The organism is Xanthomonas sp. WHRI 7065, from assembly GCF_040203115.2.
In the GTDB taxonomy this organism is placed as follows: domain Bacteria; phylum Pseudomonadota; class Gammaproteobacteria; order Xanthomonadales; family Xanthomonadaceae; genus Xanthomonas; species Xanthomonas arboricola.
Window position 1 is genome coordinate 4,124,292 of sequence record NZ_CP168194.1, and the last position, 230,686, is coordinate 4,354,977.

A 230,686-nucleotide genomic window follows, 5' to 3' on the forward strand; every position below is an offset into this window, starting at 1 on the left:
TCGCCTTGCCGGCGGTGCGCAGGCGCATGCCGTCGATCCCGCCATTGAGCGCGGCGGCGGCCAGTACGCCGGCCATCGCGATCAGGGCGATGACCAGCAACATCTCCAGCAACGAACTGCCACGCGTGCGGGGACGACCAGGGCCGACCACTCCATGCGGATGACGCAACGGCTGACACGCAACGCGCATGGCGAACGGCTTATTGGTACTTGATGTCCGCGTCGTAACTGCTGCCACCGGGGCGGCCGTCCTTGCCCAGGCTGATCAGATCGAACGGCTGGCCATCGCCGGGCGCGCGGTATTCGATGGTGTGGCCCCACGGGTCGTTGAGTTCGGCCGGCTTGGCGTACGGTCCCAGCCAGCCGCTGCTGCCGCCCGGCTGGGTCACCAGGTCATCGAGCTTGCTCGGCAACTTGCCGGTGTCGAGCTGGAAATTCTCGATCTTGCCGGCCAGGGTCTGGATCTGCGATTTGGCCAGGTTGGCCTTGCCGCGATCGGCACCACCGAGCACACGGCTGCCGACCAGGGTCAGCACCGCGCCGATCAGGACGATGACGATGATGATTTCCAGCAGGCTCATGCCGGCCTGGCCTGCACGCGACGGACTACGGGTGATGGAGCGCTTGATCATGAACGATTTCCTTGCACGTCGATGAAAGATGCTGCCGCCAGAAGATGACACGGCGGGCATTGCAATGGTTCCCGCATGGGTGTCGCGCGGTCACCGGAAAGTTGTTGTGAATCCAACGCCACGTTATCCGATGGCATTGGTCAGGTCATACAGCGGCACCAGCACCGAAATGATGACAAGCCCCACCACCGAGGCCAGCACCAGCGTGATCAACGGCACCAGCGCGGCCAGCGCGCGGTCGATGGCTTGCGCGGTTTCCAGCTCGAAGGTGTCGGCGGTCTTGAGCAGCATCGTGTCCAGGGCGCCCGATTCTTCGCCGACCTGGATCATCTGCAGGGCCAGCCGCGGGAAGCGCTTGCCGCGTGCCAGCGACATCGCCAGGCCATGGCCGTTCTTGACGTCATCGGCCGCGGCGTCGACATCCTCGACCAGCGCCAGATTGGACATCACGTTGCGCGCAATGCCGATTGCCGCCAGCAGCGGCACGCCGTTGCGCAGCAAGGTGCCCAGCGTGCGCGTCAGCCGTGCGGTTTCCAGGCGCGCGATCAGGCTGCCGACCACTTTCTGCCGCAGCAACCACTCATCCAGCGCGGCACGGAACGCGGCATTGCGGCGTTTGCGATCCAGCCACAGCCCCAGCAAGCCCGGCACCACGATCAGCACCAGCCACCAGTCGCGCACCAGCAGGCCCACGCTCAACACCGCCTGGGTGAACCACGGCAAGGCCACGTCCAGGCTTTCGTACATCTGCGCGAACTGCGGCACCACATAGCCGAGCAGGAACAGCAGCGCGCAGCCCACCACCGCCAGCAGGATCGCCGGATAGATCAGTGCGTTGATCACCTTGCCGCGCAGCGCACGGCTGCGCTCCAGGTAATCGGCCAGGCGCTGCAGCGTGTCCTGCATGCTGCCGCCGGCTTCGCCCGCACGCACCATGTTGATGTAGAGCTTGGAAAACAGCCCGTGCTGGCGTTCCAGTGCCGAGGACAGCGGCGCGCCGCCACGCACGGTGTCACGCACATCGCCGATCACGCGCCGACTTTTGTCGTCTTCGGGCAGATCCATCAGGATCGACAACGCACGATCCAGCGGCTGGCCGGCCCCGATCAGCGTGGACAACTGCTGGGTGAACTGCACCAACGCGGCGTTGTCGAACGGCTTCTTGCGCAACAGCATGCGCAACGACGGCGAGTCGTTTTCGCCGGTGGCCAGACGCGTTTCCACCGGCAGGTGGCCCTGCTCCTGCAGGCGCAGCGCAACGTCTGCGTCGCTGGCCGCTTCCATCTGGCCATCGAGCATTTCGCCATGGGCGTCGAGCGCTTTGTAGCGGTACAGGGGCATCAGGCTGGACGGCCGGGAGTGGGGAATCGGGAATCGGGAATCGGGAAAAGCAGGAGCCTGCGCTGCGTTGGCGCGAGTGGGCGCAGCTGTGCGCGTGCGCGACGCGTTACCGGGACCTTGCCCTGCTTATCTTCCGATCCTGAGCATCCGATGCTCGCTGTGGCTCCGTTGACTCTCACGCATCCTCCGTCACGCGCAGCACTTCTTCGATGGTGGTTTCGCCGCGCAAGGCCTTGGACAGGCCGTCCTCGTACATGGTGCGCATGCCGGCCTTGCGCGCCAGTTGTTCGATCTCGCCCATGCCGGCGCGGCGCATCACCGCGCGCCGCAATTCGTCGTTCATCACCAGGAATTCGACGATGGTGGTGCGGCCCAGGTAACCGGTCGGCGCGGCAGCCGAGGCACGCGGACGATACAGGTAAATCTCGCCGTCCGGTTGCAGCCGGCGCAGGTTGAAGCGTTCGATTTCTTCCGGCGATGCCAAATAACGCTCGGCGTTGGCCAGGTCGAGTTTGCGCACCAGGCGCTGCGCCAGGATGCCGTTGATGGTGGAGGTGAGCAGATAGTCTTCCACACCCATGTCGAGCAGACGGGTGATGCCGCCGGCGGCGTTGTTGGTGTGCAGCGTGGACAGCACCAGATGGCCGGTGAGCGCGGACTGGATCGCGATGCGCGCGGTTTCCAGATCGCGCATTTCGCCGATCATGATGATGTCCGGATCCTGACGCACGATGCTGCGCAGCGCGTTGGCGAAATCCAGCCCGATCTGCGGTTTGGCCTGGATCTGGTTGATGCCTTCGATCTGGTATTCCACCGGGTCTTCGACGGTGATAATTTTCACATCCGAGGTGTTGAGCTGGCTCAACGCGGTGTACAGCGTGGTGGTCTTGCCCGAACCGGTCGGGCCGGTCACCAGCATGATGCCGTGCGGTTGCTCCAGCACCTTGCGGAACTGCGGCAGAAACTCTTCGGTGAAGCCGAGCTTGTAGAAATCGAACACCACCGTTTCGCGGTCGAGCAGGCGCATCACCACGCTCTCGCCGTGCGCGGTGGGCACGGTGCTGACACGCAGATCCAGCTCCTTGCCCTGCACGCGCAGCATGATGCGGCCGTCCTGCGGCAGCCGGCGTTCGGCGATGTTGAGCTTGGCCATGATCTTGATGCGGCTGATCACCGCAGCGGTGAGCTTGGCCGGCGGGCTTTCGCCTTCCACCAGCACACCGTCCACGCGGTAACGCACCTTGAGCCGGCTTTCGAACGGTTCGATATGGATGTCCGAAGCGCGCAGCTCCACCGCGTGCTGGATCACCAGATTCACCAGCCGGATCACCGGCGCTTCGGACGCCAGGTCGCGCAGCGCTTCGATATCGTCGCTGCTGTTGGCATCGCCATCGGCGGTTTCCACGATGGTGCCCATCGCGCTGCGGCCCTGGCCGTACCAGCGTTCGATCAGGTCATCGATTTCCGAGCGCAGGCCGACCTGCAGCAGCAACGGGCAACCGGTCGCAAGCCGCACCGCGTCGATCGCGTAATCGTCGTAGGGATCGGCGATCCACAACTCCAGCCGGCCATCGCGTTCGCCGACCGGGCATAGATGAAATTGTTTGAGGAAACGTAGCGACAGCCCCTGCACTTCCGGCAGCATTTCCGGTGGGGTATCGCCGAGCTGGCGTGCATCCACCAGCGGCAGACCCAGCACATCGGCGCAGGTCTCCGCGTGATCGCGTTCGGACACCAGGCCCAGACGGCCCAGCAAGGCCAGCAGGCCCATACCGGATTCGGTCTGCAACTGGCGCGCGCGCAGCAGATCGGTGTCTTTCAGACGACGGCGTTCAAGCAGCGCTTCGACGATGCGTGTCTCCGCACTGCGATGCTCAATTGGATCGACGGCAACCGCGTTCACACTCGTCTCCACTGGTCCGGCGCCGACTGTAGCAGTTTGCCGCGACGATCAACCGTACGCATCTGAATCGTCCTGAAAAACGATGCCCCCGGTGGTTGGCCGGGGGCATCGGTCACACTATGGGACGGCTTACTGTCGTGCGACGAGCGTCAGCTTCGCGTAGTCGGCAGCGCCCACCAACTTGATGTAGTAGGTGCCGGCCTTGGGGGCGGTGAAACGCACGGTTTCGCTGTTGCCCGGGCGGGTCGACTTGGCGTCGTAACTGGTGGCGCTGGGTTCGGCTTCATAGCTGACGTACACCGACACATCGCCGGTGCCGCCATAGGTCATGAAGCTGAGCACGGCACCGGCCTTGGCTTCGAAGCTGTACAGCGTGGAACTGGCGTAAGCACCGCTCAGGCCGGTCAACGGGGCCTTGTTGGTCAGGGCGATGGCGGTCGGCGCGCAGCTCTCGGTGGCCGGGTCGCAGGGTTCCACCAGCACCGCTTCCAATGCGGCCTTGGCATCGACGATGCCGCTGCCGATCGGGGTGCTGGCCGGCGGGGTCACCGGGAAGCGACGGCTGGTCTGCTTGAGCAGAGCTTCCACCGCGGCCGGGGTCAGCGGGCCATCGCCCAGACCGATCGCCGCGCTCTGCACCAGGGCGACGACACCGGCCACGTGCGGCGATGCCATCGAGGTGCCACCCAAGCCCATATAGGTATAGGTTCCCGAGGTCGGCGTGGTCGCGCCGGTGTAGCCGGCCTGCCAGATGTAACCGCCCGGATTGCCGTCCACGCTGCCACCGCCGCCCGGGCCGGACAGGTCGACCTTGCTGCCGTAGTTGGAGTAGTAGGTGATGCCGCCGGTGATGCGCGTGGCACCCACGGTGATGGTGTTGTTGCAGCTGGCGGGAGAATGGTTGGCCGCATCTTCGCCGCTGTTGCCGGCCGCTACAACCACGGTGGTGCCGCGCGCGACCGCGCCGTTGATCGCCAGCTGGGTGGCCGAATCGCAGGGCTCGCCGCCACCCAGGCTCATGTTGATCACCTCGGCCGGGTTGGTGTTGGCCGGCACGCCAGCAACCGTGCCGCCGGACGCCCAGACGATCGCATCGGCGATGTCGGAGGTGTAGCCGCCGCAACGGCCGAGCACGCGCACCGGCAGGATGGTCGCCTTCGGCGCCACGCCAGCCATGCCCACGCTGTTATTGGTCGCCTCGGCCACGGTGCCCGAAACATGGGTGCCGTGCCAGGAGCTTTCCTGTGCCACCGAGCCGTCATAGCAGACGTTGTCGGCCTCTTCCCAGTCACCGTAATCCAGCGCGCCCGGCACGCGGGCATCGGTGGGACGACGCGAGACTTCGGCATCGGTGATGAAGTCGTAACCCTGCAGCAGGTTGCCGGCAAAGTCGGGATGGCCCGGCAGGATGCCGGTATCCAGCACTGCCACCACCACGCCCGCGCCCTGCGACAGATCCCAAGCGGCCGGCGCATTGATGCCGCCGTTGGGGTTGCTCAGATGCCATTGGTACTGCGCGTACAGCGGATCGTTGGGCACCAGTTGCGGGGTCACGTCGGTGGCGGCGACGCTCTTCTTGATGTCGACCGGGCGCAGCATGCGATCGATCTGCACGTCGGCCACGGACGGGTCGTTCTTGAGCTCGACCACCACCTTGTCCACCTGGGCGGTGGTCAGCGTGCTGGACAGCTTGATCAGGTCCGAGCCGATGCCGAGCTTGCGCACATACGTCGCCTTGGCGGCGGCTGCGCTGCTGCGTGCGCCGGTGCTCGCACCGACACGGCCGACCGCGGCCTGCACCGCGCTCAGCTTGCTGGCGCGATCGGTCGCGGCAGCAGTGTTGTCCTTGTAGCGCACGATCAGGCGGCTACTGAACGCAGCGCCGGCCGATGCTGCCTGGGTCGGTTCCTTGACCAGCAGTTTCGGGGCAGCAGCGAGCGTGCCCGATGCACCGAGTGCCATCATCAGGATGGCGCCGGTCAGCGGGGAGAGACGGAAATTCTTGTCGATCACGGTGAAGTCCTCTTCGTGTTTTTCGTCGATCAGCTGGGAGCGGTTCTCGAACTGCGGCGCAACTGCGATGCAGCGCGCTGCGTTCGATCAGCCACTCCTGGTAAGGCCATCACTCCATCGAATCCGTTGGCCGGCCCAGCCACGGTCCTTGCCCGCCCCCTCAGGCCTTGCTCTGGCGCGGCGGCGCACATCGGCGCCGCCGCGTGTCATGCAGCAGCGCGTTACCAGCCGAAGCCGGCACCCACACCGATCGAACTGTCGTCACCGCTGAGTGCGCCGCCCACCGTCAAGGTGGCGCGCGGGCTGATCGCACGCTGGTAACCCACCGACAACGCCGATTCGCCGTTCTGGAAACCGACGCCGGCACCGACGCGGTTCTGCGTGGCGATGCCACCGACGCTGGCAGCCATGTTCAACATCGCCGAGCTCATCGCGCCCTGACGATCCAGGCGACGGTTCTGCCGGCGCAGACGGTCTTCGATATCGCCCTGATAGGTCTCGAAGCTGTCGGCCATCGCGTTGTAGCGGCTGTCGGTATAGCTGTTGGCCGCGGCAACGCCGTTGTCCAACTGGCCCTTGTTGACCGCATCGGTGGCTCGCGTGCCGGCGGCCACATTGGCCACCTGACGCTCGCCGCCGACGCTGCCGACCGACACCGTGTTGGCACGATCGGCAACCGAGCCCTGACCCAGCGCGACCGCACCCTGCGCACTGGCACGTGCGCCCTGGCCGATCGCCGTGCCGGAGGCGGCACTGACCTGCGCGCCTTCGCCCATCGCCACCGCATTGGTCGCCACCGCGGCAATCTGCGTATTGGCGCCGACCGCGGTGCTGCCATCGGCATTGACGCGTGCGTTGCTGCCGATCGCAGTGTCGTTGGGGCCATGCGCATACGCGCTGCCGCCGATCGCCGTGCCGGTCACGTGGTTGACCACTGCGGCCGTGCCGACGGCGGTGGACGTTGCGGCCGGGGTGATGCTGCCGACCACTGCGGTGGTCGGCGTGCCCTGCACGCTTGCGCTGGTATCGGCAACGGCATTGCTCGATGCGCTCACTGCGCTCGCAGCCACTGCAGGCACCCCTGCAGTGCGCAGCGACAGCGTGCGTGCCGCGGTGCTGGCCGTTGCGGTACCACCGCGTGCATCCAGCTCGCTGACCTTGCTGTCCAACGCAGTCAATGCCGCACCGACATTGTTGTAGCTGGCACCCTGGATCACGTAGGTCGGCGCGACGAACACGCCCTGCGCACCGATCGCCGCGCCACCACCGAGGAAGCTGGCGGCGTTGCTGAGCGACTGGAACAGCTGGCCGCCGTTGATCGCATCGGTACTGGCACCGGCAATCGCACCATTGCCGACATTGACGATGCGGCGCGTGGCCGGGCCGCCGCGGCCATCGCCGCTACCGACCGAGACCACGTTGGCGTCGTAGGTACGCGAGCCCGAGCCCAATGCCACCGAGTCGGCACCGCTGGCACCGGCATTGGCACCCAGCGCCACCGCATTGGCACCGCTCTGGCGCACGAAGGAGTTGTAGCCCAGTGCCACACCGTTTTCGCCGATGGAATTGGTCTGCCGGCCCATCGCGGTGCTGTTCACGCCGCTGGCGCTGCTGTCCACGCCCATGGCGCTGGCGCCGGTGGCCGAGGCGCGGCTGCCGGAGGCGATCGCCACGCTGCGTGCGCCGCTGGCGGTTGCGCCGGCGCCCGCAGCGGTGGCGCGATCACCGGTTGCGCTGGCCACCCCTTCACCGGTGGTTTGCACCATGCCGGTGGTGGTCTGCACATCGGCCGCCAGGGCATCCAGCTGGCCCTTGTTGACCGCATCGGTCGCCGCCTGGCCGTCGCTGACATTGACGATGCGACGCGTGGCCGGACCGCCGCGGCCATTGCCGCTGCCGATCGACACCGTGTCGGCTTCGTAGGTGCGCGACCCCGAACCCAGCGCCACCGAATCGGCACCGGTCGCACCGGCGTTGGCACCCAGGGCCACACCATTGACCGCGCTCTGGCGCACGAACGAGTTGTAGCCCACCGACACCGCGTTCTCGCCGATCACGTTGACCTGACGACCGACACCGGTGCTGTTGATGCCGGTCGCCGATGCATCCACACCGATGACGCTGGCGCCGACCGCATCTGCGCGGCTGCCGCCACCCAGGGCCAGCGTATTGTCGGCAAGGGCCGCCGCGCTCTGACCGAGCGCGGTGGCATTGACGCCGTCGGCATACGAATTCCAGCCGATGGCGGTGGTGTAGTCGGCCGTGGCCCACGCGCCCGCACCGAATGCGGCAGCGCCGGTGCCGGAGGCACGCGCCGGGATGAGGCCGAAGAACGTGCTGCCGCCGACGGCCACGCTTTCTTCGCCGGTAGCTTCGCTGAATTCGCCCACGGCCACTGCACTTGCGCCGGAGGCCAGTGCGGCGGCACCCACGGCGGTGCTGTAGTCGCTGGATGCCACTGCGCCATAGCCCAGCGCCGACGACAGCCTGCCGCTGGATTCGCTGTAGCCACCGAAGGCGGCGCTGCCGACATTGGAGGCAGTGCTGCGGAAACCGGCCGCGGTGGCCTGGTTGTCCGATGCCACCGCTTCGCTGCCGAGCGCGGTCGCATAGGTCGAAATTGCCTGCGCGCCGGCACCGTTTGCGCTGGCGCCGACATCGCTGGCCAGGGCATTGCTGCCGACGGCGCTGCTATTTTCGCCGGTGGCCTGGGCGTTGTTGCCCACCGCCGCTGCGCCGGTTCCGCTGGCCAGCGCACTCACGCCAACCGCTGTTGCGTTATCGACCACCGCCTGCGCACCGGCACCCAACGCCGTGGCGCCGGTACCGGTGGCATTGGCGCCCTCGCCTGCGGCCAGCGCGTTGTCGCCCTCGACGTAGGCGCCGGCATCGCTGTCATCGCTGCCGCTGGCCTGGAAGTACTTGCTGGTGGATTGTGCGGTTTCGGCAACGGCGTTGAGCTGATCCAGATTCACCGCATCGGTGCCCTGCGTACCGGCGGCCACGTTGGTGATCTGACGCTCGTTGCCGGCGCTGCCCACCGAGACCGCAAAATCGCGATCGGCCACCGAATCGGCGCCCAGCGCCACGCTGCTTTCGCCGGTTGATTCGGCAAAATTGCCGAGCGCGGTGCTGTTGAGGCCCGGTGCCCATGCCGCGCCGCCGAGCGCGGTGGAGAAGTCGCCGGAGGCTTCGGTCGGCAACAGGCCGAGCAGGGCGCCACCGACCGACACGCTGTTGTAGCCGCTGGCCACGCTGCCCTGGCCGGCCGCAACGCTGTAGTCGCCGGTTGCGGTGGCATCGCCACCCACGGCCACGGTATTGGAGCCGCTAGCAGTGCTGAAATTGCCCAGCGCGGTGCTGTTGAAACCGGTCGCACTGGAATAGCCGCCCAAGGCGGTGGAGTAGTTGGAGGTGGCCTCGGCACTGAAGCCGAACGCGGCCGCGCTGGTGCCATCGGCCACGCTTTCTGCGCCGACCGCAGTGGCCGACTCGCCACTGGCGCTGGCGAAATAGCCCACCGCGGTGGTTTCGCTGCCATCGGCCACGCTCAGCGTGCCGGCGGCCAGGGAACCATCGCCATACGCACCTGCCGCCGCACCCAGCGCGGTGCTCTGCGCGCCGGTGGCTTCGCTCTCGCCACCCACGGCCACGGCGTAATCGCCGCTGGCCTGACTGAAGGCGCCGTTGGCGATGCTGCCGTAGCCACTGGCAGCGGCGTTGTAGCCGGCTGCATTGGCGTACTGCGCGGTGGCGCTGGCACCGCTGCCGATGGCGACGGCGCCGATCGCAGTGGCCTGGCTGCTGGAACCGAACGCGCTGCTGTAATCGCCGTCCGCAGTGGCGTTGGAGCCGGCTGCGGTGGCGTCCTCGCCCTGCGCATCGGCCGTGCCGGTGCCGGTGCCGGCAAATAGACGCGCAGTGGTTTCGGCGGTTTCGCCGACTGCGTTGAGCTGGTCCAGGTTCACCGCATCGGTACCCTCGGTACCGGCGGCGACATTGGTGATCTGGCGCTCGCCACCGACGCTGCCGACCGCCACCGTATTGTCGCGATCGGCAACCGCGCCGGCGCCCAGCGCCACGCTGTTGTCGGCGTAGGCCACGCTGTCAGTACCCAGTGCCGTGCTGCCCTGGCCCCACGCCACGCTGGCCACACCCACCGCAGTGGATGCAGCACCGTTGGCAAGGCTTTCATAACCGAGTGCGGTTGCGCCGCGCCCGCTGGCGATACTGCTGGCACCCAGCGCCGTGCTGTTATCGGCGAGCGCCGACGCATCGGAACCTGCCGCAACGCTGTCGGCGCCTTCGGCAATTGCGGTGCCGTCACCGGTGGCGACGAACGTGCGCGCGGTGTTGGCGGCGCCATCGGACACTGCCGTGAGCTGATCCAGATTGACCGCATCGGTGCCCTCCGTACCGGCAGCGACATTGGTGATCTGACGCTCGCCGCCAACCGTGCCCACCGACACCGTGCTGGCGCGATCGGCCACTGCGCCGACGCCGAGCGCAACGCTGTTGTCGACCGCAATCCGCGCGCCGTCGCCGATCGCAATGCTGTCTGCGCCTTCGACGACTGCTTCGGTGCCCAGCGCAATGCTGCGATCGCCATACCCGACTGACTGCGAACCGATGGCGATTGCACGCCCACCGCCGGCATAGGCGTTGTCGCCGATGGCGACCGAAACGCTGCCGCTGGCGGCCGAGGTGATGCCCACCGCGACGCTGCCCGCACCGTAGGCGGTGCTTTCCGCACCCACTGCGGTGCTGGTGTCGCCCCAGGCCACGCTGGCAAAGCCGAGCGCGGTGGATTCGAGGCCATTGGCGATGCTTTCGAAACCGATCGCGGTACCGCCACGACCATTGGCCACGCTGGTGCCGCCGACTGCAGTGCCATAGAAGCCCGATGCCGTGCTGTCGGCACCCACGGCGGTGGCATAGCGGTCGCTGGCGATACTGTTGAAGCCGAGCGCGGTGGCATTGTTGACATTGGCCACCGCACCACTGCCGACCGCCGTGGTGTTGACCGCTGACGCCAGGCTGCTCGAACCCAGCGCAGTGCTGTAATCCTCGTACGCCGATGCATTGGAACCGGCCGCAACGCTGTCCACGCCTTCGGCAATCGCGGTGCCATCGCCGGTGGCCACGAAGGTGCGCGCGGTGGTCGAAGCAACGTCGGACACGGCGGTGAGCTGATCGAGATTGACCGCATCGCTGCCTTCGGTACCGGCGGCGACGTTGGTGATCTGACGCTCGTCGCCAGCCGCACCCACCGACACGGTGTTGGCGCGCGTGGCCACCGAATTGGCGCCCAAGGCCACCGAGTTGGCGCCGCGTGCGGTGCTGTAGTAACCCAGCGCGGTGCTCAGCTCGCCGCTGGCCCAGGATTCCGGGCCAACTGCCGTGGCACCTTCGCCAGGTGCATAGGCGAAGTAACCCACCGCGGTGGCTTCGGTGCCGGAGGCTTCGCTGAGCGTGCCCACTGCCGTGGTGTAGCTGCCCGATGCGATCGCACCGGCGCCGAGCGCGGTGGAGGCTTCGCCGCTGGCCTGGGTCTGTACGAAGAAGCCCAGACCCGGGATGTAATCGACCGGACCACCGACAGCGGTGCTGCTGGTGCCGCTGGCGCTGGTCTGCGTGCCCACGGCGGTGGCGTAATCGCCTGCCGCATTGGCCACCGCACCGAACGCGGAAGACTGCGTCCCGGCCGCATACGCACCGACGCCGAACGACGAGGCGGCAAATCCATCGGCATTGGCGCTGGCGCCGACCGCGGTTCCGCCGACGCCGGCACTGGTGGCGCCGGTGGTGACCGGCACGCCGCCGTTGGTGACCAACGGCTCGCCGTCTTCGTCCACGGCAGCGCCGCCCACGGCCACGCTGCCAGGGCCGTTGGCCTGCGCGTTATGGCCGAATGCCGCGCTGTTCTGCCCGGATGCGAGCGCATTGGCGCCGACCGCAGTGGCATTGTCGGCCACCGCATTGGCACCGGTCCCCAGCGCGGTGGTCGCCGTGCCTACCGCATTGGCCGCATCGCCGGCAGCCAACGCGCTATCGCCTTCGACATAGGCGCCGACGCTGTCTTCGCCCGGGGTCGCCTTGAAGAACGTGGCCGTGTCTTCGGCCACATCGGACACGTCGCGCAACTGCGCCACGTTCACCGCGTCGGTGGCGTTGACGCCGGCGCCGACATTGGTGATGCGGCGCGTGGCCGGGCCGCCGCGGCCATTGCCGCTGCCGACCGACACCACATCGTCTTCGTGGGTGCGCGAGCCTGCGCCCAGCGCCACCGAGTGGGCACCGGTCACGCCGGCGTTTGCACCCAGCGCGACGCCGTTTTCGCCGCTTTGGCGTACGAAGCTGTTGTAGCCGATGGCCACCGCGTTCTCGCCGATCGCATTGGTCTGGCGGCCGATCGCGCTGCTGTTCACGCCGCTGGCGCTGCTGTCGGCACCGCTGGCGAGCGCGCCGGTGGCGCTGGCGCGGCTGCCGGCGCCGACGGCGGTGGCATTGGCGGCAGGCGCCGACGCGCCGCGGCCGATCTCGACCGATTGCGCCATTGCAGAAAGGGGGAGTGCGATTCCGGCGCTACCCAGCGCCAGGGCGATCGCGGCAACCAGGCAACGGCTCTGGCGGCGGTCGATGAATGCGGCGGTGCTCACTGCGCCCGGGCTGTCGCCGCTGGCCAATTCCGATGCCACGGCCCACACGCCTAACGATTTGTTCCAGACCTTGCGATAAATCCGATTCATCGACGCACTGCTCCTGAATGTTGGGACTGGTTTTTTGACGAACACCCACCATCGCGAGGGCCTTCCAGCCGCTGCGATCCCCGTGGTGATTGGCGCCATGGGCCAAATGGCGGTGCGCGGGAAGCTGCACCCTGGATAGTCAAAAAGTGAACGCTACCCAACCATAGAACTGAGCGAAGTGTTAACAGCGGTCAAATCAGGCGTCAAGTTTTTGACAGAAAGCGAAGCTGAGTGTGTTTTCCATCACACTTCGGCTTGCTTTTATTCGTTTTTTGATAATTCTTTGGAAAACAGCGATCTAGATCATGTCTTGGAAGACATTTCCAAGCTGAATACGCATGTCCACAGCAGACAAAAAAGCCCGCTGGCAGGACGCCAGCAGGCTTGGTTGCGCAAAACCGCGCGCCGAACAGGTCAGGAATCGGGTCAGCGCTCCCCGCGCCGACGACTCAGCCCATCACGGTCCACGACGAGAGCGGTTTTACCCGCATTACTGCGCCAGGAAACCGACGTCAGCGCCCCCCCTCTCGCCGCCATGTGTCGGATCACTGGCGCGCCAACAGGCTCACTCCATCGAAGCTGCTGCCGTCGAGCCGGATGAAATAGGTTCCGGCACGCGGTGCGGTGAAGCGCACCGTCTGGCTGGTTCCGCTGCGGCTGGACATGCCGTCGTTGTCGGTCGCGCTCGGCGCGCGGCCCAAGGCGACATACAGCGCCGCCTGCCCGCTGCCACCGAAGCTGATGAAGCTCAGCACCGCACCCGCGTTCGCTTCGAAGGCGAACACACCGGCATCGCCGGCCACATTGGACAAACCGCGCTCGGGCACGCTGTTGCGCAGCGTCTGCGCATCCAGCTGGCAGCCCAGATCGCCGCTGTCGCAGCGGCGCAGTGCGCGATCGATCGCCGCGCCGGCATCCACGATGCCGCTGCCGGCCGGCGTGCTCAACGGCAACTGCACCGGAAACGCGCGCGCACTGCGCTTGAGCAGGCGTTCCAGCGCCGCGGGTGTCAGCGGCGGCTTGCCATCGGCGATCAGCGCGCTCTGCACCAGTGCGGCAGTCCCCGCCACATGCGGGGAGGCCATCGAGGTTCCGGCAAAGCCAGGCCCGATGTAGTCGAACTGGCCGGACGTGGGCGTGGTCTTGCCGGTGTAACCGGTCTGCCAGATCCAGCTGCCGACCGGGCCGTCGTACAAGGTGTCGGTTGCCAGATCGCGCGCGCCGCCGCCGGGTGCGGCCAGATCGATCAAGCTGCCGAAATTGCTGTAGTACGCCAGGCCGCCGGTCAGGCGGGTGGCTGCCACCGACACCACATTGGCGCAGTTGGCCGGTACCGCACTGGACACATCCGAGCCATCGTTGCCGGCCGCCACCACCACGGTGGTACCACGCGACACCGCACCGTCGATCGCCGCCTGCGTGACCAAATCGCAGGGGCCAAAGCCGCCCAGGCTCATGTTGATGATTTCCGCCGGGTCGCGATTGTCCGGCACGCCCTCCACATGCCCGCCGGACGCCCACACGATGGCATCGGTGATGTCCGAGAACGACCCGCCGCAGTGACCGAGCACGCGGACCGGCAGCACCTTGGCCTTGTAGGCCACACCGGCACCGCCAATGCCGTTGCCGGTGGTTTCGGCGATCGTGCCGGCCACGTGGGTGCCATGCCAGGAGCTGTCATGCGCCGCGGAAAAAATGCCGCACTCGCCGTCTTCGGCTTCCCAGTCGCCGCGGTCCAGCGCACCCGCCACGCGTGCATCGGTCGGACGTCGCGACCGGCCGGCATCGGTGATGAAGTCGTAGCCCTGCAGCAGATTGCCGGCCAGATCCGGATGCGCCGGCAGGATGCCGGTGTCGATCACCGCCACCACTACGCCCTCGCCCTGCGCGGTCTTCCACGCCGCCGGCGCATCGATGCCGCCGACCGGATCGGTGAGATGCCATTGATTGCTGGCCAGCAGCGGATCGTTGGGCAAGCTGCCGCCGCTGCTCTGCAACGGATAGGCGCGTGCATCGATCTGCGCATGTTCCACCGCCGGATCGGCTTGCAGCTCGCGCACCAGGCGGTCGGCGTCGCTGCGGCTGAGTTGCGTGGGCAGCCGGATCAACTCACCGCCCACCGCCAGGGTACGCACATGGGTCGGCGCGGCCTGCGCGCCGCTGCGCGCGGCCGGTGCCAGGCGCACTGCCGCGCGTGATGCCGCCGCAGTGATGGTGGCCGTGGACGCGGCGCCGACGTTGCGCGCGCTCACTGTGCCGCTGCGATAGGTGACGATGATGGCGTCGACCGGTGCATCGCGCATGGCCTGCAACTGTTGCGCGCTGCGCATGCCGTCCGGTGTGGCCGCGCTGGCGATGCCGCCGGCGAGCGACAGCACAGCGCTGCAGGCAATGGCGAGGGTTCGGGAACGATGGGTCTGAATCACGATGACGTCCTCTTCAAGATGAAATGCAAATGAGTGAGCACGCAGCCGCGGCAAGCGCAGCCGCTGCGATGGCAAGACCTGCGCTACCAGCCGAAGCCGGCACCCAGGCCGATCGACCGGTCGTCACCGCTGAGTGCGCCGCCCACCGTCAAGGTGGCGCGCGGGCTGATCGCACGCTGGTAACCCACCGACAACGCCGATTCGCCGTTCTGGAAACCGACGCCGGCACCGACGCGGTTCTGCGTGGCGATGCCACCGACGCTGGCAGCCATGTTCAACATCGCCGAGCTCATCGCGCCCTGACGATCCAGGCGACGGTTCTGCCGGCGCAGACGGTCTTCGATATCGCCCTGATAGGTCTCGAAGCTGTCGGCCATCGCGTTGTAGCGGCTGTCGGTATAGCTGTTGGCCGCGGCAACGCCGTTGTCCAACTGGCCCTTGTTGACCGCATCGGTGGCTCGCGTGCCGGCGGCCACATTGGCCACCTGACGCTCGCCGCCGACGCTGCCGACCGACACCGTGTTGGCACGATCGGCAACCGAGCCCTGACCCAGCGCGACCGCACCCTGCGCACTGGCACGTGCGCCCTGGCCGATCGCCGTGCCGGAGGCGGCACTGACCTGCGCGCCTTCGCCCATCGCCACCGCATTGGTCGCCACCGCGGCAATCTGCGTATTGGCGCCGACCGCGGTGCTGCCATCGGCATTGACGCGTGCGTTGCTGCCGATCGCAGTGTCGTTGGGGCCATGCGCATACGCGCTGCCGCCGATCGCCGTGCCGGTCACGTGGTTGGCCACTGCCGCCGTGCCCACAGCGGTGGACGTTGCAGCTGGAGTGATGCTGCCGACCACTGCGGCGGTGGGCGTGCCTTGGAGCGCGTTGCTTGCGGCAAGCCCGCTCGCCGTTGCGGTGACTGAAGACACCGCGCTGTCGGCCATGCCGTCAGTGACCAGCGATATCGACTGCAGGCCATCGTCTGTCGCATCTGCGGTAGTGGCGACAGTCGAGGCGTCCGCAGCCGGGGCTGGCGCCGTTGCCGCACGCGCTGCAGCGCCAGGCGTCGCCGTACCACCACGCGCATCCAGCTCGCTGACCTTGCTGTCCAGCGCAGTCAGTGCCTCGCCCACATTGCGGTAACTGCTGCCCTGGATCACGTAGGTCGGTGCGACGAACACGCCCTGCGCACCGATCGCCGCGCCACCGCCGAGGAAGCTGGCGGCGTTGCTGAGCGACTGGAACAGCTGGCCGCCGTTGATCGCATCGGTACTGGCACCGGCAATCGCACCATTGCCGACATTGACGATGCGACGCGTGGCCGGACCACCGCGGCCATTGCCGTTGCCCACCGACACCACGTTGGCCTCGTAGCTGCGCGAACCTGCGCCCAGCGCCACCGAATCGGCACCGGTCGCACCGGCATTGGCACCGAGTGCGACAGCATCACTGCCCCCCTGGCGGGTAAAGGCGTTGTAGCCCACTGCCAGACTGTTGTTGCCCAGCGCATTGGATTGCACGCCCAATGCCACCGCCGCGCTGCCCGTTTCACCGACGAACACACCCACGTTGGCATTGCGCCCGATCGCGATCGCATCGGGCGCATCCGCCTTGGCGTTGGTTCCCAGCGCGATATTGTCGCCATAGAGGATCGACGTATTGGCGCCGCTCCCGATCGCGATGCTCCTGCTGGAGGTGGCACGCGCGTCATAGCCGATGCCGATGCCCTCCGCGCCCTCGGCCGATGCCAATGCCCCCAGCGACACCGTGCGCGGAGCGAACGACGCGGCGCTATGGCCGATCGCCACCGCGTCGGTATTGTTGTCGTTGGAGAACACGTTGGCGTTGTAGCCGAGCGCAACGGCGTAATCGCCGTCGCTGCGCGCACCTGCGCCGATGGCAACGCCACCGACCCGGAACGCGCCCGCCGGCCTGAGCGTGGAGCTGATCAGCGACATGCCGCCGAGCGTCACGCTGCGCTCGCCGGCAGCAACCGCCAGACTGCCCACGGCAACACTGCTCTCGCCAAGACTGGAGGCATTGAAGCCCACCGCCGTGGTCATGCTCGCATCGGCCCGCGCACCGAAGCCGAAGGCCGACGCCGCCGCACTGCGCGCGGTCGAGAACGCGCCCACGGCGGTGGCAACATCATCCTGCGCACGTGCGCTGAATCCCGCCGCCATCGATTGCTCACCGCTGGCCGCAGCCCCCGTGCCGACCGCGGTGGCGAAGCTGCGCGTGGCAATCGCCCCGCTGCCCAGCGCCGCTGCACCGCTCGCCTGGGCCAGGGTGGCCTGTTCCTGCGCGCCGACGATGGAACCCGCCGCATCGAACACCGGCACGGACGCGACGCCACCCACTGCAACGGCCGAGGCATCGGCCGCGCTGGCGTTGCGGCCGACGGCCACGGCATCGCGCCCGAGCGCCAGACTGCCCGAACCCAGCGCATTGGCACCATCGCCGATCGCGTTGCTGGCGCTCCCCAACGCCAGCGCATTGAGTCCGTCGACATGGGCAGCGGCTTCGTCCGTATCGGTCTTGCCGATCGCCAGCGTGCTGCCGAGACGGTCGGCCACCGCACGCACGCTGTCGAGTTGGGCGACATTGACTGCGTCATTGGCCTCGGTGCCTGCCGCCACGCTGGTGATCTGCCGCGTCAGCCCCGCCTGCACATCGCCAACCGACACCGTGTTGCTGCGATTCGCGTAGGAATGCGCACCCAGTGCAACGGCACTGGAGGCAGAGCGGTTCCAGGCATCGTCGACAAAATCGCCCACACGCGCGCCATAGCCGATCGCCACCGCATCGATGCCATTGGTTTCGGAATCTGCACCGATCGCGGTGTTGTTGCCGTTGAACCACGAGGTGCCGGCACGTGCGCCCAACGCGATGCTGTTTTCAGTGTAGGCGGTGCTGTCGTGACCGATCGAGATGCCACCATCGCCCATCGCCAATGAGAAGCCACCCAGCGACACCGTGCGTGGCGCGAACGAACCGGCGCTGTGGCCGATCGCCACTGCATCGGTATTGCCTGGCGCATTGGGAAAGATGTTGGAATCGTAGCCAATGGCAATCGCATAATCGGACTGGCTCTGCGCACCTGCGCCGAGCGCGATGCCACCTGTTCCGGTGGCAGCGGTGATCGAGCCGAAGTTGCTGATGCCACCGACCACCACGCTCTGCACGCCACTGGCCAATGCGGTATCGCCTACCGCGATACTGCTGCTGCCTTGGCTGCGCGCCCGGTAACCGAAGGCGGTGGACGTGTCTCCACTGGCACGCGAACTGTAGCCGCCGGCGGTGGAAAGAAAACCACTGGCCGTGGACAAGCCGCCGATCGCGGTGGCGCCATCGTTGAAGGTCTGTGCGCGATAACCCAGGGCCGCGCTCTGCACGCCGGTGGCGCTGGCGCCGCTGCCTACAGCGCTGGAAAACGGATCCCCAGCCACTGCACCGCCGCCGACGGCGGTGGCCCCCACACCAGACGCCTGCGTGGCCTGTTCGCGTTGCCCGATGACAAATCCGGATGCGTCGTAGTCGTAGACCGTTGCCACGCTGCCGACGGCGGTTGCCGATTCCCCTGCGGCCGACACGTTGTGTCCGATCGCGGTGGCGTCGCGCTCCAAGGCCAGGCTTCCGCCGCCGAACGCGCTGGTTCCATCGCCCAGCGCATTACTCGCATTGCCCAGCGCCAGCGCATCCTGCCCATCTGCAAACGCCGGTGCATCGGCATCTGCCGCAGGCGTTGCCGCTGCTTGCGCACTCGCTGTTGCAGGCGCGGCGCTGTCGCTTGTCGCCGCATCGGTGTCGCAACGCTGTTGGCCTTGGACGACCGTGCAATGTGCAAGCGCGTCGGCTTGCGTGGTCGTGGCCTGGGCACCTCCAGCCATGCCGGCAAGCGCCAGCAGCATTGCCGCCGCCAGCCTGCCGCGCGCATGCCCCGCAGATTGATATAGCGCTTGATTTCCCGTGTCGCGGGCAAGCCTTACCGTTCGGCGATGAGCACGCTGCTCACCACCGGCATCTAATTGAATTCGCTTCATTAACGACTTACTCCGCATTGGTCTGGCATGTAAAAACCGACCACCGTGCGATTGCATCGCACGGTCCCCCTGAGGTTTATCGAAAACGCACTCGCCCTGCTTCTGCAGCGGGAACTACCCGCGCAAAAGCATCCACGATCAATCCATAAAGTGCTGCAGAAACGCCATGAATCGAAGATTCATAACGTGGTCTGAATCTATTGAAAAACCAAAAATTCAATTGAGATTGACGTCACACAAGCAGCATCACCAGATACTTCGACTAAATACCTAGTAGTTCTTATAGTTACTTAAAGTAAACCATGTTTCGACCTTCACTAAATGCAGCTCATCGCAACTGCGCCAATGCGACCGCAGGCGTCCGCCCCCACCGGCAACGCATGCAACGTGATGGCGACAAGCCTTGTGCTGGCCGCAGGCCAGGCTGGAAAACCGCGTTTTTCTCGAGTGTCCTGCCGCTGCGCGCGCTGCGTGCAAGGACGTGGCTGCCATTGGCAGACGTCGCAGGCGAGCCCGGCTCCTTCGGAGCCTGCAGTCGACCCAAACGCGGCCATGCATTTTCTTGCTCATAAAGCACCACGCATCGCCACGCCGCTCGCGGCAACGATCGAAGGACTCGATACCACCGCAGGCCGTCGCACAGATCCGACACCGGAAACGACAACGGCCGTGTGCATCGCTGCACACGGCCGTCCAATGACACGGTTGGTACGGCGCTTCAGCTCACGCCGCACACCTCCATACCGTCAACCGCACCAGACCCGCGCGTTGCGGAACATGCGCAGCCACGGCGAGTCCTCGCCCCAGTCGGCCGGGTGCCAGCTCAGGTTTGCAGTGCGCGGGGTGCGCTCCGGATGCGGCATCAGGATGGTGGCGCGACCGTCGCTGCTGGTCAGCCCGGTGATGCCGTCCGGCGAGCCGTTCGGATTGAGCGGGTACTGCGATGCCACCGCGCCATCGCCATCGATGAAGCGCAGGGCCACACGGGCAGCCGCCTGATCCACCACGGTGTCGAACTCGGCACGGCCTTCGCCATGCGCCACCGCCACCGGGATCCGTGAGCCAGCCATGCCGCGCAGGAAGATCGACGGCGACTCCACCACTTCCAGCAAGGCGGTGCGCGCTTCGAACTGCTCGCTGCGATTGCGCAAAAAGCGCGGCCAATGCTCGGCACCGGGAATGATGTCCTTGAGCTGGCTGAGCATCTGGCAGCCGTTGCACACCCCCAGCGCGAAGGTATCGCTGCGCGCAAAGAACGTGGCGAACGCGTCGCGCAAGGCCGAGCGCTCCAGGATCGAGGTGGCCCAGCCACGGCCGGCACCCAGCACGTCGCCGTAGCTGAAGCCGCCACAGGCGGCAAACCCGGAGAACTGCGCCAGATCCACACGGCCTTCGATCAGATCGCTCATATGCACGTCGAACGCACGGAAACCGGCGCGTTCGAAGTTGTAGGCCATCTCGATCTGCCCGTTGACGCCCTGCTCGCGCAGGATCGCCACCTTGGGCCGCGCACCGGTCGCCACGAACGGCGCGGCCACGTCTTCGGACGGGTCGAACACCAGCTTCGGACGTAATCCCGGCGCCTGGAAGTCGCGTGCCTGCGCGCGCTCCTCGTCGGCGGTTTCCGGGTTGTCGCGCAATTTCTGCATGGCGTGCGTCACCGACCACCAGGCATCGAACAAGGCTTCCCAACGCCACTCGGCCAGCACCCTGCCCTGCCCGCTCACGCGGATGCGCGGCGCGCCGGTGGGGCGTGCGATGCGCTGCGCGCACTCGGTCAGCGCATGCCGCTCGACCAGATCGGCGAACGCGGCGCGGTCCTCGCTGGCGATCTGCACCACCGCACCCAGTTCTTCATTGAACAGGCTGCGGAACGCATCGTCGCCCCAGGCATCGAGGGTGATGTCCAGGCCCTGCCGCGACGCGAACGCCATCTCGCACAGCGCCGCAAACGCACCGCCATCGCTGCGGTCGTGATACGCCAGCAACAGGCCGCTCTCGCGCGCCGCGCGGATCAGTTCAAAGAAGCTGCGCAGCCGCTGCGCATCGTCCAGATCCGGCACCTCGCCGCCGAACGCCGGCAATGCCGCAGCGTCGGCATACACCTGCGCCAGCACCGAGCCGCCCAGGCGCTGCTTGCCGCCGCCCAGCCCGATCAACCACAGCTCGCTCTCTTCGTCGCTGCGCAACAACGGCGTCAACTGCGTGCGCACATCGCCGACCGGCGCGAATGCACTGATGATCAGCGAGACCGGTGAAACGCTCTTGTGCGTTTCACCGGGAATGGGGAATGGGGAATGGGGAATGGTGGAAGCGGAGGCCTGCGGCGTTTTGCCATTCCCGATTCCCGATTCTCCATTCCCGACAACCCACTGCGCCTGCATCGACAGCGAGTCCTTGCCCACCGGCACGCTCAGCTCGAGCGCCGGGCACAGCTCCATACCGATCGCGCGCACCGCGTCGTACAGCAGGGCGTCCTCGCCGGCGTGACCGGCGGCGGCCATCCAGTTGGCCGACAGCTTGATGCTGTCCAGCGTCTGCACCGGCGCGGCGCACAGGTTGGTGATCGCCTCGCCCACCGCCATGCGCGCCGACGCGGCGGCGTTCAACAACGCCAGCGGGGTGCGCTCGCCGATCGACATCGCCTCGCCGGCGAAGGTGTCGAAACCGGCCAGAGTGATCGCGCAATCGGCCAGCGGCAGCTGCCACGGCCCGATCATCTGCTCGCGCGCGGTCAGGCCGCCCACGCTGCGGTCGCCGATGGTCACCAGAAAGCTCTTGGACGCCACCGTGGGATGCGCCAGCACGCGCAGGCCGGCCTGCTGCAGGTCCAGCGCGGCGGTCTGCAGCACCGGCCACTGCGGCACTGGCGGATGCACCGCATCGCGATGCATCTTTGGTGCCTTGCCGAAGAGCACATCCATCGGCAGGTCGATCGGGAGCGGGGAATCGGGAGTGGGGAATGGGGAATGGCGAGAAGCGACATCGGCAGCCGGCAGCGTGCTGTTGCCATTCCCGATTCCCGAATCCCGATTCCCGTCCCCAAACACGCCATAGCCAACCACCAGCCGCTCCTCGGCCGTGGCCACGCCGACGGCGGCAAACGGGCAGCGTTCGCGCGCGCAGATGGCGGCGAATTCGTCCAGGCGTGCCTGCGGTACGCCCAGCACGTAGCGCTCCTGCGATTCGTTGCACCACAGTTCCAGCGGCGACAGCGAGGGGTCGTCGGTGAGCACGCGGCCCAGGTCGATGATGCCGCCCACGCCGGAGTCGTGCAGCAACTCGGGGATGGCATTGGACAGGCCGCCCGCCCCCACGTCGTGGAACCAGCGGATCGGGTTGTCGCTGCCCAGCGCCACGCAGCGGTCGATGACCTCCTGGCAGCGGCGCTCCATCTCCGGGTTTTCGCGCTGCACGCTGGCGAAATCCAGCGCCTCGGCGCTGTCGCCGGCCGCCACCGAGCTGGCCGCACCGCCGCCCAGGCCGATCAGCATCGCCGGGCCGCCCAGCACGATCACCGCATCGCCGGGCTGCAGGCGCAGCTTCTCGACCTGATTGCGATCGATCGCGCCCAGGCCGCCGGCCAGCATGATCGGCTTGTCGTAGGCGCGGGTCAGGCCCTCGCCTTCGGCAAGCTCGAAGCTGCGGAAATAGCCGAGCAGGTTCGGCCGGCCGAATTCGTTATTGAACGCTGCGCCGCCGAGCGGGCCGTCGAGCATGATGTCCAGCGCCGGGGCCATGCGCGGGTTCAGCGCGCGCGGCGCCTCCCACGGCTGCGGCAGGGTCGGGATGCGCAGATGCGACACCGTGAACCCGGTCAGCCCGGCCTTGGGCTTGCCGCCGCGGCCGGTGGCGCCTTCGTCGCGGATCTCGCCACCGGCGCCGGTGGCGGCGCCGGGAAACGGCGCGATCGCGGTGGGGTGGTTATGCGTCTCGACCTTGATCGCAAACGCCGACGGCAGCACCGCCTCGGCGCGGTATTCGCCACTGGCCGGATCCGGGCGATAGCGCGCGGCCGGCACGCCTTCCACCACCGCCGCGTTGTCGCTGTAGGCCGACAAGGTGTGCTGCGGGGTCTGCTGGTGGGTGTGTTTGATCATGCGGAACAGCGAGCGTTCCTGCGGCTTGCCGTCGATGGTCCAGCTGGCATTGAAGATCTTGTGCCGGCAGTGCTCGGAATTGGCCTGGGCGAACATCATCAGCTCGACATCGGCCGGGTCGCGGCCCAGCTCGGCGAAGCGTTCGCGCAGGTAGTCGATCTCGTCCTGCGCCAGGGCCAGGCCGAGGTCGCGGTTGGCCTGTTCCAGCGCCGCCAGCGGCACGCGCTGCAACTGCCCGCGATCGGGCACGTTGAACAGCGCCTCGGCGGCCGCGGCCGAGCCGAGCAGCGACTGCGTCATCGGGTCGTGCAGCAGCTTGGCCACGGCGGCCTGCATCGCTTCGTCGGCCGGCCAGCCGGCCAGATCGATGCGGGTGCCGCGCTCCACGCGCTGGATCGGCTGCCCGGCCCCGCGCACCAGTTCGGTGGCCTTGCTCGACCACGGCGACAAGGTGCCCAGACGCGGCACCACATAGCGCGAGGAGGCATCCTCGGCCTGCGGCGCGGGGGCGGCTTCGGCCTGCAGGATCCGCTGCAAGGTGGCCTGGTCGGGCGCTTGCCCGGCCTCGGCGCGGATGAAGTACACGTGCCAGGCGCCGGTGATGCGCAGCGCGGGAACGAGGGTTTGCAGGCGGGTTTCGAGCCGAGCGCGGCGGAACGGCGAAAGGGCGGAAGCGCCCTCGAGGACCATCATGTCCGGGGAACCGTGTCAGAAACGGGGCTGCAGATTGTAACGGAGCTGATGCGTCGGCGCCGGACCCGGCGTGGGTGGGCCGCCGATCCATGCAGTGATCATTCGCACAGCCCGGGCCGGATTCGGCGCGTGCCGGCCGATGCGGCGACGGCAAAGGCGGATGGCGATGCCAGCAGGGATTGTCGCGCCCAGCTGCCTTTGGGCCGGTCTCCGCGGTGGCAACGTCGGCAGCGCAGGCCAATGCCAGCCCACCGCCGCTCTCACCGCATCAACCGTGCAGCCAGCCCGACCCTGAAACGCAAGAGGCCGGAATGCATGCGCACTCCGGCCTCCTGATCGATCACACCGACCGCCGCAGCGGCCGGCATCCCGGCGCCGCTGCCGGATACCTCAGCGGCTGCCGCCGGCAGTGCTGACCGCGCGCTTTTCCAGCGCCTCACGCAGCTGCGCCGGCGGCAGGTAGCCACCGAGCTGGGTGCCGTCCGGCGCAAAGATCGCCGGGGTGCCATTGACGCCCAGACGCTGGCCCAGCGTGTATTCCATCGACACCGGGTTCTTGCAGTCCTTGGCATTCACCGGCTGCCCGGACTTGGCCGCGGTCAGTGCCTGCTTGCGGTCGGCGGCGCACCACACCGCGATCATCTCCTTGTGGTCCTGGCTGCCCAGGCCCATGCGCGGAAACGCCAGATATTCCACCGCGATCCCCTGCTTGTTGAGCTCGCCGATCTCGCTGTGCAGCTTGCGGCAGTAGCCGCATTCCACGTCGGTGAACACCGTCACGGTGTACTTGGGGTTTGCCGGCGCGAACACGATGCGGTCGGCCTTGGGCACGGTCTCCAGCTGCTTGCGGCGGTAGGCCAGCAGGCCCGGGCTGGCAGCGAACTGCTTGTTCTGGATGTCGAACGGCTGCGCCTGGATCAGGTAGCGGCCGTCGTCGCTGACGTACAGCACCTGCCCGCCGACCACCACTTCGCGGAAGCCGGGAAACGGCGCGGCGCCGATGTAGTCCGGCTTGAAATCCGGATCCAGCGCCTTGAGCGCGACGCTCACACGCTGGTCCACATTGCCCGCAGCGGCAGGGGCAGCGGCGGCGGCTGGCTTGGCGCCGGCATTGCTTGCCGCAGGCTGCGAGGATTGCGCGCAGGCGGTAAGGCTGATTGCGCCCAGCAGCGCGGCGATGGCAAGACGATACATTCACGCATCCAGTGGAATGGGGTGCCTGGATTCTCGCACAGCGCAGATGAAGCCAGGCAGCGAGCGGGATGCTTTGTTTGCCGGCCGAGCCGCTGAATGGGCAACGGCGGGCCGCTGCTGCGCCTGCAGCCGCAGTCAGCCGCGCGGATGATGGGCGGCGTGCAGCTTCTGCAGATGCTGACGCGCCACCAGGGTGTAGATCTGCGTGGTGGACAGCGAGCTGTGACCGAGCAGCATCTGCAGCGCGCGCAGGTCCGCACCGTGGTTGAGCAGATGGGTGGCAAAGCTGTGCCGCAGCCCGTGCGGGCTGATCGTGGCGGGGTCGATCCCGGCCACCGCCGCATAGCGTTTGACCAGCGCCCAGAACTGCTGGCGGCTGGGCGGCTGCCGCGCTGCATCGATGAACAGCGGCACCTGCCCGTCCACTGCCGCCACCGCCTTGTGGCTGGCCAGCAGCGGGCGCGCTTGGCTCAGATACCGCTCCAGCCAGTGCTGGGATTCCTCGCCCAGCGGTACCAGCCGCTCCTTGCTGCCCTTGCCGGTGACCCGCAGCACGCCCTGGCGCAGGTTGACCCCCACCGCCGGCAGGTTGACCAGTTCGCTGACGCGCAGGCCGGCCGCATACATCAGCTCGAGCATTGCGCGGTCGCGCAAGCCCAGCGGCGTGTCGATCTCGGGCGCGGCCAACAGCGCCTCGATCTGCGTTTCGGTCAGCGCCTTGGGCAAGCTACGGGGCAACTTTGGTGGGTCGATCAGCGCCGTCGGGTCGTCGCTGCGTACCCCATCGCGCAGGCACAGCGCGTAGAACGCCCGCAGCGTCGACAATAGCCGCGCTGTGCTGCGTGGGGAGTAATTGGCCTGAGCGCGCCAGCGCAGATAGTCGAACAACGCCGCCCGATCGACACCCAGCAGGCCGCCGCCGGCACCGTCGCGCCAGCGCGCCAGCCCTTCCAGGTCGCGCCGGTAACTGTCCAGGGTCTGCCGTGCCACGCCCTGCTCGGCCCATAACCGGTCCAGAAAGCGTTCGATGGCGGCGGCATCGGCCGCCTGCACCGGTGGCAGGTGTTGCGCCAGTTGGCGACGTTCGGCGGGACTGCTGGCTGACATCGCAACAGCATAGAGCGTGACATGCGATTTGCGGCGCGCCGTGTCGGCCAGGAGCGGGATTGGCGGTGCGGCTTGCCTCGACAAGCCACCCAGCACATCGCTCCTGACTCGACGCACAGGCCCGGCCCGGCGCGGGATTGCCGCAGCGCGACGTTGCCCGATCGCCTGCGCCGGCTATGCTCGCGGCATGACCTCGTCCCCTTCACCGCGCAGCGCGCGCCCGCCCGCCCTGGTGGTCTGGCGCCTGCTGGCCCTGTGCTACGACGCCTGGCCGGTCCTGGCGCTATGGATGCTGATCTCCGCCGCGTTCACGCTGGGCTTTACGCTTGCCGGGCACCCGGCCCGCGAAAACATTGCCCCCTTCAGCGGCTGGCAATGGCTGCTGTGGCTGTGCTGCTGGATCGCCGCCGGGGTGTACGCCACCGTCAGCTGGCGACGGGGTGGCCAGACCCTGGGCATGCGCCCGTGGCGGTTGTCGCTGGTCGGGCCGCAAGCCACCTGGCGCGCACTCTGGATCCGCTATGCCGTCGGCACGCTGTCGCTGGCCCTGGCTGGCGCAGGATTCTGGTGGGCCTGGCTGGACCGCGACCGCCTGGCCTGGCACGACCGCGCCAGTGGCACCCGGCTGCAGCGCGCGCCCAAGCGCTGAAACGACCAGGCCGGCCTCTTGCCGATCTCTACGCCAAGCGCCGCAGGAGTGCGGCGGTCATGCGACGTACTGACTGCCTACACGCATGGAGCGGCAACCGCTGCTCAGAGCAGGCAGAACACGGTTCCGCCGACGCTGCACCGACGCATCGGCGTCAGCTACTGCGCCGTCGGAACAGCCATGCCGACACGCCCAGCATCACCATCGGCGGCAGCGCGTAGGCGATGCGGTAATCCAGCTTGAGTGCGCCGGCCATGCGGCCGAAGAACAGCTGCAGCAGCCAGAACCCCAGCGCGAACAGGATGCCCAGGAACAGCCGCTTGCCCAGGCCGCCGCTACGCAGCGAACCGAACGAGAACGGGATTGCCGCCAGGCACAGCGCCAGGACGTTGAGCGGATAGAACCAGCGGCTCCAGTACTGGTCTTCGTAGTCGCGTGCATCCAGGCCGTTGCGGCGGCGGTACTCGATGCTCTGTTCCAGATCGCGCGCGGACAGGTTGCGCGGCTTGGCCAGCCCGGCCGCCAGTGCCGCCGGGCTGAGCTGGGATTGCCACGGCAGCTCGGGGAAGGTTTCGCGCTGCACCGAGCGCTCCTGGAAGGTGTCGCGGCGCACCTGGCGCAGCGTCCAGGTCCCGTTGCGGTTCTCGGCCAGCGCGGCGTAGGTTAGCTGCTGCATGCGGCCGCTGGCATCGAGGTGGTACAGCCGCACATCGTGCAGGTCCAGCGCGGTGCCGCCGCCATCGAGCAGCTTTTCTTCGCCGCTGAGCGCGTTGAGGAAGGTGTCGCCCTCGCGCGCCCACAGGCCGGAGTAGCGCGAGCCGGCCATGTTGCTGTTGTAGCGGGCGCTGGTCTTGAGGGTATCGGCCTGGTTCTGTGCCCACGGCCCCACCGTCTCGCCACTGATCACCATGGTGGCGGTCAGCAGCGCCATGGCCGCCACCACCGAGGCCGACATACGCTTGCGCGACACGCCCAGCGCGCGCAGCGCGGTGAGCTCGGACGTTGCCGCCAGCTGGCCCAGGCCCATCAAGGCGCCGATCACCGCCGCGGTGGGAAACAAGGTGTAGGCCCGGCGCGGCACGGTATAGGCCACATAGGCCACCGCATGACCAAAGCTGTAGCTGCCCTGGCCGATGTTCTTGGCCTCGCTGGCAAAGGCGTTGACCAGGTCCAGGCCCAGCAGCACCGCCCACGTCAGCAACACGGTGAACAACACCGCACGCCCGATGTACCAGTCATGCACCCGCGGCATCAGCCTCATGCGCGCACCCTCGGCCGACGCACGCGGCCATCGCGCGCATACGCCCAGATCGCCACCGCCAGCAGCGGCAGGGTCAGCCACCACAGACCGAGCGCGGCCGGCGTCTTGCCATTGGCGATCCACTGGGTGCCGACGATCATCAGGTTGGTGCCGACCATATAAGCCAGGAAGGCCAGCATGATCCGGCCATACCGCTGCTGCCGCGGCGCGCTGCGCGACAGCGGCAGGGTCAGCAGCGCGAAGGCCAGCGCCAGCAGCGGCGGTGCCAGGCGCTCGTGCAGCTGCGCGCGCGCGGCCGGGCGCTGGTCCGACAGCAACTGCGTGGTCCACATCACTTCCGGATCGTTGGCATCGTGCACCTGGGTCCGGTCGGGCAAGGCCACATCGTTGCTGGCGAACTTCATCAGGCGGTAGTCCAGGGTGTTGCCGGCGGCCGGGCCCTCGATGCGGTAACCGTCCTCCAGGCGCAGATAACGGTCGGCCTTGCCTTCGAAGAACATCGCGCCGCGGTCGGCGGTGACCACGTCGATGCGGTCGTCCTTCTGGCGCTGCATGAAGACCTTGCCCAGGCCCTTGCCGTCGGCCGAGATCGTGGTCAGGTACACCACCCCGCCACCGGACAGCGGGGTGAACTTGCCCGACTCCAGGCCGGCCATCACGATGCTGCGGTTGGCGTCTTCCAGCATGGTCTCGGCGGTACGGCTGGCCCAGGGGCCCAGCCACAGCGAGCACAGCCCGATCACCACCACCACCGGCACCACCAGCATCAGCATCGGCCGCAACATGCGCCGCGGGCCCACACCGATGGCGGTAATGACGGCCATTTCTGAATCGCGGTACAGCCGCGCCAGTGCCAATAACAGCCCCAGCATCAGCGCCAGCGGCAGGATGATCGGCAGATACGCAACGAATTGCAGGCCCACCTGAGACAGCAGCAAGCGAGCAGGGATGCGGCCGTCGGCGATATTGCCGAGGATATCCACCAGCACACCGCCGACGCTGACGACCAGCAGCACGATCAAGGTGGCCAGGAAGCTCTGGGTGAAATCGCTAAGCAGGTATCGATCGAGCTTCGGCATGGGGTGGGCTTGTCTTAAACTCTCGGATTCGTTCGCGGCGGCGCCAGCCTAGTCCGGTTGGCGTAAACAGCCCGCGATTGTACGGATTTGCCTACGGAATCTGATCAATGGCCCTGCAATTCACCCTGAACCAAGACGCGCCGGCAAGCGCCGCCGTCGACTGCATCGTGGTTGGCGTGTTCGCCGACAAGACCCTGTCGCCCGCCGCCCAGGCACTCGATAGCGCCAGCCAGGGCCGTCTGACGGCCCTGGTGGCACGTGGCGATGTGGCTGCCAAGGCCGGCAGCACCAGCCTGTTGCATGACCTGCCCGGCGTCGCCGCCCCGCGCGTGCTGGTGGTCGGCCTGGGCGAGGCCGGCAAGTTCGGCGTGGCGCCGTACCACAAGGCGATCGGCGACGCGACCCGCGCGCTGAAGACCGGCCCGGTCGGCACCGCCCTGCTCACCCTGACCGAATTGCCGGTGAAGGCGCGCGACAGCGCCTGGAACATCCGCCAGGCCATCATCGTCAGCGACCACGCCGCTTACCGTTACACCGCCACGCTGGGCAAGAAGAAGGTCGACGAGACCGGCCTGACCACGCTGGCGATCGTCGGCGACGACGCCCGCGCACTGGCCGTGGGCGTTGCCACCGCCGAAGGCGTGGAGTTCGCCCGCGAGCTGGGCAACCTGCCGCCGAACTACTGCACCCCGGCCTATCTGGCCGAAACCGCCGCCGCATTCGCCGGCAAGTTCCCCGGCGCCGAGGCCGAGATCCTGGACGAGACGCAGATGGAGTCGCTCGGCATGGGCTCGCTGCTGTCGGTGGCGCGTGGCTCGGCCAACCGCCCGCGGCTGATCGTGCTGAAGTGGAACGGCGGCGGCGACGCGCGTCCGTACGTGCTGGTCGGCAAGGGCATCACCTTCGACACCGGCGGCGTCAACCTCAAGACGCAGGGCGGCATCGAGGAAATGAAGTACGACATGTGCGGCGGCGCCAACGTCATCGGCACCTTCGTGGCCACCGTCAAGGCCGAGTTGCCGATCAACCTGGTGGTGGTGGTGCCGGCGGTGGAGAACGCCATCGACGGCAATGCCTACCGCCCCTCCGACGTGATCACCAGCATGTCCGGCAAGACCATCGAGGTCGGCAACACCGACGCCGAAGGCCGCCTGATCCTGTGCGATGCGCTGACCTACGCCGAGCGCTTCAACCCCGAAGCATTGGTGGACGTGGCCACGCTGACCGGCGCCTGCATGGTGGCGCTCGGCCACCAGACCGCCGGCCTGATGAGCAAGCACGACGACCTGGCCAACGAACTGCTGGCCGCCGGCGAGCACGTGTTCGACCGCGCCTGGCGCCTGCCGCTGTGGGACGAGTACCAGGGCCTGCTGGATTCCACCTTCGCCGACGTCTACAACATCGGCGGCCGCTGGGGCGGCGCGATCACCGCCGGCTGCTTCCTGTCGCGCTTCACCGAGAACCAGCGCTGGGCGCATCTGGACATCGCCGGCGTCGCCAGCGACGAAGGCAAGCGCGGCATGGCCACCGGTCGCCCGGTGGGGCTGCTGACCCAGTGGTTGCTGGATCGCGCCGAAGGTGGGAATTGAAAATCGGGAATAGGGAATCGTGAAAGCCCTTTCCTTTCAGGCACTGCCGCGACCTTCGAGGTCGCGGCAGTGCCGTGACCATTCCCAATTCTCCTCTCCCGATTCCCTGCCCTGATGCCCCGTGCCGACTTTTACCTGATCGCCAAACCGCGCTTCCTCAACGAACCGCTGCGGCTGGTCTGCGAGCTGGCGCGCAAGGCCAACGACGCCAACCTGTCCACGCTGATCCTGGCGCGCGACGCCGCGCAGGCCGAGGCATTGGACGACCTGCTGTGGGCATTCGACGACGAGGCCTACATCCCGCACCAGATCGCCGGCACCGACGAGGAAGACGAGCTGGCGCCGGTGCTGATCGCCTCGCCGGAGTTCGATGCTCCCTCGCGCCCGCTGGTGATCAACCTGCGCGACGACCCCTACCTGGGTGCCTGCGACCGCGTACTGGAAGTCGTCCCGGCCGACCCCGCCGCCCGCGAACCGCTGCGCGAGCGCTGGAAGCAGTACAAGGCCCTGGGCCTGGAACTGACCAAATACGACATGTGAATCGGGAATGGGGAATCGAGAATTGAACGTCGACTGCCCCGTAGACCTTCACTTTTCAACACACCTGCTTTCCCCATTCCCTATTCCCGACTCTCCATTCCCCGCCTTATGACCACCCTCGCCTCCAGCTACGAACCCTCTTCCTTCGAATCGCGCCTGTACGCGCAGTGGGAGGCGGCCGGTTATTTCGTGCCGTCCGGCAAGGGTGAGCCGTATACCGTGCTGCTGCCGCCGCCGAATGTGACCGGGACGTTGCACATGGGCCATGCGTTCCAGCAGACGCTGATGGACGCGTTGGTGCGCTATCACCGCATGCGCGGCTTCGACACGCTGTGGCAGGTGGGCACCGACCATGCCGGCATCGCCACGGAGATGGTGGTGTCGCGCAACCTGGCCCTGGAAGGCAACGGCGAAACACGCGACTCGCTCGGGCGCGAGGGCTTCATCGCCAAGGTGTGGGAATGGAAGGCCGAGTCCGGCGACACCATCGAGCGCCAGATGCGCCGGCTGGGCACCTCCAGCGACTGGTCGCGCAGCACCTTCACCATGGACCCGCAGCCGTCGGCCGCGGTCAACGAAGCCTTCGTGCGCTGGTACGAGCAGGGCCTGATCTACCGCGGCCAGCGCCTGGTCAACTGGGACCCGGTGCTGAAGACCGCGATCTCCGACCTGGAAGTGGAAAACGTCGAAGAAGACGGCTTCCTGTGGTCGATCCGCTACCCGCTGGCCGACGGCGTGACCTACGAGCACGTCGAACACGATGCCGACGGCGTCGAGACGCTGCGCGAAACCCGCGATTACCTGGTGGTCGCCACCACGCGCCCGGAGACCATGCTGGGCGACACCGCGGTGATGGTGCATCCGGAAGACCCGCGCTACGCCACGCTGCACAGCGCCCGCATCGTGCTGCCACTGACTGGCCGGCAGGTGCCGGTGATCACCGACGATTATGTCGACCGCGCCTTCGGCACCGGCGTGGTCAAGGTCACGCCTGCGCATGACTTCAACGATTACCAGGTGGGCCTTAGGCATGCCCTTCCCCTGATCAATATTCTGGACGACCAAGCAAAAGTTCGGCTGGAAGCGCCACGTATTGATCTTGAAATCATCGACAGTGAGCTCGGAGGCGATAATGCTTTGTCTCGCATCTCCAGCTCAGCCAGCATTCCTGTCAAGTCAATCGAGTTAATTCCCGCACGTTTTTCGGGATTAGATCGTTACGACGCCCGCAAGCTGGTGCTGTCGGAACTGGAAGACCTGGGCGTATTGGTCGAAACCAAGCCGCACAAGCTGCAGGTGCCGCGCGGCGATCGCACCGGCCAGGTGATCGAGCCGTATCTCACCGACCAGTGGTTCGTGAAGATGGACGCGCTGGCCAGGCGCGGCCTGGAACTGGTCGAAAGCGGCCAGGTCAAGTTCGTGCCGCCGAACTGGATCAACACCTATCGCCACTGGATGGAGAACATCCAGGACTGGTGCATCAGCCGTCAGCTGTGGTGGGGCCATCGCATCCCGGCGTGGTTCGACGAGGCAGGCAAGTGCTATGTCGGCCACGACGAAGCCGAGGTGCGCGCGAAACACGGCCTGGGTGCGGAGATCGCGCTGCACCAGGACAGCGACGTGCTGGAAACCTGGTTCTCCTCGCAACTGTGGCCGTTCTCCACGCTGGGCTGGCCGGATGCGAACGCAATGGCCGAGCGCGGCTTCGAGCGCTACCTGCCGTCGTCGGTGCTGGTCACCGGCTTCGACATCATCTTCTTCTGGGTGGCGCGCATGATCATGGCCACCGACAGCTTCACCGGCCAGGTGCCATTCCGCGATGTCTACATCACCGGCCTGATCCGCGATGCGCAGGGCCAGAAGATGTCCAAGTCCAAGGGCAACGTGCTCGATCCGCTGGACATCATCGACGGCATCAGCATCGAAGACCTGGTGGCCAAGCGCACCAACGGGCTGATGCAGCCGCGCATGGCCGAGAAGATCGAAAAAGCCACGCGCAAGGAATTCCCGGACGGCATCATCGCCCACGGTGCCGACGCGCTGCGCTTCACCATCGCCGCGCTGGCCACGCATGGCCGCGACATCAAGTTCGATCTCGGCCGCGCCGAAGGCTACAAGAACTTCTGCAACAAGCTGTGGAACGCCACGCGCTTTGTGCTGATGAACACCGAAGGCGCGCGCTTTGCCGGCGTGCCGCAACCGCGCACCGAAGCCGAGCAATGGATTCTGGCGCGCCTGGACAAGGTCACTGCGGAAACCCACGCGCACTACGCCAACTACCGCTTCGATCTGCTCGCGCAATCGCTGTACGAGTTCGCCTGGAATGCGTTCTGCGACTGGTTCGTCGAACTGGCCAAGCCCGCGCTCAATGGCCAGGACAGCGAAGCTGCCGCCAGCACACGGCATACCCTGCTCTACGTGCTCGAAGCGCTGCTGCGCCTGCTGCACCCGCTCACCCCATTCGTCACCGAAGAACTGTGGCAGCAGGTCGCACCGCGCCTGGGCATCACCGCCGCCACGATCTCGCTGCAGGCATTCCCGCAGGTCGGCGATATCGATACCGCCAGCTACGCCGGCGCAGAGGCCGATGTCGAATGGCTGAAGTCGATGGTGTCGGCACTGCGTCGTGTGCGCAGCGAGTTGAACGTGCCGCCGTCCAAGCAGGTACGCCTGCTGCTGCAGGCCGGCACTGCCGACGATCGCGCCCGTATTGGCCGCTTTGCCTCGCAGCTGTCGTTCCTGCTCAAGCTCGAAGCGATCGACTGGCTCGATGCCGGCCAGGACACCCCGCCGTCGGCCACGGCCATCGTCGGTGAGCTGACCCTGCTGGTGCCGCTGGAAGGCCTGGTCGACATGGATGCCGAACGCACGCGCCTGGACAAGGAAATCAAGCGCGTGGAAGGCGAGATCGGCAAGTGCAATGGCAAGCTGGGCAACGCCACCTTCGTGCAGAACGCACCGGCCGTGGTGGTCGAGCAGGAGCGCGCGCGCCTGAACGACTGGACCACGCAACTGACCGGCCTGCGCGAACAGCGCGCCAAGATCTAGCGCCGCCAACACGCACAACGCCCGCACTGATGCGGGCGTTGCGGGAAAACGTGCAACGCTGCACGCATCGCAGCGTTGCCTGTGGCAGACGCGTTACAGCTTGCCTGCGCCGGCCTTGGCCTTGACGTCTGCAGCCACCTTGTTGGCGGCCAGCAGGCTATAGGTATACGGCGGCTTCCAGCCGATGTTGCTGTTCCACGAGCAGTTCAGCGCCTTGCCGTTGATCAGCGAACCCTGGTCGCGATACACGCTGCCCTTGTAGTCGCCGGCGATCTTGTCGCAGCTGCTCACGCCGCTGATGTCGAACGCATTGTTCTCCGAGAAGATCTTCGACTCCTTGCCCACACCGTGCGCGTGCGAGAACGGATAGACCTTATTGCTGGTGCTGCCGACGTGGTAGTTGTTGTACAGGTGCACCTGGCCGAAACGCACACGCGGCGCGCGTGCCGAGATGTTCTCGAACAAGGTGTTGTGGATGGTCACCTTGAGCTTGCCGCTGTCGGTGCTGGAGGCGCTGTCGCTGGAGCCGATCAGGCTGTTCTTCTCGTGCGACTTGAACGCCGAGTAGGAGATGGTGACGAAGTTGGCACCCTTCTTGACGTCCATCGCACCGTCGTGATGCTGCTTGGGGCGGCCGTTGGCCGTGCCGTTCTGGTCGTCGGTGCGGCGACCGTCGGTGAAGGTGACATGGTCCACCCAGACGTTGGTGGCCGCTTCCACGGTCAGGCCGTCGTATTCGGAATTCCAGTTACCGTTGTCGCCGTCGTCGGCATCCCATTTCGGCTCCGGGTCCCACGGATTTTCGATGGTGAGATTGCGCACGATGACGTCGTTGGCCTTGATGTAGAAATAGCCCTCGCGGATTTCCGCATTGGTACCGAGGCCGATCAACGTGGTTTTGGTCGGGATGTCCAACCGCGCACGGGTCTTCATGTCCGAAGTCTTGGTGTAGGCCTTGCCTTCGCTGATGTCGATGACGCCCTTGACCTTGATGATGCGGCCGTTGCTGCCCGCCTTGGCTTTCAACGCGGCCTTCAACTGCGCTGCCGTGCTGACGGTGTAGATGTCCGCCGCGGCGGCTTTGGAACCGCCCTTGGTTCCGCCGTTCTGGGTGGCCCAACCGGTGGTGGCCACGTCCAGCGACGGATCTGCAGCGTAGGCTGCAGGAGACAACAACGCAGCACCCAGAACGACGCCCACAACGGTACGACCAACGACTGTCGATGCTTTCGACATGGTGATGAATTCTCTTGGATGAGTGACGCGATGGCGCGCCGCATGAGACGACGCGCTCCCCGATGCAATCGCCCAGGCCATCAAGGCCAGTCCCCTAGCGAACGCGACTCGATCCTAATGCTTATGAAAAGTATTGAATAGTCTGTTTCTGAAAGTTATTTTCCTGCTTGCGTCTACTCCGCATGCAGCGCACATACGCAAATGCAGCACCCGTCTTGCGGGCGCTGCATTCGGTGTTGCGGTGGTAACGCTTACAGCTTGCCGGCGCCAGCCTTGGCCTTGACGTCCGCAGCGACCTTGTCGGCAGACAGCAGGCTATAGGTGTACGGCGGGGTCCAGCCGATGTTGCTATTCCACGAGCAAGTCAGCGCCTTGCCGTTGAGCAGCGAGCCCTGGTCGCGGTACACGCTGCCGCCGTAATCGGCCGCAATCTTGTCGCAGCTGCTCACCCCGCTGATGTCGAACACGTTGCGCTCGGAGAAGATCTTGGACTCCTTGCCCACGCCATGCGCGTGCGAGAACGGGTAGACCTTATTACTGGTGCTACCGACGTGGTAGTTGTTGTACAGATGCACCTGGCCGAAACGCACCCGCGGTGCGCGCGCGGAAATGTTCTCGAACAAGGTGTTGTGGATGGTCACCTTGAGCTTGCCGCTGTCGGTGCTGGAGGCGCTGTCGCTGGAGCCGATCAGGTCGTTCTTCTCGTGCGACTTGAACGCAGAGTAGGAAATGGTGACGAAGTTGGCGCCCTTCTTGACGTCCATTGCGCCGTCGTGATGCTGCTTGGGGCGACCGTTGGCGGTGCCGTTCTGATCGTCGGTGCGGCGACCGTCGGTGAAGGTGACATGGTCCACCCACACATTGGTTGCGCCCTCGACCGTGAGGCCGTCGTACTCGGAATTCCAGTTGCCGGCACTGCCGTCATCCGGGTCCCAGACCGGCTCCGGATCCCATGGATTTTCGATGGTGATGTTGCGGATGATGACGTCGTTGGCCTTGACGTAGAAATAGCCCTCGCGAATTTCCGCGTTGCTGGTGATGCCGATCAGCGTGGTCTTGGTCGGGATGTCCAGCCGCGCGCGGCTCTTCATATCCGAGGTCGTGGTGTACGGCTTGCCCTCGCTGACATCGATGATGCCGCTGATCTTGATGATGCGCCCGTTGCTGCCCACGCTGGCTTTCAGCGCGCTCTTCAGCTCGGCGGCAGTCTTGACCGTGTAGATGTTGGCAGCGGCCGCCTTGGAGCCGCCCTTGGTCCCCCCGTTCTGTGTTGCCCAACCAGTGGTTGCAACTTCCAGTGCAGGATCGGCGCAGGCAACGCCAACGACCAGCAACGACCCGACAAACAGCGACGCGGCGGCCGCCGTTGAAAATTTCGGCTTCATCTTGATGTCTCCCTCGGATGGGTTCGATGCGCCGCGCGGCGGCACACCCCTCGTCTAGCATGCGCGGAACATACTTTTCATCTATGTAATGTTCAGTTCCGCGGCACCGATACTAGGAGCATCGCAATGGCTTGTATCTAGCCGATGCATCGATGTGCACGCGCAGTCACGCAAACGGTTGCGGGACACGCAAGAGAAGACAAAACGCTGCAATCAAGACACACAGAGACAGGCGTAAGGACACTGCAGCGCAGCATGATCCGCATCGCAATGCAGACGGACACAGGTCCAGCACGGTGTGCCGCCACGATCACATGCCTGCGTGTTTTTTCTGACGCATACAGCGACCGCAATGCGATGTATCGCCATCGTGCGGCGTCGCGCACGGCTGGACGCAATTGATCACGCCGCTGAAAACGTCAAATACGAGATGGCGAAATAATCACCATGACGCACGCAAGCGCGTCATGGCAGATGACGGCGCGCAGGCGGCCGACCCAAACGCTGCGATGGAGGAAAAGTGCGGCCTGTTGCGATCGATTGCAGCGACATGCAAGGCTCAGATCACGGTGCGCGATGGCCTGATTACCCGAGCGTATTTCGTAACGACAAAGCCGCATGCTGCGAACCGAAAGCTCCGGAGCGGTCGTCTGACCGTGACCCAAGAGCAGACTGGCGTCTCCAGGTCGTGAGCCCCTTCAACAGGGCAACCGCGCGGCAGGTATCAGGTGTATGCGCGCGGTTCAAGCAGCACGCGCGAAACCACTCCCATCAGCTACCGCCGATGGCGCTCAGGAAAACCCTTCGAAGGACAACTCGATCGCCATCACCAACGCATCTTCGCGACCGGTGTTGGAGGGGTAGTAGCGTGGGCGCCGCCCGATTTCATTGAAGCCTTCGGAGTGATACAGCGCAATCGCCGAGGGGTTGGACGGGCGCACTTCCAGAAACGCGCGACGCGCGCCGCGATCGCAGGCACCCTTGATCAGCGCGCGCAACAGCACCCGGCCATGCCCCTGGGATTGCGCCTCCGGTGCGATGCAGACATTGAGCACGTGCGCCTCGTCGGCGGCGATGCTGATCACCCCGTAGCCAATGACCTGCCCGCCCTGCTCCATCACCCAGCCCGGATAGCCGGCCTGCAGGCAGTCGCGAAAGATGCTGCGCGTCCACGGGAACGGGTAGGCGCGGTGTTCGATCTCCATCACCACATCCAGATCGCTCTCGCGCATGGCGCGTAGCGAGGTGGGCAGCGGCACGTTCAAGGCGCTCATGCCGGATCCCGACGCCGCCGCAGCGCACGCAGTTGCGGCCACAGCGCGCGCTTGGCCGCCGGGTTGCCACGCAACTCGGCCAGCGGCCAGGACGCCATCAAGGCCTGGGTATTCGGATTGCCCGGATTGCAGCCGGAGGCGCGCAGCAATGCCATCTGCAGGCGATCGGGCATGCCGACCCGGCTGCGCCGTTGCGGCGCCGTCGAAGCCGCAGTCGTGACCGCCTGCGGCGTGTCGGCCGGTGCGGCCGGTGCGGCCGGTGCGCTGCGACGCACCACAGGCGGTGCCGCAGGCGCCGGCGTTGGCGGCGCGCGCTCCACGCGTGGCGGTGCCGCTGCGGCTGCCGCTGCCGCTGCCGGCGCACGCTCGCTCGTCTCGTCAGGCGCCGCCGCCGCGTCCACGCTGTCGCGGTCCAGATACACGGTGTGCCCCAACGCCTGCAGGTACGACACCTGCAAATCGGACCACATCGGCTCGGAGGCCAATTGACTCATGGCAGCTCGGGCGTGCGCCGCCAGCGCCGCCACAGCCACATCACCGGGCCGGACAGCGCATACAGCACGCCGATCACCAGCAGCGAGCGGGCCAGGTCGATCACCAGCAACGCGATCACCACCGTGGCGATCGCCAGCGCCAGGAACGGCACACGGTCGGCGCGCGGACCACGCGCGCCGCCCTTGAAACTCCAGAACCGGATCCGGCTGACCATCAGCAAGGCCGCTACCACGGTGACCGCAAGCGCCAGATAACGCAGCTGCTCGCCGTCGAAGCCCAGGCTGTCGTCGGCAAACGCCCAGACGAAGGACATCATCAGGCCGGCGGCCGCCGGGCTGGCCAGGCCGATGAACCAGCGCTTGTCGACCACGCCCACCTGCGTGTTGAAGCGCGCCAGCCGCAGCGCCGCGCAGGCCGCATACAGAAACGCGGCCGACCAGCCGACCCGGCCCATCACGTTGCTGTCGTACTTCAATGCCGACAGCGACCAGTGGTACATCACCAGCGCCGGGGCCATGCCGAAGCTGACCAGGTCGGCCAGCGAGTCGTACTGCACGCCGAACTCGCTGCTGGTATTGGTCAGGCGCGCGACCCGGCCGTCCAGCCCGTCCATCACCGCAGCCACGAACACCGCCATGGCGGCCTGGACGAATTGCCCATTGGCGGCGGCGATGATGGCGTAGAAACCGGAAAACAGCCCGGCGGTGGTGAACAGGTTCGGCAGCAGGTAGATCGTGCGCGAGCGCGGGGGCGGTCTCATCTCATCCATCCGGCAAGTGTAGGGCCTGAGGTCCGTCCGGCGGTAGCGCGCTTGCATCGTGCGCGCCCGCCCACGGCGTCACTTGCCAGCGCGGGCCGCGGATGCTGCAATCGCCGCGGGAATCATCCAGGGGAAGCCACATGCACCTGTCGTCCGGGCTTTGCGCCCTGTTGATGCTGGTCAGCGCCGCCGCCGGCGCCACCGATCTATATAAATGGAAGGACGCCAAGGGCGTCACCCACTACACCGAAACCCCGCCACCAACCGGCCAGCGCTACGAAGCGCGCCGGATCGATGCGCGCAGCGGCACCGCCGCCATCGCCGCGCCGGAGGCCGCCACGCCCGAATCGGCCGACTGCCTGACCGCACGCCGCAACCTGGAACTGCTCAGCGGCAAGGGCGAGGTCACCATGGGTGCCGGCGCCGACGGCAAGCCCGGCACCCCGCTGGACCCGGACGCCCGCGCCGCACAGCGCAATCTCGCCGAGGCGGCCGCCAAGGCCTATTGCAAGCCGGCAGCGAGCGGCAATCCGGCCACCTGAGCCGGCCCGGGACCGGCCACCTGCCGGTCCATGCATCCGGCCGATCGGCCGGTGCCCCTGACCGGCAGGGCACGAGACTGGCAAACTATGGGCTTTCCGCCCAAGCGAAGCCCGATGCGTCTTTCCCAGTTCCACCTGCACACCACCAAGGAAACCCCGGCCGATGCCGAGCTGGTCAGCCACCGTCTGATGCTGCGCGCGGGCATGATCCGCAAGCTGGCCTCCGGGCTGTACACCTGGTCGCCACTGGGTCTGCGCGTGCTGCGCAAGGTCGAGGCCATCGTGCGCGAGGAGATGAACCGCGCCGGGGCGGTGGAAGTGCTGTTCCCCACCATCCAGCCGCGCGAGCTGTGGGACGCCACCGGCCGTTGGGAGAAGTTCGGCGGGCAGTTGCTCAAGATCAAGGATCGCAAGGAGCAGGAGTTCTGCTACAGCCCGACCGCCGAAGAGGCCGCGGCCGAATTCGCGCGCCAGGAGATCAACAGCTACAAGCAGCTGCCGCTGAACTTCTACCAGATTCAGACCAAGTTCCGCGATGAGATCCGCCCGCGCTTCGGCGTGATGCGTGCACGCGAATTCCTGATGAAGGACGCCTATTCCTTCCATCTCACCGATGCCGACATGGCGCGCGAGTACGACAACATGCGCGCGGCCTATACCCGCATCTTCACCCGCCTTGGGCTGGAATTCCGCGCCGTGCAGGCCGACTCCGGCGCCATCGGCGGCGACGCCTCGCAAGAATTCCACGTCATCGCCGCCTCCGGCGAGGACTCGCTGGCGTTCTCCACCGGCTCCGATTACGCCGCCAACGTGGAAACCGCCAGCGCCGCCCTGCCCGCGCCGCGCGCCGCGGCTGGCGAGACGATGCGCCAGGTCGCAACGCCCAGCCAGAAGACCTGCGAAGACGTCGCCCAGTTGCTGGGCATCGCGCTGCAGCGCACGGTCAAGTCGGTGGCGGTAATGACCGAAGCCGGCTTCGTGTTGGTGCTGGTGCGCGGCGATCACGCCGTCAACGAGATCAAGCTTGGCAAGGTCGCCGGCCTGGCCGGCTACCGCCTGGCCAACGAAACCGAAATCCGCGACCACCTCGGCTGCGAGCCGGGCTTCCTGGGTCCGGTGAATACCGCCCGCCCGGTGCGCGTGGTGGCCGATCGCGATGTCGCGGCACTGGCCGATTTCGTGGTCGGCGCCAATGTGCCCGGCGCGCACCTGGTGGGCGTCAACTGGGGCCGCGACCTGCCGGAACCGGAAACCGTTGCCGATGTGCGCAACGTCATCGACGGCGAACGCGCGGCCGATGGCGGCGAGCTGCGGCTGGCCCGCGGCATTGAGGTGGGCCATGTGTTCCAGCTCGGCAGCCAGTATGCGCAGGCATTGCAGGCCACCGTGATCGACGAGAACGGCAAGCCCGCAGTGATGAAGATGGGCTGCTACGGCATCGGCATTTCGCGCATCGTGGCCGCGGCGATCGAGCAGAACCATGACGATGCCGGCATCGTCTGGCCCGCGCCGATGGCACCGTGGCAGGTGGTGGTCTGCATCATCAACCCCAAGCAGGATGCGCAGGTGGTTGCCGCCGCTCAGGCATTGCTGGACGAATTGATCGCTGCAGGGATCGAAGCGGCGCTGGACGACCGTGGCCTGCGCCCGGGCGCGATGTTTGCCGATATGGAACTATTGGGTATTCCGCATCGGGTGGTGGTCTCCGAACGTGGATTGGCCGCTGGTACATTTGAATATCGCGCCCGCACTGCAGAGGCAGCAGAAAACCTGGATAAGGCCGGGTTATTCTCCCGCCTGAGTCGCTGATCAAATCACCCGAAACTACTTCAATTGGATGAACACAAGGCGCCGAATTATTTCGGCGCATTTGTCACTTGGGTTTTCTGACATTATGATGGCCAGCGCTGCCACGGACCGGCATTCTTTTCTCTCTCATCTTCCGGAGTAGTGATGTCGATCGATCTTAGCGGCCTGTCGGCCAAGCAATTGGGTGCACTGATCAAAAACGCGAAAAAGCAGCAGACCGTGGTTGCCAAGCGCGCCCCGATTGCCAAGGTTCGCACGCAGCTGACCCGCGCGGCAAAAGCCCAGGGTTATTCCATCGAAGAATTGTTTGGCGCCAGCGCCGGTCCGGGTCGTCCGGCTGCCGCTGCCAAGCCGGGCCCGCGCGCCGGCCGCAAGCTGGGCAAGGTTCCGCCGAAGTATCGCAACCCCGCCAATCCCCAGGAAGCCTGGACCGGCCGCGGCAAGCAGCCGCGCTGGCTGGCCGAACTGACCGCCGCCGGCAAGAAGGTCGAAGACTTTCTGATCAGCAAGGTCAGCGCCAAGAAGACCCCGGCCAAGAAGGCCGCGCCGCGCAAAGCCGCCACCAAGCGCGCGACCAAGAAGCCCAAGGCTGCTTGATTGTTACCAATAAAAAACGCCGGCAGTGCCGGCGTTTTTTATTGCGCGCTTTTTCTACCGGTCATAAATTCTTGCGGGCCGGAATCAACAGATTGCCGAACAGCAATCCGGCCATCAAGGCCATCACGATATTGGTCACCGCCAATAGTGCGGCCTGCCCGACGCTGACATCCTGTTGCTGTACCAGGGTCAGAAAGCCACGCAGGCTGACACTGCCCGGAACCAGCATGATGATGCCGGGCAAACGGATCAATGCCCCGGGTTTTTGCACCACACGCCCAAACAGATTCCCGGCGGCGGTCAATGCCATGGCCGATGCAAAGACGCCGGCCGGACCACCCCAGGCATGCCCGGCATAACGCGCGATGACATACCCGGACATGGCCGCCGCCATGATCCATAAATAATCGCGTCGATTGGCCTTGAACAACACCGCAAACGCATAAGCGGCCACCAGCAGCGAGGCCCACTCCACCCAGCCGGACTGTGGGCGCAATGCGGCCACCTGCGGGTGCAGGCCGAGCACCTGGGTCAGCGTCACCGCGATGACCGCACCGACGGTGAGCTTGAGCACCGTGGTCACCGCACCGGCCAGCCGCGCCGTGCCCGAGACCCAGTGCTGGCTGGCCAGCTCGTTGAAGGCATTGGTCAACGACATGCCGGGCAGCAGCACCACCAGCGAGGCGATGATCACCGTATTGAGGTTTAGTGGGCCGACCAGCGACGCCACCACCGCGGCCACCACCCCGGCCAGCAGGCCGGCCAGCGCCTCACCGGCTTCCTTGGTCGCCGGCCGCCTGTCGGTGTATTGGGTCAGCAGGCCGATCGACATCCCGATCGCGCCGGCGGTGGCGATATCCAGCCAGGGCAGTTTCCACAGCCCTGCCACGCCGGCAGCGGCCAGCCCGAATGCCAGCACCTGCATGGTCTTGCCGCGCCGATCGACCTCGCGGTCCAGCCGCCGCAGCGCGGTGTGGCCCTGCGCGATGCTCATGCGCCCGTTGGCCACGCCGTCGGCCACGTAATCGGCCACGCTGAGCTTGTAAAGGTCGTTCTCGCCCGGGGCCAGCCGGATCACCCGGGTGATGTCGCTGGAACCGATGGCCTTGGTCGGGTCGCTGAAGCTCAAAATGATCCCGGTGGGATTGGACCAGGGCTCGCAGTCCAGGCCCAGCTTCTGCGACAGTCCGACCACGGCGGCCTCCAGACGCTGCGCCGTGGTGCCGTAGGAATGCAGGCGTCCGGCGATTTCCGAAACAAAGGCGACGCGCTGGGCATAGGTGGCGCTGGCGGACGGTTGGACGACGGTGGCAGCGGACATGCGTGGCGGGTCGGATCGGAGAAACGCCGTCTGGCGAGGCCGCCAGTGTATGCCGCAGCGCACCTGGCCGGCGTGCCGATTGTCTGTGCCGGGACCGCAGGTGCGAAGCGTCCCCATCATTCGCTCACGCCGGGCGCGGTATGCTGGCGCCACGGACAGGCCACCCATGATCAAAGCGCAACCTCCACGCATCGAACAAGACTCGCAGGATCACGCACAGGTCCGCCTTGCTGGCAGTTGGGTCCTGGCGACCGCATTGCCCCAGGCCGAGCTGCTGCAGGCCGTGCCCGAAGGGGTCCGGCGCATCGACGCGCGCGGCATCGGGCAACTGGATTCGGCCGGCGTGCTGCAGCTGCTGCGCTTCGCCAGCCGCATGGGCCTGAAGGAAGACGCGATCGATTTCCGCGATGAGCACCAGGCCCTGGTGTGCACCATCGAGGAACTCAACGACGAACGCCCCAAGCCCAAACGCGATTACGGCTTCGTCGCCGCGCTGGACCGTCTGGGCCGCACCACCCACGGCGTCGGCCAGGGCATTCTGGAGCTGAACAGTTTTCTGGGCGAGAACCTGGTCAAGATCGCGCGGCTGATCCACGAGCCGCGCCGCTTCCGCCTGACCTCCACTGTGCACCACATGGAGCAGGTCGGCCTGGATGCGGTGCCGCTGGTGGTGCTGCTGTCGTATCTGGTCGGCGCGGTGATCGCGTTCCTCGGCTCGACCATCCTGCGCGACTTCGGCGCGGAGATTTACGTGGTGGAGCTGGTGTCGATCGCCTTCCTGCGCGAGTTCGCGGTGCTGCTGACCGCCATCGTGCTGGCCGGCCGCACCGCCAGCGCCTTCACTGCGCAGATCGGTGCGATGAAATCGCGCGAGGAAGTGGATGCAATCCGCACCCTGGGCCTGGACCCGATCGACCTGCTGGTGATTCCGCGCCTGCTTGCGCTGATCTTCACCCTGCCGCTGCTGACCTTCATCGCGATGATCGCCGGCCTGGCCGGTGGCGTCACCGTGGGCGCGTTCGATCTGGATATCCCGCCGCAGATGTACCTGGCGCGCATGCACGACACCATCCAGCTGCGGCATTTCCTGGTCGGGCTATCCAAGGCGCCGCTGTTTGCGCTGGTGATCGGCCTGATCGGCTGCCTGGAAGGCCTGAAGGTCAGCGGCACCGCGCAATCGGTTGGCGAGCGCACCACCTCCTCGGTGGTGCAGACGATTTCCTTGGTCATCATCCTCGACGCGATCGCCGCGCTGTGGTTCATGAAGATGGGGTGGTGATGAGACCGGGATTCAACATTCGGGATTCGGGATTCGTGCAAGGCAGAAGCGCAGCTGGCGCTTTGACACTCGGGAGAGCCGTGCTGTGACCAATCCCGAATCCCAAATCCCCAATCCCGGCACAGAGACCGACGCCGACGACGACCAGTTGGCGATCTCGGTGCGCGGGCTGACCAATCGCTTCGGCAGCCAGGTCGTACACGAGGAGCTGGATCTGGACGTGCGGCGCGGCGAGATCCTGGGCGTGGTCGGCGGCTCGGGCACCGGCAAGTCGGTACTGATGCGCAGCATCCTGGGCCTGCGCGAGCCGGACGCCGGCAGCATCCAGGTGCTGGGGGCGGACGCGCGCTCGGGTCGTTTTGCCGACCGCCAGCACATCACCCGCAATACCGGGGTGCTGTTTCAGGACGGCGCGCTGTTCTCGTCGATGACCGTCGGCGAAAACGTGCAGGTCCCGCTGAAGGAGCATCACGGCGAGTTTCCCGAGCGCTGGTATTTCGAGCTGGCGCTGCTGAAGATCAAGCTGGCCGGCCTGCCGGCCGATGCGCTGGACAAACTGCCCTCGCAGCTGTCCGGCGGCATGCGCAAGCGCGCCGGCCTGGCGCGGGCGCTGGCGCTGGATCCGCCGCTGCTGTTTCTGGACGAGCCCACCGCCGGGCTGGACCCGATCGGCGCGGCCGCCTTCGACCGGTTGATCCGCACCCTGCAGCAGGCGCTGGGCCTGACCGTGTTCCTGATTACCCATGACCTGGATACGCTGTACGCCATCTGCGACCGCATCGCGGTGCTGGCCGATCGCAAGGTGATCGCCAACGCGCCGCTGGCCGAAGTCGAGCAGATCGACCACCCCTGGATCCAGGAATATTTCCACGGTCCGCGCGCCCGCGCCGCGCGCGCGGCCAAGACCGACTCCACCGAGACCGCCTGAGCATGGAAACCAAAGCCAATTACGTCCTGATCGGCGCCTTCACCATCGTGGCGGGCCTGGCCCTGCTGCTGTTCGGGCTATGGGCCGCAAAATACTCCTCCGACCGTACCTGGCAGCAATACCGGGTGGTGTTCCGCGAGGCGGTGACCGGCCTGACCGTCGGCAGCCCGGTGCAATACAACGGCATCGCGGTCGGCTCGATCACCGAGCTGACGCTGGCGCCGAACGACCCGCGCCAGGTGGTCGCGCACGTGCGGGTGAACTCCACCACGCCGATCAAGAGCGATACGCGCGCCAAGCTGGCCATCACCAGCCTGACCGGCCCGTCGATCATCCAGCTCTCTGGCGGCACGCCCGAGGCACCGTCGCTGACCACCATCGACAAGAGCGATGCGCCGATCATCCAGACCACGCCGTCGGCATTGCAGAACATCACCGACACCGCCAACCGCATCGTCGAGCGCATGGACCAGATGCTCTCGGACAAGAACGTGGCCAGCATCACCGCCACCTTGCAGAATCTGGAAAAGATCAGTGGTGGCATCGCCGATCGCGACGAAGGCATGCAGGCGCTGATCGTCAGCGCGCGCGATGCCGCACGCAATCTGGACACCACCCTGACCACCACCAACGGCACCATCAAGCGGCTGGACCAGAACCTGGTGCAGCAGCTGCCGGGCATCCTGGAAAAGCTCGATGCCACCCTGGTCAAGCTGGATTCGGCCGCCGGCAACGCCGACAACATCCTTGGCGAGAACCGCGCGGCCATCAATAGTTTTGCCAATGATGGCCTGGGCCAGCTCGGGCCCACGCTGACCGAATTGCGCGGTCTGATCCGTGACCTGCGCCGGGTCAGCGACAAACTGGACAACAACCCTGCGCGCTACCTGCTCGGCCGCGACGCACCCAAGGAGTTCGAACCGAAATGACTGCCATGCGCCTGTTGCGTCCCATGTTGTGCGTCTCGTTGCTGGCGCTGGGCGGCTGCTCGGTGTTGACCGGAGGCGACAAGAAGCCGGCCACCATCTACGCACCTAACGTGCGGATTGCGCCGAACCCGTCCTGGCCGCAGGTGAGCTGGCAGCTGTCGGTGTCCAAGCCCAGCGCCGCGCGGGTGATCGACAGCCCGCGCATCAACGTGCGCCCGACGCCGGGCGAGTTGCAGGTCTATCACGGCGCAGGCTGGGCGCAGCCGGCCACCGACATGCTGGAAGACAGCGTGGTCCGCGCGTTCGAGGACTCCGGCAAGATCGCCGCCGTCGCCCGTATCGGCACCGGCATCCGCTCCGACTACAAGCTGGCGATCGACCTGCGCCGCTTCGAGTCCGATTACGCCGGCCAGTCGCTGCCCTCGGCCACCATCGAACTCAATGCCAAACTGCTGCACGCCGCCGATCAGCGCGTGGTGGCCTCGCGCACCTTCCTGGTCGCACGCCCGTCCAGCGGCACCAACACGGCTGCGGTGGCAGCGGCATTCGAACAGGCGATGACGCAGGTCACCACCGAACTGGTCGGCTGGACCTTGATCACCGGCCAGCAGGACAGCCAGAGCCTGCCGCGTTCGTTGTCACCGCGACAGTCGAACTAGCGCTCGGGAGCGCGCGGCGCAATCTGACGAAAGGTCAGGTTGATGCGCTCGCCGATGGGCTTTGCGGTGCGCGGCAATGCATGCTTGTAGTGGCGCTGGGTATCGCCTGCCATCAGCAGCAGATCGCCGTGCCCCAATTCCAGCGTCTGCTTCAACGCAGCATCGTCGCGATGCTTGAATGCAAATCGCCGCGTCGCGCCCAGGCTTACCGAGGCGATCAATGGTCGCGCCCCCAACTCCGGCTCGTCGTCGCTATGCCAGCCCATCGCATCGTTGCCGCTGCGGTAACGGTTGGCCAGCACGCTGTTGAAAGGCGCCCCGGTCTCGGCCTGCAGGCGTGCGCGTAGAGGTTGCAATACCTCCAGCCACGGCTGCGGCGCGAACTGCGTGCCCGAGTAGCGATAGCTGGCGTCCGCATCGCCCATCCAGCTGCTCAGACGCGGCGAATCGACCGTGCGCCCGAACATGCGGATGCGGTGTACTTCCCATTGCACCTGCGTCAGTAGCGCCTGCAGCAGCGCATCGGCCTGCGCGCGCGGCAACCAGCCGCGACACCAGGCGATCTCCGCTTGCGGCAATGCCACCCGAATCTTCATGCATCAAACGCTAGCACGCGCCCGCTGAGTGGAGGCTGCGCGGCGCGGATGAATCGATCCGATTTGCCGCCGTCACATCGAATCCCGGAAAATGCGCAGCAGCCATCGAGCCAACGGGAGCGGAGCAATGTCGGAAGCAGGAGTCGGCGCAAATGCGCCAGAGACGGTCGAGCGCGACGTGATGGAGTACGACGTCGTCACCGTCGGCGCCGGTCCGGCAGGGCTGGCCTTTGCGATCCGGCTCAAGCAGCTCGATCCGGCCATCAGCGTCTGCGTGATCGAAAAATCCAGCACCATCGGTGCGCATATCCTGTCCGGCGCGGTGATCGAGCCGGGTCCGCTGGATGCCTTGCTGCCGGGCTGGCGCGACAACCCGCCGCCGATCTGCGTAGCCGCCACCGACGACGAATTCTGGTTTCTCGGCAAGGACAGCGCGCGCAAGTTCCCGGTGGTGCCGCCAGGCATGCGTAACCACGGCAACTTCATCGTCAGCCTGGGCGCAATGTGCGCCTGGCTGGCGCCGCAGGCCGAAGCGCTGGGCGTGGAGATCTACCCCGGCTTTGCCGCCGCCGAAACCCTGCACGACGACAACGACCAGGTCATCGGCGTGCGTATCGGCGACATGGGCGTGGCCAAGGACGGTTCGCACAAGCCCGGTTACACCGCTGGCATCGACATCCGTGCCAAGGTCACCGTGCTGGCCGAAGGCGCGCGCGGGCATCTGACCAAACGCCTGCTCAAACGCTTCGACCTCACCGCCGACGCCGACCCGCAGGGCTATTCGATCGGCATCAAGGAGCTGTGGCAGGTACCGGAGGGGCGCGTCAGTCCTGGCAAGATCGTGCACACACTGGGCTGGCCGGCCGACAACCGCACCTACGGCGGCAGCTTCCTGTATCACCTGGACAACAACCAGATCGCGCTCGGTTATGTGAGCGGGCTGGACTACAGCGACCCGAAGTACCAGCCGTGGGAGGCCTTCCAGCAATGGAAGAACCACGCACTGATCAAGCCATTGCTGGAAGGCGGCAGCATCCTCTCGGCCGGCGCGCGCGCCATCGTCACCGGCGGCTGGCAATCGCTGCCGAAGGTGGAAATGCCCGGTGCCCTGCTGATCGGCGATACCGCCGGCCTGCTCAACGTGCCCAAGATCAAGGGCACCCATCAGGCGATCCGCAGCGGCATGCTGGCCGCCGAACACCTGGTGCAATCGCAGCTGGCGCCGCAAGGCTTCGACGCGAAACTGCGCGCGTCCGATGCGATGGCCGAGTTGAAGCAGGTGCGCAACATCAAGCCCGGTTTCAAGAAGGGCCTGTGGTTCGGCCTGCTCAATGCCGCCTGGGAAACCGCGCTCAAGGGCGCCTCGCCATGGACGCTGAAGAACAAACCCGACTGGTCGGCATTGCACAAGATCGGCGATTACGAGCAACCTAACCGCGACTACGGCACGCGCGAGCTCGCCCCGCGCGACCGCCTGCAGGCGGTCTACTTCGCCGCCACCGAGCATGACGAAGACCAGCCCGTGCATCTGAAGGTGCTCGACACCGACGTCTGCGCCACCCGCTGCGTGCAGGAATACGACAATCCCTGCACCCGCTTCTGCCCGGCCAACGTCTACGAAATGGTCGCAGACACCGGCAGCCCCTCCGGCAAGCGCCTGCAGATCAACGCCGCCAACTGCGTGCACTGCAAGACCTGCGACATCAAGGACCCGTACGAGATCATCACCTGGGTCACGCCGGAGGGTGGTTCGGGCCCGAACTACCAGAATCTGTGAGTACAGCGGGACGCTCGATGCAGTCACGTGTGCGCGCGCAACTGTTTGGACTGTTGCGCGCGGGGTTTCGTGCAATTCCTTTAAGTGATGCAACGCGTGACCGGTGGCGTAGCTGGTTCCTGGACCGACATGCCGACTGGGTACCTGAGCCTGTACGCGGCCGCGCAGTCCATGGCATCTCGCGACGCCCTGCAGCACGCAGTGACGAAGCGGCGATCGGCCACGTACCTTATCGCACTGCCACATTGCCCAAGACGCTTCCCGCGACCCTGGTTGCGTTCTATCTGCCGCAATTTCATCCCATCCCGGAGAATGATGCGTGGTGGGGCAAAGGCTTTACCGAATGGCGCAATGTCAGCCGCGCGCTTGCACAGTTCGAAGGCCATCAACAACCACGCCTTCCGGCGGATCTGGGCTTCTATGACCTTCGCACACCACAGGTCGTGCGCGAGCAGGCACGTTTGGCACAGGAATACGGCCTTGGCGCGTTTTGCTTTTATTTCTACTGGTTTGCCGGTAAGACCTTGCTGGAAATGCCGATTGCCCAACGGCACGAAGATACCTCGATCACCTTGCCTTTTTGCCTTTGCTGGGCAAACGAGAAGTGGGCACGCCGCTGGGATGGCCGTGGCGATGACATTCTGATCGACCAGGCGCACAGCGCAGACGACGACCTCGCCTTTATTGCCCATGTCGCGACATATCTACGCAATCCAACATATCTACGTGTGGATGGCCGCCCGTTACTATTGGTGTATCGGCCACATTTATTGCCCGATCCCGCACAGACCGCTGCGCGTTGGCGTAAGTGGTGTCACGATAACGGGGTCGGCGAAATTCATCTGGCCTACGTGCAGGGTTTCGAGCGCCCCGATCCGCGCGACATCGGATTCGATGCTGCAGTCGAATTCCCTCCCAACATGAGTACCCCAGCGTCGGTCACTGCCAGACAGCGATTGCTGAACCCGGAGTTCAACGGCGAGGTACTCGATTGGCGAGAGCTTGCGCGCGACATGGAACAGCGACCGCTACGCGAGTACACGCTATATCCGGGCGTCAATCCGGGCTGGGACAACGAACCACGACGCTCGGGAAAAGGACGCATCTACCTGCACGCATCCCCCCGCCGCTATCGGGACTGGCTATCGCGCACCCTGCGCCATCGCCTCGCCAGCGCGCCGCCAGCTAACCGCGTGGTGTTCATCAATGCATGGAACGAGTGGGCCGAAGGTGCGGTACTCGAACCAGATGCGCGCTTGGGACATGCGTGGCTGGAGGCAACACGTCAGGCGTTGACGCGTGCACCCGGGGTGGCAACCGAATCACGTTCGCCAAGCGCATGCGTGGTCTTGCACGCCTGGTATCTTGATGTACTGAACGAGATGCTCGATGCAATTGTCGAGTGCGGAACTCCACTGCGCATCATCGTCACGACCGACCTCACCAAGGTCATCGAAGTCAATCAATGCATACAGCAGCGCGGCATCCAGGCCGAGGTGGAAGGCTTTGAAAATCGTGGCCGCGACATCCTGCCTTTCCTGCATGTGGCCAACCGGCTACTCGATGAGGGCGTGCAGCTGGTTTTGAAGCTGCACACCAAGAAATCGACCCATCGCGATGACGGAAATGCATGGCGAAACGAGATGCTCGCTGCATTGCTCATGCCGCAGCGGGTCGATGCGATCGTGGATGCGTTCTCTACCGATCCGCTTGTCGGTCTCATGGCACCTGACGGTCATCTCTTACCGGTAACCGACTTTATCGGCGGCAACGCTGACGCACTGGATTATCTTGCTGTTCGTACAGGCACGGATGCACCGGACGCAACTAGCTTGTTTGCTTCCGGCAGCATGTTCTGGGCACGGCTGGAGGCGATACGCCCATTGCTGGATGCACATCTTCATCCGAGCGAGTTTGAAAGCGAACAAGGGCAGATCGACGGCACCCTTGCCCATGCAATCGAGCGCTTCGTCGGTCTTGCAGTGACCAGTTCCGGGCATCGCGTCACCACGATCGAACAAACACTGGGCATTACCAAAACAGCATCAGCCGAGCCTTATCGGTATGCACGCAAGGCGCCGTGACGGCGCCTTGCGAATTGCAACGCAACTAGTCTCGTGTTTGCACAACGAATGCGACACCGGTTTTGGCGCGCAACTCATCCAGCTCCACTCCCTCGGCCGCCTCCACCAGCACCAACCCGCCATCGGTGACGTCGAATACCGCCAGGTCGGTGATGATGCGATCGACCACGCCGACGCCGGTCAATGGCAGGTCGCATTCGCGCAGGATCTTGTGGCTGCCGTCCTTGGCGACGTGTTCCATCAGCACGACAACGCGCTTGACGCCGGCCACCAGGTCCATCGCGCCACCCATGCCCTTGACCATCTTGCCGGGCACCATCCAGTTGGCCAGGTCGCCGCGCTCGGTGACCTGCATCGCACCGAGAATCGCCAGATCGATGTGCCCCCCGCGGATCATTGCAAACGAGTCGTGGCTGCCGAAATAACTGGCGCCGGCACGTGCGGTCACTGTCTGCTTGCCGGCATTGATCAGGTCCGCATCCACCTCGTCCTCGCTGGGAAACGGGCCGATGCCGAGCAGGCCGTTTTCCGATTGCAGCCATACGTCCACGCCATCGGGAATGTGGTTGGCCACCAGCGTCGGCAGGCCGATGCCCAGGTTGACGTAGGCACCATCGGTCAACTCACGCGCCGCACGTGCGGCCATCTGGTCTCTGGTCCAGGCCATCAGTGCTGTCCTTCGCGCACGGTGCGCTGTTCGATGCGTTTTTCCGGGGTGGCGTTGAGCACCAGCCGGTCGACATAGATGCCGGGCAGATGCACCTGGTCCGGATCGATCGCACCCACCTCCACGATCTCCTCGACCTCGGCGACGCAGACGCGACCGGCCATGGCGCAGGCCGGGTTGAAGTTGCGCGCGGTCTTGCGGAACACCAGATTGCCGGCCGTATCCGCACGCCAGGCCTTGACCAGCGCGACGTCGGCCTGCAGCGCGGTTTCCATTACGTACTGCTTGCCGTCGAATTGCCGGGTTTCCTTACCCTGGGCGACGATGGTGCCGTAGCCGGTTGCGGTATAGAACGCGGGAATTCCCGCACCGCCCGCGCGCAGGCGCTCGGCCAGCGTGCCCTGCGGGTTGAACTCCAGCTCGAGTTCGCCGGCCAGGTATTGCCGCTCGAATTCCTTGTTCTCGCCCACGTAGGACGAAATCATCTTGCGGATCTGCCGGGTGGCCAATAATTGACCCAGCCCGAATCCGTCGACACCCGCATTGTTGGAGATCACGGTCAATCCGTTGACCCCGCTCGCGCGCACTGCCGCGATCAGCGCTTCCGGGATTCCGCACAATCCGAAGCCGCCGACTGCCAGGGTCTGGCCATCGGCCAGCACCCCATCCAGCGCCGCCCCGGCGTCGGCATAGCGTTTGCCGCTTGCCGCACCACGTCCACGATTGCTCATCACCGCCCTCGCCTCGCTGATGTGAAGCGGCCATTCTAGCCGCTGACTGTTCCCTGTCCCCGATCGCAATTCCGCCACACCCAAGACACGGCACAGCCGCTAAACTCGGAATTCCCCCACCCCAGGAATTGCCCATGACGCTACCCGCCTTCAAGGCCTACGATATTCGCGGCCGCGTGCCGGATGAGCTCAACGAGGACTTGGCGCGTCGCATCGGCGTGGCATTGGCGGCGCAGCTGGAGCAAGGGCCCGTGGTCTTGGGCCACGATGTGCGCCTGGCCAGTCCCGGCCTGCAGGAAGCGCTCTCAGCCGGCCTGCGCGCCAGCGGCCGCGAAGTGATCGACATCGGCCTGTGCGGCACCGAGGAGGTCTATTTCCAGACCGATTACCTCAAAGCGGCCGGCGGCGTGATGGTCACTGCCAGCCATAACCCGATGGACTACAACGGCATGAAGCTGGTCCGCGAGCAGGCGCGACCGATCAGCTCCGACACCGGCCTGTTCGCGATCCGCGACACCGTCGCTGCCGATACCGCCGCACCGGGCGAGCCCACCGCAAGCGAGCAGAGCCGCACCGACAAGACCGCCTACCTGGAGCATCTGCTCAGCTACGTGGACCGCAGCACGCTCAAGCCGCTCAAACTGGTGGTCAACGCCGGCAACGGTGGCGCCGGTCTGATCGTTGACCTGCTTGCACCGCAGCTGCCGTTCGAGTTCATCCGCGTCTTCCACGAACCCGATGGCAACTTCCCCAACGGCATCCCCAACCCGCTGCTGCCGGAAAACCGCGACGCCACCGCCAGGGCGGTCAAGGAACACGGCGCCGACTTCGGTATCGCCTGGGATGGCGACTTCGATCGCTGCTTCTTCTTCGACCACACCGGCCGCTTCATCGAAGGCTATTACCTGGTCGGCCTGCTGGCCCAGGCGATCCTGGCCAAGCAGCCGGGTGGCAAGGTCGTGCACGACCCGCGCCTGACCTGGAACACCGTCGAGATGGTCGAGGACGCCGGCGGCATCCCGGTGCTGTGCAAGAGCGGCCATGCCTTCATCAAGGAAAAGATGCGCAGCGAAAACGCCGTGTATGGCGGCGAGATGAGCGCGCACCACTATTTCCGCGAGTTCGCCTACGCCGACTCCGGCATGATCCCGTGGTTGTTGATCGCCGAGCTGGTGTCGCAGTCCGGTCGTTCGCTGGCGGATCTGGTCGAGGCGCGCATGCAGAAATTCCCCTGCAGCGGCGAGATCAACTTCAAGGTGGACGATGCCAAGGCGGCGGTTGCCCGCGTGATGGATCACTACGGTGATCAGTCGCCGGAGCTGGACTATACCGATGGCATCAGTGCCGACTTCGGCCAATGGCGTTTCAACCTGCGCAGCTCCAACACCGAGCCGCTGCTGCGTCTGAACGTGGAAACGCGCGGCGATGCCGCACTGCTGGAAACGCGTACGCAGGAAATTTCCAATCTGCTACGCGGCTGATTCACCCCCTCTCCCACCTTTAGACGCACTTTGGAGTTTCCCCCGCCCATGAGCGACGTCCTACCTATCATCCTGTCCGGCGGTTCCGGCACGCGCCTGTGGCCGTTGTCGCGCGAATCCTATCCCAAGCAGTTCCTGCCGCTGGTCGGCGAACACAGCATGCTGCAGGCCACCTGGCTACGTTCCGCCCCGGTGGCAGCGCATGCCCCCATCGTGGTGGCCAACGAAGAACACCGCTTCATGGCCGCCGAGCAGCTGCAGCAGTTGGGCGTGAAGCCGTCAGCCATCCTGCTTGAGCCCAAGGGCCGTAATACCGCGCCGGCCATCGCCGTTGCTGCACTGGAAGCGACTCGCAACGGTAGCGATCCGCTGCTGCTGGTGCTGCCGTCCGATCACGTGATTCAGGACGAAGCGGCATTCCAGGCTGCGGTCACCTTGGCGGCGACTGCAGCCGAACAAGGCAAGCTGGTCACCTTCGGCATCAAGCCCACCGCGCCCGAAACCGGCTACGGCTATATCAAGGCAAGCGCGGGTACCGGCGTCAGCGCCGTCGAACGCTTCGTCGAAAAGCCCGACCTGGCCACCGCGCAAGGCTATCTGGCCAGCGGCGAGTATTACTGGAACAGCGGCATGTTCCTGTTCCGTGCCTCGCGCTATCTGGAAGAACTGCGCAAGTTCCAGCCCGCCATCGCCGATGCGTGCCAGAAGGCGTGGGAAGGCGGCAAGCGCGACGCCGACTTCACCCGTCTGGACAAGGATGCGTTCGCCTCCAGCCCGTCGGATTCGATCGACTATGCGGTGATGGAAAAGACCGCCGATGCGGTGGTGGTGCCGCTGGATGCCGGCTGGAACGATGTCGGTTCGTGGTCGTCGCTGCTGGACGTGTCCAAGCAGGACGCCGACGGCAACGCGCATCATGGTGACGTGATCCAGGTCGACTGCCGCAACACCTACGCCTACGGCTCGCGCTTGATTGCCATGGTCGGCCTGGAAGACGTGGTCGTCGTCGAGACGCCGGATGCCGTGCTGGTCGGTCACCGCGATCGCATCCAGGAGGTCAAGGACGTGGTGGGCCAGATCAAGACGGCTGGCCGTTCCGAGGCCACCTGGCATCGCAAGGTCTATCGCCCGTGGGGTGCTTACGATTCGATCGACATGGGTCACCGTCACCAGGTCAAGCGCATCACCGTCAAGCCCGGCGCCGTGCTCAGCCTGCAGATGCATCACCACCGCGCCGAACACTGGATCGTCGTCAGCGGCACCGCAGAAGTCACGCGTGGCGAAGAGGTGCTGCTGCTCACCGAGAATCAGAGTACCTATATTCCGCTTGGCGTAACCCATCGCCTACGCAATCCGGGCAAGTTGCCGCTGGAACTGATCGAAGTGCAGTCCGGCAGCTATCTGGGCGAAGACGACATCGTGCGTTTCGAAGACACCTACGGGCGCACCTGATTGGTCGCTTGCAGGACTCTGCAACACATACGCAAACAGCCGGGGATTCCCGGCTGTTTGTTTTTGCGGCCTGCATGGATCGGCGGAACTATCGCCACCGCCCGGAGTCGCCGATTTACTGTCTGGCAGCGGCGATTTCGGCAATCACGCGCTGCAGGCCGAGCTGCCAGTCCGGCAACACGATGTCGAAATCTCGCTGCAGCTTGTCGATCGACAGCCGCGAGTACGCCGGCCGCTTTGCGGGCGTCGGATAGTCGGCGGTCGTGATCGGTACCACGCGCGGTGCGCGCGACAACAGGCCTGCGCTGACAGCTTGCTGGAAGATCGCCTCGGCAAAACCATGCCAGCTGGTCTGCCCTGCAGCCGTGAGGTGCCAGGTACCCGACGTGTCGGGTGTGCGTTGGCGCAGCAACTGCGCAGTGACATCGGCAATCAGGGCAGCGGGTGTCGGTGTTCCGACCTGATCGGCCACCACCCGCAGCTCATCGCGCTCGGCACCGACACGCAACATGGTGCGCAGGAAATTTGCGCCGTGCGCGGCATACACCCATGCCGTGCGCAGGATCAGATGCTGCGCGCCCGAAGCACGGATCGCCTCCTCGCCAGCAAGCTTGGTCTCGCCATACACGCCCAGCGGCGAGGTGTGCGCATCCTCCGGATACGGCGCGGTTCCCTGACCGTCGAAGACGTAATCGGTCGAGTAGTGCACCAGCGGTACGTTGTTGGATGCACACCATGCCGCGATGACGCCGGGCGAGGTCGCATTGGCGCGCAATGCGCCGTCACGGTCCTGCTCGGCGCGATCCACTGCGGTATAGGCGGCGGCATTGACGACGCGGCTCGGGCCGATCCGGTCCAGCAAGGACGTCAGCGTCTGCGGTGCGTCGAAGTCCGCCACCTCGCAGGCACTGCCATCAGGCAACTGCCCGCTGCGCGTGGTGGCCTGTACTGCACCATCGGCTGCCAGTGCGCGCAACAGCTCGGTGCCGACCTGCCCGTTCGCCCCAAAGACCAATGTGGTCACGGGGTAAACACCGGCAAGCGATCGACCGCCACGTCACCCAGGAACGGCGCGTCGGCATCCTTGGCAGACAGCAACGGATCGCTGATCGGCCAATCGATCCCGATTGCAGCGTCGTCCCAGCGCACGCCGGCATCGGCTTCCTTGACATAGACGTCGGTGCACAGGTAACTGAACACTGCACGTTCGGACAACACCGCAAAGCCGTGCGCGAAGCCTTCCGGAATCCAGAACTGCTTCTTGTTCTCCGCGCTCAGCACCACCGCCGCCCATTGACCGAAGTTGGGCGAGCCGTGACGCACATCGACGGCGACGTCATAGACCTCGCCCTCTAGCACGCTGACCAACTTGCCCTGCGGACGCGGCCATTGGTAGTGCAGGCCACGCAGCACGCCCTTGGCGGAGGTGGACACGTTGCTCTGCACGAATTGGGTCGGCAAGCCGTGCTGACCGAAGCGTTCGGCATTCCATGTTTCGAAGAAATAGCCGCGCGCATCGCCGAACACTGCCGGCTCGATGACGACGCAACCAGGTAGACGCGTTTCGATCACTTTCAAGGCACTACTCCTCGTACGGCCAATTCGTGCAGATACCTGCCATAGTCATTCTTCAACAACGGCGCCGCCAGGCGCTCCAGCTGCTCCGCATCGATCCAGCCCTGACCAAATGCGATTTCTTCAGGGCAGCACACCTGCAGGCCCTGGCGCATCTGGATGGTCTCGATGAAATTGGCCGCTTCGTGCAATGACTGATGCGTACCGGTATCCAGCCATGCATACCCGCGCCCCAGCGGCTCCAGGTGCAGGTCGCCGGCATCGAGATAGCAGCGATTGAGATCGGTGATCTCCAGCTCGCCGCGCGGCGAGGGCTTCAATGCAGCCGCGTAGTCGCTGGCCTTGCCGTCATAGAAATACAAGCCGGTGACCGCGTAGTTGGAGCGGGGCTTTTTCGGCTTTTCGGCAATGTCGATGACCTTGCCTTGCTGATCGAATTCGGCAACACCATAGCGCTCCGGGTCGTTGACCCAGTAACCGAAGACGGTTGCACCCTGCTCACGCGCATCGGCGCGGCGCAAGGTATCGGTCAGACCATGCCCGTGGAAGATATTGTCGCCCAACACCAGGCAACTCGGCTTGCCGTCGACGAACTCGCGACCGATCAGATAGGCCTGCGCCAGGCCGTCAGGGCTGGGCTGCACGGCATACTGGATATTGACGCCCCACTGGGAACCATCGCCCAGCAGCGACTGGAACAGCGCCTGCTCGTGCGGCGTATTGATGATCAGGATGTCGCGGATACCCGCGAGCATCAGCACGCTCAGCGGGTAATAGATCATCGGCTTGTCGTACACCGGCAGCAGCTGCTTGCTGACGCCTTTGGTGATCGGGTACAGGCGCGTGCCGGAGCCGCCGGCCAGAATGATGCCTTTACGTTGTGTCATCAGGGATGTCCTGTTGGAGGCCCGCACACGCATACATGCGCGGGCTCTTGCTAAGGGCTCGCGTTAGGCCGCGGCGCCGATCCGTTCCAGCCGATAGCTGCCATCCAGCACGCCCTGCACCCAGGTCTGGTTGGTCAGGTACCACTCCACCGTCTGCGCGATGCCTTGCTCGAAGGTATACGCCGGCTCCCAACCCAGCTCGCTCTTCAACTTGGAGGCATCGATCGCGTAGCGACGATCGTGTCCGGGGCGATCGGTGACATAGGTGATCTGGCTCGCGCGCGGCTTGCCATCCTCACGCGGGCGGTGCTGATCCAGCAGCGCGCAGATCGCCTGCACGACCTCGATGTTCTGGCGCTCGGAGTTGCCGCCCACGTTGTAGGTCTCGCCGACCTTGCCGTTGGCCAGCACGGTGCGGATTGCCTCGCAGTGGTCGCTGACGAACAACCAGTCGCGCACCTGCTTGCCATCGCCGTACACCGGCAACGGCTCGCCGGCCAGCGCCTTGGCGATCACCAGCGGAATGAGCTTTTCCGGGAAATGGTATGGGCCGTAGTTGTTCGAGCAGTTGGTGGTCAGTACCGGCAGCCCGTAGGTGTGGTGGAACGCGCGCACCAGGTGATCCGAGGCGGCCTTGGACGCCGAGTACGGAGAATTGGGCGCATACGGCGTGGTCTCGGTGAACTTGCCGGTCTCGCCCAGCGTGCCATAGACCTCGTCGGTGGACACATGCAGGAACCGGAAGGCCTCGCGACGCGCATCCGGCAGCGCCTTCCAGTAGTCGCGTACGGCCTCAAGCAAGGCCAGGGTGCCGACGACGTTGGTCTGGACGAACGCGCCAGGGCCTTCGATCGAGCGATCCACATGGCTTTCGGCAGCGAAGTTCAGCACTGCGTCCGGCTGATGTTCCTGCAGCAGACGGGTCACGAGCGCGCCGTCGCCGATGTCGCCCTTGACGAAGACATGGTCGGCATTGCCCTCCAGCGACGCCAGCGTGTTCAGGTTTCCCGCATAGGTGAGCGCGTCGAGATTGATCACGCGGATGCCGCGCGCGACTGCCTCGAGAACAAAATTTCCGCCGATAAAACCGGCCCCGCCGGTCACTAGCCAAGTCGCCACTATCTACCCCTCCTGGTCGCGCGCACTGCGCTGCGTTTTTTATAAACCACACAGGATATACGGCCGGAGCAATGCCGGGGCCTAAGCACTGCCCAAACGATACGCGCAAGTGTTGCGCCGCAGCATCCATACGCCATCGCATGGTGCATCCCGCCCGGTTAGAATGGCCCCACTCCCGAGCCTGCCGCCGCGGCCGGGCCTTCCCGCAACAGCTGAAGGATCTCGTACACGATGAAAATCCTCGTCGCCTACAAGCGCGTGGTGGACTACAACGTCCGCATTCAGGTCAAGCCCGATGGCTCCGGTGTGGTCACCGACGGCGTCAAGCTTTCACCGAACCCGTTCGACGAAATCGCCCTGGAAGAGGCGTTGCGCCTGCGCGACGCCGGCATCGCCACCGAGGTGGTGGTCGCCACCCTGGCACCGGCAGATGCTGCGGCGCATCTGCGCAATGGCCTGGCCATGGGCGCCAACCGCGCCATCCACGTGGTCACCGACGCGGCCATCCAGCCGCTGACCGCCGCGCGCACCCTGCTCAAGCTGGTCGAGAAGGAACAGCCGGACTTGGTCATCCTGGGCAAGCAGGCGATCGACGACGACGCCAATCAGACCGGCCAGATGCTGGCCACTCTGTGGGGCCGCCCGCAGGCAACCTTCGCCGGCAAGCTGGTGGTCGCCGATGGCAAGGCCACGGTGACCCGCGAAGTCGACGCCGGCCTGGAGACGCTGGAAGTGGACCTGCCGGCAGTGGTCACCACCGATTTACGCTTGAACGAGCCACGCTTCATCAAGCTGCCGGACATCATGAAGGCCAAGAGCAAGCCGCTGGAAACGCTGGCCTTTGCCGATCTCGGCGTCGATGCGCACGACAGCCTGGCCACTACCCACAACGCGCCGCCGTCCAAGCGCAGCCGCGGCGTGATGGTCAAGGACGCCGCCGAGCTGGTGGCCGCACTCAAGCAGAAGGGGTTGCTGTAATGGCCAAGGTTCTCATCGTTGCCGAACATCTCAACGGCCAACTTAACGCGGCCACCGCCAAGACCCTCAGCGCCGCGCTGGCGGTGTCGGCCGAGTCCATCGACATCGTCGTGCTGGCGGCCGATCCGGCCGCGGTTGCGGCCCAGGCCGCACAGCTGGCGGGTGTTGCTCGCGTGCTGACAGTGGCAAACGCCGCCAATGAACACGCCATCGCGCAGGTGCTGGGGCCGCAGATCGCCCAGCTCACCGGCCAGGGCTACACCCACGTGTTCGGCCCCTCGACCACGTTCGGCAAGGATCTGATGCCGGTCGTGGCCGCGCTGCTAGGCGTCAACCAGGTCTCCGACCTGATGGCGGTCGAAGATGCCTACACCTTCAAGCGCCCGATCTACGCCGGCAACGCGATCATCACGGTGAAAGCGCCGGCCGACCAGGTCGTGGTCGCCACCGTGCGCAGCGCCTCCTGGCCGGAAGCGGCAGCCGGTGGCAGTGCAGCAATCGAGTCCGTCGCTGTGGATGCCGTGCTGCCGACCCACACCCGGTTCGTTGGCCTGGCCGCAGGCAGCTCCGATCGCCCGGACCTGCAGAGCGCCAAGCGCGTGGTCTCCGGCGGCCGCGGCGTCGGTTCGGCCGAGAACTTCCAGCACATCTACAGCCTGGCCGACAAACTCGGCGCCGCCGTGGGCGCCTCGCGCGCCGCTGTGGACGCCGGCTACGTACCGAACGAGCTGCAGGTCGGCCAGACCGGCAAGATCATCGCGCCCGAGCTGTACGTGGCGATCGGCATCAGCGGGGCGATCCAGCATCTGACCGGCATCAAGGACGCCGGCACGATCGTGGCGATCAACAAGGACCCGGAGTCGCCGATCTTCGAGATTGCCGACATCGGGTTGGTGGGGGATTTGTTCACCCTGCTGCCGGAGCTGGAGGCTGCGCTTGCTTGAAGCCAAGCCGCTCTGTGTTACGACGCATGGCAGACGATCGCCATGCGCAGTCTTCTTCTATCCCGGCTCATTGATAGATACATGGACGCTTCCAGGTATATTCAAGGTTGGCAGGGACGCCAGCTGTATCTAGTGGACCGCCTAATGCCCAGTCATCCTGTAAGCAAGAGAAGACCGAGGAACCGTTGATGGCGCAGAGCAAACGCGGATGTGACGAGAATTTCAAGGTCCACGATGTGCGCAAGCTTGGTGCAAATCCGACGCGGGCGGGTCAAGGTCGCGCGCTACGACGTAGCGCGCCTCATGAAGCGGCAGAAGGGGTGGGGGCATCCTTCGAGGCAAGACCGCCCGGACAACGTTGAGCAATTCGAAGAAGCGGTATCTGCTCGATCGCGTAAAAGATGCCATTGAAGGTGCTAATCACCGATACGTGACGTCCTCCCGTTGGCGGGGCTTCACTGGCGAGACCATAGATTCGATGGGCTTCTACAGCGCGGTGAGAGCCTCTGTACGACGCGACATGCAGATGATTTCGCCATCACTCAAGTGTTGAAGATGTTATATCAGCCCTCTCAACCGTTAGTCACTGCCCCCATGAAGCGATCAATACACCTAGCATGACGACCCCGCCTCCAAGCCAAACCTGCGGGCGAATTGGCTCATGCAGGAGCCAATACGCGAATAACGGCACAAGTAGAGAGTGTCAACCGTAGAACGGAAATGCTGCGGATAAAGGAACGCGAGACAGCGCAGCCAGCCACAGCAACGTCGCAATGCCATAGGCCGAGAGACAAAAAAGTGTCCAGGAGATCAGGCTGGCAGGCCGGGAAAACGACAATTGACCAGAAGCCTGCTGGAACAGAACTTGGCCGCATGCCAGCACGGCTATTGTGAGTAGGATCATCCCTACTACGGCAGGGGTCAGAGCGCCTTCCGGCGGGTCATATCTTTATCCTCTTCGCATATCAGGGCACGCGGGCGGGCGCCGAGGGCACTCCTCAGGACAAGACGTTGAATAGCAGATGGACGGGTAAGCGCCCCCGCCCCGCCTTAACAAGCCCCGCATACTATCCACTAGCGCGCCGAAAAGCTGAACCAAGCTGACGCGGCGGGGCTGAGCTTGCCCTAGAATGCCCATCCCTTGGTCTAGGTTGTATCCCGATGGCAAAAATCCCGCATCCGCTTGGGCTTGGTACCCGAGCCATTCATGCAGGTCAGACGCCCGATCCCTCGACCGGCGCGATCATGACCCCTATCTACGCCACCTCGACTTACGTGCAGACAAGTCCGGGCGAGCATAAGGGCTACGAGTACTCGCGCACCCAGAATCCGACACGAAGCGCCTACGAGGCGTGCGTTGCTAGTCTGGAAGGGGGCAAGGCCGGCTTCGCTTTCGGTTCCGGACTGGGTGCTGCTTCCACGGTGCTTGAATTGCTGGACACCGGGGACCACGTGATCGCAATGGACGATTTGTATGGAGGAACCTACCGACTGTTCGAGCGGGTTCGCCAACGTTCGGCGGGACTGCAGTTCACCTATGCGGATCTGAATGATCTTGACGCAATCCGGTCCGCGCTCCGCCCCAATACACGAATGATTTGGGCCGAAACGCCCACTAACCCCTTGCTGAAGGTCGTCGATCTTCAGAAGCTTGGGGAGTTCGCTAGAAAGCACGGCCTGCTCTTGGTGGTGGACAATACATTCTGCTCGCCCATGATCCAGCGGCCGCTGGAATACGGCGCTGATCTAGTCCTGCATTCCGCAACAAAATACCTCAACGGTCACTCCGATATGGTCGGGGGTATCGTGGTGGCGGCGAACGACGCACTCGCGGAGCAGATGGCTTTCCTACAGAACTCTATCGGATCGGTTGCCGGACCATTTGATTCGTTTCTCGCACTACGCGGACTCAAGACGCTGCACCTTCGCATGCGAACGCACAACGAAAGTGCGCTTGAGCTGGCTCGATGGCTTGAGCGCGAAAATCGAGTCGAATCCGTTATTTATCCTGGTCTCCAGAGTCATCCGCAGCACGCCCTGGCCAAGCGCCAAATGGACGGCTTTGGCGGCATCATTTCGATGCGGGTGAAGGGCGGCAAGGCGAAGGCGCATCGGATGCTAGAAAGGTGCGAACTGTTCGCGCTGGCCGAATCGCTGGGCGGGGTGGAGAGCCTGATCGAGCTGCCCGCCGTCATGACCCACGCCTCCATTCCCCCGGCCCAGCGGAAGCGTCTTGGGATCACGGACAACCTGATCCGGCTGTCGGTTGGTGTCGAAGACCTGGCAGATCTCCGCCGCGAGCTCGATGCGGCCCTCGGACGCTGAGCCTCTTATCGCCCGTACTGCCGCGAGGCATCGCGGGTACCTTGAATCCATGAGAACCAATAATGAATGAAGCAATATCCGATCTGAGGCGCAGCCTTCTGTCATGGCGCCTCTGGACGCTGCTCGGTTGGCTTGAAATCCGGCAGCGTTACGCCCGCTCGCGGGTTGGCCCATTTTGGCTGACCATTAGCATGGGTGTGATCATCGCGTCCATCGGCATGGTTTACGGCACCCTGTTTGGACAGAAACTCAGTGAGTATCTTCCCTACCTTGCGATCAGCCTAGTCATGTGGGGAATGTTCACCAGCACTGTCCAGGAAGGCAGCAATGCATTCATTGCCAATGCGTCCTATATCCGCCAGGTGGCGACACCCAAGTTCATCTACATCCTTCAGGTGCCGTGGCGTAACCTTCTGATCCTCGCCCACAACATTGTCATTGTTGTACTGCTACTGGCGATTTTTGGAGTCAAGCGCTGGGATACCATTCTGCTCGTAATTCCCGGCATCCTGCTGCTGGTCTTGAATGCGACGTGGATGGCGACGTTGTCGGGCATCCTTTCGGCACGCTTCCGCGATTTTCCGCAGATAGTGGCGGCCGTCATGCAGGTAGCGTTCTACGTTACTCCGATCATGTACAAGCCCGAAGCGCTCACGAAGTACTCATTCATCGTCAATTTGAATCCGATGGCTTACCTGCTCAACGCGGTTCGACAGCCGCTGCTGGGGGAAGTTCCATCCGCACGGACATGGACAGTGGCTATCGTCATGGCGATTGCTGGCTGGTTGGTTGCGTTAGTAATGATCAACCGATACCACAAGCGTATCTCGTACTGGGTGTAAGGATTTCTCATGGCATTCATTGAACTCAATCATGTAAGTCTCGACCTGCCTATTTATGAGGTGCATGGACGATCGCTCAAACGCCAGGTAATGCGACTGGGCCGATCCAATGCAGTGGCAGATAGCAATGACGGCGTGATCGTCGTCCGTGCGCTGCAGGACGTCAGTGTTCGTTTGGAGACCGGTGACCGCATCGGTCTCATCGGCCACAACGGCGCAGGCAAATCCACGCTATTGAGGGTCCTGGGCGGCATCTATGCGCCGACGGGTGGCACCGTCAGGCTGGACGGTAAGGTGGTACCCCTGCTCGACATCAGTCTTGGCATGGATGATAACTCTACGGGCTGGCAGAACATCCGCCTTCGCGGGCTGCTGCTGGGCATGACCAAGCAGGAAATCATCGAGAAGCAGAACAGCATCGCCGAGTTCAGCGAGCTTGGCGATTACCTCGACTTGCCCACCCGCACGTATTCGAGTGGCATGCGTGTCCGCTTGGCCTTCGCCATTTCCACTGCAGTAGATGCGCAGATTCTACTGCTGGACGAAGTGATGGGCGTGGGCGATGCTGGCTTCATGCAAAAGGCAAAACAGCGTCTCCAAGACCTGCACGGCCGATCAGACATCGTCGTGTTGGCGATGCATTCCAACGAAGAAATTCGCCGGGTTTGCAATAAGGTAATCTGGATGGACAATGGATCGATCAGAATGTTCGGCGACACTGAATCGGTCGTTTCCGCTTACGAGCAATTTGTCAATTCCCACTGACCGCCTGACAGCAAAGTCTTAACCTCACTTTATTCGGAATCGTTAATGAAGCATCGTGTTGATCCAGCCGTGCCTTCGGCGCTCCAGCAGCCAGCCTCCCCGGAGCACATCGCGGCCTGGCTGCTGAAGTCCTTGCGGCCGGATCACATGGTGGATGCGGGCGACGCCCGCTCGGCATTGTTTACTGCGCTCCGTAGCGAGACTGCCGTCTCTGCCCTGCCTCTCGTCAGGGTAGAGAACCCTGATGAGCTAGGCAATCAGCCTGCCAACGCGCTGATCCTGCTGTCACCGGATCGCATCAGTGACGGTTGGCAGCTCATGGACTGGATCAGGCGCTTGGCCCCACGGGGTGCAGTGGTCCTGGAAGGACCTCCTCCTCGCGATAGCGTGGTGGCCGGTCAAGCCCTGGATGATGGCCTGCACTGGCTTTTCACTTCAGGTGCCGACCTTCTTGTGGGTGCAGGCTTTACTCCGGGGTCAGTCCAGGACGAGACCGCCATCTTGACGTTGGAAGACGCGCAGTTGCTGCTCACCGAGCAGCGACACAAGCTGGCAGAACTGCAAGCTTCGCTAGGTGCCCAGCACAGCGAACTCGACAACGCAACGCAAGCGCTGGCCAAGGCTGAGCGTAAAGTGGCATCACTTCGCCGCGCGCTGGAAGCATCTGGTCTTGCCACCCAATCTACTTTCGACAATCTGCGCGCAGCACACGGGCAGATTGGCTCGATGCTACATTCCCGATCCTGGCGATTGACCGCGCCACTGCGCGGCGTCCACCTCGTATTGAGAAAAGTGTGGGGGATATTGAGAAACCTCTTCATTTTGGCCAAGGCCACCCTGCGCGTCTCGAAGCAGAATGGACTACGCGAGGCCGGGCGCCGGATAAGCAACCAGCTGAGGCAGCCATCGACGCTGCTCCGTGCCGGTGGCGGCGGAAGTTGGAAGTTGAATCCCGAGTACCCTTTGCCCGCCGCAATCCCAGGCAGCACTTCACAACGAACGCGCGTACTTCTCGTTGCCGAAATGGGCATCGCGCAATGTCTCAAGTATCGTGTGTTGCAAAAGCAGCAGATGATCGAGGGGCTGGGATACGACTGCACCATCGTCAATTGGGTCGACAATGTATGCACCCGCGACCTGCTTGCCACGCACAACGTGGCGGTGTTCTATCGTGTTCCCGGTTATCCAGATCAGATGGAAACCATTGCGCTGGCACGTTCGATGGGGGTGCGCACCTTCTGGGAAGTCGATGACCTCATCTTCGATCTAGAACATTATCTCAACAACAGCAATATCAATGATTTACCACCTGCGGTACGCAAGGGAATTCTGGAAGGCGTACCTCTATACAGGAAGGCGATGCTTGCCTGCGATGGGTGCATCGCATCCACGACCGCAATGGCAGACGCAATGCGTACTGCTGGCGCGGAAGACACTTGGGTAGTTGAGAATGCGCTGGACATCGAGACCTTGCGTGCCGCAGAAGAGATCGCCTCTGCGCCGCCGAGGGGAGATGGACTCCTGCGCATCGTATACGGCTCTGGCTCGAAAGCACACGACTCGGATTTCCGCGTCGCGGCCCCCGCCATCCTTCGAATCTTGCGCAAGCGCTACGATGTTCGCCTGACAATCATCGGTCATCTGAACCTACCTCCTGAGTTCAAGGAGCTTGATGCCCAGATCGAGAGGCTGCCGCCATCTGATTACTCGACGTACATGCGCCGTCTCGCCAAGTGCCAGATCAACATTGCGCCACTTGAACGCACGACGTTCAATGACACGAAGTCGAACATCAAATATCTGGAAGCTGGAATCTTGTCCATCCCCAGCGTGTGCACGCCGACGGTGGAGTATCAGGAGACCATCGAGCATGGCGTGACAGGCATGCTGGCCGGGTCCGAAGCCGAGTGGGAAATGTGCCTGATGGCGCTTGTCGAAAGTCCGGGCCTGCGACGCCAGATCGGCGAAGCCGCGCGTCTGCACGTGGAAGAAGACTACATTCCGCAAGCCGTCGCCGTGCACCGCCTGGAACCCTGGCTTCAGTCCCTCGCAGTCGCACCGCGCCCGCGCCCTCGTATTCTGGGCGTGAACATCTTTTTCGAGCCGCGGAGTTTCGGTGGGGCGACGATTGTCGCTGAGCAAATGGAACGCATCATCAATGCCGATGGGCGGGCTGAGTATGCAACATTCACAACGCTTCCCACCACCGATGTGCATGCGTACAAAGTAGTGCGATACCAGTCCAGTGCCGGCGAAGTGTTTGCCATGGGCCTACCTCACGAGAATGATCCTGCACTGCAGTTCGACAACCCCTATCCCACGGGTTGCTTCCGCGAAGTTCTACGTGCCTGGCGCCCAGATGTAGTGCACATCCACTCTATCCAGGGCATCGGTATCCAGATCGCTGAGGTCTGCCAGGCCGAAGGCGTGCCATTCGTTGTCACGCTGCATGATGCGTGGTGGATCTGCGCACGGCAGTTCATGGTCAATGACAAGGGTCAGTACTGCTACCAGCGCAAGGTCGACTTGGACGTCTGTAAGACCTGCGTTCCGCATCCTGCGATGAACCCGTACCGCCAGCACCGGTTGCATGAAGTGCTTACTGGAGCGGCGTTGCTGCTGTCGCCCAGTCAGTTCTTTGCAGGGATCTATGCCGACAATGGCTTCGATCCGTCTCGACTGCGCGTCAACAAGAATGGCATCGCCAAGCCGAAGGTGATGCCTAATCGTTCCGCGCCGAGTACCCGGAAGATCAGGTTCGGATTTGTTGGCGGGGAGGGCCCAATCAAGGGAAGCCCGTTGATCAAGAAGGCACTTCAGGGGCTCAGCCACACCAACTACGAGCTTCACGTAGTGGATAATGAGCTGAACCTGGGCCGGCGCTCCATCTTCGAATCCAACTGGAAGGTACCAGGGGTATTCAAGGCTGTCCCAGCCTACACTCAGCAGACTATCGATGATTTCTTTGGCAGCATCGATGTCCTCCTATTCCCAACACAGTGGAAAGAAAGCTTTGGTCTGTCCGTCAGGGAGGCCCTGATCCGCGATGTATGGGTCATTGCAACCGACGCGGGCGGCGTGATTGAAGACATCGTGGACGGTCAGAACGGCAATATCATTCCTCTCGACGATGACGGCACCGCACTTCAGGCCGTGATCCGCAATCTACTTGAAGCGCCGGACAAGCTCGACGGATACCGCAATCCGCACGCTGACATGGTCCGCCTATTCGACGAGCAGGCTGATGAATTGACCGACTACTTGTTGGAAGTAGTCGAGCGCCAACCCGTCAACTGGCGTTTGCCAACCCAGATCGCATGAGGGAAAGGCGGCGAATCGAAATTCGGCGCCCTTATGCTCGTCCATGACAACTTATGCGACCGTCCCCTTTGAGTCAGACGCTGGTGCCGACCGTTCGGGGGGCGAAGCGGGACCGGGTGAGCGCTGCCACTTCCGAAATGCCACAAGCGATGCACTACGGATTCGCTCGCTCAGGCCCACTTCGAGATAGCGGTAGGAAACCGCAGATAGGCACAGAGAGAGGGCGCACAGGACCAGCATGAACCAAACATTGTTCATCCATGGCGCCGTCTTCTCCCCCCAAAAAATCTGGTATGCCGGATGAATGACGAATGGATGGACCAGATATAGCGAGAAAGAAACGTTGCCGGCCCAGACTAGGCTGCGCGGCCAACGGATATCCATCGTCTTGCTGCCTATCGTCAGCGCGAAAAGCAGCAGTGCGTAAGGCAGCGCCCAACCGGTAAAGCCGAACTTCGACGAGACATCGTTCAACAGAAACCAGATCAGTGCGGTCAGCGACGTGACCGAAAACAGGCCTGCGGCCACCGTAGACAGCTTGAACCGGGACAGATAGATGCGCCCAATGACCACGCCGACAAAAAACTCCCAGAGCATGGGGTTTGTGGCAAAGTTGATCGGGCTGTTGAACCCGTAGTCGACGTATGCATCGAGTGACGGCCTGGCCACGGTCATGGGCAACGCAATCAGAAGCACCACGGCAATTGTACTGAGCGCAACCCAACGTAACCGGCCAAACATCAGGGAGAGGCCGAACAACGCGTAGAAGTAGACCTCATAGTTGATTGTCCAGCCAACATGCAGCACTGACCCACCAAAGTAAGGAGCACGAGAACCGAAGTTGGTGGGAATCATCAGCGCCGATCGAATGATCTGATTGACGTCAGTCATTATGTCGATGTGTCCAACGTAGCTTCCCAAGAGCAACATCATGGGCACATACAACAGTGTGGCGACGAAATATACCGGAAATACTCGGGCAATTCGCTTGATCAGAAACGTACAGGTGTCGCTAAAGCCCCCAATAGCATTGCGGGTTGCATAAACCATGATGAACCCGGAAATCATGAAGAACAGATCAACGCCGGACGCACCCACCATCGAGAACACGTGCTCGACGCCTGATTCCTTCGACCGGGGCTGATAACCAACTCCGTGATAAAACACCACCAGCAGCGCAGCAACGCCGCGCAAAGCTTGAATTACATCAAGCTTGTCAGCGTTCTTCGGCTGATAGTTCATGTTGTGTCCCCAGATTGTCAGCAGTTTACCAACGCAATCGATATCGAGGCCAAACTAAATGGCAGGCTGGGCTGCAACTCCGCGGCTACGCCCCCTCGGTTATGGCTCCGGACAACCTTGTGCCAACAACGCTACATGTTTCTGTGTATGCATTAGCACGCAGCTCCGGATGCTGTCCTTGCCATGGCTTTCCCAGATACTCACTCCCATGCCATCACGAGCAACGACTTCGCCACCCACGTACGGCTTACCTTCTAGCACGAATTCCGCATAGCCGTTATCCACCAAAGGCGCCAGCTCGAATGGGACCACCGTTGTCGTCCCATCGTGGGTCCAGACCCGCAGTTCCGCCTGCCCCTTGTGTCGCGCCATGTAAGTACCAAATCGTATGCCGATCCGATCCAATGGCGCCGGGCTGTCTTGTTGCGCCGGGGAAAAGTGAAGTTGTACGGTCTGGTCGCCGGTCAATGGTGGAGAAGGCTTTAGCTCGAACGCGTCCTGCACCATCTGAACGGGAACAGTGTAATAGCGCTGCACAAGTAAGGCGGCCGACGAATAGGCCGTCACACATAACATCAATCCAGCCAACATATGGCTAGCCTGGAATTGAATGCTGTTGCGCGGGCGATGGTCGGCGGTCAGTGCCATTACCAAACACATCAGTGGAATCAACAAATAGCGGCCCTGCACGCCATCCACGGTCGGAGAAGCAGGATCCGTCCACTGAACAAGCAGCGCCAGGAACGTCATGAGAATTGAGCCCGCGCAAATAACGACAAGGGCCGAACGAGGCAGTGCCTGACCACGCCATTCATCGAGGTTGAGCGAAAGCGCAATAACGGCAAACAGCGCGATTGCAGCAAATTTGTAGAACCCCGGAGAAAAAGGAGTATCAAGCCAACCCAGCACACCGATGAATGAAACCGAGTAGAACGACATGCGCCCCATATCGGTCCAAGTAGCATAGAGGATAGAGAAAAGCTCCCCCGGGTGGGACACGAAATGCAGGAGGCGTCCGGCGTGATCCAGTTGCCGCCCTCCCGCCGGGTACACCGTTGTCTTTACAGTGAACAGCGTCCAGGCGACGACAAACACAGCAATGGCAATTGCGATATACAACTGGCGACGCTCCCTGACCATCCACCATGCCAGGAACGGCAGTAGCAACATCGGCAACATGTTTGCCCTACAAGCGCACAGCAACAGCACGCCGATGGAAAGCGCGGCCATGGTCCAGTTGGATGCTTCATGGCGATCCACCGACACTCGCATGAAAGCACAGATGCTTAGAAGAGCGACCGACGTCGCCATGGGATCCAGCACCGCCGTTCCAAACAGGAACAGGTTCATGGGAAGCGCAAGCAGCACTAGGATCGCTGCTGAGGGACGGTGTAGCCGGAAAGCGAGCATCAAGAGAATGCCGCACGTCAGCAATTCCAGCAGGCGCGCCAACCGATAAGACTTGCCAACACTGAGGTCCAGCGCTTTTCCCATACCAAGGCCCAGAGCCTGCGGCGCGTACATCAGCGGAAAGTAGTACGCCGTACCGACGGCAGTCTGAAACTGGGGTTTGCCTGTCCATTGCAGGTCTCCGGCAGCAAGGAGTTCATCGCTGGAGATCTTGCGAGCCGCCACACCTTTGAGCGGAGTGAATCTTTCCATGTACGCGACCAGGCCGCTGTCCAGATACCCGCCAGACGGCGACCCGTCCACCGACTTCAGTAGTATCTGGCCTTGGCCAAGCATATACGCACGTTTGACATGATCGAACTCGTCCGGCGCCTGGAAAGGCGGCGTTATCGCAGAAAACAGCAAGCTAACCAGCAGTGCGGCCACCAGAAACAGCGGCCATACCTGCGGTGCACGTGCTTCAGACTGAGCGACAACCCGCGTCATGCGTGACGCTCCTGGAGGGCAGACCAGCGAAGGCGAGGATGCACCGCAGTCCGCGGTACCGAGGCAATATCCTGGCCGAAGAAGGCAAGCAATAATTGCACTCCGACCAGTACCGGCATCGCCGCCAACATGACCGTACCGCTGGTGGCCGCTTCGCCCGTTCCAAGGCTGGTCAACCAGTGCTGCAGCCCGTAGACGACCCCGAACGAAAACATCACGATCCCCGCAGGCAGCTCCAGCGAAGCCAGCGACATATTGCGAAGGTAATAGTTGTACAGAATCCTCTTACCGAAGTTGCGCAGGTTCTTGAACAAAAACTCTGTAAGCACCTTCGATATCTTCAAGTTGCTCACCTCATCGGCGTACTTGGCATGCATCGGTACGTCAAGCACCACGGCGCGCAGTGTGTTGAGCCGGAAGAGAATGTCGGTTTCAAAGAAATAGCGGCGGCTGATCCGGTCAAGCGGGAGATGGTAGGCCACATCCCGATGGATAGCCGTGTAACCGTTTGTCGGGTCGAAAAGATCCCAATATCCCGATGACAGTTTAGTTAGGAAAGAAAGCCCCGCGTTGCCAAACAAACGCAGCTTCGGCATCTGTGCAATCCGTTCGAGGTCGAAGAAGCGATTTCCCTTGGTGTAGTCCGCCTCGCCGGTCAGGATAGGGGCGATAAAACTCGGAATCAGGCCAGGATCCATCTGCCCATCGCCATCCACCTTGACGATGATCTCGACTCCGTCGGCAATGGCGGCTCGATAGCCGGTCATTACCGCTCCCCCTACACCTTGATTCTGCTCGTGCCGAATTACCACCACCCGTTCATCCGTGCAATTACTTTCAACGAAGTCGCCACTGCGATCAGGACAGCAGTCGTCTACCACATAAATGCGACTTACTTCCGGTCCCATCTGCGCAATCACGCCGAGAACATGCTGGGTGACTTTGTAACTTGGAATGACGGCGGCAACGGTGGCGGACATGTATGACCTTTACAGACAGCAGAATAGATGAGGTGGGATTAGGCGCCATTTTTGACTTGGCGACCGCACAGTCAGCGAGCCATCCTGCCTTGGGCGGCCTGCTGATTCCAGATGCAAAATCACTGCACGCGGCGGCGCAGGTAGTTGAGCAGGTCGATGCGGGTGATCAGGCCCAGGAACTGGTTGCCGTCCATGACGATGGCGACCTGGCCGCGGTCGAACACCGGCAGCAGCGCCTCGATCGGCGAGGCGACATCCAGGCGATCGAGCTTGCTGACCATGGCGGTGGAGATCGGGTCGCGGAAGCGTGCCTCGTCGCCGTACACATGCAGCAGCACGTCGCTCTCGTCGACGATGCCGACCAGCTCGCCGTCATCGATGACCGGCAGCTGCGAGACGTCGTACAGCTTCATGCGCTGGTAGGCAGTGGTCAGCAGATCCTTCGGTCCGACCACCACGGTGTCGCGCTTGTTGTACGGGCGCAGGATCAGGTCGCGCAGGTCGCCGTGCTGCGGGCGCTCCAGGAAGCCGTTGTCCAGCATCCAGTAGTCGTTGTACATCTTGGACAGGTACTTGTTGCCGGTATCGCAGACGAATACCAGCACGCGCTTGGGCGTGGTCTGCTCGCGGCAATACTTCAGCGCAGCGGCCAGCAGGGTGCCGGTGGACGAGCCGCCCAGGATGCCCTCCTTGGCCAGCAGCTCGCGCGCGGTGTGGAAGCTTTCCGCGTCGGTGATCGAATAGGCCTTCTTGACCCGCGAAAAATCGGAGATGTCCGGCAGGAAGTCCTCGCCGATGCCTTCGACCAGCCAGCTGCCGGACTTCTCGCTGACCGTGCCCTCTTCGATGTACTGGGTCAGGATCGAGCCGACTGGGTCGGCCAGCACCAGCTCGGTGTGCGGCGAGGCGGTGGCAAAGGCGCGCGACAGGCCGGTCATGGTGCCGGAGCTGCCGCAGCCGAACACGATCGCATCCAGATCGTTGTCCATCTGCGCCAGGATCTCCGGGCCGGTGCCGAATTCGTGCGCAGCCGGGTTATCCGGGTTGCCGAACTGGTTGATGAAGTAGGCGCCCGGGGTCTCGGCGGCGATCTTGGCGGCCAGGTCCTGGTAGTACTCCGGGTGGCCCTTGGCCACGTCCGACCGGGTCAGCACCACCTGGGCGCCCATGGCCTTGAGGTTGAATATCTTCTCGCGGCTCATCTTGTCCGGCACCACCAGGATCAACCGGTAGCCCTTCTGCTGGGCGACCAGTGCCAGACCCAGGCCGGTATTGCCGGCGGTGCCTTCGACCAGGGTCGCGCCCGGGGTGAGGTCGCCGCGCTGTTCGGCCGCCTCGATCATCGACAGGCCGATGCGGTCCTTGATCGATCCGCCGGGGTTGGCCGCCTCCAGCTTGAGGAACAGCTCGCAGACGCCGGTGTCCAGGTGCTGTGCCTTGACGATCGGCGTGTTGCCGATCAGTTCGAGTACGGAGGAATGGATCGCCATCGGAATATCGTCACTGCGTCGCGCGGGGCTTGGCCGCCCATTATCCGACGAACGGCTGGGGAATGCTCATTCAGACTGGAACCGATCGCGCCGGCCCGTGAACGGGCGGGCTCAGCCAGCGCTGCGCCACCACCATCGGCCTGACTGCGCGGCCAACAAGTGGACATTGCGCCCTGCCGCCGGGCGCGTGACACGCAGATGCGCAAATAAAGACGCGGACGGTGGCAAGCCGACGAGGAGGCCGCCACCGCCCGCGGCGGTGAACTTGTTCTAGCGGTGGGGAAGGATCAGTGGGTGAGCTGGTCGTACATCCGGGTGAGCTTTTCTTTCGCCTGCAACTTCTCGCGCTTCATCTGGCCCAAGGTTACGTCGTCGATGGGGAGCACCCCGAGTTCGGCATCCATGCATTTCTTGTTCAAGAGCTTGTGGCGTTGGTACAGCTGCTTGAACTCGGGATCGGACTTGACCAATGCGTCGATTTCGGTCTGCGGTTGCCCTTCGAACATGGCGTTACCTCCTTCACTTGAAACACTTAAAACAAGAACGCCCCGGCCGCGGGCGGCACGGGGCGCTGCTTGGGGATGGAAGACTCGCGGATCACAATGGCAAGCGCACTGGCGGAACCAAAAAGCTGTCCACCGAACTGCGTTGATACGTGCCCTTGCGTCACTGGCCCGGCCCTCCGTACTTCCAGGCAGCGGAGTGCTGCCCGGGAGTACGACCCTACGCCGGTCGCGGAGGGGGTTCAAGGCCAGAGCGGCTGCTTTTGCCGTTCCCTGCTTCAATCAGTGACCGCGGTTCAACCAGGCGTCATGCCCGGGTTAAAAGACCTTAACTTCCAACCACTTGCATTACGGCGAGACAACCACCTCCGCAGCGCGCGTCTTGCTGGCGGCGGCCTTGGTGCCATTGACCTGCAGCCGTGCGCTGGCAACACCGGCAGCCACCAGGGCATCGCGTAACGCTTCGGCCCGCTTCTTGGCGGTGGCCGCATCGCTGTCGTAGCCGACGATGCTGACCCGGCCTTTCTTGCCGATGTTCAGATACTCGGCCAGTGCCTTGGCCTGCCCCGCGGCATCGCCGGACAGCGCGGCCTTGCCACCGAAGGCGCCACTACCCAGCGAAAACACTTCGCCGCGGCTGTCGAACTTGGCGGACGGCAACTTGGCTCCGGCCACCAGCTCGGCTTCTTCATGCGCCAGTTGCACCGCTTTTTGCTGGGCCGCATTGAGCTTGGCGGTCTGCTTGCCGGCCACGCTGGTCAGCGCCAGCTCGGCGTCCTGACGGGCCAGGGTCTCCTGTTCGGCCGCCTGACGCATGCGCTCGGCCTCCTCGGCCTGGATCTGCGCCTGCACGCGCAGACGCTCGGCTTCCTGGCGCGCGCGCGAGGCGTCACGGCGGCTGGCTTCGATCAGCAGGTCGTTGCGGGTGCCTTCCAGTCGATCCAGCTCGCGCCGCGCCAGTGCGGTGCGGGCAGTGAGTTCGGCGATTTCGACCCGGCGGTCGGCCAAAAACACCAGCTCGTCGCGGTCGCGCCGCTTGGCCTCGGCCAGCGCCGCCACGCTCTGCTGCGCCTGCAGCCGCTCGAAGCGGGCCAGTTCATTGGTCTGCGGGTCGTTCTGCAGCGCGGCCAGGCGCCGGTTGAGCGCGTCGGCCTGCGGGTCGTCCTTGGCCGCCATTGCCAGCGACGGCAGGGTGCCCAGGCTCAGTACACCCAGATAGAGAAGCGGACGCAGTTTCATCGGCCGGCCTCCCCGGTGTTGAGGCTGTTCTGCAGTTGCGCCACTTCCTTGCGCCGCTGTTCCAGCTGGGCGGTGACCACCGCCTCTTCGCTGCGCGCCTTGGCCAGATCGGCGTCGGCCGCTGCGCGCAAGGCGATCTGTGGCACCTGCTTGCGCTGGCGCTTGTCCAGTTGAGCCTGCTGGGCCTGCATCAGTTCCTGGCGGGCCAGATTGACCAGATCGGGTGCGTACTGGTCGGCATCGGCCTGGGTGGCGCGTTGCACCGCCTGTTCGGCGGCGGTGAGTTCCGGTGCCACCTGGGCGGCAGCAGGAGAGGAAAGAACCATGAAACAGGCGATGCCATACAGGGATCGCCGCAAGTATGCGAAGCTAGCCGTCATTAGGGGAGCCGTAGCGAGAAGTCTCGAGCACGGCCATTGTCGGAAGCCTGCGGCGGACTTGCAACGAGACGCTGCCGTTTGTTGGGGAACCATTGCGCATGGATATCGGCTACTTCCTGAAGCTGATGACCGAAAAGAATGCCTCGGACATGTTCTTGACCACCGGCGCACCGGTGTACATCAAGATCGAAGGCAAGCTCTACCCGCTCGGCAATACGGGGTTGCCGCCGGGAATGGTCAAGAAAATCGCTTATTCATTGATGGACGAAGGCCAGGTACCGCAGTTCGAGCGCGAGCTGGAGCTCAACATGGCCATTGCCCTGTCCGACGCCGGGCGCTTCCGCGTGAACGTGTTCAAGCAGCGCGGCGAGGTGGGCATGGTGATCCGCGCCATCCGCAGCCGGATCCCCAGCATCGAAGAGCTCAACCTGCCGCAGGTGCTCAAGGACGTCATCATGACCCCGCGCGGGCTGGTGCTTGTGGTCGGCTCGACCGGCTCTGGCAAGTCGACCTCGCTGGCCTCGATGATCGACCACCGCAACAGCACCACCACCGGGCACATCCTCACCATCGAGGACCCGATCGAATATCTGCACAAGCACAAGATGTCGATCGTGAACCAGCGCGAGGTGGGCCTGGACACGCATGCCTTCCAAAGCGCGCTGAAGAACGCGATGCGCGAGGCGCCGGACGTGATCCTGATCGGCGAGATCCTGGATGCCGAGACCATGGAGGCGGCGATCGCCTTCGCCGAGACCGGCCACCTGTGCCTTGCGACGCTGCACTCCAACAATGCCGACCAGACCATCGAGCGCATCCTCAATTTCTTCCCCGAGAGCGCGCACAAGAACGTGCTGATGAACCTGGCGCTGAACCTGCGCGCCGTGGTGTCGCTGCGCCTGGTCAAGGGTGTGGACGGACGCCGCCGACCGGCGACCGAAGTGCTGCTCAACACGCCGATGATCCGCGACCTGCTGCGCCGTGGCCAGGTGCACGAGGTCAAGCAGGCGATGGAGGAATCGCTGGAAGAAGGCATGCAGACCTTCGACCAATGCCTGTTCCGCATGGTCAAGTCCGGCGAAATCGAGCAGGAGGAAGCGCTGCGCGCGGCCGACTCGCGCGATGGCCTGGCGCTGAAGTTCCGCCTGTCCGAGGGCGGTTCCGGCGAGCACGACCCGTACGCAGATTACGAAACGGCAGCAGCGCCCAAGATCAGCCACGGCTTTATCTGATCATCGGCAGGTGCGCGGTGTTGCCGCGCACCTGCCCGGCGCGACGGATTGCGCAGGGCTGTTGCCGGCGTACGAGCGGTGGGCACGGTTGGGACAGCGCAGCGGCTAGCTCCGATCAACCCATGAGCGGCCGATGCCCAGTGCGCGGAGACAGCGCGCCCGCCTGTGCGCCGCCCAGCCGGCCGACAACCGCTCGCTACCGGTACCTGCCCTGCCTGGGCTGCGATTCAACGCGGATGTGCCCCCGCACCAGGCAAACGCCTGTCGCCAATCAGCCCGGCACCGCGTCGGCCTGCATTTCCGGCCGCGCCACAGCGAATGCCGGCAATGCCAGGCAGGCCTGTTCGATGCGCTGCAGGATCGGATATGCCGTCAGATCGACGTCGAAACGGCGCGCATTGTAGAGCTGCGGGATCAGCAGGCAATCGGCCAGGCCCGACGTGTCGCCGTGGCAGAAAGTACCGGTATGCGGATCGCCGGCCAACTGCGCTTCCAGCGCCGCAAAGCCGCGCTGCATCCAGTGCCGTGTCCATTGCTGGCGCTGCGCGGCATCACGTTGCCATTCGCGCTCGAAAAACTGGGTGACGCGCAGGTTGTTGAGCGGGTGCACGTCGCAGGCGATCACCTGCGCCAGGGCGCGCACGCGGGCGCGCTCGGCCGGCGCGGCGGGCAGCAGCCGCGCGCTGTCCGGGAACGCGTCTTCCAGATACTCCAGGATCGCCAGCGACTGCGGAATCACCACCGCGCCGTGCCGTAACGTGGGCACCAGTTCCTGCGGGTTGAGCTGCGCGTAGGCGGGTGCATGCTGCTCGCCGCCGTCGCGCACCAGATGCACCGGATGCGCGAGGTAGGCCAGCGCCTTCAGGTGCAGGCCAATGCGCACGCGATACGCGGCACTGGAGCGCCAGTACGAGAACAGTTCCAGTTGCACGCTCATGCCGTGCCCCTTGTACGGTGTTGTGCAGATGCCTGCGCCGGCGTCATGGCAGCGGCTGACGTTCGACCCGCTGTTCGATCGCACCGAAGATGCTGGCGCCATCGGCAGCGAACATCTCGATCCGCACCACGTCGCCGAAGGACAGGAACGGCGTGCTCGGGGTGCCGTCGCGCAGGGTTTCCACCACGCGCTGCTCGGCAAAGCACGAGGCGCCCAGCGTGGTGTCCTGGTTGGCGATGGTGCCGGAGCCGACGATGGTGCCGGCCGAGAGCGGCCGCGTCCTGGCGGCGTGGGCGATCAGCTGGGCGAAGTCGAACTGCATGTCGTCGCCGGCTTCCGGCGCGCCGAACCAGGCGCCATTGACGTGGGTGACCAGCGGCAGGTGCACCTTGTTGTCGCGCCAGGCCTCGTCCAGTTCATCCACGGTGACGAACACCGGCGACAGCGCCGAGCGCGGTTTGGATTGCACGAAGCCGAAGCCCTTGGCGAGCTCGGCCGGGATCAGGTTGCGCAGCGACACGTCGTTGACCAGGCCGACCAGCTGGATATGCGCGGCGGCCTGCTCGGGCGAGGCGCCCATCGGCACATCGTCGGTGATCACCACCAGCTCGGCTTCCAGATCGATGCCGTGGTCTTCGCTGATCACCTTGATCGCATCACGCGGGCCGTAGAACCCGGCGCTGGTGGCCTGGTACATCAGCGGGTCGGTGTAGAAGCTTTCCGGCACCTCGGCATTGCGCGCACGGCGCACGCGCTCCACGTGCGGCAGGTAGGCGCTGCCGTCGACGAACTCGTAGGCGCGCGGCAACGGTGCGGCCAGCGCCTGCAGATCCAGATCGAACACGCCATCGGCGCTGCCCTCGTTGAGCGAGGCCGACAAGGCATTCAGGCGCGGCGCGACATTGCTCCAGTCTTCCAGCGCGCGCTGCAGCGTGGGCGCGATGCCGGTGGCGCGGACCGCGGTGCGCAGGTCGCGCGCGACCACGATCAGGCAGCCATCGCGGCCGCCTTCCTTCAGGGAACCTAGCTTCATGACCGTCCTGTGCTGTGGCTGATCGGTCGATTGTACGGCCTGTCGCAACAGTGGTTGCAACTGAAACAACTGACCCGTAGCCCAACCGATGAACTCGCCTTTTGTGCAGCGCGCCAAACGCGCGTACACTGGCCCGGTCTGCATGCGGCCGTCCGTTTCCCTTAGGGACAGCCGGCGAGGCCAGGATCGATCGATCCGCTCGCCCGCCCCACCCGACGCCTTTCGTGGTGCCGACAAACCCATCGCTTCTTGATTGGGTTGTTCCACCATCTCGCAGCGCGGTTCACGGGAACGCTCCGAGCCTCACTTTTTTGCATATGCAATGCGTTTGCGCTCCGGGCCTGACCTGGCGGCGACGCTTTACTTGGAGCTTCCTGATGTCTTTTGAATCCCTGGGCCTGGCGCCCTTCCTGCTGCGCGCGTTGGCCGAGCAGGGCTACGAAACCCCCACTGCGATCCAGCAGCAGGCCATCCCGCTGGTGTTGGCAGGGAATGACCTGCTGGCCGGCGCACAGACCGGTACCGGCAAGACCGCCGCGTTCGGCCTGCCGCTGCTGCAGCACCTGGGCACCTCGCCGCAGCCGGTCAACGGCCCGCGCAAGCCGCGCGCGCTGATCCTGACCCCCACCCGCGAGCTGGCCACCCAGGTGCACGACAGCCTGCGCGGCTACAGCAAGTATCTGCGCATCCCGAGCGCGGTGATCTACGGCGGCGTGGGCATGGGCAACCAGCTCGACACCCTGCGTCGCGGCGTGGACCTGCTGATCGCCTGCCCGGGCCGGCTGATCGACCATATCGAGCGTCGCAGCGTGGACCTGTCCGGCATCGAAGTGCTGATCCTGGACGAAGCCGATCGCATGCTCGACATGGGCTTCCTGCCGTCGATCAAGCGCATCCTGACCAAGCTGCCGCGCCAGGACCGTCAGACCCTGCTGTTCTCGGCGACGTTCGAAGAGAACATCAAGCAGCTGGCGCTGGAATTCATGCGCAACCCGATGCAGATCCAGGTCACCCCGAGCAACACCGTGGCCGAGAGCATCACCCACCGCGTGCACCCGGTCGATGGCGCGCGCAAGCGCGACCTGCTGCTGCACCTGCTGGCACAGGACAGCCGCGAGCAGACCCTGGTGTTTGCCCGCACCAAGCACGGCAGCGACAAGCTGGCGCTGTTCCTGGAAAAGTCCGGCATCAAGACCGCGGCGATCCATGGCAACAAGAGCCAGGGCCAGCGCATGCGCGCGCTGAGCGACTTCAAGGCTGGCCGCGTGACCGTGCTGGTGGCCACCGATATCGCCGCGCGCGGCATCGACATCGACCAGCTGCCCAAGGTCATCAACTACGACCTGCCGATGGTGGCCGAGGATTACGTGCACCGCATCGGCCGCACCGGCCGTAACGGTTCCACCGGCGAGGCGATCTCGCTGGTGGCGCAGGACGAAGCCAAGCTGCTGCGCCAGATCGTGCGCATGCTGGGCCGCGACGTGGAAATCCGCGACGTGCCGGGCTACGAGCCGCAGACCCCGATCCGTTGGGGCAATAGCGCGCCGGGCCGTGCCGAGCAGCCGGGTGGCGATCGCGCCCCGCGCAAGAGCCACGCCCGTCGTCCGCATGGCGATGCACCGCGTCAGGCGCATGCGCATGCCGGCCCGAAGAAGCCGGGTGGCCAGCGCAGCAGCGGTCCGCGTCAGGCCGGTGTTGCCGCCGGTGCCGGTGCAGGCCGTCGCGATGGTGGCCGTGGCGGTCAGCGTCCGAGCGGTACGCGCTGATGCCTGCGCGCTGGTTTTGGCCGGCGCCGCGGCTTGAAGTGAATTGAAAAAGCCGCCCTTCGGGGCGGCTTTTTTGTGGGCGCAGTTCAGGCGATACGCGTGATGCAGCGCGAAGAAGATGGCGCCCGAGCCTCGTGCGTGCCATCCCAAGATGGCCGCAGTTATACAGCGATCCTTAGGAATGACGGGTGGCTGCGCAAGCAACCACCGTTCGTCGCTCGCCTAGCCTTCGATCAACGCCGTATTACGATCGATCGCCTCGCGATACCGATCCAGCACCGCGGCGGTCTGCACGATGTAGGCATTCAGATCCACCCAACGCCGGTCTTCCAGCGCTTCGCGGATGCCGGGCAAGGTCTTGACCTCGTATCCGGTGGCCAGGCCGGGCGCGTAGATCAGGTTCCGGTACCACGGCCGTCCCGGCAGACCGCCCTCGGCCAGCAGGGTCTGATCGATGCGCTGTAGCGAGGCATTGAGCTTGCCGCGTACGCGTGCATCCAACCCGCCGCCGCGCGATGCCAGTGCATCGTCATAGCGTCTGGCGCTGGTTTGCAGGCGGGTAATGGCCTGATCCAGTGCGGCAAAGTCGATCTGCGGCACCGCAGCTTTCGGCTCGGGGGCGCGTTGCGGCCGGTTCGGGTTATCGATGGCGGCATAGGCACCGGCCTGCAACAACTCGGCCTGGGTGCGAGCGGCAGTGCGGTCGCTGTCGGCCTGCTGCTTGAGCTCCTGCGCGTAGCCGGCCACCGCGTCGGCGAAGTCGCCGAAGCGTTGCGGCAACACCGGCGCGTTGGCGACGCGCAGCACCGTGCGGCCGACCGTCTGCGACAACAGCGGCAGATAGCTGAAATCCGGGTCGATATAGCGCGCGAAATAATCATAGGAGTCGTAAAGCGAGTGATAGACACCGCTGCCGCCGCCCTGCCCGCCATAGCCCAGATCCAGCGTGGTCAGCCCCAGATGCTGCAGGAACGGGCTGTAGTCGCTGCCCGAGCCCAGTGCCTTCAGCGGCACGTCGCCGCCGGCCGCGAGCTGCTTGGCGATGTCTTTTTGCGCCGGCTTGGCAGTGGGTGCCAGCGCGTCGATACGGGCACGGGCGCGTTGCCGTTCGAGCACGCTCACGCCGCTGTCGGGGTCGCGCAGATCTGCCGCCACGCCGTTGACCAGGCGTTGCAGCGCATGGCTGCCGCCGGCATTGAGAAAGCCGCGCCCGTTGCCGTCGGTGTTGACGTACAGCACCGCCTTGCGGCGCAGTTCGTCGGCGTGCTGTTCGGCCCATTCGGTGGAGCCGAGCAGGCCGGCCTCCTCGCCGTCCCAACTGGCGTAGACGAGCGTGCGCTTGGGGCGCTGCCCTTGCCTGGCCAGCTCGCCGATCGCCTTGGCTTCGGCCAGCAAGGCGGTGGTACCCGAGAGCGGATCGGCCGCACCGAACACCCAGCCGTCGCGGTGATTGCCGCGCACCACCCATTGGTCCGGATACTCGCTGCCACGCAGGGTGGCGATGACGTTGTAGATGGTCTTGCTACCCCACTCCGCATCCACCTTGAGATGCACGCGCGCGGTGTCATCGCCGCCGATGCGGTAGGTGATCGGCAAGGCACCGCGCCAGTCCTCCGGTGCCACCGGCCCGCCCAGCGCGGCCAGCAAGGGCTGCGCATCGCCCCAACTGATCGGCAGGGTCGGGATCTTCAACACGCTGCCGGCCTGGTCGATCTTCAGGCGTTCGGCGCCCTTGCTGGCGCCGACGCCCGGGGTCAACGGATCGCCGGGATAGATCGCGAAATTGGCAACCGAGCCGCGTTGCACGCTCCATTGATTGCGCGCCGGGCCATCCGGATACGCACGATCCTGGAAATAACCGTCGTCGCGCGGATCGGAATAGATGATCGCACCGATGGCGCCATGCTCCTGCGCCAAGCGCGGCTTGAGCCCGCGCCAACCCTTGCCGTAGCGGGCGATGACGATCTTGCCGCGCACATCCACGCCGTTGCGTGCCAGCGCTTCGTAATCTTCGGCGATGCCGTAATTGACGTAGACCAGATCGCCGGTGACATCGCCATTGCCGCCGTAGATCACATACGGCGGCAGCACGTTCTCGGTCTGGGTGGAGGTGCTGTCGCCCGGCAGCGGCGGCTCCTTCAACCGCGCGACATACGGCTTGGCCCCGAGCAATTCCAGCTGCGAGCTCCTGGGCGAGGGCCACAGCACCTCGAAGGTCTCGATGCGCGCATCCCACCCGTAGCCGCGCAGGCGGTTTTGCAGATCGCGGGCGTTCTCCAGGTTATGCGGCGAGCCAACGTGATTGGGCGCCGACGACCATTGCTTCAACCAGCCGCGATAATCGGCGTCCTTCAGGCCGCTATCGAAACGCGCTTCCAGCGCGCGCTGCGCCTGTGCGGCAGCGGCGTCGTAACCCGGTAGCGCGACGGGTTGGGCCGCAGGTTGGGCGGCGAGGGAAGGTGCGACAAAGGCCAGGGCGAGCAGCCAGGCATGCGGCGAAGACGTCATCGGATTTCCTTGAAAGTGTCCGGGGGCGAACGGCGTTTGGGTTGAGACAGCACGCTGGAGCACGCACGCACCATCGCACGGGCGTGCATGGGCTGTGCGTATGCCGGTCAGAATCGATAGTCCAGGCCCACGGTGAAATAACGCCCGCGCAGGTCGTACTGGGTGAAGTCGTAAGGCGCACGAATGCCCGGGAACGAGGCGTCGACCGGCGGTTGCTTGTCGGCCAGGTTCTCGATCTTGGCGTACAGGGTCAGCTTGTCGATGCCGGTGTAACCCAGGTACAGGTCGAACTGGTTGTAGTCGCCCACGCGCGACTGCACGGCAGTGGCCGCGGCGCTGGCCTTCTGGTCGTAGCCGCCGGTGTAGTACCAGGTCAGTGCGGCGCTGACGGTGCCCAGGTTCCAGTCCAGCGTGGTGGTGGCCTTATTGCGTGGCAGCGACGGGCCGAGATTGCTGCCGGCGTAATCCTGCAACGTGCCACCGACCACGGTGGGGCGGCGGTAATCGCGCACATGGGTGTAGGCGGTATTGAGGCCGAAGTTGCCGGCCGCCTCGGTGCGCCAGCGCTGACGCAGTTCGACATCGATCCCCGAGGTCGTCAGCTCGCTGAGGTTCTGGTAGCGGTTGTACACCGCCACCAGCGTGCCGCGCTCGTTGCGGATCACGTCGGCCGGGTCGTTGTTCTGCACGATGGTGGCGTTGTTGCCGGTGCCGACCAGATTCTCCAGTTCGATCTTGTACCAGTCCACGCTCAGGCTGGTGTCGGCCCATGGCGACAGCACCACGCCCAGGTTGTAGCTGCGCGTGCGCTCGGGTTCGAGCGCGGTGTTGCCGACGGTGAAGAAGGTCGGGTTCTGGCGCGAGCCCGGCACGTCCGGATCGAACGGGTCGACCACCGAGCCGTAGGAGATGTTGGTGCTGGCCGCATTCTCCGACAACGACGGTGCGCGAAAGCCGCGCGAGGCGGCCGCGCGTACCAGTACGGCGTCCAGCGGTTGCCAGCGCAGGCTGGCCTTGGGCGAAAACGCCTCGCCGAAATCGCTGTAGTGATCGCCGCGCCCGGCCAGTTGCAGTTCCAGCGATCGCAGCAGCGGCAGGTTGACCTCGGCATACAGCGCCGACACCCTGCGCTCGCCATCCACCGCGGCAATCGCGGGGCGGATCTGCAGGCCCTGGTCGATCTGCCAGGGATTGCGCGAGACCAGTTCCTCCTGCCGCCACTCGGCGCCGGCAGCGAACCCGACGCTGCCGGCAGGCAGCTCGAACAGGTTGCCGGACACCTTGGCATCGACGCCGCGCAGCGTCGATTGCGCCGGGCGCAGCGTGCTGAGGTTGATGCCGTCGATCACCGACTGCGGCGTGGCGGACGGGTCGAGCAGGTTGTAGCTGCCGTCAGCCAGCGCCTGCGCCAGCGTGAAGCGGTTGGCGAAGCCACCGGACACGGTTTCGTGCTCGGTGCTGCGTGCGGCGAACGCAGCCGCCTCCCAATCCCAGCGCTCGGTCTTGCCGCGCACGCCGCCGAGAAAGCGGTAGGACTGCGAGCGATTGGTTTTGACCGTCTGGCCCAGGTCGAAGAAGGTGTATTCGATCGGCACCGCAGTGCCGTACGGGTTGTACGGGCTGGAGGCCGGCAGCAGGTTGGACACCGGCTCGGCCAGCCCGCTGCTGGCGTTCAAGGCGAAGCGGCCGCCCTCCAGGGTGAAGTACGGGCTGGAGCCGAAGATCGACACGCCCTTGACCTCGCTGTAGAGCGCCTCGCCGAACGCTTCGACATTGTCGCTGAGCCGGAAGGTGGCGTTGGTGTAGGCCTGATAGCGCTTGGTCGAGGGAATCAGCGTGGTGAACGGGGCCTGGTTGAAGCCGCAGGTGTCGCCGGCCAGGCCGTCGATCGGCGCGCTGGCGGTCAGCACGGTGCCGCTGGGGCAGTTGCCTTGCGCATCCAGCATCGGCACCGAGCGGCCGCCGACCAGATAGCGCGCGCCCTTGGCCGACCAGCCGTTCCAGCGCCCGCCGGGCAGGTCGGTGTAGATGCCCGAGCGGGTCAGCGCGCGCTGGTCCTGATCCAGCCGGTCGCGGTTGTAGGCGTCGAAACTGAAAAGGATGTTGTAGCCGTCGCGGTCAAGATCGCCGATGCCGCCGATGAACTTGGCGCGCTGGGTATCCATGCCGCCCTGATCGGAGGTGCCGCCGCTCAGACCCAGCTCTGCGCCCTGGAAATCCTGGCGGGTGATGATGTTGACCACGCCGGCCACCGCATCGGAGCCGTACACGGCAGAGGCGCCGTCCTTGAGCACTTCGATGCGTTCCACCGCCACCAGCGGCAATGCGTTGAGGTTGACGAAGGTGTCGCCCAGGCCATTGGCGGGAAAGCCGTAGTTGGCCAGGCGGCGTCCGTTGAGCAGCACCAGGGTGTTCTTCTGCGACAGCCCGCGCAGGCCGATGCCCGCCGAGCCGGACGCCCAGCCGTTGTTGGTGGTTTCGTTGGTGGCGTTGCCGGTGTTGGCCGAGATCGAGCGTAGCGCGTCGGCCACGGTGACCTTGCCGGACTGCTCCAGCTGCTGGCGGTCGATTACCTGCACCGGGTTCGGGCCTTCGCTGTCGGTGCGTTTGATATTGGAGCCGGTGACGCTGACGGTGGCCAGGGTCTTGCCCGTGTCGGGTGTCGCGTCGTCGGCATGGGCAAGGGGAATCAGCGCCGACAGAACGGCAGCAGACAGCAGATAAGGCATCGGGCGCTTCACGCACGGCATCCATGAATGGGGGTTTTGCAGTGGGCCATGCGCAATCGATTAACAAAAATTACAGATCTGCATAGAGATATGACGCGCGGTGACACACGCCGCTGACCGGACGCGGTAGAGCGCGCGTCGGACTTTGTGCGGCCGATCGGGTGCGGCGCTCCGGCGCAACGCGACCAACCCCGCGTTGCGGATGCCACGCCAGGGCGCAGAGACGCTGTGTCGCGGCGATCGGGTCAGCCCGGCAGGCACCGGCGCACTTACAATGGCGCGCATGGATATCTTCAAAGTCTTTACGCTCGAAGCCGCGCACCGGCTTCCCAATGTGCCGCCCGGCCACAAGTGCGCCCGCCTGCACGGGCATTCGTTCCGGGTCGAGCTGCATGTCAGCGGCGAACCCGGTGCCGAGACCGGCTGGATCATGGATTTCGGCGACATCAAGGCCGCCTTCCAGCCGATCTACGACCGCCTGGACCACCACTACCTCAATGACATCGAGGGGCTGGAAAACCCGACCAGCGAGCGGCTGGCGATCTGGATCTGGAACCAGCTCAAGCCGGCGCTGCCGCAGCTGAGCGAGATCGTGGTGCATGAAACCTGCACCTCCGGCTGCCGCTATCGCGGCTGATCGCGCAGCGCAGTGGTGTGACGCAAGGCCGCCTTCAGGGCGGCTTTGCCGTTTCTACTGTAGGGATAATGGATTGATTTCAAAACGCTTTGCAGGCGATTTCGGAAATTTTCAGCAAACGTGTTGCATCGCAGCAATATCCGCGTATGCTGCAACGCAACAACGGTCACAGCCTTCCCCAAGGGGTTCGCAATGTCGGCGCAGTTCGAAAACGGCTTCAACAGCTTTGCCTCTGCAGCGGCACGCGCCAACCAGTTGGCGATGGAACACGCGGAAAACGCGTTTGGCCTGCAGCTGAAGACGCTCGAACGCAACGTCAGTGCGACCACCAGCTTCTTCGGTGAGTTTGCCCAGGCCCGCGACCTTGGCGCCTACCAGACGCTCTGGCCGAAGGGGCTGCAACTGGCCCGCGACAACCTGGAACGGCTGGCTTCGGTGAATCAGGAAGTGGTTGGACTGGGATTGAAGGCATCCGATGCGCTCGGCCAACTGGCCAAGCAGCAGTTCGAGGCCAACAGCGAGCAGGCCGCTAAAGGCAAGACCCGGCGCACGTAAGCGCCAACAAAAAATTCAGCGTCTTTGCATGGGTCCCTCCCCCCATGCAATCCGGCCCGACAGATCCCTCCCTCTGTCGGGCTTTTTTATTGTCTGCGCATTGCGCGTGCTGCCAATTTAACCAGGTGCTATCGCGGCGCGAGTGCACTGGAAACGCCGGGACGCAGTGCGAGTCCCCGGCGGCGCGCAAGGCTGGGACGGCATCTGGCGATCCGCGTCGCAGTGACGCGGTCGCCAGATAGCCAACGTCACTCAGACCGGTACGTGCAGCCCCAGCGACTGCGCCGCGGCATCGGCGCCCGGCCGCCAGCCGATCCGGCCCCAGCACGGCATCGCCAGGCGCTGGCGCAGCATGCCGATGTTCTCCTCGATGCGCTCCATCTGCGGGTCGACCTCGTTGGCGATCCAGCCGATGCAGTCCAGCCCGTCGGCAGCGATCGCCGCGGCGGTCAGGCGCGCGTGATTGATGCAGCCCAGCCGGATGCCGACCACCAGCACCACGGGCAGTTTGAGCGCACGCACCAGATCGGCCTGGTCCAGATCGGCACTCAATGGCGCAGCCCAGCCGCCGACACCTTCCACCACCACCACCTCGGCCTGCGCGCGCAATTGCGCGAAGGCCTGGGCGATCGGCTCTAGCGACAGGCTCACGCCGACATCGGCGGCGGCCAGTTCCGGCGCCAGCGGTGCCGGTAAGGCATAGGGATTGAGGGTGGCGTAATCGGGTTGCGGGGCGCTGGCGGCCTGCAGCGCTAGCGCATCTTCGTTGCGCCAGCCCTGCAGCGTGTGCTCGCAACCGCTGGCCACCGGCTTCATGCCGACCGCCGTGTGGCCCTGCCTGCGCAGTGCGTGCAGCAGCGCGGTGCTGGCCATGGTCTTGCCGATGCCGGTGTCGGTGCCGGTGACATACAACGCCGGAAGCTGCATGCGTGTGTTCCTGCGGCCGCGCCGCGGTTGCCGTGGAGGGGGCGCAGCATAGCGTGCGGATCCGAACGCGCGGCTGAGTCGCAATGCCGCTGCGGATGGCCGCTGCTAAACTTCGCCCATGTTCGCAACCTCTTCGCTGACCGGCAGCAAGCCGGAACAATACGCCCAGCTCACCGCCCAGGCCCAGGCCCTGGTGCATGGCGAGCCGGACCGGATCGCCAATGCCGCCAACCTGGCCGCGCTGATCTTCAATGCGTTACCGTCGCTCAACTGGGCCGGCTTCTATTTCTACGACGGCCGCGAGCTGGTGGTGGGGCCGTTCCAGGGCTTGCCGGCCTGCGTGCGCATTCCGCTGGACAAGGGCGTGTGCGGCGCGGCTGCCAGTACCCGGCAGAGTCAGCGCATTGCCGACGTGGATGCCTTCCCCGGGCATATCGCCTGCGATTCGGCCTCGCGCTCGGAGCTGGTGATTCCGCTGGTCAAGGGCGATGCGCTGATCGGCGTGCTGGATCTGGACAGCCCGGAGCTGGATCGCTTCGACGCCGACGATCAGCGCGGCCTGGAAGCCATTGCCCAGATCTTTGTCGGCGCGCTGACGTGACCACCGAACGGCTGCGCAACATCGGCCCGAAAAGTGCGGCGTGGCTGCGCCAGGTCGGCCTGCGCACGCAGCAGGATCTGCAGGCGGTGGGCGCGGTGGGCGCATTCGTCAAAGTGCGCCGCGCCGGCTTCAAGCCCAGCCTCAACCTGCTGTATTCGCTGGAAGGCGCGTTGACCGACTGCCATTGGCAGGACGTGCCGGAAGCGCGCCGGCATGCGCTGCTGGCCGAATACGAAGCAGCCAGTGCGCTGCTGCCGGTGCGCGGCCGCGCGGTCGGTGGACCGGTGGAAACCGTGCACTACGCACGCGCCGACAACGACGATACGCACGGTGAGATGGGCCAAGCAGACGACGACACTGCGGACCTGAGCGAAACGCGCGACGATTGAGTGCCTGCGCCGAGGTGTCACCGCTGCATGCGCATGGCGCCAGCGCTGCGACCAGCAACAGCATGCTTGTCGATGTAGAGAGCGGTTTATCTTCGAGCGCTTGCTTGATCTGACTTCATCAACGCATCGCTGCGGCTTGTAACGTTGGCGCAAGCGATGCGCCCAACGTCTGGCCATGGCTGAGGCCTGGCAGCGGTTGATAGTCGGCGGTGAGGCCGGGTAACGACGACAGCAGCGCAACGAGGCGTCGGGCGGCCTGTGGATCTGCGCGCGGCCGCCCCGGGCGATCCGGTTTTGCCTTGTTCGCTGGTGGTGCGCCCTCGCCTGCCATCAGCGTCAGCCGACGCCTGGATGGCTGCGTGCCTGCCGAACCCTCCCGTGCATGGTCGACCACACGCTGCGCCTGCTGGACGACAAACCCATCGCCCCACCACAGCGACGGGTCGACCGCGACGTAGTGCTGGAACAGCTGCGGCTGCGTCAGCAACACCTGCAGCACGAACAATCCGCCATACGAATGGCCCCACAGCGTCTGCCGCTGACGGTCCACCGCCACGCGCGCTTCCACCTGCGGGCGAATGCCTGTTGCGATCAGCTGCGCGAACGCCGCCGCACCGCCGGTTCTGCGCTGCGGGTCGAGCGGATCGGTTTCCACCCGCCCGTCGCTATAGCGCGCGGGCGTGTAGTCCAGGCTGCGCCCCACCGCATCGATGCGCAATGCGCTGTCGTCGGCGATGAACACCAGCACCGGCACATCGCCGTGGGTGGTCAGGCTGTCGAGCAGGCGCTCATCCAGCTCCATCAGCGCGGCATTGCCATCCAGCAGATACACCACCGGATGTCCCGCAGCCGGCGGCGCAGCTTTGGGGGTGGCGATGCGCACGCGGTAATGGCGCTGGCCATCGGCCGAATCCAGGCGCAACGCGCTGAACACATACGAGGCACTGGGACGATCGGCGACGGTGCTGCCGATCGTGCGGCTCAGGTCCGGCTGTGCGAACGCCGGCACAGCGCCGGCGATCCACATCAGCGCAGCGGCACACGCAAGCCGCCAACGATGCTGTCGGGTCATTGCACTCTCCTGTTGCGGCGCGCACGTTCGCACGCGGCACCGCGTCGCTGTCAGAAACCGAAACTCAGGCTCGCCCAATACGCGCGCCCGGGTTCGTTGTAAGTGGCTGCACCCGCCGCGCCGCCGGTGTTGTTGGTGCCTTCGCGGAACAGACGGGTGTCGAACAGATTGTCCACACCGACGCCCACGCTGACCTTGCGGGTGATCCGGTAACGCGCACTGACGCCCCACAGATCGTAAGGGTCGCGCGTGTCGGGGGCGATGGCGCCGCCGCTGGTGCTCGATTGCGTGGCCGACTCCTGCTTGCCGTAGAAGGTGCCGGTGAGCAGCAGTGACAAGGCCTGGGTCGGTTGCCAATCCAGCGTGGTGTTGACGGTGTATTCCGGGATCACCGACAGCGGCTGATCGGTCGCGGTGTTCTTGTTCTCGATCATGTAGGTGACATTGGTGTTCCACTTCAGCTCGCGGCCCTGCTCACCCAGCAGCGGCAACGTGAGATTGCCTTCCACGCCCTGCACGATCGCTTCCGATGCATTGGTCCACTGGAATACCTGCCCGCGCCGGTCGGCGGTGATACCGACCGGCGTCATGCCGGCGACGATCTTGTTGTCGTAGGCGTTGTGGAAGTACGTCAGCGAGGCGTGGTGACCGGTTTGCGGTGCCCACTCGATGCCGATCTCCTTGTTGATGCTGGTCTCCGGATCGAGGTTGTCGTTGCCCTGGATATAGCAGCCCGAACCAAGATTGGGGAACAGCACCGGGCAGCCATTGCCGCGTGTGTAATACAGATAATTGGCGTTGGACTGGTACAGGTTGGGCGCCTTGAAGGCGCGCGCGATGCCGCCCTTGAGCAACCAGTCTTCGCTGAGTTTGTACTGCACGTTGAGGCTGGGGCTGAGGTTGTTGCCGAACTGGCTGTGGTGATCCAGCCGCACACCGGGCGTCAGCGTCAGCCGCTCGCTGGCGTAGATGTTGTCTTCCAGATACACCGCGCTGAGCGTGGCCTCGCTGCGCGGGCTGCGCGTGCCATTGGCAAGACCGGGAAAGCCGCCGCCGGCGCTCACCGTCTGCGACATCGAATACGCATCGCTGAGGCGGCTCTGGCGGCGCTCGAAACCCAGCGTCAGCACCTGCTCGGCCCAGGCCTGCAACGGCATGTTGAACTCGCCGTCGATATTGAGGTTGTCGAGCGTGGCGGTGGAATTGAGCAGGCTGGCGGCAATGGAGCCTTCCGGGCCGCCGGCCAGGCCTTCGTTGAGGCGGGTATTGTCGGTGCCTTCATAGGCGGCGGTGAGGCGCGAGGTGCCGAGCGCCCAGGTGCCGCGATGGGTCAGCGAGGCGGTGCGGCGGATCATGGTGTTGGTTTCGCTGCCGAACAGTGCGCCCAGATCGGCACCGGCCAGGCCATCGGCGCTGACCGCACGATCACCGGCGTACAGATTGCCCTGGCGGCTGAAGCCGGCATCGAGTTCGATCACCTGGCCTTCCATCGGATCCCAGCGCAGCAGGCCATTGATGTCCTTGTTGCGCACGCCCTCGCGCCCGGCCGGCGGCACCGCGGCGGCACTGCTGGCAAAGCGGCGATTGAGCTCCAGCGAATCCGGATCGGTCTTGTTGAGGTTTCCATACAGGCGAAACGAGAACGTGTCGCTCAGCGGCCCGCTGAGCTGGAAGCCGGCACGCTGGCCACCGCCTTCGGCACTGTGCTGCGGCACCAGGCCGAATACCGTCATCGAGCCGGTCAGGTCGCCGGTCGGCTTCTTGGTGATGATGTTGACCACACCGCCGGAGGCACCGGAGCCGTAACGTGCCGCGGCCGGGCCGCGCAGCACTTCGATGCGCTCCACCGCTTCGGCCGGCACCCAGTTGGTGTCGCCGCGCGTATTGCGCTCGCCGCTGCGGCCCATGCGCACCGCATCGCGCGATCCCACCGGCTTGCCATCGACCAGAATCAGCGTGTTTTCCGGGCCCATGCCGCGCAGATCGATCTGCCGGTTGTTGCCGTACTGGCCGGAGGCGCTATTGCCGGTGAGGTTGACGCCCGGCATGGTGCGCAGCAACTGCGACAGATCGTTGACCGGTGGGCGCCGTTCGATGTCTTCGGCGGTGATCACCGATGACCCCAAGGCCTGGCGTGCGATCTGCGCGGCGGTGACGTGCACGGTGTCCAGCGACTGCGGCTCGGCTGCAACATCTTCGGCGGATGCGCTGCAGATGCAGCTGCCGCAACCGAGAGCAATGGCCAGCACCAGCTGACGGTGGGACAACACGGGACGACGTGCAGGCGCAGACATCCATGACCGGCGTGATGCGGACATTCTCAAACCTCTCGACAGGAGATGGACCTCTGGCGACGGCTTGAGGTGACACGATGGGGGTGATGCATGCAGCGCCGCGCACAACGCGCGTGCGCGGCGCTGACGCAGTCAAGCGTGTCCGCGCATTCTACACAGATGCGATTCATTCTCAAATCGGAACGCTGCGCTGGCACGGCCGCACGCAGGCATTGCCGCTTCCGGCAGCGCAGACGTCACCAATGCCGCGCACCGGTGGGGAACAGTACGCGTTAGCTGGCCGACGATGCGGACAGCGTGCGAAAGACCTTCATTCAAGGCGACAAACGCCGCCAGCCGATGGTGGCATTGGATGCTTCACCGCGATGTGGACGACGCCCGCATCCGCGCTGGCAACACTGCGCGTCTTACTTCAGCGCCAGCAATTGCCGCATGTCATCGATGATGGCCACGGCACCGGCGCTCTGCACATCGAAGCCGCGCAGATAGCCGTAACGCACCATCGCCAGCGGCATTGCCGCGGCATTTGCAGCCGCCGCATCGGTGGCCGAATCGCCGACCATCAGGCATTGCTGCGGTGTGTGCCCGAACTGCCTGGCCAGGTGCAGCAGCGGCGCTGCATCGGGTTTGCGCTGCGGCAGCGAATCGCCACCGAGCACGCTGCTGAAATGCGCGGCGATGTCCAGGTGCTCCAGCAGCGGTGCGATGAAGCGCGCTGGCTTGTTGGTGCACAGCGCCAGCGTGGCGCCGGCCTCGCGCAGGCCGGCCAATGCTTCGGCAACACCGGGATACAGCTGCGGGTTATGCAGCAGGCTGGCCTGGTAGTGGCGCATCATCAGCGGCATCTCGGTATCGGCATCGTGGGTGCCGCCGGCTTCGCGCAAGGCGGTGGCGAGCAGCACGTGCACGCCTTCACCGATCCAGCTGCGGATCGTCGCCTCGCTGAACTGCTGCAGCCCGAGTTCCTGCAAGGTGGCATTGAGCGCTTCGGCGATATTGGGCGCGCTGTCCACCAGCGTGCCATCCAGGTCGAAGATCACCAGCGGATACGGGAACATGCGCACAGTCTCGTTGGGGGAGCGGCCTGCAGTGTACGAGCTGCGGGATTCAGGGCGCGTCACCGTGGCGTGGTGCGAACGGCCGATGCATGCGTGGCTGCATGCATGGGTGCAGTCATCGCTGCATGCACCACACGCCGCGGCCGCGGTACAGCAACCATGCCGCCCCGCGCTCACTGCGCCGGCGGCATATCGCCGAACAACTCGCCCTGCACTGCGCCCTCTTCCGCGTCGCTGAAACCGCTCAATCCCACCCCGACCAGGCGATAGCGCGTGTCATCGGGCAACTCCACGCGCCGGGTCAGCGCCAGCGCGATCTCCGCCAATGCCTCCAGCGAGGCCGGTGGCTGATCTGGCGTGTACGAGCGGGTCAGGATGCGGAAGTTGGAGGTCTTCAACTTGAGAACCACGGTGCGCCCGATCCGCTCGGTGCGGCGCGTGGCCAGCCAGGTCTTTTCGGCCAGGCGCAGGATGTGCGGATCCAGTGCCTCCAGCGCGATGTCCTCACTGAAGGTATCTTCCGAGGACACCGACTGCACCTCCTGATCCGGCTCGACCGGGCGCTCGTCGATGCCGCGTGCGCGGCGGTACAGGCTCTGCCCGAAGCTGCCGAAATGCGCCTGCAATTCTTCCAGGGGACGCAGCCGCAGATCGCTGACGGTGACGATCCCCAATGCCGCCAACTTGCCATCCATCACCTTGCCCACGCCGGGAATGCGGTTGACCGGCAGCGGCAGCAGGAACGCATCGACGCGACTGGGCGCGATGACGAACTGCCCGTCGGGCTTGCGCCAGTCCGAGGCGATCTTGGCCAGGAACTTGTTCGGTGCGATGCCGGCCGATGCGGTGAGCTGGGTTTCCTCGCGGATCTGGCTGCGGATCAGTTGCGCGATTTCGGTGGCCAGCTGCATGCCGGTCTTGGCCTGCGTGACATCCAGGTAGGCTTCGTCCAGGGACAGCGGTTCGACCAGATCGGTATGGCGATGGAATATCTCGCGCACCTGCCGCGACACCGCCTTGTAGCGCGCAAAATCCGGCGGCACGAACACCGCGTCCGGACACAGGCGCTCGGCACGCAGCGCCGGCATGGCCGAACGGATGCCGTAGGTGCGCGCTTCGTACGAGGCAGCGCACACCACCGAGCGCGCACCGCGCCAGGCCACCACCACCGGCTTGCCGCGCAGCGATGGATCGTCACGTTGCTCCACGGACGCGTAGAACGCATCCATGTCCACGTGCACGATCTTGCGCATCAAGCTGGCATCTCTCCGAAAGCGTCGGGCCATGATAAATCAGCCGCGTCTCACGTCTTGCGCCGCGCCAAGGCGCACGCCCGGGCGCGAACGGACGCAAGCGCTGGCGGGACGCTCTGCTGCGTCTGTTCGGGTGCCGATCCACGCCGAGCAGGCATGCCTGACCGCGTTCCGCTGAATGCCGTCATCCGCGTTGGATCCTGTCTGCAACACACGCTTGCCGCACTGCGCAACCGGCTGAAAACAGCACGCATGCGTACGGATAAAACGTTTGATTGAACCGCGCGCCCTCATGCACCCTTGACGGCCTCGCCTTTCGCTTCTTGCAGGAAACGTTCGTCATGACTCGTCAAAGTGCGTACTCGCGCGACCAATTGCTGGCCAGCGCGCGCGGGGAATTGTTCGGACCCGACAGTGCCCGCCTGCCCAACGACCCGATGCTGATGTTCGACCGCATCACCGAGATCAACGACAGCGGCGGCGCGCATGGCAAGGGCCTGATCCGCGCAGAACTCGACGTGCGCCCGGACCTGTGGTTCTTCGGCTGCCACTTCATCGACGACCCGGTGATGCCCGGCTGCCTGGGCCTTGACGCGATGTGGCAGCTGACCGGCTTCTTCCTCACCTGGATCGGCGCAGCGGGCCGCGGCCGCGCGCTGGGCTGCGGCGAGGTCAAGTTCACCGGCCAGGTGTTGCCGAGCGCGAAATTGGTCAGTTACGAAATCGATATCAGCCGCGTGATCAACCGCAAGCTGGTGATGGCCCAGTCGGATGCACGCATGCTGGTGGACGGGCGCGAAATCTACACGGCCAACGATCTGCGCGTGGGCATGTTCACTTCAACGGAGAATTTCTGATGCATCGCGTCGTCGTCACCGGAATGGGCATCACTTCCTGCCTGGGCAATGATCTGGACACCGTCTCCAGCGCCTTGCGCGAGAGCCGCTCGGGCATCACCGCATTGCCCGATCATGCCGACGCCGGCCTGCGCAGCCAGGTCGGCGGTGCGGTGGCGCTGGATCTGGACAGCCTGATCGACCGCAAGCTCAAACGCTTCATGGGCGATGCCTCGGCCTACGCCTACCTGGCCATGCGCGATGCGATCGCCGATGCCGGACTGGATGCCGAGCAGGTCAGCGACCTGCGCACCGGCCTGATTGCCGGCTCCGGTGGCGGATCCAGCCAGTGGCAGGTGGAAACCGCCGATCTGCTGCGCAACCGTGGCGTGCGCAAGGTCGGCCCGTACATGGTGCCGCGCACGATGTGTTCGTCGGTCTCCGCTTCGTTGGCGACCGCGTTCAAGATCCGTGGCCTGAGCTATTCGCTGTCGGCCGCGTGTGCGACCTCGGCGCATTGCATCGGCGCGGCCGCGGACCTGATCCGGCACGGCGCGCAGGATGTGATGTTCGCCGGCGGCGGCGAAGAACTGCACTGGACCATGAGCGTGATGTTCGATGCGATGGGCGCGCTGTCCACCGGCTTCAACGATCGCCCCGCCGTGGCCTCGCGGCCCTACGATGCGCAGCGCGACGGCTTTGTCATCGGCAGCGGCGGCGGCATGCTGGTGCTGGAAGACTATGACCACGCCATCGCGCGCGGCGCACGCATCCATGCCGAACTGCTCGGCTATGGCGTGACTTCCGATGGCGCCGACATGGTCGCGCCCAGCGGCGAAGGTGCGGTGCGCTGCATGCACATGGCCATGCAGGGCCTGACGCAGCCGATCGACTACCTCAACACGCACGGCACCTCCACGCCGCTGGGCGATGTGACCGAGCTGGGCGCGGTGCGCGAGGTGTTCGGCGACAACGTCCCGCCGCTGTCCTCGACCAAGGCGCTGTCCGGCCATTCCTTGGGCGCGGCCAGCGTGCACGAGGCGATCTACAGCCTGCTGATGCTGCGCGACGGCTTCATGGCCGGCTCGGCGCATATCGACGAACTCGACCCGCGCGCCGGCGGCTTCCCGATCCTGCGACAGACCCAGGACGCCACGTTGAACACGGTGATGTCCAACAGCTTCGGCTTCGGCGGCACCAACGCGGCGCTGGTGTTCGGCCGGGTGTGACGGCGCGGCGCCGGGCGCCGCGCGGAATTGGGAATTGGGGATCGGTGTGCGGAGAGATCGCTCTCGCCACTCCGCAATCCCGATTCCCCACTCCCGGTTCAGCCAGCCATGCCGTTGTGCCGCAGCAATGCGTCGATGCTCGGCGCACGCCCACGGAAGGCGCGGAAGTTGTCGGCCGCGCTGCGGCTGCCGCCACGCGACAGCACTTCATGGCGGAAGCGCGCGCCGGTGTCGGCCACCTGCTCAGGCGCTTCTTCGAAGGCAGCGTAGGCATCGGCGCTGAGCACTTCGGCCCACTTGTAGCTGTAGTAACCGGCTGCATAACCGCCGGCGAAGATGTGGCTGAACTGGTGCGGGAAGCGATTCCATGCCGGCGGGCGGTTGACCGCCACCTCGTCGCGCACGCGCTCGATCAGTTGCAGCACATTGTCCTGGGTCGGGTCGAAGCTGCTGTGCAGCTGCATGTCGAACAACGCAAATTCCAGCTGACGCACGGTGAACATGCCGCTCTGGAAATTGCGTGCGGCCAGCAGCCGGTCGAACAGGTTGCGCGGCAGCGGCTCGCCGGTCTGCACGTGCGCGGTCATCGCCTGCACGCGCTCCCATTCCCAGCAGAAGTTCTCCATGAACTGGCTCGGCAGTTCCACCGCGTCCCATTCCACGCCGTTGATGCCAGCCACGCCCAACTCGCCGATGCGGGTCAGCAACTGATGCAGGCCGTGGCCCATTTCATGGAACAGCGTGGTGACTTCGCCATGCCGGAACGTGGCCGGCGTATCGCCACTGCCGCGGCCGAAGTTGCACACCAGATACACCAGCGGCGTCTGCACGCCGTTGGCGGTGTCGCGGCGGTTGCGGCAATCGTCCATCCACGCGCCGCCACGCTTGCCTTCGCGCGCGTACAGGTCCAGATAGAACTGGCCGACCAGCTCGCCCTGCGCATCTTCCAGACGATAGAAGCGCACATCCGCATGCCAGACCGGCGCGCGGTCGGGCTTGACGGTCAGGCCATACAGGCTGTGGATCACATCGAACAGACCGGCCAGCACCTTGGGCTCGGTGAAGTACTGCTTCACCTCCTGCTCGGAGAAGCTGTAGCGCGCCTGCTTGAGTTTCTCGGAGGCGTAGGCCAGATCCCAGGCCTGCAGTTCGTCCAGACCAAGTTCGTCGCGGGCAAAGGCTTCGAGCTCGGCGCGGTCGCGTTGCGCATACGGCTTGGCGCGCACCGCAAGATCGCGCAGGAAGCCCATCACTTCATCCGGGCTTTGCGCCATCTTGGTGGCGACCGAATACTCCGCGTAACTGGCAAACCCGAGCAGCTGCGCCAGTTCGGCGCGCAGGGCCAGGATACGATCGATATTAGCGCTGTTGTCCAGCGCGGCATCGCCGAACTCGGAGGCGCGCTCGGCGTTGGCGCGATACAGCCGCGCGCGCAACTCACGATTGTCCGCATCGGTCTGCACCGGCAGATAGCACGGCATCTGCAAGGTCAGCTTCCAGCCCGGTACGCCGTCCTTTTCCGCGGCCGCGCGTGCAGCGGCGACCACCTCGGCCGGCAGGCCAGACAGCTCGGTTGCGTCCTCGCTCACGTACGACCATGCATCGGTAGCATCGAGCACGTTCTGCGAAAACTTGGCGGCCAGTGCGGACAGTTCTTCCTGGACCTGCGCAAACCGCGCCTTGGACGCGTCATCCAGCTCGGCACCGCCGAGGCGGAAATCGCGCAGCGCGTTTTCCAGCACCTTGAGCCGCGCGGCGTCGTAGTGCGCCGCTTCCGGCGCTTCGGCCAGCGCCTTGTATTGCGCATACAGCGCCAGGTTCTGCGCCAGCGCACTGCCGAAGCGGCTGAGCTTGGGCAGATTGCTGTTGTAGGCCTCGCGCAGTTCCGACGTGTTGACCACCGCCTGCAGATGGCCGACCTGGCCCCAGGCGCGCCACAGCCGCTCGGTGGCATCGTCCAGCGGCACCACGAAGCTGTCCCAGCTGACCGGGCTGACCTGCTCGGCCGCTTTCACCGCGGCCTTGGCCTCGGCCAGCAGTTGGTCGATTGCCGGGCCCACGTGTTCGGGGCGGATCGCATCGAAGGACGGCAGTCCGGACAGGTCGAGCAGCGGGTTGGTCATGGGGCGCTCCGGCGGTGGACTGGATCAGGAATCAGGGCGAGGGGCTGGCAGACGCTGCGAGACGCAGCGGTTTTGCCAGCAGCTGATCGGATATGGCGATCATTCCAGCGCCGCACAAGGCAGCGCAGGCAGGTCGCCGCCGTTGACGGCGATGGCAATGGCCGCATCGCTGTCGGTGACGTCGATCTCGCGCGCCACGTACCAGGCCGGGTCGTAATAGCTGTGCGCATAGCGCTCGCCGGCATCGCAGAGGATGGTGACGATGGAGCCGCTGCGGCCGGCCTGGCGCATGCGCTGGGCGGCCTGCAGCACGCCGACGAAGTTGGTGCCGGTGGAGCCACCGACGCGGCGGCCGAGCGTGGCGCTGACATGGCGCATGGCGGCCAGGCTCAGGGCGTCGGGCACCTTGATCATCACGTCCACGCAGCTAGCGATGAAGCTGGACTCCACCCGCGGGCGGCCGATGCCTTCGATGCGCGAGCCGCCGGTGATGGCCAGCTCCTTGGGGCACTGCCCGTCCACCGCGCGGCAATAGCCGTCGAAGAACACCGACACTTCCGGGTCGGCGCAGAGGATGCGGGTGGCGTGGCGCCGGTAGCGCACATAGCGGCCGAGCGTGGCGCTGGTGCCGCCGGTGCCGGGGCTGCAGACGATCCAGTCGGGAATCGGATGCGGCTCCTCGGCCAGCTGCTTGAAGATCGATTCGGCGATGTTGTTGTTGGCGCGCCAGTCGGTGGCGCGCTCGGCGTAGGTGAACTGGTCCATGAAGTGGCCGCCGGTCTCGCGCGCGAGCTGGTGCGAGGCGCTGTCCAGATCGCAGGCACGTTCGACCAGGTGGCAGCGGCCGCCCTGGAATTGAATCGCGGCGATCTTTTCCGGCGAGGTCGAAGCCGGCATCACCGCGATGAAGGGCACCCCCAGCAGCCGCGCGAAATAGGCCTCGGAGATGGCGGTCGAGCCACTGGAAGCCTCGATCACCGGCCGCCCGGCACGCAGCCAGCCGTTGGTCAGCGCGTACAGGAACAGCGAGCGCGCCAGCCGGTGCTTGAGGCTGCCGGTCGGGTGGCTGGACTCGTCCTTGAAATACAGGTCGATGCCCGGAAAGCCCGGCAGGTCCATCGGAATCAGATGGGTGTCGGCCGAACGGTTGAAATCGGCCTCGATCTTCTGGATGGCGGCGGCCACCCACTGGCGCTGCGACATGGCAGGACTGTGCGGCGAAGGAAGCGCCAATTCTACCGCTGCCGGGCGTGCGGCCACGGCGGGCGGGTCATCGGGCGGACAGCTGGGAGCCGGTGCTATGCTCGTCGCACCCGACTGCCCGCCCTGACTGCCCGTGCTGCGTTGCCTGCTCCGCCTGCTGCTGTGCCTGTGCCTGGTTGCCAATACGGCCACCGGCGCGTGGGCGTCGGTGGGCATGGCGATGCCGGAGATGGCGTCGGCCGGGACGGTTGCGACCGCGTCGATGGCGCACGCGCCCGTGTCGGCCGCGATGCCGTGCCATGCCGACATGCAGCCCCCCCCTGCGGCGCATCCCCCCGATAAAACCCGGCACGCGCACGCGGCCGACTGCTGCAAGCTGGGCAGCTGCGACTGCCTGCAGCACTGCAGCCTCGCCTTGCTGACCCTGCCTGCGGTGCCCGCCGGCTTGCCTGGCCGCGCCACCCTGCCTGCCACCCTGGCCGAAGGGCGCAGCAGCCCGGTGCCCGAACAACCGGTTCGACCTCCCATCGCCTGAGCGCTGACGGCCTTGGCCGTCATCGGGCCCGCGCGCTTGCTGCGCGGGGTTTCTAAGCGATGCGATGCGTCCGCCTTCATCGGTGGGCCGCAGCGGAGATGTCATGTCTTTCGATCCCAATTGTTTCGATCCACCCTCCAACGGCGGCCTGAGTCGACGCCGCTTCGTGCAAGGCCTTGCCCTGGGCGGTGTTGCCGCCACCACCGGCCTGTGGCGCAGCGATGCGCGTGCGTCCAACCCGGTGAGCACGCCGGTCCTGCGCGGCAGCAGCCAGACGCTGCAGATCGGCCGCATGCCGGTCAACCTCACCGGGCGCCGCCGCCCCGCTATCACCGTCAACCAGAGCCTGCCGGCCCCTACGCTGCGCTGGCGCGAAGGCGACACGGTCAGCGTGCGCGTGCGCAACGCGCTGGCTGACCAACCCACCTCGGTGCACTGGCACGGCCTGTTGCTGCCGGCCAACATGGACGGCGTGCCGGGGATGAGTTTCGACGGCATCGCGCCGGGCCAGGAGTACCACTACCGCTTCGCGCTGCGCCAGTCCGGCACCTACTGGTATCACAGCCATTCGATGTTTCAGGAACAGGCCGGCCTGTACGGTGCGATCGTCATTGATCCGCTGACACCACCGCCGTACCGGCACGATCGCGAGCATGTGGTGCTGCTCTCGGACTGGACCGACCTGGACCCGGCCGCGCTGTTCCGGCGGCTCAAGCAGATGCCCAGCCACGACAATTACGCGCAGCGCACGGCGGGCGATTTCCTGCGCGACGCGCGCGACGACGGCCTGCGCGCAACCCTGGCCGACCGCGGCATGTGGGGGCGCATGCGCATGACCCCGACCGACCTGTCCGACGTCAACGCCAACACCTACACCTACCTGCTCAACGGCGTCGCCCCGGCCGGCAACTGGACCGGCCTGTTCAGGCCAGGCGAGAAGGTACTGCTGCGTTTCATCAACGGCTCGTCGATGACCTACTTCGACATCCGTATCCCCGGCCTGCGCATGACCGTGGTGGCCGCCGACGGCCAGTACGTGCATCCGGTCAGCGTGGACGAGCTGCGCATTGCGGCGGCCGAGACCTTCGACGTGCTTGTCGAGCCCATCGGCCAGGACGCGTTTACCTTGTTCGCGCAGGACATGGGCCGCACCGGCTTCGCCTGCGGCACGCTGGCGGTGCGGCATGGGCTGCAGGCACCGATTCCCGCGCTGGATCCGCGCGCGATCCTCAGCATGCAGGACATGGGGCACGGCGATGGCATGGCGCATGCGGGTCACGCCATGCACGGCGCCGACACGACGCACAGCGACCCGCATGCGGCACACGCGATGGCAATGCCGATGCAGGCCGCGCAGATGCACGGGCATGCAAGCGGCGATGCGCAGCGCAAGACGCCGCACCACCCCGCCAGCGAAGACGGCAACCCGCTGATCGACATGCGCAGCAATGCCACTTCACCGCGCCTGGACGATCCCGGGGTTGGCCTACGCGATAACGGCCGCCGAGTGCTGCGCTACGCCGACCTGCACAGCCTGTTCGAGGATCCGGATGGGCGCGAACCCGGGCGCGAGATCGAACTGCATCTGACCGGGCATATGGAAAAATTTGCCTGGTCGTTCGACGGCATCGCCTTCGCCTCGGCAGAGCCCTTACGGCTGCAGTACGGCGAGCGGCTGCGCATCGTACTGGTCAACGACACCATGATGCAGCACCCCATCCACCTGCACGGCATGTGGAGCGATCTGGAAGACGCCGATGGCAATTTCCAGGTGCGCAAGCACACCATCGACATGCCGCCCGGCACACGCCGCAGCTATCGCGTCCGCGCCGATGCATTGGGCCGCTGGGCCTACCACTGCCATCTGCTGTACCACATGGAAGCGGGCATGATGCGCGAAGTGCGGGTGGAGGCATGAGTACGCCACGGACGCAATACATGGCGCTGCTCGCACTGCTGCTGAGCGCATCGGCCACTGCACAGGAGCATCAGCATGCGGCGATGGAGTCGTCCGCGCACGTCGATGGCGCACATGCAATGCAGATGGCCGACCAGGCTACGGCTACCCAGCCGCAGACATCCATCGCAACGGAGGCATCGCCGCCATCTGCGCAGCAGAGCGCAGAGGCGATGCAGATGGATCATGCGCAGATGCAGCACGCGCAGCACTCCCGCACTGCATCAGCATCGATAAAGGCTGCTGACAGCATGCCCGCGCAACGCCCGGTACAGTCCGACGCTTCGGCAGCGCCGGCATCGATGCACCACGCAGGCATGCAGCACGCCGATGTCCAGCATGCCGCACACCAGACCTCTGCAAATCCACAACTGGACCACGCCCGGCAATCACAGGCAGACAGCGACCACGATGCAATGGAGCACGCATCGATGGATCATGCGTCGATGCAGCACGGGCAACAGCATGGGGCGATGGATCACTCCGACATGGAGCACGCGCCGCATGCCGAAGCGGTGACGCAAACGCCGGCATCGCCCGGCACCGGCGCACTGCCACGTACGCCGATCCCCGAGCCCACTGCCGAGGAGATCGCGGCGGCATTCGCCCCCTTGCAGCACCATGCGATGCACGCGCCAGGCATCAATCACTACGTGTTGCTCGATCGACTGGAAACCTTCGACACCACGCACGGCAGTGGCCAGGACTGGGAAGCACGCGCCTGGATCGGCGGCGATATCGACCGGCTCTGGTTGCGCAGCGAAGGCGAGCGGCAGGACGGGCGCACGCAGGCCGCATCGGTGGAAGCGTTCTATGGCCACGCCATCTCGCCGTGGTGGGACCTGCTGGTCGGCGCACGTCAGGACATCGGAGCGGGTGAGCAGCGCAGCTGGGCCGCCTTCGGCGTGCAGGGCCTGGCGCCCTACAAGTTCGAGACCGAAGCCACGCTCTATGTCGGCAGCGGCAGCCGCGCGGCATTACGCCTGGAAGGCGAATACGAGGTGCTGCTCACCAACCGGCTGATCCTGCAACCACGCGTGGAAGCCGATATCGCCCTGACCGACGATGGCCGGCGCGGCGTCGGCAGCGGGCTGGAGCAGGTCGAGGTGGGCCTGCGGCTGCGCTACGAAATCACCCGCCGCTTCGCCCCCTACATCGGCTGGGTGCACAGCCGCAGTTTCGGCGACACCGCCCGCCGCGCCGCGATCGACGATGAGCCTGCACGCGACAGCCGGTTTGTTGCCGGCCTACGCATCTGGTTCTGAGACGACCGCTGTGCGCATGGGCCTGACCGTTCGGACTCGGATGCAGGCCCATGCCACGACCTTGAACAAGGCAGGTCGCGCTGTCGCACGATCGACCACAGAGCGACGCCAGACCGCCGACGCGCACGGTGCAGACATACCGACAACCATTGCCCCGCTAACATCCACGTCCAGTGCAGCCTGACCTGCCCCCGCATTCCATCGAGGAGACCGCAATGCCTTTGACCGACCTGCAACACGTCCCCGGCGCCAGCGCCGCGCCTGCCGACACCGCCGGTTTCGTGTTCAACCACACCATGCTGCGCGTCAAGGATGCGCAGCGTTCGCTGGATTTCTACACGCGCGTAATGGGCTTCCGCTTGCTGGACGCACGTGATTTTCCAGATGCGCAGTTCAGCCTGTACTTCCTGGCCCTGCTGCCGGACGGCACCGCGATCCCCGACGACGATGCCGCGCGTCGGCTGTGGATGGCCGGCATCCCCGGCGTGCTCGAACTCACCCACAACCACGGCACCGAAACCCAGGACGGCCCGGTCTACCACGACGGCAACAGCGACCCACGCGGCTTTGGCCACATCTGCATCTCGGTGCCCGACATCCACGCCGCCTGCGCGCGCTTCGACTCTCTCAACGTGCCGTACCAGAAACGCCTGGAAGACGGCCGCATGAAGCACCTGGCCTTCATCAAGGACCCGGACGGCTACTGGGTGGAGATCATTTCCAATACGCCGCTGGCGTAATCCATAACAAAATGCCCGGGGTTCCCGGGCATTCTTGTTTCAGGCACATGCGCTGTCGGTACTTCGCCTTCGAGCAGGGTATGTCGGCAGAGAACGCCGATACAGCTGGATGCGCGCAGCGCACTTCCAGCGGCTAACGCAACGTAGCGTGCGGTCATCAGGTGAGTGCGGACGGCGCGCTCAGACCCGCGATGTTGAGAGTGGTGCATGAGAATTCCGAGCACCGGCCGTGCCCGCCTGACGGCGGCGCAGCAGTTTTGGTAGCTCTTCCCAGATGCAGGCGCCATCCTGCGGCATCACGCGTTGCCTCAGTTGGAGGTGGCAACTGTCTCTCTATCCGGGAACCACTGCGGTAACTGCTCGGCAAATTTTGCGGCGCATTCCTCGCTGTAGGCCTGTGCGGCCTGCTTGACCAGCACGTAGTCGTCTGCCTCCCACTCCTCGAGCGATGCGGTGCGCGGTGTGGGCACGCAGTCCAGATTGACCGGACTCGCCTTGCGCTTCAACAGTCCGGAGCGTTCACCGCCGATCGTCACCGCGTAGCGCAACTCGTAGGGCGACTTGGTATCGGCCAGGCTCTGGTAGACGAGCAGCCAATCGGACATCAGGACCTGCAGCGGGAAAGGCTCCGCCGGCAGTGCTGCCGGATGCCCGGTGAAGTAGCTCTTCAGACGCGCATTGACCGCATCACGCTGCAGTTGATAACCGGGATTGCCCACGCCTTCCATCTTTTCGCCTTTCAGCTGCCCCTTGCCGAAGGCCGACACTGCGACGCCGCGCGTGAACAGGCTGGTGGCGATCTGCAGGCCCACCACTGCCCCGGTGTGCCCGCGCCGCACCACGCGCAACATTTCGTCGCCGTTGGGCTGGCCGTTGGACCCCACACGCATGCTGGCATGCAACGGCAGCTGCAACGCCCAATCCGCCGATGGTGCAATGACTGCGTCGGCATCACCCTGCGTTTGTGCGGAGGGCTGTTGCTGTGTCTCGGCGACCGACAGCGTACCGGCAACTGCAGCCGCGGCATAGGTCGTTGCCGTCGAAAAATCGCCGTTGGCAAATGCGGGCAATACTGCCACCGCCTCGGCACCACGGGTGGCGGTACAGAACGCGCTGGAGGCGCGCATCTGCACTTCATGAAATGCGATGCCGTTGACTTGATGCACGGCCGCATCCTGGCCGTACTGCGCAACCAGCCTGGCAACGAGGGCGTCCTGCTCGACAGGCTGCTGGCCGCAGACCTTGGCCGCAGCGATGCGCGACCAGGCGAACTGCAGCGCCGGATCCCACCCCATCGCGTCTTCGCCGACGAAGCCGTGGTCGTAGTGATAGGCATAGATGGCCGGGTCGATGTCCTGCAAGGTCATGCCGCCCACGCCTGCATAACCGGGCGGGACGTCGCTGGCCATTGCGGCCCCGCTCAGCGCCGAGATCACCACTGCAATAAATGCTTTCATGAATTCCTTCCCCTGGAGAGCGTCGCATTGCGTGTCCCCCACGCAATGCGACATGGCACTGTCAGATCGCGCGGACAGCGATCAACGACACAGTGCTTTGGTCCATCAGACAACGGTCCGCAGTCGGCTAGAACGCTCAGTTGCGGACTTAGTGTGAGCGCATCATGCGCGATTGGCAGTCGGGGCGGTCCCCACAGCTGTAAGGACCGCCCCGGAAGTGGCGCTTATCTAGGCATGCAGCAGTCCGCCGTGACTGCGCTGCCACTCGCGCGGCGGGCGCAGCGCCGCAAGCGTGCGGACCAACTCGCGATAGGTGGCGGCCAACTGCGCGAACAGACCTGCATCGCTGTAACGCGTGTCGGCCACTTCGAAATACGCGCCGCGGCCCAGCTCGATGAAGTAGTCGACGCTGAGCCGCCGACGCTGCGCAATGCCGGGAAACAGGCCTGCAATCAGCAGGCATTGATCTCCGATGTCGCGCAATGCATCGGCCCGCAGACTGCCGATCTGGTCCTGCGCGTGCAACCAGGCCAGGGCCTGCGTGCGCGAAAACAGTTGCGCATCGCGCTGCAGGCGCAGCAACACGAAGACCAGATAATGCTCGCGCGATTCGTCCAGCGGCTGTGCAATCCGCTGCCCTGCCTCACGTACCAACGCCTGCCACAATTCCGCCGGCGCGCCCTGTTTGAAAGACTCGTGCATACGTCCTCCTGCGTGATGGGACCCTCGCAGGAAGCCTATGCATAACCTGGGCCATCGCGTTGGCAGCCGGACCTGTCGTCTGCCAATCATCCACCGCAGCGGGATCGCGCGATGGATTGCCCCCCGAGCAGCGCCTTGCACGGCGCCAGTCAACCGCTACACGCGACCGAGCCCACTGCCGCTGCCGGGCGCGTCATCAGGGATGCAACACCAGTGTCTTTCGCGCTTCACGATTCACGAGCCACGTGAGCAATGCACCCGGCACAAGAAACCCCAGCGTTACGAGCAAGCCGTGCAGCATATGTGTCGCCGGCTCGTCCAGCACGGCGATGTGCTTCATCGGAGACAGCCACGGGGAGAGATTGAAGAATGCGACCGTCAAGACGACAAGCGGCCAAGTCCAATTCACCCCCCGCTTGCGCGCCGACTGCCAGGCGTAGGCGGCCAGCACCGCAACAAAGATTCCTTCGACCACCCACGAGGCAGTTCCCAGCCGTCCCCACAGTCCCAGGCCAAGGTGGGTCTGTGAATGCGGCAAAAGCGCCAGGTCATTGTTGTGCATCGGCCAGTCGGCGAGGAAGTGAGAGAAGGACGCGATGAACGCCAGGACTGCAACGCGCCTGTCTTTCCAGAAGAAACCGGCCCAGACAACCGACCACACGACCGCCGCCAACAGCGAATGATCCCAGTCGATGAATGTCAGGTCGAAGAACAGATAGGGGCCTGCAGCAAGGTTGGGCGTTACCAGGTCCCAGCCAAGCATGATGAAGATGCCGTCCAGGATGTCGAGGAAGCCGACGCCCAGCAGGAGAGGAAGCGTCGGGGTACTCGGAAAGCGCGCTTTCAAGGCCAGTCCGATCGCAAAGTGACCCACATACATGGCTGGTGCTCCAAGGATTAGGCCTGCATGGTGCCCCCGTTGAACCCGCCAGACTGTAAAATCAGAACAGTTCGACCACGGTCCCGGCCATGCCCGACGATGGCACCCTGAGTCCAGAGATTGCAGAGATTTTTCTCTCCCAGGCGTCGGTTCGAATGTTTGTCGCGGGCCAGCGGATCTTTGATCTGGGCTCCTCCCCCGCATGCATGTTCGGCATTCTCAGCGGCGCGGTCCGGGTCTCGTTGGAGCCGATGCAGCTCAGCGAGAGGCTGTCGCTGGTGCTTGGACCAGGCCAGTGGTTTGGGGAAGTTCCGCTACTGGATGCGCGGGCACGGGCGTTCAGCGCGGTGGCCCACGGACGTAGCAAGATCGCCGTCGTCTCGACTGCCGCCTTCAACCGCGTGATTGCATCCAACCCGGCGGCGCTGCTGGCCATCACCCGCTTGGTGTACTCACGCTATCGGCAGACCCTGAACTGGAATGAAGCCAATCAGGCACGTTCGCTCGAACGCCGGCTGGCGGCCCAGCTTCTCACTGCCCAACCCAGCATCCGCATGCCACAGAGTGCTCTTGCCGACAGGCTGGGCGTCTCCCGTCCTACCGTGAACCGGCTCTTGAAGGCATGGAAAGCCCAAGGCTTGATCGACGTTGGCTACGGCAAGGTCAATGTGCTGAACGCGGATGCTCTGGCAGCGATCCTCGCAGGGGAACGAGAGCGCGACTAGTGTCCCTGGATGCCGAGTCGCGCCTCAATGGTCAGGCCAAGCCCCCCGCATAACCAGCATGCGCCATCCAGTCTGTGGATGACATGCCGGCAGTAGTTGCACGAGTCGCGCTGTGGAAATGCGAAAGGGCGGGAGCAATGACGCACCCCGCCCTTCTGCATTTTTCATGTTGGATGAATCGGTACCTGCACCGCCCATCACCCGTCAGTGCCAGTTGGACGGATGACTCTCCAGTTACCGATCGTCATCTCCGACCAAGCACGATGCCGGGCTTGTGCCGCTACTCCACCGTCACTGACTTGGCCAGGTTACGCGGCTTGTCCACATCGGTGCCGCGTGCCAGTGCGGTGTGGTAGGCCAGCAACTGCACCGGGATGGTGTGGATCACCGGCGACAGCACGCCGGCATGGCGCGGGGTGCGGATCACGTGCACGCCTTCGGACTCGCTGAAGTGGCTGTCCTGGTCGGCGAACACGAACAGCTCGCCGCCACGTGCACGCACTTCCTGCATGTTGGATTTGACCTTTTCCAGCAGGCGATCGTTCGGCGCGATCACCACCACCGGCATCGCCGCGTCCACCAGGGCCAGCGGGCCGTGCTTCAACTCGCCGGCCGGATACGCTTCGGCGTGGATATAGGAAATTTCCTTGAGCTTGAGCGCGCCTTCCAGCGCGATCGGGTAATGCAGGCCGCGGCCGAGAAACAATGCGTTTTCCTTGACCGAAAAACGCTCGGCCCAGGCCATGATCTGCGGCTCCAGATTCAGCGCGTGCTGCACGCTGCCCGGTAGGAAACGCAGCTGTTCCAAATACTCCGCTTCCTCGGCCTCGCTGATGCGCCCCTGCAACTTGCCCAGCACCATGGTCAGCTGGAACAACACCGCCAGCTGGGTGGTGAACGCCTTGGTCGAGGCCACGCCGATCTCGGCGCCGGCACGTGTGTAGCAGACCAGTTCGCTGGCGCGCGGGATCGCGCTTTCTGGCACGTTGCAGATCGACAAGGTGTGCAGGTGCCCCAGCGATTTGGCGTATTTCAGCGCCTCCATCGTGTCCAGCGTTTCGCCGGATTGGGAGATGGTGACGATCAGGTGCCTGGGATTGGCGTAGGCAGCGCGGTAGCGGTATTCGCTGGCGATCTCCACGCTGCACGGCAGCCCGGCGATGGCTTCGATCCAGTAACGCGCGGTCATGCCGGCGTAGTAGCTGGTGCCGCAGGCCAGGATCTGCACGCCGTCGATATCGCGCAACACTGCTTCGGCATTGGCGCCGAACAATGACGCGGGGAAGCCCTTGGCATCGATCGCCGCCTCGATGGTGTCGGCCAGCGCACGCGGCTGCTCGTGGATTTCCTTCTGCATGAAATGGCGGAATGGGCCCAGTTCCAGCGATGCCAGCGACACATCCGACAGGTGCAGCGGGCGCTCGACCGGTGCGTCGTTACCATCGAAGATGCGCACGCCATCGCGGCGCAGTTCGGCGGTGTCGCCCTCTTCCAGGAAAATCACCTGGCGGGTGGCCTGCACGATGGCCGAGACATCGGAGGCGACGAAGTTCTCGCCCTCGCCCACGCCGATCAGCAGCGGGCAGCCCATGCGCGCGCAGACGAAGCGCTCCGGTTCGGCCTGGCTCATCACTGCCAGCGCGTAGGCACCAGTGAGCTCCTTGACGGTGCGCTGCAGCGCGGTCAACAGGTCGCCTGCACTGCCCAGATGGTGATGGATCAGGTGCGCGATCACTTCGGTATCGGTCTGCGACTCGAAGGTATAGCCCAGCGCACGCAGCTTCTCGCGCTGCTGTTCGTGGTTTTCGATGATGCCGTTGTGCACCAGTGCCACGCCGTCACTGATGTGCGGGTGCGCATTGGCCTCGGTGACCCCGCCATGGGTGGCCCAGCGAGTGTGGCCGATGCCCAGCGTGGCGCCGAACTGCTCGGCCTGCGCCGCCTGCGCCATCTCCGCCACGCGCCCGGTGCGGCGCACGCGGCGTATCTGGGCTCCATCGAGCACGGCGATGCCGGAGGAATCGTAGCCACGGTATTCCAGACGCTTGAGTCCTTCGATCAGGACCGGGACCACATCGCGCCCGGCGATCGCTCCGACAATGCCGCACATAGGACAACCCTTGAGGTACTTGAGGAATAAGCCAGGCATTTTAGCGTGTCCGCTATTGTCCGCTGCATGACCATGCCCGGACAGCGTGTCCGCAGCAGTGTCCGCGGACACTGCGGACACTGGCCACAAACATCTAAAAGCGAATGCATTCAACGACTTGGAGGTTGGCATACGTCCTGCTTTATCGCAGTGACGCCACTGAGCCAGCCGACCATGATTCGCGATACTTCCGCCCAGGACCAGGTTCTCCGTACACCCGCCCAGAGCGCGCCCTGGCGCCGCTGGCTATGGCCCGGCATCGCGGTGGTCGCCGTGTTGGCCGGCATCGGCTGGGCGGTCACCGCGTGGAGCGCCGGCAGCCGCTCGTTCGATGCCAGCCGGGTGCGGATCGCCACGGTCAGCCAGGGCGACCTGGTGCGCGACATCGCCGCCGACGGGCGCGTCATCGCCGCCAACAGCCCCGTGCTGTACGCCATCTCGGCCGGCACGGTGACGCTGAGCGTGGTGGCCGGCGACGTGGTCAAGCAGGGCCAGGAGCTGGCCCGCATCGACAGCCCGGAGCTGCGCAGCAAGCTGGCGCAGGAGCAGGCCACGCTGGCCGGGCTGGAAGCCGAGTCCAGCCGCGCCGCACTGGATGCCACCCTGGCCCGCGCCACGGCCAGCAAGCTCACCGACCAGGCCAAGATCGACAAGCAGGCCGCCGCGCGCGACCTGGAGCGCTACCAGCGCGGCTACGATGGCGGCGCGGTGCCGCAGGTGGAGCTGGCCAAGGCGCAGGACACCTTGAAGAAGACCGACATCGATCTGCAGCACGCCCAGCGGGATGCGTCGCTGAAGAGCCAGGGTGCAGACCTGGATTCGCGCAACAAGCGCCTGCTCGCCGACCGCCAGCGCGCGGTGGTGGCCGAGGTGCAGCGCCAGGTCGATGCGCTCACGCTGCTGTCGCCGTTCGATGGCCAGGTCGGCCAGGTGCAGGCGGTGCAGCACACCCAGGTCGCGGCGAACGCGCCGATCCTGGGCGTGGTGGACCTGTCCAAGTTCGAAGTGGAGATCAAGGTGCCTGAGAGCTTTGCGCGCGATCTGGCAATCGGCATGCCGGCGCAGCTCACCAGCGGCAGCGGCGAGCCGTTCCCGGGCGCGATCTCGGCGGTGTCGCCGGAAGTGGTCAATGGCGAAGTCACTGCGCGCATCCGCTTTGCCGACAAGCAGCCGCCAGGCCTGCGCCAGAGCCAGCGCATGAGCGCACGCGTGGTGATGGACACGCGCCGCAACGTGCTCAAGGTCGAGCGCGGCCCGTTCGTCGAACAATCCGGCGGCAGCTACGCCTATGTGATGGATGGCAACACCGCGGTGCGCCGGCCGGTGCGCATGGGTGTCAGCAGCCTGGGCGAGGTGCAGGTGCTGTCCGGGCTGCAGGTCGGCGACCGCGTGGTGGTCTCCGGTGCAGACAACTTTGGGGATGCACCGCGCGTCACCGTTCACTAAAGGCGGCCAGCACGCCTGCTGCGCAGCCATCAGGCTGCTTGCCACGGCTTGTCAGCCGCTCTCAATCTCTTTCGCACACACCTTATTCGTAAAGGAATCGGCAATGCTCAAGATGCAATCGGTCTCCAAGGTCTTCCGCACCGAACAGGTGGAAACGCACGCGCTGCGCTCGCTGGACCTGCATGTGCGCGAAGGCGAATTCGTCGCGGTCACCGGCCCCTCCGGCTCGGGCAAGACCACCTTCCTCAACCTGGCCGGGCTGCTGGAGACCTTCACCAGCGGGCAGTACCTGCTCGACGGCGAAGACGTCAGCCATCTGTCCGACGACGCGCGTTCGCGCCTGCGCAACCGCAAGATCGGTTTCATCTTCCAGGGCTTCAACCTGATTCCCGATCTCAACCTGTTCGACAACGTCGATGTGCCACTGCGCTATCGCGGCATGGCCGCGGCCGAGCGCAAGCAGCGCATCGAAGAAGCCTTGACCAAGGTCGGCCTGGGCTCGCGTCTGAAGCACTACCCCACCGAGCTGTCCGGTGGCCAGCAGCAGCGCGCCGCCATCGCGCGTGCGCTGGCCGGCAGCCCGCGCCTGTTGCTGGCCGACGAACCCACCGGCAACCTCGACTCTCAGATGGCACGCGGGGTGATGGAACTGCTGGAAGAGATCAACAGCCAGGGCACCACCATCGTCATGGTCACCCACGACCCGGAACTGGCCGCACGCGCGCAGCGCAACGTGCATATCGTCGACGGCCAGGCCACCGACCTGGAACGCAACCCCGCCCTGATGCGCTCGCGCGACAGCACCGTCACCCTGGCCGAGTAAGAGGCACATCCCATGTTCGGCTATTACTTCAATCTTGCCTTACGCAGCTTCCGCCGCAACAAGGTGCTCACCGCGCTGATGGTGCTGGCCATCGCACTCGGCATCGGCGCCAGCATGACCACCCTGACGGTGTTCTATGTGCTGTCCGGCGATCCGATCCCGCAGAAGAGCGACCGGCTGTTTAGCGTCCTGGTGGATCCATACCCCAAGGCCGGATACCAGCCGGGAGAAGAGCCTGGCGACCAGGTCACTCGCTTCGATGCCGAAGCGCTGCTGCGTGAAAAGCACGCAAAACGCCAGGCGCTGATGACCGGCGGAAGAGTGGCGATCGAGCCAGACAAGAGCGGCATGACCGCCTTCAAATCAGAAGTTCGCTTTACCTCGGCCGATTTCTTCCCGATGTTCGAAACGCCTTTCCTGTATGGCCAAGGCTGGTCAGCAAGTAGCGACGAGGCGCACGAGCGCGTTGCGGTAATCACCCAGGAACTCAACGACAAGCTGTTCGACGGCGGCAACAGCATCGGCCGCGATTTGCGCATGGACAAGAACACCTTCCGCATCGTTGGCGTTCTCGCTGACTGGAAGGCCAATCCGCGCTTCTACGATCTCAGCAATAGCTATGGCTCAGACGAGCAAGTGTATCTGCCGTTTTCAGTGGCGATAGATCTGAAGATGGATCACTACGGTGGTATGAATTGCTACGGCAAGAGCGACAACAGTGATCAAACCGCGCTCAACGCGTCCTGCACCTGGATGCAGTATTGGGTGGAGCTGGATAGCCCAGCGCAGGCTGGCGACTACAAAGCCTATCTGGATAACTACTCCGATCAGCAGCGCGCTGCAGGGCGTTTCGAACGTCCGAACAATACCCGCCTGCGTAACGTGATGGAGTGGCTGGATTATAAGGAAGTGGTTCCTGGCGACGTTCGCCTGCAGCTGTGGCTGGCGATGGGCTTTCTACTGGTGTGCCTGCTCAATACTGTTGGCCTGTTGCTAGCCAAGTTCCTGCGCCGCAGTGGAGAGATCGGTGTGCGTCGTGCCCTGGGCGCCTCACGCGGCGCCATCTTTGCGCAGTGTCTGGTCGAAGCCGGAACCATCGGACTTGCGGGCGGTATTACAGGGCTTGGGCTGGCATGGTTGGGCTTGTGGGTGGTGCGCCAACAACCTGTCGACTACGCCAAGCTTGCGCACCTGGATCCGAAGATGCTGTTGCTCACCTTCGCATTGGCGCTGGTTGCCAGCCTATTGGCCGGCTTGCTGCCGTCCTGGCGCGCCATCCAGGTTGCACCCGCACTGCAGCTCAAGGCGTCCTGACCACCACGCCCGCCGCGCTGCGGCGGGCACGGCCTCTCATCGAAGGTACCACCCATGGACATCCGCCCCATCATTTCCACGTTGCGCCGTCACAAGACAGCAGCAGCGCTGATCGTGCTCGAGATCGCACTGGCCTGCGCGATCATCTGCAATGCCATGTTTCTGATCGGCAACCGCATTGAAACGCTGCAGCAGCCCAGCGGCATCGCCGAATCGGAACTGGTCAGCATCCAATTGGGAGGCATCGGCACCCAGGTCAATGCAGAAGCGCGCACGCGTGAGGATCTGGCAGCACTGCGCAGCCTGCCCGGTGTACGCGGGGCGACAGCAATCAATCAGATTCCCTTCGTCAATTATTCCTGGAACAGCAGCATCTCCCTGACCCGAGAGCAGGAGCGTCAGACGCTCAATGCTGCGCAATACATGTCGGGCGAAAGTGCTGTGAGCACGCTTGGCCTGCAACTGGTGGCAGGCAGGGATTTCACTGCAAACGAAATCATTGATATGGAGCAGGCGAATAACGACAGGTCTCTCGATAAAAAAGGCATTTCGGTGATCATCGCGCAGACCATGGCCGACAAACTGTTCCCGACCCAACCTGCGTTGGGCAAGACAATTTACGCGGGCGAGACGGCGTTACACATAATCGGCATCGTGCAGACACTGGCACGCCCCAACAACAGCAATTCCAATGGCGTCAACCAGAGCAATTACTCGATGCTGCTGCCAATCCGCATCGATTACACCTCAGGCCAGTACATGATCCGTGTGACCGATCAGACGCGTCGCGCAGAGGTGTTGCAATCTGCGGTCGCCGCATTGATGAAGCTGGACAACAGCCGGCTGGTGCTGAAGCAACAGACCTATAGCGAGATCCGCGAGGAATACTTCCAGAACGACCGCGCCATGGTCTGGCTGCTTGGTGCGGTCTGCATCGCGCTGCTGATCGTCACCGCGCTGGGCATCGTCGGCCTGGCCAGCTTCTGGGTGCAGCAACGCACCAAGCAGATTGGCATTCGTCGTGCACTGGGTGCCACACGCGGCCAGATCCTGCGCTACTTCCAGATCGAGAATTTTCTGCTCGCCTCGGTCGGTATCGTGCTCGGCATGTTGCTGGCGTACTCGATCAATGTCTGGCTGATGGCCCGCTACGAATTGCCGCGCCTGCCGGTGCTGTATCTGCCGATCGGCGCACTGTTGCTCTGGGCGCTGGGCCAGATCGCCGTGTACTGGCCCGCACGGCGTGCCGCGATGGTGCCGCCGGCGGTGGCCACACGCAGCGCGTGATGCGCACGCTGCGCGTCAGCGGTCGCTGTCGACCCACTGACGCGCAGCACACAGCACACAGTGATGTTGCTTAGATCCTGCGCGATGGCAGCATCGCCACAAGTGACTTGGCCGTCGGCCGCCTGGGCAATGCCGATTTTGTCACCACCGCCCTGTCTACCAAGGCGCCTGTGTCGCAGGCCCCTGCCCCGTGCTGATATCCAGCGTTGCGCCTGGATCTGCACTTGAGCTCGGCATCGACGCATGTCCGCTGCCAACCTCATCGCACCGATCAGGCGATCACTGCAGTGCCGCAATCAGCTCGGTCTGGCAAAGGCCAGTCAGGCACCAACCCTTCCTATTGCTCGCACAGTTCCGCCACGCGCCGAATCCTGTTCTGATAGCCCTTCCCTCCCGCGCCTTTCACCGAGCACCGCGATGCCGCAGATCCTGATCATCGACGACAACACCGCTGTGGCCACTGCGCTGGAGGTGCTGTTCTCGCTGCACGATATCGAGGCGCGGCATGCGCACTCGCCGCAGGCCGGGTTGGCGCTGCTGGACGAGCAGGGATTTGATCTGGTGATCCAGGACATGAACTTCACCGCCGACACCACCTCCGGCGAGGAAGGCGAAGCGCTGTTCACCCAGATCCGTCAGCGCCACCCGGACCTGCCGGTGATCCTGCTCACTGCCTGGACCCACCTGGGCAGCGCGGTGGGCCTGGTCAAGGCCGGTGCGGCCGACTACATCGCCAAGCCCTGGGACGACACCAAGCTGCTGACCACGGTCAACAACCTGCTGGAGCTGTCCGAAGCGCGCCGCGAGCTGGAACGTCGGCGCGAGCGCGAGCGGCGCGGTCGCGAGCAGCTGACCCAACGTTACGACCTGCGCGGCGCGGTGTTCGCCGACCCCGCCAGCGAACGCGCAATCGCGCTCGCCTGCCAGGTCGCACGCTCGGATCTGCCGGTACTGATCACCGGCCCCAACGGCAGCGGCAAGGAGAAGATCGCCGAGATCATCCAGGCCAACTCTCCCGCCAAACACGGCCCCTTCATTGCGCTCAATTGCGGCGCATTGCCGGGCGAACTGATCGAAGCCGAGCTGTTCGGCGCCGAAGCCGGCGCGTATACCGGCGCCAACAAGGCGCGCGAAGGCAAGTTCGAAGCCGCCGATGGCGGCACGCTGTTTCTGGACGAAATCGGCAACCTGCCGCTGGCCGGGCAGATGAAGCTGCTGCGCGTGCTGGAAACCGGCCGTTACGAGCGGCTGGGCTCCAACCGCGAACGCCACACCAAGGTGCGCGTGATCAGCGCCACCAATGCCGACCTGCAGGCGATGATCCGCGATGGCAGCTTCCGCGAAGACCTGTATTACCGCCTCAACACGGTGGAAATCGCGCTGCCCGCCCTGGCCGAACGCCCCGGCGATATCGGGCCATTGGCCGAGCACTTCCTGGCCGGCGAAAAACCCTTGTCCACGCAGGCGCGCGATGCCCTGCAGCGGCACGCCTGGCCCGGCAACGTGCGCGAGCTGCGCAATGTGCTGCAACGCGCGTCGCTGCTTGCGCAAGGCGTGCGCATCGAAGCCGGCGATCTGAACCTACCGCGCGCAGCCGCGTCGCGCCCGGCCGCGCCGGCAACGGGCGAGCCGGATCGCGCCCGTATCGAGCAGGCACTGGCGCGCGCGCAGGGCGTCATCGCCCAGGCCGCTGCCGAGCTGGGGCTGAGCCGGCAGGCGCTGTACCGGCGCATGGACCGCTACGGCATCACTTCGGAATGATTCCCGACATGTGGCAACGTTCCTTCACGTTCTCGCTGTTCTTGCGGCTGTTGCCGGTGCTGGCGCTGGCCGCCGCGCTGCCCTGGTTCATGGCGTACTGGATGGACCGTGGCTGGCAAGTGGCTGCGGTGTCGGTGGTGGTGCTGCTGTCGGCCATGTGGTTCAGCCTCAGCCGCGCCACTGCGCCGATGCGCTCGCTGTTCCGTGCCCTGGCCGGCACCACCAGCAGCTACCGCGATGGCGAATACAACTTCGGCGTGTACTGGCGCGGCAACGACGAGCTGGCGCAGCTGGTGCAGGCGCATGCGGAACTGGGCGAGGTGTTGCGCGCGCAACGGCGCAACCTGGTGCAGCGCGAACTGATGCTCGACACCATGCTGCAGAACACCCCGGTGGCGATGCTGCTGGTGGTGGCCGGTGGCGATGGCGTGCGCCGCATCGGTTTTTCCAACAACGCCGCACGCAAGTTGCTGCACGATGGGCGCAAGCTCGAAGGCCAGCACCTGGACGACGTACTCGCGCGCATGCCCGGCGAACTGCGCGATGCGCTGGCCCGCGGCGGCGATTGCCTGTTTGCGGTCCGCGAGGACGGCGATGACGAAGACGACGAGCAGATCTATCACCTGTCACGCCGCAGTTTCCATCTCAACGGACGCGGTCACGAGCTGCTGCTGATCCGCACCCTGACCACCGAACTGCGGCGCCAGGAAGTGCAGACCTGGAAGAAGGTCATCCGCGTGATCAGCCATGAATTGAACAACTCGCTCGCACCGATCGCATCGCTGGCACATTCCGGCGCCGAGTTGCTGCGCCGCGAACGCACCGACCGGCTCGGCACGGTGTTCGAGACCATCGAAGAACGCGCACGTCATCTGGAAGGCTTCATCCGCGGCTACGCCCGCTTTGCCAAGTTGCCGCAGCCGCAGTTGCAGACCATCGAATGGGCACCATTCCTGGAGCGTTTGCGGCAGCAGATTCCGTTTCAGCTGCAGGGCGCACTGAGCGATGTCTCCAGCCGCATCGATGCCGCGCAGATCGAGCAGGCGCTGCTCAACCTGCTCAAGAACGCGCACGAAGCCTGCAGCGAAGCGCAGCCGCCCAACAGCGATGTCGCCGTGCGCGTCACGCGCGTGCCGCAATGGCTACGGATCGAAGTGCTGGACCGCGGCAACGGCATGAACGAGGCCGTGCTGCATAACGCACTGATGCCGTTCTACTCGACCAAGCGCAATGGCACAGGGCTCGGGCTTGCGCTCACCCGCGAGATCGCTGAAGCGCACGGCGGGCGCATCTCGCTGCATAACCGCGAACACGGCGGGTTGTGCGTCACCTTGCTGCTGCCGGCGGCGGCGGCCGGCTAGTTGCCGCGCACCGTTCCGCGTTCTTCAATCCGCGCTTGTTTCAACGCACCGCAGGCATCGTCGGCACCACTGGTGCGGGTGGCGGCGATCGTGCCGTAATAGCCGGTTCCAACGGTGTTGTCGACGAACTGCCCGCCTTGCGACGGACACTCGCCATCGGGCTTGATCCAGTCCGAAAACGCCGCGTACTTGCCGGCCCGGACGAAACGGTTGGCCGCCACGTAGGTGTTGTCGGAGGCATCGCGGGTACGCACGGCATCGCCGTTGACGTCGGTGAAGGTATTGCCTTCGATGCGGTTGCCGGAGGAGTGGCGCGCCAGGTAGATCGCGTGCACGAAACCCGAGGTCCGGGTGTCGTTTTCGATCGATACGAAGCGATTGTGTTCGATGCGGTTGTCGCGCGAGTTCTGCAGGCGGATCGCCGCGAACGAATAGGCGGCCTCACTGCTGCTGCCATGGACACCACCGATCCGTTCGAAGGTCATGTTGCGGATGATGTTGCCGCTGTTGCCGTCCGCGCTGCGCTTGCTGCTGCCCAGGTCCATCGCCATCCAGTAATTGCTGACCTTCAACCCGGTGAAGGTCAGCCGGGTGGCAGCATCGCTGCCGCCCTTCAGCGTGAACCAGGTCGCGCCACCGCGCCCGTCGAACCACGGTGGCGCGGCTGCGTCGGACGCGGCGATAAAGCGAATGGGCGCCCCGTTGGTGAATGTCCATTGCACCGACTGCCGCAGATATGTGCCGGCGGCGATCACCACGTCCACCGCGCCGCTGGGCCGTTGCTCCAGCAGCCGCTGCTGGGCGGCCGCCAGACTCCGCAACGCGGTCGTCGCGCTGGTGCCTGCCGCCGCATCGTTGCCGTCCGGCGCCAGATACAGCCGGTAGGTCTGCGCATGGGCCGCAGCTGGCAGCACTGCCGCCAATAGCAGCAGCCATGTCACCAGCAACGCGCAACGTGGCGTTCGCATCGTGTACCTCCTGAGCCATCGTGACGGGCATAGCCTATGCATGGCATCGCTTTACAGCAGCTGTGCGCGCCGCAGCGACGTGCAGCCAGGCCGCACGCCTGCAGGCACGCTACTTCTTGGTCGGGCGCTCCCAGCCCTCGACCACGGTCTGACGCGCACGCGTGACGCTGAGCTGCCCGGCAGGCGCATCGCGGGTGATCACCGAGCCCGCGCCGATGGTGGCCATGGCACCGATCTCGATCGGTGCCACCAGTGCGCTGTTGGAACCGACAAAGGCGCCATCGCCGATGCTGGTCTGCGACTTGTTCACCCCATCGTAGTTGCAGGTGATGGTGCCGGCGCCGATGTTGACCTTGCTGCCGATCACCGCATCGCCCAGATAGGTCAGATGATTGGCCTTGCTGCCCACACCCATCGTGACCTTCTTGGTCTCGACGAAGTTGCCGATATGCACGCCATCGGCCAGCACGGTGCCGGGACGCAGCCGCGCGAATGGACCGATCTGCACCGCCCCTTCGGTCACCACGCCTTCCAGATCGCAATGTGCGCGCACCTGCGTGCCGGCGCCGAGCGTCACATCGCGCAAGCGCACGAACGGACCGATCACCACACCATCGCCCAGCGTCACATCACCTTCCAGGATCACGTCGATATCCAGCTGCACGTCGCTGCCCACGGTCACCGTGCCGCGCTGCTCCACGCGCGCCGGGTCGGCCATGCGCACGCCCTGCAGGCAGAGCGCACGGGCGGCACGCAGCTGCCAGGCGCGTTCCAGCTGCGCCAGCTGCCAGGGGTCGTTGGCGCCTTCCACATCCTGCGCGTCGGCCACATGCACCATGTCGGCCGGGGTGAAATCGGCGGCGGCGCTGGCAAACACGTCGGTGAGATAGAACTCGCCCTGCGCATTCTCGTTGGACAGACCGGCCAGCCAACGGCGCAGCGCCGTGGACTCGGCAGTGAGGATGCCGGTGTTGATGGTGCGGATGCGGCGCTGCTCGTCGTTGGCATCCTTCTGCTCGACGATCGCGGCCACCTTGCCCTCGGCATCGCGTAGGATGCGGCCGTAGCCGGAGGGATTGGGCACATCGGCCACCAGCACCGCCATGCGCCCGGGTGCGTGCAGCAGCTGCAGCAGGTCCTGCGACTGGATCAGCGGCACATCGCCGTACAGCACCAGCACCGTGGCCGCATCCGGAATCGCATCCATCGCCTGCTGCACCGCATGCCCGGTACCCAGTTGCTGCCGTTGCTCGGCCCAGTGCAGATCGCCCTGCGCAGCAAACGCCGCCTGCACCTGCTCGCCGCCGTGCCCGTGCACCACATGGATCGCTGCCGGCTGCAGCTGCCGCGCCGTGGCGATCACATGTGCCAGCATCGGCTGGCCCGCCAGCGGCTGCAGCACCTTGGGCAGGGACGAGCGCATGCGCTTGCCCTCGCCCGCAGCCAGGATCACGACGTACAAGGGCAGAGTCATCGAAGCGTTCCAGAACATGGGAGAACCAAATTCTAGTCGCTGTCCCGGCAGTGCGTCGTGTCCTGCCTGCAGCACGCGCGACGATGACACTTTTCAAGCGCCGCTGCGGTTAGCATGGTCACCCTTCCACGATGACCCGGCCCGTATGAGTCTGTTCCGCCAAGGCAGCCAATTCATGATCATTGGTGCCCTGCAGCTAGCGGTGGACTGCGGCATCTTCATCGTCGCCACCGCAGCCGGCATGCCTGCCGTGCCGGCCAATCTGCTCGGGCGGATCAGTGGCGCGGTGCTGGGCTTCTGGCTCAATGGCCGCTACACCTTTGCCCAGGGAGGCGGCGCACGTCTGGGCTGGCTGCGTTTTCGCCGCTTTGCGCTGATGTGGCTGGCACTCACGCTCATCAGCACCTGGCTATTGTCGGCAACGGTGGATCTGGTCGGCCTGCGTCTGGCCTGGCTGGCCAAACCGCTGGTGGAGGGCGGGCTGGCGATCGTGTCGTTTTTCCTGGGCCGGCACGTGGTGTATCGCTGAGCGAGCGTCCCTGAGCCCGGGCAGTGTCGGACCCGGCCCGTATCAGTGGCAGAAATCGCCCAGGCTGCGTACCAGCGCCGCGCGATGCAGCGCGTCCAGCTGCCATTGCGCGGCGTAATGGGCGGCGGCACGCGCGGTGCTGGTCGCGCATTGCGGCGCTGCACGTGCCGGCGCGACCTCGGCCAGTGCGTCGAGCAATTCGCCTTGCAGTTGATCCAGACGCGTGCGCAGGCTCGCCAGATCCGGACGCGCCGTGTCCGGCGCGCGTCCGCGTTCGCGCCAGTGGTTCAACAATGCGTATTGCACCGCCTTGTTGGCCTCGATCTGCGCGGCGAAGAAACGCGCCGCATCGTCGGCATCCAGCCCATGCGCAGGCGCCTGCTCGCGCACGCTCTGCAGCACCGCCGCCTCGCGGGCCTGGTCCAGCACCGGCTTGCCGCTGTCCCACTTGCTCAGCGCCACCGCATCGCCGATGGCATTGCGTTGCATAATGCGATCCAGCAGCGGATCCAGCGGCGGCTGGCTGCGTGCAGGCAGCGCGCACCCCAGCATCGCCACAGCCAGCAGGCCGCTCAGCGCATAACTACGAAAGCCATCGATCGTGCGGGTCATCGGGTGTTCCTCGACGTGCGTGAGTGAGGGGCCGCGCCACGCTGCAACCGGCGGCACAGCGCAAGGCAGGCAGTGTGCCTGCTGTGCCCAGGCATGGGGGCGGCGCCACGCACGCGCAGCTCCAGAAACGAAAAAGCCGACCCTGGGGTCGGCGTTTTTCACTCCACACCTGCGTGCGGCGGTGCATCGGGTATCACGTGTGTGTGCGCTAGCAAATGCGCGCACGCAAACGTGCTTAGTGCTTGAGGTTGCGACGCAGGCGTTCCAGTGCCTGCAGCTGCACGGTCGCCTCGGCCAGCCGACGCTGCGCATCGGCCACATCCACCGTGTCGCCACGGTTGGCCAGCAGACGCTCGGCCTCTTCCTTGACCTTGCGCACGGCGGCTTCGTCGATGTCCTGCGCGCGCACCGCGGTGTCGACCAGCACGGTCACCACCTGCGGCTGTACTTCCAGGATGCCGCCGGAAATGGCGAAGTCCAGCTGTTCGCCGCTGGCGGTGGTGACCACCACCTTGCCCGGCTTCAGGCGCGTGATCAGCGGTGCGTGCTTGGGCGCGATGCCCAGCTCACCCAACTCGCCGGTGGCCACGACCAGCGTCGCCTCACCGTGGAAGATTTCCTTCTCGGCGCTGACGATGTCGCAACGGATAGTGCTCATGGTGCCTCGCGTTGTGAGGCGGGGATTGGGGATTGGGGATTCGGGATTGGCGACCGCAGCTTTCACTGTGGCCACTCACCTCGTCTCCGCACCCCGCTCACCGCCGTACCAAATCCCGAATCCCGAATGCCAAATCCCGGCTCTTACGCCTTGGCGCTCATCTTGTTGGCTTTCTCGACGGCTTCTTCGATGCTGCCGACCATGTAGAACGCCTGCTCCGGCAGGTGGTCGTACTCGCCGTCGCAGATCGCCTTGAAGCCGCGGATGGTGTCCTTCAGCGAGACGTACTTGCCCGGCGAGCCGGTGAACACTTCGGCCACGTGGAACGGCTGGCTGAAGAAGCGCTCGATCTTGCGTGCGCGCGACACCGACTGCTTGTCTTCTTCGCTCAGCTCGTCCATGCCCAGGATCGCGATGATGTCCTTCAGTTCCTTGTACTTCTGCAAGGTCTGCTGGACGCGCTGGGCGGTGTCGTAATGCTCGGTGCCGATCACCAGCGGGTCCATCTGGCGGCTGGTGGAATCCAGCGGATCCACCGCCGGGTAGATACCCAGCGAAGCGATGTTACGGCTCAGCGTGACGGTGGAGTCCAGGTGGGCGAAGGTGGTCGCCGGCGACGGGTCGGTCAGGTCGTCCGCAGGCACGTACACGGCCTGGATCGAGGTGATCGAACCGCTCTTGGTCGAGGTGATGCGTTCCTGCAACACGCCCATTTCCTCGGCCAGGGTCGGCTGGTAGCCCACTGCCGACGGCATGCGGCCGAGCAGCGCGGACACTTCGGTACCGGCCAGCGTGTAGCGGTAGATGTTGTCCACGAACAACAGCACGTCCTTGCCCTTGCCGTTCTCGTCCTTCTCGTCGCGGAAGTACTCGGCCATGGTCAGGCCGGTCAGCGCGACGCGCAGACGGTTGCCCGGCGGCTCGTTCATCTGGCCGTACACCATCGCGACCTTGTCCAGCACGTTGGAGTCTTTCATCTCGTGGTAGAAGTCGTTGCCCTCACGGGTACGCTCGCCCACGCCGGCAAACACGGACAGACCCGAGTGCGCCTTGGCGATGTTGTTGATCAGCTCCATCATGTTGACGGTCTTGCCGACGCCGGCGCCGCCGAACAGGCCGACCTTGCCGCCCTTGGCGAACGGGCACATCAGGTCGATGACCTTGATGCCGGTTTCCAGCAGCTCGGTGCTGGAGGACTGGTCTTCATACGACGGCGCAGCGCGATGGATTTCCCAATGGTCCGACGCCTGCACGTCGCCGGCCTCGTCGATCGGACGACCCAGCACGTCCATGATGCGGCCCAGCGTCCCGGCACCGACTGGCACCGAAATCGCGCGCTCGGTGTTGGTGGCCAGCAGGTTGCGCTTCAGGCCGTCGGTGGAGCCGAGCGCAATCGTGCGCACCACGCCATCGCCGAGCTGCTGCTGCACTTCCAGGGTGATTTCGGTGCCTTCGACCTTCAACGCGTGATAGACCTTCGGCACTTCATTGCGCTGGAATTCGACGTCGACGACCGCGCCGATGATCTGAACGATCTTGCCCTGACTCATTTTGCTGCTCCGGTTAGCTTTGTTCTGTCCGAGTGGCAAATGCCATCTCGTGGAATTTTGTGATTTGGGATTCGTGATTGGGGATTCGCAAAGGCACAGTTCGCTGCGCTCCTACCAATCCCGAATCCCCAATCCCGGCCGTGCTTATACCGCGGCCGCGCCGCTGACGATTTCCGAAATTTCCTGGGTGATCGCCGCCTGACGCGCCTTGTTGTAGACCAGTTGCAAGGTGCCGATCATCTTGTTGGCGTTGTCGCTGGCGGCCTTCATCGCCACCATGCGCGCAGCATGCTCGGAGGCCACGTTTTCCAGCACGGCCTGATACACCAGCGACTCGATGTAACGCGTCATCACGTGCTCCAGCACGGTCGCGGCATCGGGTTCGTACAGGTAATCCCAATCGTGGTGCGCCACCTTGTGCTCGGCAGCCGGCAGCGGCAGCAGCTGATCGAAGCTGGCCTTCTGCGTCATCGTGTTCACGAAGCGGTTGTAGACCAGATACACGCGGTCCACCTTGCCCTCGACGAAGGCATCCAGCATCACCTTGATCACACCGATCAACTGCTCGATCTGCGGACTGTCGCCCAGATGGGTGACGCTGCCGACCATGTTGACCTTGATGCGACGGAAGAACGCCGAAGCCTTCTGGCCGATGGTCACCACGTCGATCTCGGCGCCCTTGTCCTGCCACGGACGCACTTCGCCCAGCATCTTGCGGAACAGGTTGTTGTTCAGACCGCCGGCCAGGCCGCGGTCGGAGGAGATCACGATGTAACCGACCCGCTTGACCTGCTCGCGCTCGACCAGGAACGGATGCTGGTAATCGGTGCTGGCCTGCGCCAGATGCCCGATCACCTGCTTCATCGCCTGCGCGTACGGACGCGAGGTCTTCATACGGTCCTGCGCCTTGCGGATCTTGGAGGCCGAGACCATTTCGAGCGCGCGCGTCACCTTGCGGGTGTTCTGCACGCTCTTGATCTTGGTTTTGATTTCGCGTCCGCCTGCCATACTCGCTCGCTTCGATGGTGGGATTCGAGATGGGTGATTCGGGATTGGCCAAAGCCGCCGACGTCACCTCACCCACAAACCCCGAGTACCTGAATCTGGAGATCCGAAGTGGTGATCCTGGGCGTTCAAGCCCTCAGATCACCGCTCCTACGAATCCCGAATGCCCAATCCCGACTCCCGGCGCTGTTACCAGCTGCCCGTGGTCTTGAACTCTTCGATGCCCTTCTTGAAGGCAGCTTCGATGTCGTTGTCCCAGCCGCCGGTGCTGTTGATCTTGGAGACCAGCTCACCCTGGGTGTTGGCGAAGTGCGCGTGCAGGCCTTCTTCGAACGCCAGCAGCTTGTTGACCGGCACTTCGTCGAGGTAGCCCTCGTTGACGGCATAGATCGACAGCGCCTGGTTGGCGATGGACATCGGCGCGTACTGCTTCTGCTTCATCAGCTCGGTGACGCGCTGACCGCGCTCGAGCTGCTTGCGGGTGGCTTCGTCCAGGTCCGAGGCGAACTGCGCGAACGCCGCCAGCTCACGGTACTGCGCCAGCGAGATACGGATGCCGCCGGACAGCTTCTTGATGATCTTGGTCTGGGCCGCACCACCGACGCGCGACACCGAGATACCGGCGTTCACGGCCGGGCGGATGCCGGCGTTGAACAGGTCGGTTTCCAGGAAGATCTGGCCGTCGGTGATCGAGATCACGTTGGTCGGCACGAACGCGGACACGTCGCCGGCCTGCGTTTCGATGATCGGCAGCGCGGTCAGCGAACCGGTCTTGCCTATCACCGCACCGTTGGTGAACTTCTCCACGTACTCCTCGGACACGCGCGCAGCGCGCTCGAGCAGGCGGGAGTGCAGATAGAACACGTCGCCCGGATAGGCTTCGCGACCCGGCGGGCGCTTGAGCAGCAGCGAGATCTGGCGGTAGGCCACGGCCTGCTTGGACAGATCGTCGTACACGATCAGCGCGTCTTCGCCGCGGTCCATGAAGTACTCGCCCATGGTGCAGCCGGCATACGGGCTGATGTACTGCATCGCGGCCGATTCGGACGCGGTCGCAGCCACCACCACGGTGTGCGCCAGCGCGCCGTTCTCTTCGAGCTTGCGCACGATGTTGGCAACGGTCGAGGCCTTCTGGCCGATCGCCACGTACACGCACTTGATGCCGGTGCCCTTCTGGTTGATCACCGCATCGATCGCCAGCGCGGTCTTGCCGGTCTGACGGTCACCGATGACCAGCTCGCGCTGGCCGCGGCCGATCGGGATCATCGCATCGACCGACTTGTAGCCGGTCTGCACCGGCTGGTCGACCGACTTGCGCCAGATCACGCCGGGCGCAACGCGCTCCACCGGTGCGGTCTGGCTGGCGCCCAGCGGGCCCTTGCCGTCGATCGGCTCGCCCAGCGCGTTGACCACGCGACCGAGCAGTTCCGGACCGACCGGCACTTCCAGGATGCGGCCGGTGGTCTTGGCCACGTCGCCTTCGCGCAGGTTCTCGTAATCGCCCAGCACCACGGCGCCGACCGAATCGCGCTCCAGGTTCAGTGCGAGCGCGAAGGTGTTGTTCGGCAGTTCGATCATTTCGCCCTGCATCACGTCGGCCAGGCCGAAGATGCGCACGATGCCGTCGGACACGCTGGTCACGGAGCCTTCGTTGCGCGACTCTGCGGACAGCTTGACCGCCTCGATGCGGGTCTTGATCAGGTCGCTGATTTCGGAGGGGTTGAGCGTGGTTGCCATCGTTCAGTCCTAGGTGCCGGCCGCGAGGGCCATGCGTTTATGTGAATTCAGTGGGCGAGCGAGCTTTGCAGACGCGCAAGCTTGCCCTTCAGCGAGCCGTCGATGACCACGTCGCCGGTGTCGATCACCGCGCCGCCGATCAACGAAGCATCCACCGCGGTGGTGATGTCCACCTCGCGGCCGAAACGCTTCTTCAGCGCAGCAGCGATCGTGTCCAGTTCCGCCTGGCTCATTGCAGCCGCCGAGGTCACCGTCGCCTTGACGACGTGTTCGGCTTCGGCCCGCAGTTGTTCGTACAGTCCTGCCACTTCCGGCAGCAGCGACAGCCGCTGCGCGTCGGCCAGCAGACCGAGGAAACGCAGATAGTCTTCGCTCGCCTGCGGCGGCGCCAACAACGTCACTGCCTGATCCTGGCCCAGGGCCGGGTTGAGCAGCAGCGCGGCCACGCGCGGGTCGCCGGCCACCTGCGCCGAAAACGCCAGCGCATCGGACCAGGGCGCGAAGTTGCCGCCCTCACGCGCGATCGCAAACGCGGCGCGGCCGTACGGACGGGCAAGTGTGAGGGCCTGACTCATCGATTAAATCTCCGCCGCCAGCTCGTCGAGCAGCGCCTTGTGGGCGTTGGCATCGATTTCGCGCTTGAGCAGCTTCTCGGCACCGCTGACGGCCAGCACGGACACCTGCTTGCGCAGTTCCTCGCGGGCACGCGTGGCGGACGCGTCGATCTCGGTCTGCGCCAGATCCTTCTGACGGTTGGCTTCGGCAATTGCCTCGTGCTTGGCCGCTTCAATGATCTGGTTGGCGCGCGCATGGGCCTGATCGATGATCTCGTTGGCCTTGGTGCGTGCGTCCTTCAGTGCTTCGTTGACCTTTTCCTGCGCCTGCGCCAGATCCTTCTGACTGCGATCGGCCGCAGCCAGACCTTCAGCGATCTTTTGCTGACGCTCTTCGATCGCCTGCAGCAGCGGCGGCCAGATCTTGGTCGCGACGATCCAGATCAGACCGGCGAAGGCCAGCGCCTGGGCAAAGATGGTAAGGGTGATATCCATGGGTCGCTCAATCGCTGTTTAGGGGTGAAAGCGCCACCGCATGGCGACGCTTTCCGACCTTCATCCGCGGACGCAACCGCACGCGGTTGCCTCCACATCCTGCTACCGCTGGATCAGCCGGCAGCCTGCGACAGACGCTCGATGAACACCTGGGCCAGCGGGTTGGCGAAGGCGAACAGCAGGCCGACGGCGACGCTGATGATGAACGCGGCGTCGATCAGGCCGGCGGTGATGAACATGCGGACCTGCAGCACCGGGATCAGTTCCGGCTGGCGCGCAGCCGATTCCAGGAACTTGCCAGCCATGATGGCCAGACCGAGGCCGGCACCCAGCGCGGCCAGGCCGATCATGATGCCGACGGCGAGGACGGTGGAGCTCTGGACTTGAGCGAGGTTGGTCAGGACGGCGAGGTACATGGTGATCTCCGAACGAAAGTTTCTAAGGGTGATGGATGAATCGGGATGAAGCGTATGAAGGGTGCAGCGAAACTCAGTGACTGTCTTCGGCAAGGCTCAGATACACGATCGACAGCATCATGAAAATGAAGGCCTGCAGCGGAATCACCAACAGGTGGAACAGCATCCAGCCGAGGCCGAATACGCCGCCAGCGACCATGCCGGCGATGCCCGCACCGCCCAGCACCCAGATCAGCAGGAAGACGATCTCGCCGCCGAACATGTTGCCGAACAGTCGCATCGCCAGCGAAATCGGCTTGCTCAGCCACTCGACGATGTTCAAAAGCAGGTTGAACGGCATCATCCACTTGCCGAACGGCGCCGTCAGGAATTCCTTGGTCATGCCGCCCACGCCCTTGGAGCGCAGCGAGAAGACGATCATCAGGAAGAACACGCTGATCGACATGCCCAGGGTGGCATTGACGTCGGCGGTGGGCACCGGCTTCCAGGCATGGATGCCGGCCCAGCCCAGCGGGATGGCGATGAAATCGGCCGGGATCATCTTGATGAGGTTCATCAACAGGATCCAGAAGAAGATGGTGATCGCGATCGGCGTCACCAGCTTGCTGCTGCCGTGATAGGTGTCCTTGGCCTGGCGGTCGACGAACTCCAGGCAGATCTCGACAAACGCCTGCCACTTGCCCGGCACGCCGGCGGTGGCATTGCGGGTCGCCGTCCAGAACGCGAAGACCATCACCAGGCCCATCAACACCGCCATGACCAGGGTGTCGACGTGGATGGTCCAAAACGTGCCGCCACCCTCGCGAACCGGATAGATCAGGTTCTGCAAGTGATGCTGGATATAGGAGGTAGGTGTTGCTGCCTCGCCCGCCATGTGTCCGGAGCCCTTTAAGTTCGAATCAACGCCTGGCCAGAGCCAGAACCTGAAAAATCAGCCCGATGGCGATACCCGCCAGCAGGGCCAGAGGAGGCAGCCGCCACAGGCCGAAGCCAAGCGCCAGCGCCACGAAAACCAACACCCACTTCAACACCATTGCCAGAATCAGCCGGACCATGGCAATGCCGGCTGCCTGAATACCGCCACCTAGCGCGGTACGTGCTGCCACCCAACCGCCCAGCACCGTCGCAAATCCGGTCAATGCCAGACCGGCAGAGTAACGGGGACCGACCAACAGCAACCCCAGACTGGTTATAGCTACAGCGGCAAGCGGATATACCGCAGCGCGCAGCATCAACCGCCGACCCGCGTCAACGGAGTTCAGCACTACGGTTACCTTACGTGTGAATGAGTGGGAAGCGCAGATGCGCCTCGTCGAGCCGCGAAAGTATAGCAATGGGACAAATTGCGAGACAACCGGCAGAGGTCATCCGTTGCTGCGTCGCACCATACAGGGGTTGCCGCGGCGGGTGGGAACTTTGCCACAAACCGGCGGTCATAACCGGCGAGGCCTGCACATCCTCGTCGAAAGGTCCTGCCGCAGGTCGCGTATGGGAGCCCCAGAGCACCGGGGCTCCTGCTTTTTGCGCATTTTGTCGCACCCTGCGACCTTCCCATCGGCGGTCCAATCGGCTCCATCGTGCTGCGACAGCAGCCGTACCGCTTCGCCATTGGCGCCCGGATTGCGCGGCGTACGACTAAAGTCTGACGGCCCGTGGCAGCGGACCGTTTTGTCCGATTGCTATCTCGGCCTTCACAACAATGCGACAGCTCCTTCACTTATGGAAGACGCGGTCTTATCGAAGATGCGCCGCACAGGCCGAACCGCCTGACCATTCCAAGAATTCGGAGCTCCCCATGAAACACCTTCTCGCACTGGCCATCCCGTGCGTATTGGCTGCCGCCTACGCCGCGCCGGCGCACGCCGAAGATACCGATGACCGCTTCCAGCTCCGTCTAGGTGCGATGAACGTCGACAACGACAACACCATCCGTGGCAACACGCTGGTGGCGGGCAACAACGTGTCGGTCAACGAAGACTTCAAGCTCGGTGGCAAGGAATGGGAGCCGCGCGTCGATGGCGTGTTCCGCATCAGCACCCGCCAGCGCCTGATCTTCGATTACTTCAAGTACGACAAGGATCGCCGCGAGACCCTGACCCAGGACATCAGCGGCGGTGGCGTCACCGTGCCGACCGGCAGCTTCATCAAGGGCGAGCTGAAGTATCAGGTTGCCACCCTGGTGTATGACTACTCGGTCATCGACTCGCCGGAATTCAGCCTGGGCCTGCAGATCGGCGCCGAATACGCCAAGGTCGAAGCCAACGCATACGCCGACCTGGGTAGCGTCTTCAGTGGCGACGTGCTGGACGAAAGCGAAGACGGCGTTGCGCCGGTGGTCGGCATCCGCTTCACCGCCCGTCCGAGCGAGCATTGGCTGTTCAACGTGCAGGGCCAGTACCTCAACACCAGCTGGGGCGACTTCGGTGATTACGACGGCGACCTGAGCCGCGCCAACGCGATTGCCGAATACCGCTTCACCAAGAACTTCGGCATCTTCGCCGGCTACGACTGGTTCAAGCTCGACGTCGACCAGCGCGGCAGCGACGGCCTGATCGGCCTGAAGCAGGAGTTCAAGGGCCCGGTTGCAGGCGTGACGTTCGCGTTCTGATCGACGCGCAGCGTTGCACCAAAAGGCCCGCGTTTTGCGGGCCTTTTGTCTTTTTTGCGCGGTGCCGACAGCACCAGCGAGTGCACCGATATCGCCATGCGCGACCTGTTGCGTCAGCGCACCCGGCATCTGCGCCTTGAAGGCCGGATCAGCATGGCAATGCCGCACCAGCATCCACACCGTCACGCCCGCCTGGGCCGCACGGCAGGTCATTGTGCCCGGCGACGATGCGCCGGACCCTCGTCCTGTTGCGCAGCTGCAACGCGCCATGGGACCACAGCGCAGAGCATCAACACTGCGAGCAATGCATTCCGTGGCGCATGCAATGCCCCGGTGGGAACGGCCGCACCCCGCAACCCCTCCCGGCAGCACACCGAAACGACAACGCCCCGCGCGGGGCGGGGCGTTGTCGCTAGCAAGTGCTGACGTGCGCTTACTTCTTCTTCGGGATGTACAGGTCGGTGATGGTGCCGTCGTAGACCTCGGCGGCCATACCGACCGATTCGCTCAGGGTCGGATGCGCGTGGATGGTGTGGCCGATGTCTTCGGCCTCGGCGCCCATCTCGATCGCCAGGCCGATCTCGGCCAGCAGATCACCGGCATGCACGCCGACGATGGCGCCACCGATCACGCGGTGGGTTTCTTCGTCGAAGATCAGCTTGGTGAAGCCTTCGGTGCGGCCGATGCCGATCGCGCGGCCACTGGCGGCCCACGGGAACTTGGCCACGCCGACCTTCAGGCCCTTGGCCTTGGCCTCGGTCTCGGTCACGCCGACCCAGGCGATTTCCGGGTTGGTGTAGGCAACCGACGGAATCACCCGCGCCACCCATTCCTTCTTCTCGCCGGCAGCCACTTCGGCGGCCAGCTTGCCCTCGTGGGTGGCCTTGTGCGCCAGCATCGGGTTACCGACGATGTCGCCGATGGCGAAGATGTGCGGCACGTTGGTGCGCATCTGCCGATCGACCGGGATGAAGCCGCGCTCGGTGATGGTGACGCCCGCCTTGTCGGCACCAATCTTCTTGCCATTGGGCGTGCGGCCGACCGCCACCAGCACGCGGTCGTAGGCGGTGGCCTGCAGACCCGGCTTCTCGCCTTCGGTGGCCGCTTCGAACGACACCGTGATGCCGCCGGCGTCGGCCTTGACGTCGGTGGCCTTAGTCTTGAGATGGACCTCCACGCCCTGCTTCTTCAGGCGATCGGCCAGCGGCTTGACCAGGTCCTTGTCGGCGCCCGGCATCAGTTGGTCCATGAACTCGACCACGGTGACCTTGCTGCCGAGCGCGCTGTACACCGTGGCCATTTCCAGGCCGATGATGCCGCCGCCGACCACCAGCAGGGTCTTGGGAATGTCGTGCAGTTCCAGCGCGTCGGTGGAGTCCATCACGCGCTTGTCGTCCCACGGGAAGTTCGGCAGCTTCACCGCCTGCGAACCGGCGGCGATGATGCAGTGCTCGAAGCGCAGCAGCTGGGTCTTGCCGTCGTCGCCGACGATCTCCAGCTCGTTGGGCGACACGAACGACGCCACGCCGGTGACGGTGCGCACCTTGCGCTGCTTGGCCATGCTGGCCAGGCCGCCGGTGAGCTTGCCGACCACTTTTTCCTTGTACTCGCGCAGCTTGTCCAGGGTGATCTTGGGCTGGCCGAAGTCCACGCCGAAATCGCCGGCGTGCGCTACTTCGTCGATCACCGCGGCGGCATGCAGCAGCGCCTTGGACGGGATGCAGCCGACATTGAGGCAGACCCCGCCCAGGCTGGCGTAGCGCTCGATCAGCACCGTATCCAGGCCCAGGTCGGCGGCACGGAACGCGGCGGTGTAGCCGCCAGGGCCGGCGCCGAGCACCACCATCTTGCATTCGATATCGGCCGGCTTGCCGCTGGCCAGCGCCGGCTTGGACGGCGCCGGTTCGGCCGGAGCGCGATGCGACGGCGTTACCGGCGGCTTGCTGCCGGGCGCGGCGGCAGGCGCTGCAGCCGCCGGTGCGGGCTTGCTGTCGGCCTTGGCGGGCGCAGCCGGTGCGGCGGCCTCACCTTCGGCTTCCAGCAGCAGCACCAGCGCACCTTCGGACAGGCTGTCACCCACCTTGACCTTGAGCTCCTGGACCACACCGGCGGCCGAGGACGGCACTTCCAGCGTGGCCTTGTCCGACTCCAGCGTTACCAGGCCCTGATCCTTGACCACGCTGTCGCCGACGGCGACCAGCACTTCGATGACGGGGACATCGTTGTAATCGCCGATGTCGGGAACCTTGATTTCAATGACCGCCATTTGCTTCTCCTGTGGCTCAACCGGCCGTGCCGGCAAGCGTCTGCTGGAGTTCATCCAGCGACGATTCGATTTGGGTCCAGCGCTTGTCGCGCTTCTTTTCCTTGCCTTCGCTGGCTTCGATCAGCAACGCGGCCTGCTGCAGCAGCAACTCGCCGGCGCCGCAGCTCGGGCGGGTGCCGCTGTAACGCACGCCATCGACCTGGAACGACAGCACCTCGCCCTCGCTCACCGGCGCACTGCGACCGCTCGGCGCCAGTTGCGTCAGTGCGCCGGTCCAGTTGCTGACCAGGCGCCTTGCCAACGCTGCCGGAATCGGGATCTCGACCGTTTCCGGGGTTTGCTCGGTGCGGAACTGCACGCTGCCACGATCGCTCTGGCTGACCCAGCTGTAGACGCGCTCGTCGGCGCGGCTATGCCGCAAAGTCCAGTCGGCACCGTCCTTGCCCGGCACCAGCGATACGCCGCTTTCCACGCCACGGGTGGGCAGCGTGAGCAACGACAGGCTTGGCCTGGTGCCGGCGTCGAGCAGCGTGGTCACTGCGGTGCCGTAGTTGCCCACCGCCGGCGGCCAGCCGCGCCCGAGCGTGCTCTCGCACTCGCGTGCCGCCGCGGATGTCCACGGCAGCACGCCCAGCAGGGCGAAGGTCAGCAGCGCTGCTCTCACAGCAGGACGCGGCGCATGTCGGCCAGCACCTGGCTGAGGTAGGTGGTGAAGCGTGCGGCCAACGCGCCGTCGATGACGCGGTGGTCGTAGCTCAACGACAGCGGCAGCATCAGCTTGGGGGCGAACTCCTTGCCGTTCCACACCGGCTGCATCGCCGACTTGGACACGCCCAGGATCGCCACTTCCGGCGCATTGATGATCGGCGTGAACGCCGTACCACCGATGCCGCCCAGCGAGCTGATCGAGAAGCAGCCGCCGCTCATGTCGGCCGGGCCGAGCTTGCCGTCGCGCGCCTTCTTGGCCAGCTCGCCGCTTTCCTGCGCGATCTGCAGCACGCCCTTCTTGTCGACGTCGCGGATCACCGGCACGACCAGGCCGTTCGGGGTGTCGGCGGCGAAGCCGATGTTGATGTACTTCTTCAAGGTCAGGTTTTCGCCGGCCGCATCCAGCGAGGCGTTGAACTCGGGGAACTTCTTCAACGCCGCGGCGCTGGCCTTGACCAGGAAGGCGAGCATGGTCAGCTTGATGCCGGCCTTCTCGTTTTCCTTGTTCAATGCCACGCGCAGGGCTTCCAGGTCGGTGATGTCGGCCGATTCGAACTGGGTGACGTGCGGAATCATTGCCCAGTTGCGTGCCAGGTTGGCACCGGAAATCTTCTTGATGCGCGACAGCGGCTGGGTCTCGGTCTCGCCGAACTTGCTGAAGTCCACCTTCGGCCAGGCCAGCAGGTTCAGGCCGTTGCCGCCACCTGCCGGCGCAGCACCGGCTGCGGCAGGCGCGCCGCCGCTGAGTGCGGCCTTGACGAAGCGCTGCACGTCCTCACGGGTGATGCGGCCGCCCTTCTCGCTGCCCTTGAGCTGGTTCAGATCCACCCCGAGCTCGCGTGCGAACACGCGCACCACCGGGCTGGCGTAGGCCACCTTGGACGGCAGCACGCTGTCGGCGTCGAAGGTCACCGGCGGGCTGGACGGCTGCCCGGCCGACGGCTGGCCACCCTGCACAGGCTGCGCGGCCTCGCTGGACCGGGCGCCCTGCACCTGCGCGATCTCGCGCTGGGCCAGCTTGTCCGGCACCGCGGACACGGCGACCGGCTCGACCTTGCCGGCGGTTTCGGCGGTGTCAGTAGTGGGCTTGGCCGGGGACTGCGCCGCACCGGCGCCGCCATCGCTGGCAGCGATGATCGCCACCACATTGCCCTGCGAGAGCGTGTCGCCGACCTTGACCTTGAGTTCCTTGACCACACCGGCGGCCGAGGACGGCACTTCCATCGTGGCCTTGTCCGATTCCAGCGTGACCAGGCTCTGGTCCTTGGCGACAGTATCGCCGACGGCGACCAGCACCTCGATCACCGGGATGTCGGTGTAATCGCCGATATCGGGCACACGTGCCTCGACCAGGCCGCCGTCCGAGGACGCGGCAGGCGCAGCCGGCTCGGCCTTGGCGGAAGGCGCCGGCGCGGCAGCGGGCGCAGCCTTGGCCGGAGCGGCCGGAGCGGCGGCCGGTGCGGGTGCGGCGGCGGTTTCGGCGCCGGCATCGGCCACTTCGATCAGCGCGACCAGCGCGCCCTGTGACAGCGAATCGCCGACCTTGACCTTGATCTCCTTGACCACGCCGGCCACCGACGAGGGCACTTCCATCGTGGCCTTGTCCGATTCCAGCGTGACCAGGCTCTGGTCCTTGCTGACCGTATCGCCGACCGACACCAGCACCTCGATTACCGGGACATCGCTGTAGTCACCGATATCGGGGACAAGTGCTTCCTTGATTTCGGCCATACGGGGAACTCCGGCAACAGAATGGGGAAACCCCTATTGTGGCCGGCTGCGGGCCGCAGCGCCAACCATTGCCGTGGAAAAAGTCGCGCACCGGACGGGATGCAGCGTTCGCCGGCGCATGCGCCGGATCATTTCGACGCGCGTCGATCGACCCGCAACAGTTGCAGTGACTCGCCCGAGGGCAAACGATACGCCAGCGCATTGTCCAGGCCGTCGAGCGCCTCGACCCGCGTGCACAGTTGCTGCGCGCGTGGCCGCAACGCCCGCGCCTGCGGCTCGATCAGGCGCTCGATGCGCGTTTCCACCCCTTCCAGCGACCGCAGCTGCAGATCGTTTCCGGTCAGTGCCGACTGCACCGCACCGGCGACGACATCGCCGATCAACTGCGGCAGCAGCTCGGCCACCATCGCGCCGATGTCGTCATCGATATCGATCGAGGTGAGCTGGCTCTTGCCGAAACTCTGCTTCAGGCGGGTGTCGATCTTTTCGCGCACGGCCGCCAGCTGCACGCGTATGGCCTCGGGGCTGCGGCTGAAGCCGGCCGCCACCTCGCCCAGCGCGGTAACGGCGATATCGGCCGCTTCGCGCCCAACCTCCTGCGCCAGCGGCACCACGTCGCGGGTCTGCCGCTCGAACTGGATCAACCGCGCGCGATCGTCGGCGCTCACCGCGACCCAGCGGTCGTCGACGAACAAGGCGCCCTGACGCATCACCAGCCGCTGCGGCGTGCCCGACGCGCGGATCAGGATCAGGCTGCGCGGGTTGAGCGTGAGGTCGTAGTCGCTGCTGACGTTGCAGTGCAGATCGTCCGCGCTGGCAGCCGGCACGGCGACCAGCAGGCCCAGCAGCAGGCCCGCTGCCATCGGTAGTGCGTGCTTGATCGCCATCTGGTCGCTTCCGTTGATGTGTTGGCTGCAGCATGCCTGCACGGGAGCGGCACTTGCCCGTGCCGGACGCTGGCATGACTTCCGGCCGGTGGCTGCGCGCTGACCAACACGGCCGGCGCCGCGGTGGTGACAGGTGTCGGCCAACCCGCCACGACGCAGGCACATGGCTCGCACGGCGCCATCCGCTCGCTGATGTCTTGGACCGTGGATTGGTTGCGCGGCGATCCGACGTCATTAATCCAGCGCGTCGCGCAGCGGCTGCCAGGCCGCGCACAGCCGTGGCAGCGACCATGCTGCATTGGCCGGGCTGGTGGACGGCAAGGCCCATACCGGCACCGTGTGCAGGGCGACCGGCAGCAGCGGCTGCACATGGCGGCGCCATGCCTGCGCGGCGGCCGCACCGTTGCAGGCGACCGCGCGCAGCTGCGGCAGCGTCGCCAGCCGCGCCGCCAGCGGATTGACCACGATGCTGCTGGCGACGATGGCGGTGTCCAGGCTGCCGCGCCGCTCGCATTGGCCGATCACATCCCACAGGCCGACCTTGCAATCGGCCAGTGCCTGCAGGCGCGCCGGATACGCCAACCCGGCATCGATGCCCAGCAGTTCCTGCATCAGCGGCCAGAAACGGTTGCGCGGATGGGCGTAATACATCGCCGCGTGCAACGAGGCGTTGCCCGGCATCGAGCCGAGCACCAGGACACGGCAATCGTTAGGAATGTGCGCTGGAAGGCCCTGCAACAGGTCGGTTTTCGTCACGGTGATCGCATCTGCGTGAATGTCTTTTTCAGCTTGCCTGTTGCAGCCACGGCCTTCTCCGGAAACTTGCTGAACAAACGAAATTTTAGCGAGCCACGGGTGGGCGTGGATTCAGATTTTCAGGAATAGCTTTGGCGCGGCCCACTCCACGGGCCTAACAAGAACACTGAGGAGACCCCCAATGCGTGCCATTTCCATCCTGAGCCTGGCTGCCGTATCCGCACTTGCGTTTGCGCCGTCGGCATTTGCACAAGACACCACCTACACCGGCGACACCTCCTCGGCTTCCACCAGCGCCGATAGCGCTTCCGGAAAGCATTGGGCAGTGGTCGGCGGTGTTGCTCTGATCAAGCCGAAGAACGATCCGGCTCCCGGCCTGGACGTCGATGGCGGCCCGGCACCGACGCTGAGCGCCAGCTACTACATCAACGACAACTGGGCCGTTGAGCTGTGGGGCGCCGCCGACAAGTTCAACCACCGTGTCAACGCCGATGGCGTGGGCAAGATCGGTACCGTCGAACAGCAGCCGATCGCCATCAGCGGCCAGTACCACTTCGGCCAGGCCGATAACGTGTTCCGTCCGTTCGTGGGCGTGGGCTACTACGAGTCGAACTTCAGCAACGAGAAGATCGACGCGGCGTCGGCAACCGGCCAGCACGTGGGCCTGGACACCGCCAAGGGCGTCATCGGCACCGTCGGCGTGGACATGAACATCAACTCCACCTGGTTCGCACGTGCCGACGCCCGCTACATGCGTTCGCGTCCGGAACTGCGCGTGGGCGGCCAGGGCACCGGCAGCGAGCTGGAACTGGATCCGTGGACCGTCGGCTTCGGCGTCGGCGCGCGCTTCTAAGCACGCGGGAAAGCGACGTTTCAGTCGAACAAGAAACGGGCCGCAAGGCCCGTTTTTTTATGCTTTGAAATCGTGGCGCCGCCCGCTCAGCGCCAGTAGACGCTGCCGCGCAGGCGCGCGCTGCGCCAGCGCCACCACAGCAAGGTGGCATAGGCGAGCGCATAGCCGAGCAGTACGCCGGCCGCGCCCAACAGGCTGGCGTGACTGAGCCACCCTTCCGTGGGCCAGGCAGCACCCTGCCAGGTGCTGCGCCACCCCTGCACCATGCCGGCGATCACGCGTACCACCACCAGCGCGGTCAGGGCCAGCACCAGCCACAGGTTGGGCCGGTAGAACAGGCCCTGCTGGGTGCGCTCGAAGCGGGTCAGACGCAGTGCCAGCAGCCCCAGCGCCAGCCCGCAGGCCCAGCCGAAGGCGGCGTGGCTGATCGCGCCGGGCCAGAACGCGGCGGCGATCAACACGAAGATCACGAACAACACCGTGGAGAGGCCGGCCGAGACCAGATTGATCATCAACAGCCAGCCGCGTGCCTGCCGCCGCGCGGTGCCGACACGAAAGCGCTGCACCAGCGACAACGGCAACAACACCGCGAACACCGCCAGGGCGATGATCACGGCCAGCGGTATGGCGAGGAGAAGTGGCATCACATGCTCGGTGGCGGCGAAGAGTGGTTGGCAACCCGAAACGCGCGGACACCAGGTGAACGTGGACGGCGCGCAACAACCGGCTTGTTCGCGGGGTGCATGCCGATGCGGAGCATCGACCACACCCGCCTGGCAGTGAGCGCGGTCGGTTTGATCGCCGCTCTTAGAACGCCGGCAACACCGCGCCTTTGTACTTCTGCTCGATAAACGCCTTCACCTCCGGGCTGGTCAAGGCCTTGGCCAGCTTCTGCACGCGCGGGTCGTCCTTGTTGTCCGGGCGCGAGACCAGGAAGTTCACGTACGGCGAGTCCTTGCTCTCGATCGCCAGCGCGTCGCGGGTCGGATTGAGGCCGGCGTCGAGCGCGTAATTGGTATTGATCAGTGCCAGGTCGACCTGGTCGAGCACGCGCGGCAGCATCGCCGAATCGAGCTCGCGGAACTTCAGCTGCTTGGGGTTCTCGACGATGTCGCGCTGGCTGGACAGGGCATTGCTCGGGTCCTTGAGTTTGATCACGCCTGCCTTGTCGAGCAGGATCAGCGCGCGGCTGTTGTTGCTCGGGTCGTTGGGAATCACCACGTCGGCGCCGTTGGGCAGTTCGGCCAATGCCTTGAACCGGCGCGAATACGCACCGAACGGCTCGATATGCACGCCGACAACGGTCACCAGCTGGCTCTTGCGGTCACGGTTGTAGGCATCCAGATACGGCTCGGTCTGGAAGTAGTTGACGTCGATCTGCTTCTGCACGACCTGGTCGTTGGGCTGCACGTAGTCGTTGAACACGCGCACGTCCAGCTTGACGCCCTGCTTGGCCAGCAGCGGTTCGACCACCTCCAGGATCTCGGCATGCGGCACCGCGGTGGCGGCCACCGTCAGTGTGTCGCCGCCGCTGCTGCCACCGCTACCACCACAGGAGGCCAGGGCCAGCGTGGCCGCAGCCAGGAGGGAACGAAACGCGAATGTGCTCATGTGGGGGTCCGTGGGAGGAGGAATGCGGCACTGCCGCAAGCGCTAAACCTAGCAGACCGCGGGTGTGGCCGCGATCGGCAGGCCCGTGTTGCTTGCTGGGCCCCGCGCGCGCCGGCAACGCGCGATCCCGGTTGAGCTCAGCGCCGGCTGTAGCGCGCCACCAGCCAGTCGCCCAGCATCTGCAGCAGCTGCACCAGCACCAGCAGGGCGATCACGGTGATCAGCGCGACATCCGAATGCGAGCGCAGATAGCCCTCGCGGTACGCGACATCGCCCAGCCCGCCGGAGCCGATCGCACCACCCATCGCGGTGAAACCGATCAGCGCGATGGTGGTCACGGTGGCGCCGGCGATCAGGCCCGGGCGCGCTTCGGGCAGCAGCACGCGCAGCACCAGCTGGCGGGTGGTGGCGCCCATCGCCTGGCTGGCTTCGATGATCCCGCGGTCCACTTCGCGCAAGGCGGTTTCCACCAGCCGCGCATAGAACGGTGCGGCGCCGACCACCAGCGGCAGGATCGCGCCGCGCACGCCCAGCGAGGTGCCCATCAGCATCAGCGTGAGCGGAATCATCGCGATCATCAGGATGATGAAGGGCACCGAGCGCAGCAGGTTGATCAGTGCCGCGAGCACGCCGTACAGCACCGGGCGGCGGCGCAGCTGCGGGGCACCGCACAGGAACAGCGCAACGCCCAGCGGCAGGCCAATCAGCAGCGTCAGCGGCAACGCGCCGGCCAGCATCAGCAAGGTATCGAGCGTGGCCTGGCCGATGTCGCCCCACTTGGCGGCATCGAGATTGCGGAAAAACCCGCTTGTCGTGGCGATCAGAGTCATACGCGCAGATCCTCCACGTGCACGCCGGCGGCGACGAAGCCGGCGCGTGCCGCGTTATGGTCGCCGCCGGTCAGCGCGACGATGAGCTGGCCGTACGGGGTGTCCTTGATGCGGTCCACGCGCCCGGACAGGATGTTGTAGTCCACCCCGGTCTCGCGGGCGATGCGGCCCAGCACCGGTTCGTAGGTGCCGTTGCCCAGGAAGGTCAGCCGCACGATGCGCCCGCCCACCGCAGCGAAGTCGCGATGCAACTCGGCCTCGTCCACATGCTCGGCCTCGGACACGAAGCGCCGGGTGGTGGCGTGCTGCGGGTGCAGGAATACCTCAGTCACCGGGCCGGTTTCCACCAGCTTGCCGGCATCCAGCACCGCGACGCGGTCGCAGACCCGGCGGATCACGTCCATCTCGTGGGTGATCAGCACGATGGTCAGGCCCAGCTCGCGGTTGATCTGCGCCAGCAGCTGCAGCACCGAGGCGGTGGTCTGCGGGTCCAGCGCGCTGGTGGCCTCGTCGCACAGCAGTATCTGCGGCCGGGTGGCCAGCGCGCGCGCGATGCCCACGCGCTGCTTCTGCCCGCCGGACAGCTGCGCCGGGTACTTGCTGGCATGCTGCTCCAGCCCGACCCGTGCCAGCAGCTCGGCCACGCGCGCATCGACCTCGGCGCGCGGGGTGCCAGCCAGTTCCAGCGGAAACGCCACATTGCCGGCCACGCTGCGCGAGGACAGCAGATTGAAGTGCTGGAAGATCATCCCGACACGCCGGCGCAGTGCGCGCAGGCCCTGGCTGTCCAGCGCGGTGACGTCCTCGTCGCCGATCAGCAGCCGCCCGCCGCTGGGTTCTTCCAGCCGGTTGATCAGCCGGATCAGAGTCGACTTGCCGGCACCGGAATGGCCGATGATGCCGAACACCTCGCCGGGGCCGATCCGCAGATCGAGTGGATGCAGCGCCACGATCTGGCGACCGTCAACGGAATAAGACTTGTGCAGGCGCTGAAACTGGATCACCGCGCGTGGCCGATTGGGGGGCCGTGAAGCCTACCAGTCAATGTTTGCGGACGATATTCCAATGAGTTCTAAGTTGGGGATTGGGGAGTCGGGATTGGGGATTGGCATAGGACGGGATTGGAGATTCGGGATTCGGGATTCGCAAAAGCCAGAGCGCCTTGCCGTTGCTCTGGCGAATCCCCAATCCCGAATCCCGAATCCCCAATCACGGCTTATCCAACGACATCGGCCGATCCGCCTTCCGAATCCGCTCCCGGCGCAGCAGATACAGCCCGCTGGCGACGATGATGCCGGCGCCGGTCCAGGTCCAGCTGTCGGGCAGGGTCTGCCACAGCAGCCAGTCCAAGCCGATCACCCAGACCAGGCCGGTGTATTCCAGCGGCGCGATCATCGAGGCCTCGCCGCGCAGGAAGGCCTGGGTCAGCGCGATCTGCCCCAGTGCGCCGGCCAGGCCCATGCCGGCGATCAGCCAGGCGTGCTCGCCCCGCAACGGCACCCAGTCGGGAATGGCCAGCAGGCCGGCGCCGACCGCCATGAACAGCAGGAACGACACCACCATCGCCTGCGGGGTGTCGGTGCGGGTCAGCAGACTCACGCTGATGGCGGCGATGGCATAGGCGGTGGCCGCCAGCAGCACCATCAGCCCGGGCAGCGAGATCAGCCCGTCCACGCCCGGGCGCAACACCACGATCACCCCGACCAGGCCGATGCCGATCGCCGTCCAGCGGCGTGGCCCGACCCGCTCGCCCAGCAACGGCACCGACAGCGCCGCCACCAGCAGCGGGGCGACGAAATACAGCGTGTAGGCGGTCGACAGCGGCATGCGCTTCAGGCCGTAGACGAAGCAGCCGATCATCACCATGCCCAGTACCCCGCGCAGCAGGTGCAGGCCCCAGCGCACCGGCACGATCGAGCGCGGCCCGGCGGTGGCAAATACCCACACCAGCACGAACGGCAGCGAGGCGGCGCCGCGCAGCAGGGTGACCTGCAGCGGCGGGTAATGCGCCGACAGCAGCTTCATTCCCGCATCCATCAGCGAGAAACAGGCCACGGCGGCCACCATCCAGGTGATGGCGGGAAGCGGAGAGCGGGTGGTGGGCATGGACCATTATCGCTGCGCTTGCGCGCAGACTGGCAACCCTGTGTCGACAGGTGCGACGACGCGATGGCCTAGAATGGCGGCTGTTTACAGACAGCAGGAGCTTTGCATGCCTTCCTTCGACGTGGTGTCCGAAGTCGACAAGCACGAACTGACCAATGCGGTGGACCAGGCCAACCGCGAGCTGGATACGCGCTTCGATTTCAAGGGGGTCGAGGCCAGGTTCGAGCTGGAAGACGGCAAGGCGATCAACCAGTCCGCGCCCAGCGATTTCCAGGTCAAGCAGATGACCGACATCCTGCGCGCGCGCCTGCTGGCGCGCGGCATCGACGTGCGTTGCCTGGAGTTCGGCGACATGGAAACCAACCTGGCCGGTGCACGCCAGAAGGTCACCGTCAAGCAGGGCATCGAGCAGAAGCAGGCCAAGCAGCTGGTGGCCAAGCTGAAGGAAGCCAAGCTCAAGGTCGAGGCGCAGATCAATGGCGACAAGCTGCGCGTGAGCGGCAAGAAGCGCGACGATCTGCAGGATGCGATGGCGCTGCTGAAGAAGGCCGACTTCGAGCTGCCGCTGCAGTTCGACAACTTCCGCGACTGAGCACGCGTTGTGGCTGACACGGCGCCTTGTCGTGCCGCGCTGTGCAGGCGGGCCGCACAGCGCGGTGTGGCGACCGTCCGCTGCTCGGGCATCGGCCACGCGCGCACCGGCGCGTTACGGATCTGATGCAAGCATGCGCGGCCTGCTCTCCAGCCTGTTGCAACGCGCGCACCCGGCCACGGTGCCGCAGGCGCCGCCCGCTGCCGGGACGGCGTGCGCCGTGACGCACGCACAGCCACGCATCGAAGCCGGCTCGACGCTGCACACGTTGGCCGAGCTGGACCCGCTGGCGGCTGCAGCGTTTGCCGATGCGTTTGCGGTGGAAGTGCAGCGCGCCATCGCCAGCTGCACGCTCGGCCAGGCCAGCACCACCCAGGCGCAGGCACTGGAGCAGATCCATTCGCTCAAGAACACGCTCTCGCTGACCGGCTCTGCCGAACTGCTGAATGCCTGCGACCAGTTGCGCGGCGATGTCGACGGCGGCGAACCGGGGTCCGCGCTTGCGCAGCGCTACACCGCGATTGCGACCGCGGCCGGCCTGCTGGTCAAGAATTACCGGCGCACCCTCCCCAACGACGACACCGCCCCCGATGCGTAGTGGATCCAACCGCGCGGCGCCCGGCCTGATTCTGGCCGCCCGGCAGCTGCGCAACGACAGGCTGGTGCGGCTGTTCGAATCGTTCCTGGAATATCGCGCCTGCGTCGGCCGGGTGATCGTGCAGACCATCGTGGCCCTGTGGTGCTTCGGCTGGCTGTACGGGCCGCAACCGGTGCTGGTCAGGGATGCACAGGCGGTCTTCCCCACCGCGGCGACGCTGTGGATGGTGGCAGTGATCTGGATGGTGCTGGTGCGACGCAGGATCATCCCGCCAGGCGAGTGGCTGGATGCGATCGGCTTTGCGATGAACCTGCTGTTCATCGGTATCCAGACCTATCTGGCCTTCATCCTGCTGATGTCGCTGAATGCCTTCCTGCCCTTCATCACCATCGCCGCCGTGGCGCGCTATGGGCAAAAGGCGACGCTGCCGGTGCTGCTCAGCACCTTCGTGCTGATGCTGCTGACTGCGCCGGCCGGCTATTGGCTGTCGCGGCCGGCGTACTTCGTGTATGCGGTGGCGCTGAGCGTGGTGCTGCCGCTGCTGGTGGCGCGCATCGTCAGTGCAATGCAGGAGATCGCCCTGCAGGCGCTGGCCTCGCGCGATGCGCAGAGCCGCTTCATCAGCACCATGAACCACGAACTGCGCACGCCGTTGAACGCGGTCATCAACTGCGCGCAGCTGATCGACAGCGACACCTTGTCGGCGCAACAGCGCGAACTGATGCAGGCGGTGACGGTCAATGCGATCGCGCTGCGGCATCGGGTGAACGAAGTGATCGACGTGGCCAGCATCGACGGTGGCCGCCTGCAACTGCACAGCAAGCCGCTGAGCCTGCTCGACGTGCTGGCCACGGTCAAAGCGGTGTGCGCGAGTGCAGCGTCGACCAAGGGCGTGGCGCTGGCGCTGCGCAGCGATGTGGCGCAGACGCCTGACCTCATCGGCGACGAGGGGCGTATCGAACAGGTCATCACCAATCTGGTCATCAATGCGATCAAGTTCACCCCGGCCGGTGGCGCGGTCGATGTGCTGATCGCCGCCACGCAGGTGCAGCAGCGCTGGGCGATCGCGGTGACCGTGACCGACACCGGCATCGGCATCCCCGACCCCCAGAAGGCCTATATCTTCACGCCCTTCACTCAGCTCAGCACCGGTTTCAGCCGCGCCGAGGGCGGGGTCGGCCTGGGCCTGTTCATTGCGCTGTCGGTGTCCGAGGCAATGGGCGGCAGCCTGAGCGTGCGCGACAACCCCGGCGGCGGCAGCGTATTTCGCTGGACCTTCGAACTGGCCGCCGCCGCGGCGCAAGGCTGCCGCCCGCCGGCGCTGCGCGAGGCCCTGCAACAGCATGCCGCGACGGTGCCGCCGCTGCATTGCCTGGTGTTCGAGGACATGGACACCAATCGGCTGGTGATCGGCAATCTGCTCACCCGCGCCGGGCACCGGGTAAGCTTTCACAGCGATGGCAGCAACGCGGTGCAGCGCATCCGCGAGGCGGCGCCGGACCTGGTGTTCCTCGACCTGCACATGCCCGGCACCTCGGGCTGGGACGCGCTGGGGGAGGCGCGCACGGCGATTGCCGCGCTGCCGCCGATCATCGTGCTGACCGCCGACACCCGCACCGATTCGATGCGCGAGGCCACCGCGGCCGGCGTGGCCGGCTATCTGTCCAAACCGATCAACGCGCACCAATTGCTGGCCATGCTCGCCGCGCATGCCCCCCATGCAACCGGCTGACCTGAAACCGGGCAACGCGGCACGCCGGCACTGGCACACCGCCGCGCAGACGCGCACGCCACTGGCGCTGCTGTACCTGCACGGGTTCACCGCCAGCCCGGGAGAAGCCGGCGAACTGCCCGAGCAGATCGCCGATGCGCTGGCTGCCAACCTGTACGTGCACCGTTGGCCCGGGCATGGCCGCAGCGCCGCCGATGCGATGCAGGGGCTGACGCCGGCGATGTTGCAGGCCTCGGCCCTGGATGCGCTGGCGCAGGCACAGCACATGGGTGCACGCGTGGCGATCGTTGGCTCGTCCATGGGTGCCACGCTGGGCTTGTGGCTTGCGGCGCAGCGCCCCGACGCGGTGGCTGCGGTGGTCGCCTGGTCACCGGGCATCCGGCCGGCCGACCCGGCGCTGCTGGATCAGGTCTGCGCCGCGCAAACGCCCTTGACCGACCCGCGCCCACGCACCGCCGCGTCGCTGGCGTTCTGGTCCGGCACCATCCACCCGGATGGATTCCGCGCGCTGCGCAGCCTGTTCGACGCGGTTGCCGCCGATCCACCGTGGCCCCGCGTGCAATGCCCGGTGTTTCTGGGCTATTACCGCGCTGCCAACGGCGAGGAGGATCCAACCGCCTCGGTGCCGGCGATGCTGGCGATGTTCGCTGCGCTCGGCAGCGCGGCGGAGCACACCTGCGCGATGGCCTTCGACACCGGCGCGCATGCGATCGGCTCGCCGCACAAGACCCCGCACGCCGATAAAGTTGCGCAGGCATCGATTGCGTTTCTGCGCGCGCATGTCGGCGCAAACACGCATGCGGATGCCACCTAGGCCGCGTCAGCGCTGCAACTGCTGCAGTTTTTCCTGCGTTCCGCCAAGCGCCGACTCCGCGCTGCACTGCACCGGCACAGGCGGCCGCGCCGGCAGCGATCGCATACACTGGCCCACCATCACGCCGCCGCCACGATGACGACCACACCTGCCACGCTCGATCCGTTGACCGCCACCCGCCAGTGGATCGAGCGCGCGGTGATCGGCCTGAATCTGTGCCCGTTCGCCAAGGCGGTCTACGTCAAGGAGCAGGTGCGGCTGGTGCTCAGCGATGCCAGCACGCCCGAAGCGTTGCTCGAACAACTGGCCGAGGAACTGGTGTTGCTGCGCGACACGCCGGCCGAGCAGATCGACACCACCTTGATCGTACATCCGGACGTGCTCACCGATTTCCTGGACTACAACGACTTCCTCGACAACGCTGATGCGGCGGTGGAAGCGCTGGATCTGGGTGGCGTGTTGCAGGTGGCCAGCTTCCATCCGGACTATCAGTTCGCAGGCGCGGCGGTGGATGACGTGGCCAACTTCACCAACCGCTCGCCCTACCCCACCTTGCACCTGCTGCGCGAAGACAGCGTGGAGCGTGCGGTGGCCGCGTTTCCGGACCCGGACGTGATCGTCGAACGCAATATCCAGACGCTGGAACGCCTGGGCCAGGGCGGCTGGGAGCGGTTGTTGAGCGCATCGCAGCACTGACCGCCGCATCGCGTGCGGCGGCGCGTGCATGAAACGCGCAGCGATGCCGGCGCGCAGCGGCGCGGCAAAACACCGGCATACATACGTCACGCGCGGCGATTGCCTTGCTACGGCCACCACGGCGCCCGCGTTACAGTGCGCGCGACCTCACTCCCCTGGTGCGCCCGATGCCCCTGACCCCCGCCGTCTCCGCATGGAATCCCTCCCCGTTGCAGGACCGCGTGGTGGTGATCACCGGCGGCGCCCAAGGCATCGGCCGTGGCATTGCGCAGGCGGTGCTGGGCGCCGGCGGCAGCGTGGTGATCGGCGACCTGGATGCCGATGCCGGCAAGGCCTGCCTGCAGGAGTGGGCATTGCCGCGACGCAGTGCCTTCGTGCGGTGCGATGCCGCGCGCCCGGCCCAGGCAGCGCGCCTGATCGCCACCGCGCTTAAACGCTTCGGGCGACTCGATGGCCTGGTCAACAACGCCGGCGTGGCCGATCCGCATGTGGCGCCATTGCCGCAACTGGACTGGGACGAGTGGAATCACCGGCTGGCCAGCCTGCATGGCGCCTTCCTGTGCAGCAAGCAGGCCTTGCCCGCGTTGGCGCAGGCCCAGGGCGGCGGTGCGATCGTCAACATCGCCTCCACCCGCGCCTGGCAATCCGAGCCGCATAGCGAAGCCTATGCCGCCGCCAAGGGCGGGCTGGTGGCCTTCACCCACGCCTTGGCGCTGAGCGAAGGCCCGCAGGTGCGCGTCAACAGCATCAGCCCAGGCTGGATCAGCACCGACGCCTGGCGCGCACCGGCGCGCCGGCGCACACCCAAGTTGTCACGGCGCGACCATGCCCAGCATCCGGCCGGACGGGTCGGCACGCCGGAAGACATCGCGCAACTGGCGGTCTATCTGCTGTCGCCGCAGCTGTCCGGCTTTGTGACCGGGCAGGACTTCATCGTCGATGGCGGCATGTCGCGCAAGATGCAGTACGTCTGAGGCATTGCGGCGCAGGCGGCCTGCAGCAGACCGCGCAGGCCGGAAGCGCCGCAGGCGCCATCACTGGCGGCGCGGCTCAGGTCTGCTCGCTGCGGCCGAACAACACCGCAAGATCCCCTGCCCCCAGCGCGCGCCATTGCCCGGACGGCAGACCGTCCAGCGCCAAGCCACCGATGCGGCTGCGGTGCAAGGCCACCACGTGATTGCCGGCGGCGGCGAACATGCGCCGCACCTGGTGGTAGCGGCCTTCGTGCAGGGTCAGGCGTGCCTCGCGTGGGCCGAGCACGTCCAGTTCGGCCGGCAGCAGCGGCTTGGTTTCGCCTTCCAGCAACAGCGTGCCGCTGGCAAACAGCGCCGCCTCGTCGCCACGCAGGTCCTCGGCCAGGGTGACGTCGTAGACCTTGTCCAGCGCCGACTTGGGCGAAATGATCCGGTGCAGCAGCGCACCGTCGTCGGTCATCAGCAACATGCCGCTGGTCTCGCGATCCAGCCGCCCCACCGGCGCCAGCACCGGTGCGCGCGAACGGAAGCGCTGCGGCAGCAGTTCGTAGATCAGCCGGCCGGTGTCCTTGGTCGAGCAGGTGTAGCCGCCGGGCTTGTGCAGCAACAGGCTGAAACCCGCTGGCGGATCCAGCGGTTCGCCATCAATACGGATCGCATCGTGCTCCACCTGGTCGTCGGCATACAGCACCTCGCCGGCGGCGTCGGTGACCGCGCCCTGGCGAAACAGCTGGGTCACCTGCTTGCGGCTGCCGTAGCCGAGGTTGGCGATGTGCTTGACCAGCTTCATGCGCGCGCTCCGCGGCCGCGGATGGCGGAAATCAGCTTGAAACCGTCGCGTTCGGCGGCCACGCGCACCTGCCCGAAGCTTTCGTTGAGCACGTACTCGTAGGGCAGATGCCGGTTGGCGACCAGCAGCAGCTGCCCACCCGGGCGCAACGCCTGCGCGGCCACGGCGATGAAGCGCTGGCCGATATCCGGGCGATCGGCACGCGAAGGCGTGTGGAACGGGGGGTTGCTGACGATGAAATCGTACTGCGCCCCCAGGCCGGCGGTAACGTCGCGCCAGTGGTACTGCAGCTGCGCCGGATGCGCGATGGCCTGCAGATTGCGCCGCGCCAGGGTCAGCGCGCGCGCCTCGGCCTCGTACAGATCCAGCCCGGTGACCTTGGGGCAGCGCGCCAGCACCTCGGCCGACAGATAGCCAAAGCCCGCGCCCAGATCGGCGCCGTGTCCGGCCAGGGTGCTCGGCAGATGCTCGACCAGCAGCGCCGAGGCAGGGTCGATGCGGTCCCAGGCAAACACACCGGGGCGACTGACGAAGCGCCCGTCCAGAATGGGGCGCGGCGCATCCAGCGCGGCCCAGCGCGCCTGCAGCGCCGCATCGGTGTCGGCAGGCAGCGGCGCGCTCCAGTAGGTGCGGCAATGGTGCTTGGTCAGGCTGCCGGCCAGGCCGGTGAGCTGACGCAGATCCGCCTCGCCCGAGCGCGCGCCCTCGTTGTTGGACTGGCAGGCCACCACGCGGCCGCCCGGGGCGGCCAGCGCCACCGCGCGCGCGAACAGGGCACGCGCTTCCTCGCGTTGCCGCGGCGGCAGCACCAGCACCAGGGCATAGCGGGTGCTGTCGGCCTCGATCTCGCTCTCTTCGCGCACGTTCCAGCCGTTGCGCTCCAGCGCTTCGGCGAAGGGACGAAAGCTCTGCTCGCAGGTCAGCGCATCGGCAGCCGCATGCTCGCGCAGCGGAAACCCGTCGCGCGCGCGCAGGAACAGCACCGGACCGCTGGGCCAGGGCAGCACGCCCTGGGCGAAGGGCAGAAACAGAGCTTGAAGCGGGGCATCGTGCGGGCCAGCCATCGGATCATCGGGTCGGGAACAGGCCGCCATTGTAAGGGAGCGCTGCCTGCCACCCGCCCTGGCGCCCGCTTGGGCGGGTATTCGATTGCGTGAGCTGCAGACGGCGACCCTTCCAATGTCTATACGGTCTATTGATGCGCACGCAACATCCGCCCGCCTAGGCTGGAATCACACCAATACCGGAGAGACGCGATGCGAGCCCTGTTCGTAGGTGGAGTGGTCGACAACAGCGAAATGGATCTGGATGACACCCCGCCACCGATGCACTACCCCGAAAACACCGGTGCGGGCCGGCCGCGTTACCGCCTGCACCAGGTCGGCGAGCGCGACGATGGCAGCGTGGCATATGCGGTATATGGCGCTCCGGAAATGGCCGATGATGACATCAGCCGGATCACCGAAGAACGTGGCTATGCGCGCCGCTTCAGTGCCTCGCCGGAACCGCCGCGCTGAGTGCGAGCGAACTGGCGTGACGCCGCACATGACCGCGGCATACGCATGAAAAAACCGGGCCTGGGCCCGGTTTTTTCGTTTGAACGCCTGAGCCAGCGCGTTATCTGGATCAGCGCGCCTTGGGTGTCACCCGCCAGATCACATTGCCGACATCGTCGGCCACCAGCAGCGCCCCGGTATTGTCCGGGCTCACGCCCACCGGGCGCCCCTGCGCATTGCCTTCGGCATCCAGGAAACCATCCAGCACCGTGATCGGCGTGCCGCTGGGCTTGCCATCGACGAACGGCACGAACAGCACCTTGTAGCCGCTGGGCGGGTCGCGATTCCACGAACCGTGCTGGCCAATGAAGGCGCCCTGGCGGAAGCGCTCCGGCAACAGGCTTCCGCTGGCAAAGCTCAGGCCCAGCGAGGCGGTATGCGGGCCCAGCGCGTAGTCGGGCTTGATCGCCTTGGCCACCAGCTCGGGGTTCTGCGGTTTGACCCGCTCGTCCACATGCTGGCCGTAATAGCTGTAGGGCCAGCCATAGAAGCCGCCGTCGCGCACCGAGGTCAGGTAGTCCGGCACCAGATCGCTGCCGATCTCGTCGCGCTCGTTGACCACCACCCACAGCGACTTGCTCTGCGGCTCCCAGGCGGTGCCGACCGGATTGCGCAGGCCGCTGGCGAACACCCGGCTGCTGCCGGTGGCCGGGTCGATCTCCAGGATCGCGGCGCGGTTGAGTTCGGCCTCCATGCCGTTTTCGGCCACGTTGCTGTTGGAACCGACGCCGACATACAGCTTGCTGCCATCGGCACTGGCCAGCAGCGACTTGGTCCAATGGTGATTCAGGCCGCCGGGCAGATTGGCCACGAAGGTCGGCTTGGCGGTGATATGCGTCTCGCCGGGCTTGTACGGAAAGCTCACCAGCGCATCGGCATTGGCCACGTAGAAACGATCGCCGATCAGGGCCATGCCGAACGGGGAAAACAGCCCGCTGATGAACTGGGTGCGCACTTCGGCCACGCCGTCGCCATCGGCATCGCGCAGCAAGGTGATGCGGTTGGCACTGGGCACCACGGCGCCGGCCTTGCTCATCATCGCGCCCTGCACCTTCTTGCGGATGCCGCCGCCTTCGGCGTCTTCCGGCTTGGGCGGCTCGGCGGTCTCGGCCACCAGCACGTCGCCGTTCGGCAGCACATAGACCCAGCGCGGGTGATCCAGGTCGCGTGCAAACGCGGCCACCTGCAGGTCGTCGGCAGCGATCGGCTTGGCGTTCTCGGTCCAGCGCTTGACCGGCGCCACCTTGACGGTGGGGATCAGGCGTTTGACCGGCTCGGGCAATTGCGGGTTCGGCCCGGTCCCTTGTTCGATGGCAAGCGTGGCGGTATCGCCGCAGGCGGCGAGGATGGCGACGGTCATCAGCGACAGCGGCCAGCGGGCGAGCTTCAACGCGGGAGCATTCATTGCGCGATTGATCCTGAACAGTTACGACAATCGGCCATCATGCCGTCAACGCCATGACGAGAAGTAAACACATCGTCAATGCGTGACTCAGGGAGCGGCTTGCGGATCGCTGCCCAACGGCAAGGGGTGCACTGCCACGATGCGATCCATCCAGATCCAGTGCGGCTCCTGCGCGGCATCCAGTTGGTCGATGCGCAGCTGGCCGTTGACGCCTTCGCGTTGCTGGTCGTCCAGATAGGTCTGAATGCTCGGGCGCACGGCGACGGTGCCGCTGATCATGCTGCCGTCGTCGAGCTCGACGCGCACGCGCTCCTGGCCACCGAGCAGTGACACCCAGTGTTCGAGCGTGGCGATCTGTACTTGTTCCGAATAGACATGCGGGGCGTATCTGGACATGGCGTCATCTCCATCGAAGGAATGCACCACGCTAGGCCATCGGCCGTGAAAGAGGCAGTAAACAGCCTCTTTCACCTGTGCTTGTCAGCCGGAGCAGCGGCGCCACGTCGGCGGCGCCTGCCCTCTCACTCCACCGATTCGCGCGCGGCGCGCACCGCGGTGACCAGTTGGGCGACGCTGTAGGGCTTGGCCAGATGCTCCTGGAAACCGGAGTCCAGCGCGCGCTTGCGATCGTCGTCGCGTGCCAGGGCGGTCACTGCCACGGCCGGCAGTGCCGCCGCGTCCAGCCCCATGTTCTCGCGCACGGTGCGGATCAGCCCGTAGCCGTCCATGCCCGGCATGCCGATGTCGGTCAGCATCAGATCGAAGCGTGCGTGGCCGCGATGATCGATCAGTGCCAGCGCATCGGTGGCGCTGCCGGCGGTGACAACTTCGGCGCCCTGCTCTTCCAGCAGACGGCGCAGGTAATCGAGCATGTCCGGCTGGTCTTCCACCGCCAGCAGGCGCAAGCCGTTGAGCGCGCGCGCTTCGATGATCTGCTCGGACATCAAGCGCCGGCGCAGCTCGCGCCGCGGACGCCTGGCCTGATCGGGAATATGCTCCGGCAGGCGCACGGTGAAGGTGGCGCCCTTGCCGCGACCGCCGCTGGTGGCGCTGACCTGGCCGCCATGCATTTCCACCAGCTGCTGCACGATCGCCAGGCCCAGGCCCAGGCCGCCATGCTGGCGCGTGGTGGTGCCGTCGGCCTGGCGGAAGCGGCCGAACAGATGCGGAAGGAACTCCGCTGCGATGCCGTCGCCCGAATCGCGTATCGCGACCAGCAGGTGGCTGTCGTCGCGTTCGATGGTGACGTCGATGCGGCCATGTGCCGGGGTGAACTTGATCGCGTTGGACAGCAGATTCCATAGCACCTGCTGCAGCCGCGTGGCATCGCCCAGCACCAGACACGGCGCGGACGGGGCATGCACTTCCAGCACCTGGTCCTTGCCCTCGGCAGCCAGCTCCTGGGTGTTCAGGGCCTCGCGCACCTGTTCGACCAGATCCAGCGACTCGACCTCCAACTGCACCTTGCCCAGCAACATGCTGCTGAGGTCGAGCATGTCCGAAATCAGGCGTTTCTGCGCACGGGCGCTGCTGGCGATCACCGACAGACCCTTGTAGTTGGGATGGCCTTCTTCGACCCGCTGCAGCAGCAGCTCGCTCCAGCCCAGAATGGTGGTCAGCGGCGTGCGCAATTCGTGCGACAAGGTGGCCAGGAACTCGTCCTTCAGCCGCGCCATGCTCTCGGCTTCGTTGCGTGCGCTGCGCTCGGATTCGAGCAGTTGCTCGCGCGCCAGTTCGATCTCGCGTTGTTCGGTCACGTCCGGGCTGCTGCCGGCCAGGCCGATGAAACGCCCGTCAGCCGAGTAGCGCGGCGTGGCGGTCATTTCGATCCAGCGCCACTGCCCGTCGTGGCGACGCGCGCGCACCAGGGCGTGCAGGCCGCGCTGTTCTTCCAGTGCGGTGGCCAGTTCGAACTGGAAGATCGACAGGTCGTCCGGATGCAGCAACTCGCTCCAGGCCGACACCGTGCCGCTGGAAATGTCGATGCCGAAAAATTCGCCATAGGCGCTGTTGACGAAGCGCACCACGCCTTGCGCGTCCAGTACCCAGACCGGCATTGGCAGGCCATCGGCCAGGGCGCTGAAACGCGCCTCGCTCTCGGCCAGCTCGCGCTCCACCCGCTTGCGCTCGGTGATGTCCATGAACAACACCGCCACCCGCGCCTGCTCCGGCTGCCCGACCCGGAATGCGTCCACCGAATACCAGCGGCGCAATGCCTTGGCCTGCATTTCGAAGTGGATGCGGTTGCCGGTGCGGGCGACATGGCCGTAGCGGTCGAACCATTCCTGTTCGTGATCGACCAGCATGCCCCGAATGGACACGTTCAACACATTGGATAGACCGGTGTAGCGCTCGAATGCGCCATTGGTCATCCGGATCACGTAATCGACGGCCTTGTCGCCATCGAACACCATATCGATGACGCAAAACCCCGCGTCCAGGTTATGGAAGATCTCGTGGTACATCCCCGGGTCGAGGAAGGGCTCGGCGAGGGCTGCCGGGTGGCTAGTAGCCAGATCGGGGCTGGTGGTCGAGGTGCTCAAATCGGGATCCAGGGGTGATGCCAGGGCGGATGACGAGCAGATGAAACCACGCCCGGTGTCGTCAGCGGGTGCACAGCCGGCCGGCCCGGTTCACGCGCGTGCCGCCGGCTCCCCGGGGATCACCACAGCAGCGCCGCGCACAGCGCGATGCATGCCGCCAGCACCACGATCCCGGCGATCACGCCGCGAAACACCCACTCGCCTTCGCGGCGCAACTGCTCGTCCATCCAGCGCTGCGCTTCTTCGCGCCAGGCGGTGGAACGCGCGTACTCGGCGTCCAGCAACAGCAGCCGCACCCGCGACAGGCCTAGCTTGGCGCATTCGCTGCGGCAGCGCTCGCTGAAACCATCCTCGCCGGTGGCGACCTGTGCGCCCAGCGGCAACTGCAATTCGAGTTCATGCCTGGACATAACGGGGACGCTCCTGATCAAGCTCGTGTTCCAGCGCCATCCGCGCCAGTTGGGTGTAGTTGGCGCGTGGACCCTGGCCGCGGCCGGTGAGCATCCCCTGGTAATCCAGGTCCTGCCAGACCCGCCCGGTCCACTCGACGCAATCCTCGGCAATCACCAGCATCAGCGAGTAGCGGTACTCCAGCCCGTTGGCGGCGGTGTAGGCGTAGACCGGCGGAAACTGCACCGCCACATCGCCCTGGCGCGCCAGCGCGGCCAGGTGCTCGCGCAAGGCATCACGCGGCGAGGCTCCCGGCTCCAGACGCAGCGTGCGCGTGGCCAGATCCAGGTCCACATCGCTTTGCAGGGCGACGAAGGCGGCGGCCCCGGTGGCGGGGTTATGGCCGTGCTGTTTCGCCCAGTCGATGAACTGCAGGCGCACGTCCGACGGCATGTGTGCCGGCGCCGAAGAGGCTGGCTTTGTGCGGAAAGAGTGGGTGTCCATGCTGGCGATCTTCCGGGCTGCGCCGTGAAGCGCAGGCGCAGGCGCGGTGAACCCGCCGTCATGGCGCCAGCGTTGCGGATTAACCGCGTGGCAATGGCCTGCCAGCCCTTGCGCGGCAAGCGTTGCCGGCAGGCAGACGCGCCCCCACACTGCAACGACGCCCGGTACGTCCACGTACCTTCCGCTTGGAGACTTTCCATGAAACGTTCCAGCCTTTGCGGCGCCAGCCTGTTGCTGGCAGGACTGCTCGCGGCAACCGGCGCGCAGGCACGTATACGCAACGTCACCGACCCGCAGGCGCCGCGCGCGCTGACCAGCGATGGCAAGGTCGATGTGCGCTGGACCGACCCGGCGCAGTTTTCCGAAGTGCGCTTCAGCGGCAACCGCTGGGAAGCGCAGCGTGGCGACTGGGTGACCCAGCTGGCGACCTATTTCCAGCAGAGCGCCGCGCGCAAGCTGCCCGACGGCCAGCGCCTGAGCGTGACCATCACCGACATCCGCCGCGCCGGCCAGTACGAGCCCTGGCACGGGCCGCGCATGCAGGACGTGCGCATCGTCAAGGACATCTACCCGCCGCGCCTGAGCTTCAACTACACGCTGACCGGCGCCGATGGCCAGGTGATCGACCAGGGCGAACGCAAGCTGGTGGATTCGGCGTTTCTGATGAGCGGCCCGCGCCTGACCGACAGCGATCCGCTGCGCTTCGAAAAGGCGATGGTCGACGACTGGGTGCGCAAGCAGTTCCGCGGCGACCGGAGTACTGCGGGGTTGTGAGCTGCTGCTTCAAGCCCCTCTCCCGCCGGGGCGCCACGGCATAGCTTGCGCGCCACTGGCGCGCGTGCCTTGGTGCGCCGGCGCCGCTGGCGCAGGCCGGGGCGTGGAGCGGGGGTTGGGGTGAAGGTACGGGCGAAGCCCACCTGTTGTTCCAGGTGCATGTGGCTTGGTACGTCCCCTCATCCGCCCCTTCGGAGCACCTTCTCCCGATGGGAGAAGGGACATCTCACCGCGTGACTCCCTCGCCCACTGCCGCCTCACCCACATACGTCCGCGGCACGCGCTTGAGTCCACACATCAGTTGATACGCGCTGACATTGCACTGCATCGCCAACGGGGAAACCCGCGGCGCATCGCCCCACAGCTGCACCGACGCACCGATGTCGGCCTGCGGGTGCTCGGTGAGATCCACGGTCAGCATGTCCATCGACACGCGCCCGATCAGCGGGCAGACCTGGCCATCCACCAGCAGCGGGGTGCCGTTGGGAGCGAACTGCGGATAGCCGTCGGCATAGCCGGCCGCCACCACGCCGACGCGGGTGGGACGCTCGGCGACGAAGCGGGCGCCGTACCCCACCGGCTCGCCGGCCGGCAGCTCGCGCACGGAGATGATGCGCGAGCGCAGCGTCATCACCGGGCGTAGTTGCGCGGTGGTGTCGGTGTCCTGCGGGAACGGGTTTGCGCCGTACAGCATCAGCCCCGGACGCGACCAATCGTTGCGCAGCGCCGGCCAGCCGAGCAGGCCGGGCGAATTGCGCAGGCTGGTTTCGGCCTGCATGCCGCCTGCGGTGAGCGCGAACGCCACCGCCTGTTCGTCGGTGCGGCTGCACTCCAGCTCGTCGGCGCGCGCCAGGTGGGTCATCAGCACCAGCGAGGCGATCTGCGGCAGCCCGCGCAGACGCAACCACGCCGCACGAAAGTCTTCCGGTGACAGGCCCAGCCGATGCATGCCGCTGTCCAGCTTCAGCCATACCCGCAATGGACGCGGGCTCTGGAACTCGGCCAGTGCGCGCACCTGCTGCGGCGTGGCCACCACCGTCCACAGATCATGCTCGGCAATCAGGCGCAGTTCGTCGTGTTCGAAGAACCCTTCCAGCAGCAGGATCGGTGCGCGGATGCCGGCCTGACGCAGCTCCAGCGCTTCTTCGATGCAGGCCACCGCAAAGCCGTCGGCCTCGCTGTCCAGCGCCTGCGCGCAGCGCACCGCGCCGTGGCCGTAGGCATCGGCCTTGACCACCGCCAGGGCCTTGCTGCCGCCCAGGCGCTTGGCCAGGCGGTAGTTGTGACGCAATGCGTCCAGGTCGATCAACGCTTGCGCAGGACGCACTACGCGGCCTCCTGCTGCGCGCGGGCGCTGCGTGGCGACAGGTAACGGAAGATGTCCAGGCCTTCGCTATCGATGTCGGGCGTGCGGCCCTGCATCAGGTCGGCCAGATAGCGGCCCGAGCCGCAGGCCATGGTCCAGCCCAGGGTGCCGTGGCCGGTATTGAGGAACAGGTTGGCATACGGCGTGGCGCCGACCACCGGCGTACCGTCCGGCGTGGCTGGGCGCAGGCCGGTCCAGAACTCGGCCTGGGCCAGATCGCCGGCACCGGGGAACAGGTCGTTGACCACCATCTCCAGCGTGGCGCGGCGGCGCGGGTTCAACGACAGGTCGAAGCCGGCCACCTCGGCCATGCCGCCGACGCGGATACGGTCGTCGAAGCGGGTCAGCGCGATCTTGTAGCTCTCGTCCAGCACCGTGGAGGTCGGCGCGCGCGCGGCATCCACGATCGGGATGGTCAGCGAATAGCCCTTGAGCGGATACACCGGCAGGTGCAGGCCGAGCGAGAGCAGCAGGTCGGCCGAATAACTGCCCAGCGCCAGCACGTAGCGGTCGGCGGTCTCGATGCGGCCATCGATCTGCACGCCGGTGACGCGCCCGCCTGCGTGCTGCAGATGCTCGATCTGCTGCCCGTAGCGGAACTCCACCCCCGCCTGCGCGGCCAGTTCGGCCAGGCGCTGGGTAAACAGCCGGCAGTCGCCGGTCTGGTCCTCGGGCAGGCGCAGGGCGCCGGCCATCTGCGCGCCACCGCCGGCCAGGCCCGGTTCGAACTGTGCGATCTGCGCCGGGGTCAGCAGCTCGTAGGGCACGCCGTACTGGGCCAGCACCTCGATGTCCTGCGCGGCGGCATCCAGTTGCTGCTGGGTGCGAAACAGCTGGGTGGTACCGAGCTGGCGGCCTTCGAACTCGATGCCGGTGCTGGCACGCAATGCGTTCAGGCAATCGCGGCTGTAGTCGGACATGCGCACCATGCGCGCCTTGTTCACCGCGTAGCGCTCGGCGGTGCAGTTGCGCAGCATCTGGCTGAGCCAGGCCAGCTGACGCAGGTCGCGGGTGGGCCGGATCGACAGCGGTGCATGCTGCTCGAACAGCCACTTCACCGCCTTGCCGGGCACACCGGGCGCGGCCCACGGCGAGGTGTAGCCGAACGACAGCTGGCCGGCATTGGCGTAGCTGGTTTCCAGCGCCGCCGCCGATTGGCGGTCGACCACGGTGACCTCGCAACCGGCTTGCGCCAGATACCAGGCCGTGGTGGTGCCGATGACGCCACTACCGAGAATGAGCACCCGCATGTCGTTCTCCTGGAAAGGGTATTCCCCCACAACCAGGCGCCGAGGGGGACAGTTAGACGCAGTATATTGCGAGCCAGGCAGTGCCATTTCTGGAATCAGCCCGCCTTGGCAGTGAATCCTCCTGTCAAACCCTGTGGAAGCAGACCCGATGACGACCCGCACCCGCGAGCTGGACAAGATCGACCGCAAGATCCTGCGCATCCTGCAGCAGGAGGGGCGGATTTCCTTTACCGAACTGGGCGAGCGGGTGGGCCTGTCGACCACGCCCTGCACCGAGCGCGTGCGCCGGCTGGAGCGCGATGGCGCCATCACCGGCTACTACGCGCGGCTGGACCCGCACTATCTCAAGGCCAGCCTGCTGGTGTTCGTGGAGATCAGCCTGGCCTACAAGTCCGGCGACATTTTCGAGGAGTTCCGGCGCGCCGCGCTCAAGCTGCCCAACGTGCTGGAATGCCATCTGGTCTCGGGCGATTTCGACTACCTGCTCAAGGCGCGCATCAGCGAGATGGCCTCCTACCGCAAGCTGCTCGGCAGCACCTTGCTGACCATGCCGCATGTGCGCGAGTCCAAGAGCTACATCGTAATGGAAGAGGTCAAGGAGACCTTGGCGTTGCCGATCGAAGGCTGAGATTCGAGATTCGGGAGTGAGGATTCGTAATGGCGCGGGTCAGCGCACCACGCGCATGCCGTCGCCGGCCGGGACCGCGTCGTAATAGCGCCCGGTCTTGGTATCCAGCACCCGGTTGGCGCCGGCCGGCTGCATGCCGTGCAGCAAGCGGCCATTGCGGTCATAGACCATCGGCGCGCTGGCCGGCGCAACCTGGCTGCCGGCCGGCGCCACCGGCGTTTGGGCCGGGCCACGGGTCGGGATGGTGGGCGCGGACGGGCGCTGGCCGAGCTGCGATGGCACCGGAGCCGTGGCCGGCGCGGGCTGCACTGCGCGCGGCGCGGTCAGCGTGGGCTGGGCGGGCGTCGGGCTGGTGATCGGCTGCAGCGTATTGGACGAGCGTGTGCTGGTGGCCGATTGCGCCGCCGCAGCGCTGGCGGCAGCCAGCAGGCCGCACAGCAGCAGGCCGCGCATTGAAGGAGAGATCGCCATGACGGACACCGTGCTTGATCGAGGAGTACTCCCTGGATGGGGGCGCCGGCGTGCTGCGGCAATGCATCGGGCCGGCTATGGCCTGAACGCGTTCGCGAGATGAGTGCGGCGCGAAAGGCACTTCCTGCTCCCATCGGGACAAGCTGGCGCACAGCGCCGGATGAGGGTGCGTGAAACCTGGCAATCAGTACTGCGTCGTGGCTTCGCCGCCGTACCCTCACCCCAACCCCCGCTCCGCGCCCCGGCCTGCGCCAGCGGCGCAGACGCAGCACCAAGGCACGCGCGCCAGTGGCGCGCAAGCTGTGCCGTGGCGCCCCGGCGGGAGAGGGGCTTGGTCCCCGCACGCTTGAACCACGCCGACAGCGCCCACATCACGGGTGCAGGCGCGGCACCCTGCCAGCGCGCGCATGCGAGAACCCCATGAGCCAGTTCGATCTGACCCCTCCCTCCCCCGCCCAACGCGACGCCCTGATCGCCGGGCTTAGCGACGAGGAACAGCGCGTGCTGCTGCACCATGGCACCGAAGCGCCGTTCTGCGGGGTGTTCCTGGACAACAAGCTCGACGGCGTCTACACCTGCCGCCTGTGCGGGTTGCCGCTGTTCCGCTCCAGCGCCAAGTTCGAATCCGGCACCGGCTGGCCGAGCTTCTTCGCCCCGTACGACACCGCCCATGTGCGCGAAATCCGCGACACCAGCTACGGTATGATCCGCACCGAGATCGTCTGCGCGCGCTGCGATAGCCACCTGGGCCACGTCTTCCCCGACGGCCCGCCGCCGACCGGTGAACGCCACTGCCTGAACTCGGTCTCGCTGGGCTTTACCGAAAACGGCCAGGCCCTGCCCAACCCCTTGCAGCGCGAAGGCGCCGAAGCGCAACCGGCCTGAGCCGACACATGCATCCGGCCCGGAGGGATTCCGGGCCGGATGCATGCCTGCAACACCTGCGCCCACCTATGCGCCCACTGGCAGGCGCTGCTGAATCGCCGACGCGATAGCGACCCCGAAAAGGCGTCGAACCACCGCTGTAGCCAGGCGCGATTCACCTGAGCAAGGCTAGGTCACGATGAGCGTTGCAAGGATTGCTGCAGTAGGCAGCGGCGCCGCAAAGCCCTTCAATCAAAGGCTGGAACGGCCTGAGCGCACCTGGCGCAACTAACGACAGCGCCGCAACCTGCCGCGTGAAGATGCGATCGACCAAGCGATCGTTCAGTTACACCGCACACCTTCACGCCGTGCGCTTCAAGAATCCGCCGCGCAAGCCGAAACAACAGCAACCCTGTTTGCTTTTGGCTGCGCCATGCTCATCATCATCGGCTTCATCGTCGTCATCGTCAGTGTCCTCGGCGGCTATGTGCTGTCGCATGGCAAGCTGGGCGCGCTCTGGCAGCCGTACGAGCTGATGATCATCGGTGGCGCGGCGTTCGGTGCGTTTCTGGTCAGCACGCCCGGCAAGATCGTCAAGGAGACCTTCAGCAGCATCCTGGGCGTGTTCAAGGGCCCGCAGTACAAGTCCGACGACTACAAGGACACGCTGAGCCTGATCTACGAGTTGCTCAACAAGGCGCGCCGCGACGGCTTCATGGCGCTGGAAGACCACGTCGAAAAACCGCAGGACAGCACCATCTTCGGCAACTACCCCAAGGTGGTCGCCGACCATCACCTGCTGGACTTCATCACCGACTGCCTGCGCCTGATGATCGGCAGCAACATCGAGCCGCACGAGCTGGAGCCGTTGCTCGAGCTGGAGCTGGAAAAACATCACCACGAAGCACTGGCGCCCTCGCATGCGTTGAGCAAGGTGTCCGACGGCCTGCCCGGCTTCGGCATCGTGGCGGCCGTGCTCGGCATCGTGATCACCATGGGTTCGATCGGCGGGCCGATCGAGGAGATCGGCCACCACGTCGGTGCCGCCCTGGTCGGCACCTTCCTGGGCATTTTGCTGGCCTATGGCTTCGTCGCGCCGCTGGCCGCGGCGATGGAAGCGCGCGCCGAGCAGGATGGACGCATGTACGAGGCGGTCAAGACCGCGCTGCTGGCCTGCCTGCGTGGCTACAACCCGAAGATTGCGCTGGAATTCGCGCGCAAGACGCTGCCCTCCAACGTGCGTCCGAGCTTTGCGGATTTCGAAACGCACCTGAAGACGATCAAGTAGGACCGCGGTCATGGCCGAGGGCAAATCCACCGTCGTCATCCGACGGGTCAAGAAGGTGCAGGGCGGCGGCCATCATGGCGGCGCCTGGAAGGTGGCGTTTGCCGACTTCGTGACCGCGATGATGGCGTTCTTCCTGGTGCTGTGGCTGATGGCCGCTACCACCAAGGAGCAGCGCGCGGCGATCTCGGAATATTTCCGCAATCCCAGCCCGTTGTCGGGCAAGTCGCCGGCCCCCTCGCCGGGCATGAACGGCCCCGGCGGCGCCAGCACCTCGATGATCAAGCTCGGCGGCACCGCCGACATGGCCAAGGGGCAGAAGGACGAGATGGGCCGCAAGCGCGACAACGCTGCCGATACCAACGAAGACAGCCGCGCCAGGGACAAGAAGCGCCTGGAAGCGCTGATGCAGGACCTGAAAGAGGCCATCGACAAGAGCCAGGCGCTGGAGCCGTTCAAGGACCAGCTGCTGCTCGACCTCACCCCGGACGGCCTGCGCATCCAGATCGTGGACAAGCAGAACCGGCCGATGTTCGACATGGGCCGCGACCAGCTCAAGCCGTACACCGTGGCGATCCTGCGCGAGCTGTCCAGCTTCATCAACCAGGTGCCCAACCACATCAGCATCACCGGCCACACCGACACCACCGCCTACAGCAGCGATACCGGTTACACCAACTGGGAACTCAGCGCCGACCGCGCCAATGCCGCGCGCCGTGCGCTGGTGGGCGGCGGCATGGACGATGCCAAGGTCACCCGCGTGGTGGGGCTGTCCTCGTCGGTGCTGTTCGACAAGACCGACCCGCAGAACCCGATCAACCGCCGTATCAGCATCGTGGTGATGACCCAGGATGCCGAACAGGCCGCGCTGGCCGGCGCCGGCCAGGGCATTGCGCTGGGCAAGCCCACCCACGATGCCGACACCCATGTGCCGGATCTGAGCGCCGCGGCGACCGCCACCACCGCGGTGGGGACCCCGGCAGCGCTGCCTGCGGCAGGACCCACCGCAGCTGCGCCGGCGGGCGGACCTGCGGCAGCGGCCAGCGCCACATCGCCTGCTGCAGCGCCCCCGGCCACCAGCGCTGCGCCGGCGGCACCGCGCGTCTCCACGCGCAGCCAGGTGGCTTCGGCCACCGCACTGGCCAAGGCTGCCGAAGCCGCCGTGGCCGCACCGCGCACTGCGGTCAGCGAAGCACCCGCGCGGCGCTGACGGCGGCTTAGGGCACCTGGCAAGGCGTTGCCTGGCGGTTCTTGGCGGTTCTTGGCGGTTGCGGGCGGCTGCGGGCGGCTGCGGGCGGCTGCGGGCGGCTGCGGGCGGCTGCGGCTGCGGCAGACGGCAGACGGCAGACGGCAGACGGCAGACGTTATCGTGCATATCGAATCCGACGTGCATCCCGAACTTGATGTGCATCCCGGGTCTGGTCGCCCTGCGGGCTACTTGTCGTCCTACTTGTCGGGCTGCTTGTGGTCCTGCATGCCGATCCTGACCAGCAATGGCGCGTTGGCGCTCCGACAGACCTGCGGTGCCAGCCGCTGCAGCCTGTCCGACATATCGGCGTCAGCGGCCTTCGCGACCCGGAAGCGCCGACAGCAGCATCCCCCGTCACGGCTGGCGTTTCACCGGCCCGGCGGCGGCACCCGAGCCGGGTCACGCGCAAGCGCCTAGAATGGTCGGCCATTCCCAGCGTCGAGAACACCGTGTCCCGCAATTCCAAGGCCAAGCGCGACAAGCGCAAGAAGTCCCAACCCAAGCGCCCGATCGTCCGTCTGGGCCAGGCGCCGCAGATCGCCAACCATGCCGTGCTGCAAGATGCCGACGGCCGCGTGGTCGCTGCGATCGGCTTGCAGAACGGCAGCGAATGGCTGCTGTCGATCGGCGGCCAGACCATGGGCAGCGCCGACAACCCGGTGCCGATGCTGGCCATGCTCAAGCACCTGGCCAATCTGCAGGAGAAGGAAGGCAAGACCATCTCGCTGGAATACTCCACCCAGCTGCAGCAGATGATCGACGACCTGGCCGCCGAAGACGGCAAGACCGCCGAGGAATACCTGACCACGCTGGTGTCCGAGTTCGAGAACAGCGACGCTGAAGGCGACGACGGCGAAGCCGAAGACGCAGACGCCGAGGCAAGCGATGCCCAGGCAGATGCCGACGCGGACACCGATGCCGATGCTGATGCCACCGCCGAAGACGCCGCTGCCGAGACCGCAGGCGACGCGTCGCAGGACGACGCCGACGACGCAACCGACGGCGGCAAGAAGAAGAAGGGCAAGAAGGCCTAAGGGCCTGCCGGTGGCCGTCTACGTCGACGATGCGGTGCATCCGTGGCGCGAGCAGCGCTGGGCGCACCTGCTCGGCGATACGCTGGACGAGCTGCATGCAATGGCGGCGCGGCTGGGCATTCCCCGCCGCGCCTTCCAGAACAAACTCAGCGGCGCGCACTACGATGTGTCCGCGACGCTCCGCGCCGAAGCGATCGCGCTCGGTGCCATTGCGATCTCCCGCCACACCGACCGCGCCTTGCTCAAGGCCTTGATCGCCAATGCACGTGCACAGGCGCGCGGCGAGGCGCCTTGAGGCGGGGATTGGGGAGTCGGGATTGGGGATTCGTAGCGGCGATGGCCGCGGGCTGATCGGCGGCGCGCCGTTGTAGGAGCGCGCCCGAGCGCGAGGAGCTGTCCCGGTAACGCCCGATCGCGCGCCAGCGCGCTCCTACGTGGCAATCGCTGGGCCGTGTATGCGTCCTGGCCCGGAGGCCTGCAACGTCCAGCACCCGTGATGACGGCATGCATCTGCATGACGGCAGCACGCCTTTGTAGGAGCGCGCCCGAGCGCGAGGAGCCGTCCCGGTAACGCCCGATCGCGCGCCAGCGCGCTCCTACGTGGCAGCTGGTGGCACGTGCATGCGTCCTGGCCTAAAGGGAGGCCTGCAACTTCAGTACCCGCGATCACGGCACGCATCTGCATGACGACAGCATGCCTTTGTAGGAGCGCGCTAGCGCGCGAGCGGATGTCCCGGTAACGCCCGATCGCGCGCAGGCACGCTCCTACGTGGCAATCGCTGTGCCGTGGACCATGCCTGCGCGGCAGACCCTAGTGGCCACCCAGGCGCTTGGCATGCTGCTGCGGCAGCACGCACCACCGCGGCTCGACACAACCACACCCACAGACCGCTCCTGCGATTCCCGATTCCCGATTCCCCAATCCCCAATCCCCAATCCCGGCCCCTCAGAACGCCTCATTTCCCAGCCGCACTTCCACCCCCAACAGCGAGGTCAGCGCCAGCATGGCGTCGTCGTCGCGGCTGAGCGCGATCCAGCCGGCATAGGCGTCGCCGCCGGTGTTCCAGTTCCACAGCGAGTAGCCGTGCTCGCGCAGACGATCGAAGGCCACCGCCATCAGGTCGGGCACACTCAGATCGCTGGAAAACTCCTCGTCATCCAGGTCGCCGCCCCAGTCGATGCGCAGGTTCCAGCGCGCGCTGAGTTCGTCGATGGCGGCGATGAACGCGTCGGTGTCCTTCCAGTCCACGAAAAAGCCCGAGCGCCAGTCGATCGCATCCTTCAAGGCCCACAACCAGGCATCGTCGCCCTCGTCGTCGTCCAGGTCGGCCTGCGCCTCGCGCCAGGTATCGAACTGGCCCAAAGCGGTGTCTTCGTCGCCGGGATTGATCAGCACCAGCAGATTCCACACCCGCGCCGGGTGGTCGTCGACATCGTCTTCGTCGCCTTCGGGCTGCAGGCCTTCGTCGTCTTCGTAATCGGCGCTGTTATCGGGCATGGCGGTCTGGTTCCAGGGATGCAGGCGTGAAGTGTGAGGCCTGGCGAGGCGCAAGCAAACCGTCCGGCGCGTGCGCAGGCAGCGCCGGGGCTGATCTTCGCGGCGCGGGCCCGTATCCTGTGCGGCCGAAGACGGCCATCCCGGCCGCCATGACGCCTTTCCCATGAGCGATACCCCTCCCGATCATCTGGCCATCGATGCACGCAGCCCGTTCCACAATGCCGATGCGCTCAGCCGCGGCGTCGGCGTGCGCTTCAACGGTGTCGAACGCGACAACGTGGAGGAGTATTCGGTCAGCGAAGGCTGGATCAAGGTGCAGGTCGGCAAGGCCCGCGACCGTCGCGGCAACCCGATGACGATGAAGATCAAGGGTGAGGTGGTGGCCTACTTCCTGGACACCAAGAGCGACGCCAAGCCGGCTGCCGAATAAGAGCGGCTGACAACACCACGTTACGCCGGGCTACTGCAGGCCGGCTGCCCTGCGCCCTGGCTGCAAGGCCCTGGCCCACCCACGCTCGCCGGACACGCTGCAAGTACGTCCTTGCATAAGCGCTGGCGCGGCATCCATGCCGCGGCAGCGCTGGCGACTGCGAGAGGGCGAGGACCATCGGAGGTGGTCGTTTCGTTGCGCAGAGCTTTCAATAAAGCAGCCGGCAAACTATCTGGCGTGGCGCCCTCGCCGATTGCGAGACCGCGTGGCGGCATGGATGCCGCTACCGAACCCCCAGAGCCGGTTTCACGGCGCGTCACGCGAGCCGCGAGGGCGCAGCGCATTCGCCCCAGTCAGCGTTGACCCGGACTGCCGACGGCATCCACCAGGATGCGGCCGACCAAATCAATACCGTCACCACTCACGCCTTGAGCCGGTAACCGCTGCGGAAGATTGCCGCCACCACGCCCAGGCACACCAGCAGGAACAGGAAAGTCATGCCGGTGCTCACCGCGATGTGCACGTCGGCCTTGCCGTAGAAACTCCAGCGGAACCCGCTGATCAGGTACACCACCGGATTGAACAGGGTGACCTTCTGCCATAGCGGCGGCAGCATGTTGATCGAGTAGAAACTGCCGCCCAGGAAGGTCAGCGGCGTCACCACCATCAGCGGAATCACCTGCAGTTTTTCGAAGCCGTCGGCCCAGATGCCGATGATGAAACCGAACAGGCTGAAGGTCAGCGCGGTGAGCACCAGAAAGCCCAGCATCCACAGCGGATGCGCGATCTCGTAAGGCACGAACAGCCGCGCGGTGAGCAGGATCAGCAAGCCCAACAACACCGACTTGGTCGCCGCCGCGCCCACATAGCCGATCACGATCTCCCACCAGGCCACCGGCGCCGACAGCACCTCGTAGATGGTGCCGGCCCAGCGCGGCATGTAGATGCCGAACGAGGCGTTGGAAATGCTCTCGTTGAGCAGGGACAGCATCACCAGCCCGGGAATGATGAAGGCGCCGTAGCTGATGCCGTCGATGTCGCCCATGCGCGAGCCGATCGCCGCGCCGAACACCACGAAATACAGCGAGGTCGACAACACCGGCGAGGCGATCGACTGGGTCAGCGTGCGGAAGGCGCGCGCCATTTCAAAGCGGTAGATCGCCGCGATCGCATGCCGGTTCATGCGCGCACCTCCACGTTGCGGGCGCCATGCACCAGGTTGACGAAGATCTCCTCCAGCGAACTCTCGCTGGAATGCAGGTCCTTGAAGTCGATGCCCTGCTCGTTGAGCCGGCGCAGCAACGCGCCAATGCCGGTCTGCTCGGCCTGGGTGTCGAAGGTGTAGACCAGGCTGTTGCCGTCGGCCGACAGCTCCAGCGGCAGATCGCCCAGCGCAGCCGGGATGGCCTGCAGCGGCGCCTGCAGGCTCAGTGTGAGCTGCTTCTTGCCGAGTTTGCGCATCAGCGTGTGCTTGTCTTCCACCAGCACCAGCTCGCCGCGATTGATCACCCCGACCCGGTCGGCCATGTCCTCGGCTTCCTCGATGTAATGGGTGGTCAGGATCACCGTGGTGCCCTGCTCGCGCAGCCTGCGCACCATCTGCCACATGTCGTGACGCAGCTCCACGTCCACGCCTGCGGTGGGTTCGTCCAGAAACAGGATGCGCGGCTCGTGCGCCAGCGCCTTGGCGATCAGCACGCGCCGCTTCATGCCGCCGGACAGCGTGGAAATCTTGTTGTGGCGCTTGTCCCACAGCGAGAGCTCGCGCAGCACCGTTTCCAGATACGCCGCGTTGGCCGGCTTGCCGAACAGCCCGCGACTGAAGCGCACGGTGGCCCACACGGTTTCGAACGCGTCGGTGGCCAGCTCCTGCGGCACCAGGCCGATGCTGGCACGCGCAGCGCGGTAGTCGCGCACGATGTCGTGGCCATCGGCCAGCACGGTGCCGGTGCTGGGGTTGATCAGCCCGCAGATGATGCTGATCAGCGTGGTCTTGCCGGCGCCGTTGGGACCGAGCAGCGCGAAGATCTCGCCGCGCCGGATCTGAAGGTCCACCTGCTTGAGCGCCTGAAAACCGCCAGCGTAGGTCTTGCTCAATCCCTGGATGGAAACGATTGGAGTCATGTCTTCTGCACTGGAGCGATCAGCCGCACAGGGTAGGCCGTGCGCCATGAAGATGGGAGAAGTGCGAATGGAATGGTGTCTTCCGGCGCGCGCCGGGAAGGCTCAGCGAACTGGACCGCGCACACCTGCTGCGTCTGTTAGTCGACGCATCTCCATGTAGGAGCGCGCCTGAGCGCGATGGGGCTTTCCCGCCAACGTCCCATCGCGCCCAGGTGCGCTCCTACCCGAACACGGCAACCGCTGCTGCTCCTGCGATTCCCGATTCCCGCGCGCTCAAGCGCGCTTGCGCGACTCGATCAGGTCCAGATTGCGCACCAGCCGGCGCGACAGGTCGTCGGAAATCTCGCGGCGCCTGGCCAGCTTGAACAGCTCGTTGCGCTCGGCCACCAGCGCGGCATGGCGGAACTGGCGCAGCGCCTGTTCGTAGGCGCCGGCCTCTTCCGGATCGGTCTCCGCCATGTCCACCGCGCCGAGCTTGCGTTGATAGCGCTGGCTGACCTGGTTGGCGGCGGCGTTGTAGCGCTCGGCATGCTTGCTGCCGTCCACCAGCCGCTGACGCAGTTTTTCCACCGCTTCCAGCGCCGCCTGCGAGGCGGCCTTCACCGCCAGGTCTTCCTTGAGCTGTTCGTCTTCCTCTTCGGGCAATTCCAGCCCGCGTAGCAGCCGCGGCAAGGCCACGCTGGCCACCAGCAGCGACACCAGGATCACCGAGGCGGCCAGGAAGATCGCCAGCTGGCGGGCCGGAAACGGCGAGCCGTCTTCCAGCATCAACGGCAGCGTGAGCACGCCGGCCAGGGTGATCGCACCGCGCACGCCGGCCAGCGAAACCGCCACCACGATGCGCCATGGCGGGCTGACATGCTGCTCGCCGCGCCACTGCGCCTTGAAGATGTTCCAGCGCAGCGACAGGAACACCCACACGAAGCGCAACGCCATCAGGCTGGCGCTGATGGTGGCCACGTACACCGCCAGCCACCACGGATTGAGGTGCCCGGCCTCCTGCACGCTGCGCACCGCACCGTCCAGGATGCCCGGCAACTGTTCGCCCAGCAGCACGAAGATGATGCCGTTGAAGGTGAACTGCACCGTGTCCCACACCGCCGAGCGCTGCAGCCGCATATTGCCCGGCGCGTTGCCGGCCATCTCCACGTAACTCATGGTGACGCCGGCGGCCACTGCGGCCAGGATGCCGGAGGCATGGAAGGCTTCGGCCAGCAAATAGGCCGCGAACGGGGTCAGCAGATTGACCAGGATCGCCGAACCCGGCTCCTCGCCGAAGTGGCGCCAGATCCAGGCCTGGATGCGGCTCAGGCCAAACGTGGTGGCCACGCCCAGCGCCAAGCCGGCCAATGCCACCCACAGGAAGGTCAGCGAGGCAGTGGCGAGCGAGAAGCTGCCGGTCAGCACCGCGGCCACCGCGAACTGGAAGCACACCAGTCCGGAGGCATCGTTGAGCAGGGACTCGCCTTCCAGGATGTGCATCAGCCGCTTGGGGATCGACACCTTGGAGGCGATCGAGGACACCGCCACCGGATCGGTCGGCGAGATGATCGCCGCCAGTGCGAAGGCCACCGCCAGCGGCATCGCCGGGATCAGCCAATGGATCAGCAGGCCCGCACCGATCACGGTGAACACCACCAGACCCAGCGCCAGCTCGAGGATGGCCGCCTTGTCGCGGAACAGGCCTTGTTTGGGAATGCGCCAGCCATCCAGGAACAGCAGCGGCGGCAGGAACAACAGGAAGAACAGCTCCGGTTCCAGCTCGTGCCCGGCATCGAACACACCCGAAACCACCGCGCCAAGCGCAATCTGGACCAACGGCAGGGGCAACGAGAACGGCAGGATGCGGATCAGATAACCGCTGGCCGCGACCGCCAGCAACATGGCGAGGACGACATCGATCGAATGCATGGAAAACCCGGAAGAAGAAACGGTGCGCGCGTGCGGCATCGCATAGTGCAACGCACCATCACGCGCCTACGGAAACATACCGGTTTGCATCGGGCGATGAAACCTTTGCGCCACCTCGCCCGGCTTGCCATCCATTGCGGCAGATCTGCCATCGGGCCCGTCGATGTCACACCGTTGCGATTCGCATCGGCCCCGGCGCCGTTGGATACGCCAGCGCATGGACGCGCGCGCTGTTGCGGGAGTGCCCTGCCAGGCAGCTCACCGACAGACTGCAATCAGCTGTGGCGGACGTGCCGCTTCGCATGCGGGGACGATTGCCGCGTGGTCTCGACCGGGACGATGAAGGTCGCTTGCTGCAGTTGCAGCCTGGAGTCGTAGTGACTCACCACCACCTTGACTGCCTCGGGCTTTTTCCGGAAGGCATACGGCCACTGCGCCCCAACCATCTGCTGGCCGATCTTCTGGCCGTCGGCGTCTTCCACGAGTTTGAGGTGCACCGGGTAATTGCCTGCGCCGCCATTGTCCGCATCGTTGGCATCGACCACATCGATATGGGCTTTCGAAAACGCCAGCGTCGACGGCCCGCCATCCTTGTAATTCGCGCTGTCATCGAACCCGATGTTCCTGTAGCTGTAACTCACCAGCAGCACCTGCGTGGGCCGCCAGGATCCACCGCCATCGTCATGGATTTTCACCCTGGCCGGGCGCACGGCATCGACGGTGAACTGCCACTCGCCCGGAACAATCCATTGCTGCCCTGGCCGATAGGCTTCACTGGACGGAGCAACGGCCTTTGCCGGCGTTGACGTCGGAGCCCGCACTGCGGCCGAGGCCTGCGTGATGCCGCATACCGTCATGCTTGCAGCCAGGCATGCTGCCAGTGCCAGCCGCGTGCATTGGATTTTTTTCTGCGTCATCTAGCTACAACCTTTCTGCGTGATTCGGTGAATTGCGTTACCCGCAAATGCGGAGCCAGCCTGCAAAGTTCAGCGTCATTATCTGCACTCCATACCAGCTGAGATGAGTGCAGCCGGTGGCGCGAGGTTACATGACACGAGCAGCAGATCACTGACGACATCATGCTACAGCGTTGCTTATTTAGTCCGGCTTCACCCACGAACTCATGTAGCAAAAAAGCCACTCGAGATTCACGCATTCGATCATCAGGCTGCAGCACCAAAGATAATCCTGCCCGCCCTATTTGCGCTTGCTGGTAGCTGTCATCAGCAATGCATTGAACCTTGCCTGCACTGGCTGCGCATCGCATGGACGGCGGCAAGTCGATCGCGTTCTGTCTGCAATGGCACCTCGCCCCGCATCGCTTCGGTTTCGACCACCGACAAGTGCTTGGGTTGCTGCTGCCGCCTGAGCCCAGCGACCGCAACAGGCGGTGTCGATGCCTGCGTTTTGACGCTCTCGAGCGACGCAGTGCCGGATACGCCCGTGTAAAGACCGCGTGATGCATCCGCGCTGCATCTACCCGCGTATCCAGCACTACGATTGCCATCCAGGCAGTCGCTTACCCAAAGGATCGATGCCTCATGAAGACCTCATTCCAGTCGCTTGCCATTGCCACTGCCATTGCCCTGACCAGCGCCATGGCCCCCGCTTACGCCGCATCGAACCCGACCGTGGGCGGTGCGCCGATGCTGGTGACCAAGGACATCGTCGACAACGCCGTCAACTCCAAGGACCACACCACCCTGGTCGCCGCGGTCAAGGCCGCCGGCTTGGTCGACACGCTGAAGGGGCCGGGCCCGTTCACCGTGTTTGCCCCGACCAACGCCGCATTCGCCGCACTGCCGGCCGGCACGGTGGAAACGTTGCTCAAGCCCGAATCCAAGCCCACGCTGACCAAGGTGCTCACCTATCACGTGGTACCGGGCAAGGTCGACGCCGCATCGCTGATCGCCAAGATCAAGGCCGGCGGCGGAAGCGCCTCGCTGACCACCGTGCAGGGCGAGGCGTTGACCGCAAAGCTCAACGGCAAGAAGGTCACCATCACCGATGCAAAGGGCAACACCGCCAACGTCACCATTGCCGATGTCATGCAGAGCAATGGCGTGATCCATGTGGTCGACAAGGTGTTGATGCCGTGACGGCAGCTCGCTGCCTGACGCAGGCAGTCGCAGGCGCGTGACCTGCATCGGCGGAACGCAGCCAGGTTCCGTCGATGGGTCGACGACGAATTGCGCACGCCAGCAACGTTCAGAGCAGCTGCATTGCCGCAAGCACTCGGGTAGGCGCGGACGCTGCGCTCGACACCGGCAGGTACGGGTGGTACATGCCGATGTCGAACACCGCGCCTGCCTGACCAACATGCAGCAGTCGTGTCGGCCGCTGCCTCAAGTGATTGGTTGCACTGGCGTTGCACGGCAACGCCAGTGCATCAGCTGCACATGACTTAGGTGCAGACACTGCTGAATCGTTGTATCCGCGCATGCCTGGAAACAGGCTCCAGGCAGCGCCACCACACCGCAAAGCGGCGGTGAGGGAACCACTGGCTCGCCAGTGGTTTCACTTGGTGTCTCGTTCTCCGACACCGTGCGCGTGCATTTGCACGCGCATTTTTTATGTCTTCGCCATGCGCTCCGCGGCGACCGGTGCATCCAGCAACTGGCGCAGGTCCTCGACAAACCCGCGGTAGCCTTCCTCGCGCGCGGCCTCCGAGCCCTGCCGCAATACCCAGGAGGGATGCACGGTGGTCAGCACCGGTGTGCCGTCGTCCAGCCGCTGCCACTGGCCGCGCTGCTGCATCAAGCGGAAGCTGTTTCCCAACACCGCCTGTGCCGCGGTTGCGCCCAGGCAGACGATCTGCGCCGGACGCAGCTGCGCGCGTTCGGCATGCAACCAGCCACTGCAGGCCTGCACATGCGACCGTTCCGGGTTGCGATGCAGCCGCCGCTTGCCGCGTTGCTCGAAACGGAAATGCTTGACCGCATTGGTCACGTAGACCGTGGCGCGGTCGATGCCGATCTCGCCCAGCGCCATGTTGAACAAACGCCCGGCCGGCCCGACGAACGGACGCCCGCTCAGATCCTCTTCGTCGCCGGGCTGCTCGCCGATCACCATCACCGACGCATCGCTCGGCCCTTCGCCGAACACCGTCTGCGTTGCCGGCTGCCATAACGCACAGCGCCGGCAATCGCGCGCGGCCACGCGCAACTGCGCCAAGCTTTGCGTGGCCACTTCCGGGACCGGCGCCGCCGCCACCGGCACTCGCCGCCGCACCGGCTCGGGCGCACGCTCGGCCATCTCGCGCACGCGCACACCCGCCTCGCGGATCAGCTCCGGCAACAGGCTCGCCTCGGGCAGGTTCTTCCAGTATTTCTGCGGCATTTCCTGCCGCATCATGGTTGGATTGAGCCGCGCCGGATTGAAGATATGCGCGTAATAGGTGCGCCACAGCGTCTCCTGCGCATCGTCGGCCGGCACCTGGGTGCGCACGGCGCCTTCACCGAACGTCAACGCCTCGCCGTCCCAGCGCACGCTGCGATACGGGGTGAGGATCGCCCAGCGCATGCCGGCGAAGCGGCGCGCAAAAAACGGTGCCACCCGATCCACGATCCAATGTTCGGGCTCGAACCACGCCACGAAGTCTTCCTCTTCCACCGGCAAACGCCGAAAGCGCACGAACGCCTTCATCTTGTGCGTATCGCGCTGCACCGCCTTTTGCCACTGCGTCACCCGATGCACATCGACATCGGTGGCCCGCTCGAGCAGCGCGCGCTCCCCGCACGCCACCCGCCACAACAGCCGGTACAGCACCGCATAACGCTGCGGATCGCGGTGACACAGCACCGCTCCTGCCATCTGCAGGAACTCCGCCGACACCCGCGGCGCTGCAACCAAGGCCGGCAAATCCAGCAGCCCCTGCCCCATCAACAAGCCGCCCTGCGCTCCGCCATTCCACGCGATGGAGTCGGGCTCCACCTGCGCGCACCACCCCGCCCGCGCCAGCGCACGCCATGCTTCAAGGCTCCACCCCGGCTCGACGTCAGCGTTGAACATCGCGGTGGTCGGGATGGAGAGATGGGATTGGGGATTGGAAATTGGGGATTCGCAAAGCGTCGCGTTCCTGTGTCAGCACTGGCCTTCGGTGGCAGCTTTGCGCCTGATGCGACCCTTCTCCGCGCTTCGGGCAACTTGCCCGGCAACACGGCAGACGCCAGCGGACGCGGCGGTGCGCCGGATGCCGGCGGCCAGCTGCGGGTTCAATCGAACAGACTCGCCTGCCTGGGTGCCGGTGCCAGTTGCGCGCGCAAGCGCACCGGGTCGTCCAGGCGCTGGCGCGGGTGATGATCCAGCACACTCACAAACGGCAGCAGCTTCTTCATCGGCACCCGCAACCGCGCCAGGTCGCCCACCCGCAAGCGCGCATGCCGGCGCGACAACAGCAAGCGCTCCACATTGCGCGTGCCCAGGCCCGGCACCCGCAGCAGCATCTCGCGCGGTGCCGCGTTCAGATCCACCGGAAACCGCTCCGGATTGCGCAGCGCCCAGGCCAGCTTCGGATCCACGTCCAGATCGAGCATGCCGCTGGACTGCGCCGGTGCGATCTCCTCCACGCTGAACTCGTAGAAGCGCAGCAACCAGTCGGCCTGATACAGCCGGTGCTCGCGCTGCAACGGCGGTGCCTGCAGCGGCAATTTGGACGAGGCATCCGGGATCGGGCTGAAGGCCGAGTAGTACACCCGGCGCATCCGGTAATTGCCGTAGAGATTGTGGCTGGTGTCCAGGATGCTGCGGTCGTTGGCATCGTCGGCGCCGACGATCATCTGCGTGCTCTGCCCGGCCGGCGCAAAACGCGGCGGCTTGGCGCGGCGCAGCTTTTCGGCCTTGCGCTCCAGCTGGTTTTCTTCGATGCGCCAACGCAGTTCGCCCATTGCCGAGCGGATGCCGCCGACACTTTTTTCCGGCGCCAGCAGCGTCAATCCCTGCTCGGTCGGCAGCTCCACGTTGATGCTCAGGCGGTCGGCGTAGCGGCCGGCGGCGGCCAGCAATTCCGGCGTTGCATCGGGGATGGTCTTGAGGTGGATGTAGCCGGCGAAGTGATGCACCTCGCGCAGCTGCCGCGCCACTTCCACCAGCTGCTCCATCGTGTAATCGGAGTTGCGGATGATGCCGCTGGACAGGAACAGGCCTTCGATGTAATTGCGTTTGTAGAAGTCCAGCGTCAGCGTGACCACTTCTTCCGGCGTGAAGCGCGCACGGCGCACGTTGCTGGACACGCGGTTGACGCAATACGCGCAATCGAACACGCAGAAATTGGTGAGCAGGATCTTCAACAGCGACACGCAGCGGCCGTCGGGCGTGTACGAGTGGCAGATGCCCATGCCCTCGGTGCTACCGATCCCGCCGGTGCCGAGCGAATTGCGCTTGTTCGCGCCACTGGAGGCGCAGGACGCGTCGTATTTGGCCGCATCGGCCAGCACTGCGAGTTTGTCGAGGATTTTCACGCAAGCAGCATGTCGTGAAGGCGTCTCAGCCTATGAGACTGCACCGCACTTCATCGTGAATGCTTCAGAGCGCTGCGCTGCCGGCACTTGTCGGCAGCATGCCTTGTGGCTGCGCCGCCGGGGCAGCATGCCCGGTCGCTGCGGGCCGGTGTGCCGTAGCTACCAAGCCGTATCGCCATGGGCCTTGCTAGCTGTAGCCACCGCACCACACCGGTTTGCAGCGGCAGTAACTGGCCACATGCCTTGGCTTGCAGGCGGCTGGGTGGTGCCTCGGGATTGCGAGGCCGGCATGCTGCCTGCCCCGTCGGTGACGGCGACGGTGCAGGCGTGCTGCGTCCGCCAGGGCTCAGGCGGCGACCGGGCCCGCAAGCGCGCGATCATCACCGGGATCGCCGTCGAACCGGTAGATATCCATCGCCAGAAATCCCGCATCGATGCCGGCATCGATGCGCTGTGCGCTGAGCCGGTCGGCGCCGGCGGCGCCCATCGCCACGTACAGCGGCAACAGGTGCTCGTCGGTGGGATGCGCCCGTGCGGCATGCGGTGCCTGCCGGCGATAGTCCAGCAAGGCGGCGATGTCGTCCTCCACCAGCTTGCGTTCGGTCCACTCGATGAAGGGCCGCACATACGGCGCCTCGCGCTCGGCGCTGTAGCCGTGGCGGAAGTCGTGCAGGTTATGGGTGATGCTGCCCGAGCCGATCACCAGCACCCCGTCTTCGCGCAGCGGCGCCAGCGCACGGCCGACCGCAAACTGGTGCGCCGGCCCCAGCTCGGGCTGGATCGACACCGACACCACCGGGATGTCGGCGTCCGGATACAGCAGGCGCAGCGGCACCCACACGCCATGATCGAAGCCGCGCTGCGGATCCAGGTGCGGATGCAGGCCGGCCTGTTCCAGCCGGCGCAGGATCTGCTGCGCCAGCGCCGGCTCGCCGGGCGCGGGATATTCCAGCTCGTACAGCGGTGCCGGAAAGCCGCCGAAGTCATGAATGGTGGGCGGCCGCGCCGCGCCGCTGACCAGCGGGCGACGGCCCAGCCAGTGCGCGGATGCAACGACGATCGCGCGCGGCCGCGGCAAGGTCTGCGCGAGCTCGGCCAGGCGCTCGCCGACCTGCCCCGACTGTAGCGCAGTCATTGGCGATCCGTGCGAGATGTACAGGGAAGGCAAACGGGTCATGGCGTACTCCTTGAAAGAACGACAGGCAGCCTCAACGCGCCGGCTTCAGCGCCCACGCGCCTTCGCCGAGCAGGGCTTGCACGATCAGCAACACCGCCCACAGCGCCGGGTATTCCCAGCCGCCGCCCGGATTGGAGAAACCGAAGCCGTTGCCGCCGTGCACGCTGACGATGATGCCCAGCAGCAGCGGCACGCCCAGCAACCCGATCCAGCGCGCATAGATGCCCAGCAGCAAGGACAGGCCCAGGCCCAGTTCCAGCGCGATGGTGAGATAGGCCAGCGCGCCCGGCAGGCCCAGCGAGTGGAAATAGGCCACGGTGCCGGCCGGGGTGAACACCAGCAACTTGATCAGGCCGTGGACCAGGAACAGCGCGCCCAGGCTGATGCGCAACAAAGCGGCGCCATAGGCAGCGGTACGCGGGGAAGCAAGCGAGGTGGACATTGGACAGACTCCAGTGAGGACCTGCACAGCCTATTGCTTACAAATTTCTGATAAATAGTTTTAGTTCGGATAATTTATTGCGATCAAAGCAACAATCGGACATCCATGGATACCCTCGATGCGATGCGCGTGTTCGCGGCAGTGGCCGAACGTAGCGGTTTCAGTGCCGCCGCCGATGCGCTCGACCGCTCCACCGCCAGCGTGACCCGGCAGGTCGCCGCGCTCGAGCAACGGCTGGGCACCCGCCTGCTCAACCGCACCACCCGGCGGGTCAGCCTGACCAGCGCCGGCACCGCGTATTACCAGCGCTGTCTGCAACTGCTGGCCGACCTGGACGATCTGGAGGCCACGGTCGGCGCGCAGGCGCTGGAGCCGGCCGGGGTACTGCGTGTCAACGCGCCGGTGAGCTATGGCATCGAGCGCCTGGCCACCCTGCTGCCGGGCTTTTGTGCGCGCTACCCGCAGGTGGAACTGGACCTGTCGCTGTCGGACCGGCTGGTGGACATGGTCGAAGAAGGTTTCGATGTCGCCATCCGCATCACCCGGCAGCCGGCGCCGACGCTGATCGCCCGGCGCCTGGGCACGGTCCGCCTGGTGCCCTGCGCGGCGCCGGCCTACCTGGCACGCGCCGGCACCCCGATGCATCCGTCCGACCTGGCCGGCCACGACTGCCTGCTGTACCACTACTCGCCCAACGGCGACGAGGTGCGCTTCCACGGACCCGATGGCGATAGCGATGTGCGCATCCACGGCAGCCTGCGCGCCAACAACGGGCATGTGCTGAGCGCGGCGGCGGTCGCCGGCCTGGGCATCGCGATGCAGCCGGACTTCCTGGCCGACGAGCATCTGGCCGCCGGCCGGCTGGTGCGCATCCTTCCGCAGTACGCACTGGGGGAGATCGGCATCTTTGCCGTCTATACCAGCCGCAGCCACCTGGCCCCGAAGGTGCGCAGCTTCATCGATTACCTGGTCGACAGCATGGGCGATCCCGGGCGCTGATGAGCCCGGCAACAGTACGTCCCGTCGATGGTCATTAACCTGACACGGCATGTGTGGTCACAATCGGGGCCCCCTCGACCCACAGGACTGCGCATGAGCAAGATCGCCATCATCTACTTCAGCGGCTACGGCCACACCGTCAAACTGGCCGAAGCCGTGCATGCCGGCGCCGCCAGTGTCGGCGAAGCCACGCTGTACCGCATCGATCAGGACGGCAACCTGCCCGACGATGCCTGGGAGGCGATCGGTGCAGCCGACGCCATCATCTACGGCAGCCCCACCTACATGGGCGGGCCGGCGTGGCAGTTCAAGAAGTTTGCCGACGCCAGCTCCAAGCCGTGGTTTGCGCAGGCCTGGAAGGACAAGATCGCCGCCGGCTTCACCAACTCGGCCTCGGTGAACGGCGACAAGTACGCCACCATCCAGTATTTCTGGACGCTGTCGCAGCAGCACGGCCAGGTCTGGGTGGGTACCGGCCTGCTGCCGTCCAACACCAAGGCGCATGGTCCGCAGGACATCAACTGGACCGCCGGCTCGGCAGGCGCGCTGGCGATCTCGCCCTCCGATGCCTCGCCGGAAGAAGCGCCGCGCAGCGGCGATCTGGAAACCGCCAAGCTGCTCGGCAAGCGCGTGGCCGAATTCGCCGGCAAGCTCAAGGGCTGAAGCGGCCAGTGGTAGCGCCTACATAAGAACACCTGCGTATGGCGGTGGGCCCTGGCCTGCCGACATGCGCGGGTTCTTGCGTTGAGTCGCGTCGCCCGCCCGCCTTTTGCGCGCTGTGCTGCCGACTGCTTGGCTGTGCGCCGTTTGCCTGTGCGCCCAGCGGACGCCACGGCAGCCCGCCAGTCGCCCATGGCGCGTCATCGCACGGGCCACATCGTGCTAACGCGTGCCGCCGCATCCTCCCCTGACTTGTTCGCCGCACGGAGTTTCCTCCACCATGCAAACCCGCACGCTTGGCCGTTCCGGCCCCACCGTCTCAGCGCTCGGCCTCGGCTGTATGGGCATGAGCGCGTTCTACGGCGATCGCAGCGACGAGGCCGGCTCGATCGCGGTGATCCATCGCGCCCTCGACCACGGCGTCAGCCTGCTCGACACCGCCGACATGTACGGCCCGCACACCAACGAAATCCTGGTCGGCAAGGCCATTGCCGCGCGCCGGCACGAGGTGTTCCTGGCCACCAAGTTCGGCATCAAGCTCGACCCCAACGACCCGTCGGTGCGCGGCATCGATGGCAGCCCGGACTATGTGCAAGCGGCCTGCGAAGCCAGCCTGCGCCGCCTGGGCGTGGAGCACATCGACCTGTACTACCAGCACCGCGTGGACCCCAATGTGCCGATCGAAGACACCGTCGGTGCGATGTCGCGGCTAGTCGAACAGGGCAAGGTGCGTTTCCTGGGGCTGTCGGAAGCCGCTGCAGCCACCATCCGCCGTGCGCATGCGGTGCATCCCATCACCGCGGTGCAGACCGAATACTCGCTGTGGTCGCGCGAGCCCGAGGACAACGGCGTCTTCGCAACCTTGCGTGAGCTCGGGATCGGTTTCGTTCCGTATTCGCCGCTGGGTCGCGGGTTCCTGACCGGCGCATTCGCCTCCCCGGACGACTTCGAGGCCGACGATTACCGTCGCCATTCGCCGCGTTTCCAGGGCGAGAACTTCACCCGCAACCTGCAACTGGTGGAACAGGTCAAGGCGATCGCCGCCGACAAGGGCATCACGCCGGGGCAGCTGGCGCTGGCCTGGGTGCTGGCGCAGGGCCAGGACCTGGTGCCGATCCCGGGCACCAAGCGTCTGGCCTACCTGGAAGAAAACCTGGGCGCGCTCGATGTGGCGCTGATGCCGGACGAGCTCGCACGCATCGATGCGATCTTCCCGTTGCAGGCCGCGTCCGGTACGCGGTATCCGGAAGCGATGATGGGCGCGCTCAGCCGCTGAGCGTGCTCACGTGAGTGCACGCAGTCGCAGCTGTGCGGCGATTGCGTGCGCTCACGCCATCGCACCGGTATGGCTCGCACACTTGGCATCACCACCGTCCGAGTGCCACGTCCTGCCATGCTGTCGTTCGTAATCCCCGCCCATGACGAGGCCGCGCTGATCGGCCAGACGCTGCAATGCCTGCACGCCTGTGCGCAGGCCATGCAGCTGGACTACGAGGTCATCGTGGTGGCCGATGCCTGCGAGGATGACACTGCCGCCATCGCGCGCGTGGCCGGTGCGCAGGTGCTGGAGGTGCAACTGCGCCATATCGCCGCCACCCGCAATGCCGGCGTACAGCAGGCGCAAGGCGATCGCCTGCTGTTTCTGGACGCCGATACGCTGATCAATCCGCAGGTGGTCGGCGCGGCGCTGGCGGCGCTGGATGCCGGCGCGGTCGGCGGTGGCGCGCAGGTACATCTGCAGGGCAGGCGCGCGTGGTTCGAACGCATGGCGCAGGCGACGTTCGGCTGGCTGTTCCGTCTCAGCGGCATTGCCCCGGGCTGCTTCCTGTTCTGCACGCGCGCAGCATTCGTCAGCGCCGGCGGCTTCGATACGCGTTACTACGCCGGCGAAGACGTGGCATTGAGTCGCGCGCTAGCCCGCTGCGGGCGGTTCGTGATCCTGCGCCAGACCGTGCACACCTCCGACCGCAAGCTGCGCAGCTTTTCCAAGCGCGAGCACCTGAGCCTGCTGTTGCGCTTTCTGTGGCGCGGGCGCGGCATGCTGCAGACCCGCGATGCGCTGGGTTTCTGGTACCAGCGCCGGCGCTGAACCGCGCGTGTCCGCAGGCCGCCAGGCCGGCTGCGCGCTGCCATCGCGTCGGGACGTGGCGACGGCGGCAATTTACACTGGTATGTCTGTTTTTCGTTTCCGAGTTGTACTCGCATGGCTCTTCTGCACCGTCCTGTCCTGATCGCTGCGCTGTCGGCTGCCCTGCTGAGCACCGCCGCGTGCCACCGCGATGGCACCTCACCGGCAACGACGGCGCACGCCAAGCCCGCGCCCACCACGCCCAAGCTGGGCGATTTCGGTTTCGATGCGGCAGGCATGGACCGCAGCGTGGCACCGGGCGACGACTTCTTCAGCTATGCCAGCGGCAACTGGGTCAGGACCACCCAGATCCCGGACGACCGCTCCAGCTTCAACAGCTTCGTCAGCATCGCGATCGAGACCGAGCAGCACAGCCGCGACATCATCGAAGGCGCCGCCGCCAACGACCGTGTCACCGGCGAAGACAAGCAGATTGGCGATTACTACGCGGCCTACATGGATGAAGCCGGCATCGAGGCCAAGGGCGTGCGCCCGGTGCAACCGGAACTGGACGCGATTGCGCAGCTGGATGACAAGCAGGCGCTGGCGCGCACCCTGGGCGGCCAGCTGCGCGCCGATGTGGATCTGCTCAACTCCACCAACTTCCACACCGACCGGCTGTTCGGTCTGTGGATCTCGCAGGATCTGCATCACCCGGGCCGCTACGTGCCGTATCTGGTGCAGGGCGGCCTGGGCATGCCGGACCGTAGCTTCTATCTGGACGACGGGCGCATGACGCAGATGCGCGACGCCTACCGCGCGCACATCGTCAAACTGCTTGAACTGGCCGGCATCGATGACGCGGCGGCCAGGGCCGAGCGCATCCTGGCCCTGGAAACCGCGATGGCGCGCGTGCATGCCACCGCCGAACAGACCAACAACGTGCAGGCCGGCGCCAACCCCTGGAAACAGGCCGATTTTGCGCGTAACGCGCCCGGCCTGGACTGGGCGCCGTTCTTCGAAGCGGCCGGCCTGAAGGCGCAGCAGGACTTCATCGTCTGGCAGCCCGGCGCGGTGACCGGGTTGTCGGCGCTGGTGCGCTCCGAGTCGCTGCAGACCTGGAAGGATTATCTGAGCTTTCGCGCGCTGGACCGCGCCTCGCCGTATCTGTCAAAGGCCTTTGCCGATGAGCGCTTTGCGTTCTACGGCACCACGCTGGAAGGCACACCGCAACAACGGCAGCGCTGGAAGCGCGGCATCGACGCCACCAACGCGGCTCTGGGCGAAGCGGTGGGCGAGCGCTATGTGCAGAAGTACGTCAGCGCCCAGACCAAGACGCGTGCCGAGGAGATGGTCAGGAACATCGTCACCGCCTTCGGCAAACGCATCGACGCGCTGGAGTGGATGAGTCCGCAGACCAAGCAGCATGCCAAGGCCAAGATTTCCGGGCTGACGGTGGCGGTGGGCTATCCAGACACCTGGCGCGACTACAGCGCGCTGGATGTGCGCCGCGACGACGCGCTGGGCAATGTGCAGCGCGCCGAGCTGTTCGAGTACCGGCGCAATCTGGCCAAGCTGGGCAAGGCCGTGGATCACCGCGAGTGGTACATGCTGCCGCAGGAGGTCAACGCGCTGAACGTACCGCTGGAAAACCGCCTGCTGTTTCCGGCCGCGATCCTGCAGCCGCCGTTCTTCGATCCGGCCGCCGACGACGCGGTGAACTACGGCGCCATCGGTGCGGTGATCGGCCACGAGATCAGCCACAGCTTCGACAACATGGGCGCGCAGTTCGACGAACATGGCGAGCTGCACAACTGGTGGACGCCGCAGGACCTGAAAAAATTCGAGGCCGCCGGCAATGCGCTCGCCGCGCAGTTCAGTGCGTACAAGCCGTTCGACGACCTGAGCGTCAATGGCAAGCTGACGCTGGGTGAGAACATCGCCGATGTCGCCGGCCTGGCCACTGCCTACGACGCCTATCAGCTGTCGCTGCAGGGCAAGCAGCCGCAGACCATCGACGGTTTCAGCCCGGACCAGCGTTTCTTCCTGGGCTTTGCCCAGGCCTGGCGCGGCAAGTACCGCGACGCGGCGCTACGCAATGCCGTGCTCACCGATGTGCACGCACCCGGACGCTTCCGCGCGCAGACCGTGCGCAACCTCGATGCCTGGTATCCGGCGTTCAATGTGCAGCAGGGCGAGCAGTTGTACCTGCCGCCCGAGCAGCGGGTGCGGATCTGGTAGCCAGCCCCCGCGTCACACCACCGCCCTGCACACCAGGCAAGCACCCGCACTCACCGCGCCCCGGGCCACTCCAGCAACATCGTCTGCGGCAGCTGCATGCGGCGGCAGGCGCGTGCGGACAGCCCGTCGCGTAGCGCGGTACGGAACAAGGGCGACAGGCTGCGCAGCAGCCGCGCCGACGCATGTGCCTGTGCGCGCTGCGTGGTGGTGCGGCCGAGCATGTCGCTGGCCCAGCTCGGCAACAGGGCGGTACCGGCACCGAGAAACACCCCGCGCGACAGACCGGCCGCCGGCACCGGCAACTGGATGCTGGTGAGGATGTCGAGCACCTCGCGCGAGCGCGTGTCCATACGCAACTGCCCGCGCACGGTGGCGAAATACGCATCGACCTGCGCCTCGCTGGCGGGCACATCGGCGGCGCCCAGCGCTTCGGCGACGCGGCGCGCTTCGTCGTAGTAACGATCGGCAATGTGCGCCGGCACGTCGCGGCAATAACGTCGGCAGCCCTGCAGAAAACCGTAGGCTTCGGTGACGTGCACCCAGGTCAGCAACTGCGGATCGTTGGCGTCGTAAGGCACGCCGTCGGCGGTGTGGCCGTGGATATGCGAATGGATGCTGCGCACGCGGGCGATCAATTGCTCGGCCTCGGCGCGCGGGGCATAGGTGGTGCCGGCGACGAAGTTGGTGGTACGCCGCAGCCGCCCGATCAGGTCGGCGCGGAAGTTGGAATGGTCGTAGACCCCGGCCAGCGCGCGTGGATGCAGCAGTTGCAGCATCAATGCGCACAGTCCGCCGGACAACATGCCGGGGAATTCGGAATGCACGCGCCAGGTGACGCTGTCGGGCCCGAAGATGCCGGGATCTCCCAGTGGCTGGTCGTAGTCGATGGTGCTCTGGCCACGCGGAAACGCGCCCAGCACCCAGCGATGGATCTGCCTGGCGGCGGGAGCAGTGAGGGTACGCAGGACGGCTGACATGCGCGCAAGGATACCTAGGCGGCTGCAAGACCGCGTCGTGGCGCTGAGGGGCTGGGATTGGGGATTGGGGATTTGGGATTGGTGAAAGGCGGCGCTGTGTGCGCTGCTCGTCCCCATGCGCGCCGATCGTCTCGACGGGTGCTTGCCCGCCTGTCGCCGGACCTTGCGCGGCATGCATACTTGCGCGGCGCTCACGCGATCTGTACGCCGGACTGGGTCGCGCCGGTCGCAACCGCCACGGATGCAATCACGCAGCCGTGAGTGTGCAGTGCAACAAGAATGGCGGCGCACCGTAGCTGCAATCGCCCGGCAAACGCTGCAGAGCGCCTGAATACCGCGATTTGTGCGCCGGTGCGCAGGATTGGCTGGCCTTCGGCGCGCAGCAGGCATTGCCAAGCACGGCGAAAGTGCTAGAACTAGGCCGTCCGCGCACCGGCCAGCATCACTGCCAGCCGTTGCCCGGTCGCTCCAGGGCACCGGCGCGTTGCCGGGTGCAGCAAGTCGTTCGTACCAGCCATCCGTCAGGAGCTTGTCATGATCGCTTTGTTCCAGGGTTTGGGCCTGCTATTGCAGGACAACGCACTCCATCGGCTCTCCTTCGACGAGCAGGTCGCGCACTGGCGCGAAAAGACCGACGAACAGCTCGACCAGGAGCTCAATCTGCTCAAGGTGGCCAAGAAACAGTGGGTGATCGCCTCGATCATCGGCTGGCAGGCGATCTCGCTGGTGCTGCTGGGCGTGATCACCCACCAGCTGTGGCAGAACGACTACCACCTCACCTTCAGCCGCGTGGTGATCATCTTTACCTCGTGGGCCTCGATCCTGTTCGTCATGTGGTACATCGCCGATCTGTTCGACCACAGCGCCGGTTTCGAACGCTGGCTGCGCGCCTTCAACAGCCGCGCACGGGTCACCCCGGATGCCGACTCGGTCGAATGCGTGGCCGATGCGCTGGACATGACACGCCGCTACCCGGAAGTGCTGCGCTACAAGCAGGAGGTCAGCTCCAAGCGCGAGCTGCGCCACGAGGACATCGTCAACATGCGCGAGATGGGGCGGCTGCGTCGCTACACCGAACTGTTGCGTGATCTGGACCGCTTCGATGGTGCGCCGCGGCTGGTGACCAATACCGCTTCCCACAGCGCGGCGGCTGGGACGCTGGCGTAGCGGTGTGGCGATGGATGCGGTGATTGCTCCAAGGCATCGGCAAGGCCGCGCGCCTGACGAAACGTTCTGATTGATCTGCCCGCTGTCCGATCGCAACACGACGTGCGCTGCCGGGCGCCGCCAATCGCTGCACTCCATCGCGTGCGTGGCGACCAACAAAAAAACGGCCGGTGCAGTGCACCGGCCGTTCCTGTTTGCGACGCTCGGAGACAGGCGCCTTGTTTCAGCAGCAATCAGCGATCAGGCGCTCACGCCTGCGCGACGGCCTTCTCCACCGACGGGGTGCGCCAACCGCTGCGCACGCCCCAGATGTAGAACACCGCGCCGACTGCAGCCACTACCGCAAGATCGGTGCCGTAGCTGAGATAGCCATGGCCGCCGAAGTCGCTGCTGCCGGCCCAGGACAGCAGCGCGATCGTCGGCAGGTAGCAGATCATCCAGGCCGCGCCCTTGAGGTTGCGCCCAAGATCCGGCCAGCCCTGCTTGGCCTGGTAGTAGCAGTACACCGGCAGCGCCACGACCATCAGCAGGATGATCTCGCCGGTCAGCGGCCAGCGTGCCCAGTACAGCAGTTCGGTCGCCATCACGAAGGCCACGCCGGCCAGCACCGGCAGCGCGGCGATGCGCAGCGGGCGATGCAGTTCCGGGGCATGACGGCGCAGCGCCATCGCGCTGATCGGGCCGGTGAGGTAGGAAATGATGGTGGCCACCGAGATCACCGCCGCCAGCGTGCCCCAGCCGCGGAAGAAGAACAGGAACACGAACGACACCGCCAGGTTGAAGAACATCGCCATGCGCGGCACGCCCCAGACCGGGTGCAGCTTGCCCAGCACCGACGGCATGGTGCCGTTCTTTTCCATGCCGTAGACCATGCGCGCGGTGGTGGCGGTATAGGTGATGCCGGTACCGCTGGGGCTGACGAACGCATCGATGTACAGCAGCATCGCCAGCCAGTGCAGGTTGACGATGATGGCCAGCTCGGCGAACGGCGAGCGGAAATCGATGCCGTGCCAGCCGGCCTTGGCCAGCAGGTCCGGCGGCACCGCGCCGATATAGGCCACCTGCAGGATCACGTAGACCACCGTGGCCAGCGCGATCGAGCCCAGCACCGCGAACGGAATGCTGCGGCCCGGGTTGCGCGCTTCACCGGCCAGGTTCACCGGGCTCTGGAAGCCGTTGAAGCTGAAGACGATGCCGGCGGTGGCCACCGCGGTCAGCACCGCGGCCAGGTCGATCACGTGCGCATCGCCGTGGATGCCGACGCTGAAGTTCTCGCTGTGGAAGCCGCTGGCGATCAGGGCCACGCCGGTCGCCGCCGGCACCACCAGCTTGAACACGGTGATCAGGGTATTGGAGCGCGCGAACAGCTTGACGCTCCAGAAATTGAGGAAGAAATACACCAGCACCAGCACCGCCGAGATCAGCAGGCCGGGCACCGACAACTCCCCCGCCCCGCCGGGTGCCTGCACATACAGGCCCTGCGCCCAGGCCCATGGCCAGGAGGCCATGTACTGCACCGAGGCCTCGGCCTCGACCGGGATCACCGACACGATCGCGATCCAGTTGGCCCAGCCGGCGATGAAGCCCACCAGCGAGCCGTGCGAGTAATGGCTGTAGCGCACCATGCCGCCGGACTCGGGGAACATCGCGCCCAGTTCCGCGTAGGACAGCGCGATGGTGGTGATGATCGCCGCACCCAGAATCCAGGCCCAGATCGCGCCGGGGCCGGCCAGGCCGGCAGCGCGCCAGGCACCGAACAGCCAGCCGGAACCGATGATCGAGCCCAGGCCGGTGAGCATGAGGGCGAAGGGGCCAACGTCGCGGCGTAGCGATTGTTCGGACATGAGAAGCCTGGCAGTGAGGACGCCGTGAACCGGCAACAAGCCCGCAATGATCGCAGAAGCGGCCGCTGATCGTCAGTGCGTATTCAGGCTTGCGTCCGGTTGCAGCATGGCTTGCTACATAGCTGAAACATGTTTTCGCCGAGCCAGGACTGCAAGGCCCGCTCAGCCATGGCAGTCGGCGCTGGGCGCGCTGGTATCCACACAGGTATGCGCCTGACGCGGAATGCCGCGCAGTTCGCGCACCTGCCCCGGTGTCAGCGCAAAGCTGTCCAGCGTCCTGCGTGCGCAGGCCGGCGTGCCCGCCGTGTTGCCCGCGGCAGGCGCGGCGCAGTGTTCCTCGTAGACCAGGTAATGGCAGCGACCGCTGCTGCTGGCAAGGCAATGCACATTGAGATCGGTGGCGGTGGCCAGGGTCTTGCTGAAGATCACGTCCTGGCCATTGCTGGTGGCGCGGGTGATGGAGGTGGTGCCGTTACGGTCGTGGCAACCGGCCAACGCAAGCAGGCAATACACGAGGGAGGCGATCAGGCGCATATCAGCAATCCTTTCAGTCGATGCGATCGGGGGAACTACATGCCGCGGAACAGGCTCATGAAGGGCTGGCTGACGGTGAGCGTTTCGCTGCGCCCGCGCAGCGCCAGCCGGCCCTTGCCGGTGTCCTCGCGCACCACCGAGGCGACCGCCTTCATGTTGACGATGGTGGAGCGGTGGATCTGCTTGAACACCTGCGGGTCCAGCACGTCGAGCAACTCGCGCAGCGGCGTGCGCAGGATCGCCTCGCCGGCGGCGGTCATCACCGTGGTGTATTTCTGGTCGGCCTGGAAATACGCCACCTCGTCCAGCGCGATCAGGCGCGTCTCGCGGCCGCTGCTGGCGGTGAGCCAGGCCAGTGGCGGCGCGACGCTGGCGGCAGCAGGGCGTGCGGACAGGCGCTTCAGCAAGGTCTCCAGCAGTTGGCCGTCCGGCTGACCGGCGGCGGCGCGCTGCTGCACGCGCTGCCAGGTGGCCTGCAGGCGCTCGCGGCTGATCGGCTTGAGCAGGTAGTCCACCGCGCCGTGTTCGAACGCGTCGATGGCGTACTGGTCGTAGGCAGTGACGAACACTACCTGGGTACACGGGCTGACCTCGCGCAGCGCACCCGCCACCTCGATGCCGGTGAGCCCGGGCATGCGGATATCCAGAAACACCACATCGGGTTGCTGGGTGGCGATGGTCTCCAGCGCGCTGGCGCCGTCTTCGCATTCGCCCACCACCTGCAGCTGCGGGCACACCTCGGCCAGCAGCGCGAGCAGGGACTGCCGCAGCAACGCTTCGTCTTCGGCGATCACTGCACGCAGGGCGCTCATGCCTGCACCTGCGCGGTTGAGCTGTGCGCGTGGGGCAAGGGCGGCGGCATGCATGTGGCGGTCATCTGCGCCGGCATCGGCAGGCTGATGGTGGCGGCCACACCGCTAGGGAAATTGGACACGATGGCAAAGCTGGCCTTGCCGGCGTAGATCAACTGTAGCCGCTCGCGCAGGTTCTTCAGGCCGATGCCGGTGCCCTGGGTGTGGGTGCCGAAGCCCTGGCCATCGTCGGCCACGGTCAGCGTGGCGTGGTCGTCGACGCGACGCGCCAGGATCCATATCGTGCCGCCGCCGGGCTTGGGTTCCAGCCCGTGCTTGATCGCGTTCTCCACCAGGGTCTGCAGCATCATCGAGGGCAGTTGCAGCGCGCGCAGCTCGTACGGCACCTCCACCTGCAGGACCAGTCGCGTGCCCATGCGGATGCGCAGGATTTCCAGATAGGCCTGGGTACGTTCGAGTTCTTCGCCCAGGGTGGAGATGGCCCCATCGGCACTGGGCAGCGAGCTGCGCAGGTACTGGATCAGGTGCCCGATCATGATCTCCGCGCGCGGCGGGTCGGTGCGTGCCAGCACCTGCGCGCTCGCCAGCGTGTTGTAGAGAAAGTGCGGCTCGACCTGGGCATGCAGCAGATTCAGGCGTGCCACCGCCAGTTCCTTTTCCATCACCGATTGTTCGGCCGCAGCCTGTTCGTCGCGACGTTGCTCGCCGACCCGGCGCACCACCGCGCGGTTGATCGCCTCGGCGTTCTCGTAATTGCTGCCTTCGTCCACCGCAAACAGGTCCACCCAGGCACCGGCGTCGGGCTCGCACAGCACGGTGACGCTGCTGGTGCCCTGCCCCGGCGTGATCGTCACCAGCACCTGGTTGCGCTTGATCGCAAAACGCGCGAACAGGTTCCAGCGCGAGGGCTGACGTCCTTCGTAAGGGTCGATGCGGCGCACCTTGGCGCGGATCAGCAGGCTGCCGGGCGCGCATTCGATGTCCTGCACGCGCGGCAGCACACGCACGGCCTCTTCGACCACGGCAAAGCTGGCCTGCACGTCCAGCGGCACTTCGATCTGGCGGCGCTGGCGGGTCGACAAGGTGTCGTGATCCAGCCGCCCGGCGATCAGGCGCACCCGGCGCACATGCGTGATCGCACTCATCAGGGCCAATGTCAGCAGCACCACGCAGATCAGCCCGAAGAACGCGCCCGTGGAGCCGAACAACTGCGCCCACATGATCCCGGCCACCACCAATGCGGCGGCCCAGGCGAACACGATACGCACGATCAGGAAGACGCTGGCAGGCACGGTGGCGACTCGTTGGGTTGGGACGCGGCGAGCATAGCCGGCAAGCGATCGGGCGAAAGCCCCGGGCGACGAATGGCCGCCGGCGCGGCCTCAATTGCCCGGATCGCGGTGCGAAGCCGGCCTGGTCGACGGTGGCAGGCACAGATGCGCGCGGTATGCTCGGCCTGCGCGACCGGTGACCCTGCGGTGCCGGTCGCTGGCACGCAGCGCAGGGCCTGGCGTCACCGATACTGCGCCGCGCACGCTACGCGTGCCGGTCGCGCGGGCGCCATTATCCCGATCACTTTCTGCACATCGCTCAGGAGCCGCATGCACCGTCGTCATTTCCTGCACAGCGCCGGTCTCGCGCTCGCGGCCGCTTCCAGCGGGAGCTGGGCCGCGACCGGCAAGGCGGCCGCTGCGCCGTCTTCGCCGCTACCCGCCATGCCGCCGGGCGCCTCGCCCGACCAGTTCGCCGCAGCGCCGCCGCTGGCACCGATCCGTGCGGCGGTGGATCGCATCATCGCGATCAACGGCTGCACCCGTCCGTTCCGTGCACAGGGGCCGCGGATCCAGGCCGAGCGCATCGGCCGCAAGATGGTGGTGCACAACTACGGACATGGCGGCAGCGGGTGGTCGCTGTCATGGGGCGCGGCCGAGCATGCGCTGCGGCTGGTGCGTGCCGCCGATGCGGACGCGCGCGAGCTGGCGGTGATCGGCTGCGGCGCGATCGGGCTGACCACCGCGCTGGTGGCGCAACGTGCGGGCCTGCGCGTGCGCATCTATGCGCGCGAGCGCCTGCCGGATGTGCGTTCGTTCTACGCCACCGGCGTGTGGTCGCCGGACTCGCGCGTGTGCACCAGCGAGCACGCCAGCGCCGATTTCAGGACCCGCTGGGAAGAGATGGCGCGCATTTCGTTTCGCCGCTACCAGACCCTGCTGGGCCTGCCGGGCGAGCCGATCGAATGGCGCGATGGCTATGCGTTGTCGGATGTGCCGTTCGATCAACCGAGCGCGTCAGCCGAAGCGCACGAGCCGGACTACCCGCCACTGGAGCGCGACCTGCTTGACGATCTCGGCCCGCGCTCGCAACCGGTTGCGCCCGGCAGTCATCCGTTTCCGGTGCCGTTCGTGCGCCGCTACAGCCAGCTGACCTTCAACCTCAGCGCCTACGCGCGCCTGCTGATGGACGACTTTCTGCGGGCCGGCGGCGAGCTGTACACGCGCAACTTCGAGCATCCGCGCCAGTTCGGCCAGCTGCGCGAGAAGATCCTGGTCAATGCCACCGGCTATGGCGCGCGCGCATTGCTTGGCGACGACAGCGTCATCCCGGTGCGTGGGCAGACCGCCCGCTTGATTCCGCAACCGGAAGTGACCTACGGCTTGGTCTGGCGCGGCCACAATCTCAATGTGGTGCCGCGTCGCGATGGCTTGCTGGTGCAGTCGCAAGGTGCCCACGATTTCAACAACCCCGATGCCACGCCGGATCACGCCGCCTCCGCAGCAGCGGTCCGCGAGCTGGCACGGTTGTTTCCTGCGCGCTGAGGCAGCTTTCCCGCGCGCTGCGCTCAGGGCTCGCCGAGCGAGGCCTGCAGCGCGCGGGCCAGTGCGGCATCGCCGCTGACCAGCTCGTCCCACCGCAAGGCCACGCCCTTGCGTCGGCCTTTTTCGACCAGCTTCAGGCCCTGCGGGTCGATGATCAAGGTATAGGCCTGCTCGCCGATCTGCAGCTCGCGGCGTAACGGTTTGTCCAACGGCGTCATGGCAGCTCCAGGGGCAAGAACGAGCCATCGGTTGTAGCGCATCGGTCTGCAACGGCGTGCATTCCCCGTCGTGCATGCCGCACGGTGCCGGTGCAATCGCTACGCGTGCGCATCGACATCCGCGCAATGGCATCGACATCGGCACAGGCGCACCGGCGATGCCGCATGCACGGCCGCGGTCATGCGCGTTGTGCGCATGCAAGAAGCCGGCATCAATCTCGGTCGATTGCAGCGCGGTTGCCACGGCTCGGCGCTGGCGAATCGATTGCATGCGCATCATCACTGCGCCGCTCACGGCACAGGTCGTTATCGCCTCGGCATCACCGCATCCACCGATCGCGCTAACACGCCGACGATTAGCGTAGCGACCATGCGAGACAGCTTGAGCAAGCACGACAACAACGCTGCATTGCAGGCTTGGCGTGACGCCAGGCAATGCGATGCCGAAGTGATGACGCAGCTGGCTCGCACGCATTGAAGGCAAAACGCACACACGCTGCACCGCACTGTTTATCTACCTATCCATCCAAAGGAGCCGCCCATGGCGATCAAGACAATTGAAGAGCTTTTCGTCCACGAGCTGTCGGACATCTACAGCGCAGAAAAGCAGTTGACCAAATCGCTGCCACGTCTGGCACGTGCGGCCACCGAACCCAAGCTGGTGGAAGCGTTCAAGCTGCACCTGGAAGAAACCCAGGGCCAGATCGAACGCATCGACCAGATCGTCGAACTGCTCGGCATCAAGCTCAAGCGCATCAAGTGTGCCGCGATGGAAGGCCTGGTCGAGGAAAGCCGCGAGGTGATCGACGAGATCGAAGAAGGTCCGGTACGCGATGCGGCACTGATCGGCGGCGCACAGAAGGTGGAGCATTACGAGATCGCCTCGTACGGCACCATCGCTGCGATTGCAAAGCAGCTGGGCTACACCGATGCGGTGAGCTTGCTGCTGTCGACGCTGGAAGAAGAAAAGGCCACCGATGAAAAGCTGACCCTGCTCGCCGAGCAAGGCGGCAATCAAAAGGCATCCAAGGCCAGCAAGGCGGCCTGATGCATTGCGCAGGCGGCGCTGCCGCCTGCGTTTGTCCGCATCCCGCGGGCAACCCCCTCCCGTAGCCAGCCTCAGGTTTCTGCGCGCTTGCCGCGTTGCAGTTGTCGCCGGGCGCCAGCCAGGAAATACGATCCATGTTTATGCATAACAAGCGTCTGATGTACACCGTTCGCGTTGCCGAACCCAATCCGGATCTGGCCACGTTGATGCTCGAGCAGTTCGGCGGACCGCAGGGCGAACTTGCTGCAGCAATGCAGTATTTCACCCAGGCATTGGGCGAAGACGATCCGGGCCGCAAGGATCTGTTGTTCGATATCGCCACCGAAGAACTGAGCCACCTGGAAATCATCGGCTCGATCATTGCCATGCTCAACAAGGGCCCCAAGGCCGTGTTGTCCGAAGGCATGGACGAGGCGATGGAGATGCGCTCCATGACCCAGAACAGCACCAGCCACACCCAGCAGATCCTGTACGGCGGTGGCCCGGCGCTGGTCAACTCCAGTGGCGTGCCGTGGACCTCGGCCTATGTCGATTCGATCGGTTGCCCGACCTCGGACATGCGCTCCAACATCGCTGCCGAAGCACGCGCCAAGCTGGTCTATGAGCGCCTGATCACCGTCACCGATGATCCGGGCATCGTGGATGCGCTGCGCTTCCTGATGACGCGCGAAGTGGCGCATCAGAAGTCGTTCGAGAAAGCGTTGTACTCCATCGAGCCGAACTTCCCGCCGGGCAAGCTGCCGGGCGACCCACGCTTTACCGACATCTACTACAACATGTCGCAGGGCGAAGGCGACACGGTTGGCCCGTGGAATGCCGGCGAGCAGTGGGACGTGGTGGCAGACCGTGAGCTGCAGTCCGCAGTCGACGGTGGCGATGGTTCGGCCACGGTTGCGCTGGATGCGACCCAGACCGAGGCACTGGATGCGATGTCGCTGCGCCTGCTGTCCAATCCGGAGCTGGATCGGGTGACCGGTGCAGACCTGGGCGCAGGCCCGGGCGCCGGCTCCACCACCGGCGACATCCAACGCTGATCTTCAGCGCTAGCAGTTGCCGAGACTGGCCCGGGTCGTTCGCGACCCGGGCTTTTTAATGCGTAACCTACTGTGGACAGCGGGCTGCATGCCGTTGGTCGTCTTGCGGTGGTTATCGCGACAACGTCGGCGCGTGATTTGCGACGCCCATGCAACACGGGTGGGTCGATACAAGACGTCGACGAATGCGTAAGGGTTACCGGAGGACTGAAAAGAAAAGAGGCCCGACGGGCCTCTTGGTATCACTGCGTGCCCGCGCCTCTCACACCGGCGCGGCCTGCTGGGCATGCGCTTCGCTGGCCCACTCCGGACGCACGCCTGCTGCGGTGGTGCAGCGTTCCAACCGCCATGGCAGCAGATGACGCATGGCCTCCTCGCCACTGACCTGTAGCCATTGCGTGGCATCGCCTTCGACGCATAACGGGCGTTGTGTCGGCAGGCTGGTCGAGGAAGCGACCAGCAACGAGAACCCCATCTGCAGGCGGCCACCGATATCCATGACATTGCGCAGGCCCGCGGCGTACAGCGCGCCACCGTCCTGACTCAGCCAGGTCGCCGACGTGGCGCCATCAGCCGATGCGGCGCAGACAAAGCCACACAGCGGGATCAGGCAGCGCTGGGTTTCCCAGATGGCGAGGTCCACGCGCCCCAGCCACTCCGGCTCCTGGGTATTGATCGAACGCTGCTGTCCCGGAGCACGTCGACCGAAGGTTGCACGCTCCTCGCGCTTGCCGCCACGGTCGGCAACCAGAATGTCGGCATCGGCACCGACACCGATCTCGACCCAGGCATTGCTCGCAACGCGGCCCGACAACTGAAGAATGCGCGTAATCATGTTTGCTCCACTGTGCATCTGATGACAGCAGGAGCTACGCACAATACGCGCCAAGTTTTTGGGATGCCGCGCAACGATGCACTGCAATAGTCTTGCATGACGGCCGTGGCATCCGCACCGTCGCGAGGCGCGAATCCGTCGCAACATCTGCACGCACGCGCAGGATTTTCCGTGAGGGGCGCGTCGGGATGCGCAGCATTTCGCACATCGGCATGGCAGCGCCCGCCAAAGTGCGCACGCACTGCGCGCGCGCGTGCAGGTGTCTACCGATCGTGCAGCGAGGTCAACGGCAACTGGATCTCGCATTCCAGGCGTGTATCGCTGAGCTCGTAACGCGTCTGTGCGCCATGGCTGTACGGCAGCGCCTTCTCGATCAGGCGGCGGCCGAATCCGCCGGCCTGGTCGCGATCGCTGCGTCGCTGCTGGCTGGCGCCTTCTTCGATCCACGACAGCACCAGGCGTGCAGAGGCATCGTTGTTGGACACCACGTCCCAGCGCACCGACAGCGTGCCGGTCTCCACCGCCAGCGCCCCGTGCTTGAGTGCATTGGTCGCCAGTTCGTGCAAGGCCAGCGCCAGCGTCTGCACCGTGGACTTGCGCAGCGCCACGTCCGGGCCTTCCACCACGATGCGCTGTTGGTCGGGCTCGGCACCGAGTGCATCCAGTTCCATGCGCAGCAGTGCGCCGATGGTGGTGGGCTCGTTGTCCGACTGCGACAACAACCCTTGCACACGCGACAACGCAGAGAGCCGGTCGTCGAACCTGCCGGCGAATTCCGGCATGCTGTGACTGGTCTGGACAGTCTGCTTGGCGACTGACTGCACCACGGTGATCAGGTTGCGGGTGCGATGCTGCAATTCGCTGACCAGCACGCGCTGCTCGTCCTGCAGGCGGCGCAGATTGTCCGATTCGGTCGAGGTTCCCAGCCATTCCAGCACCTGGCCGCGCTCGTCCAGCACCGGCGCACTGCGCGTATGGAACCAGCGGTAGCGGTCCTCGGCTGCGTTGAACAGGCGGTGTTCCACATCCAGCCCGCCGGTACGCGTACTGTCGTGCCAGGCATTCAGTGTCAGCTCGCGCTCGTCCGGGTGCACCGCCTGCAGCCAGCCCAGTTCCAGGCTCTCGCCATCGCGCTGGCCGGTGTAGCTGGACCATTGCGGGCTGGACCAGGTCCAGCGGCCGCCATCGAGCGAGCGCCACACCAGTTGCGGAATGCCTTCCATCAAGGTGCGCAGGCGCTGCTCACTGCTGCGCAACGCGCGCTCGGCGCGCGTCAGCGGAGTGACGTCCATGAAGGTCAACACTGCACCGCCGATGAAGTTGTTGACCGTGCGGTACGGCAGCACGCGCACCATGTAGCGCGCACGGGTGGCGGGGTTTTCCACCTCGCGGTCCAGCACCGCCAGCGTGCGGATCACCCGGCGCACGTCGTCCTGCAGCTCGTCGTAGGCCACGTGCAGCTTGATGTTGCTGATCGGCCGGTGGATGTCGCTTTCCACCAGCGGCAGGATGTCGGTGACCGCGGGAGTGAAGTTGGTGACGCGCAGCTCGTTGTCCAGGAACACGGTGGCGATCTGGGTGCTTTCCAGCAGGTTCTTCAGATCACTGTTGGCATGCGCGAGTTCCTGCACGCGGTGGGCCAGCTCGCCGTTGACCGTGGTGACCTCCTCGTTGACCGACTGCAGTTCTTCCTTGGAGGTTTCCAGCTCTTCGTTGGCGCTCTGCAGTTCTTCGTTGAGCGACTGGTATTCCTCGTTGGAAGACTTGAGCTCCTCGTTGGTGCTCTCCAGCTCCTCGATCATCGACTGCAGCCGCTCGCGGGTCATGCGCAGCTCGTTCTCCAGCGCCTGCACGTGCGCATTGTCGGACACGGTATCTTTCGGCGGCGCCAGCTCGGCCAGTTCACGCGCTTCCACTTCCTGGAACAACACCACATAGCCGCGCGGCACGTCCGAATCGGAGGTCGGCTCCACGAACAGGTCCACCGCCAGGGTCGCCGCGTCCTCGTGCATCTGGATGCCCCTGGCCTGCACCGGCGTCATGTCCGCTTCGGCACGGCTGAGCGCGCTGCGCAACTCCAGGCGCAGGTCGCGGTGAACCAGGTTGAGCAGGTTGAGGCTGGGCGCGCCGCCGCCGGGACGGATGAAACGCCCGGCCTGCGAGGAGAAATGCAGCACGTCGAAATGCTCGTCCAGCACCGCATAGGCCGGGGCATAGCGATCGGCGATGCGCTCGCCGGCGCGCACCAGCGCATTGCTGACACTGCGCTGCTGGCGGTTGGCCGCCGGTGCATGGCCGTCGAGTCCGAGCGAAGACGACGGGAAGGTCGCATGCATGCGGCTGTCGGCATCGATCTTCTGGAACACGCGGAAGCTGCGCTCCACCGGTGCGAACAACTTGGCATGCCGCGAGACGTTTTCGGCATTGCCCAGGAACAGATAGCCGCCCGGCTTGAGGGCGAAGTGAAACACCGGGATCACCCGGTTCTGCAGCTCGGCGTCCAGGTAGATCAGCAGATTGCGGCACGACACCAGATCCAGCCGCGAGAACGGCGGGTCCTTGACGATGCTGTGCTGCGAGAACACGCATAGCTCGCGCACCTGCTTGCTCACCACATAGGTATCGCCCTCCTTGACGAACCAGCGCTGCAGGCGCTCCGGCCCCACGTCGGCGACGATGCTGGACGAATAACGCCCCACCCGTGCGATGGCCAACGCACGCCCGTCGATGTCGCTGGCGAAGATCTGGATGCGTGGCGCCACGTCCAGCGTCTGCGCGTGCTCGCGCAACAGCATCGCCAACGAATAGGCCTCTTCGCCGGTAGAGCAGCCCAGCACCCACACCCGCAGGTGATCGCCCGGCTGCTTACCCTGGAACAGGCGCGGAATCACCTGCTGCTCCAGAAACTCGAACTCGCGGCGGTCGCGGAAGAACTGGGTCACGCCGATCAGCAGATCGTTGAACAGCAGCAGCGGTTCGTCGAAGCGGCTGCGCAGCTGCTCCAGATACTGCTCCAGCGTGTCCACCTGCACCACCTGCATGCGTCGCTGCACGCGGCGCAGGAACGTGGCGCGCTTGTACCCGTGGAAATCGTGGCCGGTGGCGTTGCGCAGGATGCTGGCGACCTGGCTGAGCTGATCGTTCTCGCTGCCGTTACGCACGCCCACCGGTGCCGGATGACCGAAGCGATGGTGGCGTTGCATATGCGCGGCGATGCGTGCGGCCACGCGCGGCAGCGGCAGGATGTCGTCGCTGATGGCGGCCGGGTTGCCGGCACTGCGCAGATCCATGCCGTGCAAGGACGGGTCGTCCACCGCCAGCGCCAGACCGCCGCATTCCTTGATCGCGGCGGTTCCCAGGGTGCCGTCGCCGTCGAAGCGGCCCATGATCAGGCCGATCACGTTGCCGTCCTGGTCGTGCGCCATCGAAACGAAGAAACTGTCGATCAAGCCGTGATCGCTAGCCTCCTCCAGGGGGCGCAGCCGCAGCCGGCCTTCTTCCAGGGTCACCAGCGTCTGGCTGGGCGGCAGATAAATGCGCCTGGGATGCAGCGCATCGCCATCCTCGGGCGCCAGAAGCAGGCTGGATTGCGGGCCGAGCAACTCGCGCAGGCGCGGCTCGTCCAGCAGATGACGATCGCGCAGCAACAGCATGATGACCAGATTGGGCGCGCCGGTGACCGCGTCGAGCAGTTCGGCCAGGCGGGTGGCATCCAGGCCATCGGCACCCACACCGAGAATGAATAACGGCGGTGGCGCCACGGCCTCGTGCGCAGGAGGCGCTGAGGTGTCGTCGCAGGAAGTGTCGTCGTCAGTCATTGCAGCCATCGCATCAATCGCGCCGGGTGTGGGCGCAATCGTCAATGATGGCGCAAACCTGCCTCTACTGCTACGCGGCGTCTGAGCGATACAGCTGCCTTGCACAGACCGGTACTGGAAGCGCCTGCTTACGCGCGGCGTTAACCGACGCGACGCGCACTATGGTTTGCGCGTCGCCAGACAGCGCCACCGCTCTAGGAGTTCGCCATGCTGGACAATCCACTCAACGGCCGTCGCATCCTCGTGGTCGAGGACGACTACCTGCTGGCCGAATCGCTCAACGATCTGTTGGTGGAGGCCGGCGTCCATGTGCTCGGACCGGTGAGCAATGTGCCGGAGGCGCTGTCGCTGGTGACCTCGGGGCAGACCATCGATGGCGCATTGCTCGACGTCAATGTGCGTGGTCAACCGGTGTTTCCGGTTGCCGACGCACTGCTGGAGCGCGGCGTACCGTTCTCGTTCTGCTCCGGCTACGACCGCTACACGCTGCCGCCGCGGTTTGCGCACCTGTCGTACTGCATGAAGCCATACAACCCGCGCACCATCACCGCCCTGCTCAGCAACCAGACCCAGCCTGCCGAGCATTACTGATCGGTGCTATCGGTGGACACCCCATCGTCCTGGCGCAGGGCGCGCTCTTCCTCGCCCAGTTGATTGAGCAACTCCACCGCCGATTGATGGGTGGTGCGCAAGGTCTCCATGGGCTTGGAGGTCTCGTTGCGTAACGCATACAACGCAAAGCCCATCACATTGAGGCGGTTGCGTAGCTGATGTAGCAGCTCGCGCCGCCGCCCCTGGGATGCATCGCCCACTACGCGTCCTTGTCGCTGAGCCGGTTGTGCAAGGTGCGCACGCTGATCCCCAACTCGCGCGCCGCCGCCTTCTTGTTGAAGCGCGTGCGCGCCAAGGCCGCCTCGATCATGGCGTCTTCGGCCTGGCGCATGGTCCACCCTGCCGGAATCAGCAAGCCGTCTTCGTCGGCCTGCGGCACGGTCTGCACCACGTCCGGCGCGCTCAGCAGATCGCCGTCCGCGCGCAGGTACAGATAGCGGATGAACGAGCGCAGCTCGCGCACGTTGCCCGGCCAGGTGTGGTACGCCAGATAGCGCAGCAACGACTTGGTCGGCAGCTTGCGGGTGCCGTACTTGACGTTGAGCTCATCGATCACGCGCAGGCCCAGCAGACGCGCATCGCCGCGACGCTCGCGCAGCGGCGGTACCTGGATCGGGTACTCGTTGAGCCGGTAGAACAGATCCTCGCGCAGCACGCCGTGCTCGCGTTGCACATGCTGGTGCGTTGCGGCGACCACGCGCGCGTCCAGCGGGATCTCCTCGCTGCCACCCACGCGCATGAAGCTGCGCGACTCGATCGCGCGCAGCAGGTAGACCTGCAGCCGGGTCGGCATCTCGCCGATCTCATCCAGGAACAGCGTGCCATCGGCCGCCTGCTCCAGGAATCCGGCGTGCCGACGATCGGCGCCGGTGAAGCTGCCACGCTCGTGGCCGAACAGCTGGCTGGCCAGCAGTTCCTCGGGAATCGCACCGCAGTTGACCGGTACGAAGCGACCACGCCGGCCGGAAACCCGATGGACCGCGCGCGCGACCAGATCCTTGCCGGTGCCGGTCTCGCCGGTCACCAGCACATTCAGATCGGTCGGCGCCACGCGCACGATGTCCTTGCGCAACAGCACGATGCTGTCGCTGTTGCCGATAATGCCCAGATTGCCCTGCTGCGCGTCGCGCAGGCCGCCGAGCACGCGCTCCAGCCGCTCGGGCGCAAACGGCTTGGTGAGGAACTCACTGACGCCGAACTGCTGCGCGCGGCCCTGGGTTTCGTAGGCGTAATCACCCGAGACCACCACGATCTGCGGCGTGTGATCCGGGTCGAGCCGTTCGATGAGATCGAAACCGCTACCGTCGGGCAGGCCAACGTCCACCACCAAAAGGTCGGGGAAGTTGCTGTCCAGCCAACGGCTGGCTTCGCCAAGGGTGTGGATGCCCTTGGCACGGAAGCCGCTATCGGTGGCTAACTCAACCACCTGATCGCAGAACTCCACGTCGTCGTCGATGATGGCGCAGGAAAGACGGTCCATGGGCGCTTCTGTCCGCAATGACTAGTACATGTTCAGTTGAGAATTGTGACGGCGGCGCGAAAAACGCGCCTGCACGTCACCACGAGATGGCACATCGTTGTCACGGCCGTCCGGCCGCGTGGGTGCTCGCTCCCCCAAGTCGAGCTCGCCGTAAAAGTTTGACCGAAGTACGCACGGCAATGCCGGATTACGCCAGTGCCAAGCGTCATGGTCGGGGTCGGTAGGCGCGTCGAATTGACCGAAACGCCAAGGAGCGCAAGGTTTGCGGGAGATGGAGGGCAGCCCGAACACGGGTGCCGTTGGCTGAGCTGACGGATCAGCTCGCTTGGCCTGCGCTATGACGCGCCTGCTGGACTGTCGGCTCGTGACGACGTGGATCGTTGCCGCTTGGGGCCTTGCGCAAGCGCGGCCGCAAGGCACCGGGTGCGCTGTGTTGCCACTAGCCTACGCACTGGCCGTAGAGAAAATGTGCATGGGGTTGCCAAGGCCGGCGCTGCGATACGACGGCGGAGTTGCGTGCGCTTGCATCGCGAACACCGGAACTGCAGCGTTGAGCGCGACTCAGCGCTTCTCGGAGCCGTCTGGTCGTTCGTAATCGTGTTCGGGGTCGGCCTTATTCACATCGCGGTCTTCGTCGGGCATGTCGTGCACCTTCCACTCGACATCCTCATTGCGCTGCTCCTGCGGCGTAAACGGCTTTTGCTGATCGTCATCCGGGCCCCATGGCTTTTTCGGTTCACTGCCCATCGTCGTTCTCCTGCGTTGTGGTCGTGAGCCCACGCTAGGCCGGTGCACATTGCACAGCAGTGAACAAAGCTGCGCGATGGCGTGAAGCAATCGCCGCGCGCAAGCGGCGGCATCGTCAACACACACGCCGCCGACATTGCCTAGCCCACACGTTTACGTTTGCGCACGCACACTGCCGTTCATTGTGATGCGTCACACCGCCAGGAGACCGAAATGCCCGTACCCAACTATCCGCGTCCGCCATTCAAACCGCAGCAGCAGAACTTTCCCGGGCGTACCGAGAAGATGGACCCGCGCCCGGATCATGGCGAAGACAGTTATGTCGGTCATGGGCAGCTCACCGGCAAACGTGCATTGATCACCGGCGGCGACAGCGGCATCGGCGCGGCCGTGGCGATCGCGTATGCACGCGAAGGTGCCGATGTGGCGATCGCCTATCTTCCCGATGAGCAGGAGGATGCCGCCAGAATTGGCGCATTGATCGAAAAGGCCGGCGTCAAGGCCTTGCTGGTGGGCTGCGACATCAGCGACCCCGCCCAGGCGGCTGCGTTGATCGAACAGGTCAACAGCACATTCGGCGGCCTGGATATCCTGGTCAACAACGCCGGCTATCAGAAGTATTTTGAGAACTTCGAAGACATCACGTTGGAGGAATGGCGCAAGACCTTCGACACCAATGTGCATGCCGTATTCCACCTGGTGCAGCTGTCGGTGCCGCTGATGAAAGACGGCGGCTCCATCATCAATACCGCCTCGGTGCAGTCCAAGAAGCCGACGCCGAACATCCTGCCGTATGCCGCAACCAAGGGCGCGCTGGCCAACCTGACGATTGGCCTGGCAGGCGTGCTGGCCGACAAGCACATCCGCGTCAACGCGGTGCTGCCGGGCCCGATCTGGACACCGTTTATTCCCGCCGGCATGGATGAGGAGTCGGTGGAAAACTTCGGCGGCCAGACGCCGATGGGCCGCCCCGGGCAACCGGTGGAGCTGGCATCGGCGTACGTGATGCTGGCAGCCGATACCGCCAGCTACACCTCGGGCACGTTGCTCACCATTGCCGGTGGCGCGGTCACGCTGTAACGCTATCCAGCGCTGCAGCTGCGCGTAAAGCCCGCCTCGCTTGCTTAGCGAGGCGGGCTTTTTTATTGCCGCAGCGTGCGCTTGGAACTGCCTGATGCGAGCTCGTCTTTTGCACTGCGCTGCCCGCGCAAAATGCAGCGCGCACGCACACACCCACCCACAGTCACGGTGAGGTTCCGGTCAAGGCCATACTCGCGTGGCACGCACCCACCACTGTGCCTGCTCTCACGGCCCGCCTCCTACCGTAGGTGGCGTTGGACCGTGATGCACAACCCCTTCCTTCTCGCCCAGAGCTGCCTGCCACCCCATGCGTGGCGCAAGCGCAACGTCCTGCCGGCGCGATGACATCACGCAACACGCATGAAACGTGCGAGGTGGTGCATCCGCGCCATTGATAGGCCGGCGCGTCAGCGCCCTCCACAAGGCAGACATCCATGAGAATTTTGGTCACTGGCGGCACCGGCTATATCGGCTCACATACCTGCGTCGAGTTGGCGCGACGTGGCCATGAAGTGTGCATTGTCGATAATTTGAGCAACTCTTCCGAGCGCGTACTCGACCATCTGCAGCACCTGATAGGTTTCCGCCCGGACTTCCATCGCATGGATGTGCGCGCGCCCGAGCTGGCCGAGCTGCTGACTGCGAAGAAGATCGATGCGGTGCTGCATTTTGCCGCGCTCAAGGCGGTGGGCGAATCGGTGCGCGAGCCGTTGCTGTACTTCAACAACAACGTGACCGGCACGCTGGCGCTGTTACGCGCGATGCGCACCGCCAAGGTAACCAGGCTGGTGTTCAGCTCCTCGGCCACCGTCTATGGCGATGCCAACACCAGCCCGATCCGCGAAGACGCGCCGCTGAAGGCGATCAATCCGTACGGGCGCACCAAGCTGATGATGGAAGAGATGATCGCCGACCTCAGCGCGGCCTGGCCGGAGTTCAATGCGGCGCTGCTGCGTTACTTCAACCCGGTCGGTGCACATCCCAGCGGGTATCTGGGCGAAGACCCGCGTGGCGTGCCGAACAATCTGATGCCGTATATCGCGCAGGTGGCGGTCGGCCGCCGCGATGCGCTGCAGGTCTTTGGCGACGACTACCCCACCGCCGATGGCACCGGCGTGCGCGATTACCTGCATGTGATGGATCTGGCACGCGCGCATGTGGATGCCATCGACTACCTGCAGCGCGAGCGCACCGGCCTGGTAGTCAATCTAGGCACCGGGCGCGGCTACAGCGTGCGCGAAGTGGCCGCCGCGTTCGAGCGCGCCAGTGGCCGGCGCATTCCGCTCAGCATTGCGCCGCGTCGCAGTGGCGATGTGGCGGTGTATTACGCCAACGCCACGCTCGCCCATCGCCTGCTCGGCTGGAAGGCCGAACACGACCTGGACCGCATGTGCCGCGATACCTGGCGCTGGCAGTCCATGCACCCGGAAGGCTACGCCACCTCGCGCCTGAGCCGGCCGCGCACGTCGGCTCCGGTGCCGGAAACCGAGCTCGCCCGCGACGCCGTGGCACCGGTACGCCGCCTGTTGCCGGCGGCCGATGGCCGTCGTCGCAGCGAGCCGGCGCGCCCGCTATTGCTGACGGACCGTCTGTCGCGCGCCTGATCGGCGCGCATTCCTTTTTCTTCTAATGAGGTCATTCCATGAGTTGGGCTGGTCAATTCCATTACGACATCGGCAAGACCCGCCGAGCCGTTTCGTCCGACAGCACACCGCAGTTCGATCCGTCCCGGACCACCCTGCTGTGCCTGTCGCATCTGCGCTGGAGCTTCGTCTACCAACGCCCGCAACATCTGATGGCGCGCTTTGCCGGCGACTTCAATGTGCTGTTCTGGGAGGAGCCGATCGCCTGCGATGAATCCGAGCCCTGGCTGCAGGTGCGTGGCGAAGAAGGCGGCCTGCATGTGTTGGTGCCGCGCCTGCCGGCCGGCTGTACCGGCGACGCTGCGGTGCAGGTGCAGCGCCAGTTGCTGGACGGTTACCTGGCCGAGCTCGGCGCGCGCGACCTGCTGCTGTGGTACTACACGCCGATGAGTCAGAGCTTCAGCGCGCATCTGCGTCCGCGTGCGATCGTCTACGACTGCATGGACGAGCTGTCGGCATTTCGCGGTGCGCCGCCCGAGCTGGTGCAGCGCGAACGCGAGCTGTTGCAGCGCGCCGACGTGGTGTTCACCGGTGGCTACAGCATCTGGGAAGCCAAGCGTGCGCTGCACTCCAACACGCATGCCTTCCCCAGCAGCGTGGATGTGGCGCATTTCGCCGCCGCACGCCAGCCGCAGCAGGAGCCGGCCGATCAAGCCGATATCCCGCACCCGCGTCTCGGCTTCTATGGCGTCATCGACGAGCGCTTCGACGTGGCCTTGCTGCGCGACATCGCCGAGCAGCGCCCACAGTGGCAGTTCGTGATGATCGGGCCGGTGGTCAAGATCGCCGCGTCCGAGCTGCCGCAGGCCGCCAACATCCATTACCTCGGCGGCAAGACCTACGACGAGCTGCCCGGCTACCTCTCCGGCTGGGAGGTGGCGCTGATGCCGTTCGCGATGAACGCCTCCACCCGTTTCATCAGCCCGACCAAGACCCCCGAATACCTGGCCGGCGGCTGCCCGGTGGTGTCCACACCCATCCACGATGTGGTGCGCACCTATGGCGACACCGGCGTGGTGCGCATTGCCGACACCGCCGCGGCCTTCGTCGCCGCCTGCGAGGCCGCGCTGCGCGACGGCGCCGATCGCGAGCAGCTGCTGGAAACCGCCGACCAGGTGCTGGGCGATATGTCCTGGGACCACACCTATGACTTGATGAAGGAGAAACTCACGTGGAAGCAATGACACCGTCGGGCACCGTCCCGCTGGCGAGCACGCGCACCCTTGGCGGCACCCGGCGCGGATTCGACTACCTGATCATCGGCGCAGGCTTTGCCGGCAGCGTGCTGGCCGAGCGCCTGGCGGCAGGCCTGGGCAAGCGTGTGCTGGTGGTCGACCGCCGCCCGCATATCGGCGGCAATGCCTACGACTTTCATGATGACGCCGGGGTGCTGATCCATCGCTATGGCCCGCACATCTTCCACACCAATGCGCAGCGCATCGTGGATTACCTGTCCAACTTCACCCAGTGGCGGCCTTACGAGCACCGCGTACTGGCGCAGGTGGGCGAGCAGCAGATGCCGATCCCGATCAACATGACCACCTTGAATCGGCTGTATGGCCTGCAGCTCACCACCGAAGAGGAGGCCGCCGCGTTCCTGGCCAGCCGCGCCGAGCCGGTGGCCGACATCCAGACCAGCGAGGACGTGGTGATCAACCAGGTCGGCCGCGAGCTGTACGAAACCTTTTTCCAGGGCTATACGCGCAAGCAATGGGGCCTGGATCCGTCACAGCTGGACAAGTCGGTGACCTCGCGCGTGCCCACCCGCACCAACGACGACGACCGCTACTTCACCGACACCTTCCAGCAGATGCCGCTGCACGGCTACACGCGCATGTTCGAACGCATGCTCGATCATCCCAACATCAAGGTGATGCTCAACACCGACTACCGCGAAATCCGCGACGAGCTGGACTACGACCAGCTGGTCTACAGCGGCCCGGTGGACGAATACTTCGACTATTGCTACGGCAAGCTGCCGTATCGCTCGCTCAGGTTCGAACACAGCACCGCGGACCAGGAACACTTCCAGTCGGTGGCGACGGTCAACTACCCGGCCGAAGATGTCGCCTACACGCGCATCACCGAGTACAAGCACCTGACCGGCCAGCAGCATCCCAAAACTAGCCTCACCCATGAGTATCCTTCGGCCGAGGGCGACCCGTATTATCCGATCCCGCGTGCGGAAAATGCCGAGCTGTACCGGCGCTACGAGCGGCTGGCGGCCGAAACGCCCAATGTCACCTTCCTGGGGCGGCTGGGCACCTACAAGTACTACAACATGGATCAGGTCGTCGGCCAGGCGCTGGCCTTGTTCAAGCGTATCGAAGAGACCGAACACCAACGCCGCGCCGAACTGATCGCCTGAGCCACCGGATGTCACCCTGCAGACGTCTGGTTGCGGGTGATGCATGAAGCGGCTCACCAGGCCGGCGTGTCGTGTCAGTCACTTTCCATTGCTCCGCTGCCAGACTGCGGCGGAGATGCAGCAGGACCCCAGATGCATAGCCCCACAGTGTTCGACAGTTTCTTCATGGCGGGGTTCGAGTGTTCGACCCATCGCCGTCGCGATGGCCGCCGGCTGGATCTGATCGCCGGCACCAGGCACGACCGCTGGGCGGCAAACGACTACCGCGCCGTCGCCGCACATGGCATGCACACGGCGCGCGACGGCTTGCGCTGGCACCTGATCGAGCAGCGGCCCGGACATTACGACTGGTCCAGCTTCCTGCCGATGCTGCATGCCGCCAATGCCGCCGGCACCCAGGTGATCTGGGACCTGTGCCATTACGGCTGGCCGGACGATGTGGATATCTGGAGCCCGCAGTTCGTCGATCGTTTCGCACGTTTTGCCGCCGCGGCGGCGCAATGCGTCAAGAACGAAACCGATGCGGTGCCGTTCTATGCGCCGCTCAACGAGATCTCGTTCTGGGCCTGGAACGGCGGCGATCACGCGCGCATGCATCCGCTGGCACGCGGGCGCGGTTTCGAGCTCAAGCACCAGCTGGTACGCGCCACCATTGCCGCGATCGATGCGGTGCGCCAGGTGGAGCCGCGCGCGCGCTTCGTGCAGGTGGACCCGGCCATCCATGTGATCGCCTCCAACGACCGCCCCGGCCCGCGTCGCGAAGCCGAGCGCCTGCGGGTGGCGCAATTCGAAGCCTGGGACATGATCTGCGGCAAACAGTGGCCTGGCCTGGGCGGCGCGCCGCAGTATCTGGACATCGTCGGCCTCAACTACTACGCGGACAACCAGTGGTATCTGGGCGGTACGCCGATCCCGCGCACGTCCGCCGACCACCGCCCGCTGTCGGCGATCATGGATGAGTTCTGGCGGCGCTATCAGCGCCCGCTGATCATCTCCGAAACCGGTGCGGAAGGTGACAAACGCGCCGGCTGGCTTGCGCACGTCGGCAGCGAAGTGGCACTGGCGATGCAGCAAGGCGTGCCGATGGAAGGGATCTGCCTGTATCCGGTGCTGGACTATCCGGGCTGGGACAACTACCGCCATTGCCCCACCGGCGTGTTCGGCTATGCCGACGAACACGGCCAGCGCCCATTGCATGACGGGCTGGCCGAGCAGTTGCGCCGCGAACACGAACGCTTTGGCCTGCCTGCACCGCAGCGTGCGCTGGCCGACATCGATACGTGAACACCGTCGCGCAGCCCGCCCTGTTGCCGGACACTCCCGCGCGATTTCTATGGCATTACATTCGCCAGCGGCCCTGGCACTTTGCCGGATTGCTGCTGCTGATCATCGGTGCTGCCGGCTGCGCGGTCTCCGTGCAATACGGCATGAAGGTGCTAGTCGATGCGATGGCCACCGACCAGCGGAGCGAAGCCAATGTCTGGTTGCCGCTGGGCTTGTTCATTGGCCTGATCGCCATCGAAAACCTGCTGTGGCGGCTGGGCGGCTGGCTAGGCTGTCGCACCGTGGTGGCCAGCGTGGTGGATATCCGCGTGGATCTGTTCCGCCACCTCACCGGCCATCCGATGCGCTATTTCAGCGAACATTTTGCCGGCGCGCTGGGTAACCGCATCACCGCGCTGGGCAGCGCGGCCGGGCAGATCTATGGCGGGCTGGCCTGGAAGATCGTGCCACCGATCGTCGACTTCATCGGCGCCATCGTACTGCTGCTCACCGTGGACTGGCGCATGGCCGCCACCTTGATCGGCTTTATCGCGGTGGTGGCGGCCATCATCACCAGCTTCGGCATCCGCGGCCGCGCCAAGCACCAGCGCTTTGCCGCGCAGGCCGCGCGCGTGGGCGGCGAGCTGGTGGATGCGGTGTCCAATGTGTGGACGATCAAGGCGTTTGCCGCACGCGATCGCGAAAGCGCGCGGCTGGCCGAGCAGATCGGCTACGAGGCGGTCGCCCATCGCCGCAGCTGGATGTACGTGGAAAAGGCCCGCGTGATCCACGACATCTGCCTGTCGGTGATGGCCGGCAGCATGCTGATCTGGGCGATCAGCATGTGGCGCGCCGGCACGGTGAGCGCGGGCGATGTGGTGCTGGTCAGCGCGCTGACCTTCCGCATCCTGCACGGCTCGCGCGACCTGGCGCTGACGCTGGTGGATACCACCCAGCAGCTGGGCGCCATCGCCGACACGCTGCAGATCATCCTGCAACCGCATGCCATCGTCGATGCGGACGCACCGCTGGCCCTGGCCCAGGGCGATGTGCGGTTCGAAGAAGTGCGCTTTGCCTATCCGGATCGGGCGGCGGTGCTGGATGAATTGAACCTGCACATCCCTGCCGGCCAGAAGGTCGGCATCGTCGGGCCCTCCGGTGCCGGCAAGTCCACCTTGATCGCGCTGATCCAGCGCCTGGACGATGTGCAATCCGGACGCGTGCTGATCGATGGCCAGGACATCCGCAGCGTCAGCCAGGACAGCCTGCGCGAAAAGATTGCGGTGGTCCCGCAGGAAACCGCGCTGTTCAATCGTAGCATTGCCGACAACATCCGCTACGGCCGCCCGGAGGCCAGCGATGCGGAGGTGCAGGACGCCGCGCGGCACGCATTCTGCGATGGCTTCATCCGGCAGCTGCCGCAGGGCTACGACACCCAGGTCGGCGAACGCGGGGTCATGCTCTCGGGTGGTCAGCGCCAGCGTCTGGGCATCGCCCGCGCGTTTCTGAAGGACGCGCCGATCCTGATCCTGGATGAAGCCACCTCGGCACTGGACACCGAGTCGGAAGCGGAAATCCAGGCCGCGCTCGATCACCTGATGCGCGACCGCACGGTGCTGGCGGTGGCGCATCGCTTGTCCACGGTGATCGGCTTCGATCGTATCGTGGTGCTGCAGGAAGGCCGCGTGGTCGAAGACGGCAACCCGGCACAGCTGCGTGGTCACGGTGGTGTGTTCGATGGTCTGTGGCAGCGCCAGGCGGCGGGATTGGAGCAGGCTGCGCCTGATCAGCAATGACGACTGCTTGGAGATGAGATCGCCCAGCACTCGCTAAGCATGTTGCGTGTTGCGTACCGCGTGTCGCATGCCGCGAATATGGTCAACGCACGCTACCCATGCCCACAACGACAACAGGCAGCCGAAGCTGCCTGCTGTCTGCATCGCACCGCGCATCACGCGGTGCTCGATCAACGTCTCTGCCTGATCAGTGCGGCTGGTTCGACTTGGCGCGCAGCGACTTGGCATGCTCCAGATGCTGGGCGATGGTCTCGCGTGCACGCTGCAGTTCCTTGCCCAGATCGCTCGAACCCGGCTCGCTGGCCAGTTGGGCATCCAGCAATGTCAACGCCTGCTCGTGGCTGGTCACACTGGCCTGCAGGTACTGCATTTCGAACTCCTTGCCGTTCAAGCCTTCCAGACGCTTACGGATGCCGTCAGCGCGGGTAGTTGCAGCCTGCGCCAGCGTGCCGCTGCGATCCGGTGCGAACCGGCTGAGATCGGTCAGCGCTGCACTGTGGGCCTCGTCCATCTTGCGTGCAAACTGCAAGGTCTCGCCACCGAGTCCCTTGACGACTGCCAGCTGCGCCAGCGTGCGCTCCTGCTCGTTGAACACCACCAGGGCGCCAAGTGCCTGCTTGCGATCGCCGGAGATTGCAGCGGCATCACGCAACGGGTCGCCATGTGGCGGCGCGCTGCCCGCATTGGCCGGCGCGCTCAGCGTCTGCTGTTGAATGTCGCGATCGTTGTTCTTCGGGCTGGCTGCTTCACCAGACTCGTTCTGACGACGCTGCCATGCCTTGTAAGCCACGTAGCCCACTGCACCGGCGGTCACCATCTTAAAAATTCCCATCGTTGTCTCCTGGTTGATCGCGCAAGGCACGATCGTTGATTGTCGGGGTCGCATGGTCGCTGCACGCATAAGCTGCGAATGATTCAGCGTGGCATTCGAGAGTGCGAGCGCGCGGGTTATCCAGACGTGACACGCGCATCAACGCCGCGTCGCCAATCGAACGCGTCCACACCGTGCGCACGTGCCGTGCTGACGGACTTAACGGCGCGCTACCGACACTGGCTGTGTTGCCGCACACCGACGGCCTTTCCGGAGAACCCCCATGCTCGCCCTCAACTACCACGGCTCACGCGATGTCCGGGTCGAAACCGTGCCGGACCCGGTCCTGGTCGAACGCGACGATCTCATCCTGCGCGTCACTGCCACCGCCATCTGCGGTTCGGATCTGCATCTGTACCGCGGCAAGATCCCGGATCTGCGGCACGGCGATATTCTCGGCCATGAGTTCATGGGCATTGTTGAAGACGTGGGCCCCGACGTCACCGCCGTCAAACGCGGCGACCGCGTGGTGATCCCCTTCGTGGTGGCCTGCGGGCGTTGCTTCCACTGCATGCTGCAGGAATTCTCCGCCTGCGAGACCACCAACACCGGCAAGGGCGCGGCGCTCAACCACAAGGACATGCGGCCGCCGGCGGCGCTGTTCGGCTTCAGTCATCTGTATGGCGGTCTGTCCGGCGGGCAGGCCGAATACGTGCGCGTGCCCAAGGCCAATGTCGGGCCGTTGGTGGTGCCCGATGCATTGCATGACGAGCAGGTACTGTTCCTGTCCGACATTCTGCCGACCGGCTATCAGGCGGTCATCGATGCCGGGGTCAAGCAGGGTTCGACCGTGGCGATCTTCGGCGCCGGCCCGGTGGGCCTGATGGCGGCGGCGTGCTGCCGCATGCTGGGCGCCGAGCGCATCTTCATGGTCGACCGGCATGCCTACCGGCTGGACTTCGCGTCCAAGGCCTACGGCATCATTCCGATCAACTTCGACGAGGTCGACGACCCGGCCGATGTCATCGTGTCGCAAACCGATGGCCGCGGCGTGGATGCCAGCATCGAAGCGGTGGGCTTCGAGGCCGAAGGCAGCGCGATCGAAACCGCGCTGACCAACTTGAAGCTGGAAGGCAGCAGCGGTGTTGCCATCCGCCAATGCATTGCGGCAACGCGCCGCTGCGGTGTGGTCAGCGTGCCGGGCGTGTATGCCGGCTTCATCCATGCCTTCATGTTCGGCGATGCCTTCGACAAGGGACTGAGCTTCAAGATGGGCCAGACCCATGTGCAGAAGCACATGCCGCACTTGCTGGAATGCATCGGCAATGGCGACCTCAAGCCCAGCGCGATCATCTCCCATCGCATGCCGCTGGCCGATGCGGCGCGTGGCTATGAACTGTTCGACAAGAAGCAGGACGATTGCCGCAAGGTGGTGTTGACGCCGTAACAGCCAGCAACACTGCAAACGCAAACGGCGCGGTCGGTGACCGCGCCGTTTGCGTTGCTGGCTCGTGTGGCCGGGTCAGTCCAGCGGCTTGGCCGGCACGAACGGCGACACCGGATCGCTGGCCGGAAAGGTTTCTTCCAGCGCATCGTCCTGCAAGGCGTCCTGCTTTTCCTTCTCGCTGCGTTGGTCGTCGTGATCGCCGGCCTGATCGGGCGCAGTTGCGTGTTGATGGGCAGTATTCATGGGATCTCCTGTCGCGTTGATGCGGACCACCCAACGCTACGGTGGCCTGCCAACGGCACAGGTGAAAGAGGTCTTCGCATCGGCACGACAAAGGCAACCGTTTAGGCAAACGTCGGATGCATCGGCACGTTGTCGCAACATGGCGATCGTACGCGCGCGGACCACAGCACGATTGAGCGCGCAGCATGCCGTGCTTGCGTCAACAGGCAGACGCGCAAGGCAATGCACTGCCGGCAACGCGATCATCGCGTTTTCGCGCCGCGAGAAAACAGCCTGCTGCCGCCACGGCGGGGACCGGTTCACACCCCGGCGCGCCCAGGGTGTATGGTGCAAGGGCGGCCGGACTCCGGTGTCGCTTTCACTCTATCTGGCCTTCTCCATCAAGAATCTCTGCGAACGTTGCGACGCCGTCTGTTGCCGGCTCACCGTCATGGTCGATCCATCCGACCGCATCCCCAACCACTTGACCAGCGTGACACCGCAAGGTTGGCACGTGATGGCGCGTGACGAGGAAGGCTGGTGCGTGGCCATCGATGCGGCGCGCATGTGTTGTTCGATCTACGAGACGCGGCCGGCAATCTGCCGGCGTTTCGTCATGTCCGGGCCGTATTGCCGCGACGTGCGTGCCACCTACGACGACCAACGCCGGCGGGGCATTCCCTTGACGCTGTACAACGCATGAGGATTTCGCCATGAACAACTCCCGCCGTCAGTCGATGACCGTGAGCAATCAGCCAGGCAAGCCGCGTTTGTCCGAGCAACGGCTGGCCGCCGATCTGGAGGCGTTCCAGCAATCCGGTGGCGCGATCGAGCGTCTGGGCGATACCCCGCTGCGTCGCGACAAGAAGCGCGGCGAGCCCGAGGCCGCCCCTGCCAAGGCAGTCAAGAAACCCGCTGCCAAGGCAACCGACGCGTCTGAAGCAGAGACCGCAACAACCGCAACAACCGACGCCGAGTAAGCGCGTCGCAGTGGCAGCACACCTGCGGTGTGACTGTCGCGGCTGGAGTTGGAGTTGGGTGATCGATGCCGCGCTGCGTGCACACACCGCGGCCGGCTGAACACACAGCGCCGGCATCGTCGGCTTCGAGATGACCGCCTCCCGGCACGCAGACCCGCGTCGCCGGCAGGCAAGCAAGCAAGCGCGGATTACAGCAGTTGCGCGTGCTTGGTCGCGCCAAGTCCCTGCGCCAGGGAAGCCATTTCGTTGGCCAGTGTGATCAGATCGCCGCCGGCTTGCGCGGCAAGGGTCATGATGCGTTGATACGCGTCCCAGAAGTCCGGTCCACTGCCATAGGCAGCGTGGAACCCCTGCAACTCCAGAACCATGAGATCGGACACCTGCATGTCGCAGCGATCCATTGCGGTTACCTCGTTGGGGAATCGTCCCCGGACGGCAGACTACACGCGTTCACCTTACAAAACAGGGTCGGCCGTGAGACAGCGCAGTTGTAGCTGAATTGGTCAGAGAGCAGGCGCAGACCGGCGTGATTGCGCTTGATCGGGCCCGCTGTCGCGTGTGCTGGCATGTGCGCTGATCCGAACCTGGCGCTGCATTGCGGCGCGTCGATGTGCACCATGCGCAACCGCTGCCGCGATCATGCACGACCCCACGCAAGGCGCCGCACTCACGCCGCATCCTGCAAGCCCTGCTGCAGACATTCCAGCAACCGGCTCAGCTTGGGCAGCAACTGGCGCGCGCGCATCCACACCAGATGCAGCGGCAGGCCTTCGGTATCGCACTGCGGCAATACCGCGACCAGGCTGCCGCGCTGCAGATGCTGGTCGATCAGCCAGGTCGGCAGCTGTGCGATACCCAGCCCGGCCACCACCGCATCCACCTGCGCCTCGGCATTGCCGAACACCACCCGCGCGTCCATCGCACGCTGTTCCACCGGCCCTGCACCATGCCGCAGCAACCACGGGCTACTGCTGCCATCGGCCTTGCCGTAGAGCACCGCATCGTGCGCCAGCAGTGCGGCGATGCTGTCGGGCGTGCCGCGCTGCGTCAGGTACTGCGGTGCGGCGCAGAACACGCGTTTTTCATGGCCCAGATAGCGGTGCCCCAGGCTGCTGTGCCACTGATCCGGCCCGCCGATGCGCACCGCGATGTCGATGCCTTCTTCGGCCATGTCGACAAAGCGATCGGTGAACGAAATGACCGGTTGCAGGCCGGGATAACGCTGGAAGAACGGCAGCAGCACCGGCAACACCTTGTGCCGGCCAAAACTCACCGGCAGGTCCAGCCGCAGCCGGCCCGTCGGCGCCTGGCCTTCGGCACGCAGCACGTGCTCGGCCTCCTCCAGCTCGTCGAGCACCTTGACGCAGACCCGGTAGAACGCCGCGCCGGCGTCGGTCAGCGCCAGCCGCCGGGTGGTGCGCGCGAACAGGCGCACGCCCAGGCGCGTCTCCAGGCGTGCGATGGCCTTGCCCACTGCCGAGCTGGTCAGGCTGAGCCGCTCGGCGGCGGCGGTGAAGCTGCCGGCATCGGCGGCGCTGACGAAGATATCGATGCCTTTGACGCGTTCAGAGGGATGCATGGGCATATATTCAAGAACTGAAGTCCGCAATGTACGGAAAATACTCCCGATATACGATCTTAATTCTTTCCTATGATGACCAGCCCACACTGCGGCGCATGCCATGTCTGCTGTCGGCTCTAGTTCCTCCCCCGTTTCCGCCACCTCGGCACCGGCCGCTGCACGCAGCGGCCTGGCGATCTTCATCCTGGCGTTTGCCGCCTTCGTGATCGTCACCACCGAGTACCTGATCGTCGGGCTGCTGCCCGGCCTTGCACGCGACATGGAGATTTCCATCTCCGCGGCCGGCCAGCTGGTGACGTTGTTCGCCTTCACGGTGATGCTGTTCGGCCCGCCGCTGACCGCGTGGCTGTCGCATCTGGATCGCAAGCGCCTGTTTGTGATGATCCTGCTGGTGTTTGCGGTCTCCAATGCGGTGGCCGCGCTGGCGCCCAATATCTGGGTGCTGGCCTTTGCCCGCTTCGTACCGGCGCTGGCGCTGCCGGTGTTCTGGGGAACCGCCAGCGAGACCGCCGGGCAACTGGCCGGGCCGCAGCACGCCGGGCGCGCGGTATCGCGGGTGTATCTGGGCATTTCGGCGGCGCTGCTGTTCGGCATTCCGCTGGGCACGGTGGCGGCCAACAGCATCGGCTGGCGTGGCGCGTTCTGGATCCTGGCCGCCCTGTCGCTGGCGATGGCCGCGGCGCTGGCGCTCTGGATGCCGACCGTGGCCCGCAGCGAGCGGGTGAATCTGCGTCAGCAGGCCGGCATCTTCGGCGAGCGCTTTTTCCTGGCCAATGTGATCCTGTCGGTGGTGGTCTTCACCGCCATGTTCACCGCCTACACCTATCTGGCCGACCTGCTGGAACGCAGCGTGGGCGTGCCGGCGGCGAATGTGGGCTGGTGGCTGATGGGCTTCGGCGCGATCGGCCTGATCGGCAACTGGCTGGGCGGGCGGGTGGTGGATCGCTCGCCGCTGCGTGCCACGGCGGTGTTCCTGCTGCTGCTCGCGCTGGGCATGGCCTTGTGCGTGCCGGTGGCCAAGACCGGCGTGCTGCTCTATCTGACCCTGGCGGTCTGGGGCATTGCCTACACCGCGCTGTTTCCGATCAGCCAGGTGCGGGTGATGAATTCGGTGACCCAATCGCAGGCACTGGCCGGCACCACCAATGTGTCGGCGGCCAATGCCGGCATCGGCATCGGCGCCATCATCGGCGGGCTGGTGATTCCGGCCTGGGGGCTGGGCAGCATCGGCTATGTGGCCGCTGCGGTGGCGCTGCTGGGCGTGGTGCTGATTCCGTTGGTACATCGCGCCCGAGGCTGAGATATCGCGTTGCGGGCCAGGCGCCCCTGGCCCGCAGCGTTGGTCGCGCTCGCTGTGCATGATCACGGAGCGCGCAGGCCAGATACCGCTGCAGATGGACTTGATCCTTGGGCGCTGCGCCCGCTGGATCACAGCCCTGCATGCTGCAATCGCACGCATGCCCCCACACCAGACCGGCTGAATGCCGCCGGGGCCGGCCTGCGCTGCAGGCCCGCAGCTGCCGTGCAAAGCGCCGAACGGCGCAACTTCCCGTGTAAAATGCGCGGTCTTTGACCGGAACAATGGCGAAAGCTTCTCCACGGGCGCCCCTGTCGGGCCCGGCGTTCATTCGCCTGCTTGCTCGCCTCACCGATGCCCACGTGGCCCAGTCCAACCATGCGCTCGCCGACCGGCTCAGCCAATGGATCGACTGGACGCGCGCGGTCGCCGTGTCAAAGGCGCTGGATGGCAAGCTGCCGGAGATCGACGCGCTGCCCGACACGCGCAGACTCGACACCGAGGCCTGCGCCCGCGTGCGCACCGGGCTGGCGACCAGCAGCGTGGTCGAGCTGGATACCGTGCTCGCGCGCGTGCGTCGTGATGCGCGCAGCGCCGCCGCTACCGACATCGACGCAGCGGCAGCGGCGCCCGCGCTCGACTATGCCCCGTTCCGCCAGCACTACCTGGCAATGCAACGCGCGATGCGCACCGCCACCGGCGACCTGCGTGGCCGCCTGCGCGACATGCTGGCGCTGGAATCCGCGCCGATGGCGCGGCTGGCCGAGGTGGATGCGGTGATGGAGCTGACCTTGAGCCCGCGCGAGCAGACCCTGCTGAATCATGTGCCGAACCTGCTCGGCGCGCATTTCGAGCGCCTGCGCGATGCCGCGCAGGCACAGAACCCGGCACCCGACGGCGAGGCCGCGCCACGCGCGGTCTCCGACGGCTGGCTGGATGTGTTTCGCAAAGACATGCAGAGCGTGTTGCTCGCCGAACTGGATGTCCGTTTTCACCCGATCGAAGGCCTGCTCGCAGCGCTTCGTACCCGCTAACTGGGACCTCATGTTCAGAACTCTCGTCCACCTGTGTGTGTTTGTCGTCGGCCTGTTGGCGGTTTGCTGGGTCGGCATCGGTTATCTGGGCTCCAACCCGCTCGGCGCCTGCGTCGCGGCAGTGATCGGCGCCTGTTATGTGGCCGGCGCGCTGGAGCTGTACCGCTACCGCCAGGCCAGCGCGACGCTGGATGCTGCCGTCACCGCATTGACCACCGCGCCATCGGCACTGGGCGAATGGCTGGAGCGCCTGCATCCGAGCCTGCGCAATGCGGTGCGCCTGCGCATCAAGGGCGAGCGCGTGGCGTTGCCGGCACCGGTGCTGACGCCGTATCTGGTCGGCCTGCTGGTATTGCTGGGCATGCTCGGCACCCTGCTCGGCATGATGGCCACGCTCAAGGGCACCGGCTTCGCATTGCAGAGCGCCACCGACCTGCAGGCCATCCGCGGCTCGCTGGCCGCGCCGGTGGAAGGCCTGGCGTTTGCGTTCGGCACCTCGATCGCCGGCGTTGCAACCTCCGCGATGCTGGGGCTGTTGTCGGCACTGTGCCGGCGCGAGCGGCTGCAGGCAGTGCAGCGGCTGGACCTGAAGATCGCCTCCGAGCTGCATCCGCATTCGGACGCGCACCAGCGTGGCGAAGTGTTCAAGTTGCAGCAGCAGCAAAGCGCACTGATGCCGACGCTGATCGATCGCCTGCAGACGCTGATGCACAGCATCGAGCAGCAGAGCATTGCCGCCGACGAACGCCTGGCCGCGCAGCAGGCCGAATTCCACGCCCGGAGCGAGGCGGCCTATGCGCGCCTGGCCACGGCGATGGAGCAATCGCTGCAGAGCGGCGTGGCAGAAAGCGCACGCGCGGTGGGCGCGGCCTTGCAGCCGGCGATGGAAGCGACCATGACCAGCATCGCGCGCGACACCGCCGCCTTGCACGAGCGCCTCACCCATGCCGTGCAGCAGCAACTGGACGGCATCACCAGCGGCTTCCAGCACAGCGCCAGTGCCGCGGCCGCGCACTGGACCAGCGCGCTCGCCGCGCAGGAACGCGCGCAGCAAGCGATCGACACGCGGTTGCAGGCCACGCTGGAGCAGATCACACAGCAGACCACTGCCGTGCAGGACGGCGTCGGCACCGCCGTGCAGCAGCAGTTGCACGCGCTCAACGACGGCTTCCAGCACAGTGCGCAGACGGCCGCCGAGCACTGGCAGGCCGTGCTGGCTGCACAGGAACGTGCGCAGCACGCGTTGACCGAGCAGTTGCAGACCACGCTGGCGCAGATCGATCAGCGCAGCATCGCGGTGCAGGATGGCGTGACCCACGCGGTGCAGCAGCAGTTGGCCGCGCTCAATGACGGATTCGAACGCAGCAACGCCGACACGGCCGAGCACTGGGCGGCAGTGATCGCCGAGCAGCAGCGCGCAGGCGCGGCGTTGAACGCGCAATTGCAGGCCACGCTCGCACAGCTCGCCCAGCAGAGCAGCGCACTGCAGGACGGCGTGCACCAGGCCGTGCAGCAGCAACTCGACGGCCTGAGCAGCGGCTTCGAAAGCAGCACCGCCGCTGCCGCCGCCACCTGGACCGCGGCGGTGGCCGAACAGCAACGCGCAAACCACGCGCTGACGCAGGAGCTGCAGGGCACGCTGACCCAGTTCGCCAGCACCTTCGACGCACGCTCCAGCGCCCTGGTCGATGCGGTGTCCAGGCGCATGGATCAGTCCAGCAGCGAGACCGCCAGCGCCTGGAACGCCGCGCTGGCGCAGCAACAGGACGCCAGCGCCGCCTTGGCCGACCAGCACCAGCGCGCACTGGCAGCCGCCACCGCCAGCTTCGACGCGCATGCCGCCGCCCTGGTCGGCACCCTGCAGCAATCGCACACCGAGCTGCAGGCCGCACTGGAAGCCCGCGACACCCAGCGCCTGGCGCTGTGGAGCGAGCGCTTCAGCGCGATGAGCGCAGACCTGAGCACGCAGTGGGAGCGCACCGGCGAACGCGTCACCCAGCAACAGCAGGCGATCTGCGACACCCTGGCCAGCACTGCCAGCGAGCTGTCCACGCAGGCGCAGGCACAGGCCAGTGCCACCATCAGCGAAGTGGCGCGCCTGATGCAGATCGCCTCCGAAGCGCCCAAGGCGGCCGCCGATGTGGTGGCCGAGCTGCGCCAGAACCTGTCCGAGAGCATGGTGCGCGACACCGCCATGCTGGAAGAACGCAGCAAGCTGCTCGCCACCCTGGACACCTTGCTCAACGCGGTCAATCACGCCTCCACCGAACAACGCGCAGCGGTCGATGCGCTGGTCACCACCTCGGCCGACCTGCTGCAACGCGTGGGCACCCAGCTCACCGAGCAGATCGGCAGCGAGACCGGCAAGCTCGGCGCGGTGGCCGCACATGTCAGCGGCAGCGCGGTGGAAGTGGCCAGCCTGGGCGAAGCCTTCGGCGTGGCGGTGCAGCTGTTCAGCGGCTCCACCAGCGAGCTCAACGAGCGCCTGCAGCATGTCGCCAGCGCACTGGATGCCTCGCTGGCCCGCAGCGACGACCAACTGGCGTATTACGTGGCGCAGGCGCGCGAGGTGGTCGACCTCAGCATGCTGTCGCAGAAGCAGATCATCGAAGAACTGCGCCAGCTCGATCGCGGTCGCGGCGATGCCGGTGAGGCCGCTGCCGGCGAGGCCAGCGCGGCATGAGCGACGAGATCGACATCGACGGCGAATCGGGCACACCGATCTGGGCCGCCTTCGGCGACTTGATGTCGGTGCTGCTGGGCGCGTTCGTGCTGATCCTGGTCGGGGTGATCGGCGTGCAGCTGCAGCTGTCCAGCCGCCTGGACGAAGAGGTCAAACAGCGTCAGGCCGAAGCGCAGCGCCGCAAGACGCTGGAGCAGGCACTGGCGGCGCCGCTGGCCGCCGGCCGCGTGACCCTGGTCGACGGCCGCATCGGCATCCGCGGCAATGTGCTGTTCGCCTTCAATTCCGATCAGTTGCAGCCGGAAGGCCGTGAGGTGCTGAAGACGCTGGCCGCGCCGTTGACCGAATACCTGGCGGCGCGCGAGGAGATCCTGATGGTCAGCGGCTTTACCGACGACCGCCCGGTGCTGGGCGGCAACCGGCGCTACGCCGACAACTGGGAATTGTCGGCCCAACGCGCACTCACGGTGACGCGTGCATTGATCGCCGAAGGCGTGCCGGCCGCATCGGTGTTTGCCGCGGCCTTCGGTTCGCAACAGCCGGTGGATTCCAATGCCGATGAAACGCGCCGCGCCAGGAACCGCCGTGTGGAGATCGCACCGATTGCGCGCCCGTCCACCTCGCGCGCCTCTTCTGCCGCCAAGCCGACAGCAGCCGCAGGCACGCGATGAGCACGCAGGCGACATCCGCGCACGCGCGTCTGCAGCGCTGGCGCAGCCAGGGCGCCGACCGGCTGGATCCGGTACGTTTCCATCTGATGGAAACGCTGGCCGCGCGTGCCGGCACACAGGCCGAACCGGTGCGCGAGGTGCTGGAAGAAAAGCTGGGCAAGCTGGTCGATGCGTATGCGGCAACGGTGAAGCAAGCCGCGCGCCGCCGTGTCGCCAGCGCTGCCGCACAGCCGTCGCAACGCAGCGCGCTTGGCGCGTTAGCCGACCAGATGGCAGGCCACGCCGCGTTGATGGAAGTGGACAGCAGAAAGACCGCCAGCGCCGATGCCACGCAGTTTCCCGAGCTGCCGGCGCTGGAGGATTTTCGCCGCACCTGGACCACGGTGCGCACCGCCAGCCAGGTGCGGCAGTCGCTGCAGGACGCCCCCAAGGACGCCGGCCCGCTCAATTCCAGCGTGCTGGTGCATCGCTGCATCAGCCTGATGCGCGAGTGCTCACCGGGCTATCTGCAGCACTTCCTCGGCTATGTCGATGCGCTGTCGTGGCTGGAACAGCTGCACAGCGGTGGCGCGTTGGCCAGCGAGGACGCCGCGCCGGTGGCGCCAGGCAAGAAGCGCAGCAAGCGTCCGTCCACGCGGCGCAGCTAGCGCGACCAGTCAGTCGCGCCGGTGCTGCACGCACACGGCGGCTGGCTGAAACCAGCATGGCGCACGTGTGCAGCACGATCGCTGCCAGTGCGCTGGTCGATGTCGTTCGCATCCGCCGACCAGCGCTGGCGTGGTCCATCAAGCAAGCATGGTCGGACGTCGCCAGTCGGTGTCGATCACATGCCGGCGCTGATCAAAACCGCAGCCGCATACCCACGGTCCAGCTGCGCGGCGCGCCCGGATACACCCACTGCTCGCTGTAGGAGAACGCGGCGTAGCGGCGGTCGGTGAGGTTCTCGACCTTGGCATACAGGCGTAGGCGCTCGCTCAGGTCGTAATGCCCGACCAGGCGCCACACCGTGTACGCAGGCAGCACGAAGTCGGTATTGCTATCCACCGAGCCCAGCCGCTCACCGGTATGCGACACGCCCACGCCCACCGCCGCACTGCGCTTGCCGGTCAACGGCTGCTCATAGTTGACGAAGGCATTGCCGCTGAAGCGCGGCACGTTCGGAAAGCGGCGTCCCTCGGCCAGGCCGGTACCGGCGGCGGCCTCACTGCTGCGCGTGACCTGCGAGTCGGTATAGGCCAGGCCCACCGAGGCGGCCAGGCGCGGGGTCAGCCGCCCGAGCAGATCCAGCTCCACGCCCTGGCTGCGCATCTCGCCCACCGGCAGCGAAAAGCTGGTGTCAGCCGGATCCAGGCTCAGCACGTTCTTCTTGTCGATGCGGAACGCGGCCAGCGTCGCTTCCAGGCCATCGCCGGGCTGCACGTACTTCAAGCCGGTTTCCAGCGAGCGGCTTTTCTCCGGCGCAAAACTCTGCCCGTCCGCACCCACGCCGCTGTTGGGACGAAAGCCCGCCGCGGCGCTCGCATACAGCGACAGCGCAGCGTCGACATGGAAGATCACGCCCGCACGCGGGCTGACCACACCATCGGAGGCGCGCTGCGTGGCGCTGCGCAGCTGGTTGTCGAGATCCTGCTGGTAGTGGTCGTAGCGCAGGCCGAGCAAGGCCTTCCAGCGCGCGCCAAGATCGAGCTGATCCTGCGCATAAACGCCCCACACCTGTTGGCGCTCCTCGGTGTCGGTGATGGTGGCCAGCCGCCCCGGCTGCGCAACGCCGTACTGCGGTGCGAGCACGTCGATGCTGTACGGCGTGGCCGCGGAGCGTGCGCGCTGCTGGAAGCGGCTGTCGTCGAAGCGATTGCCATCCACGCCGAACAAGACGTTGTGGGTGACGCTGCCGGCCTGCAAGCTGCCGAGCAGTTCCGCACGCGCGGCGATATCGCGGCCCTGGTAATCGCGGTAGCGGCGCTCGCGGCGCAGCGTGCGCTCGTCGGCCTGCAGCGTCCACGGTTCGGTGGAAAAACCGCGCATGCCGCTGTCGCGATAGGTCGCCCCGCCCTGCAGCGACCAAGTCTGGTTCAAGCCATGCACCACGAACACCTGGTGCCCGGTGGAATGCAGATCGATATCGCCATCGCGCGGCTCGCCCAGAAAACGCCCGGCCGGCAGCCGATTGGCATCGCCATCGATGGCGGTGACACCGCGATCGAACGGCGCATGGATGCGCACGAATTCCAGCTCGTAGGACACCGTGGTATCGGGCGTCGGCATCCACAGCAGCGAGGGCGCCAACAGCGTGTTGTCGCTGTCGACGGTGTCGCGGAAGCTGTGCTGATCCTTGTGCATGACATTCAGCCGATAGGCCAGGTTCTCGCCCAGCGGTCCGGTGCTGTCGACCGCAGCGCGATAACTGTCGAAGCGCCCTGCCGACAGATCCACGCTGTGCTGCGGCTGAAACAAGGGCTTCTTGGTAACGATATTGACCGCCCCGCCGGGCTCGCCGCGCCCGTACAACGCCGAAGCCGGGCCCTTGATCACCTCGATGCTCTGCGTGTTGGCCGCATCGCGCAGGCCGTTGTAGCCGCGGCTGGCATTGAAGCCGTTGACCATGTAGTCCGAGCTGAAATTCGGGTCGCCGGTGAAGCCGCGCATCGAATAGCTGTCCCACAACCCGCCCAGGTTGTTGGCCTTGGTGATGCCGCTGGCCATCTCCAGCGCGCCGGCCAGATCGTTGACGCCGGCGTCCTCGAGCAGGGTCTGGTCCAGCACGCGCGCACTGATCGGCAGGTCGCGCAGCGGCGCATCGGTCTTGGTGGCACCGGTCACGCTCAATGCGCGGTACGGCGTGTACTGGCTGCGCACCTGCACCGCATCCAGGTCGCGCGCCTGCGGCTCGGCCGCTTCGGCAAGCGGACTGACGCCTGCGCAGCTCAGTGCACCGAGCAAAGGCAGCGTGTTGGACAGACGGCGGCGCGGCGTGGACACGGACATCGGGCAGGACTCCTGAAGCACCCGGGCGCGCTGGGCCCGGGTCGCAAGTGAGACAACGAAGGTGAGGGGTGACACGCAGCGGCCGCTATGACGCAGGATCGGCGCTTGCATCGAAACGTGGCGCGCGCCCGAAGTCCTCGCGCGTAAACGGGCGGTCGCGGAACAGATAGCCGTAATAGAACGTCCGCAGTGCCTGGTGATAGGCGCGGATGCGGTCCTGGTACGCCAGTTGCGCGCGCAGATCGGTGCCTGCCAGGCGCGTCAACGCGGCCTGCAACGCCACCGGTGGCAACACGCCGGCAACACGCTGCGCCAGTGCTTCACGTCGCTGCAAACCTTGGCGATACGCTGCGACCTGCGGGGCCACCTGTTGGTCGCCGTTTTCGTGGAAGGCGAAATACCACTTGTAATGAAACGCGCTGGTCAGCGGCGCCGAGTCCGCCCACTGCGGGTTCTGCGCGTAGAAGGCCCGCATGGTGTCCTGGCGCGGAATGTCCCAGGCGTGGTTGACCGCTTCGCGCTGCAGCCGCGCGATCTCGCTGCCTTGGTTGACTGGCACTGCCTGATTGATCGCCACATGCGCCAACGCCGGTGCAACCAGCGCCAGCACCACCCAGCAGGTCGCCAGGGCGGTGGCATGCGCGGCGGGGCGCCAGTGGAGGCGCCCGACCAGCACCGACAGCAGCACCCAGAACAGCAGATAGGCGCAGGTCAATGCCAGCACCGCGAGCTGCTGCAGCAGCGGCACCGCATTGAAGGTTGCGGCAATCACAAACGGCACACTCAGACACACCAGCACCGCAGCGGCACGCACCGCAACGCGCCGCACCAGCAACGCGGTGCCCGCGCCCGGCAATGCGGCGAGCATGCGCGCACGCCCGGCCTCGCGTTCGCCCGAGCGCAAATCGAACAGCAACGCGATCACGAACAACGGCAGCAGGAACACCAGCACGAAGGCGTAGTCGAAGCGCCCGGCCAGTGCCAGCTCCGGGTTGTAGCTGTCGCCATCGTGGATCTGCGCTTCCAGGCCCAGCGCGCGGACACGCAGGATGTACGGCGAGACATCGCGCATGCCCACCGCAGCAAATGCCAGTGGCGTGGGCACATCCCAGGTCGGGTGGAAGCTGTAGTAGGCCGCGCTGCCGGCGTCGTTGGAGCGCGCCACATAGTCTTGCACCGCTGCGATGTCCTCCTGCTGCAGCGCTGCAATGCGCGCGATGTTGGCGCGTTGCGCAGCGATGAGGTGCTGGCCGGAGAGCAGGCTGCACACGGTCAACACCGCCAGCAACAGCAGGCCGGCCAGCGCGGCGCGTGCGCGCAGCAACAGCAGCAGTTCGTATTTCCACAGCAGCATCAGCGCGCCACTCCCACACGCCGGCCGGCCACCAGCAGCATGCACAGCGCCGCCAGCAGCCAGGCACCGACCAGGCCGAGCGCCGCGCCTGCGGCGCGCAGCACCTCGGTGGTGGCCGGCGGCTGGAATGCGAACACCGGGATCGCATGCCAATGCGCGGAGGAGATGCGCTTGCGTTGGTCGGCACCGGCATCCTGCGCGGTGTCGTCGGCCATGCTCACCGCATCTGCCTGCAGCTGGTTGAGCTGCTGCACCAGCGTGTAGCGGTAATGCTCGGCCTGGGCGAGAAACCGCTCATGCGCACGCAGGTCGGTTTCTGCCAGCGTCATCGACAGCTCGCGCAGCGCAACCGTGGGGCTCAGCAAGGCGAACGTGCGCACCAACAAGTTCTGTTGCTGCTGGATGGCCGAATCACGTGCGGCGTAGCGCTCGAACAGGCTCGCGGTGAGACGCTCGCCTTCCAGCGCCAGCAGGCCCTTGTAGTTGACCGGCAGCTCTTCCACCCGCTGCACGCCATAGCGCGCCAGTGTCTGCTGCTTGAACTGCGCAAAGTGCGGGTCATCCGGGTTGTGGCTGTCGCCGAGCGTGCGCAGGTCGCGCTGGATCGCCACATCGGTCTCCAGCCGTGTCGGCAGGCGGTACGCCGCACTGGCCACATCCGGCGCCACGCGCGGCACCAGCAGGGCCAGCCATACCCACACCGCCAGCGACACCAGCAACGCATCGCGGCCGCGCCGGCACAGCATCGACACCGACAGCACCAGCGCGCACCACACCAGCAGATACACCGCATACGCCAGCACCAGCAGCACAACCCGCAGCGCCTGACCCGGCAACGACGCGATCGGTAGCAACCCGACCAGGGCCGGCAACAGGCAGGCTGCGGCCACCACCGCGAGCGCGAGATATTTGCCACCGAACAATTGCCCACGCGTGGCCCCCTGCAGCAACAGCGCGCGCAAGGTGCCGGTCTCCTGCTCGCGCGCCACCGCGCCATAGCCGAGAAATACCAGCAGCAGCGGCGCCAGCACCTGCAACACGAATGCGGGGGTGAGCTGGCCGAAGCGCACCAGCAGCGAGCTCTGACGCACATCGCCGAAGTTGGCGGTGTTCTGGCGATGGCCTTCCAGGAACATGCTGTTGCCGGTGAACGCGTCCACGCCGGCATCGAAGGCGGCCAACGCGGGCAACGGGCGATAGATGAAGTGGCCGTAATGCACCACCCGATGCGGGTGGCGGTCCGGCTGCGCTTCGAAGGCCTGCTGCGCGGCCAGTTGCTGGCGCGCGCGGAACTCGGCCACCTCGCGCTGATGATGCGCGGCGGTCAATGCCGCCACCAGCGTGAGCAGCATCAGCAGCACCACACCGATGGCAGCGGAACGGTTGCGCGCCATGAAACGCAGTTCCTCGCGTGCGACCAACAGCACAGGACTCATGCAGCCCGATCCTGCGCACGCGCAAAACGCGCATGCAAGCTGCGCACGTCGAAGCCGCTGTCGCCGGCACCGATGTCTTCGGCAATGCGCCCGTGTTCCAGGAACCCGATCCGGTCGGCGACATCCACTGCGCCGAGCAGGTCGTGCGTCACCATCAGCACCGCGCCCCCGCGCTCGCGCACGCTGCTCACCAAGCGGTTGAAGTCACCAATGGCGCGCGGGTCCAGGCCGGAGGTGGGCTCGTCCAGCAGCAACACCGGCACCTGGCGCAGCGTGGCCACTGCAATCGCCACCTTCTGGCGCATGCCCTTGGAAAACCCCGCCAGCCGCTGGCGCCAGGCCTCACGCTGCAGGCCGGCAGCGGCCAGCGCCTGGCCGATCTCGGCCTGGCCGCGGCGCTGGCCGGCCAGCGCGAGCAGGTAGTCGGCATTTTCCAGCGCACTCAGGTGCTCGTAGAGCGCCACGTTTTCCGGCAGATAGGCCAGCCGCGCACGTGCGGCGCCAGGATCGGCGACCGGGTCGACACCATCGACCCGCAGGCTGCCGGAGGTGGGTTTGACGAAGCCGAGCAAGCTGGAAAGCGTGGAGGACTTGCCGGCGCCATTACCGCCCAGCAAGGCGTAGACACTGCCGGGGGCGACCTGCAGATCCAGCCCCTGCAGCACGGTGCGGCCGCGGTAGGCCACGTGCAGGTTGCTGATCGAGATGGCGGGGGCGACTGGGGGACTGGAAAGCATGGCAAGGCAATGGCTTAACGAAATGATACGTTATCACATTGCGTTCGACGCTTGCAGTGGACCGGGCGACGCCGCTCAAGCGCCAGCCGGAGCGGCGAATGCGCGGTGTTATCCCTCTCGGGCGACAGCACCACAGGTAGCAGGCTGCGCGACCGTCGACGCGAGCGCGGCCCGTCAAATGTTACTGTATTACGCAAATATCCTGCTGGTTGCTGCAGCCGGAGGCAGGAACTCCCTGCACCGCGCGACCCGCGCCCAGGGAAAGACCAGCCCTCCGCCCTCCGACCCACGCAGTCCGCTGTAACGCGTCGATGCGGCATGGCGGCCGTCGAACGCCGCTGCCGTCGCAACCACCCAGGACCAGCAAGCCTTGCCACGTTCTCCCCTCAATCGAGATCCCGTACGTCCCACATGACTTCCGATACGCGCCCCTCCGCCCCCCAAGCCTCGCACGCTTCCGCACCCGCTTCCGGCAACGCCGCCGGGCCCGCCAGCCGCAGCACCACGCGTGCCGCTGCCGGCCTGCTCGCCGCCACCCTGTTCAGCGCCGCACAGGCCAGCGCGCAGTCCATCGACACCAGCGCACCGCTGCCGCCGGTACGCGCCTGGCATGGGGCCAGCGAGGCGTTGATCGTCACACCGGACGATCCGTGGAGCACCCCGGCAGAGCGCAACGCGTTCGCCAGCACGCCCAGTTACGACCAGACGCGCGCCTGGCTGGAGCGCCTGGTCGCCGCCTCGCCGCTGCTGTCGCTGGAGGTGTTCGGCAAGAGCAGCGAGGGCCGCGACCTGCTGCTGGTCCGCGCGCACAAGGGCGCGCCCGGCAAACCGGTGGTACTGGCGCAGGCCGGCATCCACGCCGGCGAGATCGATGGCAAGGATGCCGGCCTGATGCTGCTGCGCGATATCGCGCAACGCGGCAAGGACCACCTGCTCGACCAGGTGGATCTGGTGTTCGTGCCGATCTTCAATGCCGACGGTCACGAGCAGCGCGGCCCGCTGATCGGCGCCGCATTGCGCGGCCCGCAACAGATGGGCTGGAACACCACCACGCGCGGCATCAATCTCAACCGCGACTACCTCACCCTGGAAGCGCCGGAAACGCGCGCGATGGTCGCGTTGCTGCATCGCCTGGATCCGGCGCTCTACATCGACCTGCATGTCAGCGGTGGGCTGGATCACCAGTACGACATCACCTTTACCTTCGCCGGCTGGGGCACCTATGCACGCTCGCGCGCCACTGCCGACTGGCTGCAGCAACGCTTTACGCCGGCGGTGAATACCGCATTGCGCAAACAGGGCCACGAACCGGCCATCTACCCGAGCCTGATCGACGAAGACGAGCCGCGCTCGGGCCTGCGCTACGCGCCGGAAGGCCCGCGCTATTCCACCGGCTACGGCGACTTCGCCGGCATCCCCACCGTGCTGGTGGAGAACCATCGCCTGAAGTCGTACCGGCAGCGCGTGCTGGGCGACTATGTGCTGCTGGAAGCAGCACTGCGCGTGGTTGCCCGCGATGCAGGCAACATCGATGCGGCCAAGCGCGCCGATCGCGCCGCCCGCCCGCAGGAACTGATGGTGGCCTGGGAACGCCTGCAACAGCCGATCGCCCAGGTGCCGTTCAACGGCGTGAGCTACACCCGCGCGTTGTCGCCGGTATCCGGGCGGCAGGAACTGCGCTGGGAGGGCCGCGATGAAACCTGGACCCTGCCGGTGATCGGCTATCGCCAGACCCAGGCGGTGCGCTACCCGCTCGCCTGGTGGATCCCGCCCGGCAACGACGATGTTGTGGAACTGCTCAAGGCGCACGGCATCACTTATGAACGCCTGCAGCAGCCACGCCAGCTCCAGGTGCAGCAGATCCGCGTAGTGAAGGATGCCGGCACACAAACGCCGCACGCCGAGCACGTGGAAGAAACCTTCGCCGCCGGCAGCATCCGCGTGCCTGCCGATCAACCGATGCGCATGCTGGCAGCCGCGTTGCTCGAGCCGCAGAGCAGCGACTCGTTGCTGGCCAGCGGACGTTTCCGCAATGCCGGCAGCCCCGACAGCGGCTTGTACGGCGCCGAGCTGGTGGACTTCAGCGAGCGCGTGCTGCGCAGCGACGACGCCCTGCGCGCCGCCTTCGAACGCAAGCTCGCAGACGATGCCGCATTCCGCGCCGATGGCGATGCGCGGCTGCAATGGATCTATGCGCGCTCGCCGTATGCGGCGATCACCGGCTGGCGTTATCCGGTGCGGCGCCAACTGGCGGAGTGACCCTGCGCATTGTCGATTGCGCGCTGTGGGATCGGCAATGCGGCTCGAGCTTCTTTCGCATCGCGCATCGCGCAAGGCCCGTGGCGACGGCAACGGCGACCGCATCGGCATCGATACCGGCAGCAACGTCGCTTGCATGCCGGCAGACAGGACGCTTCACCACGCACTGCGCGCTCCATCATGCGTGCGTGCCCCCCGTGTCTGGCGTGCACGATCACGACCACATCAGCCACGCCACGCAGCGCGCTCAGCGCAGCGCCGGCGCTCCCACTGGCGCATGCTCGGCCATCAACGCACTCACCCACTCGATGAACACACGCAGCTTGGCGCTGACATGCCGGTTGGGCGGGAACGCGATCGACAGCGGCATCGGCTCCATCCGCCAGTCCTCGAACAGCGGCACCAGTTCGCCACTGGCCACATGCGCCCTGGCCATGTACACCGGCAACCACAGCACGCCCATGCCGGCCAGCCCGGCGGCCAGATAGGCGTTGCCGTCGTCGGACGCCACCACGTAACGCCCTTGCAGATGCACCGCCTCGCTGCCGCGCTGCATGACATAGGGCACGGTCTTGCTGCTGCGCC

The 230,686-nt window shown here is 65.6% G+C and carries 194 protein-coding genes and 1 other RNA gene (2 of these 195 only partly in view); 85 read left to right on the forward strand and 110 right to left on the reverse strand.

Annotation, left to right across the window (positions count from 1 at the left end):
- From ABQY64_RS17130 to xerD, 11 genes are all read right to left on the reverse strand, one after another.
- Window positions 1-190, reverse strand: partial view of a GspH/FimT family pseudopilin gene (locus ABQY64_RS17130; protein WP_039525438.1) — the 5' end (the start) only. The gene continues 320 nt to the left of window position 1, outside the view; only the first 190 of its 510 coding nucleotides appear in the window; it begins with the start codon at window positions 188-190; its stop codon lies beyond the left edge, outside the window.
- Window positions 191-200: 10 nt separating this feature from the next.
- On the reverse strand, window positions 201-632 hold the full coding sequence (gene gspG, locus ABQY64_RS17135; protein WP_024939118.1) for a type II secretion system major pseudopilin GspG: 432 nt from the start codon (window positions 630-632) through the stop codon (window positions 201-203).
- Between the two features lie 123 nt (window positions 633-755).
- Window positions 756-1,973 carry a type II secretion system F family protein gene (locus tag ABQY64_RS17140; protein WP_211920909.1) on the reverse strand — a complete coding sequence of 406 codons (1,218 nt, stop codon included), beginning with the start codon at window positions 1,971-1,973 and terminating at the stop codon, window positions 756-758.
- 175 nt (window positions 1,974-2,148) lie between these two features.
- Window positions 2,149-3,876 (reverse strand): type II secretion system ATPase GspE, encoded by a 1,728-nt coding sequence (gene gspE, locus ABQY64_RS17145; protein ID WP_029218997.1) that lies wholly within the window; start codon window positions 3,874-3,876, stop codon window positions 2,149-2,151.
- Between the two features lie 129 nt (window positions 3,877-4,005).
- Window positions 4,006-5,889 carry a diffusible signal factor-reguated S8 family serine peptidase gene (locus ABQY64_RS17150; protein ID WP_349779417.1) on the reverse strand — a complete coding sequence of 628 codons (1,884 nt, stop codon included), beginning with the start codon at window positions 5,887-5,889 and terminating at the stop codon, window positions 4,006-4,008.
- 221 nt (window positions 5,890-6,110) lie between these two features.
- Entirely contained in the window at window positions 6,111-12,638 is a 6,528-nt protein-coding gene (locus ABQY64_RS17155; RefSeq protein WP_374151310.1) for an ESPR-type extended signal peptide-containing protein, read from the reverse strand.
- 545 nt (window positions 12,639-13,183) lie between these two features.
- Entirely contained in the window at window positions 13,184-15,064 is a 1,881-nt protein-coding gene (locus ABQY64_RS17160; protein WP_349780780.1) for a S8 family peptidase, read from the reverse strand.
- An 83-nt stretch (window positions 15,065-15,147) separates the two neighbouring features.
- Window positions 15,148-19,101, reverse strand: coding sequence for a YadA-like family protein (locus ABQY64_RS17165; protein ID WP_374151311.1), 3,954 nt, complete (start codon window positions 19,099-19,101; stop codon window positions 15,148-15,150).
- Between the two features lie 746 nt (window positions 19,102-19,847).
- On the reverse strand, window positions 19,848-23,894 hold the full coding sequence (gene purL, locus ABQY64_RS17170; RefSeq protein WP_349780634.1) for a phosphoribosylformylglycinamidine synthase: 4,047 nt from the start codon (window positions 23,892-23,894) through the stop codon (window positions 19,848-19,850).
- Window positions 23,895-24,284: 390 nt separating this feature from the next.
- Window positions 24,285-25,088 carry a DsbC family protein gene (locus ABQY64_RS17175; protein WP_016902881.1) on the reverse strand — a complete coding sequence of 268 codons (804 nt, stop codon included), beginning with the start codon at window positions 25,086-25,088 and terminating at the stop codon, window positions 24,285-24,287.
- Between the two features lie 135 nt (window positions 25,089-25,223).
- Window positions 25,224-26,195, reverse strand: coding sequence for a site-specific tyrosine recombinase XerD (xerD, locus tag ABQY64_RS17180; RefSeq protein ID WP_349780635.1), 972 nt, complete (start codon window positions 26,193-26,195; stop codon window positions 25,224-25,226).
- Between the two features lie 187 nt (window positions 26,196-26,382).
- On the opposite strand from xerD, the gene ABQY64_RS17185 reads away from it, so the two are divergent.
- Complete coding sequence (locus ABQY64_RS17185) at window positions 26,383-26,844, forward strand: RDD family protein (RefSeq protein WP_349780636.1); 462 nt, start codon at window positions 26,383-26,385, stop codon at window positions 26,842-26,844.
- Between the two features lie 154 nt (window positions 26,845-26,998).
- Here the strand turns inward: ABQY64_RS17185 and lptG are convergent, their stop codons facing one another.
- Window positions 26,999-28,105, reverse strand: a complete 1,107-nt coding sequence (gene lptG, locus ABQY64_RS17190) for an LPS export ABC transporter permease LptG (protein WP_104570688.1) — start codon at window positions 28,103-28,105, stop codon at window positions 26,999-27,001.
- Entirely contained in the window at window positions 28,102-29,184 is a 1,083-nt protein-coding gene (gene lptF, locus ABQY64_RS17195; protein ID WP_024939128.1) for an LPS export ABC transporter permease LptF, read from the reverse strand. The genes lptG and lptF overlap by 4 nt, the downstream gene beginning before the upstream one ends.
- 107 nt (window positions 29,185-29,291) lie before the next feature.
- On the opposite strand from lptF, the gene ABQY64_RS17200 reads away from it, so the two are divergent.
- From ABQY64_RS17200 to ABQY64_RS17210, 3 genes are all read left to right on the forward strand, one after another.
- A complete protein-coding gene (locus ABQY64_RS17200) occupies window positions 29,292-30,773 on the forward strand; it encodes a leucyl aminopeptidase (RefSeq protein WP_349780637.1) in 1,482 nt (493 codons plus the stop codon).
- 114 nt (window positions 30,774-30,887) lie between these two features.
- A complete protein-coding gene (locus tag ABQY64_RS17205) occupies window positions 30,888-31,313 on the forward strand; it encodes a DNA polymerase III subunit chi (RefSeq protein WP_047127277.1) in 426 nt (141 codons plus the stop codon).
- Window positions 31,314-31,421: 108 nt separating this feature from the next.
- The gene (locus ABQY64_RS17210) at window positions 31,422-34,361 is read left to right on the forward strand and encodes a valine--tRNA ligase (protein WP_349780638.1); all 2,940 of its coding nucleotides are present in this window, start codon (window positions 31,422-31,424) and stop codon (window positions 34,359-34,361) included.
- A 93-nt stretch (window positions 34,362-34,454) separates the two neighbouring features.
- Here ABQY64_RS17210 and ABQY64_RS17215 read toward each other — a convergent pair whose 3' ends face one another.
- From ABQY64_RS17215 to pssA, 5 genes are all read right to left on the reverse strand, one after another.
- Window positions 34,455-35,597: a polysaccharide lyase family 1 protein gene (locus tag ABQY64_RS17215; RefSeq protein ID WP_102583500.1), complete on the reverse strand. Its 1,143-nt coding sequence runs from the start codon at window positions 35,595-35,597 to the stop codon at window positions 34,455-34,457.
- Window positions 35,598-35,848: 251 nt separating this feature from the next.
- Window positions 35,849-36,982 (reverse strand): pectate lyase, encoded by a 1,134-nt coding sequence (locus ABQY64_RS17220; RefSeq protein WP_024939132.1) that lies wholly within the window; start codon window positions 36,980-36,982, stop codon window positions 35,849-35,851.
- 791 nt (window positions 36,983-37,773) lie between these two features.
- The gene (gene rimI / locus ABQY64_RS17225; RefSeq protein ID WP_024939133.1) at window positions 37,774-38,256 is read right to left on the reverse strand and encodes a ribosomal protein S18-alanine N-acetyltransferase; all 483 of its coding nucleotides are present in this window, start codon (window positions 38,254-38,256) and stop codon (window positions 37,774-37,776) included.
- Window positions 38,253-38,750 carry an alanine acetyltransferase gene (locus ABQY64_RS17230; RefSeq protein WP_349780639.1) on the reverse strand — a complete coding sequence of 166 codons (498 nt, stop codon included), beginning with the start codon at window positions 38,748-38,750 and terminating at the stop codon, window positions 38,253-38,255. Before ABQY64_RS17230 ends, rimI begins: the two co-directional genes overlap by 4 nt.
- Window positions 38,747-39,520, reverse strand: coding sequence for a CDP-diacylglycerol--serine O-phosphatidyltransferase (gene pssA / locus ABQY64_RS17235; RefSeq protein ID WP_016902892.1), 774 nt, complete (start codon window positions 39,518-39,520; stop codon window positions 38,747-38,749). The genes ABQY64_RS17230 and pssA overlap by 4 nt, the downstream gene beginning before the upstream one ends.
- A gap of 131 nt (window positions 39,521-39,651) precedes the next feature.
- Here pssA and ABQY64_RS17240 point away from each other — a divergent pair, with 131 nt between their 5' ends.
- The 3 genes from ABQY64_RS17240 to ABQY64_RS17250 all read left to right on the forward strand — a co-directional run bounded on the left by ABQY64_RS17240 (window position 39,652) and on the right by ABQY64_RS17250 (window position 42,459).
- Window positions 39,652-40,053 carry a DUF4124 domain-containing protein gene (locus ABQY64_RS17240; protein ID WP_039516234.1) on the forward strand — a complete coding sequence of 134 codons (402 nt, stop codon included), beginning with the start codon at window positions 39,652-39,654 and terminating at the stop codon, window positions 40,051-40,053.
- Between the two features lie 114 nt (window positions 40,054-40,167).
- Complete coding sequence (locus ABQY64_RS17245) at window positions 40,168-41,862, forward strand: proline--tRNA ligase (RefSeq protein ID WP_349780640.1); 1,695 nt, start codon at window positions 40,168-40,170, stop codon at window positions 41,860-41,862.
- Window positions 41,863-42,006: 144 nt separating this feature from the next.
- Entirely contained in the window at window positions 42,007-42,459 is a 453-nt protein-coding gene (locus ABQY64_RS17250; protein WP_039518886.1) for an H-NS family nucleoid-associated regulatory protein, read from the forward strand.
- A 61-nt stretch (window positions 42,460-42,520) separates the two neighbouring features.
- Here ABQY64_RS17250 and ABQY64_RS17255 read toward each other — a convergent pair whose 3' ends face one another.
- A complete protein-coding gene (locus ABQY64_RS17255; protein WP_039518883.1) occupies window positions 42,521-43,780 on the reverse strand; it encodes a threonine/serine exporter ThrE family protein in 1,260 nt (419 codons plus the stop codon).
- A 49-nt stretch (window positions 43,781-43,829) separates the two neighbouring features.
- Here ABQY64_RS17255 and ABQY64_RS17260 point away from each other — a divergent pair, with 49 nt between their 5' ends.
- From ABQY64_RS17260 to ABQY64_RS17275, 4 genes are all read left to right on the forward strand, one after another.
- Entirely contained in the window at window positions 43,830-45,059 is a 1,230-nt protein-coding gene (locus tag ABQY64_RS17260; protein ID WP_372469938.1) for an ABC transporter permease, read from the forward strand.
- An 85-nt stretch (window positions 45,060-45,144) separates the two neighbouring features.
- The gene (locus tag ABQY64_RS17265) at window positions 45,145-45,987 is read left to right on the forward strand and encodes an ABC transporter ATP-binding protein (protein ID WP_104544606.1); all 843 of its coding nucleotides are present in this window, start codon (window positions 45,145-45,147) and stop codon (window positions 45,985-45,987) included.
- A 2-nt stretch (window positions 45,988-45,989) separates the two neighbouring features.
- A complete protein-coding gene (locus ABQY64_RS17270) occupies window positions 45,990-46,916 on the forward strand; it encodes an MlaD family protein (protein WP_016903957.1) in 927 nt (308 codons plus the stop codon).
- The gene (locus ABQY64_RS17275; protein ID WP_349780641.1) at window positions 46,913-47,575 is read left to right on the forward strand and encodes an ABC-type transport auxiliary lipoprotein family protein; all 663 of its coding nucleotides are present in this window, start codon (window positions 46,913-46,915) and stop codon (window positions 47,573-47,575) included. The genes ABQY64_RS17270 and ABQY64_RS17275 overlap by 4 nt, the downstream gene beginning before the upstream one ends.
- Here ABQY64_RS17275 and ABQY64_RS17280 read toward each other — a convergent pair.
- The gene (locus tag ABQY64_RS17280) at window positions 47,572-48,171 is read right to left on the reverse strand and encodes an alpha-ketoglutarate-dependent dioxygenase AlkB (RefSeq protein WP_349780642.1); all 600 of its coding nucleotides are present in this window, start codon (window positions 48,169-48,171) and stop codon (window positions 47,572-47,574) included. The two genes, ABQY64_RS17275 and ABQY64_RS17280, sit on opposite strands and share 4 nt — an antisense overlap.
- Window positions 48,172-48,298: 127 nt before the next feature.
- Here ABQY64_RS17280 and ABQY64_RS17285 point away from each other — a divergent pair, with 127 nt between their 5' ends.
- Together ABQY64_RS17285 and ABQY64_RS17290 are read left to right on the forward strand one after the other, a co-directional pair.
- Complete coding sequence (locus tag ABQY64_RS17285; RefSeq protein ID WP_016903954.1) at window positions 48,299-49,948, forward strand: electron transfer flavoprotein-ubiquinone oxidoreductase; 1,650 nt, start codon at window positions 48,299-48,301, stop codon at window positions 49,946-49,948.
- Between the two features lie 17 nt (window positions 49,949-49,965).
- Entirely contained in the window at window positions 49,966-52,032 is a 2,067-nt protein-coding gene (locus ABQY64_RS17290; protein WP_349780643.1) for a glycoside hydrolase family 99-like domain-containing protein, read from the forward strand.
- A 25-nt stretch (window positions 52,033-52,057) separates the two neighbouring features.
- On the opposite strand, the gene ABQY64_RS17295 is transcribed toward ABQY64_RS17290, so the two are convergent.
- Together ABQY64_RS17295 and ABQY64_RS17300 are read right to left on the reverse strand one after the other, a co-directional pair.
- Entirely contained in the window at window positions 52,058-52,699 is a 642-nt protein-coding gene (locus ABQY64_RS17295; RefSeq protein ID WP_047127289.1) for a CoA transferase subunit B, read from the reverse strand.
- Window positions 52,699-53,430 (reverse strand): CoA transferase subunit A, encoded by a 732-nt coding sequence (locus ABQY64_RS17300; RefSeq protein ID WP_349780644.1) that lies wholly within the window; start codon window positions 53,428-53,430, stop codon window positions 52,699-52,701. The genes ABQY64_RS17295 and ABQY64_RS17300 overlap by 1 nt, the downstream gene beginning before the upstream one ends.
- Before the next feature lie 134 nt (window positions 53,431-53,564).
- Between ABQY64_RS17300 and ABQY64_RS17305 the strand changes: the two genes are divergently transcribed.
- Both ABQY64_RS17305 and ABQY64_RS17310 read left to right on the forward strand, forming a co-directional pair.
- Window positions 53,565-54,911 (forward strand): phosphomannomutase/phosphoglucomutase, encoded by a 1,347-nt coding sequence (locus tag ABQY64_RS17305; RefSeq protein WP_024938344.1) that lies wholly within the window; start codon window positions 53,565-53,567, stop codon window positions 54,909-54,911.
- A 48-nt stretch (window positions 54,912-54,959) separates the two neighbouring features.
- Entirely contained in the window at window positions 54,960-56,363 is a 1,404-nt protein-coding gene (locus ABQY64_RS17310; protein ID WP_016903949.1) for a mannose-1-phosphate guanylyltransferase/mannose-6-phosphate isomerase, read from the forward strand.
- A 115-nt stretch (window positions 56,364-56,478) separates the two neighbouring features.
- Here ABQY64_RS17310 and rfbD read toward each other — a convergent pair whose 3' ends face one another.
- From rfbD to rfbB, 4 genes are all read right to left on the reverse strand, one after another.
- The gene (gene rfbD / locus ABQY64_RS17315) at window positions 56,479-57,387 is read right to left on the reverse strand and encodes a dTDP-4-dehydrorhamnose reductase (RefSeq protein WP_349780645.1); all 909 of its coding nucleotides are present in this window, start codon (window positions 57,385-57,387) and stop codon (window positions 56,479-56,481) included.
- Window positions 57,384-57,941, reverse strand: a complete 558-nt coding sequence (rfbC, locus tag ABQY64_RS17320; protein WP_016903935.1) for a dTDP-4-dehydrorhamnose 3,5-epimerase — start codon at window positions 57,939-57,941, stop codon at window positions 57,384-57,386. The genes rfbD and rfbC overlap by 4 nt, the downstream gene beginning before the upstream one ends.
- Complete coding sequence (gene rfbA, locus ABQY64_RS17325; RefSeq protein ID WP_349780646.1) at window positions 57,938-58,825, reverse strand: glucose-1-phosphate thymidylyltransferase RfbA; 888 nt, start codon at window positions 58,823-58,825, stop codon at window positions 57,938-57,940. Before rfbA ends, rfbC begins: the two co-directional genes overlap by 4 nt.
- 63 nt (window positions 58,826-58,888) lie before the next feature.
- On the reverse strand, window positions 58,889-59,944 hold the full coding sequence (gene rfbB, locus ABQY64_RS17330) for a dTDP-glucose 4,6-dehydratase (RefSeq protein ID WP_349780647.1): 1,056 nt from the start codon (window positions 59,942-59,944) through the stop codon (window positions 58,889-58,891).
- 231 nt (window positions 59,945-60,175) lie between these two features.
- On the opposite strand from rfbB, the gene ABQY64_RS17335 reads away from it, so the two are divergent.
- From ABQY64_RS17335 to ABQY64_RS17360, 6 genes are all read left to right on the forward strand, one after another.
- Window positions 60,176-60,922, forward strand: coding sequence for an electron transfer flavoprotein subunit beta/FixA family protein (locus ABQY64_RS17335; protein WP_349780648.1), 747 nt, complete (start codon window positions 60,176-60,178; stop codon window positions 60,920-60,922).
- On the forward strand, window positions 60,922-61,866 hold the full coding sequence (locus ABQY64_RS17340; RefSeq protein WP_349780649.1) for an electron transfer flavoprotein subunit alpha/FixB family protein: 945 nt from the start codon (window positions 60,922-60,924) through the stop codon (window positions 61,864-61,866). Before ABQY64_RS17335 ends, ABQY64_RS17340 begins: the two co-directional genes overlap by 1 nt.
- A 1,161-nt stretch (window positions 61,867-63,027) precedes the next feature.
- A complete protein-coding gene (locus tag ABQY64_RS17345) occupies window positions 63,028-64,191 on the forward strand; it encodes a PLP-dependent aspartate aminotransferase family protein (RefSeq protein WP_349780650.1) in 1,164 nt (387 codons plus the stop codon).
- A gap of 62 nt (window positions 64,192-64,253) precedes the next feature.
- Window positions 64,254-65,033: an ABC transporter permease gene (locus ABQY64_RS17350; protein ID WP_197944233.1), complete on the forward strand. Its 780-nt coding sequence runs from the start codon at window positions 64,254-64,256 to the stop codon at window positions 65,031-65,033.
- Window positions 65,034-65,042: 9 nt separating this feature from the next.
- Window positions 65,043-65,798 (forward strand): ABC transporter ATP-binding protein, encoded by a 756-nt coding sequence (locus ABQY64_RS17355; protein ID WP_119131791.1) that lies wholly within the window; start codon window positions 65,043-65,045, stop codon window positions 65,796-65,798.
- A gap of 45 nt (window positions 65,799-65,843) precedes the next feature.
- A complete protein-coding gene (locus ABQY64_RS17360; protein ID WP_349780651.1) occupies window positions 65,844-69,119 on the forward strand; it encodes a glycosyltransferase in 3,276 nt (1,091 codons plus the stop codon).
- 51 nt (window positions 69,120-69,170) lie between these two features.
- Here the strand turns inward: ABQY64_RS17360 and ABQY64_RS17365 are convergent, their stop codons facing one another.
- The 7 genes from ABQY64_RS17365 to ABQY64_RS17395 form a co-directional block, all read right to left on the reverse strand.
- Window positions 69,171-70,361, reverse strand: a complete 1,191-nt coding sequence (locus ABQY64_RS17365) for an acyltransferase (RefSeq protein ID WP_349780652.1) — start codon at window positions 70,359-70,361, stop codon at window positions 69,171-69,173.
- Between the two features lie 99 nt (window positions 70,362-70,460).
- Window positions 70,461-72,257, reverse strand: coding sequence for a DUF2142 domain-containing protein (locus tag ABQY64_RS17370; RefSeq protein ID WP_349780653.1), 1,797 nt, complete (start codon window positions 72,255-72,257; stop codon window positions 70,461-70,463).
- Window positions 72,254-73,237, reverse strand: coding sequence for a glycosyltransferase family 2 protein (locus ABQY64_RS17375; RefSeq protein WP_349780654.1), 984 nt, complete (start codon window positions 73,235-73,237; stop codon window positions 72,254-72,256). Before ABQY64_RS17375 ends, ABQY64_RS17370 begins: the two co-directional genes overlap by 4 nt.
- Window positions 73,238-73,356: 119 nt before the next feature.
- Window positions 73,357-74,727 carry a pyridoxal-phosphate dependent enzyme gene (locus ABQY64_RS17380; RefSeq protein ID WP_039513649.1) on the reverse strand — a complete coding sequence of 457 codons (1,371 nt, stop codon included), beginning with the start codon at window positions 74,725-74,727 and terminating at the stop codon, window positions 73,357-73,359.
- Between the two features lie 287 nt (window positions 74,728-75,014).
- Window positions 75,015-75,233: a YdcH family protein gene (locus ABQY64_RS17385; RefSeq protein WP_002814034.1), complete on the reverse strand. Its 219-nt coding sequence runs from the start codon at window positions 75,231-75,233 to the stop codon at window positions 75,015-75,017.
- Window positions 75,234-75,578: 345 nt separating this feature from the next.
- Complete coding sequence (locus ABQY64_RS17390; protein WP_016900966.1) at window positions 75,579-76,469, reverse strand: membrane protein; 891 nt, start codon at window positions 76,467-76,469, stop codon at window positions 75,579-75,581.
- Entirely contained in the window at window positions 76,466-76,849 is a 384-nt protein-coding gene (locus ABQY64_RS17395; protein ID WP_039525328.1) for a DUF4398 domain-containing protein, read from the reverse strand. Before ABQY64_RS17395 ends, ABQY64_RS17390 begins: the two co-directional genes overlap by 4 nt.
- 98 nt (window positions 76,850-76,947) lie before the next feature.
- Between ABQY64_RS17395 and ABQY64_RS17400 the strand changes: the two genes are divergently transcribed.
- Complete coding sequence (locus ABQY64_RS17400) at window positions 76,948-78,081, forward strand: PilT/PilU family type 4a pilus ATPase (RefSeq protein ID WP_016900968.1); 1,134 nt, start codon at window positions 76,948-76,950, stop codon at window positions 78,079-78,081.
- A gap of 271 nt (window positions 78,082-78,352) precedes the next feature.
- Here the strand turns inward: ABQY64_RS17400 and maiA are convergent, their stop codons facing one another.
- Window positions 78,353-79,018 carry a maleylacetoacetate isomerase gene (maiA, locus tag ABQY64_RS17405; protein ID WP_349780655.1) on the reverse strand — a complete coding sequence of 222 codons (666 nt, stop codon included), beginning with the start codon at window positions 79,016-79,018 and terminating at the stop codon, window positions 78,353-78,355.
- Window positions 79,019-79,061: 43 nt separating this feature from the next.
- On the reverse strand, window positions 79,062-80,120 hold the full coding sequence (locus ABQY64_RS17410) for a fumarylacetoacetate hydrolase family protein (RefSeq protein WP_172837857.1): 1,059 nt from the start codon (window positions 80,118-80,120) through the stop codon (window positions 79,062-79,064).
- A gap of 308 nt (window positions 80,121-80,428) precedes the next feature.
- Between ABQY64_RS17410 and ABQY64_RS17415 the strand changes: the two genes are divergently transcribed.
- A complete protein-coding gene (locus tag ABQY64_RS17415) occupies window positions 80,429-81,817 on the forward strand; it encodes a DEAD/DEAH box helicase (protein WP_349780656.1) in 1,389 nt (462 codons plus the stop codon).
- A gap of 222 nt (window positions 81,818-82,039) precedes the next feature.
- On the opposite strand, the gene ABQY64_RS17420 is transcribed toward ABQY64_RS17415, so the two are convergent.
- Window positions 82,040-84,325, reverse strand: coding sequence for a transferrin receptor-like dimerization domain-containing protein (locus tag ABQY64_RS17420; RefSeq protein ID WP_349780657.1), 2,286 nt, complete (start codon window positions 84,323-84,325; stop codon window positions 82,040-82,042).
- A gap of 107 nt (window positions 84,326-84,432) precedes the next feature.
- On the reverse strand, window positions 84,433-87,054 hold the full coding sequence (locus ABQY64_RS17425; RefSeq protein WP_349780658.1) for a TonB-dependent receptor: 2,622 nt from the start codon (window positions 87,052-87,054) through the stop codon (window positions 84,433-84,435).
- A gap of 283 nt (window positions 87,055-87,337) precedes the next feature.
- On the opposite strand from ABQY64_RS17425, the gene queD reads away from it, so the two are divergent.
- Both queD and ABQY64_RS17435 read left to right on the forward strand, forming a co-directional pair.
- Window positions 87,338-87,691 (forward strand): 6-carboxytetrahydropterin synthase QueD, encoded by a 354-nt coding sequence (gene queD / locus ABQY64_RS17430; protein WP_039529685.1) that lies wholly within the window; start codon window positions 87,338-87,340, stop codon window positions 87,689-87,691.
- A 192-nt stretch (window positions 87,692-87,883) separates the two neighbouring features.
- On the forward strand, window positions 87,884-88,246 hold the full coding sequence (locus tag ABQY64_RS17435) for a phasin family protein (RefSeq protein WP_039518815.1): 363 nt from the start codon (window positions 87,884-87,886) through the stop codon (window positions 88,244-88,246).
- A 252-nt stretch (window positions 88,247-88,498) separates the two neighbouring features.
- Here the strand turns inward: ABQY64_RS17435 and bioD are convergent, their stop codons facing one another.
- On the reverse strand, window positions 88,499-89,173 hold the full coding sequence (gene bioD, locus ABQY64_RS17440; RefSeq protein WP_349780659.1) for a dethiobiotin synthase: 675 nt from the start codon (window positions 89,171-89,173) through the stop codon (window positions 88,499-88,501).
- A gap of 118 nt (window positions 89,174-89,291) precedes the next feature.
- On the opposite strand from bioD, the gene ABQY64_RS17445 reads away from it, so the two are divergent.
- Together ABQY64_RS17445 and ABQY64_RS17450 are read left to right on the forward strand one after the other, a co-directional pair.
- Complete coding sequence (locus ABQY64_RS17445) at window positions 89,292-89,774, forward strand: GAF domain-containing protein (RefSeq protein ID WP_024938377.1); 483 nt, start codon at window positions 89,292-89,294, stop codon at window positions 89,772-89,774.
- Entirely contained in the window at window positions 89,771-90,163 is a 393-nt protein-coding gene (locus tag ABQY64_RS17450) for a TfoX/Sxy family protein (protein WP_102580578.1), read from the forward strand. The genes ABQY64_RS17445 and ABQY64_RS17450 overlap by 4 nt, the downstream gene beginning before the upstream one ends.
- 118 nt (window positions 90,164-90,281) lie before the next feature.
- Here ABQY64_RS17450 and ABQY64_RS17455 read toward each other — a convergent pair whose 3' ends face one another.
- The 4 genes from ABQY64_RS17455 to dinB form a co-directional block, all read right to left on the reverse strand.
- Complete coding sequence (locus ABQY64_RS17455; protein WP_349780663.1) at window positions 90,282-91,190, reverse strand: alpha/beta hydrolase-fold protein; 909 nt, start codon at window positions 91,188-91,190, stop codon at window positions 90,282-90,284.
- A 95-nt stretch (window positions 91,191-91,285) separates the two neighbouring features.
- Window positions 91,286-93,529 carry a TonB-dependent siderophore receptor gene (locus ABQY64_RS17460; protein ID WP_349780664.1) on the reverse strand — a complete coding sequence of 748 codons (2,244 nt, stop codon included), beginning with the start codon at window positions 93,527-93,529 and terminating at the stop codon, window positions 91,286-91,288.
- Window positions 93,530-93,936: 407 nt separating this feature from the next.
- Entirely contained in the window at window positions 93,937-94,587 is a 651-nt protein-coding gene (gph, locus tag ABQY64_RS17465; RefSeq protein ID WP_115511622.1) for a phosphoglycolate phosphatase, read from the reverse strand.
- A gap of 173 nt (window positions 94,588-94,760) precedes the next feature.
- The gene (dinB, locus tag ABQY64_RS17470; protein WP_039525307.1) at window positions 94,761-95,840 is read right to left on the reverse strand and encodes a DNA polymerase IV; all 1,080 of its coding nucleotides are present in this window, start codon (window positions 95,838-95,840) and stop codon (window positions 94,761-94,763) included.
- Between the two features lie 341 nt (window positions 95,841-96,181).
- Between dinB and fabA the strand changes: the two genes are divergently transcribed.
- Together fabA and fabB are read left to right on the forward strand one after the other, a co-directional pair.
- Window positions 96,182-96,697, forward strand: coding sequence for a 3-hydroxyacyl-[acyl-carrier-protein] dehydratase FabA (gene fabA / locus ABQY64_RS17475; protein ID WP_039522501.1), 516 nt, complete (start codon window positions 96,182-96,184; stop codon window positions 96,695-96,697).
- On the forward strand, window positions 96,697-97,905 hold the full coding sequence (fabB, locus tag ABQY64_RS17480) for a beta-ketoacyl-ACP synthase I (protein ID WP_349780660.1): 1,209 nt from the start codon (window positions 96,697-96,699) through the stop codon (window positions 97,903-97,905). The genes fabA and fabB overlap by 1 nt, the downstream gene beginning before the upstream one ends.
- Window positions 97,906-98,003: 98 nt before the next feature.
- Here the strand turns inward: fabB and ABQY64_RS17485 are convergent, their stop codons facing one another.
- On the reverse strand, window positions 98,004-100,028 hold the full coding sequence (locus tag ABQY64_RS17485) for a M3 family metallopeptidase (protein ID WP_349780661.1): 2,025 nt from the start codon (window positions 100,026-100,028) through the stop codon (window positions 98,004-98,006).
- A gap of 99 nt (window positions 100,029-100,127) precedes the next feature.
- Window positions 100,128-101,231 carry a PLP-dependent cysteine synthase family protein gene (locus ABQY64_RS17490; protein WP_039525304.1) on the reverse strand — a complete coding sequence of 368 codons (1,104 nt, stop codon included), beginning with the start codon at window positions 101,229-101,231 and terminating at the stop codon, window positions 100,128-100,130.
- A 133-nt stretch (window positions 101,232-101,364) separates the two neighbouring features.
- On the opposite strand from ABQY64_RS17490, the gene ABQY64_RS17495 reads away from it, so the two are divergent.
- From ABQY64_RS17495 to gloA, 4 genes are all read left to right on the forward strand, one after another.
- Window positions 101,365-101,766 carry a CopL family metal-binding regulatory protein gene (locus ABQY64_RS17495; protein ID WP_349780385.1) on the forward strand — a complete coding sequence of 134 codons (402 nt, stop codon included), beginning with the start codon at window positions 101,365-101,367 and terminating at the stop codon, window positions 101,764-101,766.
- Window positions 101,767-101,848: 82 nt separating this feature from the next.
- Window positions 101,849-103,684 carry a copper resistance system multicopper oxidase gene (locus tag ABQY64_RS17500; RefSeq protein WP_349780452.1) on the forward strand — a complete coding sequence of 612 codons (1,836 nt, stop codon included), beginning with the start codon at window positions 101,849-101,851 and terminating at the stop codon, window positions 103,682-103,684.
- Window positions 103,681-104,988, forward strand: a complete 1,308-nt coding sequence (locus ABQY64_RS17505; RefSeq protein WP_374151312.1) for a copper resistance protein B — start codon at window positions 103,681-103,683, stop codon at window positions 104,986-104,988. Before ABQY64_RS17500 ends, ABQY64_RS17505 begins: the two co-directional genes overlap by 4 nt.
- 215 nt (window positions 104,989-105,203) lie before the next feature.
- On the forward strand, window positions 105,204-105,728 hold the full coding sequence (gene gloA, locus ABQY64_RS17510; protein ID WP_349780386.1) for a lactoylglutathione lyase: 525 nt from the start codon (window positions 105,204-105,206) through the stop codon (window positions 105,726-105,728).
- 131 nt (window positions 105,729-105,859) lie between these two features.
- Here the strand turns inward: gloA and ABQY64_RS17515 are convergent.
- The 4 genes from ABQY64_RS17515 to ABQY64_RS17530 all read right to left on the reverse strand — a co-directional run bounded on the left by ABQY64_RS17515 (window position 105,860) and on the right by ABQY64_RS17530 (window position 108,767).
- Window positions 105,860-105,937, reverse strand: a non-coding RNA gene (locus ABQY64_RS17515) — sX9 sRNA.
- Between the two features lie 99 nt (window positions 105,938-106,036).
- Window positions 106,037-107,185, reverse strand: coding sequence for a hypothetical protein (locus ABQY64_RS17520; protein ID WP_349780387.1), 1,149 nt, complete (start codon window positions 107,183-107,185; stop codon window positions 106,037-106,039).
- A 228-nt stretch (window positions 107,186-107,413) separates the two neighbouring features.
- Entirely contained in the window at window positions 107,414-107,887 is a 474-nt protein-coding gene (locus ABQY64_RS17525) for a hypothetical protein (protein ID WP_039518789.1), read from the reverse strand.
- Between the two features lie 196 nt (window positions 107,888-108,083).
- Window positions 108,084-108,767 (reverse strand): hypothetical protein, encoded by a 684-nt coding sequence (locus tag ABQY64_RS17530; RefSeq protein WP_349780388.1) that lies wholly within the window; start codon window positions 108,765-108,767, stop codon window positions 108,084-108,086.
- An 89-nt stretch (window positions 108,768-108,856) separates the two neighbouring features.
- Here ABQY64_RS17530 and ABQY64_RS17535 point away from each other — a divergent pair, with 89 nt between their 5' ends.
- Window positions 108,857-109,492, forward strand: a complete 636-nt coding sequence (locus ABQY64_RS17535; protein WP_349780389.1) for a Crp/Fnr family transcriptional regulator — start codon at window positions 108,857-108,859, stop codon at window positions 109,490-109,492.
- A 280-nt stretch (window positions 109,493-109,772) separates the two neighbouring features.
- Here the strand turns inward: ABQY64_RS17535 and glmS are convergent, their stop codons facing one another.
- On the reverse strand, window positions 109,773-111,602 hold the full coding sequence (gene glmS, locus ABQY64_RS17540) for a glutamine--fructose-6-phosphate transaminase (isomerizing) (RefSeq protein ID WP_349780454.1): 1,830 nt from the start codon (window positions 111,600-111,602) through the stop codon (window positions 109,773-109,775).
- 213 nt (window positions 111,603-111,815) lie between these two features.
- Between glmS and ABQY64_RS17545 the strand changes: the two genes are divergently transcribed.
- The 6 genes from ABQY64_RS17545 (at window position 111,816) to ABQY64_RS17570 (ending at window position 119,633) form a co-directional block, all read left to right on the forward strand.
- Window positions 111,816-113,087 carry an efflux RND transporter periplasmic adaptor subunit gene (locus tag ABQY64_RS17545; protein ID WP_039814569.1) on the forward strand — a complete coding sequence of 424 codons (1,272 nt, stop codon included), beginning with the start codon at window positions 111,816-111,818 and terminating at the stop codon, window positions 113,085-113,087.
- Between the two features lie 103 nt (window positions 113,088-113,190).
- Window positions 113,191-113,910, forward strand: coding sequence for an ABC transporter ATP-binding protein (locus ABQY64_RS17550; RefSeq protein ID WP_039525278.1), 720 nt, complete (start codon window positions 113,191-113,193; stop codon window positions 113,908-113,910).
- 12 nt (window positions 113,911-113,922) lie between these two features.
- On the forward strand, window positions 113,923-115,224 hold the full coding sequence (locus ABQY64_RS17555) for an ABC transporter permease (protein ID WP_016901000.1): 1,302 nt from the start codon (window positions 113,923-113,925) through the stop codon (window positions 115,222-115,224).
- 54 nt (window positions 115,225-115,278) lie between these two features.
- On the forward strand, window positions 115,279-116,511 hold the full coding sequence (locus tag ABQY64_RS17560) for an ABC transporter permease (RefSeq protein WP_016901001.1): 1,233 nt from the start codon (window positions 115,279-115,281) through the stop codon (window positions 116,509-116,511).
- 417 nt (window positions 116,512-116,928) lie between these two features.
- Entirely contained in the window at window positions 116,929-118,272 is a 1,344-nt protein-coding gene (locus ABQY64_RS17565) for a sigma-54 dependent transcriptional regulator (RefSeq protein ID WP_349780390.1), read from the forward strand.
- 8 nt (window positions 118,273-118,280) lie between these two features.
- The gene (locus ABQY64_RS17570; RefSeq protein WP_016901004.1) at window positions 118,281-119,633 is read left to right on the forward strand and encodes a PAS domain-containing sensor histidine kinase; all 1,353 of its coding nucleotides are present in this window, start codon (window positions 118,281-118,283) and stop codon (window positions 119,631-119,633) included.
- Here the strand turns inward: ABQY64_RS17570 and ABQY64_RS17575 are convergent.
- Window positions 119,630-120,601, reverse strand: a complete 972-nt coding sequence (locus ABQY64_RS17575; protein ID WP_349780391.1) for a NosD domain-containing protein — start codon at window positions 120,599-120,601, stop codon at window positions 119,630-119,632. The two genes, ABQY64_RS17570 and ABQY64_RS17575, sit on opposite strands and share 4 nt — an antisense overlap.
- Before the next feature lie 109 nt (window positions 120,602-120,710).
- Window positions 120,711-122,075: a bifunctional UDP-N-acetylglucosamine diphosphorylase/glucosamine-1-phosphate N-acetyltransferase GlmU gene (glmU, locus tag ABQY64_RS17580; RefSeq protein ID WP_349780392.1), complete on the reverse strand. Its 1,365-nt coding sequence runs from the start codon at window positions 122,073-122,075 to the stop codon at window positions 120,711-120,713.
- Window positions 122,076-122,220: 145 nt separating this feature from the next.
- On the opposite strand from glmU, the gene ABQY64_RS17585 reads away from it, so the two are divergent.
- Window positions 122,221-122,604 (forward strand): GtrA family protein, encoded by a 384-nt coding sequence (locus ABQY64_RS17585; RefSeq protein WP_349780393.1) that lies wholly within the window; start codon window positions 122,221-122,223, stop codon window positions 122,602-122,604.
- A 42-nt stretch (window positions 122,605-122,646) separates the two neighbouring features.
- Here ABQY64_RS17585 and ABQY64_RS17590 read toward each other — a convergent pair whose 3' ends face one another.
- The 10 genes from ABQY64_RS17590 to ABQY64_RS17635 all read right to left on the reverse strand — a co-directional run bounded on the left by ABQY64_RS17590 (window position 122,647) and on the right by ABQY64_RS17635 (window position 130,896).
- A complete protein-coding gene (locus ABQY64_RS17590; RefSeq protein WP_349780394.1) occupies window positions 122,647-123,216 on the reverse strand; it encodes a chorismate mutase in 570 nt (189 codons plus the stop codon).
- A gap of 235 nt (window positions 123,217-123,451) precedes the next feature.
- Entirely contained in the window at window positions 123,452-123,874 is a 423-nt protein-coding gene (locus tag ABQY64_RS17595; protein ID WP_024938404.1) for a F0F1 ATP synthase subunit epsilon, read from the reverse strand.
- Window positions 123,875-124,017: 143 nt separating this feature from the next.
- Window positions 124,018-125,424, reverse strand: coding sequence for a F0F1 ATP synthase subunit beta (gene atpD / locus ABQY64_RS17600; RefSeq protein WP_016901010.1), 1,407 nt, complete (start codon window positions 125,422-125,424; stop codon window positions 124,018-124,020).
- Between the two features lie 144 nt (window positions 125,425-125,568).
- Window positions 125,569-126,432 carry a F0F1 ATP synthase subunit gamma gene (gene atpG, locus ABQY64_RS17605; RefSeq protein ID WP_065032896.1) on the reverse strand — a complete coding sequence of 288 codons (864 nt, stop codon included), beginning with the start codon at window positions 126,430-126,432 and terminating at the stop codon, window positions 125,569-125,571.
- Window positions 126,433-126,618: 186 nt separating this feature from the next.
- On the reverse strand, window positions 126,619-128,166 hold the full coding sequence (gene atpA / locus ABQY64_RS17610; protein ID WP_349780395.1) for a F0F1 ATP synthase subunit alpha: 1,548 nt from the start codon (window positions 128,164-128,166) through the stop codon (window positions 126,619-126,621).
- Window positions 128,167-128,213: 47 nt separating this feature from the next.
- Entirely contained in the window at window positions 128,214-128,741 is a 528-nt protein-coding gene (locus ABQY64_RS17615) for a F0F1 ATP synthase subunit delta (RefSeq protein ID WP_016901013.1), read from the reverse strand.
- 3 nt (window positions 128,742-128,744) lie between these two features.
- Complete coding sequence (locus ABQY64_RS17620; protein ID WP_016901014.1) at window positions 128,745-129,215, reverse strand: F0F1 ATP synthase subunit B; 471 nt, start codon at window positions 129,213-129,215, stop codon at window positions 128,745-128,747.
- A gap of 113 nt (window positions 129,216-129,328) precedes the next feature.
- Entirely contained in the window at window positions 129,329-129,631 is a 303-nt protein-coding gene (gene atpE, locus ABQY64_RS17625; protein ID WP_002814105.1) for a F0F1 ATP synthase subunit C, read from the reverse strand.
- Between the two features lie 73 nt (window positions 129,632-129,704).
- A complete protein-coding gene (gene atpB / locus ABQY64_RS17630) occupies window positions 129,705-130,505 on the reverse strand; it encodes a F0F1 ATP synthase subunit A (protein ID WP_016901015.1) in 801 nt (266 codons plus the stop codon).
- Between the two features lie 25 nt (window positions 130,506-130,530).
- Window positions 130,531-130,896: a hypothetical protein gene (locus ABQY64_RS17635; RefSeq protein WP_016901016.1), complete on the reverse strand. Its 366-nt coding sequence runs from the start codon at window positions 130,894-130,896 to the stop codon at window positions 130,531-130,533.
- Between the two features lie 530 nt (window positions 130,897-131,426).
- On the opposite strand from ABQY64_RS17635, the gene ABQY64_RS17640 reads away from it, so the two are divergent.
- The gene (locus ABQY64_RS17640; RefSeq protein WP_026064024.1) at window positions 131,427-132,239 is read left to right on the forward strand and encodes a hypothetical protein; all 813 of its coding nucleotides are present in this window, start codon (window positions 131,427-131,429) and stop codon (window positions 132,237-132,239) included.
- 433 nt (window positions 132,240-132,672) lie between these two features.
- Here the strand turns inward: ABQY64_RS17640 and lpdA are convergent, their stop codons facing one another.
- The 5 genes from lpdA to ABQY64_RS17665 form a co-directional block, all read right to left on the reverse strand.
- Window positions 132,673-134,505 carry a dihydrolipoyl dehydrogenase gene (gene lpdA / locus ABQY64_RS17645; RefSeq protein WP_349780396.1) on the reverse strand — a complete coding sequence of 611 codons (1,833 nt, stop codon included), beginning with the start codon at window positions 134,503-134,505 and terminating at the stop codon, window positions 132,673-132,675.
- Between the two features lie 16 nt (window positions 134,506-134,521).
- Complete coding sequence (locus ABQY64_RS17650) at window positions 134,522-135,169, reverse strand: hypothetical protein (RefSeq protein WP_047127372.1); 648 nt, start codon at window positions 135,167-135,169, stop codon at window positions 134,522-134,524.
- The gene (locus ABQY64_RS17655) at window positions 135,166-136,944 is read right to left on the reverse strand and encodes a dihydrolipoyllysine-residue acetyltransferase (protein WP_349780397.1); all 1,779 of its coding nucleotides are present in this window, start codon (window positions 136,942-136,944) and stop codon (window positions 135,166-135,168) included. The genes ABQY64_RS17650 and ABQY64_RS17655 overlap by 4 nt, the downstream gene beginning before the upstream one ends.
- A 128-nt stretch (window positions 136,945-137,072) precedes the next feature.
- Complete coding sequence (locus ABQY64_RS17660) at window positions 137,073-137,831, reverse strand: DUF2884 family protein (RefSeq protein ID WP_349780398.1); 759 nt, start codon at window positions 137,829-137,831, stop codon at window positions 137,073-137,075.
- Between the two features lie 234 nt (window positions 137,832-138,065).
- Window positions 138,066-138,593 (reverse strand): DNA-deoxyinosine glycosylase, encoded by a 528-nt coding sequence (locus ABQY64_RS17665; RefSeq protein ID WP_374151370.1) that lies wholly within the window; start codon window positions 138,591-138,593, stop codon window positions 138,066-138,068.
- A gap of 175 nt (window positions 138,594-138,768) precedes the next feature.
- On the opposite strand from ABQY64_RS17665, the gene ABQY64_RS17670 reads away from it, so the two are divergent.
- Window positions 138,769-139,440: an OmpW family protein gene (locus tag ABQY64_RS17670; protein ID WP_016901022.1), complete on the forward strand. Its 672-nt coding sequence runs from the start codon at window positions 138,769-138,771 to the stop codon at window positions 139,438-139,440.
- 86 nt (window positions 139,441-139,526) lie between these two features.
- On the opposite strand, the gene ABQY64_RS17675 is transcribed toward ABQY64_RS17670, so the two are convergent.
- The 5 genes from ABQY64_RS17675 to ABQY64_RS17695 all read right to left on the reverse strand — a co-directional run bounded on the left by ABQY64_RS17675 (window position 139,527) and on the right by ABQY64_RS17695 (window position 143,987).
- On the reverse strand, window positions 139,527-140,084 hold the full coding sequence (locus ABQY64_RS17675; RefSeq protein WP_024940264.1) for a DUF1453 family protein: 558 nt from the start codon (window positions 140,082-140,084) through the stop codon (window positions 139,527-139,529).
- A gap of 163 nt (window positions 140,085-140,247) precedes the next feature.
- Window positions 140,248-141,051, reverse strand: a complete 804-nt coding sequence (locus ABQY64_RS17680) for a MetQ/NlpA family ABC transporter substrate-binding protein (protein ID WP_024940265.1) — start codon at window positions 141,049-141,051, stop codon at window positions 140,248-140,250.
- Between the two features lie 137 nt (window positions 141,052-141,188).
- Window positions 141,189-141,881 (reverse strand): methionine ABC transporter permease, encoded by a 693-nt coding sequence (locus ABQY64_RS17685; protein ID WP_024940266.1) that lies wholly within the window; start codon window positions 141,879-141,881, stop codon window positions 141,189-141,191.
- Window positions 141,878-142,885 (reverse strand): methionine ABC transporter ATP-binding protein, encoded by a 1,008-nt coding sequence (locus ABQY64_RS17690; protein ID WP_024940267.1) that lies wholly within the window; start codon window positions 142,883-142,885, stop codon window positions 141,878-141,880. Before ABQY64_RS17690 ends, ABQY64_RS17685 begins: the two co-directional genes overlap by 4 nt.
- 205 nt (window positions 142,886-143,090) lie before the next feature.
- A complete protein-coding gene (locus tag ABQY64_RS17695; protein ID WP_039525238.1) occupies window positions 143,091-143,987 on the reverse strand; it encodes a DMT family transporter in 897 nt (298 codons plus the stop codon).
- A gap of 106 nt (window positions 143,988-144,093) precedes the next feature.
- On the opposite strand from ABQY64_RS17695, the gene ABQY64_RS17700 reads away from it, so the two are divergent.
- The 6 genes from ABQY64_RS17700 (at window position 144,094) to ABQY64_RS17725 (ending at window position 149,393) form a co-directional block, all read left to right on the forward strand.
- The gene (locus ABQY64_RS17700) at window positions 144,094-144,579 is read left to right on the forward strand and encodes a YajQ family cyclic di-GMP-binding protein (protein ID WP_016903460.1); all 486 of its coding nucleotides are present in this window, start codon (window positions 144,094-144,096) and stop codon (window positions 144,577-144,579) included.
- A gap of 133 nt (window positions 144,580-144,712) precedes the next feature.
- Window positions 144,713-145,177, forward strand: coding sequence for a hypothetical protein (locus ABQY64_RS17705; protein WP_349780399.1), 465 nt, complete (start codon window positions 144,713-144,715; stop codon window positions 145,175-145,177).
- Entirely contained in the window at window positions 145,170-146,909 is a 1,740-nt protein-coding gene (locus tag ABQY64_RS17710; protein ID WP_039518763.1) for an ATP-binding protein, read from the forward strand. The genes ABQY64_RS17705 and ABQY64_RS17710 overlap by 8 nt, the downstream gene beginning before the upstream one ends.
- Window positions 146,896-147,723: a carboxylesterase gene (locus tag ABQY64_RS17715; RefSeq protein ID WP_039518762.1), complete on the forward strand. Its 828-nt coding sequence runs from the start codon at window positions 146,896-146,898 to the stop codon at window positions 147,721-147,723. Before ABQY64_RS17710 ends, ABQY64_RS17715 begins: the two co-directional genes overlap by 14 nt.
- A 135-nt stretch (window positions 147,724-147,858) precedes the next feature.
- Window positions 147,859-148,419 (forward strand): DUF1415 domain-containing protein, encoded by a 561-nt coding sequence (locus ABQY64_RS17720; RefSeq protein WP_039518761.1) that lies wholly within the window; start codon window positions 147,859-147,861, stop codon window positions 148,417-148,419.
- Between the two features lie 167 nt (window positions 148,420-148,586).
- Complete coding sequence (locus tag ABQY64_RS17725; protein WP_039518760.1) at window positions 148,587-149,393, forward strand: SDR family oxidoreductase; 807 nt, start codon at window positions 148,587-148,589, stop codon at window positions 149,391-149,393.
- 76 nt (window positions 149,394-149,469) lie between these two features.
- Here ABQY64_RS17725 and ABQY64_RS17730 read toward each other — a convergent pair whose 3' ends face one another.
- Both ABQY64_RS17730 and ABQY64_RS17735 read right to left on the reverse strand, forming a co-directional pair.
- Complete coding sequence (locus tag ABQY64_RS17730) at window positions 149,470-150,183, reverse strand: pseudouridine synthase (RefSeq protein ID WP_039518759.1); 714 nt, start codon at window positions 150,181-150,183, stop codon at window positions 149,470-149,472.
- Complete coding sequence (locus ABQY64_RS17735; RefSeq protein WP_024940274.1) at window positions 150,180-151,247, reverse strand: class I SAM-dependent methyltransferase; 1,068 nt, start codon at window positions 151,245-151,247, stop codon at window positions 150,180-150,182. Before ABQY64_RS17735 ends, ABQY64_RS17730 begins: the two co-directional genes overlap by 4 nt.
- A 192-nt stretch (window positions 151,248-151,439) precedes the next feature.
- Between ABQY64_RS17735 and ABQY64_RS17740 the strand changes: the two genes are divergently transcribed.
- Entirely contained in the window at window positions 151,440-151,700 is a 261-nt protein-coding gene (locus ABQY64_RS17740) for a hypothetical protein (RefSeq protein ID WP_087962350.1), read from the forward strand.
- A 109-nt stretch (window positions 151,701-151,809) separates the two neighbouring features.
- On the opposite strand, the gene ABQY64_RS17745 is transcribed toward ABQY64_RS17740, so the two are convergent.
- The 5 genes from ABQY64_RS17745 to ABQY64_RS17765 form a co-directional block, all read right to left on the reverse strand.
- Window positions 151,810-153,144, reverse strand: a complete 1,335-nt coding sequence (locus ABQY64_RS17745) for a sorbosone dehydrogenase family protein (RefSeq protein ID WP_016903451.1) — start codon at window positions 153,142-153,144, stop codon at window positions 151,810-151,812.
- Between the two features lie 87 nt (window positions 153,145-153,231).
- Window positions 153,232-153,540: a DUF3247 family protein gene (locus tag ABQY64_RS17750; protein ID WP_024940277.1), complete on the reverse strand. Its 309-nt coding sequence runs from the start codon at window positions 153,538-153,540 to the stop codon at window positions 153,232-153,234.
- A gap of 125 nt (window positions 153,541-153,665) precedes the next feature.
- Window positions 153,666-155,699 (reverse strand): PAS domain-containing sensor histidine kinase, encoded by a 2,034-nt coding sequence (locus tag ABQY64_RS17755; protein ID WP_104599947.1) that lies wholly within the window; start codon window positions 155,697-155,699, stop codon window positions 153,666-153,668.
- Window positions 155,700-155,806: 107 nt separating this feature from the next.
- Window positions 155,807-156,097 (reverse strand): hypothetical protein, encoded by a 291-nt coding sequence (locus tag ABQY64_RS17760; RefSeq protein WP_016903448.1) that lies wholly within the window; start codon window positions 156,095-156,097, stop codon window positions 155,807-155,809.
- On the reverse strand, window positions 156,084-156,530 hold the full coding sequence (locus tag ABQY64_RS17765; RefSeq protein WP_024940280.1) for a hypothetical protein: 447 nt from the start codon (window positions 156,528-156,530) through the stop codon (window positions 156,084-156,086). Before ABQY64_RS17765 ends, ABQY64_RS17760 begins: the two co-directional genes overlap by 14 nt.
- A 249-nt stretch (window positions 156,531-156,779) precedes the next feature.
- On the opposite strand from ABQY64_RS17765, the gene ABQY64_RS17770 reads away from it, so the two are divergent.
- Window positions 156,780-157,355, forward strand: coding sequence for a DUF3016 domain-containing protein (locus ABQY64_RS17770; protein ID WP_104599945.1), 576 nt, complete (start codon window positions 156,780-156,782; stop codon window positions 157,353-157,355).
- A gap of 226 nt (window positions 157,356-157,581) precedes the next feature.
- Here the strand turns inward: ABQY64_RS17770 and alr are convergent, their stop codons facing one another.
- Both alr and ABQY64_RS17780 read right to left on the reverse strand, forming a co-directional pair.
- Window positions 157,582-158,682 carry an alanine racemase gene (gene alr / locus ABQY64_RS17775; RefSeq protein ID WP_104599944.1) on the reverse strand — a complete coding sequence of 367 codons (1,101 nt, stop codon included), beginning with the start codon at window positions 158,680-158,682 and terminating at the stop codon, window positions 157,582-157,584.
- The gene (locus ABQY64_RS17780; RefSeq protein ID WP_104599943.1) at window positions 158,682-159,971 is read right to left on the reverse strand and encodes a D-amino acid dehydrogenase; all 1,290 of its coding nucleotides are present in this window, start codon (window positions 159,969-159,971) and stop codon (window positions 158,682-158,684) included. Before ABQY64_RS17780 ends, alr begins: the two co-directional genes overlap by 1 nt.
- 148 nt (window positions 159,972-160,119) lie before the next feature.
- On the opposite strand from ABQY64_RS17780, the gene ABQY64_RS17785 reads away from it, so the two are divergent.
- Window positions 160,120-160,599 (forward strand): Lrp/AsnC ligand binding domain-containing protein, encoded by a 480-nt coding sequence (locus ABQY64_RS17785; protein ID WP_024940284.1) that lies wholly within the window; start codon window positions 160,120-160,122, stop codon window positions 160,597-160,599.
- 39 nt (window positions 160,600-160,638) lie between these two features.
- On the opposite strand, the gene ABQY64_RS17790 is transcribed toward ABQY64_RS17785, so the two are convergent.
- Window positions 160,639-161,070, reverse strand: coding sequence for a hypothetical protein (locus tag ABQY64_RS17790; protein ID WP_104599942.1), 432 nt, complete (start codon window positions 161,068-161,070; stop codon window positions 160,639-160,641).
- A gap of 420 nt (window positions 161,071-161,490) precedes the next feature.
- Between ABQY64_RS17790 and msrB the strand changes: the two genes are divergently transcribed.
- From msrB to ABQY64_RS17815, 5 genes are all read left to right on the forward strand, one after another.
- Window positions 161,491-161,955: a peptide-methionine (R)-S-oxide reductase MsrB gene (msrB, locus tag ABQY64_RS17795; RefSeq protein WP_104560117.1), complete on the forward strand. Its 465-nt coding sequence runs from the start codon at window positions 161,491-161,493 to the stop codon at window positions 161,953-161,955.
- Between the two features lie 412 nt (window positions 161,956-162,367).
- Complete coding sequence (motA, locus tag ABQY64_RS17800; protein WP_024940287.1) at window positions 162,368-163,222, forward strand: flagellar motor stator protein MotA; 855 nt, start codon at window positions 162,368-162,370, stop codon at window positions 163,220-163,222.
- Window positions 163,223-163,232: 10 nt separating this feature from the next.
- Entirely contained in the window at window positions 163,233-164,429 is a 1,197-nt protein-coding gene (motB, locus tag ABQY64_RS17805) for a flagellar motor protein MotB (protein ID WP_126968346.1), read from the forward strand.
- A gap of 488 nt (window positions 164,430-164,917) precedes the next feature.
- Window positions 164,918-165,502: a hypothetical protein gene (locus ABQY64_RS17810; RefSeq protein WP_104570746.1), complete on the forward strand. Its 585-nt coding sequence runs from the start codon at window positions 164,918-164,920 to the stop codon at window positions 165,500-165,502.
- Between the two features lie 10 nt (window positions 165,503-165,512).
- Window positions 165,513-165,797 (forward strand): DUF4031 domain-containing protein, encoded by a 285-nt coding sequence (locus tag ABQY64_RS17815; RefSeq protein ID WP_024940290.1) that lies wholly within the window; start codon window positions 165,513-165,515, stop codon window positions 165,795-165,797.
- Between the two features lie 651 nt (window positions 165,798-166,448).
- On the opposite strand, the gene ABQY64_RS17820 is transcribed toward ABQY64_RS17815, so the two are convergent.
- A complete protein-coding gene (locus tag ABQY64_RS17820) occupies window positions 166,449-167,000 on the reverse strand; it encodes a hypothetical protein (protein ID WP_024940705.1) in 552 nt (183 codons plus the stop codon).
- A gap of 163 nt (window positions 167,001-167,163) precedes the next feature.
- On the opposite strand from ABQY64_RS17820, the gene ABQY64_RS17825 reads away from it, so the two are divergent.
- Window positions 167,164-167,430 carry a DUF3297 family protein gene (locus tag ABQY64_RS17825; RefSeq protein WP_016900894.1) on the forward strand — a complete coding sequence of 89 codons (267 nt, stop codon included), beginning with the start codon at window positions 167,164-167,166 and terminating at the stop codon, window positions 167,428-167,430.
- 421 nt (window positions 167,431-167,851) lie between these two features.
- On the opposite strand, the gene ABQY64_RS17830 is transcribed toward ABQY64_RS17825, so the two are convergent.
- From ABQY64_RS17830 to ABQY64_RS17845, 4 genes are all read right to left on the reverse strand, one after another.
- Window positions 167,852-168,613 (reverse strand): ABC transporter permease, encoded by a 762-nt coding sequence (locus tag ABQY64_RS17830; RefSeq protein WP_016900895.1) that lies wholly within the window; start codon window positions 168,611-168,613, stop codon window positions 167,852-167,854.
- Window positions 168,610-169,554 carry an ABC transporter ATP-binding protein gene (locus tag ABQY64_RS17835; RefSeq protein WP_024940707.1) on the reverse strand — a complete coding sequence of 315 codons (945 nt, stop codon included), beginning with the start codon at window positions 169,552-169,554 and terminating at the stop codon, window positions 168,610-168,612. Before ABQY64_RS17835 ends, ABQY64_RS17830 begins: the two co-directional genes overlap by 4 nt.
- 273 nt (window positions 169,555-169,827) lie before the next feature.
- Window positions 169,828-171,465 (reverse strand): Na+/H+ antiporter, encoded by a 1,638-nt coding sequence (locus ABQY64_RS17840; RefSeq protein ID WP_016900897.1) that lies wholly within the window; start codon window positions 171,463-171,465, stop codon window positions 169,828-169,830.
- Between the two features lie 275 nt (window positions 171,466-171,740).
- Complete coding sequence (locus ABQY64_RS17845; RefSeq protein ID WP_258072732.1) at window positions 171,741-172,382, reverse strand: hypothetical protein; 642 nt, start codon at window positions 172,380-172,382, stop codon at window positions 171,741-171,743.
- A gap of 624 nt (window positions 172,383-173,006) precedes the next feature.
- Between ABQY64_RS17845 and ABQY64_RS17850 the strand changes: the two genes are divergently transcribed.
- Complete coding sequence (locus tag ABQY64_RS17850) at window positions 173,007-173,564, forward strand: fasciclin domain-containing protein (protein WP_016900899.1); 558 nt, start codon at window positions 173,007-173,009, stop codon at window positions 173,562-173,564.
- A gap of 472 nt (window positions 173,565-174,036) precedes the next feature.
- Here the strand turns inward: ABQY64_RS17850 and ABQY64_RS17855 are convergent, their stop codons facing one another.
- From ABQY64_RS17855 to ABQY64_RS17870, 4 genes are all read right to left on the reverse strand, one after another.
- Window positions 174,037-175,476 (reverse strand): UdgX family uracil-DNA binding protein, encoded by a 1,440-nt coding sequence (locus tag ABQY64_RS17855; RefSeq protein ID WP_349780400.1) that lies wholly within the window; start codon window positions 175,474-175,476, stop codon window positions 174,037-174,039.
- A gap of 203 nt (window positions 175,477-175,679) precedes the next feature.
- Window positions 175,680-176,924, reverse strand: coding sequence for a putative DNA modification/repair radical SAM protein (locus tag ABQY64_RS17860; RefSeq protein ID WP_016900902.1), 1,245 nt, complete (start codon window positions 176,922-176,924; stop codon window positions 175,680-175,682).
- Between the two features lie 346 nt (window positions 176,925-177,270).
- The gene (locus tag ABQY64_RS17865; protein WP_349780401.1) at window positions 177,271-178,101 is read right to left on the reverse strand and encodes a class III extradiol ring-cleavage dioxygenase; all 831 of its coding nucleotides are present in this window, start codon (window positions 178,099-178,101) and stop codon (window positions 177,271-177,273) included.
- Between the two features lie 31 nt (window positions 178,102-178,132).
- Entirely contained in the window at window positions 178,133-178,543 is a 411-nt protein-coding gene (locus tag ABQY64_RS17870; protein WP_047127394.1) for a DoxX family protein, read from the reverse strand.
- A gap of 105 nt (window positions 178,544-178,648) precedes the next feature.
- Here ABQY64_RS17870 and ABQY64_RS17875 point away from each other — a divergent pair, with 105 nt between their 5' ends.
- The 5 genes from ABQY64_RS17875 to ABQY64_RS17895 all read left to right on the forward strand — a co-directional run bounded on the left by ABQY64_RS17875 (window position 178,649) and on the right by ABQY64_RS17895 (window position 184,511).
- Window positions 178,649-179,542: a LysR family transcriptional regulator gene (locus ABQY64_RS17875; protein WP_349780402.1), complete on the forward strand. Its 894-nt coding sequence runs from the start codon at window positions 178,649-178,651 to the stop codon at window positions 179,540-179,542.
- A 93-nt stretch (window positions 179,543-179,635) separates the two neighbouring features.
- Entirely contained in the window at window positions 179,636-180,205 is a 570-nt protein-coding gene (locus ABQY64_RS17880; protein ID WP_039518741.1) for a flavodoxin family protein, read from the forward strand.
- Between the two features lie 277 nt (window positions 180,206-180,482).
- Window positions 180,483-181,478, forward strand: a complete 996-nt coding sequence (locus tag ABQY64_RS17885; RefSeq protein ID WP_349780403.1) for an aldo/keto reductase — start codon at window positions 180,483-180,485, stop codon at window positions 181,476-181,478.
- Window positions 181,479-181,595: 117 nt separating this feature from the next.
- Entirely contained in the window at window positions 181,596-182,291 is a 696-nt protein-coding gene (locus ABQY64_RS17890; RefSeq protein WP_349780404.1) for a glycosyltransferase, read from the forward strand.
- A gap of 150 nt (window positions 182,292-182,441) precedes the next feature.
- Window positions 182,442-184,511 carry a M13 family metallopeptidase gene (locus ABQY64_RS17895; protein WP_080931480.1) on the forward strand — a complete coding sequence of 690 codons (2,070 nt, stop codon included), beginning with the start codon at window positions 182,442-182,444 and terminating at the stop codon, window positions 184,509-184,511.
- A 50-nt stretch (window positions 184,512-184,561) separates the two neighbouring features.
- Here the strand turns inward: ABQY64_RS17895 and ABQY64_RS17900 are convergent, their stop codons facing one another.
- On the reverse strand, window positions 184,562-185,488 hold the full coding sequence (locus ABQY64_RS17900) for an oxygenase MpaB family protein (RefSeq protein ID WP_115511661.1): 927 nt from the start codon (window positions 185,486-185,488) through the stop codon (window positions 184,562-184,564).
- A 534-nt stretch (window positions 185,489-186,022) separates the two neighbouring features.
- Here ABQY64_RS17900 and ABQY64_RS17905 point away from each other — a divergent pair.
- Window positions 186,023-186,655: a hypothetical protein gene (locus ABQY64_RS17905; protein ID WP_258077052.1), complete on the forward strand. Its 633-nt coding sequence runs from the start codon at window positions 186,023-186,025 to the stop codon at window positions 186,653-186,655.
- 248 nt (window positions 186,656-186,903) lie between these two features.
- Here ABQY64_RS17905 and ABQY64_RS17910 read toward each other — a convergent pair whose 3' ends face one another.
- From ABQY64_RS17910 to ABQY64_RS17925, 4 genes are all read right to left on the reverse strand, one after another.
- Window positions 186,904-188,499: an APC family permease gene (locus tag ABQY64_RS17910; protein WP_024940772.1), complete on the reverse strand. Its 1,596-nt coding sequence runs from the start codon at window positions 188,497-188,499 to the stop codon at window positions 186,904-186,906.
- Window positions 188,500-188,661: 162 nt separating this feature from the next.
- The gene (locus ABQY64_RS17915) at window positions 188,662-189,033 is read right to left on the reverse strand and encodes a hypothetical protein (protein ID WP_102583555.1); all 372 of its coding nucleotides are present in this window, start codon (window positions 189,031-189,033) and stop codon (window positions 188,662-188,664) included.
- A 35-nt stretch (window positions 189,034-189,068) separates the two neighbouring features.
- Window positions 189,069-189,845, reverse strand: coding sequence for a LytTR family DNA-binding domain-containing protein (locus tag ABQY64_RS17920; protein WP_349780405.1), 777 nt, complete (start codon window positions 189,843-189,845; stop codon window positions 189,069-189,071).
- Entirely contained in the window at window positions 189,842-191,137 is a 1,296-nt protein-coding gene (locus ABQY64_RS17925; protein WP_349780406.1) for a histidine kinase, read from the reverse strand. Before ABQY64_RS17925 ends, ABQY64_RS17920 begins: the two co-directional genes overlap by 4 nt.
- A 309-nt stretch (window positions 191,138-191,446) precedes the next feature.
- On the opposite strand from ABQY64_RS17925, the gene ABQY64_RS17930 reads away from it, so the two are divergent.
- Entirely contained in the window at window positions 191,447-192,661 is a 1,215-nt protein-coding gene (locus tag ABQY64_RS17930; RefSeq protein WP_349780407.1) for an FAD-dependent oxidoreductase, read from the forward strand.
- A gap of 23 nt (window positions 192,662-192,684) precedes the next feature.
- On the opposite strand, the gene ABQY64_RS17935 is transcribed toward ABQY64_RS17930, so the two are convergent.
- Window positions 192,685-192,879 carry a hypothetical protein gene (locus ABQY64_RS17935; RefSeq protein ID WP_039518719.1) on the reverse strand — a complete coding sequence of 65 codons (195 nt, stop codon included), beginning with the start codon at window positions 192,877-192,879 and terminating at the stop codon, window positions 192,685-192,687.
- Window positions 192,880-193,060: 181 nt separating this feature from the next.
- Between ABQY64_RS17935 and ABQY64_RS17940 the strand changes: the two genes are divergently transcribed.
- The 3 genes from ABQY64_RS17940 to ABQY64_RS17950 all read left to right on the forward strand — a co-directional run bounded on the left by ABQY64_RS17940 (window position 193,061) and on the right by ABQY64_RS17950 (window position 194,961).
- Window positions 193,061-193,357, forward strand: a complete 297-nt coding sequence (locus ABQY64_RS17940; RefSeq protein ID WP_349780408.1) for a hypothetical protein — start codon at window positions 193,061-193,063, stop codon at window positions 193,355-193,357.
- A 63-nt stretch (window positions 193,358-193,420) separates the two neighbouring features.
- Window positions 193,421-193,927, forward strand: coding sequence for a ferritin-like domain-containing protein (locus ABQY64_RS17945; RefSeq protein ID WP_016900918.1), 507 nt, complete (start codon window positions 193,421-193,423; stop codon window positions 193,925-193,927).
- A 134-nt stretch (window positions 193,928-194,061) separates the two neighbouring features.
- On the forward strand, window positions 194,062-194,961 hold the full coding sequence (locus ABQY64_RS17950) for a manganese catalase family protein (RefSeq protein ID WP_016900919.1): 900 nt from the start codon (window positions 194,062-194,064) through the stop codon (window positions 194,959-194,961).
- Window positions 194,962-195,223: 262 nt separating this feature from the next.
- On the opposite strand, the gene ABQY64_RS17955 is transcribed toward ABQY64_RS17950, so the two are convergent.
- Window positions 195,224-195,796: a hypothetical protein gene (locus ABQY64_RS17955; protein ID WP_016900920.1), complete on the reverse strand. Its 573-nt coding sequence runs from the start codon at window positions 195,794-195,796 to the stop codon at window positions 195,224-195,226.
- A gap of 263 nt (window positions 195,797-196,059) precedes the next feature.
- Complete coding sequence (locus tag ABQY64_RS17960; RefSeq protein WP_349780409.1) at window positions 196,060-199,614, reverse strand: CheR family methyltransferase; 3,555 nt, start codon at window positions 199,612-199,614, stop codon at window positions 196,060-196,062.
- A 207-nt stretch (window positions 199,615-199,821) separates the two neighbouring features.
- Here ABQY64_RS17960 and ABQY64_RS17965 point away from each other — a divergent pair, with 207 nt between their 5' ends.
- Entirely contained in the window at window positions 199,822-200,205 is a 384-nt protein-coding gene (locus ABQY64_RS17965) for a response regulator (RefSeq protein WP_349780410.1), read from the forward strand.
- On the opposite strand, the gene ABQY64_RS17970 is transcribed toward ABQY64_RS17965, so the two are convergent.
- From ABQY64_RS17970 to ABQY64_RS17980, 3 genes are all read right to left on the reverse strand, one after another.
- Window positions 200,199-200,426 carry a hypothetical protein gene (locus ABQY64_RS17970; protein ID WP_039513311.1) on the reverse strand — a complete coding sequence of 76 codons (228 nt, stop codon included), beginning with the start codon at window positions 200,424-200,426 and terminating at the stop codon, window positions 200,199-200,201. The genes ABQY64_RS17965 and ABQY64_RS17970 overlap by 7 nt on opposite strands.
- Window positions 200,426-201,706 carry a sigma-54 dependent transcriptional regulator gene (locus ABQY64_RS17975; protein ID WP_349780411.1) on the reverse strand — a complete coding sequence of 427 codons (1,281 nt, stop codon included), beginning with the start codon at window positions 201,704-201,706 and terminating at the stop codon, window positions 200,426-200,428. The genes ABQY64_RS17970 and ABQY64_RS17975 overlap by 1 nt, the downstream gene beginning before the upstream one ends.
- 561 nt (window positions 201,707-202,267) lie before the next feature.
- Entirely contained in the window at window positions 202,268-202,453 is a 186-nt protein-coding gene (locus ABQY64_RS17980) for a hypothetical protein (RefSeq protein WP_016900925.1), read from the reverse strand.
- 213 nt (window positions 202,454-202,666) lie between these two features.
- Between ABQY64_RS17980 and ABQY64_RS17985 the strand changes: the two genes are divergently transcribed.
- The 6 genes from ABQY64_RS17985 to ABQY64_RS18010 all read left to right on the forward strand — a co-directional run bounded on the left by ABQY64_RS17985 (window position 202,667) and on the right by ABQY64_RS18010 (window position 210,603).
- Entirely contained in the window at window positions 202,667-203,533 is an 867-nt protein-coding gene (locus tag ABQY64_RS17985; RefSeq protein ID WP_039525133.1) for a glucose 1-dehydrogenase, read from the forward strand.
- Between the two features lie 434 nt (window positions 203,534-203,967).
- Window positions 203,968-205,137, forward strand: a complete 1,170-nt coding sequence (galE, locus tag ABQY64_RS17990) for a UDP-glucose 4-epimerase GalE (RefSeq protein WP_349780412.1) — start codon at window positions 203,968-203,970, stop codon at window positions 205,135-205,137.
- A gap of 38 nt (window positions 205,138-205,175) precedes the next feature.
- Entirely contained in the window at window positions 205,176-206,360 is a 1,185-nt protein-coding gene (locus tag ABQY64_RS17995; protein ID WP_047129413.1) for a glycosyltransferase family 1 protein, read from the forward strand.
- Window positions 206,357-207,544 (forward strand): UDP-galactopyranose mutase, encoded by a 1,188-nt coding sequence (gene glf, locus ABQY64_RS18000; RefSeq protein ID WP_047129414.1) that lies wholly within the window; start codon window positions 206,357-206,359, stop codon window positions 207,542-207,544. Before ABQY64_RS17995 ends, glf begins: the two co-directional genes overlap by 4 nt.
- A gap of 132 nt (window positions 207,545-207,676) precedes the next feature.
- Entirely contained in the window at window positions 207,677-208,828 is a 1,152-nt protein-coding gene (locus tag ABQY64_RS18005) for a beta-glucosidase (RefSeq protein ID WP_349780413.1), read from the forward strand.
- Window positions 208,825-210,603 (forward strand): ABC transporter ATP-binding protein, encoded by a 1,779-nt coding sequence (locus tag ABQY64_RS18010; protein WP_349780414.1) that lies wholly within the window; start codon window positions 208,825-208,827, stop codon window positions 210,601-210,603. Before ABQY64_RS18005 ends, ABQY64_RS18010 begins: the two co-directional genes overlap by 4 nt.
- A gap of 187 nt (window positions 210,604-210,790) precedes the next feature.
- On the opposite strand, the gene ABQY64_RS18015 is transcribed toward ABQY64_RS18010, so the two are convergent.
- Window positions 210,791-211,435, reverse strand: a complete 645-nt coding sequence (locus ABQY64_RS18015; protein ID WP_349780415.1) for a DUF4142 domain-containing protein — start codon at window positions 211,433-211,435, stop codon at window positions 210,791-210,793.
- A gap of 262 nt (window positions 211,436-211,697) precedes the next feature.
- On the opposite strand from ABQY64_RS18015, the gene ABQY64_RS18020 reads away from it, so the two are divergent.
- Window positions 211,698-212,861 (forward strand): zinc-dependent alcohol dehydrogenase, encoded by a 1,164-nt coding sequence (locus ABQY64_RS18020; RefSeq protein WP_024938479.1) that lies wholly within the window; start codon window positions 211,698-211,700, stop codon window positions 212,859-212,861.
- 75 nt (window positions 212,862-212,936) lie between these two features.
- Here the strand turns inward: ABQY64_RS18020 and ABQY64_RS18025 are convergent, their stop codons facing one another.
- Entirely contained in the window at window positions 212,937-213,104 is a 168-nt protein-coding gene (locus ABQY64_RS18025; RefSeq protein WP_349780416.1) for a hypothetical protein, read from the reverse strand.
- A gap of 349 nt (window positions 213,105-213,453) precedes the next feature.
- On the opposite strand from ABQY64_RS18025, the gene ABQY64_RS18030 reads away from it, so the two are divergent.
- Window positions 213,454-213,786 carry a YkgJ family cysteine cluster protein gene (locus tag ABQY64_RS18030; RefSeq protein ID WP_349780455.1) on the forward strand — a complete coding sequence of 111 codons (333 nt, stop codon included), beginning with the start codon at window positions 213,454-213,456 and terminating at the stop codon, window positions 213,784-213,786.
- 10 nt (window positions 213,787-213,796) lie between these two features.
- On the forward strand, window positions 213,797-214,063 hold the full coding sequence (locus ABQY64_RS18035; RefSeq protein ID WP_039518701.1) for a hypothetical protein: 267 nt from the start codon (window positions 213,797-213,799) through the stop codon (window positions 214,061-214,063).
- Window positions 214,064-214,251: 188 nt separating this feature from the next.
- Here the strand turns inward: ABQY64_RS18035 and ABQY64_RS18040 are convergent, their stop codons facing one another.
- The gene (locus ABQY64_RS18040; RefSeq protein ID WP_016900938.1) at window positions 214,252-214,464 is read right to left on the reverse strand and encodes a hypothetical protein; all 213 of its coding nucleotides are present in this window, start codon (window positions 214,462-214,464) and stop codon (window positions 214,252-214,254) included.
- 266 nt (window positions 214,465-214,730) lie between these two features.
- A complete protein-coding gene (locus tag ABQY64_RS18045; protein ID WP_349780417.1) occupies window positions 214,731-215,642 on the reverse strand; it encodes a LysR family transcriptional regulator in 912 nt (303 codons plus the stop codon).
- A 103-nt stretch (window positions 215,643-215,745) separates the two neighbouring features.
- Here ABQY64_RS18045 and ABQY64_RS18050 point away from each other — a divergent pair, with 103 nt between their 5' ends.
- The 5 genes from ABQY64_RS18050 (at window position 215,746) to ABQY64_RS18070 (ending at window position 221,977) form a co-directional block, all read left to right on the forward strand.
- The gene (locus ABQY64_RS18050; protein WP_039525115.1) at window positions 215,746-216,945 is read left to right on the forward strand and encodes an MFS transporter; all 1,200 of its coding nucleotides are present in this window, start codon (window positions 215,746-215,748) and stop codon (window positions 216,943-216,945) included.
- 281 nt (window positions 216,946-217,226) lie between these two features.
- On the forward strand, window positions 217,227-217,976 hold the full coding sequence (locus ABQY64_RS18055; protein WP_349780418.1) for a DUF3348 domain-containing protein: 750 nt from the start codon (window positions 217,227-217,229) through the stop codon (window positions 217,974-217,976).
- A 10-nt stretch (window positions 217,977-217,986) separates the two neighbouring features.
- Complete coding sequence (locus ABQY64_RS18060; RefSeq protein ID WP_349780419.1) at window positions 217,987-220,659, forward strand: DUF802 domain-containing protein; 2,673 nt, start codon at window positions 217,987-217,989, stop codon at window positions 220,657-220,659.
- Window positions 220,656-221,330 carry an OmpA family protein gene (locus ABQY64_RS18065; protein WP_039525107.1) on the forward strand — a complete coding sequence of 225 codons (675 nt, stop codon included), beginning with the start codon at window positions 220,656-220,658 and terminating at the stop codon, window positions 221,328-221,330. The genes ABQY64_RS18060 and ABQY64_RS18065 overlap by 4 nt, the downstream gene beginning before the upstream one ends.
- Window positions 221,327-221,977: a DUF2894 domain-containing protein gene (locus tag ABQY64_RS18070; RefSeq protein ID WP_349780420.1), complete on the forward strand. Its 651-nt coding sequence runs from the start codon at window positions 221,327-221,329 to the stop codon at window positions 221,975-221,977. Before ABQY64_RS18065 ends, ABQY64_RS18070 begins: the two co-directional genes overlap by 4 nt.
- Before the next feature lie 193 nt (window positions 221,978-222,170).
- On the opposite strand, the gene ABQY64_RS18075 is transcribed toward ABQY64_RS18070, so the two are convergent.
- From ABQY64_RS18075 to ABQY64_RS18090, 4 genes are all read right to left on the reverse strand, one after another.
- Window positions 222,171-224,315 carry a TonB-dependent siderophore receptor gene (locus ABQY64_RS18075; RefSeq protein WP_104594986.1) on the reverse strand — a complete coding sequence of 715 codons (2,145 nt, stop codon included), beginning with the start codon at window positions 224,313-224,315 and terminating at the stop codon, window positions 222,171-222,173.
- Window positions 224,316-224,400: 85 nt separating this feature from the next.
- Entirely contained in the window at window positions 224,401-225,669 is a 1,269-nt protein-coding gene (locus ABQY64_RS18080; protein ID WP_349780421.1) for a DUF3526 domain-containing protein, read from the reverse strand.
- Window positions 225,669-227,105: a DUF3526 domain-containing protein gene (locus ABQY64_RS18085; RefSeq protein WP_349780422.1), complete on the reverse strand. Its 1,437-nt coding sequence runs from the start codon at window positions 227,103-227,105 to the stop codon at window positions 225,669-225,671. Before ABQY64_RS18085 ends, ABQY64_RS18080 begins: the two co-directional genes overlap by 1 nt.
- Window positions 227,102-227,842, reverse strand: a complete 741-nt coding sequence (locus tag ABQY64_RS18090) for an ABC transporter ATP-binding protein (RefSeq protein ID WP_349780423.1) — start codon at window positions 227,840-227,842, stop codon at window positions 227,102-227,104. Before ABQY64_RS18090 ends, ABQY64_RS18085 begins: the two co-directional genes overlap by 4 nt.
- A 411-nt stretch (window positions 227,843-228,253) precedes the next feature.
- Between ABQY64_RS18090 and ABQY64_RS18095 the strand changes: the two genes are divergently transcribed.
- On the forward strand, window positions 228,254-230,101 hold the full coding sequence (locus tag ABQY64_RS18095; RefSeq protein WP_374151313.1) for a M14 family metallopeptidase: 1,848 nt from the start codon (window positions 228,254-228,256) through the stop codon (window positions 230,099-230,101).
- A 247-nt stretch (window positions 230,102-230,348) separates the two neighbouring features.
- Here the strand turns inward: ABQY64_RS18095 and ABQY64_RS18100 are convergent, their stop codons facing one another.
- Window positions 230,349-230,686, reverse strand: the 3' portion of a protein-coding gene (locus tag ABQY64_RS18100) for a LysR substrate-binding domain-containing protein (protein WP_374151314.1). 589 nt of this gene lie beyond the right edge of the window; the window shows 338 of its 927 coding nt (coding positions 590-927); the start codon falls outside the window, past its right edge; its stop codon occupies window positions 230,349-230,351.

Bases quoted from the DNA above. Each gene is read 5' to 3' on its own strand.
- ABQY64_RS17200 (WP_349780637.1), top strand. From the start codon at position 29,292: ATGGCCCTGCAATTCACCCTGAACCAAGACGCGCCGGCAAGCGCCGCC.
- ABQY64_RS17205 (WP_047127277.1), top strand. From the start codon at position 30,888: ATGCCCCGTGCCGACTTTTACCTGATCGCCAAACCGCGCTTCCTCAAC.
- ABQY64_RS17830 (WP_016900895.1), bottom strand. From the start codon at position 168,613: ATGAACCGGCATGCGATCGCGGCGATCTACCGCTTTGAAATGGCGCGC.
- ABQY64_RS17780 (WP_104599943.1), bottom strand. From the start codon at position 159,971: ATGCGGGTGCTCATTCTCGGTAGTGGCGTCATCGGCACCACCACGGCC.
- ABQY64_RS18045 (WP_349780417.1), bottom strand. From the start codon at position 215,642: ATGCATCCCTCTGAACGCGTCAAAGGCATCGATATCTTCGTCAGCGCC.
- ABQY64_RS17760 (WP_016903448.1), bottom strand. From the start codon at position 156,097: ATGTCCAGGCATGAACTCGAATTGCAGTTGCCGCTGGGCGCACAGGTC.
- ABQY64_RS17360 (WP_349780651.1), top strand. From the start codon at position 65,844: ATGAAGCATCGTGTTGATCCAGCCGTGCCTTCGGCGCTCCAGCAGCCA.
- ABQY64_RS17340 (WP_349780649.1), top strand. From the start codon at position 60,922: ATGGCCAAGGTTCTCATCGTTGCCGAACATCTCAACGGCCAACTTAAC.
- ABQY64_RS18055 (WP_349780418.1), top strand. From the start codon at position 217,227: ATGGCGAAAGCTTCTCCACGGGCGCCCCTGTCGGGCCCGGCGTTCATT.
- ABQY64_RS17920 (WP_349780405.1), bottom strand. From the start codon at position 189,845: ATGAGCGCCCTGCGTGCAGTGATCGCCGAAGACGAAGCGTTGCTGCGG.
- ABQY64_RS17880 (WP_039518741.1), top strand. From the start codon at position 179,636: ATGAGCAAGATCGCCATCATCTACTTCAGCGGCTACGGCCACACCGTC.
- ABQY64_RS17855 (WP_349780400.1), bottom strand. From the start codon at position 175,476: ATGTTCAACGCTGACGTCGAGCCGGGGTGGAGCCTTGAAGCATGGCGT.
- ABQY64_RS18075 (WP_104594986.1), bottom strand. From the start codon at position 224,315: ATGTCCGTGTCCACGCCGCGCCGCCGTCTGTCCAACACGCTGCCTTTG.
- ABQY64_RS17420 (WP_349780657.1), bottom strand. From the start codon at position 84,325: ATGACGTCTTCGCCGCATGCCTGGCTGCTCGCCCTGGCCTTTGTCGCA.
- ABQY64_RS17295 (WP_047127289.1), bottom strand. From the start codon at position 52,699: ATGGCCTGGACCAGAGACCAGATGGCCGCACGTGCGGCGCGTGAGTTG.
- ABQY64_RS18050 (WP_039525115.1), top strand. From the start codon at position 215,746: ATGTCTGCTGTCGGCTCTAGTTCCTCCCCCGTTTCCGCCACCTCGGCA.
- ABQY64_RS17820 (WP_024940705.1), bottom strand. From the start codon at position 167,000: ATGCCCGATAACAGCGCCGATTACGAAGACGACGAAGGCCTGCAGCCC.
- ABQY64_RS17395 (WP_039525328.1), bottom strand. From the start codon at position 76,849: ATGACGGCTAGCTTCGCATACTTGCGGCGATCCCTGTATGGCATCGCC.
- ABQY64_RS18015 (WP_349780415.1), bottom strand. From the start codon at position 211,435: ATGGGAATTTTTAAGATGGTGACCGCCGGTGCAGTGGGCTACGTGGCT.
- ABQY64_RS17490 (WP_039525304.1), bottom strand. From the start codon at position 101,231: ATGTCGCAGCGCCAGTGGGTGGCCGCCGCCATCCAGAAGATCGAGGCC.
- ABQY64_RS17505 (WP_374151312.1), top strand. From the start codon at position 103,681: ATGAGTACGCCACGGACGCAATACATGGCGCTGCTCGCACTGCTGCTG.
- ABQY64_RS17370 (WP_349780653.1), bottom strand. From the start codon at position 72,257: ATGACGCGGGTTGTCGCTCAGTCTGAAGCACGTGCACCGCAGGTATGG.
- rimI (WP_024939133.1), bottom strand. From the start codon at position 38,256: ATGAGCGCCTTGAACGTGCCGCTGCCCACCTCGCTACGCGCCATGCGC.
- ABQY64_RS17285 (WP_016903954.1), top strand. From the start codon at position 48,299: ATGTCGGAAGCAGGAGTCGGCGCAAATGCGCCAGAGACGGTCGAGCGC.
- ABQY64_RS17565 (WP_349780390.1), top strand. From the start codon at position 116,929: ATGCCGCAGATCCTGATCATCGACGACAACACCGCTGTGGCCACTGCG.
- glf (WP_047129414.1), top strand. From the start codon at position 206,357: ATGACACCGTCGGGCACCGTCCCGCTGGCGAGCACGCGCACCCTTGGC.
- purL (WP_349780634.1), bottom strand. From the start codon at position 23,894: ATGATGGTCCTCGAGGGCGCTTCCGCCCTTTCGCCGTTCCGCCGCGCT.
- ABQY64_RS17930 (WP_349780407.1), top strand. From the start codon at position 191,447: ATGCACCGTCGTCATTTCCTGCACAGCGCCGGTCTCGCGCTCGCGGCC.
- ABQY64_RS17790 (WP_104599942.1), bottom strand. From the start codon at position 161,070: ATGGCGATCTCTCCTTCAATGCGCGGCCTGCTGCTGTGCGGCCTGCTG.
- ABQY64_RS17520 (WP_349780387.1), bottom strand. From the start codon at position 107,185: ATGAAAGCATTTATTGCAGTGGTGATCTCGGCGCTGAGCGGGGCCGCA.
- ABQY64_RS17965 (WP_349780410.1), top strand. From the start codon at position 199,822: ATGCTGGACAATCCACTCAACGGCCGTCGCATCCTCGTGGTCGAGGAC.
- galE (WP_349780412.1), top strand. From the start codon at position 203,968: ATGAGAATTTTGGTCACTGGCGGCACCGGCTATATCGGCTCACATACC.
- ABQY64_RS17940 (WP_349780408.1), top strand. From the start codon at position 193,061: ATGCGCGTTGTGCGCATGCAAGAAGCCGGCATCAATCTCGGTCGATTG.
- ABQY64_RS17215 (WP_102583500.1), bottom strand. From the start codon at position 35,597: ATGTCGAAAGCATCGACAGTCGTTGGTCGTACCGTTGTGGGCGTCGTT.
- ABQY64_RS17950 (WP_016900919.1), top strand. From the start codon at position 194,062: ATGTTTATGCATAACAAGCGTCTGATGTACACCGTTCGCGTTGCCGAA.
- gloA (WP_349780386.1), top strand. From the start codon at position 105,204: ATGCCTTTGACCGACCTGCAACACGTCCCCGGCGCCAGCGCCGCGCCT.
- ABQY64_RS17155 (WP_374151310.1), bottom strand. From the start codon at position 12,638: ATGAATCGGATTTATCGCAAGGTCTGGAACAAATCGTTAGGCGTGTGG.
- ABQY64_RS17750 (WP_024940277.1), bottom strand. From the start codon at position 153,540: ATGTCCAGATACGCCCCGCATGTCTATTCGGAACAAGTACAGATCGCC.
- ABQY64_RS17280 (WP_349780642.1), bottom strand. From the start codon at position 48,171: ATGAAGATTCGGGTGGCATTGCCGCAAGCGGAGATCGCCTGGTGTCGC.
- ABQY64_RS17745 (WP_016903451.1), bottom strand. From the start codon at position 153,144: ATGAATGCTCCCGCGTTGAAGCTCGCCCGCTGGCCGCTGTCGCTGATG.
- ABQY64_RS17385 (WP_002814034.1), bottom strand. From the start codon at position 75,233: ATGTTCGAAGGGCAACCGCAGACCGAAATCGACGCATTGGTCAAGTCC.
- ABQY64_RS17290 (WP_349780643.1), top strand. From the start codon at position 49,966: ATGCAGTCACGTGTGCGCGCGCAACTGTTTGGACTGTTGCGCGCGGGG.
- ABQY64_RS17870 (WP_047127394.1), bottom strand. From the start codon at position 178,543: ATGTCCACCTCGCTTGCTTCCCCGCGTACCGCTGCCTATGGCGCCGCT.
- ABQY64_RS17350 (WP_197944233.1), top strand. From the start codon at position 64,254: ATGAATGAAGCAATATCCGATCTGAGGCGCAGCCTTCTGTCATGGCGC.
- ABQY64_RS17585 (WP_349780393.1), top strand. From the start codon at position 122,221: ATGAGTCTGTTCCGCCAAGGCAGCCAATTCATGATCATTGGTGCCCTG.
- ABQY64_RS17865 (WP_349780401.1), bottom strand. From the start codon at position 178,101: ATGACCCGTTTGCCTTCCCTGTACATCTCGCACGGATCGCCAATGACT.
- ABQY64_RS17715 (WP_039518762.1), top strand. From the start codon at position 146,896: ATGCAACCGGCTGACCTGAAACCGGGCAACGCGGCACGCCGGCACTGG.
- gspG (WP_024939118.1), bottom strand. From the start codon at position 632: ATGATCAAGCGCTCCATCACCCGTAGTCCGTCGCGTGCAGGCCAGGCC.
- ABQY64_RS17785 (WP_024940284.1), top strand. From the start codon at position 160,120: ATGACGACCCGCACCCGCGAGCTGGACAAGATCGACCGCAAGATCCTG.
- fabB (WP_349780660.1), top strand. From the start codon at position 96,697: ATGCATCGCGTCGTCGTCACCGGAATGGGCATCACTTCCTGCCTGGGC.
- glmS (WP_349780454.1), bottom strand. From the start codon at position 111,602: ATGTGCGGCATTGTCGGAGCGATCGCCGGGCGCGATGTGGTCCCGGTC.
- ABQY64_RS17700 (WP_016903460.1), top strand. From the start codon at position 144,094: ATGCCTTCCTTCGACGTGGTGTCCGAAGTCGACAAGCACGAACTGACC.
- ABQY64_RS17390 (WP_016900966.1), bottom strand. From the start codon at position 76,469: ATGAAACTGCGTCCGCTTCTCTATCTGGGTGTACTGAGCCTGGGCACC.
- ABQY64_RS17220 (WP_024939132.1), bottom strand. From the start codon at position 36,982: ATGAAGCCGAAATTTTCAACGGCGGCCGCCGCGTCGCTGTTTGTCGGG.
- ABQY64_RS17740 (WP_087962350.1), top strand. From the start codon at position 151,440: ATGCGAGCCCTGTTCGTAGGTGGAGTGGTCGACAACAGCGAAATGGAT.
- ABQY64_RS17960 (WP_349780409.1), bottom strand. From the start codon at position 199,614: ATGACTGACGACGACACTTCCTGCGACGACACCTCAGCGCCTCCTGCG.
- ABQY64_RS17720 (WP_039518761.1), top strand. From the start codon at position 147,859: ATGACGACCACACCTGCCACGCTCGATCCGTTGACCGCCACCCGCCAG.
- ABQY64_RS17770 (WP_104599945.1), top strand. From the start codon at position 156,780: ATGAAACGTTCCAGCCTTTGCGGCGCCAGCCTGTTGCTGGCAGGACTG.
- ABQY64_RS17240 (WP_039516234.1), top strand. From the start codon at position 39,652: ATGCACCTGTCGTCCGGGCTTTGCGCCCTGTTGATGCTGGTCAGCGCC.
- gph (WP_115511622.1), bottom strand. From the start codon at position 94,587: ATGTTCCCGTATCCGCTGGTGATCTTCGACCTGGATGGCACGCTGGTG.
- ABQY64_RS17575 (WP_349780391.1), bottom strand. From the start codon at position 120,601: ATGCGAACGCCACGTTGCGCGTTGCTGGTGACATGGCTGCTGCTATTG.
- lptG (WP_104570688.1), bottom strand. From the start codon at position 28,105: ATGAGGCTGATGCCGCGGGTGCATGACTGGTACATCGGGCGTGCGGTG.
- ABQY64_RS17945 (WP_016900918.1), top strand. From the start codon at position 193,421: ATGGCGATCAAGACAATTGAAGAGCTTTTCGTCCACGAGCTGTCGGAC.
- motB (WP_126968346.1), top strand. From the start codon at position 163,233: ATGGCCGAGGGCAAATCCACCGTCGTCATCCGACGGGTCAAGAAGGTG.
- pssA (WP_016902892.1), bottom strand. From the start codon at position 39,520: ATGGATGAGATGAGACCGCCCCCGCGCTCGCGCACGATCTACCTGCTG.
- ABQY64_RS17175 (WP_016902881.1), bottom strand. From the start codon at position 25,088: ATGTATCGTCTTGCCATCGCCGCGCTGCTGGGCGCAATCAGCCTTACC.
- ABQY64_RS17275 (WP_349780641.1), top strand. From the start codon at position 46,913: ATGACTGCCATGCGCCTGTTGCGTCCCATGTTGTGCGTCTCGTTGCTG.
- fabA (WP_039522501.1), top strand. From the start codon at position 96,182: ATGACTCGTCAAAGTGCGTACTCGCGCGACCAATTGCTGGCCAGCGCG.
- atpA (WP_349780395.1), bottom strand. From the start codon at position 128,166: ATGGCAACCACGCTCAACCCCTCCGAAATCAGCGACCTGATCAAGACC.
- ABQY64_RS17705 (WP_349780399.1), top strand. From the start codon at position 144,713: ATGCGCGGCCTGCTCTCCAGCCTGTTGCAACGCGCGCACCCGGCCACG.
- atpB (WP_016901015.1), bottom strand. From the start codon at position 130,505: ATGGCGGGCGAGGCAGCAACACCTACCTCCTATATCCAGCATCACTTG.
- ABQY64_RS17615 (WP_016901013.1), bottom strand. From the start codon at position 128,741: ATGAGTCAGGCCCTCACACTTGCCCGTCCGTACGGCCGCGCCGCGTTT.
- atpD (WP_016901010.1), bottom strand. From the start codon at position 125,424: ATGAGTCAGGGCAAGATCGTTCAGATCATCGGCGCGGTCGTCGACGTC.
- ABQY64_RS17980 (WP_016900925.1), bottom strand. From the start codon at position 202,453: ATGGGCAGTGAACCGAAAAAGCCATGGGGCCCGGATGACGATCAGCAA.
- ABQY64_RS17900 (WP_115511661.1), bottom strand. From the start codon at position 185,488: ATGTCAGCCGTCCTGCGTACCCTCACTGCTCCCGCCGCCAGGCAGATC.
- ABQY64_RS17245 (WP_349780640.1), top strand. From the start codon at position 40,168: ATGCGTCTTTCCCAGTTCCACCTGCACACCACCAAGGAAACCCCGGCC.
- ABQY64_RS18090 (WP_349780423.1), bottom strand. From the start codon at position 227,842: ATGCTTTCCAGTCCCCCAGTCGCCCCCGCCATCTCGATCAGCAACCTG.
- ABQY64_RS17260 (WP_372469938.1), top strand. From the start codon at position 43,830: ATGCCGCAGCGCACCTGGCCGGCGTGCCGATTGTCTGTGCCGGGACCG.
- ABQY64_RS17915 (WP_102583555.1), bottom strand. From the start codon at position 189,033: ATGCGCCTGATCGCCTCCCTCGTGTATTGCCTGCTTGCGTTGGCCGGT.
- ABQY64_RS17850 (WP_016900899.1), top strand. From the start codon at position 173,007: ATGAAGACCTCATTCCAGTCGCTTGCCATTGCCACTGCCATTGCCCTG.
- ABQY64_RS17210 (WP_349780638.1), top strand. From the start codon at position 31,422: ATGACCACCCTCGCCTCCAGCTACGAACCCTCTTCCTTCGAATCGCGC.
- ABQY64_RS17910 (WP_024940772.1), bottom strand. From the start codon at position 188,499: ATGTCCGAACAATCGCTACGCCGCGACGTTGGCCCCTTCGCCCTCATG.
- ABQY64_RS17250 (WP_039518886.1), top strand. From the start codon at position 42,007: ATGTCGATCGATCTTAGCGGCCTGTCGGCCAAGCAATTGGGTGCACTG.
- ABQY64_RS17995 (WP_047129413.1), top strand. From the start codon at position 205,176: ATGAGTTGGGCTGGTCAATTCCATTACGACATCGGCAAGACCCGCCGA.
- ABQY64_RS17355 (WP_119131791.1), top strand. From the start codon at position 65,043: ATGGCATTCATTGAACTCAATCATGTAAGTCTCGACCTGCCTATTTAT.
- ABQY64_RS17305 (WP_024938344.1), top strand. From the start codon at position 53,565: ATGACGCTACCCGCCTTCAAGGCCTACGATATTCGCGGCCGCGTGCCG.
- ABQY64_RS17835 (WP_024940707.1), bottom strand. From the start codon at position 169,554: ATGACTCCAATCGTTTCCATCCAGGGATTGAGCAAGACCTACGCTGGC.
- ABQY64_RS17595 (WP_024938404.1), bottom strand. From the start codon at position 123,874: ATGAGCACTATCCGTTGCGACATCGTCAGCGCCGAGAAGGAAATCTTC.
- ABQY64_RS17415 (WP_349780656.1), top strand. From the start codon at position 80,429: ATGTCTTTTGAATCCCTGGGCCTGGCGCCCTTCCTGCTGCGCGCGTTG.
- ABQY64_RS17485 (WP_349780661.1), bottom strand. From the start codon at position 100,028: ATGACCAACCCGCTGCTCGACCTGTCCGGACTGCCGTCCTTCGATGCG.
- ABQY64_RS17640 (WP_026064024.1), top strand. From the start codon at position 131,427: ATGAAACACCTTCTCGCACTGGCCATCCCGTGCGTATTGGCTGCCGCC.
- ABQY64_RS17375 (WP_349780654.1), bottom strand. From the start codon at position 73,237: ATGTCCGCCACCGTTGCCGCCGTCATTCCAAGTTACAAAGTCACCCAG.
- ABQY64_RS17885 (WP_349780403.1), top strand. From the start codon at position 180,483: ATGCAAACCCGCACGCTTGGCCGTTCCGGCCCCACCGTCTCAGCGCTC.
- ABQY64_RS17230 (WP_349780639.1), bottom strand. From the start codon at position 38,750: ATGAGTCAATTGGCCTCCGAGCCGATGTGGTCCGATTTGCAGGTGTCG.
- ABQY64_RS17165 (WP_374151311.1), bottom strand. From the start codon at position 19,101: ATGAAGCGAATTCAATTAGATGCCGGTGGTGAGCAGCGTGCTCATCGC.
- ABQY64_RS17765 (WP_024940280.1), bottom strand. From the start codon at position 156,530: ATGCCGTCGGACGTGCGCCTGCAGTTCATCGACTGGGCGAAACAGCAC.
- ABQY64_RS17695 (WP_039525238.1), bottom strand. From the start codon at position 143,987: ATGCCCACCACCCGCTCTCCGCTTCCCGCCATCACCTGGATGGTGGCC.
- ABQY64_RS17905 (WP_258077052.1), top strand. From the start codon at position 186,023: ATGATCGCTTTGTTCCAGGGTTTGGGCCTGCTATTGCAGGACAACGCA.
- ABQY64_RS17675 (WP_024940264.1), bottom strand. From the start codon at position 140,084: ATGCCACTTCTCCTCGCCATACCGCTGGCCGTGATCATCGCCCTGGCG.
- atpG (WP_065032896.1), bottom strand. From the start codon at position 126,432: ATGGCAGGCGGACGCGAAATCAAAACCAAGATCAAGAGCGTGCAGAAC.
- ABQY64_RS17535 (WP_349780389.1), top strand. From the start codon at position 108,857: ATGCCCGACGATGGCACCCTGAGTCCAGAGATTGCAGAGATTTTTCTC.
- rfbA (WP_349780646.1), bottom strand. From the start codon at position 58,825: ATGACACAACGTAAAGGCATCATTCTGGCCGGCGGCTCCGGCACGCGC.
- ABQY64_RS17680 (WP_024940265.1), bottom strand. From the start codon at position 141,051: ATGAGCACATTCGCGTTTCGTTCCCTCCTGGCTGCGGCCACGCTGGCC.
- ABQY64_RS17655 (WP_349780397.1), bottom strand. From the start codon at position 136,944: ATGGCCGAAATCAAGGAAGCACTTGTCCCCGATATCGGTGACTACAGC.
- lptF (WP_024939128.1), bottom strand. From the start codon at position 29,184: ATGCCGAAGCTCGATCGATACCTGCTTAGCGATTTCACCCAGAGCTTC.
- ABQY64_RS17140 (WP_211920909.1), bottom strand. From the start codon at position 1,973: ATGCCCCTGTACCGCTACAAAGCGCTCGACGCCCATGGCGAAATGCTC.
- ABQY64_RS17955 (WP_016900920.1), bottom strand. From the start codon at position 195,796: ATGATTACGCGCATTCTTCAGTTGTCGGGCCGCGTTGCGAGCAATGCC.
- ABQY64_RS18085 (WP_349780422.1), bottom strand. From the start codon at position 227,105: ATGAGTCCTGTGCTGTTGGTCGCACGCGAGGAACTGCGTTTCATGGCG.
- ABQY64_RS17840 (WP_016900897.1), bottom strand. From the start codon at position 171,465: ATGCATTCGATCGATGTCGTCCTCGCCATGTTGCTGGCGGTCGCGGCC.
- ABQY64_RS17255 (WP_039518883.1), bottom strand. From the start codon at position 43,780: ATGTCCGCTGCCACCGTCGTCCAACCGTCCGCCAGCGCCACCTATGCC.
- ABQY64_RS17875 (WP_349780402.1), top strand. From the start codon at position 178,649: ATGGATACCCTCGATGCGATGCGCGTGTTCGCGGCAGTGGCCGAACGT.
- msrB (WP_104560117.1), top strand. From the start codon at position 161,491: ATGAGCCAGTTCGATCTGACCCCTCCCTCCCCCGCCCAACGCGACGCC.
- ABQY64_RS18070 (WP_349780420.1), top strand. From the start codon at position 221,327: ATGAGCACGCAGGCGACATCCGCGCACGCGCGTCTGCAGCGCTGGCGC.
- ABQY64_RS18065 (WP_039525107.1), top strand. From the start codon at position 220,656: ATGAGCGACGAGATCGACATCGACGGCGAATCGGGCACACCGATCTGG.
- ABQY64_RS18095 (WP_374151313.1), top strand. From the start codon at position 228,254: ATGACTTCCGATACGCGCCCCTCCGCCCCCCAAGCCTCGCACGCTTCC.
- ABQY64_RS17620 (WP_016901014.1), bottom strand. From the start codon at position 129,215: ATGGATATCACCCTTACCATCTTTGCCCAGGCGCTGGCCTTCGCCGGT.
- ABQY64_RS17670 (WP_016901022.1), top strand. From the start codon at position 138,769: ATGCGTGCCATTTCCATCCTGAGCCTGGCTGCCGTATCCGCACTTGCG.
- ABQY64_RS18025 (WP_349780416.1), bottom strand. From the start codon at position 213,104: ATGAATACTGCCCATCAACACGCAACTGCGCCCGATCAGGCCGGCGAT.
- ABQY64_RS17460 (WP_349780664.1), bottom strand. From the start codon at position 93,529: ATGTCTGCGCCTGCACGTCGTCCCGTGTTGTCCCACCGTCAGCTGGTG.
- ABQY64_RS17660 (WP_349780398.1), bottom strand. From the start codon at position 137,831: ATGGCGATCAAGCACGCACTACCGATGGCAGCGGGCCTGCTGCTGGGC.
- ABQY64_RS17935 (WP_039518719.1), bottom strand. From the start codon at position 192,879: ATGACGCCGTTGGACAAACCGTTACGCCGCGAGCTGCAGATCGGCGAG.
- ABQY64_RS18060 (WP_349780419.1), top strand. From the start codon at position 217,987: ATGTTCAGAACTCTCGTCCACCTGTGTGTGTTTGTCGTCGGCCTGTTG.
- ABQY64_RS18020 (WP_024938479.1), top strand. From the start codon at position 211,698: ATGCTCGCCCTCAACTACCACGGCTCACGCGATGTCCGGGTCGAAACC.
- ABQY64_RS17725 (WP_039518760.1), top strand. From the start codon at position 148,587: ATGCCCCTGACCCCCGCCGTCTCCGCATGGAATCCCTCCCCGTTGCAG.
- dinB (WP_039525307.1), bottom strand. From the start codon at position 95,840: ATGCGCAAGATCGTGCACGTGGACATGGATGCGTTCTACGCGTCCGTG.
- ABQY64_RS17445 (WP_024938377.1), top strand. From the start codon at position 89,292: ATGTTCGCAACCTCTTCGCTGACCGGCAGCAAGCCGGAACAATACGCC.
- queD (WP_039529685.1), top strand. From the start codon at position 87,338: ATGGATATCTTCAAAGTCTTTACGCTCGAAGCCGCGCACCGGCTTCCC.
- ABQY64_RS17530 (WP_349780388.1), bottom strand. From the start codon at position 108,767: ATGTATGTGGGTCACTTTGCGATCGGACTGGCCTTGAAAGCGCGCTTT.
- ABQY64_RS17845 (WP_258072732.1), bottom strand. From the start codon at position 172,382: ATGACGCAGAAAAAAATCCAATGCACGCGGCTGGCACTGGCAGCATGC.
- ABQY64_RS17185 (WP_349780636.1), top strand. From the start codon at position 26,383: ATGACCTCGTCCCCTTCACCGCGCAGCGCGCGCCCGCCCGCCCTGGTG.
- ABQY64_RS17435 (WP_039518815.1), top strand. From the start codon at position 87,884: ATGTCGGCGCAGTTCGAAAACGGCTTCAACAGCTTTGCCTCTGCAGCG.
- ABQY64_RS17345 (WP_349780650.1), top strand. From the start codon at position 63,028: ATGGCAAAAATCCCGCATCCGCTTGGGCTTGGTACCCGAGCCATTCAT.
- ABQY64_RS17400 (WP_016900968.1), top strand. From the start codon at position 76,948: ATGGATATCGGCTACTTCCTGAAGCTGATGACCGAAAAGAATGCCTCG.
- ABQY64_RS17365 (WP_349780652.1), bottom strand. From the start codon at position 70,361: ATGAACTATCAGCCGAAGAACGCTGACAAGCTTGATGTAATTCAAGCT.
- xerD (WP_349780635.1), bottom strand. From the start codon at position 26,195: ATGTCAGCCAGCAGTCCCGCCGAACGTCGCCAACTGGCGCAACACCTG.
- ABQY64_RS18080 (WP_349780421.1), bottom strand. From the start codon at position 225,669: ATGCTGCTGTGGAAATACGAACTGCTGCTGTTGCTGCGCGCACGCGCC.
- ABQY64_RS17685 (WP_024940266.1), bottom strand. From the start codon at position 141,881: ATGACTCTGATCGCCACGACAAGCGGGTTTTTCCGCAATCTCGATGCC.
- ABQY64_RS17570 (WP_016901004.1), top strand. From the start codon at position 118,281: ATGTGGCAACGTTCCTTCACGTTCTCGCTGTTCTTGCGGCTGTTGCCG.
- ABQY64_RS18005 (WP_349780413.1), top strand. From the start codon at position 207,677: ATGCATAGCCCCACAGTGTTCGACAGTTTCTTCATGGCGGGGTTCGAG.
- ABQY64_RS17310 (WP_016903949.1), top strand. From the start codon at position 54,960: ATGAGCGACGTCCTACCTATCATCCTGTCCGGCGGTTCCGGCACGCGC.
- ABQY64_RS17550 (WP_039525278.1), top strand. From the start codon at position 113,191: ATGCTCAAGATGCAATCGGTCTCCAAGGTCTTCCGCACCGAACAGGTG.
- ABQY64_RS17455 (WP_349780663.1), bottom strand. From the start codon at position 91,190: ATGTGGATCGCCGGCGCTGTGCCGGCGTTCGCACAGCCGGACCTGAGC.
- bioD (WP_349780659.1), bottom strand. From the start codon at position 89,173: ATGCAGCTTCCGGCGTTGTATGTCACCGGCACCGACACCGGCATCGGC.
- ABQY64_RS17735 (WP_024940274.1), bottom strand. From the start codon at position 151,247: ATGGCTGGCCCGCACGATGCCCCGCTTCAAGCTCTGTTTCTGCCCTTC.
- glmU (WP_349780392.1), bottom strand. From the start codon at position 122,075: ATGACTCTGCCCTTGTACGTCGTGATCCTGGCTGCGGGCGAGGGCAAG.
- ABQY64_RS18035 (WP_039518701.1), top strand. From the start codon at position 213,797: ATGAACAACTCCCGCCGTCAGTCGATGACCGTGAGCAATCAGCCAGGC.
- ABQY64_RS17525 (WP_039518789.1), bottom strand. From the start codon at position 107,887: ATGCACGAGTCTTTCAAACAGGGCGCGCCGGCGGAATTGTGGCAGGCG.
- ABQY64_RS17710 (WP_039518763.1), top strand. From the start codon at position 145,170: ATGCGTAGTGGATCCAACCGCGCGGCGCCCGGCCTGATTCTGGCCGCC.
- atpE (WP_002814105.1), bottom strand. From the start codon at position 129,631: ATGTACCTCGCCGTCCTGACCAACCTCGCTCAAGTCCAGAGCTCCACC.
- ABQY64_RS17590 (WP_349780394.1), bottom strand. From the start codon at position 123,216: ATGACCCGCACGATCGATGGCTTTCGTAGTTATGCGCTGAGCGGCCTG.
- ABQY64_RS17335 (WP_349780648.1), top strand. From the start codon at position 60,176: ATGAAAATCCTCGTCGCCTACAAGCGCGTGGTGGACTACAACGTCCGC.
- ABQY64_RS17890 (WP_349780404.1), top strand. From the start codon at position 181,596: ATGCTGTCGTTCGTAATCCCCGCCCATGACGAGGCCGCGCTGATCGGC.
- ABQY64_RS17730 (WP_039518759.1), bottom strand. From the start codon at position 150,183: ATGAAGCTGGTCAAGCACATCGCCAACCTCGGCTACGGCAGCCGCAAG.
- ABQY64_RS17985 (WP_039525133.1), top strand. From the start codon at position 202,667: ATGCCCGTACCCAACTATCCGCGTCCGCCATTCAAACCGCAGCAGCAG.
- ABQY64_RS17300 (WP_349780644.1), bottom strand. From the start codon at position 53,430: ATGAGCAATCGTGGACGTGGTGCGGCAAGCGGCAAACGCTATGCCGAC.
- maiA (WP_349780655.1), bottom strand. From the start codon at position 79,018: ATGAGCGTGCAACTGGAACTGTTCTCGTACTGGCGCTCCAGTGCCGCG.
- lpdA (WP_349780396.1), bottom strand. From the start codon at position 134,505: ATGGCGGTCATTGAAATCAAGGTTCCCGACATCGGCGATTACAACGAT.
- motA (WP_024940287.1), top strand. From the start codon at position 162,368: ATGCTCATCATCATCGGCTTCATCGTCGTCATCGTCAGTGTCCTCGGC.
- ABQY64_RS17380 (WP_039513649.1), bottom strand. From the start codon at position 74,727: ATGGCGATCCATTCCTCCGTACTCGAACTGATCGGCAACACGCCGATC.
- ABQY64_RS17560 (WP_016901001.1), top strand. From the start codon at position 115,279: ATGGACATCCGCCCCATCATTTCCACGTTGCGCCGTCACAAGACAGCA.
- ABQY64_RS17425 (WP_349780658.1), bottom strand. From the start codon at position 87,054: ATGCCTTATCTGCTGTCTGCTGCCGTTCTGTCGGCGCTGATTCCCCTT.
- ABQY64_RS17975 (WP_349780411.1), bottom strand. From the start codon at position 201,706: ATGGACCGTCTTTCCTGCGCCATCATCGACGACGACGTGGAGTTCTGC.
- ABQY64_RS18040 (WP_016900938.1), bottom strand. From the start codon at position 214,464: ATGGATCGCTGCGACATGCAGGTGTCCGATCTCATGGTTCTGGAGTTG.
- ABQY64_RS17825 (WP_016900894.1), top strand. From the start codon at position 167,164: ATGAGCGATACCCCTCCCGATCATCTGGCCATCGATGCACGCAGCCCG.
- ABQY64_RS17545 (WP_039814569.1), top strand. From the start codon at position 111,816: ATGATTCGCGATACTTCCGCCCAGGACCAGGTTCTCCGTACACCCGCC.
- ABQY64_RS17270 (WP_016903957.1), top strand. From the start codon at position 45,990: ATGGAAACCAAAGCCAATTACGTCCTGATCGGCGCCTTCACCATCGTG.
- ABQY64_RS17555 (WP_016901000.1), top strand. From the start codon at position 113,923: ATGTTCGGCTATTACTTCAATCTTGCCTTACGCAGCTTCCGCCGCAAC.